This is a genomic window from Falsiroseomonas sp. E2-1-a20 (genome assembly GCF_051433195.1).
Classification (GTDB): Bacteria; Pseudomonadota; Alphaproteobacteria; order Acetobacterales; family Acetobacteraceae; genus Falsiroseomonas.
Genome location: NZ_JBHMFT010000002.1, coordinates 113,595 through 335,011 on the forward strand (window position 1 = coordinate 113,595; position 221,417 = coordinate 335,011).

At 70.1% G+C, this 221,417-nt stretch carries 216 protein-coding genes, 2 tRNA genes, 1 other RNA gene, 7 pseudogenes and 1 riboswitch (2 of these 227 cut by a window edge); of the genes and pseudogenes, 121 read left to right on the forward strand and 105 right to left on the reverse strand.

The window, feature by feature from the left end; translation table 11 throughout:
- The 6 genes from ACFHPP_RS02975 to ACFHPP_RS03000 all read right to left on the reverse strand — a co-directional run.
- A protein-coding gene (locus ACFHPP_RS02975; protein WP_437161779.1) for a class II aldolase/adducin family protein crosses the window boundary here: on the reverse strand, window positions 1-289 show its beginning. It extends 434 nt beyond the left edge of the window; 289 of the gene's 723 nt are visible here — the first part of the coding sequence; the start codon lies at window positions 287-289; its stop codon lies beyond the left edge, outside the window.
- Entirely contained in the window at window positions 286-1,476 is a 1,191-nt protein-coding gene (locus ACFHPP_RS02980) for a 3-hydroxybenzoate 6-monooxygenase (protein WP_437161780.1), read from the reverse strand. Before ACFHPP_RS02980 ends, ACFHPP_RS02975 begins: the two co-directional genes overlap by 4 nt.
- The gene (locus ACFHPP_RS02985; RefSeq protein WP_437161781.1) at window positions 1,473-2,435 is read right to left on the reverse strand and encodes a Bug family tripartite tricarboxylate transporter substrate binding protein; all 963 of its coding nucleotides are present in this window, start codon (window positions 2,433-2,435) and stop codon (window positions 1,473-1,475) included. The genes ACFHPP_RS02980 and ACFHPP_RS02985 overlap by 4 nt, the downstream gene beginning before the upstream one ends.
- A gap of 50 nt (window positions 2,436-2,485) precedes the next feature.
- Window positions 2,486-2,773: a hypothetical protein gene (locus tag ACFHPP_RS02990; RefSeq protein ID WP_437161782.1), complete on the reverse strand. Its 288-nt coding sequence runs from the start codon at window positions 2,771-2,773 to the stop codon at window positions 2,486-2,488.
- A gap of 31 nt (window positions 2,774-2,804) precedes the next feature.
- Window positions 2,805-2,914, reverse strand: a riboswitch (SAM-I-IV-variant riboswitch).
- 65 nt (window positions 2,915-2,979) lie between these two features.
- Window positions 2,980-3,324 (reverse strand): FKBP-type peptidyl-prolyl cis-trans isomerase, encoded by a 345-nt coding sequence (locus ACFHPP_RS02995; protein ID WP_437161783.1) that lies wholly within the window; start codon window positions 3,322-3,324, stop codon window positions 2,980-2,982.
- A 3-nt stretch (window positions 3,325-3,327) separates the two neighbouring features.
- Window positions 3,328-3,744: a DUF3830 family protein gene (locus ACFHPP_RS03000; RefSeq protein WP_437161784.1), complete on the reverse strand. Its 417-nt coding sequence runs from the start codon at window positions 3,742-3,744 to the stop codon at window positions 3,328-3,330.
- Between the two features lie 132 nt (window positions 3,745-3,876).
- Here ACFHPP_RS03000 and ACFHPP_RS03005 point away from each other — a divergent pair, with 132 nt between their 5' ends.
- The gene (locus ACFHPP_RS03005; protein WP_437161785.1) at window positions 3,877-4,761 is read left to right on the forward strand and encodes a YihY/virulence factor BrkB family protein; all 885 of its coding nucleotides are present in this window, start codon (window positions 3,877-3,879) and stop codon (window positions 4,759-4,761) included.
- A gap of 159 nt (window positions 4,762-4,920) precedes the next feature.
- On the opposite strand, the gene recR is transcribed toward ACFHPP_RS03005, so the two are convergent.
- The 4 genes from recR to ffs form a co-directional block, all read right to left on the reverse strand.
- Window positions 4,921-5,514 carry a recombination mediator RecR gene (recR, locus tag ACFHPP_RS03010; protein ID WP_437161786.1) on the reverse strand — a complete coding sequence of 198 codons (594 nt, stop codon included), beginning with the start codon at window positions 5,512-5,514 and terminating at the stop codon, window positions 4,921-4,923.
- A gap of 4 nt (window positions 5,515-5,518) precedes the next feature.
- Window positions 5,519-5,860, reverse strand: coding sequence for a YbaB/EbfC family nucleoid-associated protein (locus ACFHPP_RS03015; protein ID WP_430668233.1), 342 nt, complete (start codon window positions 5,858-5,860; stop codon window positions 5,519-5,521).
- Window positions 5,861-5,868: 8 nt separating this feature from the next.
- Window positions 5,869-7,773 carry a DNA polymerase III subunit gamma/tau gene (locus ACFHPP_RS03020; RefSeq protein ID WP_437161787.1) on the reverse strand — a complete coding sequence of 635 codons (1,905 nt, stop codon included), beginning with the start codon at window positions 7,771-7,773 and terminating at the stop codon, window positions 5,869-5,871.
- Between the two features lie 71 nt (window positions 7,774-7,844).
- An RNA gene (ffs, locus tag ACFHPP_RS03025) (signal recognition particle sRNA small type) lies at window positions 7,845-7,935 on the reverse strand.
- Window positions 7,936-8,184: 249 nt separating this feature from the next.
- On the opposite strand from ffs, the gene nudC reads away from it, so the two are divergent.
- Genes nudC through ACFHPP_RS03040 form a run of 3 tightly spaced genes read left to right on the forward strand, consistent with a single transcriptional unit; the run spans window position 8,185 to window position 10,941 of the window.
- Complete coding sequence (nudC, locus tag ACFHPP_RS03030) at window positions 8,185-9,114, forward strand: NAD(+) diphosphatase (protein ID WP_437161788.1); 930 nt, start codon at window positions 8,185-8,187, stop codon at window positions 9,112-9,114.
- On the forward strand, window positions 9,111-9,407 hold the full coding sequence (locus ACFHPP_RS03035) for a phosphoribosylamine--glycine ligase (RefSeq protein ID WP_437161789.1): 297 nt from the start codon (window positions 9,111-9,113) through the stop codon (window positions 9,405-9,407). The genes nudC and ACFHPP_RS03035 overlap by 4 nt, the downstream gene beginning before the upstream one ends.
- Window positions 9,408-9,411: 4 nt before the next feature.
- On the forward strand, window positions 9,412-10,941 hold the full coding sequence (locus ACFHPP_RS03040) for a hypothetical protein (RefSeq protein ID WP_437161790.1): 1,530 nt from the start codon (window positions 9,412-9,414) through the stop codon (window positions 10,939-10,941).
- Between the two features lie 9 nt (window positions 10,942-10,950).
- Here ACFHPP_RS03040 and ACFHPP_RS03045 read toward each other — a convergent pair whose 3' ends face one another.
- Entirely contained in the window at window positions 10,951-11,394 is a 444-nt protein-coding gene (locus tag ACFHPP_RS03045) for a DsrE family protein (protein ID WP_437161791.1), read from the reverse strand.
- Window positions 11,395-11,521: 127 nt separating this feature from the next.
- On the opposite strand from ACFHPP_RS03045, the gene ACFHPP_RS03050 reads away from it, so the two are divergent.
- Window positions 11,522-11,983 carry an RrF2 family transcriptional regulator gene (locus ACFHPP_RS03050; protein ID WP_437161792.1) on the forward strand — a complete coding sequence of 154 codons (462 nt, stop codon included), beginning with the start codon at window positions 11,522-11,524 and terminating at the stop codon, window positions 11,981-11,983.
- On the opposite strand, the gene ACFHPP_RS03055 is transcribed toward ACFHPP_RS03050, so the two are convergent.
- The gene (locus ACFHPP_RS03055) at window positions 11,956-12,285 is read right to left on the reverse strand and encodes an ArsR/SmtB family transcription factor (RefSeq protein ID WP_437161793.1); all 330 of its coding nucleotides are present in this window, start codon (window positions 12,283-12,285) and stop codon (window positions 11,956-11,958) included. The genes ACFHPP_RS03050 and ACFHPP_RS03055 overlap by 28 nt on opposite strands.
- Before the next feature lie 61 nt (window positions 12,286-12,346).
- On the opposite strand from ACFHPP_RS03055, the gene ACFHPP_RS03060 reads away from it, so the two are divergent.
- The 6 genes from ACFHPP_RS03060 to ACFHPP_RS03085 are packed head-to-tail and all read left to right on the forward strand — an operon-like array spanning window position 12,347 to window position 17,874.
- On the forward strand, window positions 12,347-12,565 hold the full coding sequence (locus ACFHPP_RS03060; RefSeq protein ID WP_437161794.1) for a YgaP family membrane protein: 219 nt from the start codon (window positions 12,347-12,349) through the stop codon (window positions 12,563-12,565).
- Window position 12,566: 1 nt separating this feature from the next.
- Window positions 12,567-12,995 (forward strand): YeeE/YedE family protein, encoded by a 429-nt coding sequence (locus tag ACFHPP_RS03065; protein ID WP_437161795.1) that lies wholly within the window; start codon window positions 12,567-12,569, stop codon window positions 12,993-12,995.
- Between the two features lie 5 nt (window positions 12,996-13,000).
- Window positions 13,001-13,459 (forward strand): DUF6691 family protein, encoded by a 459-nt coding sequence (locus ACFHPP_RS03070; RefSeq protein ID WP_437161796.1) that lies wholly within the window; start codon window positions 13,001-13,003, stop codon window positions 13,457-13,459.
- 28 nt (window positions 13,460-13,487) lie between these two features.
- Window positions 13,488-14,381: an MBL fold metallo-hydrolase gene (locus ACFHPP_RS03075; RefSeq protein ID WP_437161797.1), complete on the forward strand. Its 894-nt coding sequence runs from the start codon at window positions 13,488-13,490 to the stop codon at window positions 14,379-14,381.
- A 42-nt stretch (window positions 14,382-14,423) separates the two neighbouring features.
- Window positions 14,424-16,097: a TIGR01244 family sulfur transferase gene (locus ACFHPP_RS03080; RefSeq protein ID WP_437161798.1), complete on the forward strand. Its 1,674-nt coding sequence runs from the start codon at window positions 14,424-14,426 to the stop codon at window positions 16,095-16,097.
- A gap of 1 nt (window position 16,098) precedes the next feature.
- Window positions 16,099-17,874: a SulP family inorganic anion transporter gene (locus tag ACFHPP_RS03085; RefSeq protein WP_437161799.1), complete on the forward strand. Its 1,776-nt coding sequence runs from the start codon at window positions 16,099-16,101 to the stop codon at window positions 17,872-17,874.
- A 10-nt stretch (window positions 17,875-17,884) separates the two neighbouring features.
- On the opposite strand, the gene ACFHPP_RS03090 is transcribed toward ACFHPP_RS03085, so the two are convergent.
- The 3 genes from ACFHPP_RS03090 to ACFHPP_RS03100 form a co-directional block, all read right to left on the reverse strand.
- Complete coding sequence (locus tag ACFHPP_RS03090; RefSeq protein ID WP_437161800.1) at window positions 17,885-18,871, reverse strand: NAD(P)H-dependent flavin oxidoreductase; 987 nt, start codon at window positions 18,869-18,871, stop codon at window positions 17,885-17,887.
- Window positions 18,868-19,491 carry an isochorismatase family protein gene (locus ACFHPP_RS03095; RefSeq protein WP_437161801.1) on the reverse strand — a complete coding sequence of 208 codons (624 nt, stop codon included), beginning with the start codon at window positions 19,489-19,491 and terminating at the stop codon, window positions 18,868-18,870. The genes ACFHPP_RS03090 and ACFHPP_RS03095 overlap by 4 nt, the downstream gene beginning before the upstream one ends.
- Before the next feature lie 73 nt (window positions 19,492-19,564).
- A complete protein-coding gene (locus ACFHPP_RS03100; protein WP_437161802.1) occupies window positions 19,565-20,764 on the reverse strand; it encodes an FAD-dependent oxidoreductase in 1,200 nt (399 codons plus the stop codon).
- Between the two features lie 98 nt (window positions 20,765-20,862).
- Between ACFHPP_RS03100 and ACFHPP_RS03105 the strand changes: the two genes are divergently transcribed.
- The 3 genes from ACFHPP_RS03105 (at window position 20,863) to ACFHPP_RS03115 (ending at window position 23,923) form a co-directional block, all read left to right on the forward strand.
- A complete protein-coding gene (locus tag ACFHPP_RS03105) occupies window positions 20,863-21,693 on the forward strand; it encodes a S49 family peptidase (RefSeq protein ID WP_437161803.1) in 831 nt (276 codons plus the stop codon).
- Window positions 21,694-21,821: 128 nt separating this feature from the next.
- Window positions 21,822-23,102 (forward strand): two-component system sensor histidine kinase NtrB, encoded by a 1,281-nt coding sequence (locus ACFHPP_RS03110; protein ID WP_437161804.1) that lies wholly within the window; start codon window positions 21,822-21,824, stop codon window positions 23,100-23,102.
- Between the two features lie 89 nt (window positions 23,103-23,191).
- Window positions 23,192-23,923 (forward strand): alpha/beta fold hydrolase, encoded by a 732-nt coding sequence (locus ACFHPP_RS03115; protein WP_437161805.1) that lies wholly within the window; start codon window positions 23,192-23,194, stop codon window positions 23,921-23,923.
- Here ACFHPP_RS03115 and ACFHPP_RS03120 read toward each other — a convergent pair.
- Window positions 23,908-24,312: a ketosteroid isomerase-related protein gene (locus ACFHPP_RS03120; RefSeq protein ID WP_437161806.1), complete on the reverse strand. Its 405-nt coding sequence runs from the start codon at window positions 24,310-24,312 to the stop codon at window positions 23,908-23,910. The two genes, ACFHPP_RS03115 and ACFHPP_RS03120, sit on opposite strands and share 16 nt — an antisense overlap.
- A 77-nt stretch (window positions 24,313-24,389) precedes the next feature.
- Here ACFHPP_RS03120 and ACFHPP_RS03125 point away from each other — a divergent pair, with 77 nt between their 5' ends.
- From ACFHPP_RS03125 to ACFHPP_RS03150, 6 genes are all read left to right on the forward strand, one after another.
- Window positions 24,390-25,259: a glycine--tRNA ligase subunit alpha gene (locus ACFHPP_RS03125; protein WP_437161807.1), complete on the forward strand. Its 870-nt coding sequence runs from the start codon at window positions 24,390-24,392 to the stop codon at window positions 25,257-25,259.
- Window positions 25,260-25,311: 52 nt separating this feature from the next.
- Window positions 25,312-25,578, forward strand: coding sequence for a type II toxin-antitoxin system VapB family antitoxin (locus ACFHPP_RS03130; RefSeq protein ID WP_437161808.1), 267 nt, complete (start codon window positions 25,312-25,314; stop codon window positions 25,576-25,578).
- Entirely contained in the window at window positions 25,575-25,961 is a 387-nt protein-coding gene (locus tag ACFHPP_RS03135; protein ID WP_437161809.1) for a type II toxin-antitoxin system VapC family toxin, read from the forward strand. Before ACFHPP_RS03130 ends, ACFHPP_RS03135 begins: the two co-directional genes overlap by 4 nt.
- Complete coding sequence (gene glyS, locus ACFHPP_RS03140; protein ID WP_437161810.1) at window positions 25,961-28,102, forward strand: glycine--tRNA ligase subunit beta; 2,142 nt, start codon at window positions 25,961-25,963, stop codon at window positions 28,100-28,102. Before ACFHPP_RS03135 ends, glyS begins: the two co-directional genes overlap by 1 nt.
- Window positions 28,103-28,173: 71 nt before the next feature.
- Window positions 28,174-30,846 (forward strand): pyruvate, phosphate dikinase, encoded by a 2,673-nt coding sequence (gene ppdK / locus ACFHPP_RS03145; RefSeq protein WP_437161811.1) that lies wholly within the window; start codon window positions 28,174-28,176, stop codon window positions 30,844-30,846.
- Between the two features lie 25 nt (window positions 30,847-30,871).
- Window positions 30,872-32,122: an O-antigen ligase family protein gene (locus ACFHPP_RS03150; protein WP_437161812.1), complete on the forward strand. Its 1,251-nt coding sequence runs from the start codon at window positions 30,872-30,874 to the stop codon at window positions 32,120-32,122.
- On the opposite strand, the gene ACFHPP_RS03155 is transcribed toward ACFHPP_RS03150, so the two are convergent.
- The 4 genes from ACFHPP_RS03155 to ACFHPP_RS03170 form a co-directional block, all read right to left on the reverse strand.
- A complete protein-coding gene (locus ACFHPP_RS03155) occupies window positions 32,103-32,963 on the reverse strand; it encodes a S1C family serine protease (protein ID WP_437161813.1) in 861 nt (286 codons plus the stop codon). The two genes, ACFHPP_RS03150 and ACFHPP_RS03155, sit on opposite strands and share 20 nt — an antisense overlap.
- A gap of 44 nt (window positions 32,964-33,007) precedes the next feature.
- Window positions 33,008-33,694, reverse strand: coding sequence for a RadC family protein (gene radC, locus ACFHPP_RS03160; protein WP_437161814.1), 687 nt, complete (start codon window positions 33,692-33,694; stop codon window positions 33,008-33,010).
- Window positions 33,695-33,827: 133 nt separating this feature from the next.
- Window positions 33,828-34,634: a type I methionyl aminopeptidase gene (map, locus tag ACFHPP_RS03165; protein ID WP_437161815.1), complete on the reverse strand. Its 807-nt coding sequence runs from the start codon at window positions 34,632-34,634 to the stop codon at window positions 33,828-33,830.
- A 95-nt stretch (window positions 34,635-34,729) separates the two neighbouring features.
- Window positions 34,730-35,605 carry a methyltransferase domain-containing protein gene (locus ACFHPP_RS03170; protein ID WP_437161816.1) on the reverse strand — a complete coding sequence of 292 codons (876 nt, stop codon included), beginning with the start codon at window positions 35,603-35,605 and terminating at the stop codon, window positions 34,730-34,732.
- 94 nt (window positions 35,606-35,699) lie between these two features.
- On the opposite strand from ACFHPP_RS03170, the gene ACFHPP_RS03175 reads away from it, so the two are divergent.
- The 5 genes from ACFHPP_RS03175 to ACFHPP_RS03195 are packed head-to-tail and all read left to right on the forward strand — an operon-like array spanning window position 35,700 to window position 39,518.
- A complete protein-coding gene (locus ACFHPP_RS03175) occupies window positions 35,700-37,265 on the forward strand; it encodes a rhodanese-like domain-containing protein (protein WP_437161817.1) in 1,566 nt (521 codons plus the stop codon).
- On the forward strand, window positions 37,243-38,019 hold the full coding sequence (locus ACFHPP_RS03180; protein ID WP_437161818.1) for a ComF family protein: 777 nt from the start codon (window positions 37,243-37,245) through the stop codon (window positions 38,017-38,019). Before ACFHPP_RS03175 ends, ACFHPP_RS03180 begins: the two co-directional genes overlap by 23 nt.
- Before the next feature lie 31 nt (window positions 38,020-38,050).
- Window positions 38,051-38,308, forward strand: coding sequence for a glutaredoxin 3 (gene grxC, locus ACFHPP_RS03185; protein WP_437161819.1), 258 nt, complete (start codon window positions 38,051-38,053; stop codon window positions 38,306-38,308).
- A complete protein-coding gene (locus ACFHPP_RS03190) occupies window positions 38,305-38,817 on the forward strand; it encodes a DUF1178 family protein (protein ID WP_437161820.1) in 513 nt (170 codons plus the stop codon). Before grxC ends, ACFHPP_RS03190 begins: the two co-directional genes overlap by 4 nt.
- A gap of 14 nt (window positions 38,818-38,831) precedes the next feature.
- A complete protein-coding gene (locus ACFHPP_RS03195; RefSeq protein ID WP_437161821.1) occupies window positions 38,832-39,518 on the forward strand; it encodes a hypothetical protein in 687 nt (228 codons plus the stop codon).
- 350 nt (window positions 39,519-39,868) lie between these two features.
- Here ACFHPP_RS03195 and ubiG read toward each other — a convergent pair whose 3' ends face one another.
- Window positions 39,869-40,561 carry a bifunctional 2-polyprenyl-6-hydroxyphenol methylase/3-demethylubiquinol 3-O-methyltransferase UbiG gene (ubiG, locus tag ACFHPP_RS03200; RefSeq protein WP_437161822.1) on the reverse strand — a complete coding sequence of 231 codons (693 nt, stop codon included), beginning with the start codon at window positions 40,559-40,561 and terminating at the stop codon, window positions 39,869-39,871.
- 135 nt (window positions 40,562-40,696) lie between these two features.
- Here ubiG and ACFHPP_RS03205 point away from each other — a divergent pair, with 135 nt between their 5' ends.
- The 4 genes from ACFHPP_RS03205 to ispG all read left to right on the forward strand — a co-directional run bounded on the left by ACFHPP_RS03205 (window position 40,697) and on the right by ispG (window position 45,402).
- Window positions 40,697-41,938 carry an aspartate kinase gene (locus ACFHPP_RS03205; protein WP_437161823.1) on the forward strand — a complete coding sequence of 414 codons (1,242 nt, stop codon included), beginning with the start codon at window positions 40,697-40,699 and terminating at the stop codon, window positions 41,936-41,938.
- Window positions 41,938-42,981, forward strand: coding sequence for an NAD(P)H-dependent flavin oxidoreductase (locus tag ACFHPP_RS03210; protein WP_437161824.1), 1,044 nt, complete (start codon window positions 41,938-41,940; stop codon window positions 42,979-42,981). The genes ACFHPP_RS03205 and ACFHPP_RS03210 overlap by 1 nt, the downstream gene beginning before the upstream one ends.
- A 134-nt stretch (window positions 42,982-43,115) precedes the next feature.
- Window positions 43,116-44,171: a helix-turn-helix domain-containing protein gene (locus ACFHPP_RS03215; protein ID WP_437161825.1), complete on the forward strand. Its 1,056-nt coding sequence runs from the start codon at window positions 43,116-43,118 to the stop codon at window positions 44,169-44,171.
- Between the two features lie 91 nt (window positions 44,172-44,262).
- Window positions 44,263-45,402, forward strand: coding sequence for a flavodoxin-dependent (E)-4-hydroxy-3-methylbut-2-enyl-diphosphate synthase (ispG, locus tag ACFHPP_RS03220; RefSeq protein ID WP_437161826.1), 1,140 nt, complete (start codon window positions 44,263-44,265; stop codon window positions 45,400-45,402).
- A gap of 8 nt (window positions 45,403-45,410) precedes the next feature.
- Here ispG and ACFHPP_RS03225 read toward each other — a convergent pair whose 3' ends face one another.
- Window positions 45,411-45,836, reverse strand: coding sequence for an ester cyclase (locus ACFHPP_RS03225; RefSeq protein ID WP_437161827.1), 426 nt, complete (start codon window positions 45,834-45,836; stop codon window positions 45,411-45,413).
- A gap of 134 nt (window positions 45,837-45,970) precedes the next feature.
- On the opposite strand from ACFHPP_RS03225, the gene hisS reads away from it, so the two are divergent.
- The 4 genes from hisS (at window position 45,971) to ACFHPP_RS03245 (ending at window position 49,936) form a co-directional block, all read left to right on the forward strand.
- Complete coding sequence (gene hisS, locus ACFHPP_RS03230) at window positions 45,971-47,218, forward strand: histidine--tRNA ligase (RefSeq protein WP_437161828.1); 1,248 nt, start codon at window positions 45,971-45,973, stop codon at window positions 47,216-47,218.
- Window positions 47,215-48,270 (forward strand): peptide chain release factor 1, encoded by a 1,056-nt coding sequence (prfA, locus tag ACFHPP_RS03235; protein ID WP_437161829.1) that lies wholly within the window; start codon window positions 47,215-47,217, stop codon window positions 48,268-48,270. Before hisS ends, prfA begins: the two co-directional genes overlap by 4 nt.
- Window positions 48,267-49,145, forward strand: a complete 879-nt coding sequence (gene prmC, locus ACFHPP_RS03240) for a peptide chain release factor N(5)-glutamine methyltransferase (RefSeq protein WP_437161830.1) — start codon at window positions 48,267-48,269, stop codon at window positions 49,143-49,145. The genes prfA and prmC overlap by 4 nt, the downstream gene beginning before the upstream one ends.
- A 230-nt stretch (window positions 49,146-49,375) precedes the next feature.
- Window positions 49,376-49,936, forward strand: coding sequence for a DUF4167 domain-containing protein (locus ACFHPP_RS03245; RefSeq protein WP_437161831.1), 561 nt, complete (start codon window positions 49,376-49,378; stop codon window positions 49,934-49,936).
- A gap of 52 nt (window positions 49,937-49,988) precedes the next feature.
- Here the strand turns inward: ACFHPP_RS03245 and ACFHPP_RS03250 are convergent, their stop codons facing one another.
- Window positions 49,989-50,753 (reverse strand): MOSC domain-containing protein, encoded by a 765-nt coding sequence (locus ACFHPP_RS03250; protein WP_437161832.1) that lies wholly within the window; start codon window positions 50,751-50,753, stop codon window positions 49,989-49,991.
- Between the two features lie 115 nt (window positions 50,754-50,868).
- On the opposite strand from ACFHPP_RS03250, the gene clpB reads away from it, so the two are divergent.
- Window positions 50,869-53,472, forward strand: a complete 2,604-nt coding sequence (gene clpB / locus ACFHPP_RS03255; RefSeq protein WP_437161833.1) for an ATP-dependent chaperone ClpB — start codon at window positions 50,869-50,871, stop codon at window positions 53,470-53,472.
- 3 nt (window positions 53,473-53,475) lie between these two features.
- On the opposite strand, the gene ACFHPP_RS03260 is transcribed toward clpB, so the two are convergent.
- Together ACFHPP_RS03260 and ACFHPP_RS03265 are read right to left on the reverse strand one after the other, a co-directional pair.
- Window positions 53,476-54,204 (reverse strand): lytic transglycosylase domain-containing protein, encoded by a 729-nt coding sequence (locus ACFHPP_RS03260; RefSeq protein WP_437161834.1) that lies wholly within the window; start codon window positions 54,202-54,204, stop codon window positions 53,476-53,478.
- Window positions 54,205-54,242: 38 nt separating this feature from the next.
- Window positions 54,243-54,872 (reverse strand): hypothetical protein, encoded by a 630-nt coding sequence (locus tag ACFHPP_RS03265; RefSeq protein WP_437161835.1) that lies wholly within the window; start codon window positions 54,870-54,872, stop codon window positions 54,243-54,245.
- Between the two features lie 167 nt (window positions 54,873-55,039).
- Here ACFHPP_RS03265 and mmsB point away from each other — a divergent pair, with 167 nt between their 5' ends.
- Together mmsB and ACFHPP_RS03275 are read left to right on the forward strand one after the other, a co-directional pair.
- Entirely contained in the window at window positions 55,040-55,918 is an 879-nt protein-coding gene (gene mmsB, locus ACFHPP_RS03270; RefSeq protein ID WP_437161836.1) for a 3-hydroxyisobutyrate dehydrogenase, read from the forward strand.
- A 53-nt stretch (window positions 55,919-55,971) separates the two neighbouring features.
- Window positions 55,972-57,024 (forward strand): hypothetical protein, encoded by a 1,053-nt coding sequence (locus tag ACFHPP_RS03275; RefSeq protein WP_437161837.1) that lies wholly within the window; start codon window positions 55,972-55,974, stop codon window positions 57,022-57,024.
- Between the two features lie 15 nt (window positions 57,025-57,039).
- Here ACFHPP_RS03275 and ACFHPP_RS03280 read toward each other — a convergent pair whose 3' ends face one another.
- From ACFHPP_RS03280 to ACFHPP_RS03305, 6 genes are all read right to left on the reverse strand, one after another.
- A complete protein-coding gene (locus ACFHPP_RS03280) occupies window positions 57,040-57,498 on the reverse strand; it encodes an RES family NAD+ phosphorylase (protein WP_437161838.1) in 459 nt (152 codons plus the stop codon).
- Window positions 57,499-57,501: 3 nt separating this feature from the next.
- Complete coding sequence (locus tag ACFHPP_RS03285) at window positions 57,502-58,089, reverse strand: antitoxin Xre/MbcA/ParS toxin-binding domain-containing protein (RefSeq protein ID WP_437161839.1); 588 nt, start codon at window positions 58,087-58,089, stop codon at window positions 57,502-57,504.
- 69 nt (window positions 58,090-58,158) lie between these two features.
- Complete coding sequence (locus ACFHPP_RS03290; protein WP_437161840.1) at window positions 58,159-59,424, reverse strand: DNA polymerase IV; 1,266 nt, start codon at window positions 59,422-59,424, stop codon at window positions 58,159-58,161.
- A 2-nt stretch (window positions 59,425-59,426) separates the two neighbouring features.
- A complete protein-coding gene (locus ACFHPP_RS03295) occupies window positions 59,427-59,714 on the reverse strand; it encodes a hypothetical protein (RefSeq protein ID WP_437161841.1) in 288 nt (95 codons plus the stop codon).
- Window positions 59,711-60,076, reverse strand: a complete 366-nt coding sequence (locus ACFHPP_RS03300; RefSeq protein ID WP_437161842.1) for a hypothetical protein — start codon at window positions 60,074-60,076, stop codon at window positions 59,711-59,713. Before ACFHPP_RS03300 ends, ACFHPP_RS03295 begins: the two co-directional genes overlap by 4 nt.
- Complete coding sequence (locus ACFHPP_RS03305) at window positions 60,073-60,948, reverse strand: ROK family protein (RefSeq protein WP_437161843.1); 876 nt, start codon at window positions 60,946-60,948, stop codon at window positions 60,073-60,075. The genes ACFHPP_RS03300 and ACFHPP_RS03305 overlap by 4 nt, the downstream gene beginning before the upstream one ends.
- 75 nt (window positions 60,949-61,023) lie before the next feature.
- Between ACFHPP_RS03305 and ACFHPP_RS03310 the strand changes: the two genes are divergently transcribed.
- From ACFHPP_RS03310 to ACFHPP_RS03340, 7 genes are read left to right on the forward strand one after another with little or no spacing between them, the layout of a single operon-like run.
- On the forward strand, window positions 61,024-61,269 hold the full coding sequence (locus ACFHPP_RS03310) for a sulfurtransferase TusA family protein (protein WP_437161844.1): 246 nt from the start codon (window positions 61,024-61,026) through the stop codon (window positions 61,267-61,269).
- Entirely contained in the window at window positions 61,266-62,195 is a 930-nt protein-coding gene (locus ACFHPP_RS03315) for a histone deacetylase family protein (protein ID WP_437161845.1), read from the forward strand. Before ACFHPP_RS03310 ends, ACFHPP_RS03315 begins: the two co-directional genes overlap by 4 nt.
- Before the next feature lie 51 nt (window positions 62,196-62,246).
- Entirely contained in the window at window positions 62,247-62,498 is a 252-nt protein-coding gene (locus ACFHPP_RS03320; RefSeq protein ID WP_437161846.1) for an exodeoxyribonuclease VII small subunit, read from the forward strand.
- The gene (locus tag ACFHPP_RS03325) at window positions 62,498-63,409 is read left to right on the forward strand and encodes a polyprenyl synthetase family protein (RefSeq protein WP_437161847.1); all 912 of its coding nucleotides are present in this window, start codon (window positions 62,498-62,500) and stop codon (window positions 63,407-63,409) included. Before ACFHPP_RS03320 ends, ACFHPP_RS03325 begins: the two co-directional genes overlap by 1 nt.
- 5 nt (window positions 63,410-63,414) lie before the next feature.
- On the forward strand, window positions 63,415-65,337 hold the full coding sequence (gene dxs / locus ACFHPP_RS03330) for a 1-deoxy-D-xylulose-5-phosphate synthase (protein ID WP_437161848.1): 1,923 nt from the start codon (window positions 63,415-63,417) through the stop codon (window positions 65,335-65,337).
- A 1-nt stretch (window position 65,338) separates the two neighbouring features.
- Window positions 65,339-66,475 (forward strand): mandelate racemase/muconate lactonizing enzyme family protein, encoded by a 1,137-nt coding sequence (locus ACFHPP_RS03335; RefSeq protein WP_437161849.1) that lies wholly within the window; start codon window positions 65,339-65,341, stop codon window positions 66,473-66,475.
- A gap of 28 nt (window positions 66,476-66,503) precedes the next feature.
- Window positions 66,504-67,250: a TlyA family RNA methyltransferase gene (locus ACFHPP_RS03340; protein WP_437161850.1), complete on the forward strand. Its 747-nt coding sequence runs from the start codon at window positions 66,504-66,506 to the stop codon at window positions 67,248-67,250.
- Here the strand turns inward: ACFHPP_RS03340 and ACFHPP_RS03345 are convergent.
- Window positions 67,247-67,426 carry a hypothetical protein gene (locus ACFHPP_RS03345; RefSeq protein WP_437161851.1) on the reverse strand — a complete coding sequence of 60 codons (180 nt, stop codon included), beginning with the start codon at window positions 67,424-67,426 and terminating at the stop codon, window positions 67,247-67,249. The two genes, ACFHPP_RS03340 and ACFHPP_RS03345, sit on opposite strands and share 4 nt — an antisense overlap.
- Before the next feature lie 195 nt (window positions 67,427-67,621).
- Here ACFHPP_RS03345 and ACFHPP_RS03350 point away from each other — a divergent pair, with 195 nt between their 5' ends.
- Window positions 67,622-68,395 (forward strand): enoyl-CoA hydratase/isomerase family protein, encoded by a 774-nt coding sequence (locus ACFHPP_RS03350; RefSeq protein WP_437161852.1) that lies wholly within the window; start codon window positions 67,622-67,624, stop codon window positions 68,393-68,395.
- A 71-nt stretch (window positions 68,396-68,466) separates the two neighbouring features.
- Window positions 68,467-70,095: an ABC transporter substrate-binding protein gene (locus ACFHPP_RS03355; RefSeq protein WP_437161853.1), complete on the forward strand. Its 1,629-nt coding sequence runs from the start codon at window positions 68,467-68,469 to the stop codon at window positions 70,093-70,095.
- A gap of 18 nt (window positions 70,096-70,113) precedes the next feature.
- On the opposite strand, the gene ACFHPP_RS03360 is transcribed toward ACFHPP_RS03355, so the two are convergent.
- From ACFHPP_RS03360 to ACFHPP_RS03370, 3 genes are all read right to left on the reverse strand, one after another.
- The gene (locus ACFHPP_RS03360) at window positions 70,114-71,670 is read right to left on the reverse strand and encodes a diguanylate cyclase domain-containing protein (protein ID WP_437161854.1); all 1,557 of its coding nucleotides are present in this window, start codon (window positions 71,668-71,670) and stop codon (window positions 70,114-70,116) included.
- A 131-nt stretch (window positions 71,671-71,801) separates the two neighbouring features.
- Entirely contained in the window at window positions 71,802-72,014 is a 213-nt protein-coding gene (locus ACFHPP_RS03365) for a DUF2945 domain-containing protein (protein WP_430668165.1), read from the reverse strand.
- A 27-nt stretch (window positions 72,015-72,041) separates the two neighbouring features.
- Window positions 72,042-73,049 carry an SDR family oxidoreductase gene (locus ACFHPP_RS03370; protein WP_437161855.1) on the reverse strand — a complete coding sequence of 336 codons (1,008 nt, stop codon included), beginning with the start codon at window positions 73,047-73,049 and terminating at the stop codon, window positions 72,042-72,044.
- 125 nt (window positions 73,050-73,174) lie between these two features.
- On the opposite strand from ACFHPP_RS03370, the gene ACFHPP_RS03375 reads away from it, so the two are divergent.
- The 3 genes from ACFHPP_RS03375 (at window position 73,175) to ACFHPP_RS03385 (ending at window position 74,543) form a co-directional block, all read left to right on the forward strand.
- Complete coding sequence (locus ACFHPP_RS03375; protein WP_437161856.1) at window positions 73,175-73,363, forward strand: DUF3008 family protein; 189 nt, start codon at window positions 73,175-73,177, stop codon at window positions 73,361-73,363.
- A gap of 89 nt (window positions 73,364-73,452) precedes the next feature.
- On the forward strand, window positions 73,453-73,671 hold the full coding sequence (locus ACFHPP_RS03380) for a DUF2171 domain-containing protein (protein ID WP_437161857.1): 219 nt from the start codon (window positions 73,453-73,455) through the stop codon (window positions 73,669-73,671).
- 68 nt (window positions 73,672-73,739) lie between these two features.
- The gene (locus tag ACFHPP_RS03385; RefSeq protein WP_437161858.1) at window positions 73,740-74,543 is read left to right on the forward strand and encodes a class II aldolase/adducin family protein; all 804 of its coding nucleotides are present in this window, start codon (window positions 73,740-73,742) and stop codon (window positions 74,541-74,543) included.
- Window positions 74,544-74,553: 10 nt separating this feature from the next.
- On the opposite strand, the gene ACFHPP_RS03390 is transcribed toward ACFHPP_RS03385, so the two are convergent.
- The 4 genes from ACFHPP_RS03390 to ACFHPP_RS03405 are packed head-to-tail and all read right to left on the reverse strand — an operon-like array spanning window position 74,554 to window position 78,510.
- Complete coding sequence (locus tag ACFHPP_RS03390) at window positions 74,554-76,146, reverse strand: ABC transporter substrate-binding protein (protein WP_437161859.1); 1,593 nt, start codon at window positions 76,144-76,146, stop codon at window positions 74,554-74,556.
- A gap of 20 nt (window positions 76,147-76,166) precedes the next feature.
- Window positions 76,167-76,991 carry a polysaccharide deacetylase family protein gene (locus ACFHPP_RS03395; protein ID WP_437161860.1) on the reverse strand — a complete coding sequence of 275 codons (825 nt, stop codon included), beginning with the start codon at window positions 76,989-76,991 and terminating at the stop codon, window positions 76,167-76,169.
- Window positions 76,992-77,006: 15 nt separating this feature from the next.
- Entirely contained in the window at window positions 77,007-77,762 is a 756-nt protein-coding gene (locus tag ACFHPP_RS03400; protein WP_437161861.1) for an SDR family NAD(P)-dependent oxidoreductase, read from the reverse strand.
- Window positions 77,755-78,510, reverse strand: coding sequence for an SDR family NAD(P)-dependent oxidoreductase (locus ACFHPP_RS03405; protein ID WP_437161862.1), 756 nt, complete (start codon window positions 78,508-78,510; stop codon window positions 77,755-77,757). The genes ACFHPP_RS03400 and ACFHPP_RS03405 overlap by 8 nt, the downstream gene beginning before the upstream one ends.
- Before the next feature lie 107 nt (window positions 78,511-78,617).
- Here ACFHPP_RS03405 and ACFHPP_RS03410 point away from each other — a divergent pair, with 107 nt between their 5' ends.
- Complete coding sequence (locus ACFHPP_RS03410) at window positions 78,618-79,187, forward strand: hypothetical protein (RefSeq protein ID WP_437161863.1); 570 nt, start codon at window positions 78,618-78,620, stop codon at window positions 79,185-79,187.
- 84 nt (window positions 79,188-79,271) lie between these two features.
- Here the strand turns inward: ACFHPP_RS03410 and ACFHPP_RS03415 are convergent, their stop codons facing one another.
- Both ACFHPP_RS03415 and ACFHPP_RS03420 read right to left on the reverse strand, forming a co-directional pair.
- Window positions 79,272-80,756: an MFS transporter gene (locus tag ACFHPP_RS03415; protein WP_437161864.1), complete on the reverse strand. Its 1,485-nt coding sequence runs from the start codon at window positions 80,754-80,756 to the stop codon at window positions 79,272-79,274.
- Between the two features lie 69 nt (window positions 80,757-80,825).
- Window positions 80,826-81,782, reverse strand: a complete 957-nt coding sequence (locus ACFHPP_RS03420; RefSeq protein ID WP_437161865.1) for an acetyl-CoA carboxylase carboxyltransferase subunit alpha — start codon at window positions 81,780-81,782, stop codon at window positions 80,826-80,828.
- Window positions 81,783-81,892: 110 nt separating this feature from the next.
- On the opposite strand from ACFHPP_RS03420, the gene ACFHPP_RS03425 reads away from it, so the two are divergent.
- On the forward strand, window positions 81,893-83,179 hold the full coding sequence (locus ACFHPP_RS03425; protein ID WP_437161866.1) for a methyl-accepting chemotaxis protein: 1,287 nt from the start codon (window positions 81,893-81,895) through the stop codon (window positions 83,177-83,179).
- 3 nt (window positions 83,180-83,182) lie between these two features.
- On the opposite strand, the gene ACFHPP_RS03430 is transcribed toward ACFHPP_RS03425, so the two are convergent.
- The 3 genes from ACFHPP_RS03430 to ACFHPP_RS03440 all read right to left on the reverse strand — a co-directional run bounded on the left by ACFHPP_RS03430 (window position 83,183) and on the right by ACFHPP_RS03440 (window position 85,043).
- Entirely contained in the window at window positions 83,183-83,668 is a 486-nt protein-coding gene (locus ACFHPP_RS03430) for a hypothetical protein (protein ID WP_437161867.1), read from the reverse strand.
- Window positions 83,665-84,189: a hypothetical protein gene (locus ACFHPP_RS03435; RefSeq protein ID WP_437161868.1), complete on the reverse strand. Its 525-nt coding sequence runs from the start codon at window positions 84,187-84,189 to the stop codon at window positions 83,665-83,667. Before ACFHPP_RS03435 ends, ACFHPP_RS03430 begins: the two co-directional genes overlap by 4 nt.
- A 68-nt stretch (window positions 84,190-84,257) precedes the next feature.
- Window positions 84,258-85,043, reverse strand: coding sequence for a substrate-binding periplasmic protein (locus ACFHPP_RS03440; protein WP_437161869.1), 786 nt, complete (start codon window positions 85,041-85,043; stop codon window positions 84,258-84,260).
- A gap of 109 nt (window positions 85,044-85,152) precedes the next feature.
- On the opposite strand from ACFHPP_RS03440, the gene ACFHPP_RS03445 reads away from it, so the two are divergent.
- The gene (locus tag ACFHPP_RS03445) at window positions 85,153-87,852 is read left to right on the forward strand and encodes a response regulator (protein WP_437161870.1); all 2,700 of its coding nucleotides are present in this window, start codon (window positions 85,153-85,155) and stop codon (window positions 87,850-87,852) included.
- A gap of 21 nt (window positions 87,853-87,873) precedes the next feature.
- Here the strand turns inward: ACFHPP_RS03445 and ACFHPP_RS03450 are convergent, their stop codons facing one another.
- Window positions 87,874-88,950 (reverse strand): AbrB family transcriptional regulator, encoded by a 1,077-nt coding sequence (locus tag ACFHPP_RS03450; RefSeq protein WP_437161871.1) that lies wholly within the window; start codon window positions 88,948-88,950, stop codon window positions 87,874-87,876.
- A 203-nt stretch (window positions 88,951-89,153) separates the two neighbouring features.
- Between ACFHPP_RS03450 and ACFHPP_RS03455 the strand changes: the two genes are divergently transcribed.
- The 5 genes from ACFHPP_RS03455 to ACFHPP_RS03475 all read left to right on the forward strand — a co-directional run bounded on the left by ACFHPP_RS03455 (window position 89,154) and on the right by ACFHPP_RS03475 (window position 95,377).
- Window positions 89,154-90,851: a methyl-accepting chemotaxis protein gene (locus ACFHPP_RS03455; RefSeq protein ID WP_437161872.1), complete on the forward strand. Its 1,698-nt coding sequence runs from the start codon at window positions 89,154-89,156 to the stop codon at window positions 90,849-90,851.
- Window positions 90,852-91,330: 479 nt separating this feature from the next.
- The gene (locus ACFHPP_RS03460) at window positions 91,331-92,602 is read left to right on the forward strand and encodes a hypothetical protein (protein WP_437161873.1); all 1,272 of its coding nucleotides are present in this window, start codon (window positions 91,331-91,333) and stop codon (window positions 92,600-92,602) included.
- Between the two features lie 454 nt (window positions 92,603-93,056).
- On the forward strand, window positions 93,057-93,701 hold the full coding sequence (locus ACFHPP_RS03465; protein WP_437161874.1) for a substrate-binding periplasmic protein: 645 nt from the start codon (window positions 93,057-93,059) through the stop codon (window positions 93,699-93,701).
- Between the two features lie 122 nt (window positions 93,702-93,823).
- Complete coding sequence (locus tag ACFHPP_RS03470; protein WP_437161875.1) at window positions 93,824-94,240, forward strand: hypothetical protein; 417 nt, start codon at window positions 93,824-93,826, stop codon at window positions 94,238-94,240.
- Window positions 94,241-94,318: 78 nt separating this feature from the next.
- The gene (locus ACFHPP_RS03475) at window positions 94,319-95,377 is read left to right on the forward strand and encodes a methyl-accepting chemotaxis protein (protein WP_437162083.1); all 1,059 of its coding nucleotides are present in this window, start codon (window positions 94,319-94,321) and stop codon (window positions 95,375-95,377) included.
- 74 nt (window positions 95,378-95,451) lie between these two features.
- Here ACFHPP_RS03475 and ACFHPP_RS03480 read toward each other — a convergent pair whose 3' ends face one another.
- On the reverse strand, window positions 95,452-96,447 hold the full coding sequence (locus ACFHPP_RS03480) for an EamA family transporter (protein WP_437161876.1): 996 nt from the start codon (window positions 96,445-96,447) through the stop codon (window positions 95,452-95,454).
- Complete coding sequence (locus tag ACFHPP_RS03485; RefSeq protein ID WP_437161877.1) at window positions 96,444-97,043, reverse strand: isochorismatase family protein; 600 nt, start codon at window positions 97,041-97,043, stop codon at window positions 96,444-96,446. Before ACFHPP_RS03485 ends, ACFHPP_RS03480 begins: the two co-directional genes overlap by 4 nt.
- A gap of 259 nt (window positions 97,044-97,302) precedes the next feature.
- On the opposite strand from ACFHPP_RS03485, the gene ACFHPP_RS03490 reads away from it, so the two are divergent.
- The 5 genes from ACFHPP_RS03490 to ACFHPP_RS03510 all read left to right on the forward strand — a co-directional run bounded on the left by ACFHPP_RS03490 (window position 97,303) and on the right by ACFHPP_RS03510 (window position 102,027).
- Window positions 97,303-97,956 (forward strand): hydrolase, encoded by a 654-nt coding sequence (locus tag ACFHPP_RS03490; RefSeq protein ID WP_437161878.1) that lies wholly within the window; start codon window positions 97,303-97,305, stop codon window positions 97,954-97,956.
- A 17-nt stretch (window positions 97,957-97,973) separates the two neighbouring features.
- A complete protein-coding gene (locus tag ACFHPP_RS03495; RefSeq protein WP_437161879.1) occupies window positions 97,974-98,210 on the forward strand; it encodes a DUF1427 family protein in 237 nt (78 codons plus the stop codon).
- A 4-nt stretch (window positions 98,211-98,214) separates the two neighbouring features.
- Window positions 98,215-99,951 (forward strand): amidohydrolase, encoded by a 1,737-nt coding sequence (locus ACFHPP_RS03500; protein WP_437161880.1) that lies wholly within the window; start codon window positions 98,215-98,217, stop codon window positions 99,949-99,951.
- A 71-nt stretch (window positions 99,952-100,022) separates the two neighbouring features.
- Window positions 100,023-100,361: a hypothetical protein gene (locus ACFHPP_RS03505; RefSeq protein ID WP_437161881.1), complete on the forward strand. Its 339-nt coding sequence runs from the start codon at window positions 100,023-100,025 to the stop codon at window positions 100,359-100,361.
- Between the two features lie 85 nt (window positions 100,362-100,446).
- The gene (locus ACFHPP_RS03510) at window positions 100,447-102,027 is read left to right on the forward strand and encodes an MFS transporter (RefSeq protein WP_437161882.1); all 1,581 of its coding nucleotides are present in this window, start codon (window positions 100,447-100,449) and stop codon (window positions 102,025-102,027) included.
- Here ACFHPP_RS03510 and ACFHPP_RS03515 read toward each other — a convergent pair.
- The 3 genes from ACFHPP_RS03515 to ACFHPP_RS03525 are packed head-to-tail and all read right to left on the reverse strand — an operon-like array spanning window position 102,020 to window position 104,018.
- A complete protein-coding gene (locus ACFHPP_RS03515) occupies window positions 102,020-102,895 on the reverse strand; it encodes a helix-turn-helix domain-containing protein (protein WP_437161883.1) in 876 nt (291 codons plus the stop codon). The genes ACFHPP_RS03510 and ACFHPP_RS03515 overlap by 8 nt on opposite strands.
- On the reverse strand, window positions 102,892-103,767 hold the full coding sequence (locus ACFHPP_RS03520) for a helix-turn-helix domain-containing protein (RefSeq protein ID WP_437161884.1): 876 nt from the start codon (window positions 103,765-103,767) through the stop codon (window positions 102,892-102,894). Before ACFHPP_RS03520 ends, ACFHPP_RS03515 begins: the two co-directional genes overlap by 4 nt.
- Window positions 103,764-104,018: a hypothetical protein gene (locus tag ACFHPP_RS03525; protein ID WP_437161885.1), complete on the reverse strand. Its 255-nt coding sequence runs from the start codon at window positions 104,016-104,018 to the stop codon at window positions 103,764-103,766. The genes ACFHPP_RS03520 and ACFHPP_RS03525 overlap by 4 nt, the downstream gene beginning before the upstream one ends.
- Before the next feature lie 584 nt (window positions 104,019-104,602).
- Here ACFHPP_RS03525 and ACFHPP_RS03530 point away from each other — a divergent pair.
- The 6 genes and pseudogenes from ACFHPP_RS03530 to ACFHPP_RS03555 all read left to right on the forward strand — a co-directional run.
- Window positions 104,603-105,103: a fasciclin domain-containing protein gene (locus tag ACFHPP_RS03530; protein ID WP_437161886.1), complete on the forward strand. Its 501-nt coding sequence runs from the start codon at window positions 104,603-104,605 to the stop codon at window positions 105,101-105,103.
- A gap of 241 nt (window positions 105,104-105,344) precedes the next feature.
- On the forward strand, window positions 105,345-105,518 hold the full coding sequence (locus ACFHPP_RS03535) for a hypothetical protein (RefSeq protein ID WP_437161887.1): 174 nt from the start codon (window positions 105,345-105,347) through the stop codon (window positions 105,516-105,518).
- A 496-nt stretch (window positions 105,519-106,014) separates the two neighbouring features.
- Window positions 106,015-106,175, forward strand: a pseudogene (locus tag ACFHPP_RS03540) (IS5/IS1182 family transposase); the annotation flags it as partial.
- Entirely contained in the window at window positions 106,167-106,988 is an 822-nt protein-coding gene (locus ACFHPP_RS03545; RefSeq protein WP_437162084.1) for a tyrosine-type recombinase/integrase, read from the forward strand. The pseudogene ACFHPP_RS03540 and the gene ACFHPP_RS03545, both read left to right, overlap by 9 nt.
- A 30-nt stretch (window positions 106,989-107,018) precedes the next feature.
- Window positions 107,019-108,213: pseudogene (locus tag ACFHPP_RS03550) on the forward strand (IS256 family transposase).
- A 385-nt stretch (window positions 108,214-108,598) separates the two neighbouring features.
- A pseudogene (locus ACFHPP_RS03555) lies at window positions 108,599-111,703 on the forward strand (type I restriction endonuclease subunit R); the annotation flags it as partial.
- A gap of 348 nt (window positions 111,704-112,051) precedes the next feature.
- On the opposite strand, the gene ACFHPP_RS03560 reads toward ACFHPP_RS03555, so the two are convergent.
- Genes ACFHPP_RS03560 through ACFHPP_RS03570 form a run of 3 tightly spaced genes read right to left on the reverse strand, consistent with a single transcriptional unit; the run spans window position 112,052 to window position 116,729 of the window.
- Window positions 112,052-113,305 carry a patatin-like phospholipase family protein gene (locus ACFHPP_RS03560; protein WP_437161888.1) on the reverse strand — a complete coding sequence of 418 codons (1,254 nt, stop codon included), beginning with the start codon at window positions 113,303-113,305 and terminating at the stop codon, window positions 112,052-112,054.
- Window positions 113,302-115,590: a Mov34/MPN/PAD-1 family protein gene (locus ACFHPP_RS03565; RefSeq protein WP_437161889.1), complete on the reverse strand. Its 2,289-nt coding sequence runs from the start codon at window positions 115,588-115,590 to the stop codon at window positions 113,302-113,304. The genes ACFHPP_RS03560 and ACFHPP_RS03565 overlap by 4 nt, the downstream gene beginning before the upstream one ends.
- A gap of 2 nt (window positions 115,591-115,592) precedes the next feature.
- Window positions 115,593-116,729, reverse strand: a complete 1,137-nt coding sequence (locus ACFHPP_RS03570; protein ID WP_437161890.1) for a hypothetical protein — start codon at window positions 116,727-116,729, stop codon at window positions 115,593-115,595.
- Window positions 116,730-116,907: 178 nt separating this feature from the next.
- Here ACFHPP_RS03570 and ACFHPP_RS03575 point away from each other — a divergent pair, with 178 nt between their 5' ends.
- The 3 genes from ACFHPP_RS03575 (at window position 116,908) to ACFHPP_RS03585 (ending at window position 118,714) form a co-directional block, all read left to right on the forward strand.
- Entirely contained in the window at window positions 116,908-117,507 is a 600-nt protein-coding gene (locus tag ACFHPP_RS03575; RefSeq protein ID WP_437161891.1) for a hypothetical protein, read from the forward strand.
- Complete coding sequence (locus tag ACFHPP_RS03580; RefSeq protein ID WP_437161892.1) at window positions 117,504-117,926, forward strand: hypothetical protein; 423 nt, start codon at window positions 117,504-117,506, stop codon at window positions 117,924-117,926. The genes ACFHPP_RS03575 and ACFHPP_RS03580 overlap by 4 nt, the downstream gene beginning before the upstream one ends.
- Before the next feature lie 68 nt (window positions 117,927-117,994).
- Window positions 117,995-118,714, forward strand: a complete 720-nt coding sequence (locus ACFHPP_RS03585) for an ImmA/IrrE family metallo-endopeptidase (RefSeq protein ID WP_437161893.1) — start codon at window positions 117,995-117,997, stop codon at window positions 118,712-118,714.
- Between the two features lie 466 nt (window positions 118,715-119,180).
- On the opposite strand, the gene ACFHPP_RS03590 is transcribed toward ACFHPP_RS03585, so the two are convergent.
- The 4 genes from ACFHPP_RS03590 to ACFHPP_RS03605 all read right to left on the reverse strand — a co-directional run bounded on the left by ACFHPP_RS03590 (window position 119,181) and on the right by ACFHPP_RS03605 (window position 122,497).
- Entirely contained in the window at window positions 119,181-119,405 is a 225-nt protein-coding gene (locus tag ACFHPP_RS03590) for a hypothetical protein (RefSeq protein ID WP_437161894.1), read from the reverse strand.
- A gap of 181 nt (window positions 119,406-119,586) precedes the next feature.
- Window positions 119,587-120,162: a 3'-5' exonuclease gene (locus tag ACFHPP_RS03595; protein WP_437161895.1), complete on the reverse strand. Its 576-nt coding sequence runs from the start codon at window positions 120,160-120,162 to the stop codon at window positions 119,587-119,589.
- Window positions 120,159-121,094, reverse strand: coding sequence for a tyrosine-type recombinase/integrase (locus ACFHPP_RS03600; protein ID WP_437161896.1), 936 nt, complete (start codon window positions 121,092-121,094; stop codon window positions 120,159-120,161). The genes ACFHPP_RS03595 and ACFHPP_RS03600 overlap by 4 nt, the downstream gene beginning before the upstream one ends.
- An 83-nt stretch (window positions 121,095-121,177) precedes the next feature.
- Entirely contained in the window at window positions 121,178-122,497 is a 1,320-nt protein-coding gene (locus ACFHPP_RS03605) for a tyrosine-type recombinase/integrase (protein WP_437161897.1), read from the reverse strand.
- A gap of 884 nt (window positions 122,498-123,381) precedes the next feature.
- On the opposite strand from ACFHPP_RS03605, the pseudogene ACFHPP_RS03610 reads away from it, so the two are divergent.
- Window positions 123,382-123,579, forward strand: a pseudogene (locus ACFHPP_RS03610) (transposase); the annotation flags it as partial.
- Window positions 123,580-123,600: 21 nt separating this feature from the next.
- Here ACFHPP_RS03610 and ACFHPP_RS03615 read toward each other — a convergent pair.
- The 6 genes and pseudogenes from ACFHPP_RS03615 to ACFHPP_RS03640 form a co-directional block, all read right to left on the reverse strand.
- Window positions 123,601-123,948 (reverse strand): transposase, encoded by a 348-nt coding sequence (locus ACFHPP_RS03615; RefSeq protein WP_437162085.1) that lies wholly within the window; start codon window positions 123,946-123,948, stop codon window positions 123,601-123,603.
- Between the two features lie 271 nt (window positions 123,949-124,219).
- Window positions 124,220-124,675: pseudogene (locus tag ACFHPP_RS03620) on the reverse strand (IS110 family transposase); the annotation flags it as partial.
- A 265-nt stretch (window positions 124,676-124,940) separates the two neighbouring features.
- Window positions 124,941-125,872, reverse strand: a pseudogene (locus ACFHPP_RS03625) (IS5 family transposase).
- A gap of 73 nt (window positions 125,873-125,945) precedes the next feature.
- Entirely contained in the window at window positions 125,946-127,124 is a 1,179-nt protein-coding gene (locus ACFHPP_RS03630) for a glycosyltransferase family 4 protein (protein ID WP_437161898.1), read from the reverse strand.
- The gene (locus tag ACFHPP_RS03635; RefSeq protein WP_437161899.1) at window positions 127,121-128,386 is read right to left on the reverse strand and encodes a phenylacetate--CoA ligase family protein; all 1,266 of its coding nucleotides are present in this window, start codon (window positions 128,384-128,386) and stop codon (window positions 127,121-127,123) included. The genes ACFHPP_RS03630 and ACFHPP_RS03635 overlap by 4 nt, the downstream gene beginning before the upstream one ends.
- Complete coding sequence (locus ACFHPP_RS03640) at window positions 128,383-129,579, reverse strand: polysaccharide pyruvyl transferase family protein (RefSeq protein ID WP_437161900.1); 1,197 nt, start codon at window positions 129,577-129,579, stop codon at window positions 128,383-128,385. Before ACFHPP_RS03640 ends, ACFHPP_RS03635 begins: the two co-directional genes overlap by 4 nt.
- 92 nt (window positions 129,580-129,671) lie before the next feature.
- Here ACFHPP_RS03640 and ACFHPP_RS03645 point away from each other — a divergent pair, with 92 nt between their 5' ends.
- Window positions 129,672-131,180: an oligosaccharide flippase family protein gene (locus tag ACFHPP_RS03645; RefSeq protein ID WP_437161901.1), complete on the forward strand. Its 1,509-nt coding sequence runs from the start codon at window positions 129,672-129,674 to the stop codon at window positions 131,178-131,180.
- On the opposite strand, the gene ACFHPP_RS03650 is transcribed toward ACFHPP_RS03645, so the two are convergent.
- Window positions 131,163-131,348 (reverse strand): transposase, encoded by a 186-nt coding sequence (locus ACFHPP_RS03650; RefSeq protein WP_437162086.1) that lies wholly within the window; start codon window positions 131,346-131,348, stop codon window positions 131,163-131,165. The genes ACFHPP_RS03645 and ACFHPP_RS03650 overlap by 18 nt on opposite strands.
- A 202-nt stretch (window positions 131,349-131,550) precedes the next feature.
- The gene (locus ACFHPP_RS03655) at window positions 131,551-132,111 is read right to left on the reverse strand and encodes an SET domain-containing protein (protein ID WP_437161902.1); all 561 of its coding nucleotides are present in this window, start codon (window positions 132,109-132,111) and stop codon (window positions 131,551-131,553) included.
- Window positions 132,112-132,313: 202 nt separating this feature from the next.
- On the opposite strand from ACFHPP_RS03655, the gene ACFHPP_RS03660 reads away from it, so the two are divergent.
- From ACFHPP_RS03660 to ACFHPP_RS03680, 5 genes and pseudogenes are all read left to right on the forward strand, one after another.
- Complete coding sequence (locus tag ACFHPP_RS03660) at window positions 132,314-133,420, forward strand: IS110 family transposase (protein ID WP_437161903.1); 1,107 nt, start codon at window positions 132,314-132,316, stop codon at window positions 133,418-133,420.
- A 284-nt stretch (window positions 133,421-133,704) separates the two neighbouring features.
- Window positions 133,705-134,166, forward strand: a pseudogene (locus tag ACFHPP_RS03665) (IS5 family transposase); the annotation flags it as partial.
- A 393-nt stretch (window positions 134,167-134,559) separates the two neighbouring features.
- Window positions 134,560-135,132 carry a hypothetical protein gene (locus tag ACFHPP_RS03670; protein ID WP_437161904.1) on the forward strand — a complete coding sequence of 191 codons (573 nt, stop codon included), beginning with the start codon at window positions 134,560-134,562 and terminating at the stop codon, window positions 135,130-135,132.
- Between the two features lie 214 nt (window positions 135,133-135,346).
- A complete protein-coding gene (locus ACFHPP_RS03675) occupies window positions 135,347-135,532 on the forward strand; it encodes a DUF3768 domain-containing protein (protein WP_437161905.1) in 186 nt (61 codons plus the stop codon).
- Between the two features lie 99 nt (window positions 135,533-135,631).
- Window positions 135,632-136,207, forward strand: coding sequence for a tyrosine-type recombinase/integrase (locus ACFHPP_RS03680; RefSeq protein WP_437161906.1), 576 nt, complete (start codon window positions 135,632-135,634; stop codon window positions 136,205-136,207).
- Between the two features lie 360 nt (window positions 136,208-136,567).
- Here the strand turns inward: ACFHPP_RS03680 and ACFHPP_RS03685 are convergent, their stop codons facing one another.
- The 6 genes from ACFHPP_RS03685 to ACFHPP_RS03710 all read right to left on the reverse strand — a co-directional run bounded on the left by ACFHPP_RS03685 (window position 136,568) and on the right by ACFHPP_RS03710 (window position 145,241).
- Entirely contained in the window at window positions 136,568-137,515 is a 948-nt protein-coding gene (locus ACFHPP_RS03685; protein WP_437161907.1) for a DUF2971 domain-containing protein, read from the reverse strand.
- 227 nt (window positions 137,516-137,742) lie between these two features.
- Window positions 137,743-138,375, reverse strand: a complete 633-nt coding sequence (locus ACFHPP_RS03690; protein ID WP_437161908.1) for a tyrosine-type recombinase/integrase — start codon at window positions 138,373-138,375, stop codon at window positions 137,743-137,745.
- 223 nt (window positions 138,376-138,598) lie between these two features.
- Window positions 138,599-140,473, reverse strand: coding sequence for a UvrD-helicase domain-containing protein (locus ACFHPP_RS03695; protein ID WP_437161909.1), 1,875 nt, complete (start codon window positions 140,471-140,473; stop codon window positions 138,599-138,601).
- Complete coding sequence (locus ACFHPP_RS03700) at window positions 140,470-142,869, reverse strand: ATP-dependent nuclease (RefSeq protein ID WP_437161910.1); 2,400 nt, start codon at window positions 142,867-142,869, stop codon at window positions 140,470-140,472. Before ACFHPP_RS03700 ends, ACFHPP_RS03695 begins: the two co-directional genes overlap by 4 nt.
- 621 nt (window positions 142,870-143,490) lie before the next feature.
- The gene (locus ACFHPP_RS03705; protein WP_437161911.1) at window positions 143,491-144,690 is read right to left on the reverse strand and encodes an IS256 family transposase; all 1,200 of its coding nucleotides are present in this window, start codon (window positions 144,688-144,690) and stop codon (window positions 143,491-143,493) included.
- A 254-nt stretch (window positions 144,691-144,944) separates the two neighbouring features.
- A complete protein-coding gene (locus ACFHPP_RS03710) occupies window positions 144,945-145,241 on the reverse strand; it encodes a hypothetical protein (protein WP_437161912.1) in 297 nt (98 codons plus the stop codon).
- 336 nt (window positions 145,242-145,577) lie between these two features.
- On the opposite strand from ACFHPP_RS03710, the gene ACFHPP_RS03715 reads away from it, so the two are divergent.
- Window positions 145,578-145,742, forward strand: coding sequence for a hypothetical protein (locus ACFHPP_RS03715; protein WP_437161913.1), 165 nt, complete (start codon window positions 145,578-145,580; stop codon window positions 145,740-145,742).
- Window positions 145,743-145,851: 109 nt separating this feature from the next.
- On the opposite strand, the gene ACFHPP_RS03720 is transcribed toward ACFHPP_RS03715, so the two are convergent.
- The 4 genes from ACFHPP_RS03720 to ACFHPP_RS03735 all read right to left on the reverse strand — a co-directional run bounded on the left by ACFHPP_RS03720 (window position 145,852) and on the right by ACFHPP_RS03735 (window position 150,818).
- Window positions 145,852-147,480, reverse strand: coding sequence for a hypothetical protein (locus tag ACFHPP_RS03720; protein WP_437161914.1), 1,629 nt, complete (start codon window positions 147,478-147,480; stop codon window positions 145,852-145,854).
- Window positions 147,481-148,350: 870 nt separating this feature from the next.
- On the reverse strand, window positions 148,351-149,199 hold the full coding sequence (locus ACFHPP_RS03725) for a hypothetical protein (protein ID WP_437161915.1): 849 nt from the start codon (window positions 149,197-149,199) through the stop codon (window positions 148,351-148,353).
- Window positions 149,200-149,346: 147 nt separating this feature from the next.
- Complete coding sequence (locus tag ACFHPP_RS03730; protein ID WP_437161916.1) at window positions 149,347-150,564, reverse strand: tyrosine-type recombinase/integrase; 1,218 nt, start codon at window positions 150,562-150,564, stop codon at window positions 149,347-149,349.
- Window positions 150,565-150,728: 164 nt separating this feature from the next.
- Window positions 150,729-150,818: transfer RNA gene (locus tag ACFHPP_RS03735), tRNA-Ser, on the reverse strand.
- A gap of 97 nt (window positions 150,819-150,915) precedes the next feature.
- On the opposite strand from ACFHPP_RS03735, the gene ACFHPP_RS03740 reads away from it, so the two are divergent.
- On the forward strand, window positions 150,916-151,281 hold the full coding sequence (locus tag ACFHPP_RS03740) for a hypothetical protein (RefSeq protein ID WP_437161917.1): 366 nt from the start codon (window positions 150,916-150,918) through the stop codon (window positions 151,279-151,281).
- A gap of 87 nt (window positions 151,282-151,368) precedes the next feature.
- The gene (locus ACFHPP_RS03745) at window positions 151,369-151,617 is read left to right on the forward strand and encodes a DUF3126 family protein (RefSeq protein ID WP_437161918.1); all 249 of its coding nucleotides are present in this window, start codon (window positions 151,369-151,371) and stop codon (window positions 151,615-151,617) included.
- Window positions 151,618-151,620: 3 nt separating this feature from the next.
- Here ACFHPP_RS03745 and ACFHPP_RS03750 read toward each other — a convergent pair whose 3' ends face one another.
- From ACFHPP_RS03750 to ACFHPP_RS03760, 3 genes are read right to left on the reverse strand one after another with little or no spacing between them, the layout of a single operon-like run.
- Window positions 151,621-151,920: a hypothetical protein gene (locus ACFHPP_RS03750; RefSeq protein ID WP_437161919.1), complete on the reverse strand. Its 300-nt coding sequence runs from the start codon at window positions 151,918-151,920 to the stop codon at window positions 151,621-151,623.
- A gap of 24 nt (window positions 151,921-151,944) precedes the next feature.
- Window positions 151,945-154,008, reverse strand: coding sequence for a protein-disulfide reductase DsbD family protein (locus tag ACFHPP_RS03755; protein ID WP_437161920.1), 2,064 nt, complete (start codon window positions 154,006-154,008; stop codon window positions 151,945-151,947).
- Between the two features lie 28 nt (window positions 154,009-154,036).
- Entirely contained in the window at window positions 154,037-154,879 is an 843-nt protein-coding gene (locus ACFHPP_RS03760; protein WP_437161921.1) for an alpha/beta fold hydrolase, read from the reverse strand.
- 376 nt (window positions 154,880-155,255) lie between these two features.
- Here ACFHPP_RS03760 and ACFHPP_RS03765 point away from each other — a divergent pair.
- Together ACFHPP_RS03765 and ACFHPP_RS03770 are read left to right on the forward strand one after the other, a co-directional pair.
- Window positions 155,256-155,332, forward strand: a tRNA-Pro gene (locus tag ACFHPP_RS03765).
- 187 nt (window positions 155,333-155,519) lie between these two features.
- Window positions 155,520-156,299, forward strand: a complete 780-nt coding sequence (locus ACFHPP_RS03770) for a TorF family putative porin (protein WP_437161922.1) — start codon at window positions 155,520-155,522, stop codon at window positions 156,297-156,299.
- A gap of 20 nt (window positions 156,300-156,319) precedes the next feature.
- On the opposite strand, the gene ACFHPP_RS03775 is transcribed toward ACFHPP_RS03770, so the two are convergent.
- On the reverse strand, window positions 156,320-156,511 hold the full coding sequence (locus ACFHPP_RS03775) for a DUF2842 domain-containing protein (protein ID WP_437161923.1): 192 nt from the start codon (window positions 156,509-156,511) through the stop codon (window positions 156,320-156,322).
- A 178-nt stretch (window positions 156,512-156,689) separates the two neighbouring features.
- Between ACFHPP_RS03775 and ACFHPP_RS03780 the strand changes: the two genes are divergently transcribed.
- Both ACFHPP_RS03780 and ACFHPP_RS03785 read left to right on the forward strand, forming a co-directional pair.
- Window positions 156,690-157,205 carry an adenine phosphoribosyltransferase gene (locus tag ACFHPP_RS03780; protein WP_437162087.1) on the forward strand — a complete coding sequence of 172 codons (516 nt, stop codon included), beginning with the start codon at window positions 156,690-156,692 and terminating at the stop codon, window positions 157,203-157,205.
- A 74-nt stretch (window positions 157,206-157,279) separates the two neighbouring features.
- Window positions 157,280-158,332 (forward strand): hypothetical protein, encoded by a 1,053-nt coding sequence (locus tag ACFHPP_RS03785; protein ID WP_437161924.1) that lies wholly within the window; start codon window positions 157,280-157,282, stop codon window positions 158,330-158,332.
- Window positions 158,333-158,402: 70 nt separating this feature from the next.
- Here the strand turns inward: ACFHPP_RS03785 and ACFHPP_RS03790 are convergent, their stop codons facing one another.
- From ACFHPP_RS03790 to ACFHPP_RS03845, 12 genes are all read right to left on the reverse strand, one after another.
- Window positions 158,403-158,981 (reverse strand): MipA/OmpV family protein, encoded by a 579-nt coding sequence (locus tag ACFHPP_RS03790; protein WP_437161925.1) that lies wholly within the window; start codon window positions 158,979-158,981, stop codon window positions 158,403-158,405.
- A gap of 351 nt (window positions 158,982-159,332) precedes the next feature.
- The gene (locus ACFHPP_RS03795) at window positions 159,333-160,037 is read right to left on the reverse strand and encodes a trypsin-like serine peptidase (protein ID WP_437161926.1); all 705 of its coding nucleotides are present in this window, start codon (window positions 160,035-160,037) and stop codon (window positions 159,333-159,335) included.
- Window positions 160,034-161,158 carry an MFS transporter gene (locus tag ACFHPP_RS03800; RefSeq protein ID WP_437161927.1) on the reverse strand — a complete coding sequence of 375 codons (1,125 nt, stop codon included), beginning with the start codon at window positions 161,156-161,158 and terminating at the stop codon, window positions 160,034-160,036. The genes ACFHPP_RS03795 and ACFHPP_RS03800 overlap by 4 nt, the downstream gene beginning before the upstream one ends.
- 35 nt (window positions 161,159-161,193) lie before the next feature.
- Entirely contained in the window at window positions 161,194-161,658 is a 465-nt protein-coding gene (locus ACFHPP_RS03805) for a cupin domain-containing protein (protein WP_437161928.1), read from the reverse strand.
- A gap of 10 nt (window positions 161,659-161,668) precedes the next feature.
- Complete coding sequence (locus ACFHPP_RS03810) at window positions 161,669-162,142, reverse strand: copper chaperone PCu(A)C (protein WP_437161929.1); 474 nt, start codon at window positions 162,140-162,142, stop codon at window positions 161,669-161,671.
- A 4-nt stretch (window positions 162,143-162,146) separates the two neighbouring features.
- Entirely contained in the window at window positions 162,147-162,494 is a 348-nt protein-coding gene (locus ACFHPP_RS03815) for a hypothetical protein (RefSeq protein WP_437161930.1), read from the reverse strand.
- A gap of 13 nt (window positions 162,495-162,507) precedes the next feature.
- Window positions 162,508-163,020 carry a YcnI family copper-binding membrane protein gene (locus ACFHPP_RS03820; protein WP_437161931.1) on the reverse strand — a complete coding sequence of 171 codons (513 nt, stop codon included), beginning with the start codon at window positions 163,018-163,020 and terminating at the stop codon, window positions 162,508-162,510.
- A 45-nt stretch (window positions 163,021-163,065) separates the two neighbouring features.
- On the reverse strand, window positions 163,066-163,443 hold the full coding sequence (locus tag ACFHPP_RS03825) for a DUF2946 family protein (RefSeq protein ID WP_437161932.1): 378 nt from the start codon (window positions 163,441-163,443) through the stop codon (window positions 163,066-163,068).
- Window positions 163,444-163,532: 89 nt separating this feature from the next.
- Window positions 163,533-164,336, reverse strand: a complete 804-nt coding sequence (locus ACFHPP_RS03830) for a Bax inhibitor-1/YccA family protein (protein WP_437161933.1) — start codon at window positions 164,334-164,336, stop codon at window positions 163,533-163,535.
- Window positions 164,337-164,456: 120 nt separating this feature from the next.
- Window positions 164,457-164,948 carry a nucleoside deaminase gene (locus ACFHPP_RS03835; RefSeq protein ID WP_437161934.1) on the reverse strand — a complete coding sequence of 164 codons (492 nt, stop codon included), beginning with the start codon at window positions 164,946-164,948 and terminating at the stop codon, window positions 164,457-164,459.
- A gap of 31 nt (window positions 164,949-164,979) precedes the next feature.
- Window positions 164,980-167,505, reverse strand: a complete 2,526-nt coding sequence (locus tag ACFHPP_RS03840) for an ABC transporter permease (RefSeq protein WP_437161935.1) — start codon at window positions 167,503-167,505, stop codon at window positions 164,980-164,982.
- Window positions 167,502-168,221 (reverse strand): ABC transporter ATP-binding protein, encoded by a 720-nt coding sequence (locus ACFHPP_RS03845; RefSeq protein WP_437161936.1) that lies wholly within the window; start codon window positions 168,219-168,221, stop codon window positions 167,502-167,504. The genes ACFHPP_RS03840 and ACFHPP_RS03845 overlap by 4 nt, the downstream gene beginning before the upstream one ends.
- An 82-nt stretch (window positions 168,222-168,303) precedes the next feature.
- On the opposite strand from ACFHPP_RS03845, the gene ACFHPP_RS03850 reads away from it, so the two are divergent.
- Window positions 168,304-168,921, forward strand: coding sequence for an arylesterase (locus ACFHPP_RS03850; protein ID WP_437161937.1), 618 nt, complete (start codon window positions 168,304-168,306; stop codon window positions 168,919-168,921).
- Window positions 168,922-168,949: 28 nt separating this feature from the next.
- Window positions 168,950-169,486 carry an RNA 2',3'-cyclic phosphodiesterase gene (gene thpR / locus ACFHPP_RS03855; protein WP_437161938.1) on the forward strand — a complete coding sequence of 179 codons (537 nt, stop codon included), beginning with the start codon at window positions 168,950-168,952 and terminating at the stop codon, window positions 169,484-169,486.
- 13 nt (window positions 169,487-169,499) lie between these two features.
- Here the strand turns inward: thpR and ACFHPP_RS03860 are convergent, their stop codons facing one another.
- From ACFHPP_RS03860 to ACFHPP_RS03875, 4 genes are all read right to left on the reverse strand, one after another.
- Window positions 169,500-170,273 (reverse strand): CarD family transcriptional regulator, encoded by a 774-nt coding sequence (locus ACFHPP_RS03860; protein ID WP_437161939.1) that lies wholly within the window; start codon window positions 170,271-170,273, stop codon window positions 169,500-169,502.
- 213 nt (window positions 170,274-170,486) lie between these two features.
- Entirely contained in the window at window positions 170,487-170,819 is a 333-nt protein-coding gene (fdxA, locus tag ACFHPP_RS03865) for a ferredoxin FdxA (RefSeq protein WP_430670382.1), read from the reverse strand.
- A gap of 121 nt (window positions 170,820-170,940) precedes the next feature.
- A complete protein-coding gene (locus tag ACFHPP_RS03870) occupies window positions 170,941-171,231 on the reverse strand; it encodes an RNA-binding S4 domain-containing protein (RefSeq protein ID WP_437161940.1) in 291 nt (96 codons plus the stop codon).
- 169 nt (window positions 171,232-171,400) lie between these two features.
- Window positions 171,401-174,538: a helicase-related protein gene (locus tag ACFHPP_RS03875; protein WP_437161941.1), complete on the reverse strand. Its 3,138-nt coding sequence runs from the start codon at window positions 174,536-174,538 to the stop codon at window positions 171,401-171,403.
- 209 nt (window positions 174,539-174,747) lie between these two features.
- On the opposite strand from ACFHPP_RS03875, the gene ACFHPP_RS03880 reads away from it, so the two are divergent.
- Window positions 174,748-175,671 carry a HAMP domain-containing protein gene (locus ACFHPP_RS03880; protein WP_437161942.1) on the forward strand — a complete coding sequence of 308 codons (924 nt, stop codon included), beginning with the start codon at window positions 174,748-174,750 and terminating at the stop codon, window positions 175,669-175,671.
- Between the two features lie 8 nt (window positions 175,672-175,679).
- Here ACFHPP_RS03880 and ACFHPP_RS03885 read toward each other — a convergent pair whose 3' ends face one another.
- On the reverse strand, window positions 175,680-176,000 hold the full coding sequence (locus tag ACFHPP_RS03885) for a hypothetical protein (RefSeq protein ID WP_437161943.1): 321 nt from the start codon (window positions 175,998-176,000) through the stop codon (window positions 175,680-175,682).
- 115 nt (window positions 176,001-176,115) lie between these two features.
- Between ACFHPP_RS03885 and ACFHPP_RS03890 the strand changes: the two genes are divergently transcribed.
- Window positions 176,116-177,261, forward strand: a complete 1,146-nt coding sequence (locus ACFHPP_RS03890) for an MFS transporter (protein ID WP_437161944.1) — start codon at window positions 176,116-176,118, stop codon at window positions 177,259-177,261.
- Here the strand turns inward: ACFHPP_RS03890 and ACFHPP_RS03895 are convergent.
- The 4 genes from ACFHPP_RS03895 to acnA all read right to left on the reverse strand — a co-directional run bounded on the left by ACFHPP_RS03895 (window position 177,250) and on the right by acnA (window position 182,681).
- Window positions 177,250-178,017, reverse strand: a complete 768-nt coding sequence (locus ACFHPP_RS03895; protein ID WP_437161945.1) for a metallophosphoesterase family protein — start codon at window positions 178,015-178,017, stop codon at window positions 177,250-177,252. The genes ACFHPP_RS03890 and ACFHPP_RS03895 overlap by 12 nt on opposite strands.
- Window positions 178,014-178,919: a diacylglycerol/lipid kinase family protein gene (locus ACFHPP_RS03900; protein ID WP_437161946.1), complete on the reverse strand. Its 906-nt coding sequence runs from the start codon at window positions 178,917-178,919 to the stop codon at window positions 178,014-178,016. Before ACFHPP_RS03900 ends, ACFHPP_RS03895 begins: the two co-directional genes overlap by 4 nt.
- A 179-nt stretch (window positions 178,920-179,098) precedes the next feature.
- The gene (locus tag ACFHPP_RS03905; RefSeq protein WP_437161947.1) at window positions 179,099-179,863 is read right to left on the reverse strand and encodes an N-acetylmuramoyl-L-alanine amidase; all 765 of its coding nucleotides are present in this window, start codon (window positions 179,861-179,863) and stop codon (window positions 179,099-179,101) included.
- A 121-nt stretch (window positions 179,864-179,984) separates the two neighbouring features.
- Window positions 179,985-182,681 (reverse strand): aconitate hydratase AcnA, encoded by a 2,697-nt coding sequence (gene acnA, locus ACFHPP_RS03910; RefSeq protein WP_437161948.1) that lies wholly within the window; start codon window positions 182,679-182,681, stop codon window positions 179,985-179,987.
- 173 nt (window positions 182,682-182,854) lie between these two features.
- Here acnA and ccmA point away from each other — a divergent pair, with 173 nt between their 5' ends.
- Both ccmA and ccmB read left to right on the forward strand, forming a co-directional pair.
- Window positions 182,855-183,445 carry a heme ABC exporter ATP-binding protein CcmA gene (gene ccmA / locus ACFHPP_RS03915; RefSeq protein ID WP_437161949.1) on the forward strand — a complete coding sequence of 197 codons (591 nt, stop codon included), beginning with the start codon at window positions 182,855-182,857 and terminating at the stop codon, window positions 183,443-183,445.
- Window positions 183,442-184,101, forward strand: a complete 660-nt coding sequence (gene ccmB / locus ACFHPP_RS03920; RefSeq protein ID WP_437161950.1) for a heme exporter protein CcmB — start codon at window positions 183,442-183,444, stop codon at window positions 184,099-184,101. Before ccmA ends, ccmB begins: the two co-directional genes overlap by 4 nt.
- Here the strand turns inward: ccmB and ACFHPP_RS03925 are convergent.
- Window positions 184,098-184,877, reverse strand: coding sequence for a DUF4189 domain-containing protein (locus ACFHPP_RS03925; protein ID WP_437161951.1), 780 nt, complete (start codon window positions 184,875-184,877; stop codon window positions 184,098-184,100). The genes ccmB and ACFHPP_RS03925 overlap by 4 nt on opposite strands.
- A gap of 180 nt (window positions 184,878-185,057) precedes the next feature.
- Here ACFHPP_RS03925 and hrpB point away from each other — a divergent pair, with 180 nt between their 5' ends.
- From hrpB to ACFHPP_RS03975, 10 genes are all read left to right on the forward strand, one after another.
- Complete coding sequence (gene hrpB, locus ACFHPP_RS03930; RefSeq protein ID WP_437161952.1) at window positions 185,058-187,538, forward strand: ATP-dependent helicase HrpB; 2,481 nt, start codon at window positions 185,058-185,060, stop codon at window positions 187,536-187,538.
- A 71-nt stretch (window positions 187,539-187,609) separates the two neighbouring features.
- Window positions 187,610-188,701: a trypsin-like peptidase domain-containing protein gene (locus ACFHPP_RS03935; protein WP_437161953.1), complete on the forward strand. Its 1,092-nt coding sequence runs from the start codon at window positions 187,610-187,612 to the stop codon at window positions 188,699-188,701.
- A gap of 113 nt (window positions 188,702-188,814) precedes the next feature.
- Window positions 188,815-189,495 carry a winged helix-turn-helix domain-containing protein gene (locus ACFHPP_RS03940; protein WP_437161954.1) on the forward strand — a complete coding sequence of 227 codons (681 nt, stop codon included), beginning with the start codon at window positions 188,815-188,817 and terminating at the stop codon, window positions 189,493-189,495.
- A gap of 1 nt (window position 189,496) precedes the next feature.
- Window positions 189,497-190,897, forward strand: a complete 1,401-nt coding sequence (locus ACFHPP_RS03945) for a sensor histidine kinase (RefSeq protein ID WP_437161955.1) — start codon at window positions 189,497-189,499, stop codon at window positions 190,895-190,897.
- Window positions 190,898-190,900: 3 nt separating this feature from the next.
- Entirely contained in the window at window positions 190,901-192,028 is a 1,128-nt protein-coding gene (locus ACFHPP_RS03950; RefSeq protein ID WP_437161956.1) for a YbfB/YjiJ family MFS transporter, read from the forward strand.
- A gap of 265 nt (window positions 192,029-192,293) precedes the next feature.
- Window positions 192,294-193,493: a CaiB/BaiF CoA transferase family protein gene (locus tag ACFHPP_RS03955; RefSeq protein ID WP_437161957.1), complete on the forward strand. Its 1,200-nt coding sequence runs from the start codon at window positions 192,294-192,296 to the stop codon at window positions 193,491-193,493.
- Window positions 193,486-194,382, forward strand: a complete 897-nt coding sequence (locus tag ACFHPP_RS03960; protein ID WP_437161958.1) for a hydroxymethylglutaryl-CoA lyase — start codon at window positions 193,486-193,488, stop codon at window positions 194,380-194,382. Before ACFHPP_RS03955 ends, ACFHPP_RS03960 begins: the two co-directional genes overlap by 8 nt.
- A 40-nt stretch (window positions 194,383-194,422) precedes the next feature.
- Window positions 194,423-194,920: a CHAP domain-containing protein gene (locus ACFHPP_RS03965; protein ID WP_437161959.1), complete on the forward strand. Its 498-nt coding sequence runs from the start codon at window positions 194,423-194,425 to the stop codon at window positions 194,918-194,920.
- Between the two features lie 64 nt (window positions 194,921-194,984).
- Window positions 194,985-195,962 carry a Bug family tripartite tricarboxylate transporter substrate binding protein gene (locus ACFHPP_RS03970; RefSeq protein WP_437161960.1) on the forward strand — a complete coding sequence of 326 codons (978 nt, stop codon included), beginning with the start codon at window positions 194,985-194,987 and terminating at the stop codon, window positions 195,960-195,962.
- 123 nt (window positions 195,963-196,085) lie between these two features.
- Window positions 196,086-197,012, forward strand: coding sequence for a manganese catalase family protein (locus ACFHPP_RS03975; RefSeq protein ID WP_437161961.1), 927 nt, complete (start codon window positions 196,086-196,088; stop codon window positions 197,010-197,012).
- Between the two features lie 41 nt (window positions 197,013-197,053).
- Here ACFHPP_RS03975 and ACFHPP_RS03980 read toward each other — a convergent pair whose 3' ends face one another.
- Window positions 197,054-198,082: a TerC family protein gene (locus tag ACFHPP_RS03980; RefSeq protein ID WP_437161962.1), complete on the reverse strand. Its 1,029-nt coding sequence runs from the start codon at window positions 198,080-198,082 to the stop codon at window positions 197,054-197,056.
- Between the two features lie 404 nt (window positions 198,083-198,486).
- On the opposite strand from ACFHPP_RS03980, the gene ACFHPP_RS03985 reads away from it, so the two are divergent.
- From ACFHPP_RS03985 to ACFHPP_RS04080, 20 genes are all read left to right on the forward strand, one after another.
- Complete coding sequence (locus tag ACFHPP_RS03985; protein WP_437161963.1) at window positions 198,487-198,756, forward strand: twin-arginine translocase TatA/TatE family subunit; 270 nt, start codon at window positions 198,487-198,489, stop codon at window positions 198,754-198,756.
- 205 nt (window positions 198,757-198,961) lie between these two features.
- Window positions 198,962-200,995, forward strand: coding sequence for a TRAP transporter permease (locus ACFHPP_RS03990; protein WP_437161964.1), 2,034 nt, complete (start codon window positions 198,962-198,964; stop codon window positions 200,993-200,995).
- A gap of 4 nt (window positions 200,996-200,999) precedes the next feature.
- Window positions 201,000-201,602 (forward strand): methylthioribulose 1-phosphate dehydratase, encoded by a 603-nt coding sequence (locus ACFHPP_RS03995; RefSeq protein ID WP_437161965.1) that lies wholly within the window; start codon window positions 201,000-201,002, stop codon window positions 201,600-201,602.
- Window positions 201,599-202,138 (forward strand): 1,2-dihydroxy-3-keto-5-methylthiopentene dioxygenase, encoded by a 540-nt coding sequence (locus tag ACFHPP_RS04000; RefSeq protein WP_437161966.1) that lies wholly within the window; start codon window positions 201,599-201,601, stop codon window positions 202,136-202,138. Before ACFHPP_RS03995 ends, ACFHPP_RS04000 begins: the two co-directional genes overlap by 4 nt.
- Window positions 202,135-202,818, forward strand: a complete 684-nt coding sequence (mtnC, locus tag ACFHPP_RS04005; RefSeq protein ID WP_437161967.1) for an acireductone synthase — start codon at window positions 202,135-202,137, stop codon at window positions 202,816-202,818. The genes ACFHPP_RS04000 and mtnC overlap by 4 nt, the downstream gene beginning before the upstream one ends.
- A 62-nt stretch (window positions 202,819-202,880) precedes the next feature.
- Window positions 202,881-203,882, forward strand: a complete 1,002-nt coding sequence (locus ACFHPP_RS04010; protein WP_437161968.1) for a magnesium transporter CorA family protein — start codon at window positions 202,881-202,883, stop codon at window positions 203,880-203,882.
- A gap of 122 nt (window positions 203,883-204,004) precedes the next feature.
- Window positions 204,005-204,610 carry a hypothetical protein gene (locus tag ACFHPP_RS04015; RefSeq protein ID WP_437161969.1) on the forward strand — a complete coding sequence of 202 codons (606 nt, stop codon included), beginning with the start codon at window positions 204,005-204,007 and terminating at the stop codon, window positions 204,608-204,610.
- A gap of 71 nt (window positions 204,611-204,681) precedes the next feature.
- A complete protein-coding gene (locus tag ACFHPP_RS04020) occupies window positions 204,682-205,647 on the forward strand; it encodes an acetamidase/formamidase family protein (protein ID WP_437161970.1) in 966 nt (321 codons plus the stop codon).
- Window positions 205,648-205,782: 135 nt separating this feature from the next.
- Window positions 205,783-206,289, forward strand: a complete 507-nt coding sequence (locus tag ACFHPP_RS04025; RefSeq protein WP_437161971.1) for a GcrA family cell cycle regulator — start codon at window positions 205,783-205,785, stop codon at window positions 206,287-206,289.
- Between the two features lie 92 nt (window positions 206,290-206,381).
- Window positions 206,382-207,254, forward strand: coding sequence for a DMT family transporter (locus ACFHPP_RS04030; protein WP_437161972.1), 873 nt, complete (start codon window positions 206,382-206,384; stop codon window positions 207,252-207,254).
- 162 nt (window positions 207,255-207,416) lie between these two features.
- Entirely contained in the window at window positions 207,417-208,109 is a 693-nt protein-coding gene (locus ACFHPP_RS04035; RefSeq protein ID WP_437161973.1) for a class I SAM-dependent methyltransferase, read from the forward strand.
- Window positions 208,110-208,400: 291 nt separating this feature from the next.
- The gene (gene coxB, locus ACFHPP_RS04040; RefSeq protein ID WP_437161974.1) at window positions 208,401-209,309 is read left to right on the forward strand and encodes a cytochrome c oxidase subunit II; all 909 of its coding nucleotides are present in this window, start codon (window positions 208,401-208,403) and stop codon (window positions 209,307-209,309) included.
- A 36-nt stretch (window positions 209,310-209,345) separates the two neighbouring features.
- Complete coding sequence (ctaD, locus tag ACFHPP_RS04045) at window positions 209,346-210,938, forward strand: cytochrome c oxidase subunit I (RefSeq protein ID WP_437161975.1); 1,593 nt, start codon at window positions 209,346-209,348, stop codon at window positions 210,936-210,938.
- 19 nt (window positions 210,939-210,957) lie between these two features.
- Window positions 210,958-211,887, forward strand: coding sequence for a heme o synthase (locus tag ACFHPP_RS04050; protein WP_437161976.1), 930 nt, complete (start codon window positions 210,958-210,960; stop codon window positions 211,885-211,887).
- Window positions 211,884-212,012 carry a hypothetical protein gene (locus tag ACFHPP_RS04055; RefSeq protein WP_430670316.1) on the forward strand — a complete coding sequence of 43 codons (129 nt, stop codon included), beginning with the start codon at window positions 211,884-211,886 and terminating at the stop codon, window positions 212,010-212,012. The genes ACFHPP_RS04050 and ACFHPP_RS04055 overlap by 4 nt, the downstream gene beginning before the upstream one ends.
- A 3-nt stretch (window positions 212,013-212,015) precedes the next feature.
- Window positions 212,016-212,633 carry a cytochrome c oxidase assembly protein gene (locus tag ACFHPP_RS04060; RefSeq protein WP_437161977.1) on the forward strand — a complete coding sequence of 206 codons (618 nt, stop codon included), beginning with the start codon at window positions 212,016-212,018 and terminating at the stop codon, window positions 212,631-212,633.
- A 119-nt stretch (window positions 212,634-212,752) separates the two neighbouring features.
- Complete coding sequence (locus ACFHPP_RS04065; RefSeq protein ID WP_437161978.1) at window positions 212,753-213,589, forward strand: cytochrome c oxidase subunit 3; 837 nt, start codon at window positions 212,753-212,755, stop codon at window positions 213,587-213,589.
- Between the two features lie 73 nt (window positions 213,590-213,662).
- Window positions 213,663-213,923: a DUF983 domain-containing protein gene (locus tag ACFHPP_RS04070; protein WP_437162088.1), complete on the forward strand. Its 261-nt coding sequence runs from the start codon at window positions 213,663-213,665 to the stop codon at window positions 213,921-213,923.
- A complete protein-coding gene (locus ACFHPP_RS04075; RefSeq protein WP_437161979.1) occupies window positions 213,920-214,606 on the forward strand; it encodes an SURF1 family protein in 687 nt (228 codons plus the stop codon). Before ACFHPP_RS04070 ends, ACFHPP_RS04075 begins: the two co-directional genes overlap by 4 nt.
- Window positions 214,585-216,066, forward strand: coding sequence for a carboxypeptidase M32 (locus ACFHPP_RS04080; protein WP_437161980.1), 1,482 nt, complete (start codon window positions 214,585-214,587; stop codon window positions 216,064-216,066). Before ACFHPP_RS04075 ends, ACFHPP_RS04080 begins: the two co-directional genes overlap by 22 nt.
- Here the strand turns inward: ACFHPP_RS04080 and ACFHPP_RS04085 are convergent.
- The 3 genes from ACFHPP_RS04085 to ACFHPP_RS04095 form a co-directional block, all read right to left on the reverse strand.
- On the reverse strand, window positions 216,051-216,422 hold the full coding sequence (locus tag ACFHPP_RS04085; RefSeq protein WP_437161981.1) for a c-type cytochrome: 372 nt from the start codon (window positions 216,420-216,422) through the stop codon (window positions 216,051-216,053). The genes ACFHPP_RS04080 and ACFHPP_RS04085 overlap by 16 nt on opposite strands.
- Before the next feature lie 49 nt (window positions 216,423-216,471).
- Window positions 216,472-217,488, reverse strand: coding sequence for a Vgb family protein (locus tag ACFHPP_RS04090; protein WP_437161982.1), 1,017 nt, complete (start codon window positions 217,486-217,488; stop codon window positions 216,472-216,474).
- Window positions 217,489-217,558: 70 nt separating this feature from the next.
- A complete protein-coding gene (locus ACFHPP_RS04095) occupies window positions 217,559-220,072 on the reverse strand; it encodes a PAS domain-containing protein (protein ID WP_437161983.1) in 2,514 nt (837 codons plus the stop codon).
- A 271-nt stretch (window positions 220,073-220,343) separates the two neighbouring features.
- On the opposite strand from ACFHPP_RS04095, the gene ACFHPP_RS04100 reads away from it, so the two are divergent.
- Window positions 220,344-221,417 carry the beginning of a recombinase gene (locus ACFHPP_RS04100; protein WP_437161984.1) on the forward strand. The gene runs 1,350 nt beyond the window's last position, so the window shows 1,074 of its 2,424 coding nt (coding positions 1-1,074); its start codon is at window positions 220,344-220,346; its stop codon lies beyond the right edge, outside the window.

A 221,417-nucleotide genomic window follows, 5' to 3' on the forward strand; every position in this document is an offset into this window, starting at 1 on the left:
GAATGACGGCGTGCACATCCGGCCGCGCCATGTAGATGGTGCCGTGCAGCGCGCGTTCGGAATACATCCGCCGGCCGTTCTGCGCGATGGGCGTGCCGTCCAGCTCGAACTCCATGATGTCGTCCGCCGTCACCGCGACCGGGCTGCGGCTGCGCGACAGGAAGTAGCGGTCCGGGTTGGTCGGGTGGCGCAGCGAGACATGGCCGAAATCGTCGATCACATCCTCCCGCGCCAGAATGCGGTTCGCGAGCACCAGCTCGCGGATGGCGTGGGCGATCTCGGCGCTCATGCGGTGTGTTCCTGCTGCGTGGGGCCGCCATAGAGCCAGGCGAGCGTGTCGTACCAATCGGTTTGCGTCTTCGCCGCCATCACCGCGTTGCGCAGCGCGGCATGCGCGCCGGCGGGATGGTAGATGTGGTCGCCGACGGCGCGGGACTGCAACTGCACGCGGGCGGTGCGCAGCACGCGCCGGGCGCGATAGGCCTCGAGTGCCGGCGCGACCTCGCCCTGATGCGCGGACAGCGACTGCGCCAGGCAGACCGCATCCTCCATCGCCATGCAGGCGCCCTGCGCCAGGTATTGCAGCGTCGGGTGCGCGGCATCGCCGAGGAGTGCGACGCGGCCCTCGACCCAGCCCTCGATCGGGTCGCGGTCGCACAGCACCCACAGCCGCCAGTCGCTGCCCTGGCGGATGATGGATTGCGCCACGGGATGCACGTGCTGGAAACCGGCAAAAACCTCGGCCGCGTCCACCGGCTTGCCCGCGACGGGCTCCGGCGCGTCGTTGTGGGTGGTGACGACCAGGTTGAACGCGCGCCAGCCCTGCAACGGGTAGTGGACGATGTGGCATTTCGGCCCGGCCCACAGCGTCGCGGCGTTCCAGCGCAGCGCCTCCGGCATGCGGTCCGTCGGGATCACACTGCGATAGGTGGTGTGGCCGGAGACGCGCGGCGCGCCATCCCCCACCAACTGCCGCCGCACCCTGGACCATAGCCCATCCGCGCCGATCAGCGCCCGGCCGCGCAGCCTTTCGCCATCCGCCAGCACGGCTGTGACCCCGCTGGCGTCCTGGTCGTAGGCCACCACCTCGGCGGAGGTGCGCAGCGTGATGCGGTCGTGGCGGCGGCAGCCGGCCAGGAACACGCCATGCAGGTCGCCGCGGTGGATCACGGCATAGGGGTTGCCGAAGCGCGCGCGGAACGCCGGGCCGAGGTCGATGTGGCAGATCTCCTCCGCCGTCAGCGCATCCATCAGCCGCAGCTGGTCGACGTAGATCGCCATGGCCCGCGCGGTGTCGCCGATGCCGAGCCAGTCGAAGGCGTGGAAGGCGTTGGGGCCGAGCTGGATGCCGGCGCCGACCTCCCCCATCGCCGGCGCCTTCTCCAGCACCGTGACGGGGAGGCCCTGCGTGGCGAGGCCGAGCGCGGCGGCCAGGCCGCCGATGCCGCCGCCGGCGATCAGGATCGGCTCGGTCATTCCGGCTTGATGCCGGCGGCCTCGGCGATCTGCGCGTTCTTGGCGTCCTCGGCCGCGATGAAGGCGGCGAAGGCGGCGGGTGTGTCGGCCGTGTAGGCTTCGGCCCCCATCGCCGTCAGCCGCTGCGCGATCTCGGCTTCGCGGCCGATGGCGTTGAATTGCGTGGCGAGCGACTCCGCGGCCTCGGCGGAAACGCCCTTCGGCCCCCAGACGGCGTACCACAGCAGGAAATGCAGGCCGGGCAGGCCGGCCTCGTCGACGCTCGGCACCTCCGGCATCGCGCTGCTGCGCCCGGGCGAGACCAGGGCGAAGGCGCGCAGCCGGCCGGCCTGCACCAGCGACTGCGCCGAGAGCAGCGGCGCCACCATCAGCGCGACATTGCCGGCGACCACGTCGTTGATGGCCGGCGCCGTGCCGCGGTAATGCGCCACCACGGCATCCGCCGCACCGACGCGGCGCTTCAGCCCCTCCGCCGCCAGATGCGCCATGGACCCGGCGCCGGAGGTGGAGATGGTGTAGCGCCGCGGCTCCGCCTTCATGCGCGCCGCCAGTTCCGCCAGCGTGGTGGCGCGGGAGGCCTCGGGGTGGCCGACGATGACCAGCGGCGCCGTGGCCAGCCGGGCGATCGGGGTGAAATCCGCGACGGGGTCGTAGGCCAGGCCGGGCACCACGCGCTTGCCCATCAGGTGGATGTCGGCGTTCACCAGGAAGGTCGTGCCGTCCGGTGCGCTGCGCGCGACTTCCGCCGCGCCGATGGTGTTGTTGCCGCCGGCGCGGTTTTCGATCACCCAGTTGCCGGCACCGCGGGCCGTCATCCGCTGGGCATAGAGCCGGCCGATGACGTCGATGGCGCCACCCGGCGGCGCCGGCACCACGAGCCGGACGGGGCGGCCCTGGGCCAGGCCTGGCCGCGCCAGTGCGGCCAGCGCGGCCGCTGCGAGGATGGTCCTGCGATTCATGAGTTTGTTTCCTGCCCTGCCATGGCAGGATCGCGCGCCACGCGGCGCTGTCAATCACGCAGGGCGGCGGCGCGCAGCCACGCGGACAGTTCCGCGCGGCGGTCGCCGGGCAGGGCGCGTTCCAGGTGCAGGGTCAGGTGGCCGGTGCGGCGGTCGGGCGGGACCCGGCAGGCATGGGTCCAGACCTCGCCGTTGCGGTGGTGCAGCAGCACATACAGCAGGCAGGGCGCGATCCGCCCCATGCGGTCGCGCCACTGCGCCGTGCCAACGAATTCGGCGCGGTCCCCGGGGCCAAGGAACAGTTGAAAATCCAGGCCAGGCCCGGTGTCGTCCAGCATGCCGTCCTCCACAAACCCGGACCGACGGCGGCGCTTCCCGAATGATTGCCCGGTGAGGCCGCATCCCCCCATCCTGGAGGCGCCACCTTGCCCGGGAGGGCAGGTTGGCGTTGGGCGTCGGCCCAACTCTTGATGCGGGGGTGCGGTTACCAGATGGCAGGCGCGGAGGGCAAGGACCCTCCGCGCGGTTCGTCAAGCCGGGCCGCTCAGCCGACTTCCAGCAGCTCCACGTCGAAGACCAGCGTCGCGTTCGGCGGGATCACCCCGCCGGCGCCGCGCGCGCCGTAGCCGAATTCCGGCGGGATGGTCAGCGTGCGGTGCCCGCCGACCTTCATGCCTTGCACGCCACGGTCCCAGCCTGCGATCACCTGGCCGGCGCCGAGCTGGAAGCGGAACGCATCGCCGCGGTCCCGCGACGAATCGAACTTGCGGCCCTTCTTGTCCGCCGCCTTGTCGTCGAACAGCCAGCCCGTGTAATGCACCGCGACCGGCTTGCCGGAGACGGCCAGCGCCCCCGTGCCCACCGTCGCATCCACCATCGCAACACCCATGGTTCAACCCGCCTTGCTAAAGGTGATGGACTTCGCGCCGTCCCACAGGACGGAACGCCCGATCCTCGCCAGCCGGTCCAGCCCGCCGGTGATGGTCAGGAAATGGTTGCCCGCCAACTGCCCCGCCTTGCTGGAAAAGCAGCAGGGGCCGTAGGCGATCAGGATTTCGGTCTCGCTGACGCCGCCGGGATAGACGATGACATGGCCGGGCGCCGGGTGGCTGGTGGCGTTCTCGTGCCCGATGCCGAGGTCGCGTTCGCCCATCGGGATCCAGCAGGCCTCGCCGGACCAGCGGACATGGATGATGCGGTCGCTGAAGGGCAGCAGCTCGCGGAACCGCGCCACGGTCTTCGGCGCATCGGCCGTCTCGAAGGTGGCGGCGAATTTCTCGCCGGCGATGTCGATCTCGATGTCGGCCATGCAATGCTCCCGTCTCTCCGCCCCGCCTACGCGACGGGGCGCCGCTTGCCAAGCTATCCTGCGACGCGCGGAAACCTTCGTGCGCCAGAACGGTTGCAGTCAGCGCGGCATGACCGCCCTGGAAAGGTCACGATGCGCAAGGGTGCCTGGCAACTGATCAAGGAGACCGTCGAGGGCTACATCGAGGACGAGGCGATGACGCGGGGTGCCGCCATCGCCTGCTACACCATGTTCTCCCTGGCCCCCCTGCTGGTGCTGGCGGTGGCCATCGCCGGTCTCGCCTTCGGCGAGGAGACGGTCCGCGCCGCCGTCGCCTCCCAACTCATCGGCCTGGTAGGGCGGGATGGCGCGGTCGCGATCCAGTCGCTGGTGGGCGATGGCGGGCTGGAGGCGCAGACCGAGGGTGGCGGCTTCGCGGCGCTGGTCAGCCTGGTCATCCTGCTGGTCACCGCCAGCGCCGTCTTCGCCGAGCTGCAGGGCTCGCTGAACGCCATCTGGAAGGCGGAGCCGCGCGGCCTGTCCGTCTCCTACCTGCTGCGCGCCCGGCTGCTGAGCATCGGCCTGGTGGCGGCAACGGGTTTCCTCCTGCTGGTCTCGCTGCTGGCGTCGACGGCCCTGTCGGCGATCGGCGAATGGGCGGGCAGCAACCTGCCGCTGGCGGCACCGCTGCTGCGGCTGGCCAATTTCGGCGTGTCCTTCCTGCTGACGGCGCTGCTGTTCGCCGCCATCTACAAGGTGCTCCCGGATCGCCGGCTGCGCTGGCGCGACGTCGCCATGGGGGCGCTGTGCACGGCGCTGCTGTTCACCCTCGGGAAGACCTTGATCGGCTGGTACATCGGCGGCAGCGGTATCGCCGCGCGCTACGGTGCCACCGGGGCGCTGATCGTGGTGCTGCTGTGGGTGTACTACTCCGCCCAGGTCTTCCTGCTCGGCGCCGAGTTCACCCGCGCCTGGACGCGCCGGCCCGGGGCGCGGCCGAAGGAACCGCACGGGCTGGGCAAGGGGAAGGTGGGGTAGTCAGGCCGCCGGCCGGGTTGCCTGACCTGCGCCCGCCGAAGGCGGGCGAGCGGCCGGATGGCCGCCGCCGCCCCTGCGGCGAGCCAAGTGGCCAGAGGCCGCGCCCGGCGCCTGAGGATACAAAACAGACCAACGAGTCGCTGAAAGCGGCCGTTGGTATCAGGCCGGACGGCGTGACCGCAGCGCCGCCGCCAGCGTGCCCTCGTCCAGCACATCCAGCGCGCCGCCCATCGGCACGCCCTGCGCCAGCCGCGTCACCGCGACGCCGGCGGGCCGCAGCCGGTCCGTGACGTAATGCGCCGTCGCCGTGCCATCCACGGTGGCGGGCAGCGCCAGGATCACCTCCTCCACCCCCTCCGCCGCGATGCGGGCGAGCAGCGGCGCGATGGACAAATCCTCCGGCCCGATGCCGGCGAGCGGCGACAGCGTGCCGCCGAGCACATGGTACAGCCCCTGATGCGCATGCGCGCGCTCCAGCGCCCACAGATCCGCCACGCCCTCCACCACGCAGACCAGGTGGCGGTCGCGCCTGGGGTCGCGGCAGATGCCGCAGGGCGATTGCGCATCCAGGTTGCCGCAGCTTTCGCAGGGCCGCACCGCGCGGGCGGCGGCCGCCAGCGCCTCCGCCAGCGGCAGCATCGTCTCCTGCGGCCGCATCAGCATCCGCAGTGCCGCCCGGCGCGCGCTGCGCCGGCCGAGGCCGGGGATGCGGCCGAGCAGCGAGATCAGGTGCTCGATCGGGTCATGCGCCACGCCGTCAGAAGGGCAGCTTCAGCCCGCCGAGACCGCCAAGGCCGCCCGGCAGGTTCATCCCGGCGGTGGCCTTCTGCATCTCCTCCGCCATCGTCGCCTCCACCTTCTGCTTGGCGTCGGCGTGGGCGGCGACCATCAGGTCTTCCAGCACCTCCCGGTCATCCGCCGTCATCAGGGAGGGATCGATGGTGACGCGGCGCAGGTCGCCCTTGCCGGACAGCAGCACCTTCACCATGCCGCCGCCGGCCGCCCCCTCGACCTCGGTCTGTTCCAGCTTCGCCTGCATCTCCTGCATGCGGGTCTGCATCTGCTGCGCCTGCTTCAGCATGTTGCCGAGGTTCTTCATGGCGTCTCTCAATCCTCCTGGGGAAGTTCGTCGTCCGGGCCAACCGGCTCGGCATCGGGCGGGGCGAAGTCCCGGCCCTCACCCAAGGACCCGGCGGCCAGGTCGGCCGCCATGGCCGGGGCCAGACCATAGGCATCGAGCGAGGCATCGCGCACCGCCTCGATCTTCGCACCCGGGAAGGCGGCCAGCACGGCCTGCACCAGCGGGTGGTTCTGCGCCAGCGCCAGCCGGTCGGCCTCCGCCGTCCGGCCCTGCTCGGCCAGCGTCGGCTCGCCGCCCTCGTTCACCAGGCTGACGGTCCAGCGCGTGCCGGTCGCCTCCTGCATCAGGGCGGTGATCTGCTGCGCCAGGTCGCGCGGGGCTTCGGGGCGGGGGCGGATCTCGATGCGCCCGGGGCTGATCCGCACCGGATGCACGTTGAGCCGCAGATGCGCGTGCAGGCTGGGCTTCCGGCCGGAGGCCAGGGCCACGATTTCCCGGAAGCTGGAGGGCACCGGCGCGGGCGCCGCGGCCTGTGGCGCGGGCACGGCCATCGCCAGGGCGGCGCTGCCGCCGCTGGCGATGGCCCGCAGCCCGCCCCCATTCGGGGGGGGCGGTGCGGCTGGCGGCGCGGCCGTGGCAGCGCCGGCTTCGGTCAGCCGCCGCACCAGGTCGCCCGGCGTCGGCAACTCGGCAAGATGCGCCAGGCGGATCAGCACCATCTCGGCGGCGGCGCGGCGGTTGACGCCATCCTGCGCCACCTCCTGCAGCCCCTTCAGCAGCACCTGCCAGGCCCGCGCCAGCACCGGGATCGGCAGCTTGTCGGCCAGCGCCGCGCCGCGGGACCGTTCGGCCTCGGGCAGGGAGGGATCGTCGCGCAGCGCCGGCACGGTCTTCATGCGGGACAGCAGGTGGGTCAGGTCCAGCAGGTCGGACAGCACCACGGCGGGGTCGGTGCCGCGCTCATGCGCGGCTTCCGACAGCGCCAGGGCGCCGGCGGTGTCGCCCTGCATCAGCGCCTGCATCAGGTCCACCGCCAGGCCGCGATCCGCCAGGCCCAGCATGTCCTGCACCAGCGCGGCGGACACGGCCTCGCCGCCCGCCAGCGCCATCGCCTGGTCCAGGATCGACAGGCCGTCGCGCACGGAGCCATCCGCCGCGCGCGCCACCATGGCCAGCGCCTCGGCCTCCGCCGGCACCGCCTCGGCCTCGCAGATGCGGGCGAAATGGGCGCGAAGCTGGTCCTGCGGCACGCGCTTCAGATGAAAGGTCTGGCAGCGCGAGAGGATGGTGGTCGGCACCTTGCGCAGTTCGGTCGTCGCCAGCATGAACTTCACGTCCGGCGGCGGTTCCTCCAGCGTCTTCAGCAGCGCGTTGAAGGCCGCGCTGCTCAGCATGTGGACCTCGTCCAGGATGATGACCTTGAAGCGGCCCTGGGCGGGGCGGAAGCGCAGCCGGTCGCGCAACTCGCGCACGTCGTCGACGCCGTTGTTGCTGGCGGCGTCCAGCTCCTGCACGTCCGGGTGGCGGTCGGCGAGGATGGCGCGGCATTCCGGGCAGACGCCGCAGGGGTCGGGCGTCGGTCCGCCCTGGCCATCCGGGCCGATGCAGTTCAGCGCGCGGGCGATGATGCGGGCGGTGGTGGTCTTGCCGACGCCGCGGACGCCGGTGAGCATGAAGGCATGGTGCACCCGGCCCTGGGCAAAGGCGTTCTTCAGGGTGCGCACCAGGGCGTCCTGGCCGATCAGGTCGGCGAAGCTGGTCGGCCGGTATTTGCGGGCGAGGACGCGGTAGGGCGTCGCGGCTGTTGCGACCGCAGGCGCGGCGGCCGGGGGCGGCGCAAGCGGTGCCGGGTCGCCGAACAGGCCCGGCCCCTCCGCCGGGGGTTCCGGAAGCTCGGCCGCTACAGGGTCACCGAAGATGTCGCTGGCCATGGTGGGGTGCTGTCCGGGAAGCGAGGGGCCCGGATGCCAGGGCCGCAAGGGATGCCGCGGGGAATCAGGTGGAAGATCGGCGGCCGACCCGCGCGAGAACTCGTTACGGCTGCTTCCTTCCGGACCTGACCGGGTTGGCGAGGAGCACGTCCGTCGCCGACCTTCCACCCCCAATATCGGGCCTCGGGCGCCCCGCGGCAATGCCCCCACCTTGCATGACCCTCAAGCGCCGGGCGCCGGGCGCTGGCATCCGGCATCCGCCGGCTTGGCACCGCGCCACTGGGCGCGGCGGCCAGTTGGCCGCTCGGCCGGCAGCAGATGCCGGCCGCAGGACGCGGCGTTTTCTGTGGAAGCCGCCTGGTTGCCCCGCTCGGTTGCCCCGGCCCCGCCCGCGTGGCAGGGTCCGCGCCGATGCTCTCCGTCCCCGCAAGCCGCCCCAATGCCTATACCGGCAGCCCGCTCGACCGTGCGGGCACCCGCCGGGACGATGCCGACTGGATCGCCCAGGCGCTGTCCGACCCCGAGACGCTGTTCGCCCCGGTCTGGCGCAGCCGCAGCCTGATGAAGGGCGTCGCCGATGGCCACCCGGAGGCCGTGCTGCTGACCGGCGCGGCCGCCGAGGCGGTGCGCATGGCCGGTGGCCCCTGGGCCTTCCTCGGCCTGTGGGCCAACCGCCCGGTCTTCGCGGTGGATTGTTCCGCCGCGGAGGACCCGCTGCCGCTGCTGCCGGAGGGCATGGGCGGCTTCACCGACCTGCGCCAGGTGGCAGGCCTGCTGCCGCAGGGGGAGGCCTCGGTCCTCGCCCATGCCCGCGGGCTGATGCACTGGCGCACCCGGCACCGCTTCTGCGGCGTCTGCGGCCATGAATGCGCGCCGCGCAGCGCCGGAAACGCCATGCAGTGCACCAACTGCAACGCCCAGCATTTCCCGCGCACCGACCCGGCCGTCATCATGCTGGTGGTGCGCCAGGGAAGCTGCCTGCTCGGCCACTCGCACCGCTTCCCCAACGTCGCCATGTACTCCACGCTCGCCGGCTTCGTGGAGCCTGGGGAAAGCCTGGAGGAGGCGGTGCGGCGGGAGGTGATGGAGGAAGCGGCGATCGAGGTGGGGGAGGTGCTGTATCATTCCTCCCAGCCCTGGCCCTTTCCCGCCAGCATCATGCTGGGCTTCCATGCCGAGGGCCTGTCGGACGAGATCCGCATCGACCCGGAGGAACTGCAGGACGCCCGCTGGTTCACCCGCGACCAGCTGCGCGATCCCTCCGCGCATGGCTTCTCCCTGCCTCGGGCCGATTCCATCGCCCGCCGGCTGATCGAGGATTGGCTGGAGCAGGCCCCATGAGACCCTTCGCCCCCCTCGCCGCATTGCTGCTGCTGGCCGCCTGCGGGTCCGGCCGCGGCGCGATGCCGGCCATGTCCGACGGCCCCGCCCAGGCCGAATGCCGGGCCGAGGCGCGCCAGTCGCCGGAGGTCGAGGCGCAGTGGCGCCGCGTGGTGATCGGCCTGCCCAGCAGCGAGGAACAGGTGCGCCGCGAACGGGCCCAGGCCGAATCCCGCGCCTTCACGGACTGCCTGCGCCGGCGTGGCCTGGTGCGCGGCGGTGGCGTGGAGCCGCGGCGGCAGCCGGGCTTCTAGCGCCTTGGCCGATCCGCCGGTCAGCGCCTCCCGCGGCCCGGTCGGCGTGGTGGAGGCCTTGTGGGACGGCTACCTGGTGGCCGGCTGGGCGGCGGACCCGCGGGACCGCGCCGCCCGCCCGCTGATCCGCCTGATGCGCGGCATGGAGGTGCTGGCGGAGGGCGAGGCGAGCCAGCCGCGGGAGGATGGCCAGCCCGGCTTCCTCCTGGCCGCCCCGGTGCTGCTGACGCCGCAGGATTTCCTGACCGGCCGGGTCCGGGTGCGCGCCCTGCTGCCCGGCCGCAACGCCCCCACGACCCTGCCGATGGGCGCCCCGATGCAGGCGGCACTGGAAGCCATGGCGGCCGATCCGCAGGGCGCGGCCGAGGCCCAGATCCAGGTCGGCGCCCTGCCACCCGAGGCGGCGCCGCCGGTTGCGGCCCTCCCAATTGCGGCTTCGGTGATCGTGCCCCCGGAGTTCATGACCCGAAGCTGGCCGGCCGAGCCTCCGGCGTCGGAGCCTGCGCGAAATCCTGGGCCGGGCCGCGCCGCGCCGGTGGAGGCGCCCTGGTCCAGGCCCGCCTCCCGCCCCCTGGTGATGCCCTTCACGCTGCGCGCGGATGTGGCGCCGCATTGGGAAGCGGCCTCGTCGGCTGCACCGCCCGCACCGGAGGTGCAGCCGCGACCCGCGCCGGAGGTGCAGCCGCGACCCGCGCCGGAGGTGCAAAAGCCGGCCGCGCCGGAGGTGCGGAAGCCACCCGCACCGGAGGTGCAGAAGCCACCCGCACCGGAGGTGCAGAAGCCACCCGCGCCCGAAATGCCGCCACCATTGGGCGCCATGCTGGAGATCGCCCGCCACGCCGCCACCGCCGGCGTGCCCGTGCTGCACCTCCTGGTCCCGCGCCGCGCCTCCATGCCGGGCGGCCATCCGATGCCGGGCCTGGCGGCGCTGGAAGCGGCCGCCGGGCGTGCGCCGCTGCTGGCCCAGGACTGGCTGCCGCTGCGCCACGCCTTCGCCCGGGCCACCAACCCGGCCGCGCTGTGGCGCCAGGATGGCCTGCGGCTGTCGGTGGAGGGGAGCCTCGCCGTGCTGGGGACGTTGCTGGCCGTGCTCCGCCTGCGCCGGCCCGAGGCCGCAACCGTGCTGGACCGCGCCCACCGGCTGGTCTCCCGCGCCGATGTCTCCGCGCTGCCGCGACGCGAGATCGTGGGCGAGGCAGGCAGCCCCTCCTTCCTCGGCGTCGCCTCGCCGGAAACCGAGCCGGCGCTGCCGGCCGACCTGTTCGCGGACCAGCCGGAGCCGCGCGCGGTGGGCGAGGCCCTGCCTGGGTTGCAGGCTTGGCGGCAACCTGGCGCGCCGCTGCCCTGGCGCGTGGTGGTGATGGCGGAACCCGGCCTCGGCGGGAGCACGGGCCCGGCGCAACTCGGCTGGTGGCTCCGCGTCCTGGCGGCGGAGACGGTGCTGAGCGAGGCGCTGCACCTGGCCGCGCCCGCCGCCGTCGTCGCCGCGCAACCGGACCTGCTGCTGACGCTGGCCGCCGAACCCGAGGCCTGAGGCCCGGCTTCAGAAGGGCAGCACGGTGGTGGCGCGGTCGGTCATGCGGCGCGCCATTTCCGGCGGCTGGGCCGGGCGCACGCCCTCGATCAGCGCCTCCGGCCCGACCCCGGCATTGGGGAGGTACAGCGCGCAGACCTCGGTGCGCACGCCGGCCCGGACGAGGCCGGCCAGCATCTGCGCCGGCGTCGCGCCCATCGGCCGCATCGGGGTTGCGGCCGGGCCCGGCGGGTCGCGGCGCGCGAGGTCGGCGGCGGGACCGCAGAGCATCACCTCCACCGTGGCGCCCTGCGCCCGCATCGCGTTGAGCAGCACGAAGGCCATGCCCTGCACCTGCGGCTCCGCGGTGGTGACCAGGGCCAGCACGCGCGGCGCTTCCTGCGCGGCGGCGGTCGCGGGGCCGGCGAGGGCGGCCGCGGCGAGGAAAGCGAGGCGGAGGGCTAAGCGGGTCATGCGGGGCATCCCTTGTCGTGGCGGCGGGACGCCGCCGCAGGGAGACCTTCGTACCCAGCCCGGAGATGGCCCGCCTTGACAAAAATCAATACAGCGGATGATGATTCAGGTGAGAGAAGGAGCCGCCTTGCGCCTCACCCAGTATTCCAACTTCGCCCTGCGCACGCTGCAATTGCTGGCGTTGCGGGCGCCGGAAATCGTCACGGTGGACGAGGTCGCCCGCGCGCACCGCATCTCCAAGGCGCATCTGGTCAAGGTGGCGGGCGAGCTGGCCCGGCGCGGCTACATCGAGACCCTCCGCGGCCGGCGCGGCGGCATGCGCCTGGCGCGGCCGGCGGAGCAGATCACGGTCGGCGAGATCATCCGCTGGACCGAGGCGCCGCTGGAGCTGGTCGAGTGCTTCAACGCCGCGACCAACACCTGCCCGCTGCTCGGCGTCTGCCACCTCTCGCGCGGCCTGCAACGCGCGCTGCGGGCGTTCCTCTCGGTTCTTGACGACCTGACCATCGCCGACATCGCGCTGAACCGCGCCGCGCTGCTGGACCGGCTGACGCGGCAGGATCAGCCCTTCATGGCCGGTTCGCAGTAGATTCGGTACAGCGTCTCCAGGATCGCCGCCGCCTCGGGGCTGGACAGGCGGTAGTAAATCGTCTGGCCGTCCCGCCGCGTCTCGACCATCCGCAGGTCGCGCATCCGCGCCAGGTGCTGCGACAGCGCCGCCGGCGCCAGGCCGACCAGCTCCGCCAGCTGGTTCACGGATTTCTCGCCCTCAAGCAGGTGGCACAGCGCCATCAGCCGCTTCGCGTTGGCCAGCGCGGCGAGCATCCGTGCGGCCTCCTCCGCCTTGGCTTCCAGCGCGACCAAAGCATCATCAGGGGTATCAGTTTTCATGTTGACATCTTAGCATCTGCGCAGATATGAATCCAGTGCCAACCCACCGGAGGATCAGCTCATGGTCAATATAGGTTCCGTCGACCGCGCCGCACGCTTCGTGCTCGGCGTCGTGCTCCTCGCGGCGCCCTTCCTGCTGACGGAGATGTTCGCCCCGCTCGGCGCCTGGCGCTTCCTGGTGGCGGCCGTGGGCCTGGTGCTGCTCGGCACCGCGATCTTCCGGGTCTGCCCGGCCTACATGCTGTTCGGCATCCGCACCTGCGCCACCGGGCGGGCCTGACATGACGGCCACCGAATTCACCCCGGTGGCCTCGCTTCTCGGCGGCGCGCTGATCGGCGCCTCCGCCGTGATGCTGATGGCCACCACGGGCCGCATCGCCGGCATCAGCGGCATCGCCGTGCGCCTGCTGCCGCCCTATGCGGACAACGCCTTCGCCGGGCGGCTCGCCTTCATCCTGGGTCTCGTGCTGGCGCCGCTTCTCGTGCTGCTCCTCACCGGCACGGCGCCGGTGCCGAGTATCGAAGCCGGGACGGGCCTGCTGGTCCTGGCGGGGCTGCTGGTGGGCTTCGGCGCGGTCTGGGGGAATGGCTGCACCTCCGGCCACGGGGTCTGCGGCCTGTCGCGGCTGTCCGTCCGGTCACTGGTGGCGACGCTGGTCTTCATGGCCGCCGCCATGGCCACCGTCTTCCTCACCCGTCACCTGCTGTGAGGCCCATGATGTCCGTCCTGGTGCAGTTCGCCATCGGCCTGGTCTTCGGCCTCGGCCTGGTCGTCTCCGGCATGTCGAACCCGGCGAAGGTGCTGAACTTCCTCGACCTCGCCGCGATCCCGGGCGGCGGCTGGGACCCGAGCCTGGCCTTCGTCATGGCCGGCGCCATCGCGGTGACCTTCATCGGCTACAGGCTGGTGCTGCGCCAGCCGCGACCCATCCTCGGCGGCACGTTCCACCTGCCGACCGCGACGGAGATCGACAGCCGCATCCTCGCCGGCCCGGCGATCTTCGGCGTCGGCTGGGGCCTCGCCGGCTTCTGCCCGGGGCCGGCCTTCACCGCGCTGACGGTGGGCGGCAACGCGGCCGTGCTGTTCGTCATCGCCATGCTGCTGGGCATGGGCGGCGCCCGGTGGCTCGCCAGCCGCCCCGATTTCCTGCAACCGGCCACCCCGCGCGCCTGACGCCAGCCAAGCCGAAAGGAGGAAAGCCATGGACGCCATCCCGCACCGCATCGACCTCGCCGTGAAGCCCGAGGTCACCGCCTTCTTCGACGCGCCCACCAACACCATCAGCTACGTCGTGAAGGACCCGGAATCCTCCGCCTGCGCCGTGGTGGATTCGGTGATGGACATCGACTATGCGGCCGGCCGCATCACGCATGGCTCGGCCGATGCGATCATCGCCCACATCAAGGCGCACGGGTTGCGCCTCGAATGGCTGATCGAGACGCATGTGCATGCGGACCATCTCTCCGCCGCGCCCTACATCCAGCAGAAGCTGGGCGGCCGGATCGGCATCGGCGAGCGGATCACCGTGGTGCAGGATGTGTTCGGCAAGGTGTTCAACGAGGGCACCGAGTTCCGTCGCGACGGCAGCCAGTTCGACCGGCTGTTCAAGGATGGCGAGAGCTACGAGATCGGCGGCATGACCGCCTTCGCGCTGCACACGCCGGGCCATACGCCCGCCTGCATGACGCATGTGATCGGCGATGCCGCCTTCGTCGGCGATACCCTGTTCATGCCGGATGGCGGCTCGGCCCGCGCGGACTTTCCGGGCGGCGACGCGCGCACGCTGTTCCGCTCCATCCGGCGCGTGCTGCAACTGCCACCCGAGACGCGGCTGTTCATGTGCCACGACTACGGCCCGAACGGCCGCGACATCCAGTGGGAAACCACCGTCGCCGAGGAACGCGCGCACAACATCCACGCCAAGGATGGCGTGACGGAGGATGCGTTCGTCGCGATGCGGGAGGCCCGCGACCGGACGCTCGGCATGCCGCGTCTGATCATCCCCTCGCTGCAGGTGAACATGCGCGCCGGCGCGCTGCCGCCGCCGAATGACAGCGGCAAGGTCTTCCTCAAGGTGCCGGTCAACGCCCTCTGACATCCGCCGCTGCGGCGGCCACCAGAAATCGGGAGAACCGCCATGCAGCCGAAGCGCATCGATGCGAGCCTGTCGGTGGCCGGGCAGGTCACGGCCGAGACCGTCCCAGGTCTCGCCGCAGCCGGCTTCAGGTCCATCCTGTGCAACCGCCCGGATGGCGAGGGCGCCGACCAGCCGGGCTTCGCCGAGATCGAGGCCGCGGCGAAGGCGGCAGGGTTGCAGGCGGCCTACCAGCCGGTGATTTCCGGCCAGGTGAAGGATGGCGACGCGGCGGCCTTCGGCACGATCCTGGCCAGCCTGCCGAAGCCGGTGCTCGCCTATTGCCGCACCGGCACACGGTCCGCCACGCTATGGTCGCTGTCGCAGGCCGCGCAGGGGCGCCCGCTGCCCGACATCCTCGGCGCCACCCGTGCGGCCGGCTACGACATGGGCGCGGTGGCGCGGCGGATCGCCAATGGCGGTCGCACGCCGACCGATGTGGCGGATGCGACGCATACGGTGGTGATTATCGGCGGTGGCGCCGCCGGCGTCTCGCTCGCCGCCAGCCTGAAGTCGCGCCAGCCGGACCTCGACATCGCGATCATCGATCCGGCGGAGATCCACTACTACCAGCCGGGCTGGACCATGGTCGGCGGCGGCATCTTCGACGCCGCGACCACGGCCCGGACCATGGCCTCCCTCATCCCGCCCGGCGTGCGCTGGATCAAGGCGGCGGTGGCGGCCTTCGAGCCGGAGAAGCGCGCCGTCATCCTCGATGGCTGCCGCGTGGTGAAATACACCGCGCTGGTCGTGGCGCCCGGCCTGAAGCTGAACTGGGCGGGGGTCGAGGGCCTGACGGAGACGCTCGGCCGCAACGGCGTGACCTCCAACTACCGCTACGACCTGGCGCCCTACACCTGGGAGTGCGTGCAGGGGCTGAAGGCGGGGCGCGCGGTGTTCACGCAGCCACCGATGCCGATCAAATGCGCCGGCGCGCCGCAGAAGGCGCTGTACCTTTCGGCCGACCATTGGCTGCGCAGCGGGCGGCTGAAGGACGTCTCCATCGATTTCTACAATGCCGGCGCGGTGCTGTTCGGCGTCGCGGCCTACGTGCCGGCGCTGATGCGCTACATCGAGCGCTACGGCGCGGAACTGCACTTCCAGCACACGCTGGCCCGCGTCGATGGGCCGGCGCGGCGCGCCTGGTTCACCCGCACGGATGCGGCGGGCGTCAGCACCCTGGTGGAGGCGGAATTCGACATGCTGCATGCCGTGCCGCCGCAGATGGCGCCGGATTTCATCCGCGTCTCGCCGCTGGCCGATGCGGCGGGGTGGGTCGATGTCGACCAGGCGACGCTGCGCCACCGGACGCTGCCGGGCATCTACGGCCTGGGCGATGCCTGCAACGCGCCCAACGCCAAGACTGCCGCTGCCGCCCGCAAGCAGGCGCCCGTCGTCGCGCACAACCTATTGAAGGATCTGGCGGCAACGGCGGAGGCCGATGCGATCCATGACGGCTACGGCTCCTGCCCCCTCACCGTGGAGCGCGGCAAGATCGTGCTCGCCGAGTTCGGCTATGGCGGCAAGCTGCTGCCGAGTTTCCCTTCCTGGCTGATCGACGGCACGCAGCCCAGTCATCTGGCCTGGCTGCTGAAGGAACGCATGCTGCCGCCGATCTACTGGCGGGCGATGCTGCGGGGTCGCGAATGGATGGCCAGGCCACGGATGGCCGCCTGAGATGACCCGCCGCCTGCAACGCCTGCTGCCGATCCTGGACTGGGCGCCGCGCTACACCCGTGGCGAGGCGGCCAGCGACCTGTTCGCCGCCGTGATCGTGACGATCATGCTGGTGCCGCAAAGCCTGGCCTACGCCATGCTCGCCGGCCTGCCGCCGGTCGTCGGGCTGTACGCCTCGATCCTGCCCCTGGTGGCCTACGCCATCTTCGGCACCAGCCGCACGCTGGCGGTGGGGCCGGTGGCGGTGGTGTCGCTGATGACGGCGGCCGCCATCGCGCCGATCGCGGCCCAGGGCACGGCCGCCTACCTGACGGCGGCGGTGACGCTGGCCTTCCTGTCCGGCCTGATCCTGATCGGCATGGCGGTGCTGCGGCTGGGGTTCCTGGCGAATTTCCTCAGCCATCCGGTGATCTCGGGCTTCATCACCGCCTCCGGCCTCCTGATCGCGGCAAGCCAGCTCAAGCACATCCTGGGCATCGCGGTGGAGGGCGATACGCTGGCGCACATCGCGCAGGGCGTGTTCGGCGAGATCGGCGCGACCAACCCGTTCACGGCGCTGATCGGCGTCACGTCGGTCGGCTTCCTGTTCTGGGTGCGCCGGCGGCTGAAGCCCAGCCTGATCCGGCTCGGCCTCAGGCCGCGCCTGGCGGACCTGCTGGCCAAGGCCGGGCCGCTCGCGGCCATCGTGCTGTCGATCCTGGCCGTGGTCGGGCTCGGGCTCGACGACCGGGGCGTGAAGATCGTGGGCGAAATCCCGGCCGGCCTGCCGCCCTTCGCGCTGCCCGGCTTCGATGCCGCGCTATGGCTGCAACTGCTGCCGGCGGCGGCGCTGATCAGCCTGGTGGGCTTCGTCGAATCCGTCTCCGTCGCGCAGACCCTGGCCGCCAGGCGGCGCCAGCGCATCGAGGCGAACCAGGAACTGGTGGGCCTCGGCACCGCCAACATCGCGGCGGCGGTCTCCGGCGGCTATCCGGTGACGGGCGGCTTCGCGCGGTCCGTGGTGAATTTCGATGCCGGCGCGGCGACGCCGCTGGCCGGCGCCATCACCGCCATCGGCCTCCTGGCCGCCACGCTGTTCCTGACGCCGCTGTTCCGCTTCCTGCCGCAGGCGGTGCTGGCGGCGACCATCATCGTCGCGGTGCTGTCGCTGGTGGACCTGCGCGCCATCCAGCGGACCTGGGCCTATTCGAAGGCGGATTTCGCGGCGATGGCCGCGACGATCCTGCTGGTGCTGTTCGTCGGCGTGGAGGAAGGCATCCTGGCCGGCGTGGGGCTGTCGCTGCTGCTGTTCCTGTGGCGCACCAGCACCCCGCACATGGCGATCGTGGGCCAGGTGCCGGGCACCGAGCATTTCCGCAACGTTGACCGGCACAAGGTCCTCACCGATCCCGCCATCCTGTCGCTGCGGGTGGATGAGAGCCTGTACTTCGCCAATGCCCGCTACCTGGAGGACCGCATCTACGCCGAGGTCACCGCGCGCCCGGAGCTGCGGCACGTCATCCTGATGTGCCCGGCCGTCAACCTGATCGACGCCAGCGCGCTGGAAAGCCTGGAGGCGATCGCGGACCGGCTGCAGGCCGCCGGCGTCGGTTTCCACCTGTCGGAGGTGAAGGGGCCGGTGATGGATGCGCTGCAGCGCTCCGACTTCTTCGCCCATTTCAGGGGCCAGGTGTTCCTCTCGCAATTCGAGGCAGTGCGCAGCCTGGCGACGGAGGAGGTGGTCGTGCCGCGCCACACGCAGATGGAAGACCGGGAAACGGCCCTCCCGACCGGCTGACCGCGGAAGATCAGCCGCCCCAGGCCGGGTGCACCAGCGGGCTCGCCGCCCCCAGCCGGCGGCGTGCCGCCGCATATTCCGCCCTCAGCCGCTCCACCAGCGCCGCGGCCGGCTGCACGGACCGCACCGCGCCGATGCCCTGGCCGGAGCCCCAGATGTCCTTCCACTTCTTCACGCGGTTGCCGCCGAAATCCATCTTCGCGGCTTCCTGCGCCGCCAGGTTCGCTGTGTCGATCCCGGCGCGGACCAGGGAGGGCTTCAGGTAGTTGCCGTGCACGCCGGTGATGAGGTCGGTGTAGACGATGTCCTCCGCCGCGTGGTCCACCACCATCTGCTTGTGGTCGGCCTCCGCCCGCGCTTCCGCGGTGGCGATGAAGGCGCTGCCGAGATAGGCGAAGTCCGCGCCCAGCGCTTCCGCCGCCAGGATCGCGCTGCCATGCGCGATGGCGCCCGACAGCGCGATGGGCCCGTCGAACCAGGCGCGCGTTTCCCCGACAAGCGCGAAGGGGGACAGGCTGCCGGCATGGCCGCCCGCGCCGGCCGCCACCAGCACCAGCCCGTCCGCGCCCTTCTCCACCGCCTTGTGGGCGAAGCGCTGGTTGATGACGTCGTGCAGCACATGGCCGCCATAGCCATGCACCGTGTCATTCACCTCCGGCCGCGCCCCGAGCGAGGTGATGACCAGCGGCACGCGATGCCGTTCCACCACGCCCAGATCGTGCTCCAGCCGTTCGTTGGACCGGTGCACGATCAGGTTGATGGCGTAGGGCGCGGCGGGGCGGCCGGGATGCGCCGCGTCATGCGCCGCCAGCCTTTCCTCGATCTCGCACAGCCATTCGTCGAGCTGGCTTGCCGGACGCGCATTGAGCGAGGGCATCGAGCCCACGATGCCGGCGCAGCATTGCGCCACCACTAGGTCGGGCACGGAAATGATGAACAGCGGCGCGGCGATGGCCGGCAGCGAAAGCCGGCCGTGCAGGGTTTCGCGCAGGGTCATCCCGCTGCCGCCTCGATCTCCGCCCGCGTCAGCAGGTCCGCGTATTTCTGCCCCATGTCGAACAGGTTCGCCTCATGCGGCCCGAGCGCGCGGTCGCCGACGCAATCCGTCGCGACGATGGTGCGCAGGTTGTGCTGCATCGAATCCACCACCGTCGCGCGCACGCAGCCGGATGTCGTGCAGCCTGTCACCACCAGCGTGTCCGCGCCCTGGTAGCGCAGCCAGCTTGCGAGGTTCGTGTCGAAGAAGGCGGAGGCGCCCTGCTTGCGGATGATGTGCTCGCCGGGCCGCGGCGCCAGCGCCGGTACGATCTGCGACAGCGGGGAGCTTTCCGTCAGCTTCAGCAGCGACGGCGCCTTCAGCGTGAAGACGCCGGCATCCGACCCATCCTCGGCATAGACCACGCGGGTATGCGCCACGGGCCAGCGATGCGCGCGGGCAAAGGCCAGCAGGTGCACCGTCTGTTCGATGGCCGGGGCGATGTTGCCGCCGCCGAAATGCGCCGGGTCGGCGAAGCCCACCACGAAGTCCACCATCACCAGCGCCGGCCGCTGCCCCATGCCGGCGCGCTGGCCCATGCCCTGGCGGTGATAGATGTCGGCCTCGGGGTGCCCGCTCATATCCGGCGCATGACGTGCTGGCGCACGTCATCCTCAGACGCCAGCCGCAGGTTGAAACGTCGGGCGCCAGGACTCATGCCACCGCCTCCAGGTCACGCAGCGATTGGATCATCGAGCTTCGCAGCAGGTAGGCGTGGTGCCGTGCCGGGTCGGCGACGGTGGCGCGCAATTCGTCATGGTAGGCGGCGCGTGCCGCCGGGTCGCGCTGGTTCAGGATCTGCCGGTTGCGCAGCGCCTGCTGCTGCACGACGTCGAGCGCCACCTTGCGGCGCTGCCGCCCGTAGCGGCCCATCGTCGCAAGCCCGGCGCCCTTCCACACCGCGGTCAGCTTCTCCGCCAGGTTGAAGGCATCGTGGATGCCGCCATTCATGCCCATGCCGCCGAGCGGGTTGTTGATGTGCGCCGCATCGCCGGCCAGGAACACGCGCCCCTGCGCGTATTCGTCCACCACCCGCTCATGCACCCGGTAGGCGGTGCGGTGGCCGAGGGTGAAGCCGGCGGGGTTCGCCACCACCGCCTGCAACCGCGCCTCGATCCGCGCCGGGTCCATCATGCTGTCCTCGGACTGGGATGCATCGGTCGGGAACAGCACGCGCCACAGGCTGCGGGTGCGCAGCAGCACGTACCATTCCTCGGGGTCCGAGATGTAGGAGATGTCGGCGAGGTCAGGGATCGCCTCGTGGAACGGGAATGGCGTCGACAGCGTCAGGAAGATTTCCGGAATCGTCTGCCCGCGGAACTCCACGCCGAGCGCGCGCCGCACCGCGCTGCGCGCGCCATCGGCACCGATCAGGTAGCTGCCCTGGAGCGCCTCGCGCGATCCGTCCGGACGCTCGATGGTCAGCGTCACGCCATCGGCGTCCTGCGCCACGTCGGCCGCCCTGGCGTCGTAGAAGAAGGTGACATCCGGGTTGGCCGCCATCCGGTCGCGCAGCATCCGCGTCAGGCGCCACTGCTCGCATTGCAGGCGATAGGGATGGTCCGTGTCGCCGGACAGGCGGCCCATGTCGAAGGTCGCGATGGGGCCGGTCTGGCGGTCGCGGAACTGCCAGTGCGGGCAGACCAGCCCCTGCTCCACCAGCGCCTCCACCACGCCGAAGCGGCGCAGCATGTCGAGCGTCGGCGGGTGGAAGGTGGAGGCGCGGAGGTCGGAGGGGAGTTCCTCGGCCTGTTCCACGATGGTCACCGGGATGCCTTCCCCCGCCAGGTAGGCGGCGGCGACCATGCCGACCGGGCCGGCGCCGGCGATGAGAACGGGGAGGGGTTTCGGCATCGGGCGTCCCTGGCTGCAGCGGCCGGAGCATGGCGCGCCGGGCCGCATCGCGAAAGGCCCCGGCTTGTTCCGGCCCTGGCCCACCGCATCTATGCCCCATGAACCTCCCCTTAAGCTTCCCCTTCCTGGCCAAGCCGCCCCGCATCGCCGTGCTGCGTCTGTCCGGCGTCATCGCCGCCCGCCCCGCCGGCGCCTTCGCCGCCGCCGGCATCAGCGCCCAGGCCACCGGCCCGCTGATCGACCGCGCCTTCGGCATCAAGCGCCTGGCCGCGGTTGCGCTGGTGGTGAACTCCCCCGGCGGGTCCGCCGTGCAGTCCAGCCTGGTGGCGCAGCGCATCCGGCGGCTGGCGGACAAGAAGAAGATCCCGATCACCGCCTATGTCGAGGATGCCGCGGCCTCCGGCGGCTACTGGCTGGCCTGCGCGGCGGATGAGATCGTGGCCGACCCCGCCAGCATCCTCGGCTCCATCGGCGTCATCAGCGCCAGCTTCGGGCTGGAGGAGGCGATCGGCCGGCTCGGCGTGCAGCGCCGGATGCACACGGCGGGGGAGGACAAGAGCTTCCTCGACCCCTTCCGCCCGGAACGGCCGGATGATGTGGCGCGGCTGGAGACGCTGCTCGCCGACCTGCATGGGACGTTCCAGGACTGGGTCCGCCTGCGCCGCGGCGCAAAGCTGCGGGCGCCGGAGGCGGAGTTGTTCAACGGCCGCTTCTGGACCGGCAGGCGCGCCGTGGAACTCGGCCTGGCGGACCGGCTGGGCGAGGCCTCGGCCGACCTCCGCGCCCGCTTCGGCGACAAGGCGCAGATGATCGGCATCGGCGCCCGCCGCCCGCCCTGGCCGCTTCGGCTGCTCTCGGGCGCATCCCTGGCGGAGGGTGCGATGGCGGTCGTGGAGGAACGGGCGGCCTGGGCGCGGCTGGGGCTGTAGCGACCGGACTGCTGGGGCGCGCATCACGCGATGCGGTCGCGCGCGACCTGGCAACCTGCAATCCAGCCCCTTGTAGCGGGATTTTTGTTACCGATCTACACTTCGCCGTAACAAGATCAGCGGGTGCCATGAACACCAATCTGACAGGGGAGCATTCTTCGTATTCTAGAGCCGGACGCCACGGCTACCGGCCGGATCTTGCAAACGCTGATTTCCAGGAGCCGGACCAGCTACCCTTCGTGCCGCCCCTGCCGGCCAGGAGGGGTGGGCATTGGGCGGACCGGGCGGGAGATGCCGAAGCGGACGCCGGTCGCTTCAGGGCCTATTTCAACACCTCCGTCGACTGCCTGTTCCATGTCAACGTGACGCGGGCGGGCAACTTCGTCTACGAGATGATCAATCCGGTCGGCCTGGCGCATGCCGGGACAACGCTGGAACGCGTTCGTGGCCGGACGCCGGTGCAGGTACTGGGCGCCGAGATCGGGGGTGTCATCACCGAGGGGCTTCGACAGGTCCGGGATACCTGCCGGCCATATGCCTACGAGCCGACCTTCCAGTTCGGCTCGGACACGATCGTCTACGAGGCGTTGTACATGCCGCTGCTCGACTCGGGCGGGGCCGTGGTCGGCATCCTGGGCCGCGCGACGGACATCACCCAGCGTCGCCGCCTCGAAGGCTCGCTGCGCCAGGCGCAGAAGATGGAGGCGCTGGGTCAGCTGGCGGGGGGCGTGGCGCATGACTTCAACAATATCCTTGCCGCCATGAGCAGCTGCCTCGCGCTGCTCGGCCGGCGCGCCCTGGCGACGGAGGATCTGGCGCTTCTGGTCGAGGCGCAGCGGACGCTCGAGCGTGGTGCTGCCCTGACCTCCCGTTTGCTGGGCTTCAGCCGCCAGCAGCCGCTGGAACGGTCGCCGGTGGATTTCAACCGGTCCCTGGCCGAGATGGCGATGCTGCTGGGCCGTACGCTGGGCCGCAACGTGCGCATCGCAGCCCATTGCGCCCCGGAGCTGTGGCCGGCGCTGGCAGACCGCAACCAGGTCGAGTTGGCCATCATGAACCTGGCGATCAATGCGCGCGACGCGATGCCGGAGGGCGGCGAGCTGACCCTGACGACGCGCAACGCAACGATCGCGTCCCGCCAGGACAGCGGGCTCGAAGTCGGCGATTACGTCGCCATCGCGATGCGGAACACCGGCACCGGTATGTCGGCCGAGGTCCTGGCGCGGGCGCTCGAGCCCTTCTTCACCACCAAGCCGCCCAGCCAGGGTACCGGCCTTGGCCTGAGCATGGTTCAGGGCGTGGTGCGCCAGCTTGGCGGCGGGCTGGATATCGTCAGCCAACCCGGCGAAGGGACCTGCGTCACCCTCTATCTGCCGCGGGCGCCGCAGGAGGCGACCGTCGGCGGTTGACGACCGCTCGCTCACCAGCCTGCCGCCCCTGTCATGTCCCCGACCAGCCGCGCTTCTGGTCCGTCGCGCGGCCTGCTACGGCATGGACGATGATCTCGGGCATCGCTGCTTCCTCACTCGATCCGTCCGGCGGCCTGGTGCTGCTGCCCGGCTATATGCTCGACTCCGATCTGTGGCGGGAGGTGGAGCCGGCGCTCGCGCGCCTCGGCCCGGTGCGGCATGGCGACCTGTTCCAGGACGACACGATCGAGGCCATGGCGCGGCGCGTGCTGGAGGCCGCGCCGCAGCACTTCGTCCTGGTCGGCTTCTCCATGGGTGGCTACGTGGCGCGGGAGGTGGCGCGAATGGCGCCCGCGCGGGTCGCGTCCCTGGTGCTGGTCGCCACCTCCGCCCGCGCCGACAGCGATGCGCAGCGGGCGCGGCGGGAGGCCATTGCCCGGCGGCCGGCCGAGACCGCCTTCCGTGGCCTGAGCCGCACCGCCCTCGCGGCGTCGCTGCACCCGGACCGGGCCGGCGATGCGGTGCTGCTGGAGCGGCTGCGCGCCATGGGCGACCGGCTCGGCGGCACGGTCTTCGCCCGGCAATCGCGGCTGCGGCGGGATGCGCCCGATGCTCGCCTCGGCGACATCGCCTGCCCCACCCTGGTCATCGCCGCCGACCACGACCGCCTGCGCAGCCTGGCGGAGGCCGAGGAACTGCGCGACGGCATCCCCGGCGCGGTGCTGCGCGTGGTGGCGGGCAGCGGCCACATGATCCCGATCGAGGCGCCGGAGGCCCTGGCGCGGCTGATCCTGGACTTCGTCGGTCAGCCGGAGACCTGACGGATCCAGTCCGGCAGGTTGTAGTGCGTCGCGACGCGGGCGATCAGCCCGCCTCGGATCGTGAAGAAGGCGCCGGCCGGCAGGCGGTAGCCCTGGCCGCGCGCCTCCGGCAGGCCCGGGTCGGTGCGCAGGTAGCGGCCGGTGACGACGAATTCCGCCGCGGCGCGCTGGCCGGTGGCGTCCACCATCACCACCAGATCCTCGATCCGCTCGGCATAGGCGGCGTCCATCTGCGCCAGGAAGGCGATGAAGGCGGCCTTGCCCTGGCGCCGCGCGCCCTGGTTCACGTCATGCACCACGTCATCGGCGACCATCGCCAGCATCGTGGCGCGGTCGCCGGTGTCGAAGGCGGCGTAGTAGGCGCGGATCAGGGCTTCGGCTTCGGTCATGGCAGGCGGTCCCCGGGTTGCCGGGCGACCCGGCCGGGCGGTATTGAACCGCGGCAACCTCCCCCGGCAAGACCCGCATGTCCGACAAGCCGCCCGCCTTCCAGGAGATCATCCTGCGGCTCCATCGCTTCTGGGGTGCGCAGGGCTGCCTGATCCTGCAGCCCTACGACATGGAAGTCGGCGCCGGCACCTTCCACCCGGCGACGACTTTGCGCGCGCTGGGGCCGAAGCCCTGGTCGGCCGCCTATGTGCAGCCGAGCCGCCGCCCCTCCGATGGCCGCTACGGCGAGAATCCGAACCGGCTGCAGCACTACTACCAGTACCAGGTCATCATGAAGCCGAGCCCGCGCGACGCGCAGGACCTGCTGATCGCCAGCTACCGCGAGCTCGGCCTCGACCCCATGAAGCACGATTTCCGCTTCGTCGAGGATGACTGGGAAAGCCCGACCCTCGGCGCCTGGGGCCTGGGGTGGGAGGTCTGGTGCGACGGCATGGAGGTGGGCCAGTTCACCTATTTCCAGCAGGTCGGCGGCATCGCCTGCGAGGTGCCGTCCTTCGAGATGACCTACGGCCTGGAACGCCTGGCGATGTTCATCCAGGACGTCGACGACGTTTTCGACATTGACTTCAACGGGCGTGGCGTGACCTACGGCGAAGTCTTCCGCCGCGCCGAGGTCGAGTACAGCCACCACAATTTCACCGGCGCCGACACCGCGATGCTGTTCCGCCACTTCGCGGATGCGGAGGCCGAGTGCCAGTCCCTGCTGGCCTACGACCCGCCCCTGGCGCTGCCGGCCTATGACCAGTGCATCAAGGCCAGCCACCGCTTCAACCTGCTCGACGCCCGCGGCGCCATCAGCGTGACGGAACGCGCCGCCTATATCGGCCGCGTCCGTGCCCTGGCGAAGGGCTGTTGCGAGGCCTGGGTGGCGGGCGAGGCCGCGTGACTTTTGCCCGGGTTTCTACCATGATGCGCCCTCTTTCTACCAGGAGGGCGCCATGGGCCAGTTGAACATCAAGGACGAGGCACTGATCGCCGACGCCAAGGCGCTGGCGGAACTGCTCGGCACGAGCACCACCGCGGCACTGCGCGAAGCGGTGCAGGCGCGGCTGGCCGCCGAGCGCGCGGCGCGGGATGACAAGGTGCGGCGGAAGTACGAGGCGCTGATGGCGATCGGCCGCCGCGTGCGCGAAAGCCTGCCGCCCGGCGCCAGTTTCAGCAGCGACCACTCGGACCTCTATGACGAGAACGGCCTGCCAAAATGATTCTCGACACCTCGGCGCTGATGTCGATCGTCCTGGGGGAGGCGGACGCTCCTGCTTTCGTGGCAGCGCTGCAGACCGGCGCGCCGGTGGCCATGTCCGCGGCCTCCTGGCTGGAAGCGGCCATCGTTGCCGAGAACCGCGCCGGCCTGACGCCGCAGGGTCTCGATGAGGCGCTGGGCTGGATTGCGCCCGAGGTCGTGCCCGTCACGCTGGACCAGGTGCGGCTGGCGCGGGAGGCGCATCGCCGTTTCGGCCGCGGCCGCCACAAGGCTGCGCTGAACTTCGGCGACTGCTTCGCCTACGCCCTGGCGCGGGAGCGGAACGCGCCGCTGCTGTTCAAGGGCGATGATTTCTCACAGACCGACGTGAAGGCCGCCCTCTGATGCCCGAGTTCCTGCTGGAACTGTTTTGCGAGGAAATCCCGGCGCGGATGCAGGCGGGCGGTGCCGAGGCGCTCGCCCGGTCCTTCGCCGCCGCCGCCGCGCCGCTGCTGGACGGCGCGCCGCGCCCCTTCTTCGGCCCGCGCCGCATCGGCCTGTCCGCGACGCTCCGCGCCGAGGTCACGACCGAGGCGAAGGAGGAACGCGGCCCGCGCACCGCCGCCCCGCCGGCGGCGCTCGATGGCTTCCTGCGCAAGCACGGCGCCACGCGCGAACAGCTGGAGGAACAGGGCGGCTTCTGGGTGCTGCGCAAACCCGGCGAGACGGTGGCCGCCGCAAGCCTGCTGTCCGCGGTGCTGCCGGATCTCGTGCAGAAATTCGGCTGGCCGAAATCCATGCGCTGGAGCGGCCCCTTCACCTGGGTCCGCCCCTTGCACCGCATCCTGTGCCTCCTCGACGGCGCCGTGGTGCCCTTCGCCATCGCGGAGCTGCCGGGCATGCAGAGCGGCAACCTCACCGAGGGCCACCGCATCATGGCCGCCGGCGACCGCGTCTTCGCCGTGAAGGGCGTCGGCGACTACGAGGCCGGCCTCCGCGCCCGCTTCGTGGAGCCGGATGCCGGCGCGCGCATGACCCTGATCGAGGACGGGCTGGCGCGGCTGGCCGCGGCGCAGGGCGTGGCCGTGGTGCCGGATCGCGGGCTGCTGGAGGAGGTGGCCGGGCTGGTCGAATGGCCGGTACCGCTGCTCGGCCGGATCGACCCTGGCTTCATGGACCTGCCGCCCGAGCTGATGCGCACCACCATGCGCGTGAACCAGCGCTATTTTTCGTTCACGACGCCCGATGGCAGCGCCGCACCCTTCTTCGGCATCGTCGCCAACATCGTCCCGAGCGATGGCGGCACGGCGCTGGTGGCCGGCAACGAACGGGTTCTGCGGGCGCGGCTTTCCGATGCGCGCTTCTTCTGGGACCAGGACCGCAGGCAGAGGCTGGAGGCGTTCCTGCCGAAGCTGGACGACGTGGTGTTCCACGCCAAGCTCGGCACCCAGGGGCAGCGCGTCGCGCGGATCGAAAAGCTGGCGCGCTGGCTGGCGCCGCAGGTCGGCGCCGACCCCGGGATGGCCGCGCGCGCGGCGAGGCTGGCCAAGGCCGACCTCGCCTCCGGCCTGGTCGGCGAGTTCCCGGAATTGCAGGGCACCATCGGCCGCTACTACGCGCTGGCCCAGGGCGAGGCGCCCGAAGTGGCGGAGGCGATCGGCACCCAGTACCGGCCGCTCGGCCCGGGCGATGCGGTGCCGGCAGAACCGGTCGCCATCGCCGTGGCGCTGGCGGACAAGCTGGACACGCTGGCCGGCTTCTTCGCCGTGGATGAACGCCCGACCGGCTCCGGCGACCCCTTCGCGCTGCGCCGCGCCGCGCTCGGCATCCTCCGCATCATCCGGGAGAACCGGTTGCGGCTGCGGCTGGGCGATGCGCTGGCCGAAGCCTTCTTCGGTTTCCCGCAGGCGCTCGGCGCCACCGCCAGCCCGGAATTCGGCATGGCGGTGGCGCAGGAGAAGCTGAAGGACGGCTGGCAGCCGCCGAAGGGTGGCGCCCACCCGCCGATGGTGGCCGCCTTCGCCGCCGGGCTGGTGGACTTCCTGGCCGAGCGCCTGCGCGTCCAGCTTCGCGCCGAGGGGGCCCGCCACGACCTCGTCGCCGCCGCCTTCGGCCAGGGCGGGGAGGACGACCTGCTGCGCCTGCTCGCCCGCGCCGAGGCGCTGAAGGCGCTGGTCGAGGGCACCGACGGCCCGAACCTGCTCGCCGCCGCCAAGCGCGCCGCCAACATCCTGCGGATCGAGGACAAGAAGGACGGCCCCCACGCCGGCCCGGTCGACCCGGCGCTGCTGACGGCGCCGGAGGAGATCGCCCTCGCCGCGGCCCTCGATCAGGCGGAGCCGGCCGTCGCCGCCGCCCTGGCTTCGGAAAATTTCGCGGCCGCCATGTCGGCGCTCGCCGCGCTGCGCGCGCCGCTCGACGCCTTCTTCGACAAGGTGATCGTGAACGCCCCCGAGAAAGCCACGCGCGAAAACCGGCTGCGCTTGCTCGCGCGGCTAAGGGGCGCCATGGATACGGTCGCAGACTTTTCCCGGATCGAAGGCTGAGCCACGGCGCGAACCAGCCCCGTTACAGCCCGACCCCTTGGCCAAGCCCATATGCAGGAGAACGCCGTCCTATGACTCAATGGGTCTACAGCTTCGGTGCCGGCCACAATGAAGGCCGCGCGGACATGCGCAACCTGCTCGGCGGCAAGGGCGCCAACCTGGCGGAGATGGCCAGCATCGGCCTGCCCGTGCCGCCCGGCTTCACCATCACCACGGAAGTCTGCACCTACTACTACGACCACGGGCAGTCCTACCCGCAGGAACTGCAGGACCAGGTCGCGACCGCGCTGGCGCGGATCGAGGATTCGGTCGGCGCGAAATTCGGCGACACCGCCAAGCCGCTGCTGGTCTCCGTCCGCTCCGGCGCGCGCGTTTCGATGCCCGGCATGATGGACACGGTGCTGAACCTGGGCCTGAACGACGCCACGGTGGATGGCCTCGCCGCCGCCTCCGGCGATGCCCGCTTCGCCTGGGACAGCTACCGCCGGTTCATCCAGATGTTCGGGTCCGTCGTTCTCGGTGTCGACCATCACCGGTTCGAGGAGATCATCGAACACGCCAAGATGGAGCGCGGCGTCGACGAGGACACCCACCTGACGGCGGAGGACTGGAAGGGCGTCGTCACCGGCTACAAGGAGATGGTGGCCGAAGTCACCGGCAAGCCTTTCCCGCAGGAGCCGCACGCACAGCTCTGGGCCGCCATCGGCGCCGTCTTCGGCAGCTGGATGAACCCGCGCGCCAACACCTATCGCCGCCTGCACGACATCCCGGCGCAGTGGGGCACCGCGGTGAACGTCCAGGCCATGGTGTTCGGCAACATGGGCGAGGATTGCGCCACCGGCGTCTGCTTCACCCGCGACCCCAGCACCGGCGAGAACTTCTTCTACGGCGAGTACCTGATCAACGCCCAGGGCGAGGATGTGGTCGCCGGCATCCGCACGCCGCAGCCGATGGCCGAGGCCCGTGCCAAGCCGGGCGAGCGCAGCATGGAAGTCGCCATGCCGAAGGCCTACCAGGAACTGGTGGAGGTCCGCGCCAAGCTCGAGGCGCACTACACCGACATGCAGGACATCGAGTTCACCGTGCAGCAGAACAAGCTGTACATGCTGCAGACCCGCAACGGAAAGCGCACCGCCGCCGCCAGCCTCAAGATCGCGGTGGACATGGCCCGCGAAGGCCTGATCGACCGGACGGAGGCGATCCGGCGCGTCGACCCGAAGTCGCTCGACCAGCTGCTGCACCCGACGCTGGACCCGAAGGCGCCGCGCAAGGCGCTGGCCAAGGGCCTGCCGGCTTCCCCCGGTGCCGCCAGCGGCGTCATCGTGTTCTCCTCCGATGAGGCGGAAGCCCGCGCCGCCAAGGGCGAGCCCGTCATCCTGGTCCGCATCGAGACCAGCCCCGAGGACATCCACGGCATGCACGCCGCCCGCGGCATCCTGACCACGCGCGGCGGCATGACCAGCCACGCGGCGGTCGTCGCCCGCGGCATGGGCCGGCCCTGCGTCGCCGGCGCCGGGTCGATCAGCGTGGACTATGCCGGCCAGACCCTGATGGCCGGCGGCAAGCGCATGGCCGCCGGGGACATGATGACGCTGGACGGCGCCACCGGCGAGGTCTTCGCCGGCTCCGTCCCGATGATCGAACCGCAGCTGTCCGGCGATTTCGGCACGCTGATGGAATGGGCCGACGGCGTCCGCAAGATGAAGGTGCGCGCCAACGCGGAAACCCCGCTGGATGCCGAGACCGCCCGGAAGTTCGGCGCGGAGGGCATCGGCCTGTGCCGGACCGAACACATGTTCTTCGACCCGGAGCGCATCGGCGCCGTGCGCCAGATGATCATGGCGGACACCGAGGAAGGCCGCCGCGACGCCCTGTCCCGCCTGCTGCCCTTCCAGCGGGAGGATTTCCTCAAGCTGTTCCGGATCATGGCGGGGCTGCCGGTGACGATCCGGCTGCTCGACCCGCCGCTGCATGAATTCCTGCCGCACAAGGACAACGAGATCGCCGAGGTGGCGCAGAGCCTCGGCGCCGACGTGGCGGCGATGCAGCGCCGCGCGGCGGATCTGTCGGAAGCCAACCCGATGCTCGGCCACCGCGGCTGCCGGCTCGGCCTGACCTATCCCGAGATCTACGAGATGCAGGTCCGCGCCATCTTCGAGGCCGCCGTCGCCATCGGCCTTGAGACCGGCAAGGCGCCGGTGCCGGAGATCATGATCCCGCTGGTGGCGCTGACGCGCGAACTGGAAATCCTGCGCGCCCTGGTGGACCGCGTGGCGCAGGAGGTCTTCGCCGAAAAGCAGACCACCATCGTCTACCAGGTCGGCACCATGATCGAGCTGCCGCGCGCCGCGCTGATCGCCGACCGCATCGCCGAATCGGCCGATTTCTTCAGCTTCGGCACCAACGACCTGACGCAGACCGTCTTCGGCCTGTCGCGCGACGATGCGGGCAAGTTCCTGCCCTTCTATGTCGAGAAGGGCATCCTGCCGAAGGACCCCTTCGTCTCGATCGATGTCGACGGCGTCGGCGCGCTGGTGCAGATCGCCTCCGAGAAGGGCCGGAAGACCAAGCCGGACCTCAAGCTCGGCATCTGCGGCGAGCATGGCGGCGACCCGGCCTCGATCCACTTCTGCGGCGCGACCGGGCTGGATTACGTCTCCTGCTCGCCCTACCGGGTGCCGGTGGCGCGGCTGGCGGCGGCGCAGGCGGCGCTGGCCAGCGGGGGCGGCGACCGCACCGCATGAGCGTGAGGCGGGCACCCTTCGCCCGATGAATCCCCGCCTCGAATCGGTCGGCAACCGCGTGGCGCTGGTCGCCACGCTGGCGCTGCCGCTGCTGCTGATCCATGCGCGCGGCGTGGCGGAAGGCGTGCTGGCGGCGCTGGCCGGCGCCTTCCTGCTGCGCTGCGCCCTGCGGCGGGACTTCGCCCCGTTCCGGGCGCCCTGGTTCCTGGCGGCGCTCGGCTTCTGGGGCTGGCTGCTGCTGTGCACGCTGCTGAACGGCGCGGCATGGGCGCAGATGCAGGCGGCGCTGGGCTGGGTCCGCATTCCGCTGTCGATCCTGGCCTTCTCCGCCTGGGTTCTGGCCGATGCCGAGGCGCGGCGCTGGCTGCTGCGCGCCGTCGGGCTCGCCGTCGCCTGGATCGTGCTGGAGGTCTGGCTGCAATTGCTGGCCGGGCGGGGCATCCTTGGCCATCGGCGCTGGCCGGCGGGCGAATTGCCCGGCCCCTTCACCCGCCCCCGCGCCGGCCCCTTCCTGGTGATCAGCCTGTGGCCGCCGGTGCTGGAGGCGGCGGGGCGCCTGCTGCGCGGCTCCCTGCCGGCGCGCCTCGCCGCCTGGGCGCTGGTGGCCCTGACACTGGCCACGCTGGTCTTCATCGGCCAGCGGCTGCCGCTGGTCTTCGGCCTGTTCGGCTTCGGCATCGCCGCCCTGCTGATGCGCGGCCTGCTCGGCCCGGCGCTGCTGGCGGCGGCGATCGGGGCGGGGGCGCTGGCGGCCTCCGCCGTGGTGGCGCCGGATGCCTTCAACCGCCTGGCGGTGCAGTTCCCGCGCCAGGTCGCCAATTTTCCGGATAGCCACTACGGCCAGATCCTGGCGCGGGGGCTGGAGATGGCGCGGCAGAACCCGGCCTTCGGCCTCGGCGCCAACGGCTTCCGCCTGAACTGCGCCGACCCGGCCTACCATGCCGGCTGGGCCGCCGGGTCCGATGGCGGCGGCGCGGGCATGTGCGTGATCCACGCCCACAACCCCTACCTGGAAGCGCTGACCAGCGCCGGCTGGCCCGGCCTGCTGCTGTTCGCCGGCTTTGCGCTGTTGCTGCTGGCCGCGGTGTTCCGCGGCCTGCGGCGCGGCGGGGCGCCGCTGCGGATCGGGCTGTTCATCGCCACCCTGATCCCGCTCTGGCCGCTCAGCAGCGGCAGCACGCTGGGTGCGCTGCCGAATGGCGGCATGTGGGTGTTGCTGGCCGGCTGGGGCCTGGCGCTGGCCCGCGCCGAGAAGGCTACCCCAGGCAGCGCATGAACAGCGTGGAGGGGTGGGCGATCTCCCCCACCTCCGCCGCCGTCCGCGCCGGGCCGGTGCCCATCGCCGGCACCACCCCGGCGCCGCGCAGGAACTCCAGCGCCTCGTTGCCCTTCACCGCGAAGTTTACGTTCTGCGGGATGTCGCCGGTGCGCTGGGCGACGCGGGCGGCGTTGAGCTTGGAGACGATGACGCCGACCACATGGCCCGCCAGGTCCAGCAACGGCCCGCCGGAATTGCCCGGCTGCACCGGTGCCGAGATCTGGAACTGCCGCTGGTCATCGGCGAGCCCCGCCAGCGCCGAGACCTCCCCGGTTGTCAGCGTCGGGCCGGAGGACAGCATGCCGGCCAGCGGGAAGCCGTAGGTCACCACGCCCTCCCCGCGCCGGATGTTCATCTCCCGCCGGAAGGCCAGCGGCGGCCCGGCCTCCGCCGGCACCTCGACCAGCGCCAGGTCGCGCTGGCGGTCGGTGCGCAGCACGCGGGCGGTCATGTCCGTGCCGTTGGCGGCGCGCACCCGCAGGGCGCGGCAACGATCGACCACATGCGCATTGGTCAGCGCCCGCCCCGGCGCCACGACGAAGCCGGTGCCGGAGGAGACCATGCGCCCGGTCGCTTCCGGCGAGGGCGCCCCCGGCTTGCCCGGAACCGTGGGCGTCATGGATTGGGGCGCACGGGCCTGCGGCGCGGCCGGCAGCGCCGGCGGCTTGCTGGTCGGCAGCGGCGGGAAGGCCCGGGCCTGGGGGGCACCACCCGGCTGCGGCTTGCCCTGGCCAAGCGCATCGCCGCCCGCGAGCAGGGTGAGCAGCAGGGCTGGGATCAGCGCGAGGGGACGTTGCATGTTCCGCCAGCATGCCGAGTGCCGGCCCTCGCGGTCAATCGCCGCTACAGCAGGCCTTCGCGCCGGAAGGACAGGTGCCGGCCATTGCCGACGATCAGGTGGTCATGCACCGCGATGCCGAGCACCGCCGCCGCCGCCTTCACCTCCTGCGTCATCTCGATATCGGCGCGGGAGGGGGTCGGGTCGCCGGAGGGGTGGTTGTGCACCAGGATCAGCGCGGTCGCCTGCAATTCCAGCGCCCGCTTCACGACCTCCCGCGGGTAGACCGGCGTGTGGTTCACCGTGCCGCGCGCCTGCGCCTCATCCGCGATCAGGCGGTTCTTGGAATCGAGGAACAGCAGCCGGAACTGCTCCACCGATTCGCGGGCCAGCGCGGCGGACAGGTAGCCGATCAGCCGGTCCCAGTTGTTCAGCACGGGTTGGTCGCGCACCTCCGCCCGCAACATCCGCAGCGCCGCGCCGTGGACGGTCTTCAGCGCCGCGGTGCCGGCCTCCCCCATCCCCTCCACCTGCTGCAGGTCCCGGGCGGGCGCGGCGATGGCATTCGCGAAACTGCCGAAGCGGGCGAGCAGGGCGCGGGCGATGGGCTTGGTGTCCCGGCGCGGCAGCGCCTGGAACAGCAGCATCTCCAGCATCTCGTGGTCGAGCAGGCTGTCCGGGCCAGCCGTCAGCAGCCGGGTGCGCATGCGGGCGCGATGGCCGAGATGGCCCGGCGGCGGAGCCTCGGACATCCCGTTGTCATCCGCCGGGAACAGCCCGTCGAGCCCGGTACTCGCTTCGGAAAATTGCGGCTTTCGGGCCATCCCAACCCCTCGCTCAGCGGCGAAGGGTGCAACGTCCAGGCGGGATATTCAACCTCTGCGTTCAGGCCCCGAAGGGCGGGCGGTGCAGGCCGGCCGGGGAGACGGTGAAGATTTCCGCGCCATCGGCTGTCACGCCGACCATGTGCTCGAACTGCGCCGACAGGCTGCGGTCGCGGGTCACGGCGGTCCAGCCATCATCCAGCACCTTCACCTCCGGCCGTCCGGCATTCACCATCGGCTCCACGGTGAAGAACATGCCGGGCTTCAGCACCGGGCCTTCGCCGGGGCGTCCGAAATGCAGCACGTTCGGCGGTTCGTGGAAGCGCCGGCCGATGCCGTGGCCGCAGAAATCCCGCACCACGGAAAAGCGGTTGCGCTCGACATAGGACTGGATGGCGTGGCCGATATCCCCGAGCGTCGCGCCCGGCTTGATGGCGGCGATGCCGCGCATCATGGATTCGTAGGTCACGTCCATCAGCAGCCGCGCCTTGGTCGATGGCGTGCCGGCGACGTACATCCGGCTGGTGTCGCCGTGCCAGCCATCGAGGATGACGGTGACGTCGATATTCACGATGTCGCCATCCAGCAGCACCCGGTCGCCCGGGATGCCGTGGCAGACCACGTGGTTGATCGAGGTGCAGGAGGATTTGGTGTAGCCGCGGTAGCCCAGCGTCGCCGGGATCGCGTCATGCGCCAGCACGAAGTCGTGGATCAGCCGGTCGATCGCCTCGGTGGTGATGCCCGGCTTCACATGCGGCGTGATCATGTCCAGCGTCTCGGCCGCCAGGCGGCCGGCACGGCGCATGCCCTCGAAATCCGCAGGGGCGTGGAGGGTGATGCGACGGCTTTCGCCGGCCTGCTGCTCCATGATGTGTGGGACCGTCCCGAAAAGATGCTGATATAATGCGCGAAGATGCGCTGCGGTCCCGCCTGATGCAAGGCATGGCGGGGTTGCGCGGCGGGCTACCCGCCCGGTTTTTCGCCCGTTGTCTGCTCGGTGCTGCCGAGCGCATCCGCCAGCCGATGCGTCGCGCTGCCGGGCCGGGCCGGCTTCTGCTGGCTTTCATGCGGCGCCCAGCCCGTCAGCATCAGCAGCCGCAGGCCGGGCCGGATGCCGTCCTGCCCTTCCGGGAGCGCGGCGGCTGCCATCGGAAACAGGGCGCGCGGCGGCGTGCGCGGGTCGCGGGCCAGCACCGCATTCGCCTCCCCGGCCGCGCGCAGATCGGCCAGCAGGGCGAAGGGCGTGCGGTAGGCAAGCCCCACCTCCTCCGCATCCGCCACCGGCAGCGCGAAGCCGGCGCGTTGCAGCAGGCCGGCGGCATCGCGCAACTCCGGGAAGGGCGAGACACGCGGCGAAAGCCCGCCGCGCAGCGCCGTCTCCGCCTCCGCCAGCGCCTGGCGCAGCGGCTGCAAAGTGCCGAGGCCGGGCAGGGAGGCCAGGAACAACCCATCCGGCGCCAAGGCCCGGCGGATCTGGATCAGCGCGCCGGGCAGGTCGTTGACCCAGTGCAGCGACAGGCTGGCCACGATCAGGTCGAAGCTTTCGGGCGCGAAGGGCAGGAACTCCTCATCCGCCGCTACCGCCAGGCCCCCCGCGCGCGCGGCCATGGCCGGCGAGAGGTCGGCCGAGACGACGGAGGCGATGCCCCGGTCGCGCAGCCTGGGCGCCACCACGCCACGCCCGCCGAGGTCGAGGGCGCGGGAGAACCGGCGCGTCACGTCGTCCAGCCGGTCCAGCAGCCGGTCGGCGCAATCCTCCAGGATCGGCGCCACCTGGTGCACCGTGCCGGCGGCCCTGTCGCGGCGGCGGCGCAGCAGCGCCCGGTCGAAAACCTGCATCGCATCCATCCGGCGGCAGATGCGCCCGCTTCGCCCGGCGGACAAGGCGGGCTAGGCTTCGGGCCAGGCTTTCTGGGACTTTGGGGAGGGACGCATGGTCGCACCGTCGACGCTGAAGGCCTGGCTGCGCGACGGCGCGGAGCTCGCCATCCTCGATGCACGGGAGGAGGGCGAGTTCGGCGCCTCCCACCTGTTCTGGGCGGTGCCCTGCCCGCTGTCCCAGGCCGAGTTCCGCGCCCCCCTGCTGCTGCCGCGCCGCGACGTGCGGGTGGTCTGCACCGATGGCGGGGAGGGGCTCGCCGCGCGCCTCGCCGCAGTGCTGGCGACGCTCGGCTGCACCGACGTGCAGGTGCTGGAGGGTGGCACGCCGGCTTGGCAGGCGGCGGGGTATGAGCTGTTCTCCGGCGTCAACGTGCCCTCCAAGGCCTTCGGCGAATGGGTCGAGCATCACTACGAGACGCCCTCCGTCGATGCGGCGGAACTGGCGGCGATGCAGGCCGCGGGGGCGGATCTGCTGGTGGTGGACAGCCGGCCGATGGCGGAATTCCACGCCATGTCGATCCCCGGCGGGATCAACGTGCCGGGCGCGGAACTCGCCTACCGCGTGCCGGGGATGCTGGCGCGGCCCGGGACCACCGTGGTGGTGAACTGCGCCGGCCGCACGCGGTCGATCCTCGGGGCCGAGAGCCTGCGGCGGGCCGGGCTGCCGAACCGGGTGGTGGCGCTGCGCAACGGCACCATGGGGTGGGAACTCGCCGGCTTCCGCTGCAGCCGCGGCCGCAACGAGAGTTTCGCGCCGGGCATCCCCGCCGATGCCGCCGAGACGTTTTCCCGCGCGGAAAGCTTCGCCGGGGCGGCGGGCGCGGGGCGGATCGACCGGGCCGGGCTGGCGGCGCTGCGGGCGGAGCCTGGCCGCACCACCTACCTGCTCGACGTGCGCGACCCGACGGAGTTCGCCACCGGCCACCTGCCCGGCGCCATCAACGCGCCCGGCGGCCAGCTGGTGCAGGCGACGGACAATTGGGTGGCGGTGCGCGGCGCCCGGATCGTGCTGGTGGACGATACCGGCACCCGAAGCGCGATGACCGCCGGCTGGCTGCGCCAGCTTGGCGGCTGGGAGGTGTCCTGCCTGAGGATGGACAGCCACGAGGCGCTGGAAACCGGGCCCGTTCTGCCCCGCCTGCCCGACGCGCTGCGCCCCGCCGTCCCGCGCATCGCCCCCGATGCGGTGCGGGGCGGGGAGGTGGCGGTGGTGGACCTCGCCCGGTCCCTGGCCTTCCGGGCCGGGCACATCCCCGGCGCGGTATGGGGCGTGCGGACGCGGCTGGATGCGGTCGCGGCGCGCCTGCCGCCCGGCCGCCCGGTGGCGGTCGCGGCACCCTCCGACGACCTGGCGGCGCTCGGCGCGGCGGACCTGCGCGGCCTCGGCATCGCCGATGTGGCGGTGCTGGAAGGTGGCACCGCGGCCTGGAAGGCGGCCGGCTTCCCGCTGGAGGCCGATCGCACCGACCCACCCGACGCTGCCTGCATCGACGCCTACCTGCGTCCCTACGACCGCAACAGCGGGGTGGAGGAGGCGATGCGCGCCTACCTGGCCTGGGAGATCGACCTGGTGCACGCCGTGGAACGCGACGGCGATGCCCCCTTCGGCGCCTGGTAGGCTCCTGCTGGCGCGGCTCGGCGGCGGGCTGCTCGATGCCCTGCTGCCGCCGCACTGCCTGACCTGCGAGGCGGCGGTGGAGCGCCAGGGCACGCAATGCGGCGACTGCTTCCGCCAGCTCGCGCGCCTGACTGCCCCGTTCTGCGCCCGTTGCGGCGTGCCCTTCCTGCATGCCGGGCAGGCCGGGCCGGGCGGGCTGTGCCCGTCCTGCCTGGCGCGGCCGCCGGCCTACGGCATGGCGCGCGCCGCGCTGCGCTACGACGCGGGTGCGCAGCGCCTGATCCTGCCGTTCAAGCATGGCGACCGCACCGACCTAGCGGCGCCGCTGGCCGAGAAGATGGCGCAGGCCGGGGCGGCGCTGCTGGCCGGCTGCGACCTGATCGTGCCGGTGCCGCTGCATTGGCGGCGGCTGCTGTCGCGCCGCTACAACCAGGCGGCGCTGCTGGCCCAGAGGCTGGCGCGCCTGGCCGGCAGGCCCTGCATTCCGGACCTGCTGCGGCGCTCGCGCCCCACGCCGCCGCTCGGCGACCTCGGCGCGGCGCAGCGGGCGGCGCTGCTGGCCGGTGCCTTCCGGCTGACGGCCCGCGGTGCCCGGCGCGTGGCCGGACGGCGCGTGCTGCTGGTGGATGACGTGATGACCTCCGGCGCCACCGCCGAGGCCTGTGCCCGCGCATTGCTGGCCGCCGGCGCGGCTTCGGTGGATGTTTTGGCGGCCGCGCGGGTGCCGGACCCACGACTTCAGGCGGAGGCTTGACCGGAGCCGTGCGGCGCCCGATTTCAAGGGAATGCCGAAGATCGAAATCTACACCCAGGATTTCTGCCCCTATTGCAGCCGGGCAGTGGCGCTGTTGACCCGCAAGGGCGCGGCCTTCGAAGAAAAATACGCCCCGAACGGCTCGGAGGCGCGGCGCGAGGCGATGGCGCGTTCCGGCGGCCGCACCTCCGTGCCGCAGATCTTCATCGATGGCCGGCACATCGGCGGCTGCGACGACCTGATGGCGCTGGAGCGCAAGGGCGGGCTCGACCCGCTGCTGGCGCAATGATCCACTACCAGCTCCGCTGCGCCGCCAGCCATGAATTCGATGGCTGGTTCCAGGACAGCGCCGGCTTCGACAAGCTGGCCGCGGCCGGGCTGGTGGAATGCCCGCATTGCGGCGGCACGCAGGTGACCCGCGCCCTGATGGCGCCGGCGGTCCGCAAGTCCCGCCGCAAGGTCGTGGCGCCGCCGCCGGCGGAGGAAAAGCCCGCCGCGCCGGAACCCGCGCCGAGCAACGCCCTGGTGCCCACCGACAGCGGCGGCATGTCGCAGCGCGTCGCCGCCGGGCCGATCCCGGCGCAGCTTCTCGCCATGCTGCAGCGGATGCGGGCCGAGGTGGAGAAATCGTGCGACTACGTCGGCGACGGCTTCGCCGAGGAAGCGCGCAAGATCCACAATGGCGAGGTCGAGTCCCGCGGCATCTATGGCGAGGCGACCGAGGCGGAGGCGGAGGCGCTGGCCGAGGACGGCATCGACATCGCCCGCCTGCCCTGGGTGCCCCGCGCCGACGGCTGAACCGGGGCGCGCCGGTGCTCGTCTTCAGCTACGGCATCCCGAAATCCGGCAGCACGCTGGCCTTCGAACTCGCCAAGGCCGTGGCCCGCCTCGGCGGTCACCGCCAGCCCCTGCTGGCCGCCTCGCTGCTGCCCGGCGGCCACAAGGTGAACTTCGCGCAGGACCTGGTGGCGGCCGACCTGCCGCGCCTGGCGGAGGCCGCCGCCGGCCGCATCCTGCTGGTCAAGACGCATGCCTGCCCGGGGCCGGAGTGGGTGGCGGCCTACAAGGGGCTGGCCGCGCAGGGCCTGGTCTCGGCGCATGTGAACCACCGCGACCCGCGCGACATCTGCCTGTCCCTGCTCGATGCCAGCCGGCTGGCGCGCGGCCGGGGCGAACGCGCCTTCGCGGAGTTCGTGACGCTGGACGACGCGGTGGCCGGGGTGCGGCGCTACCTTGGCGAGCAGGCCATCTGGGCGGTGCTGCCGCGGGTCCTGCCGCTCGACTACGCCATCTGCGCCTTTCGCATGGCCGACGCGGTGGAGGCCATCAAGGCCGAGCTGGGGATCGCCTGCCCGAACTGGCTGGTACGGCTGTGGGTGCAGCGATTCGCCTTCACCTACCGCAACAAGGCGGTGCCCGCCCGGCACGAGGCGGAGCTGACCTCGGCGCAGGCGGCGTGGCTCGCCCGGGAATTCGCGGCCTGGCTGCCGCGCCGTTAGCAATTCGAATTATCATTGGAAGACACGCCAGGATCGGTTTCGACCTGGCTGGAGCAGTCTGCATCCTCTTCGAGTCAACCGCCTTTCCGCACGACGGATGCCGCGAGTTTCGGGTGGGTTTCTCCACAGCTTTACCCCCGCAAATGTGGAAAACTCTTCCTGTGGCGCCGCGGATACACGAAGGCGTTCCAAAAATATTTTAACGTGCTGCGGGAACACAGAAAGAACACTCCAGCGAGCCCCGGTGCGGCCAGGGGTTCCACAGGACAGGGCACTGCTTATCCCCAGGGAAATCCCCCGAGATGGGGATAAGCCGCCCCTTGACCGGGCGACCTGACCCGGATCGGCGTTCAGCGCCGCGCCATGGCCAGGTAGTTCACCCCCAGGTCCCGCGTCTCAGACCACTGGCCGGTCGGCGACATGCGCATGCCGGCGAGCTCCGTGATCCGGTAGCCGGTCGGGCGCAGCGCGGCGCCGAGCTCGCCCGGCGTGATGAACATCCGCCAGTCATGGGTGCCGACCGGCAGCAGCCGCAGCAGGTACTCCGCGCCGAGCTTGGCCAGCAGGAAGGAGCGCGCGGTGCGGTTCAGCGTGGACAGGAAGATCGGCGCGCCCGGCTTCGCGAGCGCTGCCAGGGCGCCGAGGAACTGCGCGCGGTCCTCGACATGCTCGATCACCTCCAGCGCCACCACCGCGTCGAATTTTTCGCCAACCGCCAGCAGATCCTCGGGGCCACCCTCGCGGTAGTCGATCGACAGCCCGCCGGCCTCGGCATGGGCGCGGGCGGCCGCCAGGGCCTCGCCGGCCGCATCCACGCCGGTGACGTGCGCGCCCAGGCGGGCGAAGGCCTCCGAGGCCAGCCCGGCGCCGCATCCGACATCCAGGATGGACTTGCCGGCGACCCCGTCCAGGCGCTTCGCGATCCAGCCGGTGCGCAGCGGGTTCATCCGGTGCAGGGGCTTCATCGGCCCGTCCGGGTCCCACCAGCGCGCGGCCAGCGCATCGAATTTCTGTCGTTCCCCGGCAACAACCGTGCCCGTCATGGCTGCACTCCCCCAATTATGGTCAGTTGGTCATGGTTGCCCGCCGGCCACGCCCCCGTTATCTGTCCGCCCTCCGGCGAGGCGCAACAGGGGCCGCCCCGCCGAGACCTTCTGACCCACCCCCCGGACCCGCGCATGGCCCGCATCGTGATGAAGTTCGGCGGCACCTCCGTCGCCGACCTCGACCGCATCCGCAACGTCGCCACCCGCGTGAAGCGGGAGGTCGAGGCCGGCCACGAGGTCGCGGTGGTGGTCTCCGCCATGTCCGGCGTGACCAACCAGCTCGTGAAATGGTGCCAGGAGCTGTCGCCGCTGCATGATGCGCGGGAATACGACACGGTGGTGGCGACCGGCGAGCAGGTGACCATCGGCCTGCTGGCCATCGCGTTGCAAACCATCGGCGTCGATGCCCGGTCCTGGCAGGGCTGGCAGGTGCCGATCCGCACCGATACCGCCCATGGCAAGGCCCGCGTCGAGAGCATCGAGGGTGCGCTGCTGATCGAGCGCATGCAGATGGGCCAGGTGCCCGTCGTCGCCGGCTTCCAGGGCATCGCCCCCGACAACCGGGTGACCACGCTCGGCCGTGGCGGGTCCGACCTCTCGGCAGTCGCCATCGCCGCCGCCGTCAAGGCAGACCGCTGCGACATCTACACCGACGTGGACGGCATCTACACCACCGACCCCCGCATGGTCCCGCGCGCCCGGAAGCTGGAGAAGATCAGCTACGAGGAAATGCTGGAACTGGCCTCGGTCGGGGCCAAGGTATTGCAGACACGGTCGGTCGAACTGGCCATGAAGCAGCGCGTGCGGGTGCAGGTGCTGTCGAGCTTCGAGGACAAGCCAGGTTCCCTGGTGGTGGATGAGGACGAAATCGTGGAACAGCCCATCGTGTCCGGCATCGCCTATTCGCGGGACGAGGCGAAGGTGACGCTGCGCCGGGTGCCGGACAAGCCCGGCATCGCCGCCTCCGTTTTCGGCCCGCTGTCGGCGGCCAATGTGAACGTGGACATGATCGTGCAGAACATCGGCGACGATGGCAGCACGGACATGACCTTCACCCTCGGCCGGTCCGACCTGCCGCGGGCGCGGGACCTGCTGGAGAAGCAGGCCGGGGCGATCGGCTACGAGGCGCTGATCGCCGACCCGGACGTGGCCAAGATCTCGGTCGTCGGCATCGGCATGCGGACCCATGCGGGCGTCGCGGCGACGATGTTCAGGACGCTGTCGGAGAAGGGCATCAACATCCAGGTCATCTCCACCAGCGAGATCAAGGTCAGCGTCCTGGTCGCCGCCGACTACACCGAGCTCGCGGTGCGCGCCCTGCACACCGCCTATGGCCTGGACGGGCCGGAGCCCGCGCGGCGGGGGGAGGGCTGATGGACGCCCTTCCGCCGGCAACGCCGCCAGCCGAGGCCTTGGCAAGGATCGACGCGCTGATGGCGCGCGGCGCCGCCTTCTTCGGCACGCGCTACGCCATCATGGGCGGCGCCATGTCCTGGGTCAGCGAGCGCAACCTGGTCGCCGCACTGTCCAATGCCGGCGCCTTCGGCGTCATCGCCTGCGGCGCCATGGAGCCGCCGCGGCTGGCCGAGGAGATCGTCGCGACGCAGGCGCTGACGCAGAAACCCTTCGGCGTGAACCTGATCACGATGCATCCGCGGCTGGACCAGCTGGTGCAGACCTGCATCGACCACAAGGTGGGCCACATCGTCTTCGCCGGCGGCATTCCACCCGGCGCGGCGATCAAGGCGGCGAAGGAGGGCGGTGCCAAGGTGGTGTGCTTCGCCCCGGCGCTCGCGATGGCCAAGAAGCTGGTCCGGTCCGGCGCCGATGCGCTGGTGATCGAGGGCAGCGAGGCCGGCGGGCATATCGGCCCGGTGTCGCTGACCGTGCTGGCGCAGGAAATCCTGCCGCATATCCGCGATGTCCCGGTCTTCGTCGCCGGCGGCATCGGGCGGGGGGAGGCGATCCTGTCCTATCTCGAGATGGGCGCGGCCGGCGCGCAGCTCGGCACCCGCTTCGTCTGCGCCACGGAATCCATCGCGCATCCGAACTTCAAGAAGGCCTTCCTGCGCGGCGCCGCGCGGGATGCGCTGCCGACGGTGCAGCTGGATGAGCGTTTCCCCGTCATCCCGGTACGCGCCCTGCAGAATGGCGGCACCAAGCGCTTCCTGGAGCACCAGGCGGAAACCATCCGCCGGTTCCTGGCCGGCGAGGTCGAGAAGGCCGCGGCGCAGCTCGAGATCGAGCATTTCTGGGCCGGTGCGCTGCGCCGGGCAGTGATCGACGGCGATGTCGAGAACGGGTCGCTCATGGCCGGGCAGAGCGTCGGCCTGGTGACGCGGGAACAGCCGGCGGCGGAGATCGTGCAGGAACTGGTGGCGCAGGCCGCCATGGCCCTGGCGGCACGCGGGGCGTAAGTTTTTTTCGTTGCGGAGCCGCTGCTGATCTCTGCCCGTTCAAGGACTTCCGCCGGATTGCCGCGGCCATTTCGGGCGCTGTGCGCCCGGAATGGGTTTGCGGCCCTCCCTGCCGCGCGGTAGATGTAGCTCCCGTGGCTTATGACCTGAAACGCACCTCCCGACTCGGCTTTGGCAGCGGCGACAGCAGCGGCGCGGAGGTTGGCCGCGTCGGCGAGGAACTCGCCTCCGCCCGCCTCGCCCTCGGCCTGACGGTGGAGGAGATGGCAACCCGGCTGCGAATCCGCCGGCCCTACCTGGAAGCGCTGGAGGAAGGCCGCCTGCGCGACCTGCCCGGCCCGGCCTACGCCACCGGCTTCGTGCGCGCCTATGCCACCGCGCTCGGGCTGGATGCGGATGAGATGGTGCGGCGGTTCCGCGACCTGTCCGGCGTCGCGGCGAACCAGAAGACGCCGCTGATCTTCCCCGAACCCGTGCCGGAACGTGGCGTGCCGGCGGGCGCCGTGGTGGTGGTCGGCGCCGTGCTGGCCATCGGGTCCTATGTCGCCTGGTACAACATCTCCGGCGCCGGGGACCGCACGGTGGACCGCGTGCCGCCGGTGCCGGCGCGGCTGGAACAGGCGGCGGATCAGGGCCGCACGCAGATGCCGGGGCGGGAGGCCGCTCGGGCCGCCGGCCCGGGCGCCCTGCCGCTGTCCGCGCTGCCGCCGCCGGGCGGCCTGCCCCCGGTGGTGCCGTCGGCGCCCCCGGCACCGCCTTCGAGTGGCGCCAACACCTCGGCGCTGGCCGCGACAATGCCGGCCGCCCCGCCGCCCGTCGTCGAGGTCGTGCCAGTGGAGCCGCCGCCGGCCCTGGTGGAGATCCCCGGCCTGCCGGACGGCACCCGCGTGGTACTGCGCGCCCGGATGGACAGCCCGGACGGCGCCTGGGTCCAGGTGAAGGACCAGCGGTCCGGCCAGACCCTGGTCAGCCGCGTGCTGCGCCCGGGGGAGGCCTGGCCGGTGCCGGTGCGGGATGGGGTGCTGCTGCTGGATACCGGCAAGGCGCAGGGGCTCGACATCGTCGTGGATGGGGCGCTGTCCGATGTGCTGGAAGGCCAGGTCGGCGTCCGCCGCAACATCGCCCTGGCCCCGGAAAGGCTGCGCCAGCGGTCGCTCGCGCCGAGTGCCGCCATCGCGCCGGGACGCTGAGCGCGGGCGGGCGCCCCGCTCCGCGGCCTTCTCCCCTGTAAGGATTGCCCGCGGCACCCTATGCTGAGGGCTCGGAAAGCCGGGAAGCCCCATGTCCTACCGCCCCTACCAGCAGATCACCCGCCGCAAGTCCCGGCTGATTCATGTCGGCAAGGTGCCGGTCGGCGGCGACAGCCCGATCACCGTGCAGACCATGACCAACACGCCGACGGAGGACGCGGCGGCCACCATCGCGCAGATCCGCAAGTCGGAACTGGCCGGCGTCGACATCGTCCGCGTCTCCGTCCCGACCGAGGAGGCCACCGCCGCGCTGGCCGAGATCGTGCGGGAGGTGAATGTCCCGATCGTCGCCGACGTGCATTTCCACTACCGCCGCGCCATCGAGGCCGCCCAGGCCGGCGCCGCCTGCCTGCGCATCAATCCCGGCAATATCGGCAGCAAGGAGCGGGTGAAGGAGGTGGTGAAGGCCGCCCGCGACCATGGCTGCTCCATCCGTATCGGCGTCAATGCCGGGTCCCTGGAGAAGCACCTGCTGGAGAAATACGGGGAGCCGAACCCGGAGGCGCTGGTGGAGAGCGCCCTGTGGCACGCCGACCACCTGCTGCAGGAAGGTTTTGACGAATTCAAGATCAGCGTAAAGGCGTCCGACGTCTTCCTCGCGGTCGCCGCCTATCAGCAACTGGCGGAAGCCTGCGACCACCCGCTGCATATCGGCATCACCGAGGCCGGTGGCCGGCGGGCGGGCACGGTGAAATCCGCCATCGGCCTGGGCTCGCTGCTGTGGGCCGGCATCGGCGACACGCTGCGCGTTTCCCTGAGTGCCGAGCCTGAAGAGGAAGTCTCGGTGGGCTGGGACCTGCTGAAATCGCTGCATATTCGCCACCGCGGCGTGAAGGTCATCTCCTGCCCCTCCTGCGCCCGGCAGGGCTTCGACGTGATCCGGACAGTGGAGAAGCTGGAGGACCGGCTGGCGCATATCGACCAGCCGATCAGCCTGTCCATCATCGGCTGCGTGGTGAACGGGCCGGGGGAGGCGCTGATGACCGATATCGGCCTGACCGGCGGCGGCGCCGGCACGCACATGGTCTACGGCATGGGCAAGACCAGCCACACGGTGAAGACCGACGAGATGGTGGAGCACATCATCAGCCTGGTGGAGGCCCGCGCCGAGACGATGCGCGCGGCCAAGGCGGCGGAGGCGGCGGCGGCGGAACAGCAGGCGGCGGAATAGCCCCGGCGCTATTGCGCCGGCTGCACCAATCCGCAGCCGGTCGCCAGCCGCATCCGGTCCCACTCGTTCCAGCCTTCGCGGATCATGCCGTCCTCGACCCGCGCCATGGTCATGCCGCTGATCGTGAGCGTCCGCCCGGTCGGCGGGATGCCGAGGCCGCCGCCACTATGCGTCAGGCTGGCGCTCCAGCGCGCCACCGCCATCGGGCCGGCTTCGACCACGTCATGGACGGTGAAGTGGATGTCGGAGAAGCCATCGAGGAAGCGCTCGAAGAACGCGCGGAAGGCCTCCGGACCCCGCGCATCGGCGCCGGATTCGTCCAGGGCGTAGGCGATGGCGTCGGGCGCGAAATAGGTGGCGATCCGCCCGGCATCGCGCCGGTTCCAGACCTCCTCGAACCACAGGCGCAGCACGGTACCGGCTGAAGACGGCATGGCATGACCCTCCCGAGCCGCCAACCGGGGCGGCAGCCGGCAGGCTAGCGCCACGCCGGCGCGTCCTTCGAAGAAAATCCGCAGGTGAGGCCCACCCCTTGCCCGCCATGGCGTGCCGCGATACGCGCCACCGCATGGCCAATTCCCCGCTCCAGCCCGTCCGCGGCACCCGTGACCTGATCGGCGAGGATTTCCGCGCGCATCATCACGTCACCGCCGCCGCGCGGCGCGTCACCGCGCTGTATGGCTACGAGGAATGGGCGACACCGATCTTCGAGAGCACCGGCGTCTTCGCCCGCAGCCTGGGCGAGACCTCCGACGTGGTGTCGAAGGAGATGTACAGCTTCGAGGACCGCGGCGGCGACAGCCTGACCCTGCGGCCGGAGAACACCGCCGGCATCTGCCGCGCCCTGGTCTCCAACGGCCTGACGCAGTCGAACCTGCCCCGCAAGGTGTTCTACGCCGGCCCGATGTTCCGCTACGAGCGGCCGCAGAAGGGCCGCTACCGCCAGTTCCACCAGATCGGCGCCGAGGTGCTCGGCGCCGCGGAGCCGCTGGCGGATGCGGAGGTGATCGCCGCCGGCTGGCACATCCTGACCGATCTCGGAATCGCCGACGGCGTGGTGCTGGAGATCAACACGCTGGGCGATGCCGAGAGCCGGGACGGCTACCGCGCCGCCCTCGTCGCGCATTTCCGGGCGCATGAGGCGGATCTCTCCGCCGACAGCCGGGTGCGGCTGGAGAAGAACCCGATGCGCATCCTCGACAGCAAGGATGAGGGCGACCGCCGCATCGTCGCCACCGCGCCAACCATCGAGCCGTTCCTGACGCCCGCCGCCGCCGGTTTCTTCGAAGCGGTGCTGCGCCACCTGGAAACCCTCGGGGTGCCAACCCGGCGCAATCCGCGGATCGTGCGGGGGCTGGACTACTACAGCCACACCGCCTTCGAATTCGTCACCGATCGCCTGGGCGCCCAGGGCACCGTGATGGCCGGCGGCCGCTACGATGGCCTGGTCGAGGAGATGGGCGGCCCGCCCACCCCCTGCGTCGGCTGGGCCGCCGGGATCGAGCGCCTGGCCATGCTGATGGCCTCCGCCCCCGCCGCGCCACGCCCCGTCGCGGTGATCCCGGTGGGGGAGGCGCAGGAGGCGGCGGCGCTCGGCCTGCTGCAATCGCTGCGCCGGGCCGGCGTGGTGGCGGAGATCGCCTACAAGGGCAACCTCAAGCGCCGCATGGAACGCGCCAACAAACTGTCCGCCCGCGCCGCGCTGATCCTGGGCGAGGACGAGGCGGCCCAGGGCGTGATGCAGCTTCGCGACCTGGATAGCGGGACGCAGGAGACGGTTTCGCTTGCCGAGGCGGTCGCTCGGCTTTCGGCATGAGCCTGCCACAGAAACTCGACCGGCTGCTGACCCGGGCGGACGAAATCCGCCACGCGCTGAACACCGCCGATGGCAACCAGATCGGCAACCTGTCCAAGGAACTTTCCGACCTCGAACCGCTGGTCGCCAAGGTCTCGGCCTATCGCGCGGCGGAAAAGGCGCGGGACGAGGCGGAGGCCATGCTGGCGGACCCGGAGCTGCGCGAGTTGGCCGAGGCCGAGTTCTATGAGCTGCGCGACAGCCTGCCGCGGATGGAACGCGAGATCCGCCTGATGCTGCTTCCGCGCGATGCCGCCGACAGCCGAAGCGCGATTCTCGAAATCCGCCCGGCCGCCGGCGGCGACGAGGCGGCGCTGTTCGCGGCGGAGCTGTTCGGCGCCTACCAGCGCTACGCCGCCGCCCAGGGCTGGCGCTTCGAGATCCTGGACTACGACGCCAGCGACCTCGGCGGGGTGAAGGGCGCGACCGCCGGCGTCGAGGGCCGCGGCGTCTTCGCGAAGCTGAAGTTCGAATCCGGCGTGCACCGGGTGCAGCGGGTGCCCGCCACCGAAACCCAGGGCCGCATCCATACCTCCACCGTCACCGTGGCCGTGCTGCCGGAGGCGGAGGAGGTCGATGTCCACATCAATGAGGGCGACCTGCGGATAGACACCTACCGGGCCTCCGGCGCCGGCGGCCAGCATGTGAACAAGACCGACAGCGCCGTCCGCATCACCCACATCCCCTCCGGCGTCGTGGTGGCGATGCAGGAGGAGAAGTCGCAGCACAAGAACAAGGCCAAGGCCATGAAGGTCTTGCGCGCCCGGCTGTATGAGGCGGAGCGGGCGCGGCTGGCCGGGGTGCGCTCGGCGGACCGCAAGGGCCAGGTCGGCACCGGCGACCGGTCGGAGCGCATCCGCACCTACAACTTCCCGCAGGGACGCGTGACCGACCACCGCATCGGCCTGACCCTGCACAAGATCGACCGCGTGATGCTGGGCGAGTTCGAGGAGATCATCGGCGCCCTGACGGCGGAGGATGAGGCGGCACGGCTGGCGGCCGAATCGGAGTGAACTGCGAGCCCGGCGAGACCGTCGGCGCCTTCCTCTGCCAGGCCGGCCAGGTGCTGCGCGCCGCTGCCATCGACAGCCCCCGCCTGGAAGCGCGCCTGCTGCTCGGCCACGCCATGGGCGTGACGGCGGAGGCGCTGCTGCGCGACCCGCGCGCGCCGGTGCCGCCCGCAGCGGCGGCCCGCTTCGGCCAGGCGCTGCGGGCGCGGCTGGCGCATGTGCCGATGGCCTACATCCTCGGACGGCAGGGCTTCTGGACCCTGGATCTGGCGGTCTCCCCCGCCACCCTGATCCCCCGCCCCGATTCGGAATCGCTGGTCGAGGCGGCGCTGGCGGCGTTTCCGGATGCGGCGGCGCCGCTGCGCGTGCTGGATTTCGGCACCGGGACCGGCTGCCTGCTGCTGGCGGTGCTGGCGGAGCGGCCGGCCGCCTTCGGCATCGGCGTGGACCTTTCGCCCGCCGCCGCCGCGCTGGCCGCCGGCAATGCCCGGAGCAACGGGCTGGCGGGGCGGGCGGCCTTCCTGGCGGGTGATTGGGCGGCGGCGCTGGCGGGCCGGTTCGACCTGGTGCTGTCCAACCCGCCCTACATCGAATCGGCCGCCATCGCCGGGCTGATGCCGGAGGTGGCGCGGCATGAACCCGCCGGGGCGCTGGATGGCGGCGCGGATGGGCTCATGGCCTACCGGGCGCTGGCCGGCGCGTTGCCGGGGCTGCTGGCGCCGGGTGGAGTCGCGGTGCTGGAACTCGGCCAGGGGCAGCGCCTGGCGGTGGAGGCGCTGGCCGTTGCCGCGGGCCTCGTCCCGCTGGGGTGCCGGAGCGACCTGGGCGGGGTGGAGCGCGCCTTGAGTCTCGGAATACCAGGGTCCTCAAAAAAATAGTTTGGCGCCACGCCCCGGCGGCACTAAGTTGGCGCGGCGGAGTGGGGCATGCGGATGCGGCCCGGTTCCGTAGCGGCCGGGCGATGGCGGCGGGGCTGAAGAAACCCCTCTCGCGTGCCGGCCTGCCGCGCAGACGCAAACCGATAATCCAGCGTTCCCGGTGGGGCCCAGCCCCGGTCCGGCGGCGCGATTGCGAGACGGCGAACGCCAGACCTATGAACATGAAACGCATGCGCGGCCGCGGCGGCAACCGTCACGGCGGGGGCGGTGGCGGCGGCGGCGGTGGGCCGTATCGCCAGGGCGGCGGGGGCGGCGGCGGAGGTGGCGGTGGCCACCAGCCGATGAACCGCAACCACATCTTCGACAGCAACGGCCCGGACATGCGCCTGCGTGGCACGGCGCAGCAGCTGTTCGAGAAGTACCTGCAGCTCGGCCGCGACGCGACCGGCGCCAGCGACCGGGTGATGGCGGAAAGCTATTTCCAGCACGCCGAGCATTATTTCCGCATCCTGAATGCGATGAGCCAGGCGAGCCAGCAGCAGGGTGGCCAGCCTTACCCGCCGCAGCGCCGCTACCAGGACCAGGACGGCAACGAGGGCCAGCAGCCCTCGGACCAGGCCGAAATGTCGATGTCCAGCTACGGCCAGCAGAACGGCAACGGCCAGCAGCACGCCAACGGCCAGAACGGCAATGGCACCAATGGCAACGGGGCCAACGGCAATGGCCATGGCCACCAGATGGACCAGGATGGCGACGGCCAGCAGGACCAGCGCGACCCCCGCGACGACTGAACCGGGCGACGACTGAACGGCGCAGCCCCCCTGATGCGGGGGGCTGGTCGCCTCAGGCCAGCAATTCGGCCTGCACCGGCTCCAGCGCATCGCCCAGCGCGACCCGTCCGCCCTCCAGCACCTCCGCATAGACGCCCATGTCCATGTGGCCGAAATGCTCGCGCAGCCATTTCTGCGGCTTCGCGTCGCGTTCGGCGGTCGCCGGGTTCACCTCGGTCGCCGGGCAGCGCTGGGTGCGCTTGAACACCCGCAGCCGGGCGCCGCCGAGCAGGATCTCCCGCCCGATCCAGTCGAATTCGGCGAAGGGCTTGCCGCCGGCCACATGGATGTTGGCGCGGAAGCGGATCGGGTCGAGCGTCATGCCCACCTTCTCCTCCAGCGCCCGCACCGAATTCAGGCCGAGGATGGACACCGCCTTGGCGGCGATATCGGTGAAGGCGTGGCCCGGCGCCTCGGCGAAGCGCAGCGCGCCGCGGGCCTCCTCACCGAGGTAGTCGGTCATCCAGGCGGCAGCGGCGCTGCGGCCGGCCTCCGTGCGCAGATCGGCCTCGAAGACCGGCGCCGGCGGGGCGTGCAGCCGCAGGATGCCATCCTCGTAGCCGGCGCGGATGGCGGCGATGCGGGCATTCGCCATCAGGCAGGCGAAATGGCGCTTCTGCAGCCAGACCGGCGCGGCCGGGTCGAAGGGGCTGTCGCCCTGGGCGAAGGCGAAGCGGCGGTCATCCGGCAGGCCCTCCCCGGGGCGCAGGTCGACCGCCTCCATCGCCTCGGGCGACAGGCCCTTCACCGGGTAGCGGGAGATCCGTTCAACGCGCATGCCGAAAGCCCTTGAAGCGTTGCGCCTGGACTTACCACATCAAGGGGGAAGGCGACGCCCTCGCTGCCCGATCGGGGGCGGGGGACGCCAGTCCGCTCAAGAGAGGGACAGTTGGATGGACATCGAGAAATTCACCGACCGCGCCCGGGGCTTCCTCCAGGCCGCGCAGACCATCGCGATTCGCGAATTCCACCAGCGCGTCACGCCGGAACACCTGCTGAAGGCACTGCTCGATGACGAGCAGGGCGCGGCGGCCGGGCTGATCCGGGCCGCCGGTGGCGACCCCAACGCCGCCAAGCAGGCGGTGGATGCCGAGATCGGCCGCCAGCCCAAGGTGCAGGGCGCCGGCGCCGGCCAGCCGCAATTCACCCCCGACATCGTCCGCGTGCTGGATGCGGCCCAGCAGGCCGCCACCAAGGCCGGCGACAGCTTCGTGGCGCAGGACCGGCTGCTGGTGGCGCTGGCCGCCAGCGATGGCCCCTCCGGCCGCGCGCTGCGTGCCGCCAAGGCGGACCCGGCCCGGCTGGAAGCGGCGGTGGCGACGCTGCGCAAGGGCCGCACCGTGGACAGCCAGAACGCCGAGGAGCAGTTCGAGGCGCTGAAGAAATACGCCCGGGATCTCACCGCCCTGGCGCGCGAAGGCAAGCTCGACCCGGTCATCGGCCGCGACGAGGAAATCCGCCGCACCATCCAGGTCCTCGCCCGCCGCACCAAGAACAATCCCGTGCTGATCGGCGAGCCCGGCGTCGGCAAGACCGCCATCGTCGAGGGCCTGGCGCTGCGCATCGTGCGCGGCGACGTGCCGGAGGCGCTGAAGGACAAGAAGGTGATGGCGCTCGACCTGGGCTCCATGGTCGCCGGCGCGAAATACCGCGGCGAGTTCGAGGAGCGCCTGAAGGGCGTGCTGAAGGAGGTCGAGGAGGCCGCCGGCGACATCGTGCTGTTCATCGACGAGATGCACACGTTGGTCGGCGCCGGCAAGGCGGATGGCGCCATGGACGCCTCCAACCTCATCAAGCCGGCCCTGGCGCGTGGCGAGCTGCATTGCGTCGGCGCCACCACGCTCGATGAATACCGCAAGCATGTCGAGAAGGACGCGGCGCTGGCGCGGCGCTTCCAGCCGGTGCTGGTGGGCGAGCCCTCGGTGCAGGACACCGTCTCCATCCTGCGCGGGATCAAGGAGAAGTACGAGCTGCACCACGGCGTCCGCATCACGGACGGCGCGCTGGTGGCGGCCGCCACGCTGTCCAACCGCTACATCACCGACCGCTTCCTGCCGGACAAGGCCATCGACCTGATGGACGAGGCGTCCTCCCGCCTCCGGATGCAGGTGGACAGCAAGCCGGAGGAGCTGGACGCGATCGACCGCGACCTCATGCGCCTCAAGATCGAGCGCGAGGCGCTGCGCAAGGAGTCGGACAGCGCCAGCAAGGACCGCCTGCTGAAGCTGGAGAAGGAGCTTTCCGAGTTGGAGGAACGCTCCGCCGAGATGACCGGGCGCTGGGAGGCCGAGAAGTCCCTGGTGGTCGAGAGCCAGAAGCTGAAGGAGGAGCTGGACCGCGCGCGGACCGAGTTCGACCTGGCGCAGAACCGCGGCGACCTGGCCAAGGCGTCCGAGCTTCGCTTCGGCGTCATCCCGCAGCTGGAGAAGAAGCTGGCCGAGGCCGGTGACGGTGATGCGCGCCTGGTGAACGAGGCGGTGACGGAGGAAGCCATCGCCGCCGTCGTCTCCCGCTGGACCGGCATTCCGGTGGAGAAGATGCTGGAGGGCGAGCGCGCCAAGCTGCTGAAGATGGAAGACCAGCTGCGCAAGCGCGTGGTCGGGCAGGAGGAGGCGCTGGAGGCGGTGGCCAAGGCCGTGCGCCGGGCGCGGGCCGGGTTGCAGGACCCGAACCGCCCCATCGGCAGCTTCCTGTTCCTCGGCCCCACGGGCGTCGGCAAGACGGAACTGGTCAAATCGCTGGCGAACTTCCTGTTCGACGACGAGCGCGCCATGACCCGGATCGACATGTCCGAGTTCATGGAAAAGCACGCCGTCGCCCGGCTGATCGGCGCCCCGCCCGGCTATGTCGGCTATGAGGAAGGCGGCACGCTGACGGAGGCCATCCGCCGCCGCCCCTACCAGGTGATCCTGTTCGACGAGGTGGAGAAGGCCCACGACGACGTCTTCAACATCCTGCTGCAGGTGCTGGATGATGGCCGCCTGACCGACGGCCAGGGCCGCACGGTGGATTTCCGCAACTGCATCATCGTGCTGACCAGCAACCTCGGCAGCCAGGCCATCGCCGAACTGCCCGAGACGTCCGACATCGAGGCGGCGCGGCCGGCGGTGATGCGGGCGGTGCGCGACCGCTTCCGGCCGGAATTCCTGAACCGGCTGGATGAGGTGGTCCTGTTCCGACGCCTGGCGCGCAGCGACATGGCGGCGATCGTGGACATCCAGCTGCGCGGCCTGCGGAAGCTTCTGGAAGACCGCAAGATCGTGCTGGACCTCGACGACAGCGCGCGGGAATGGCTGGCGGAAGCCGGCTACGACCCGGCCTACGGCGCCCGCCCGCTGAAGCGCGTCATCCAGCGCAACCTGCAGGACAAGCTGGCCGGCCTGCTGCTGGAAGGCACGCTGCATGACGGCACGCACCTGCTGGTCTCCGCCAGCCCGGACGGGCTGGAGGTGCGGCCGGCGCCGCCTGGATCGCCGGAGGCGCAGGAAGCCGCCTGAGCCTCAGCGCCGCGCTGCCAGCAGCGCGGCGCCGCGCGCCCGGCCGGCGATGGGCACGGGCAGGCTGCGATAGGCGTCCAGCCCGCGCCCGGCGGTGCCGGCCGGGGCGGCGATGACCATGGCCCGCTCCGCCCCATTGGACAGGCCGGCGCCGCCGCGGGCACCCAGCCCTGCGGCACCGGCCAGCGCAACCGGCGGGTGCGGCCGGCCCTGTTCCTGCGCCCAGGCGGCCAGGACCCGGGCCCGGTAGGGCTCCGCCCGCTCCGGCGTCTGGGAATGATAGGCGGCGGCGGCGCGGGTCCAGTCGTTGCGGGTGGCGTTCAGCTCCGTCAGGAAGCGGGCGGCGTAGGTGGCGTTGGTCAGCGGGTCGAAGGCGGCATCGAGGTTGGCGAAGGCGTCCGGATGGTGGCGCAGGTTCACCTGCATGCAGCCGATGTCGATCGAGCGCATGCCGCCGGCCTGCAAGGCCTGCACCCCGGCAATGGCTGCCGCCTTGGTGGGGAAGAATTGCCCGCGTCCCTCGGCATTGATGGTCCAGGGCCAGGGGTGGAAGGCGCCGCTATCAGGGTCCCGCCGCCCGGATTCGACGCGGCCGATGGCCATCAGCAGCTGCGGCGGCAAGGCGGCGGCGCGCTCGGCGGCCTGGATGGCGGCGCGGCACAGCAGGCCGGGCTCCGCCCTGGCGGCGGGCGCGGCGAGGATCAGCAGGATCAGCAGGAACAGCGTGCGCATGGCCCGCGCACGGCAAGCCCCGTGCCAGGGCCGGCGGTTCAGGGCGGGGGTGGCGCGGGCTCCGCCGTGGGCGCCGCCGCCGGCAGTGGCACGGCTTCGACGGGCGGCACCGAGGCGGCAGGCGGCGCCAGGAGGCCGGCGGCCGGTGCGGGCGGGGGTGCGGGTGCCGGTGCGGGTGCCGGTGCGGGCGCAGGCTCCGGCGCGGCGGGCTCCGGCAGGGTCTGCGTGTAGTCCGGCACGATGCGCGCCTGGGCGCCGGCGATGACCAGCACGCGCTCCCCCACCGCCAGCGGAATCTCGTCCCGCTGCGTCACGGACAGCAGCTCGCCGTTGGTCTTGCGGACGATGTATTCCATCGCCGTGGTGTTGCCAGCCACCCGTTCCGTCGCCGCGCCGAACAACCCGCCGACCAGCGCGCCGCCGACCGCGCCGATGGCGCCCGTCATGTTGCCGCCCCCGGCCTGGGAGCCGACGATGCCGCCCGCCGCGCCGCCGGTGGCCGCGCCCGTCGCACCCTCCGCCGTCACGGTGACGCGGCGCTGGCCGATGATGACGGCCTGTTCCACGCGGTTCATCTGCTGCACGGCGCTGGTGGCGTAGTCGTCCGGCGAGTAGCTCGGCCGGCAGCCGGCCAGGATGAGAAGGAGGAGGAGGGAGATGCGGGCCATGGCCGCGTTGCTTAGGCCAGCCGGCCCCGCCCTGTCACCCTCCGCCATCCCCCAGCCTCCCCCGAGCACCGCGCTCATTCCGCGCCCGGATTGCGGCTTCATGCGGGCGGGTGACGAGGGCGCGGCGGCGTCCTAGCCTTGCCGCCACAACGCGGGAGAAGGCGGCCATGGCACGCATCGGCTTCATCGGGCTCGGCAACATGGGCGCCCCGATGGCGCGCAACCTGGTGCGCGCGGGCCACGCGGTTGCGGTGTTCGACCTGTCCGCGGCCGCGATGCAGGCGGTGCCCGGCGCCACCATGGCCGAGAGCGCCGCCGCCGCCGCGCTGCAGGCCGAATTCGTCTTCACCATGCTGCCCGAGGGCCGCCACGTGCGCGACGCGCTGCTGGGGGCGGGCGGAGTCGCCGCCGCGTGCCCGGAGGATGCCGTGCTGGTGGATTGCTCCACCATCGACGTGGCGACGGCCCGCGCCCTGGCGGCGGAAAGCGGCCGCTTCTTCCTGGATGCGCCGGTGTCCGGCGGGGTGATGGGGGCGGAGGCCGGGACGCTGACCTTCATGGTGGGCGGCGATGCGGCCGCCTTCACCGCCGCCGAGCCCATCCTGGCGCAGATGGGCCGGGCCGCGATCCATTGCGGGCAGGCGGGGGCGGGGCAGGCGGCCAAGGCCTGCAACAACATGATGCTGGCGGCGACCATGATCGTGACCGCCGAGGCCTTCGTGCTGGCCGAAAGCCTCGGGCTTTCGCACCAGGCGCTGTTCGACGTGGCGTCCAAATCCTCGGGGCAGAGCTGGAGCCTGACGACGTATTGCCCGGTGCCGGGGCCGGTGCCGGGGAGCCCGGCCAACCGGGATTACGCGCCGGGGTTCGCGGCGAGCCTGATGTTGAAGGATCTGGGGCTGGCGGTCGGGGCGGCGCAGGAGGCGGGGCTGGACTTGCCGGTGGGGGAGAAGGCGCTGGAGGTTTATCGGAGGTTTGTGGAGGAGGGAGGCGGAAAGAGGGATTTTTCGGGTGTGGTGAGGATGGTGAGGGACAGAGCGACATGACTGCGCGCGGATATGGCCTGGAAGGCAATCAGACTCGAAGGTAGCCGAGACGGATGACCGTCCCCGAAGAATCGCTCCAGATCTCCGACATCAGTAGCGGGGCAATTCGTGTAGCTCAGGAGTTGCACGTGACGGGAGGCATAAGGGCGTTTGGTTCTAGTGCTGGGTTTTGGGCCTGGCATCCGGTTACTATCGGCGGAGCCATTCACGCACTGAAGCCTGTACCAATAAATTCTATTTTAAACATAGCAAAAAATCTCGGCGCAGAGCTCTTCGGTGGTAATGAGATCAGCGGGCTTGGTGCGTCGCTACATTCTAGAGTTTGGACGCCGCTCGATGGTCCGTATAATGGCCAGCCTCAACCCGCTGATCTGTGGATCAACATTGCAGCGAACGCTGATCGGGCGGGTGATAGGCGGTATGCCGAGCTCGCGAACCATATTTCCTTCAGTCTGCGCGCGGCTGGGATACGACTTCGGGATGCGTCTGATCATTATAGGGATCAGCTGCTTGCGGCGATTGAGGAGAAGCGAAAGCCAGGAATTTTGTTCAGTAATCTTCCGCTGAGCGACCTCCAGCTTGCGTTTCACTCCGTACTTTCAGAGCTAGGGAGCGCACGAGATTACCTCGGTGTCTTGTTGGGCTACAGCTTTAATGCGCCACCGAGTATTGATGCCATGAATCGGTTCAAAAGGTGGGTTTCAAAAGCTGCTCATTCAGATTTAAGATTAGAACCGATCGTCGACAAAGTTCTTCGTGGCTACGACCAAACCAGTAGCGACCCCTGGCTTGCTGACTTGTCTGAATACCGTAACGAATTTCTTCATCGGCGTCCGCTCGGGTCGGGCGAAGGTGCGCGCTGGCTCCGACTTTGCGAGTACGAACGAAACGGGGTGATCTACCCTTTTATTGAAATGCCGCTTGGTCCTAGTGATTCGTCAGCGCCCGGTCAGGACTCGCTTCACCGCTTTGTAAGTTTGCAGAGGTGTATGACGGCGCTTATGCGTGACGCCGCCGCCTCTGCGCGTTACGCTGCTACGCCAGCGCACCTAGGGGCGCAGCAGATGCCGTGGGAGCCTAGCGTGGACTGGACCACGAAAGGCTGAAGCGAGCGAACCTCGTTACCGCTCGAAAATCCGCGGATCCATCCTCACTGCCTGCTCCGCCCCAACCCAAATCCGGGCCGAGTCCGGATGCCCCGGATTCACCACCACATTCTCATCCCTTCCCCCCGTGACCACAGACGCCACGATCAGCAGCGCCGACCTTCCCTCCCGCAGCCACGCCCCCCCAAACGCCTGCGCCACCGAGACCTCGAACGGATCATCCCACCCCGGATGCCGCCCCGGCTCGAACCGCTCCCGCGACACATCCTCAGGCACCTCCGCCACCACGCAGCGCGCCGCACTCGGTGGGCTTTTCCGGTTGGCGTGGACCAGCACTTCCACCAGGCACAGCGCGAAGCTCGTGCCGGTGTAGATCGCCGCCAGCCCGGGCGGATTCCAGCGTTGCCCGAACAGCCGGGCGCCCTCGCCGGACCAGATCGGGTGCGGCCCCGTGACAATGCGCCAAAGGCGCACGCGCTACAGCGCCAGCCCGTATTCCAGCGCGTTCAGAACCTGCTCCGTCCGCCGCGTGCCGAGGTCGGTGCGGGCCGCGTCCACCGGGCTGCGCCCGTCCAGCGCAGGATGCGGCGTGGTCATGAACTCCCGCGCCTCCGCCTCCGAGCCCAGGGCGCGGCGGGCATGGACGAACAGCCGGGCCACCCGTTCGGTCCGCTCGCTTTCCTGCGGCGAAAGCTGCGTGGCGCGGCGCTCCAGCGTCGTCTTCGGCACCACGCCCCATTCCAGGCTCGCGGCGCGGGCCTTGTCGCCGCCGGCCAGTGATTCCGCCACATGCCGCAGCGCCTGCCGCGGCAGCCCGCGTTCCACCGCCTTCTCGATCAGCGCCGGGGAGGGCAGGGAGACGCGGCGAGACCCGAGGTCCAGCTTCGTCCCGCGCCCTTCGTTCGGGCCAAACCCGGCAAAAGTCTGGTCCGCCCGCGCCTCGACCATCTCCAGGGTGGCGTCGCCGAGGTGGATCACGAAATCGCCCTCCCGATTCGAGCCCTCCGGGATGAAGGCGATGCCCATCAGCGCGGCCACCGCCTGGGCGTCGTAGTTGGTGAGCATGCTGCCTGGTCTCCGACCACATGGGGCAAGATATGGCCCCAGGTGGTCGGTTGCAAGGAAACGTCGCGCTCACTCCGGGCGAGGCTTGCCGCCCAGCGCCCGCCCACTCACCACCGCCTCCTCCCCGAACCGCGCCCGCAGCTTTTGGACCGCCGCCCACCTGACGGCCCGCCGTGCCGCCTCCGGGTCCGCCAGGTCTGGAAGGTCGGCAGAATCCCCGGGCGCCAGCGGTTGCGTCCCCACGCCGATCAGCCGGAAGGCCGTGCCGGACACCTCCTTCGCCAGCATCGGCTGCGCCGCCCGGAATAGCATTTCCGGGAGCTTCGTCGGCCGCCCCAGCCGCACCGTCCGCGTCCGGCTCTCGAACCCGGCCGTCTTCAGCTTCAGCACCACCCCCGCCGCCGCCAGCCCCTTCTCGGAAAGCCGACGGCCGAGCTTCTCGCAAAGCCGCCACAGCGGCACTTCCAGCTCCGCCAGGGTGCGCAGGTCGGTGTCGAAGGTCGTCTCGGCCGAGATGCTCTTCACCGCCCGCGCCGGGTCCACGCGCCGCGCATCCTCGCCGCGGGCGCGCGCGGCGAGGCTCGGTCCATCCTCGCCGAAGCGCCGCGCCGCCTCCCGCACCTCCAGCGCCGCCAGTTGCCCGAGCCGGGTGAAGCCGGCGCCGGCCAGCTTCTTCGCCAAGGCCGGCCCCACCCCCGGCAGCAGCGTCACCGGCTGGTCCGCCAGCCACGCGCGACCCTCCTCGCCCATCACGGCGAAGCCGCGCGGCTTGTCGCGTTCCGCCGCCAGCTTCGCCAGCAGCCGGTTCGGCGCCAGGCCGATGGAGACGGTGATGCGCAGCCGCCGCTCCACCTCCCGCGCGAAGCGGGCCAGCACCAAAGCGGGCGGGGCGCGGTGCAGGGCCTCCGTCCCGCTCAGGTCCAGCACCGCCTCGTCGATCGACAGCGGCTGCACCAGCGGGGTCAGCGCCTCCATCATCTCCCGCATCTCGCGCGCCACGGCGACGTATTTCGCCATGTCCGGCTTGATGACGACGGCGTCCGGGCAGGCGGCGAGCGCCTTGAACATCGGCATGGCGCTGCGCACGCCGCGCGTCCGCGCCACGTAGCAGGCCGCCGAGACCACGCCGCGCCGCCCGCCGCCGACGATCACCGGGCGGGTCAGCAATTCGGGGCGGTCGCGCTTCTCGACGCTGGCGTAGAAGGCGTCGCAGTCGATATGGGCCACGGAAAGCCGGAACAGCGCCGCGTGGCGGACGATGCGGCGGCTGCCGCAGGCGGGGCAGGTGGCGCCGGGCGGGTCGCGGGACAGGCAGTCCCGGCAGAGGGCGGGCATGGTCACGCGGCCAGGATGGCGGCGGGCACCGCCAGCGCCATCGCCGCGAGCGCCCAGGGCCAAAGCCGCCGGAAGCTGGCGCGCACCGCCCGCACATGCGGCCGCGCCGCCGCCGGGGCGCGCGCCTCGTCATGGAAGCGCAGGGAATCGGTCAGCAGCCAGGCGCCGGCATGGCCAGCGCGCATCGCCCGCACGGTGGCGAGCATCGCGCGCAGCAGGTGCGCCATGGCCACCGCCATCAGCAGCACCGCGCCGCCCATCAGCAGGTCCGCCACGCCCTGCCGCGTCATCGTCGCCGCCGCAGGAAGGGCAGCGCCAGCAGCCAGGCCAGCAGCAGCAGGCCGGGCAGTTGCTCGGCGAACCCGCGCGGGGCGCGGGAAGGGGCGGCGGCCTGGAGGATCAGGCCAAGGGCCGCCTCCGCCAGCAGCACCACCGCCAGCGCCACGCCGGCCACCACGGCGCGCTCGCCGTTGGTCAGGGGCGGGCGCAGAACCAGGCCGGCGGCCAGCCACAGCAGCACGGCCATCGCCGCGGCCTCCAGCCAGGCGGCCGGGATGCCGCCGAGGCGCGGCGCCAGCAGCAATTCCCGCACCGGGCCCAGCACCGCGCCGGCGCAGAAGGCCAGCCCGCCGAAGATCAGGCCCTGCCTCACCACAGCCGGGCGGCGCCGAGCACGCCGGAACTGTCGCCCTGCCGCGCCGCGCGGATCGGGGTGGCGAAGGTGTCGGAAAAGACGTGGCGCGGGATCAGCCGCGGCAGCGCCTCATACAGATGCGCCATGTTGGACAGCCCGCCGCCGAGCAGGATCACATCCGGGTCCAGCAGGTTCACCACGGAAGCCAGGGCGCGCGCCAGCCGCTCCACATGCCGGTCCAGCGCCGCCTGCGCCCGGGCCTCGCCGGCCGCGGCGCGGGCGGGCAGGCCGGAGGCATCGCGGGCGCCGGGGCCATCGGCATCGGCGGCGAGCGCGGGGCCACACAGGAAGGTCTCGATGCAACCGCGCTGGCCGCACCAGCAGGCCGGGCCGGGGTGTTCGGCCTCGGTCATCCAGGGCAGCGGGTTGTGGCCCCATTCGCCGGCGACGCGGTTGCGCCCCTCCACCAGCCGCCCGCCCGCCACCAGGGCGCCGCCGACGCCGGTGCCGAGGATGACGGCGAAGCCGGTGCCCGGATGGTCGTGCAGCTCGCTCAGCGCCAGGCAGTTGGCGTCGTTGGACAGCCGCACCGGCCGGCCGAGCCGCGCCGCGAGGTCGGCGCCCAGGGGGCGGCCGTTGAGGAAGGTGGAATTGGCGCCGCGGATCAGGCCAGTGGCCGGGCTCTCGCTGCCGGGGATGCCGATGCCGATGCTGGCCTGCGCGCCGATCTCGGCCTCGGCGGCCGCCACCATCTCCGCGATGCGGGCGATGGTCGCCGCGTAGTCCGGCGGGGTCGGCAGGCGGCGGCGCAGGCGGAGCGTGCCGCCGGGGTCGAGCGCCGCGACCTCCACCTTGGTGCCGCCGAGATCGATGCCGATGCGCCAGGACATGGCGGCAAGGTGGCGCCCGGCACGCCGCGGGGCAAGCGCTTGCCTTCATCCGGCGGGGGTGGTGGAATCTGGCCGATGAGCGAGACGTTGCTGGATGTCCAGGGCCTGACCTGCCCCTTGCCGGTCCTCAAGGCCAACAAGGCCCTGCGCGGCCTCGCGCCCGGCGCACGCCTGGTGGTGCTGGCGACGGACCCGGCCAGCGTGAAGGATTTTCGGGCCTATGCCGCGGAGACGGGGCACGCGCTGGTGGGGTTCTCGGAGGAAAAGGGCCTGTACCGCTTCACGCTCCGCAAGCGCGAAGACTCGGCGCCATCCCCATGAGCGTCCTGCTGTTCACCCACCTGGCCTGCCTGCGCCATGACCCGGGGGAGGGCCATCCGGAATGCCCGGACCGGCTGCGCGCCGTGCTGCGCGCCCTGGATACCGAGGAATTCGCCGGCCTGATCCGGGCGGAGGCGCCGCTGGCGACGGTGGAACAGCTTCTGCGCGTGCATCCGGCCGGCTACGTCGATGCCATCCTCGGCATCCGGCCGGAGGGGGAGGAGCGCGTCGCGCTCGACGCCGATACGGTGATGAGCGCCGGCAGCGCCGAGGCCGCCTTGCGCGCCGCGGGGGCGGCCATCGCCGGGGTGGATGCGGTGTGCCGGGGGGAGGTGCGCCGGGTGTTCTGCGCCACCCGCCCGCCCGGCCACCATGCCGAGCCGAAGCGCCCGATGGGCTTCTGCCTGTTCGCCACCGCCGCCATCGCCGCCCGCCACGCCCAGGCGGCGCATGGCCTGGCGAAGGTCGCCGTGGTGGATTTCGACGTGCACCACGGCAACGGCACCCAGGCCTGCTTCGAGTCCGACGCCACCCTGTTCTATGCCAGCAGCCACCAATGGCCCTGCTACCCCGGCACCGGCGACAGCGACGAGACCGGCGTCGGCAACATCCTGAACGCCAAGCTGCCCCCCGGCGCCGATGGCCCGGCCTTCCGCGCCGCCTGGCGGGACCGGTTGTTGCCGGCGCTTGACAGTTTCGCCCCCGACCTCATCCTCGTGTCAGCCGGATTTGACGCGCACGCCGCCGACCCCCTGGCGCAACTCCGGGTGCGGGAGGCGGATTTCGACTGGTTGACCACCGAACTCTGCGCCCTGGCGGAAAAGCATTGCGAAGGCCGTCTGGTGAGCCTGCTGGAAGGCGGCTACGACCTGGAGGCGCTGGCCCTGTCCACCGCCACCCATGTCCGGGCCCTGATGCGGGCCTGACATCGGCGTAGGCCCCGCATATCTTTTTGCTTCCCATGGAAGACCAAGTTGATGTCAACTCAGCCTGACACTTCGAGGCCCGTCGCCTCCCTCTCCTTCGAGGATGCGCTGGCGGAGCTGGAGGGGATCGTGAAGGACCTGGAAGCAGGCAAGGGACGTCTGGAGGAAGCCGTGGCCGCCTATGAACGTGGCGCGGCGCTCCGCCGCCACTGCGAGGCGAAGCTGGCCGAAGCCGAGGCCAAGGTGCAGGCCATCGTGGAGGCTGGCCCCGGCCAGGCCAGCGGCCTGCGGGACATGGCGTGATGCCGGACACCCAGCCCATGTCGCCGCTCCGCACTGCCCTGGCCGAGGCCGCCACCGAAATCGACGAGGCGCTCGACCAGATCCTGCCGCCGGAGGAAGGGCCGGAAGCGCCGCTGCTCGCCGCCATGCGCTACGCCGTGATCGGCGGCGGCAAGCGGCTGCGCGGCTTCCTGGTGCTGGAGGGGGCGAAGCAGTTCGGCGTCTCCCGCAAGGCGGCGCTGCGCGTCGCCGCGGCGATCGAGATGCTGCACGCCTACTCCCTGGTGCATGACGACCTGCCGGCGATGGACGACGACGACCTCCGCCGCGGCAAGCCCACCCTGCACAAGGCCTTCGACGAGGCGACCGCCATCATCGCCGGCGATGCGTTGCAGGCGCTGGCCTTCGGCACCCTGGCGGATGAGGAAACCCATTCCGACCCCGCCGTGCGGGTGGAACTGGTCCGCTGCCTCGCCAAGGCGGCCGGCGCCCGGGGCATGTGCGGCGGGCAGATGCTGGACATGCTGGCCGAAGCCTCCGGCGAGGTGCTGGACGAGGCGCATGTCGGGCGGCTGCAACTGCTGAAGACCGGAAGGCTGATCGAGTTCTCCGCCGAGGCCGGCGCCATCCTCGGCAAGGCGCCGCCACCCTTGCGCCATGCTTTGGCCGCCTATGGGCGGGATATCGGCGCGGCGTTCCAGATCGCGGATGATCTATTGGACGCGACCGCAACGCCGGAGGAAACCGGTAAACGTACGGGCAAGGACGCGGAAGCCGGCAAGGCCACGCTGCTGGGTATCCTCGGCCTGGAACGGGCGCGGATGCAGGCGGAACGCCTGGTGGACCAGGCGCGTCATCACCTGGACAGCCTGGGCGAGCGGGCCGATCTGCTGCGCGACCTCGCCGGCTACACCATCGAGAGGAAGAGCTGAGAACCATGGCGCCACCGGTCACTCCCCTGCTGGATCGCGTCCGCGTCCCGGCCGATCTCCGCAACTATTCGGGGGAGCAGCTCAAGCAACTGGCCGACGAATTGCGGGCGGAGACCATCGATGCCGTCAGCCAGACCGGCGGGCACCTGGGCGCCTCGCTCGGCGTGGTGGAACTGACCGTCGCCGTGCATGCGGTGTTCGAGACGCCGCGCGACCGGCTGATCTGGGACGTCGGCCACCAGGCCTATCCGCACAAGATCCTGACCGGCCGGCGCGACCGCATCCGCTCCCTGCGGACCGAGGGCGGGCTGTCCGGCTTCACCCGGCGCACGGAATCGGAATACGACCCGTTCGGGGCCGCGCATTCCTCCACCTCGATCTCCGCCGGCCTCGGCATGGCGATGGCGCGCGACCTGAAGGGCGACGAACGGCATGTGATCGCCGTGATCGGCGACGGCTCGATGTCCGCCGGCATGGCCTATGAGGCGATGAACAATGCCGGCGCGGCGAAGGCGCGGCTGATCGTCATCCTCAACGACAACGACATGTCGATCGCCCCGCCCGTGGGCGCGATGAGCGCCTACCTGTCCAAGGTCGTCTCCTCCCGCCCCTTCCTCTCGGTGCGGGAGATGATGGCGAAGCTGGCCCGCCGCTTTCCGCGCCCGATCGAGCGCACCGCCCGCCGTGCCGAGGAATTCGCCCGCGGCCTGCTGACCGGCGGCACGCTGTTCGAGGAACTCGGCTTCTACTATGTCGGCCCGATCGATGGCCACGACCTGGACCACCTGCTGCCGGTGCTGCGCAACCTGCGCGATGCCGAGGATGCGCAGCCCATCCTGCTGCATGTCGTGACCCAGAAGGGCAAGGGCTACGCCCCGGCCGAGGCCAGCGCCGACAAGTACCATGGCGTGCAGAAGTTCAACGTCATCACCGGCGAGCAGGCCAAGGCCCCGCCCGGCCCGCCCAGCTACACCAAGGTGTTCGCCAACGCCCTGATCGCGGAGGCCGAGGCGGATGAACGCATCGTCTCGATCAACGCGGCGATGCCGGCCGGCACCGGGCTCGACCTGTTCGCGAAGAAGTTTCCGCAGCGCTGCTTCGATGTCGGCATCGCCGAGCAGCACGCCGTCACCTGCGCCGCCGGCATGGCGACGGAAGGCCTCAAGCCCTTCGTCGCGATCTATTCCACCTTCCTGCAGCGCGCCTACGACCAGGTGGTGCATGACGTGGCGCTGCAATCCCTGCCGGTGCGCTTCGCCATGGACCGGGCAGGATTGGTCGGGGCGGACGGCGCCACGCATGCCGGCAGCTTCGACATCGCCTATCTCGGCTGCCTGCCGAACATGGTGCTGATGGCGGCGGCGGATGAAGTCGAGCTGATGCACATGGTCGCAACCGCCGCGATGATCGACGACCGCCCCTCCGCCTTCCGCTACCCGCGCGGCGAGGGCCTCGGCCTGACGCTGCCGGCGCGCGGCACGCCGCTCGAGGTCGGGCGTGGCCGGGTGCTGCGGGAAGGCAACGCGGTGGCCATCCTGTCCTACGGCACGCGGCTCGCCGAGTGCATGAAGGCGGCGGATGAACTGGCGGCGCAGGGGCTGACCTGCACCGTCGCAGATGCCCGCTTCGCCAAGCCGCTGGACACAGGGCTGGTGGAGCGCCTGGCGAAGCACCACGAGGTGCTGATCACCATCGAGGAAGGCTCGATGGGCGGCTTCGGCAGCCTCGTCGCGCACCATCTGCTGTGGAAGGGGCTGCTCGACGGCCAGACGAAGTTCCGGCCGATGACGCTGCCGGATACCTTCATCGACCACGCCGCGCCGAAGGTGCAGTACGACCACGCCGGCCTGAATGCGCGCCACGTCGTCGCCACCGCCCTGGCCGCGCTGGGCCTGGAGACCGCCGAGGCCCTGCCGGCGCGCGCCTGACATGCGCGGCACGATCATCCGATCCGTCGTGCCGCATGTCCTGATGGCGGATTTGCCGGAACCCTTCGCCTATTCCCAGGCCTGGTACCGCCGCCGCGGCGCCATGCTGGTGGAGGTGGTGACGGAGGATGGCATCACCGGCTGGGGCGAGGCCTTCGGGCCACCCGAACTCACCGCGCCGATCTGCGCCTGGCTCGCCCCATTGCTGGTCGGCCAGGACGCCATGGCGCGGGAGGCGCTGTGGCAGTCCCTGTACAACCGCCTGCGCGACCACGGCCAGCGCGGGCTGGTGGTGGAGGCGATCAGCGCGCTCGACATCGCGCTGTGGGACATCGCCGGCCAGGCGCTCGGCCTGCCGGTGCACCGGCTGATGGGCGGGCCGCTGCGGACCGAGGTGGAGGCCTACGCCACCGGATTCTACCGCCGCGAACGCCGCGACCACCTGCGCTACCTGACCGAGGAAGCCGAGGCGCGGCTGGAGGAAGGCTTTGGCACGCTCAAGCTGAAGACCGGCTGGGGGCTGGCCGAGGACATCGCCCTGACGCGGGATTTCCGCCACGCCATCGGGCCGAATGTCGGGCTGCTGGTGGATTGCAACCACGCCTACGATGCGCCGGCCGCCATCGCCTTCGGCCGCGCCGTGGCGGATTGCGACATCGGCTGGTTCGAGGAACCGGTGCCGCCGGAGGATATCGAGGGCTACCTGGAGGTGAAGCGGGGCCAGCCGATCCCGGTCGCGGGCGGGGAGGCCAGCTTCACCCGCTGGGGGTTTCGCGAGATGATCCAGCGTCGCGCCGCCGATATCCTGCAGCCGGACGTGGCGGCCTGCGGCGGCATTTCCGAACTCAAAAAGATCGCGGACATAGCCAGCGCCTTCGGCGTGCGCGTCAACCCGCATGTCTGGGGCACCGGCGTGGCGCTGGCGGCGTCCCTGCACCTGCTTGCGGTGATCCCGGACAACCCGCCCGGCCTGTACCCGCGCCCGCCGCTGCTGGAGCTGGACCGGTCGCCGCACCCGGTGCGCGATGCGCTGCTGGCGGAACCCATCGCCTTCGCCAATGGCCGGATGGCGGTGCCGCAGGGGCCCGGCCTCGGCATCACCATCGACCGCAGCGTCCTCACGCGCTTCGCCGCCTGATGGGCGACCTTTGCAAGCAGCGCGCCTGATGGGCGCGACCCCAAAGCAACGCGCCGACCAGGCCCTGGTGGACCGGGGCCTGGCGGAAAGCCGCACGCGGGCGCAGGCGCTGATCCTGGCCGGCAAGGTGTTCTCCGGCGAGGCGCGGGTCTCCAAGGCCGGCGACACCATCAAGGAGGGCCAGCCGCTGGAGGTGCGCGGCCAGGACCATCCCTGGGTGTCCCGCGGCGGGGTGAAGCTGGCGCATGCGCTGGCGCATTTCGGGCTGTCCGCCCAGGGCGTGGTGGCGCTGGATGTCGGCGCCTCCACCGGCGGGTTCTGCGACGTGCTGCTGCATGGCGGCGCGGCGAAGGTCTATGCCGTCGATGTCGGCCACGGGCAGTTGGCCTGGAAGCTGCGGAACGACCCGCGCATCGTGGTGATGGAACGCACCAACGCCCGCTACCTGGATGCGTCGAACATCCCGGAGCCGCCCGGCGCCGTGGTCTGCGATGCCAGCTTCATCGGCCTGCGCACCGTGCTGCCCGCGGCGCTCGGGCTGGCGGCGCCGGGCGGCTGGGCGGTGGCGCTGATCAAGCCGCAATTCGAGGTGGGGCCGAACGTCGCCAAGGGCGGCGTGGTGCGCGATCCGCGGGTGCATGACAGCGTCTGCGCGCAGATCCGCAACTGGTGGGCCGGGCTGCCCGGCTGGAGCGTGCTGGGGGTGGAGGCGAGCCCGCTGCTGGGGCCCGAGGGCAACCGGGAATTCCTGATCGCGGCGCGGCGGAAGGTCTAGCCCGCGCGCGGCGCGGTGCCGGGATAGGTGGCGCGCGGCGCGGCCGGCACCGGCAGGCTCGGCCGGCTGATCTCGGCGAGCAGCGACCACACCTTGTGCGCGTCCATCTTCGTCTCGGGGTCGTTCAGAAGCCGGTCGAGTTCCGCCAGCTTCTGGTCCATCTCGCGCTCGGTCATCGATGTGTTCCCGCGGGAGCTGCCGGCATGTCGCACCGCAGCATCAAAGCAGGAACGCGAAGTCAACGGTCAGGTTGCTTCACCTCCCGACTTCACGAATCCGTGAGTCCCTGGGGTCGATCGGGCCCACCTCCCGGCCTGGGATCGCACGCGATTCGCCGCTATCCCGTCAGGACTGCCTGGAACGGGATCCGCATGTCCGAGACCGCCGACGACCACGTGCTCGCCGAGATCCGATCCGGCATCCTGCTCATCACGCTGAACCGCCCGCGCCGCCTGAACGCCTGGGACGCCCCGATGCGCGCCCGCCTGCTGCATCTGTTGGCCGATGCCGCCGCCGAGGCCGCGGTGGAGGCGGTGGTGCTGACCGGCACCGGCCCGCGCGCCTTCTGCGCGGGCCAGGACCTGAATGAGGGCGCGACCTTCGACGGCGACCGCGCCGAGGCCTGGATCGGGGAGTGGGAGAGCCTGTACGGCGCCATCCGCCGCTTCGAGAAGCCGCTGGTCTGCGCGCTGAACGGCCTCGCCGCCGGGTCCGCCTTCCACGTCGCCCTGCTGTGCGACCTCCGCATCGGTCATGCCGGGTCCAGCCTGGGCCAGCCGGAGATCAATTCCGGCATGGTCAGCGCCATGGGCTTCTGGATCATCCGGGAGATGCTGGGTCTGTCCCGCGCCACGGAGCTGGTGCTGACCGGCCGCATGGTGCCTGCCGAGGAGTGCCACCGCATCGGCCTGCTGCACCACCTGGTGCCGGAGGCCGAGGTGCTGCCGCGCGCGCTGGGGCTTGCCGCGGAGCTGGCGGCGAAGCCGAAGCTCGCCTTCCGGCTGAACAAGGCGCGCATCCGCATGGCGACGCAGCCGGGCTTCGAGGACACCTTCCGCGCCGCCCGCGCGCTGCACCGGGAAGCCTTCACGGATGGCGAGCCGCAGCGGGTGATGCAGGGGTTCCTCGACAAGGCGAAGCCCTGACGGTCCGCCTGGACAGGCGCCACCCCGCCGAAGCATCCTGCCGCCCTGCCAAGACAGGGAAACAGGCAATCATGTTGCGTAAAACCTTCCGCGCCACGCTGAAGGGCGCCGTCCGCGCCACGCTGAAGGGCGCCGTCGGCGCCCTCGCGCTGGGGGCGGTGCTCGCCGCCGCGCCGGCCGCGCTGCCGGCCTTCGCGCCGGCGCAGGCCAGCACCTTCACCTGGGCCACCGCCAACGACATCCTCGGCCTGGACCCGCACGCCAACAACCATGGCGTCACCAACGCCATGAAGTCCAACGTCTATGAGCCGCTGGTGCGGCGCGAGCCGGATGGCTCGCTCTCCCCCGCGCTGGCCACGCGGTGGGAAATGACCTCCCCCACCACCTGGCGGTTCCACCTGCGCCAGGGCGTGAAGTTCCACGGCGGCGAGGCCTTCACCGCGGCCGACGTGGTGCATGCGGCGGAACGCGTGAAGCAGAACGACATGGCCTATGTCGTGCAGTCCGTCGCCGCCGTGCGCGCCATCGACGACCACACGGTGGAATTCGAGACGCGCGGGCCGAACCCGATCCTGCTGCAGGACCTGACGCTGTTCTTCATCACCAGCAAGGCCTGGATCGAGGCGAACAACGCCATGGCCGTGGCGCGCGCCGGCCAGCCCGGCGCCACCAGCACCTTCGTGCAGCTCAACGCCAACGGCACCGGCCCCTTCCGCGTGACGGAGCGCCGGGCGGATGAACGCACCGTGCTGGTGCCGAACCCGGAGTGGTGGGACCAGGCGGCGCACGGCATCACCCGCGCGGTGTTCCGCCCCGTCGCCAGCCCGCCGACCCGCGTCGCGGCGCTGCTGACCGGCGAGCTGGACGCGATGTACCACGTGCCGCTGCAGGACGTGCCGCGCGTGTCGCAGGCACCCGGCCTCCGGCTGATCCAGGGGCCGACGGCGCGGACCATCTACTTCGCCTTCGACGTGGCCCGTGCGGAGAACGTGGATGCGCCCGGCACGCCCAACCCGCTGCGCGACGTGCGCGTGCGCCGCGCGATCTACCAGGCGATCGACATGGGCACGATCACCCGCGTGATCCTGCGCAACTCCACCATCGCCTCCGGCCTGCCGATCGGCACGGCGATCAGCGGCTTCGTCGAGGCGCAGAATGCCCGCCTGCCCTTCGATGCCGCCGCGTCCCGCCGCCTGCTGGCCGAGGCCGGCTTCCCGAACGGCTTCCCGCTGACCCTGAGCTGCCCGAACAACCGCTACGTGAACGACGAGGCGATCTGCCAGGCGGCCGTCGCGATGTTGCAGCGCATCGGCATCCAGGCGCGGCTGGACAGCATCCCCTTCGGCCGCTTCCTGCAGCGCGGCGCCAACAAGGAGTACATGTTCTACCTGCTGGGCTGGACGCCGGGGAACTTCGACATCACCAACCCGGGCCGCGAACTGCTCGGCGAGGGTTCGTTCAACTGGGGCGGCTTCCAGGACGACCGCATGGCGGAACTGCTGCGCCAGATCGCGGTGGAAACCGACCAGGCGAAGCGCCAGGACCTGTCCGGCCAGTACTGGGCGCGCTTCCAGGAATTGGTGCCGATGGTGCCGCTGCACCAGGAGCCGCAGATCTTCGGCGTGCGGGACACCGTCGCGGAGTTGCCGCTGCGGGCGAATGAGGACCTGGAACTGCGCCACGTCCGCATGCGCCGATAGGAGACCGGCCCGCGCCAGCTACCGCGACAGGTTGCTGGCGCGCATTTCCTGCGGCACGCCGCTGACCAGCCGCAGCTCCACGCGGTTGCGGCCGCGCGCCTTGGCCAGGAACACCGCGGCATCACCCGGCAGCAGGGCGGTGACGCCGAGGCTCACCGTCAGGCGTGCCGGCACCTGGTCGTTCTCGAAGCGGAAGCTGTGCCGGGCGATGGCGGCGCGCAGCCCTTCTGCCAGGGCGGCCGCCTCGGTGGGTCCGGCACCGGGCAGCGCGATGGCGAAGACCTCGCCCCCCAGGCGCCCGAGGATGGCGCTCCAGCCCTCCAGCTGCGCGGTGCAGATGCGGGCGACGTCGCACAGCGCCGCATCGCCGGCGGCATGGCCGCGCGTGTCGTTCAGCGGCCGGAAATGGTCGAGGTCCAGCACCAGCAGCGCCAGCGCCGCGCCATCCCGCCGGGCCTCGGCGAAGGCGGCGTCCAGGCGGCGCAGGAAATGGCCGCGGTTGCCGATGCCGGTCAGGTCGTCCGTCTCGGCCCGGTGGCACAGCTCCGCGGTGCGGGCCGCGACCTCCGCGACCAGGCGCGTGTTGCTGCCGGCAAGCCACGCCTCGGCCTCCCGCCGTTCGCTCAGCAGGGCCATCAGCGCCAGCGCATTGGTCGCCATCAGCACGATCATCATGCCGACGGCGCGCAGCGGGTTGGCCACGACCTCCGGCTGGAACGGGCCAAGGCCGGCCAGGGTGCCGATGGTCGCGACAACGGACACCAGCGTCAGCAGCGTGTAGGCGGCGCGCAGGGAAATGCGCAGCGTCACCCAGGTGATGGGGATGGTCAGCAGGAACACGGCCTCCGGCTGCACCAGCCGGGCCTCGGCCGGCGGCAGCGCGAAGACCAGAGCGGCAAGGGCCGCGGTGGCCGCCAGCACCAGCCCATCTGCCGGCCCCGCGACCGTGCCGGGGCTCGCCGGCGTGCGCTCCGCGCCGAGCCACAGCATCAGCGCGGGGGCCGCGAAGAAGACGCCGCCGGCATCGCTCAGCAGCCAGCCGGTGGCGACCGCATAGGCGGCGTCCGGCGGCAACCCGCCGGCGAACACCAGGGCCAGGGTGCCGCCGCCGCTGGTGATCGCGGCGTGCAGCACCACGCTGCCGGCCAGGAAGCCGAACACGCCGCGCAGCCGGGTGAACAGGCCGGTGGGCGGCCGCAGCGCCCGGGTCAGCACCGCGCCGGCCAGGGGGCCCAGGCTGTTCGTCACGCCGATCAGCGCCGCCGTTGCCAGCGGCGCGGACAGCAACAGGTGGTTCACCGCCAGGGCACCAAGGAACAGCCCTGGCACCAGCCGAAAGCCGCCCACCAGGCAGGCCACGGTGGCGACGGCCGCCGGCAGCCAGATGGGCGAAGGGAACAGCCCGAAGCGCGCGAAGAACACCCCCGCCGCAGCACCCAATCCGGCATAGAGCGCCGCCACTAGCAGGTTGGCGCCGACCAGGCCCCAGGCCCCCGCGCCCGCGATGAAGCGGGCGGCCGCGCCGCGCCGCTCCGCCGCGGGGGCCCCCTGTACCGGCTCGGCATGCTTCAGCACGGGATGGACAGGTGGCGCATGGGGGAATGGACCGCGGGATGTGACGGTGACCTCCGATTGAGGCGCTCGCGGAGACCGAAGTCAAATACTGGCATCCACGCGGGGTGCACCGCAACATGACAATCGCCGCTTCAGCTTCGGCGGCGCAGTGCCTCCGGCTTGTGAGCCGCCTTTGCGCCGGTCTTGTCGGATTCCACGATGTATTGCGGATCCTCCGGCGAGGCGGCGACCTTGTGGGACTTGATGTGGGTCGGGCTGGTCTGCTTCCGCACCACCTCGCCTTGCGTGGTGCCCTGGCTGGTCTTCCAGGCGACCTTGTCGCCGGGCTTCAGTTCATCGGTCATGTCGGTTTCTCCTCTGGGTCCGGTGCATCAGGGTCCGGGTCGGCCGCCGGTGCTGCCGAACACGCCGCCGCTGGCGTAGCTGGCATCGTTGGCCGCGAGCATGACGAAGACCGGCGCCAGTTCCACCGGCTGGCCTGGCCGGCCGAGCGGCGACTCGGCGCCGAATTGCGGCAGCGCATCCGGCATCTGGCCGCCACTCGGCTGCAGCGGTGTCCAGAACGGGCCTGGCGCCACGGCGTTCACCCGGATGCCGCGATCCGCCACCTGCTTCGCCAGCGCCTGGGTGAAGGCGATGATCGCGGCCTTGGTCGCGGCGTAGTCCAGCAGCATCGCCGGCGGGTCGTAGGCGACGACGGAGGCGGTGTTGATGATGGCGGAGCCCGGCGGCATGTGCGGCAGCGCCGCCTTGGTGATCCAGAACATCGCATAGGCGTTGGTGCGGAAGGTGGCGTCGAACTGCTCCGTGCTGATGTCGAGGATGCTGCGCTGCGCCGATTGCCGCGCGGCGTTGTTCACCAGGATGTCGAGGCCGCCCAGCTCGTGCCGGGCATCATCCACGAGGCGTTCGCAGAATCCCTCGTCGCGGATGTCGCCCGGCAGGGCCACGGCCTTGCGGCCGGCGTCGCGGATCAGCGCCATCACCTCCCGCGCGTCTTCCTCCTCGGCCGGCAGGTAGTTGATGGCGACGTCGGCACCCTCCCGCGCATAGGCGATGGCGGCGGCGCGGCCGATGCCGGAATCGCCGCCGGTCAGCAGCGCCTTGCGGCCGGTGAGGCGGCCGGAGCCGCGGATGCTGGTCTCGCCATGGTCCGGGCGCGGCTGCATCCGCGCGGCCAGGCCCGGCCATTCCTGTTCCTGCCGCGGGAAGGGCGGCTTCGGGAATTTCTCCCGCGGGTCGGTGAGGATGGGCTGCTGGCTGGCGGCCGGCGCGGGCTGCGCGCCGGCCGGCATCGCCCCCATCAGCACCGGCGCCGCCGCCAGGCCGCTGCCCAGCACGAGGCGTCGGGAGGTGGCGGATGTCTCGTCGTCCGTCATCGGCGCTGGCTCCTGCTGGCCGTGTGCCTGCGCCAAAGCCTGCGGCGCGCGTGGGTTACATCCGAGGCCGAGACGGATGCGCCGTCCCTGCGTTGCAGCGGCAGCCAAGGCCCGGGGAGGATGACGTGCCGGCGAAATCGCAGAAGCAGCAGAAGGCGGCGGGCGCGGCACTGGCCGCGAAGCGCGGGGATACGCCGAAAGCCAGCCTGAAGGGGGCCTCGAAAAGCATGGCCAAGTCGATGACGGAGAAGGAGCTGCACGACCTGGCTGCGGCGCCGCGCCGGAGCCTGCCGGAGCGTGACAAGAAGGATTGAACGCAGGACGCGGAACGATGCCGCACATGCTGCATCCCGCGCGGCTTCGGGTCGTTGTCGCCGTACGGACATGGGCGGGAGTCCACGCGATGGCTGGCGACGCATCCGGCGACCCGATGCCGATCCTTGGCAGCGACGGCACGCTCGTCGGGATCCTGGACCGGCTGGAGGGCGACCGCATCCGGCTGCGATCGTCGCCGCGCGGCATCAGCCTGCCGGTGACGGCGATCGCCTCCGTCTCCGCGGCCGGGCTGCGGCTGAACATCCCGGCGGATCGCGCCCGGGCGCTGGCGGCACGGGACGGCTGAGCGCCGCCGCCATTGCCCCACCTGCGGCCGCGGGCGATGCTGGCGCGACCTGGGGAAGGACACCGAAGATGGATCACGCGGCCCCGCGCTACCACACCGACTGGCCCTCCGTCCGGGACGAGGTGAGCGCAGTTGAGTGGCAGGCGCGCCTGGACCTGGCAGCCTGCTACCGGCTGATGGACGCCTATGCGATGACGGACCTGATCTACAACCACATCACGCTGCGCATCCCCGGCACCGACCACCTGCTGATCAACCTGTACGGGCTGCTGTACCGGGAGATCACCGCGACCTCGCTGGTGAAGATCGACGTCGAGGGCAACATCCTGTGGAAGCCCGACACCGACTACGGCATCAACAAATCCGGCTACGTGATCCATGGCGCCATCCACAAGGCGCGGCCGGACGTGGCGGCGGTGATCCACACCCACACCCGCGCCGGCATGGCGGTGGCCGCGATGAAGTGCGGCCTGCTGCCGATGAGCCAGACCTCCATCCGCTTCGTCGGCCACCTCGGCTACCACGACTACGAAGGCCCGGCGGTGGACCTGTCCGAACGTGAGCGCATCGTCGCCGACCTCGGCGCGCATGATGCGCTGGTGTTCCGCAATCATGGGCTGCTGACCTGCGGCGCGACGCTGCCGCAGGCCTTCAACACCATGTACCAGCTGGAGATGTCCTGCCGCGCGCAGGTGGATGCGATGGCGGCGCGCACCGAGCTGACCATGCCGGGCGAGGAGATCCTCTCCAAGACCGCGCATCTGTACCAGCCGGGCGCGCGGCGGCCCTATGGCGTGCTGGAATGGCACGCCATGCTGCGGCAGCTGGAAGCCGACCAGAAGAACTCCGGCTTCCCGCCCTACTGGGATTGACGCGACCGCGTCAGCGCGCCGGCTTCTCGATGTTCCAGATCACCGGGAAGCCGAAATCGATGACCCCGCGCAGTTCGGAGCGCCACACGGCAGGGCTGCGGAACTGCCCGGCGATCGGGAAGGTCGCCGCCGCGTAGGACAGCTTCTGCAACTGGCCGGCCAGCTCGCGCCGCTTGGCCGGGTCGCTCTCCGCCTCGAACTGCTGGATCACCGGCGTCATCGCCGCGTCGCAGTAGCCCCAGGGCTGGTTGTCCGTGCAGTTGAAGCCGACGCCCATGTTGGACAGCGGGTTCGCCAGGTCGAAGCCGGTATAGACCACCGGCACGATGTTCCAGCCGCCCTGGTCCAGCGGCTGCCGCTGCACCCAGCGCTGCGCGATGCTGGCCCAGTCGCTGGCCTGCACATCCAGGTTGAAGCCGGCGCGCTTCAGCCGGTCGATCATCACCAGGCCGTAAGGGTTCAGCAGCGGGCTGTCCGCCGGGTGCAGCAGCACGACGCGCTGGTTGGTGTAGCCGGCCTGCTGCAACAAGGCCTTGGCCCGGTCGAGGCTCGGCTGCGCCACCTCCTCCGCGCCCACCGTGCTGCTGTAGGGCGCGCCGCACATGAACAGGGACGCGCAATCGGGCTGGCCCAGGCCCTCGCCGAAGCCGGCGCCGGCCAGCACCTCCCGCCGGTCCAGCGCCTGCTGCACGGCGCGGCGCACCAGCACGTTGTCGAAGGGCGGCAGGTAGTGGTTCAGGCTGGCGCAGTACATCAGCTCCGCCTGGCCGCCGGCCTGGGCGATGGTCATCTGCCGGTTGGTGCGCAGGCGCGGCAGGTAGTCCACCGGCGCGTATTCCAGGTAGTCCACCTCCCCGGTCTGCAACGCCGCGACGCGCAGGCCGGGGTCGGACATCGTCGCCATCTCGACGCGATCGAGCTTCGCGACCTTGCCGCCGGCCAGGCCGTCCGGCGCCTCGTCGCGCGGCACGTAGCGGGCATTGCGGCGGAAGCTGGCCCGCTCCCCGGGCACCCAGGCGGCACGGTCGAAGGTGAAGGGGCCGCTGCCCATGATCTCCGGCACCTGCTGCGAGGGCGGCGTGGCGGTGGCGATGCGGGCGGGCATGATGAAGGGTACGTGGACGGAGGGCTTGCCCAGCGCCTCCAGCACCCCGCCGAACGGTTTTGCCAACTTCAGCACGAACTGGCGCTGATCCGTCGCCGCCAGGCTTTCCGTCGCCGCCATCAGGCGCCGTCCGATCGAATCACGGCCGCCCCAGCGCTTCAGGGAGGCGACGCAATCCTCCGCCGTCACCGGGCTGCCATCGTGGAAGGCGAGGCCCGGGCGCAGCGCGAAGGTCCAGGTCAGCCGGTCCGCGCTGGTCTCCCAACCCTGCAGCATCTGCGGCTTGTAATCGCCCTTGCTGTCCATCGAGACCAGCGTGTCGAAGACGAGGTAGGCAAAATTGCGCGTGACGAAGGAGGGGCTGGAGATCGGGTCGAGGTTCTGCAACCCGACATTGACGATGAAGCGGAACGGCGCCGCCTGCGCCCGTGCCGCCCCGCCGCTGCCGAGGATGGTGATGCCGGCACCCGCCAGCGCCTGTCGCCTGGTGATCTGCATGTTCGTCGTGTCCTTCTGCGTCAACGGGTTTCTTGCGCGGCCCAGGCCTCGGCGATCTCGGAGCAGGTGGCGAACCAGACGCCCTCGAAGCCGCGGATGAAGGCGATCATCTCGCGCAGCAGCGCGATGCGGCTGGGGCGGCCGGAAAGCTGCGGGTGCATCACCAGGTTGTAGAAGCCGCCCCAGCGATGAATTTCACGAAATTCCTCCTGCCAGACCTCGCGGATGTGGCTGTTGGTCATGATCGGGCGCGGCGTCTTCACGCTGAACAGCATGAAGGGCGCATCGTCCAGCGACCAGTGATAGGGCAGTTCCACCAATTGCCGCCCGCCATCCGGATGCGGCAGCCGGTACGGGTTCACGTCGCCCATCATCGAGCTGTCGTACAGGAAGCCGTGCCTGTCGAGCTGCCGCACCAGCTCGTCCGTCGTCTCCCCGGCCGGCGAACGATAGCCCTTCGGCACCACGCCGAGCACGCGCTTCAGGCTGTCGAGGCCACGCTCCATCTCCTCGATATCCTTCTCGGGCGCGTCCGGGTCGGGCCAGGCGTGGGAGTAGCTGTGGTGCCCGATCTCGTGGCCCTGGCGCAAAATCATCTCTGCGCGGTCGGTGTGGTGTTCCACGGTCCAGCCGGGGATGAAGAAGGTGCCCTTCACGCCGGCCTCGCCCAGCGTCTCCAGGATCTTCGGCACGCCGACCCTGGCGCCGTAGACGCCCTGGCTCAGCGTGCCGGGGCGGCGTGCGTTCGACGGGTCGCGGGACAGCCACAGCGTCTCCGCATCGAAGTCGAAGGTCAGCGCCACGGCGCAGCGCGCCCCGTTCGGCCATTTCACCCGCATGTCCATCGGCAATCCTCCTGCTCAGTCATCCTCGCGCGGTGCGTGGCGCGCGGAAAGCCAGCCGCCATCGACGGCGAGCACCTGGCCCGTCACGAAGGAGGCATCCGCCGAAGCCAGGAAGGCGACGACGGCGGCCACTTCGTCGGGCGTCCCGGCACGGCGCAAGGGTGCCGCCTGGACCATGCCGCGCCGGTACCAGTCGTCGCGCAGGAAGCCCTCGGTCATGGCGGTGGCGATGACGCCAGGCGCCACGGCGTTGACGCGGATGCCCTGCGGGCCAAGCTCCGCCGCCAGCGTCCGCGTGAACTGCGCGACGCCCGCCTTCGCCACCGCATAGCCCGTGGTGCCCGGCTGCCCGGCGATGCCGAAGACGGAGGCGACGTTGACGATGCAGCCGCCCGGCCGTGGCAGCAGCGGCAGCACCTCGCGCGTCACCCGCAGCACGGCGCCGAGGTTCACATCCAGCAGCCGCGCCAGCAGCGCGTCATCGGACTGCGCCAGGGGGCGGGAGCCGCCGATGCCGGCATTGTTCACCAGCAGGTCGATGCGGCCAGGTGCCGCGGCCGCGATGCGCGCGCCCGCGCCGGCCTCCGCCACGTCCAGCACCAGCGCTGCGGCCCCGAGCGCCGCGGCCGTTTCCGTCACCGCCGCGTCGCGATCGACCAGCAGCACCGAAGCACCCTCCGCCCGCAGCCGCGCCGCGATCGCCGCGCCGATGCCGCGTGCGGCGCCCGTCACCACGGCGAAGCGGCCAGGGAAGCGTCCGGTCTCAGGCAAGCCGGCCCCCATCGATGGGCAGCGCCGTGCCGTTGATGTAGCCGGCCGCGTCGCTCAGCAGGAACAGCACCGCCGCCGTCACCTCCGGCACCTCCCCGAACCGTCCGGAGGGATTGCGGGCGCGGAAGGTGGCTTCCACCGACGCGGCGCGGTCGCCAAGTGCCGAAAAGACGCCGCGCAGCATCGGCGTCTCGATCTGGCCGGGGCAGACGGCGTTGGCGCGGATGCCCTGCGCGGCGTGGCTGGCGGCGACGCTGCGGGTCATCAGCACCACCGCGCCCTTGCTGGCGGAATAGGCGGGGAACACCGCATTGCCGACCAGCCCGGCGCCGGAGGCCACCGTCACCACCGCGCCGCCGCCGGCCGCGATCATGCGTGGCAGCGCGGCCTTCAGTGCCAGCCAGGTGCCCTTCACATTCACCGCGAAGACCCGGTCCCAATCGGCTTCGGCAACCTGCGCCAGCGGCAGGATCGGCCCGAGCATCCCGGCGGCGGTGACCAGCAGCGTCACCGGCCCCAGCGCATCCAGCGCCGCCGCCGCGCGGTCCATGTCGGCGGCCTGCGAGACATCGCCGGCGACCGCCACCGCGCCGGCACAACGGCCTTGCGTCTCGGCCAGCCCGGCCGCGTCGCGGTCGAACAGCACCAGCCGCGCACCCTCCGCCGCCAGCGCCAGCGCCGCGTCACGGCCGAGACCGGAGGCGGCGCCGGTGACCAGCCCGATGCGGCCTTCGAAACGATGGGACATCCTGCCAACCCATCCGATGGAGCATGCAGCGTTCAGGTCGCGACGATGTGGGTCAAGAGGACGGATCTGCGATATCATCCGGCGTTGTGACGCCCAGGAGACGGACGATGAGCCACGAATTCATGGACGACCGGCGCCGCGCCTTGGAGGAGGCGTTCTTCGCGCAGCAGACCGAGGCCTGGCGCCGCCAGCAGCGGGAGGCCGCCGAGGCGATGACGAAGCGGGAGGCGCTGGCGGCGTCCTCCGGCATCACCGATCCGGCGGTGCTCGACCGGCTGCTGGCACTCGGCCTGGATTCCGCCAGCCTGGCGGCGCTGTCCGTCGTGCCGCTGGTGCTGGTGGCCTGGGCGGATGGCAGCCTGGATGCGAAGGAACGCGCGGCGCTGCTGAGCGCCGCGGCCGAATCCGGCGTCTCGCCGCAGGGCGCCGGTTACCAGGCGCTGACCCAATGGCTGGCCGCGCCGCCGCCGCCGGTCCTGCTGGAAACCTGGACCGACTATGTCCGCGCCAGCGCCGCACGGCTGGACCCACAGGCGCGCGCGGCGCTGCAGGCGGAAATCCTGGGCCGGGCGCGGCGGGTGGCGATGGCGGCGGGTGGCTTCCTCGGCCTGGTCGACCCGGTCTCGCCGGCCGAATCGGCGGTGCTGGCGAAGCTGGAGGCGGCCTTCAAGGGCTGATACCGCACGCACGAAGGCTTCACCTTCGTGCCCTTCACACGCCGGGCGGGCCGCAGGCCGGAACCTGGTGCACCGGCTACGACCCTAGACGCGGCGCAGCGGCACCCGGGTGGACAGCCAGGCGCCGAACAGCACCAGCGCCGCGGCGGTGGCGAAGACGGCGCGGAACGCGCCCACCATCTCGGCCCGGAATGCCGCTTCCGCCGCGGCGTCCAGGCCGGCCAGCGCCGGCGGCCCCTGGTTCACCAGCGCCACGAACAGCCGCGTCGCGTCGCCGCCGGCCAGCGTCAGCGCGCCGAACAGCACCGCGCCCAGCAGCGCGGTGCCGGTCGCCGCGCCGAGCGATCGGGTGAACTGCACGGAGGCGGTGGCGGAGCCGAGCTGGCTGCCCCCCGCCGCCACCTGCACCGCGACCTGCACCATGGGAAAGGACATTCCGAAGCCGGCCGAGACCAGCCCGAGCAGCGCCGCCATCGCCGGCAGCGGCAGCCAGCCGAGGCCGAGCGACACCACCGCCAGCAGCGTCGCGGAAACCGAAAGGCCGATGCCGGGCCAGCGCATCAGCAGCCCGGTCCGCGCCAGCAGCGTGCCGGAGGTGATGGCGCCGAAGCCCGCGCAGGCCGAAAGCGGCAGCAGCGCCAGCCCGGCGGCGGCCGGGGACAGGCCGCGCACGGCGGTGAAGTAGATCGGCAGGAAGGCGATGCTGCCGACGAAGGCGCCGGCGACGCAGGCCGACATCAGGTTGGCGCGCCAGACCGTCGGGTTGCCGAGCAGCCCGAGCGGCAGCAGCGGGTCCGGCGCCCGCCTCTCCCAGCGCAGCAGCAGCACCAGCGCCAGCCCGGCCAGGGCGGCCAGCCCTGCCGCGACCAGCAATGGGCCGGTGGTCAACTGCCGCGCCTGGTCGAGCGCCATCAGCGCCGGCGCGACGAAGGCGGCGAACAACAGCAGCCCCCAGCCATCGAAGCTGAAGCCCTTGGACCGGCCACGCGCCGCATCGCCGAGCCGCGTCACCGCCAGCCAGGCGGCCAGCGCCGAAAGCGGCAGTTGCAGCAGGAAGATGCTGCGCCAGCCGAACGTCTCGGTCATCACCCCGCCCAGAACGGGTCCGAGCGCGCTGGCGGTGGTGAAGACGGCGGCGATGTAGGCCTGGAAGCGCCCGCGCTCCCGCGCCGGCACCACCTCCGCGATCAGCGCGACGGAGAGCGAGATCAGGCCGCCGCCGCCGAAGCCCTGCACCACCCGCGCCGCCGCCAGCGTGGTCAGCGACCCGGCGAAGGCACACAGCGTGGCGCCCGTTGCGTAGACCGCCAGCGCCACCAGCAGCATGCGCTGCCGCCCGAAGGCATCGCCGAGCCGGCCATAGACCGGCGCCGCCACGGTGTTGGCCACCAGGTACAGCACCACGATCCAGGAAATCCGCTCCACATCCCCCAGGCTGCGGGCGATGGCGGGCAGGGCGGCGGCGACGATGGTCTGGTCCAGCGCGGCGCCGAACATGGCCAGGGCCACGGCCGGGAAGACGCGGAAGAACAGCCGCCGCAACTCCGCCGGTGGCACCGTCGGTGCCACCCTCTGGGGCGGAGGCGACGCGGAGTCGGGAGGGGCCATGCGGGCGGGATCAAACCACCCGCCGGGCGCTCAGACGACCCCTGCGCGGCCCATTTCCAGAAACTTCTCGCGACGACGGGCGCGGAGCGTCGCGCCATCCAGCGCCAGCAGCGGCTCCAGGCTGTCGGAGATCTGGCGGGACACGGCGGCCAGCATGGCGGGGTGGTCGCGATGCGCACCGCCTAGCGGCTCCGCGATCACGGCATCCACCAGGGCCAGCTTGCGCAGGTCCTCCGCCGTCAGGCGCAGCGCCTCGGCGGCGGTGGCGGCCTGGGCGGCGTCGCGCCACAGGATGCTGGCGCAGCCTTCCGGGGAGATGACGGAGTAGATGGAATGCTCCAGCATCAGGATGCGGTCGGCCGCCGCCAGCGCGATGGCGCCGCCCGATCCACCCTCGCCGATGATGGTGGCGATGAAGGGCACGGGGGCGTCGAGGCCGGCCTCGATGGCGCGGGCGATGGCTTCCGCCTGGCCACGCGCCTCCGCCTCGATGCCCGGGAAGGCGCCGGCGGTGTCGACGAAGGACAGGATGGGCAGGCCGAAGCGGCCGGCGAGTTCCATCAGGCGGCGTGCCTTGCGGTAGCCCTCCGGCCGCGCCATGCCGAAATTGTGCTTCACGCGGCTTTCGGTGTCGTGGCCGCGCTCCGTCCCGATGACCATGACGGCACGACCGCGGAACCGCCCCATGCCCCCGGTCACCGCCAGATCGTCCGCGAAGGCGCGGTCGCCGGCCAGCGGCAGAAAATCCTCGATCAGGCCGGCGATGTAGTCGGAGGTGTGCGGCCGTTCCGGGTGGCGGGCGATCTGCGCCTTCTGCCAGGGGGTCAGCTTGGCGTAGGTGGCCAGCAGCAGCTTGTGCGCCTTGTCGCGCAGCTTGCCGACCTCCTCGGCCACGTCGATGCCGCCGGCGTCCGTGGTACGGCGCAGCTCCTCGATCTTGCCTTCGAGTTCGGCGATGGGTTTTTCGAAATCCAGGAATTGGCGCATGGCGCAGGCGGGTTAGCCGAATTTGGCCGGGGAGGTAAGGGCGCCGCGCCTTAAGCCTTGCGAAACCGCCGCAGCCCATACTGTGCCATCACCCAGGAAAGCCCCAGCGAATGTCGTTATTCCAACGCGGTTCGAAGGACCTCGCCATCAAGGCGGAGTGGCTGGACACGCTGTCGAGCCATGCGGGCGTGGGCCTGTGGGACGCGATCCTGCATGAGGGCGACCCGATGCACCCGCAGGCGCGCTGGACCTGGTCGGCGGAGTTCCGCCGGCTGTGCGGCTTCGGCAGCGCCGCGGAGTTCCCCGACAAGGTGCAATCCTGGTCCGACCGCCTGCACCCGGAGGATGTGGAGAAGACCTTCGCGGCCTTCGGCGGATCGCTGGCCAGCGGCAAGGTGTATGACACCACCTACCGCCTGAAGGTGAAGGACGGCAGCTACCGCTGGTTCCGCGCCACCGGCGGCGTCATCCAGGATGCCAACGGCAAGGCCCGCCGCGCCTGCGGGTCGCTGGTCGACATCGACGCCGCGATGAAGGCGGAGGCCACCAACAAGGCCACGCTGCACCGCATCGCCGAGAGCTTCGAGACCGAGGTGCTGGCCCTGGTCGCGCAGGTGGCGACCGGCACCAGCCGGCTGGAACAGGATGCCCAGGCGATGAACGCCGCCGCGGCCCGGACCCTGGACCAGACCGGCAGCGTCGCCTCCGCCGCCACGCTGACCAGCGGCAATGTGCGGTCCGTCGCCGAGACGACGGAGCAGGTGACGGCCTCGATCCAGGAGATCGGCAGCCAGGTGGTGCGCTCCACCGGCGCCACGCAATCCGCCACCGAGCAGGCGCGTGGCGCGACGGTGGTGGTGGAAAGCCTGATCGGCGACGTGCGGCGCATCGGCGACGTGGTGAAGCTGATCTCGGACATCGCCGGCCAGACCAACCTGCTGGCGCTGAACGCGACCATCGAGGCCGCGCGGGCCGGCGAGGCCGGCAAGGGCTTCGCGGTGGTCGCCAGCGAGGTGAAGACCCTGGCGGCACAGACCGCCAAGGCGACGGAGGACATCACCACCCGCATCAACGCCGTGCAGGCGGCCACCGACAGCGTGGCGAAGGCCATCCAGCAGGTTGCCGCCACCATCGTGAACCTGAACGAGAGCGCCGCCGCCATCGCCGCGGCGGTGGAGGAACAGGGCGCCTCGACGCGGGAGATCGCGCGCAGCGTGCAGCAGGCGGCGCAGGGCACGGACGACGTCTCGGCCAGCATCGCCACGGTGAACGCCGCGGCGCGGGAAACCGGCACGGTGTCCGGCCGGATCATGGGCGATGCGCGGGACCTGTCCGGCCAGGCCGGCAAGCTGCGAGACCAGGTGCATGGCTTCCTCGGCCGGATCAAGGCCGCCTGAGCGCTACTGCAACGCGCCCCAGCGCGCCGTCGCCGGCTCCGCCGCGGCCCGTTTCCAGCCCGCCTGCTGCCGGCAGGCGGTGGTGAGGAACCATTGGCGCGGTGCCGCCGAGGTGTTGTCCTCGGCGACCGAAAAAGCGGCCTCCCGGCATTCCGCCAGGGCATTGTCCAGCCGCCGGACCAGCCGCACCTCGCCCTGCTGGTTGCCGATCGGGATGGCGTGGCGGATCTGCCAGGGGCGGACTTCGCCTGGCTCCAGGCCGCCGATCACGGAGGCCAGCGCGTCCTGTTCGGCCTGCTGCCGGCGCTTCATCACCTCGTCCACCCCGGCCGAGACCGCGGCCCGCACGCTGATGCCGACGGCGTAGCCCACCGCCGGGTTGCTGCTCACCAGCGCCGCGCCGCCGCCGGCCACGGCGCCACTGATATCCGCCACCTGGCCGCAACCGGCCAGCGCCAGGGCCAGGCCGGCCGGCAGGCACCACCTCACTGCAGCGCGCCCCAGCGTTCCGTCGCCGGCTCGGCGGTGGCCCAGCGCCAGGTCGTGCCGTCCTGGCAGATGGTGGCGGTGTAGAAGGCGCGGGCGGCGGCGGTGGCACCGCGTGCCGGCGGCACCTCGACGGAGAATACGATTTCCTTGCAGCGCAGTCCGCCGGCCTCGATCAGCCGCGCGACCGTCACCTCTCCGGCCTCGTCCGGGTGGATGGGGACGCGATAGCCGACCTTCCAGGGCGCGACGCCGCCCGGCGCCAGCGGGCCGGCGGCGGCGGCCACCGCCAGTTGCGCGTCCCGCTGCGCCTCGCGCTGGGCGTACTGCACGCCGGCGCGGGTGGCGGCCTGCACGCCGAGGCCGATGCCGGTGGTGGCCGCGGCACCGGCGCCCACCGCATTGGCCAGGCTGGCGCCGCCGATACCCGCCGCGGCGCTGCTGCCTTCCGACAGCAGGGCGCCGCAGCCGGGCAGGGCAAGGGCGGCGGTCAGCAGAAGCGGGAGGATTGTTACCGGGGTCATGCATGCCGGATGGAGGAACCCACCCGCATCCGCAACCCTGGGTCGTGGACCGGAATGTTGGCCCTGGGTTACGGCAGCATGATGGGTGTCAGCCCGTGCCGCTGCGCCGACCGCGCCAGGCTGCCGTCGACGCGTGTGCTTTCGAGGAAGGCGTTGACCTCGTTCAGCCAGGCCTGGTCGCCGCGCGGCACCGCATAGGCATACAGCGTGTCGCCGAACCGCCGGGGCGGCTCGATGACGCGGGCCCAGTCATGCATCAGCACCATGCGCCGGGTGTAGGGGAAGTCCGACATGAACACGTCGGCGCGGCCGGACAGGATTTCGCTCTCGCGGGTCCGCGGCGGCACCACCACCATCAACTCGGCCTGCCGCAGGGTTTCGCGCATCAGCGGCTCCATCACCGTCCCGGCCGCCACCGCCACCACGGTCCCCGGGCTGTCGATGTCCGCCCAGCTCTGGATGCGGGTATTGGTGCGGGTGGTCACGGCATAGGTGCCGCTGGCCATGTAGGGCTTGGAGAAGGCGACGCGCAGCGCCCGCGCCGGGGTGATGCCGACGCCCATCATGGCGATGTCGCATGAGCCATCCTCGACGCGGTCGAGGAATTCCCCGAAATTGGTCTCGACGAAGCGCAGCCGCACCTGCAGCCGGCTGGCCAGGGCGCGGGCCATGTCGATGTCGAGCCCTTCCATCTCGTTGTTGCGCGGGTTGCGGTAGGAAATCGCGAAGTAGTCCGGCCAGATGCAGGCCAGCAGGGCGCCGCGGCCGCGGATGGCGGACAGGCGGTCAGCGGTCGCGGCGCGGGCCTGGGCCTCGGCGGAGGCCCGCGCATCACCCGTGGCGGACTGGGCCATCTGCCACCCCGGACGCGCCTCAATACGTTCCGGTAACAAAACATCAGCCCGGACTGCGTTACGGGGCTCGCAAAATAAGACGGAAAAGCCGATAAGAGCCGTCGCAAAGATGGTCCCACGCATCACACAACTCCGATTCGCCCTGCGGCGGTCTCTCGGCCTCGGCGCCCCGCGCCCGTCGGAGCCGCGGCCCTGGCTGCTGTTCGCGGCCGCGGTCGGCCTGGTCGCTCTCTGCCTCATCGGCATCTACAGCATCCTGATGCACCGGGGCCAGCAGGACGCCATATCAGATGCGGAACGTTTGACCCAGGGTGTGGCGAGCGGCCTGGCGGACCAGTTGACCCGCGCGCTGCAGACCGTGGACCTGGTGCTGCTGGATGCCTCCGACCGCCTGGCGGAGATGGAACCGTCGCAGGTCATGCGGCAGACCTCCACCCGGATCCGCGACGTGCCGCAGATGCGGGCGCTGCTGGTGGTGGATGCGCAGGGCTTCATCGTCGCCAGTTCCGCCGATGGGCTGCGGGAGGCTTCGGTCGCCGACCGCGAATGGTTCCGCCTGCTGCGCTTCGGCGGGCAGGCGGTGCGGCTGGGCGCGCCGGAAGCCGGGCGCTACCTCGGGCCCGCCGGACGCCTCGTCAGCCAGGCCGGCGGGCTGTACGCCATTCCCTATGCGCGGGCGCTGCGCGGGTCGCGCGGCGAATTCCAGGGCGCCGTCGTCGCCATCCTGAACCCCGACTACCTGGTGGGCGTCGCCCGCCGCCACGCCGACGCCTTCGAGGCGGTGATCCGCATCCATTCCTTCCAGGGGCTGCTGCTGGCGCGTTCGGATGGAAGGGTGACCGGCATCGGGGAGCTGAATGCCTCCTCCTGGATCTTCCGGGACTTCCTGCCGCGGCACGAAAGCGGCACCTGGGCCGGCATCGACCAGGACCGGGCGGAGATCATCGCCTCCTTCGCCGTCACGCGGCAGGGCAACTTCGTCGTCGAATCGGCGCGGAACCGGGAGGATGCGCTGGCGGGCGCCCACCGGCTCGGCGCGCTGCTGGCCGCCGGCGTCGCCGCCGCCGCGGTGGTGACGCTGGTGGCGCTGTGGCTGCTGGTGCGGCAGGCGGAGGCGCTGAAGCTGCAGGGCCAGCGGCTGGCGGAGAGCGAGCGCCTGGCCGTCGCCGCATCCCGCGCCAAGGAGGATTTCCTGGCCTCGATGAGCCATGAGATCCGCACGCCGATGAACGGCGTGATCGGCATGACCGGGCTGCTGCTGGACACCAGGCTGGACAGCCTGCAACGCCGCTATGCCGAGACCATCCAGGGCTCCGCGGAGCACCTGATGATGGTGCTGAACGACATCCTGGACTTCTCCAAGCTGGAAGCCGGCGCGCTGCAACTGGAAGCCGCGCCCTTCAACATCGAGGCCGAGATCGCGACGATCGTCGAGCTGTTCGCGCCGCGCGCCGCCGCCAAGGGGGTGGAGCTGGTCTGCGCCCTGTCAGCCGACTTGCCGGTGCGGGTGGTGGGCGACCCCGGCCGCATCCGCCAGATGCTGTTCAACCTGGTCGGCAACGCCGTGAAGTTCACCGAGACCGGCTGGATCCAGGTCGCCATCTCGGTGGAGGCGGAGCTGGACTACTGGCGGCTGCGCGTCTCCGTCTCCGACACCGGGATCGGGCTGGAGCGGGACAAGATCCCGATGCTGTTCGAACGCTTCACCCAGGCCGATGCCTCGATCCGCCGGAGATACGGCGGCACCGGCCTTGGCCTCGCCATCTGCCGGCGGCTGGCGGAGGAGATGGGTGGCGGGATCGAGGCGGTGCCGCGGCTGGCCGGGGTGCGCAACGGCGGCGGCAGCGTGTTCCGCTTCACCGTGAAGATCGGCCGCGTGGAAGGCGAGCCACAGGGGCTTGCGGGCCTCGAGGGCCGCCGGGTGCTGGTGGTGGACGACCTGCCGCTGAACCGGGAGATCCTGGTGCGGCAGCTGGCCGGCATGGGGGCGGAGGCGGCCGCGGTGTCCGATGGCGGCACCGCGCTGGCCGCGCTGCGCGCCGCCGCGGCGCAGGGAAGGCCCTTCGAGGCGGCGGTCCTCGATGGACAATTGCCGGATGGCGACGGCCTGGCCCTGGCCCGCCGCATCCGCCAGGAATGGGACGCCTTCGGCCGCCCCCGCCTGCTGCTCTGCGCCTCCGGTTCCGCCGACCCTCGGGAGATCCAGGGGCAGGTGTCCGGTGGAACGTCGGGTGGTGGGACCCGCGGCCATGTCGAGGGCGGCCAGGGCGTGCTGGATGGCCTCCTGCTCAAGCCCGCCTTGCCGACCCGGCTGCGCGATGCGCTGCTGACGGCGCTGGCCGAGCGGCAGGAGATCGCGGCGCCGCAGCCGGTCGCGACGCCGATGCCTGTGGCTGTTGCGTCGGCCGTCGCGTCGGGCCCGCAGATCCGCATCCTGCTGGTGGAGGACAACCCGACCAACCAGCTGGTGATGCGCACCATCCTGGCCCGCGCCGGGGCGGCGGTGGATGTCGCCGGCGACGGCGCCCAGGCGGTCTCCGCCGCGCGGGGCGCCCTGTACGACTTCATCCTGATGGATCTGCAGATGCCGGTGATGGACGGGCTGGAGGCCACGCGCGGCATCCGCGGCCAGCCCGGCCCCAACCGCCGCACCCACATCATCGGCCTGACCGCCGCCGTCGGCCCGGAGTTCGAGCGGCAGTGCCGGGAGGCCGGGATGGACGACTACCTCGGCAAGCCGGTGCAGCGCGACACGCTGCTGCGCAAGCTCGGCCTCGTCATGCCGGCCGCCGGAACCCGCGCCGCCTGAGGCGGCCGGGGTGGCGGTGCCTCAGCGGTCCAGGCCTACCTTCTCCGCCAGCCGCCAGACCGGCCCGACCAGCAGGTTGCAGGCGACGGTGCGGACCAGGTGGAAGCCGAGCACCAGCGGCACGGCGAAGCCCAGCGCCTTGGCCGTGATCGTCATCTCCGGCATTCCGCCCGGCGCCATGCCGAGCACCACCGCCATCAGCGGCAGGCCGGACACCCAGGCGAGCCCCGCGGCCAGCCCCGCCAGCAGCGCCGAGAGCAGGAAGGTGGAGGCGACTGAGGCCAGGGCGAGGCGCCGCGAGGTCAGCAGGAAGCGCCGGCTCATCCGCGCGCCGAGGCCTGCGCCCATGCCGACCTGCGCCGCATCGATCATCCAGAGCGGCACGCCGGAGGGCAGCGCACCGAAGGCGGACAGTGCGATGACCAGCGCGCAGGGGCCGAGCATCCAGGGGTTCGCCAGGTCCAGCCGCCGGATCAGCAGCGCCGCGCCGAGCCCGGCCACGGCCATCAGCGCCAGGCCCGGCAGGTGGACGGGCGGCCGTTCGGCGAAGAAGGCGTCGGTGCCGCCGGCGAGATGAGGTGCCAATACCGGGGCGAGCCAGGTGACCAGCGGCGGGAAGATCACCACCACCACCATCACGCGGATGGTCTGTGCCAGTGTCACCGCCGGCACGGACACGCCGGCGCGCTGCGCCAGCACCACCATGACGATGATGCCGCCGGGCACGGCGGAGAAGTAGCCGGTGCGCGGGTCGGTCCCGGCCATGCGGGCGAAGGCCCGCGCCACCAGCGCGCCGACGATGATGCTGACCACCGCCGCCACCACCAGCCAGGGCAGCGCCCAGGCCAGCGCCTCCAGCACCGGGGAGGTGAAGGTCTGGCCGAGCCCGAGGCCGAGCGCCAGCAGCGCCACCGGCCGCACCGCCGGCGCCACCGCGGCGCGTTCCTGCCAGGCCAGCACGCCGGTCGCCGCCATGGCGCCCAGCATCCAGGGCAGCGGGATGTGCAGCAACCAGGCGAGGGCGCCGCCCGCTGTGGCGACGACCGCCGTCAGAAAATAGGCGGCGAGGCTGGGGGAGGGTGAGGTTGCGCTCGACACGGCCCGGATTTCTTGTGCACCACAGCATCCGCCCGGGGGCGGCCCGGGTCAAATGCGGGACGGTGCGGGTAGCGGGCCGCCGCACCCACGCGGCCGTCCTCCACGGCAGGCTCCGGCTTCAGCCTTTCTCAATCAGCAGGCCCCTAATCTCCGCCTGTCGCCCCGTTCCGGACCGGAGGCGCATCGGCGGCGAGGAAAATCCCATGCTTTCAGGCCTTCGTATCGCGCCCAAGGTGGCGCTGCTCGTGGCGGCTCTGCTGCTGCCGCTGGTGGTGCTGGCCACGACCAGCATCTCCTTCGTCCGGCTGCTGCAGGCGGATGTCGAAAAGGTGCAGGTAGCCAGCCATTCGGCGGCCCTGGCGGGACGGATGAACCAGGATGTCATCCAGCTCAGCCGGATCGAGTTCAGCCTGGTCGCCGAACCCTCCACCGCGCGGATCGCCGCAGCCCGTGCCGAGGTGGCCGAGGAAGCCGGCCAATTCCGCGAGCGGCTTGCCGAGGCACTGGCCGTCGCCGGCACGGCGCAGAGGCAGGTGCTGCAGCGCGTGGCGCCCGCCGCCGACGCCTACGACGCCTCGCTCCAGGCCAGCTTCCGCGCCGCGGAGGCCGCCGCGCGGGATCCGTCGCCGGAGGCGCGCGCCAGCCTGCGGGAAGCGGCCCTGGCCAGCGACGCGCCGTACACGGCCCTGCGGGCGCTGCTGCGGGAATTCGATGAGACTTCCGTCCGGGTCGCCAATGAACTGACGCAGGGGTCGGAGGACCTCGCCAGCCTGGCGGAGCGCATTATCATCCTGGTCTCCGTGCTGGGCCTGCTGGGTGGCGGCGTGCTGGCCTGGCTGATCGGCCATGCGGGGCTGGCCCGCCCGATCACCGCCTGCGCCGCCCGCCTGCGCGCCCTGGCGGAGGGCGACACGACCAGCCCGATCGAGGGCGCGGCGCGGCGCGACGAGGTGGGCGACATCGCCCGCACCATGGCGGTGTTCCGCGAGAGCCTGACCGCCGAGCGGGATCGCGTCGCGGCGGATCGCGCCGCGGCGGAGGCCAAGGTCGCCCAGGCCGCGCGCCTCGCCGAGGTGACCCGCATCTTCGAGGCGGAGTCCGGCGCCGTGGTGCACAGCGTGGCACAGGCCGCCACCGAACTGGAGGCGACCGCCGGCAGCATGGCGGGCGATGCTGCCGGCACGTCCCAGCGCGCCGCCGCCGTGGCCGAGGCCGCCGAGACCGCGTCCGGCAACGTGCAGACCGTGTCCTCCGCGGCCGAGGAACTGGCGGCTTCCGTCGCCGAGATCAGCCGCCAGGTCGCCGAAAGCGCGCGCATCGCCAGCGAGGCGGTGGCGGAGACCGTGCGGACCGACGCCGCCGTCGGCTCCCTCGCCAGCAGCGCCAGCCGCATCGGCGAGGTGGTGCGCCTGATCAACGACATCGCCGGGCAGACCAACCTGCTCGCCCTGTACGCCACCATCGAGGCCGCGCGGGCCGGCGATGCGGGCAAGGGCTTCGCCGTGGTGGCCAGCGAGGTGAAGAGCCTGGCGGCGCAGACCGCCAAGGCCACGGAAGACATCGCCGCGCAGATCAGCGGCGTGCAGCGCGACACCCAGGCGGTGGTCGCCGCCATCCAGGCCATCGGCGGCACCATCACAAGGGTCAGCGAGATCGCGACCACCATCGCCGCGGCCGTGGAGGAGCAGGGCGCCGCGACGCAGGAAATCGCGCGCGGCGTGGCCGATGCGGCCCGCGGCACCACGGCCATCACCGGCACCATCGGCGAGGTCAGCGCCTCGGCCCAGGATACCGGGGCGGCGGCGCAGCAGGTGCGCGCCGCCGCAGCCGAACTCAGCCGCGGCGCGGAGGCGCTGCGCGGCCAGGTGGCGCGGTATCTCGAGGCGGCCAGGGCCGCCTGAGAGAAGAGCGGCACGACGACTGTGCCACTACAACGTGGGAAAAACATCCAGGCTGCGGCTTCTTTCAGGGTGTCACGCTCCGCCTTGAGCCTGGCGACCTCCCGCATCCGGCGGCGCAGCACGCTCTCCGCGATCCCTGGCCCGCTTCACCGCCTCGATCTTGAATTCGCGGCTGAATGTCCTTCGTCCATGCAAGGACCCTCGATCGGGAGAAAACCTGGTCCAGGTGGCCACCAGGCCTGCAGCAGGCCGAAACAGCGCCGCCCGAACTAGGAAAAAAGTCTTTACTTTGGCAGCGGCGCCGGTCTAGTCTTCGCCCATGGCTGGTGAGCGGCGTCCGGCTTCCGCTGCGACGAACCAATGCGCGAAACAGGCCTGCCGGCCGCGATCCTCATGCATTCCTGAATCTTACCCCCGAAAGGAGGCTTCCTCATGCACGCCATGCGCCCCGCCGTGATGCGCCCAGGAGTGTCCAGCCCATGAACGCCATCACCTCCCTTCCGGGCCTGCTGGATGATCGCCGGCGGTGGCCCCTCACGCGCGAGAGACTCAACCCGCCCCTGAGTCTGCGCCGCGCTCAGTCGACGACGCTCGCGACCGCCACGGCGGCGGATGGCCTGACGCTGCAGGAACTTGGCGCCGACCAGGCGCGCTTCAACGGCGCCGCGCGGCAGTTGGCCGTTGAAGGGCAGCGCACGAACGGCGTCCGCAACCCCCGCGGCCAAGGCGCCGCTGCCGGCACTCCGGGAGCCTTGCCGACGTTCTGGAGTGTGCAGAACACGCCTGTTGGAGTGACGCGCGAGGTTGTCGACGTCGGCACCGAAAGCGGCATGAACTACATCGAATTGGTGCTGTTCGGCACGCCGACAGCCGATTCCGAATTCTACTTGATCTTTGACACGACGACCGCGATTGCCGCCGTGACGGGCCAGGTATGGTCCGCCTCGTTGTCGATGCGCTGGGTAGGAGCGCCGACCGGCGTGACGACCGTGACATTGGGCGTCGAGGAACGGTCAGGGGCGGGCGGCTTCTTGTCTGCAGGTGGGGCAGGTGCTGCCCTCAGCGATGCATTCACGCGTTTCTCGGCCACCCGGACAATGGGGAGCGCCGCATGCGCCTTCGCCAACACCTATGTCGCGTTTCTCGTGCAAGCCGGGGTGCCAGTGTCCGCGCGTGTTCGGCTGGCGTGGCCGCAGTTGGAGATGAGCGCCTTCGCGTCCAGCCCGATCCTCCCGCCGGTCGGCTCCCCCGCGGCCAGCACGCGCGGCGCCGACCTGGTGACGACGACACTGGCGAGCCTTGGGATTGGTGCAAGCGCGGCCTGCACGCTGCTGGGCACCTTCATGCTGCCGCAGGCGTTTTCTGGCGCGGTACAGACCTTGCTTGCGGTTGATGGCGGCAGCACAAGTGATCGCTGGCAGGTCATCAACCCGTTCGCCAGCCAGATCTTGGTAAACAGGTTCACAGCCGGCGCGTCTGTATCGAGCAGCGTGGCCGGCGCATTCACGGCAGGCTCGCCCTTTCGGATCGGCGTCGCCTGCGATGGCGCGGGGCGCCTGGTGCTGTGCATGAACGGCGGGGCCGTCGAGGTTCTGACGGGCGCGCCGACCAGCGGCATGACGACGTTGCGTGTCGGGTCGAATGTCGCCAACGGTAACCCGATGTTCGGGGAAATCGCGGCACTGTCCGTGTTGCCCTGGGCGCTGCCTGATGCGGCCCTGGTGGCGCAGGTCCTGGCGCTGCCCCTGTAGCGGCGCCAGCCCTGCGGGTCTTCGGTGCGAAGTGGTCGGCTTCGCACCAACTCCTGCGCCATGAACCACGCATGGGCGGCGCGCAGACCATCCGGAAAAGTCGTGGTCGTGGTCCTGCCCATCTCCGCGTCCCGGCTTGTGGAAGCCGCCCGAAGCAGCGATGCCGCGTCATGATCGCCTCGCGCAATCGCAACCGCCACCATGCGCCCGCCTCCATCACCGAAGGCCGCGAATCAAACGCACGTTCACCGGCGCAAGCCCGAGCGAGAGTGAACCATCACGGCCGCTGGTAGCGTGCCTTGGCCAGGAAATAACAGGATCTTCATGAACAGACGTTAGAACACTGCGCACGAGTTCACGCTGGAGGACCCCAATGAAGATCAGCCGTCGCCTCGCGCTTGGCATGACCGCTACGCTGGCAGCGCCGAGTTAAGCTCGCGCGTCCCGTGCCCCCATGACGGTCGTGTATGGAGCCTTTCCGCCCTTCACGATCACCGATCCGGCGCGTCCGGGCATCGTGAATGAAGTCGCCGGCGAAGTGCTGCGGATGGTCGGTCGCGTGCCCAACTTCGTCCCGCTCGAATGGGCAGAGGCCCAGGCGCGCGGCCGCACCGACGCAAACACCCTGCTCACGCCACCTGGGCGCACGCCGGCGCGCGAGCCGCACTACACCTGGATCGTGAAGGTCATGGACTTCGAGTCGGCGATCGGTTCGCTGGGCGGGACAGGGCCGCTCGATCTCGAAGGCGCGCGCCGGCTGTCCCGGATGGGGATCATCTCCCAGTCCTTTCACGAGGCGTTCCTGCGCGCACAAGGCTTCACCAATCTCGTGCCGGTGAGCCTCGCCAACGCGATGGACGCGCTGGTCTCGGGCGAGATCGAGGCGCTCTACACCCAGACGCTTGAACTGCGCTGGCACGCGCGCGCGCGCGGGCGATCCGCCGATCTCAAGGTCGGGCCGCGGCTGCAGAACGTCGAGTCGTTCATCGTGACGTCGCGCGCCGCAACCGGCGTTCCGGTTGCCGAGATGCGCGACGCGTTTGCCGCCCTCGAGAGCGAGGGTGCCGTCGATCGCATCGTCCGAAGCTACCTCGGCTGATTTCAGCATATCGGGCTGAGTGGGTGCCTCGGCGCGGAGCAGTAGGGGTCACGCGAACAATGAAGCCAAAGAGCAGGCGTGGCGGCATTGCCCTACGGCTCGCTGCAGTCGCTGGCCTGGTGATGGCCGTCGGCATCTCGGTTGTGTCCGTGACGGCTGCGGTCCGACAGATGGCGACTGCACGTGCCGAGTTCGCCGCACATGCTGCACAGGTGACCGACATCGTCTCTCATGCTGCCGCACCAGGGGTTCGGTTCGCACGTGCCGCCAGCGTGCAGGCGTCCTATGGCATGTTGCGGGAGGGCTCCGCACTCCTCGGCATCGCATTCCGCACGGACACGGGTCCATCAGCCGGGACCGTGTTCGAGAAATGGAGCCGCGATCCGTCCCTGCTCTCCGATCCTGCCGCCGCGCTCGCGCCGAACGGTGCCGATGCGCCGCCCTCGACCGTGATCGTCCTGCGCGACATTCCGGGGCAGGACGGTGCATCGATCGGACGGATCGTGACGTTCTGGGATCGCGGCCCCGTGGATGCGTAAAGCTGGCGCAGTCCCTACATCCAGATCGGGGCGGGGCTGCTGCTGGCGATCGTCTCCGCATCAATCCTCTACATCCTGCTGTCGCGGCTCCTGCGCCCGCTCGGACGAGCGACTGCCGCGGTGCGCGATCTCAGCGAGGGACGGCTCGAGCAGGCCATTCCGGCGACTGAAAGATCTGACGAGGTGGCCGACATTCTCGCGGCACTCACCATCCTCCGGCAACAGCTTGTCGAAGCCGGGGCGCTCCGTTCTCAGCAGGAGGACTCCAAGCGACAGGCCGAAGAGGACCGGCGGGCGACGCTGGTCCGCACGGCCGACAGCCTGGAGAGTCAGGTCGGCGAGGTCGTGGAGGGTATCGCGGCAGCGACCACCGAGCTCTCCTCCGCAGCCGGATCGCTCGTTTCGATTGCCGGGGACACCACCCGGCGCTCCGCGGCTGTCAGCCAGGCCAGTGCGGCGGCGGACACCGAGGTAAACGCCGTTGCGGCTGCGACCGAAGAGCTCGCGGCCTCGGTCGCAGAGATCAGCCGGCAACTCGCGGAGAGCACGCGCATGGCGGCGGCCGCCGTCGACCAGTCCGTCCAGGCCGACGTCACGATGGCACACCTCACCGACTCCGCGTCCAAGATTGGCGAGGTCACGCGCCTCATCGGCGACATCGCAGGCCAGACAAATCTCCTCGCGCTGAACGCCACGATCGAGGCCGCGCGGGCCGGCGAGGCTGGCAAAGGGTTCGCCGTGGTGGCCAGCGAGGTCAAGACACTGGCAAGCCAGACAGCGAAGGCGACCGAGGGCATCGCCGAGCAGATCCTCGCCATGCAATCTGCCGCCCGGGCTTCTGCACGTGACCTTGGCTCCATTCGAGACAGTCTCGGTCGGATCAACGAGGTGATCACCGCGGTCGCCACAGCGGTCGAACAGCAGGGCGATGCGACCCGTGACATCGCCCGGAGCGTGCAGGGCGCCGCTGGCGGCACACGGGAAATCTCCATGGAGATCGCGGAGGTTTCCGCTTCGGCGACCACGACCAGCAACTCCGCAAGCCAGGTTCGGACCACGGCTGCCGAGCTGTCTGGCAAGGCCGAGCGCTTGCGCCGTCAGGTCGGGGAGTTTGTTGCGAGTATCCGGGCCGTCTGATGATGCTGTGTCAGAAGGTTCCTGTCCGGATTGCGGTCCGCCGCCGGAGCCGAGGCGCGCGGCGGCGCCCGCGGTCAAGGCGACCGCGTCGGCCCGCTTCGCCGCAACTGCGCGGCCTGTTGCTGCCTGGCGGGCGCAACAGCATCGGGCCCGTCGGTGCCCGGGTCGAGCCTGGACGGCTGTCTGTCCAATAAGCCAGGGGTCACCGATTTCGGCACCAAGTGGCGCTGGCCCACGGCAACGCTCGCCACGACCACGACCATGCCGATCCATTGCGGCGCGCTCGGTTGCTCTCCGATCACCAGCCACCCGATGGCCACGGCCACGACCGGGCTGAACAGCCCGAGTGGTGCCACAGCCGAAGGACCCAGCCGTGCAATGCCCCTGAACCACAGTACATAGGTGAAGGCCGCGCCGACCAGGCCAAGCCAGGCCAGCCCCAGCACCTCGCTACCGGACAGGACAAGCAGATCCGGTGCGACCCAAAGTGCCGGCGGCAGCAGGACCAGCCCGCCCGCGGTGAGCTGCCAGGCCGTCATCGTCAACAGTGGCACCTGCAGCCGCCACCGACGTGTCAGAACGGTGCCGAGCGCCATGGACCCGGCACCGACCAGGCCCGCCGCGATGCCGACTGGATCGGGCGTGGCCTCGGGTCCCAGCATCAGCAGCGCAACGCCGACGACGCCGGCCAGGCCGGACAGCACGGCTGCGAGCCGCACGGGCGTGCCGAGCACCGCCTGCGCGAGCACAAGGACCATCAGCGGCTGGACCGCGCCGATCGTGGCCGCGAGCCCGCCAGGCAGGCGATAGGCGGTGACGAACAGCATCGCCCAGAAGATGCTGAAGTTCAGCACGCCGAGCACCAGCACGCGGCCGAGCGAACAGCCATGCGGAAGCTGCCGCACGAACAGCAGCAGCAGCAGGCCGGCCGGCAGGGCGCGGAGCATCGCCACGGCCAGCGGATGGCTGTCCGGCAGCATCTGCGTGGTGACGATGTAGCTGCTGCCCCAGATGGCCGGCGCCAGGGCGGTCAGCAGCAGGTCGCGGGCCCGGCCGTCGCCGTCGGTCACGCTGCGGGCATGATCGGCGGCAGCACGTCGGTGAACAGCAGCTGGATCAGCTGCTGTCCGTGCGGGGTCGACCAGTTCTGGGCAAGCTCCGCGATGATCGTGTTGGTCGCGGTCAGCACGACCCCCGCCGCCTGCATGCGGCCGCGCGAGGTCGCCTCGGAGAGTTCGAAAGGCGAGCCGGAGGCATCCATCACCGCCTGCACGCCATAGCCCTCCTGCACCGCGTCGATCGCCGGGAAAACCAGGCACACGTCGGTCGTCACACCTGCGATGATGAGGTTGCGCCGGCCCGTCGCCTCCACCGCCGCCTTGAAGGCCGGGTCGGTCCAGGCATTCACCACGCCGGCCCGCTGCACGCGTGCGGCGAAGGCCTCGGGAAGGATCTCCGCGAACTCCGGAACCAGCGGACCCTGGATGCGGTCCTCCTGCGAGGAGGTGAGAACGGTGGGCAGCCCCAGGATGCGTGCGGCCTTCGCCAGGGCGATGGCCATGCGCCTGGCTCCATCCGTATCGATGTTGCGGATCAGCTGCATGGTGCCGACCTGGTGGTCGATGAGCAGAAGCGCGCTGTTCTGCGGCGTGAAGAGGGTGGTCATGAAGCGGGAGGCTCCTTCGCGGGCGATTCACCGGCGCCATCGGGCGCACGGCGGCGAGCAGGAACCTGCGCGCCTCCTGCATCTAGCCGTGGCCCGGCCGTGCTGTATCGCCCTCCGGACGCCGGCCCGGCCCGGCACGGCTGAATGCAGCAAGATCACCGCAGGACAGCGCAGGAATACCCGCGCAACCGCCTTGCGCCAGGCGTTATCCCTCGGGTCCAGCCGCGGTGCTGCACGCCGCCGCCTCGGAGACATGGAAATGCCCACCGCACACCCACGCCCCGGCGCAACCTTGCTCACGCCCAGCGACCACACGCTGATCATGATCGACCACCAGTCGCAGATGGCTTTCGCGACAAAGACGATCGATGCCGTCCTGCTGCGCAACAACGCGGCACTGGTGGCGAAGGCAGCCGCGGTATTCGGCGTCGCCACGATCCTGACCACCGTGGCCGAGAAGACCTTCAGCGGCCCGATCTTCCAGGAGATCAAGGACGCGCTGCCCGAGGTGCCGGTGACCGACCGCACCACCATGAACACCTGGGAAGACGAGGCGATCACCACGCGCGTCAACGCCATCGGCAAGGCGCGCCTCGTGCTGGCCGGGCTCTGGACCAGCGTCTGCATCGTGGGTCCCGCGCTCTCGGCGCTCGACCAGGGCTTCGAGGTCTACATCCTCGCCGATTGCTGCGGCGACGTGACGGAGGAAGCGCATGAACGGGCGATGCAGCGCATGATCCAGCTTGGCGCGCGGCCGATGACCAGCCTGCAATACCTGCTGGAACTGCAGCGCGACTGGGCGCGGGGCGAGACCTACGCAGAGACCGTCGCAACCTCCATCGCGCATGGCGGCAGCTACGGGCTCGGGCTGATCTACGCCAAGTCCATGTTCGGCGGCGGCGAGGGCCACTGAAGCGCGGGAGGCATCGCATGACGCCCTACATCCTCTCCGCCGCGGCCGGGCTTGCCGTGGGCGTGGCCTATGCGCTGTTCGGCCTGCGCTCCCCCGCGCCGCCGATCATCGCGCTGCTCGGCCTGCTGGGTATGCTGGCCGGGGAAACCGCGGTGAACTGGCTGCGCGGGCACCCGGCGATGGTGGGCTGGATGTGTCATGCGAAGACCTTCCACGCCGCCGCGCCCCCCGCCGACCACAAGACGGGGGGCTGAGCGGATGCCGACCGACCTCATCCTGCGCAACGCACGCATCACCACGATGGACCCGGCGCGCGCCGAGGCGCAGGCCCTGGCCGTCACCGGAGCCCTCATCACCGCGGTCGGCGACGAGGCCGAGGTGATGGCGCTGGCGACGCCGGCGACACGCATCATCGACGCGGGCGGCGCGCGCGTCATCCCGGGCCTGATCGACAGCCACACGCACATCATCCGCCAGGGCAACAACTTCGCCATGGAGCTCCGCTGGGACGAGGTGCCGAGCCTCGCCGACGGATTGCGCATGCTGCGCGACCAGGCGCGGCGCACGCCACCCGGCGCCTGGGTCCGCGTGGTGGGTGGCTGGTCGGCCGACCAGTTCGCCGAGAAGCGGCTGCCCACGCTCGATGAGATCAACGCCGCCGCGCCCGACGTGCCGGTCTATGTGCTGCACCTGTATGATCGCGCCTGGATGAACCAGGCGGCGCTGCGGGCTCTGGGCATCGACGCGCATTTTTACGAGCCCTTCGTCAGCGGCCGGCTCGAACGGGACGATGAAGGCCGCCCCACGGGCCTCGCCCTCGCCCGGCCGAATGCGCAGCCCCTGTATGCGCTGCTGGACCGCGCGCCCAAGCTGTCCTTCGAGGAGCAGTTGACGTCCACGCGCCACTATTTCCGCGCGCTGAACGGGCTCGGCCTCACCTCGGCGCTCGACTGCGCCGGCGGTTTCCTGAACTACCCCGACGATTACGGCGTGATCGGCGAACTGCATCGCCGCGGCGAGCAGACGGTGCGCATCGGCTACCAGCTTTTCGCCCAGAAGCCGGGCCGGGAGCTGGCGGACTTCCAGCGCTGGAACGGCCTGGTCGGGCCGGACCAGGGGGACGACTTCCTGCGCTGCATCGGCGCCGGCGAGATGCTGGTGGCCTCCGCCTACGATTTCGAGGACTTCGCCTATCCCCGCCCCGAGCTTCCGGCGGTGATGGAGGCCGAGCTGGAGCCGGTGCTCGACTTCCTGTTGCAGAACCGCTGGCCGTTCCGCTTCCACTGCACCTACGAGGAAAGCGCGCAGCGCATCCTGAAGGTGGTGGAGCGCGTCGGGGCCAGGCACGGCCTCGAAGGCCTGAACTGGATCTTCGACCATGGCGAGACGATCAGCGAGCGGACCATGGAATGGGTCGCCCGCCTGCATGGTGGAATTTCCTACCAGAACCGCCTGCCCTTCCAGGCGCGCGAATACCGCCGCCGCTACGGCGAGGACGCGCTGCGTGCGGCGATGCCGGTGCGGAAGATGATGCGCATGGGCCTGCCGCTGGCCGCCGGCACGGATGCAACGCGGGTGTCCTCCTACAACCCCTGGCTCTGCATCCATTGGCTGGTCTCGGGCCAGGGGCGCGGTGGCGACACCATCTGGGCGGAGCCGGACCGGCTGACGCGGGAGGAGGCGCTGCGCCACTGGACCGAGGCAGGCGCCTGGTTCTCCCGCGAGGCAGGACGAAAGGGCGTGCTGAAGCCCGGCGCGTTGGCCGACCTCGTCCTGCTCGACTGTGACTATTTCACCTGCGGCGAGGCCGAGATCGCGTCCATCACTGCCGATCTCACCCTGATGGGCGGGCGCGTCGTGCATGCGAAGGGCGCCTTCGCCCCGCACGCGCCCGATGCGTTGCCGGCGCTGCCCGCCTGGTCGCCGCTGCACGCCTTCGGCGCGCCGGGGCTATCCCCGATGCCACACCCACAGACGGCGGATCTCCGCCGCTGAGGGCACCAGCCAGTGCCCGCAACCGCACCCGGCGCGGTGTCGCCGGGAAACCCGATATCTGGAGACGACCAATGAGAAACATCGCGATGGCTGCCGGCCTGCTGCTGCTGTTCGGCACGCAGGGGGCCGCGGCGAGCACCTTGATGAGCTGCGACGTGATCGAGACGCGCACGTCCGGCAACAACACGGAAATCGTCTACAACGAGTCGAGCTGTCGCCCCGCGCAGTCGTCGCAGGCGCTGGGCACCCAGGGTTCGGGCGAATCGGCACAAACCGTCTACGGCGCCGCGACCCAGCCGGTGGCGGGCGGCGGGCCTGTCTACATCATGCGCTTCGTAGACCAGAACCAGGGTCCGGTGATCCACTACGGTGCGCCGCTCGATGGCCGGCTGGGCACCTCGGGCCGTTGAGCCTTCCTGCCGCGGGTGACGTGGCGCCGGCCACGCCGGCCCGCGGCAGGCCTCTCCGTTGGTCAGACGCGAAGGCTCCCAACGCATGAGCACGCCGCCCTCCGCCCTCGCGCCCTTCGCGCATCGTGCCTTCCTGGTGCTGTGGGGCGCCACGCTGGTGGCGAATATCGGCACCTGGATGCGCGATGTCGGCCTGTCCTGGCGCATGACGGAACTGGCCGGCTCCGCCACCCTGGTCGCCGCGGTGCAGGCAGCGAGTGCCCTGCCGGTGCTGCTGCTCGCGCTGCCGGCCGGCGCGCTGGCCGATGTGGTGGACCGGCGGCGCCTGCTGTTCGGCGCGCAGGCCTGCCTCGCGGTGTTGTCGGTGTTCCTGGTGGCGATGGAACTCGGCGGCTTCACCACGCCGGGGCTGATCCTGGGCGCGGCGGTGCTGGGCGGCATCGGCGCCGCGCTCTCCGCGCCCGCCTGGCAGGCGATCGTGCCGCAGTTGGTCCCGCGGGAGGTGTTGCGGCCGGCGGTGGCGTTGAACTCCATGGGCGTGAACATCGCCCGCGCCATCGGCCCCGCGCTGGGCGGCCTGCTGCTGGCGACGGTGGGCGCCTGGGCGGTGTTCGCGCTGGATGCGCTGTCCTTCGTCGGCGTGCTGCTGGCCCTGGCGTGGTGGCGCTCCAGCACGGCGCCCCGGCGAGCCCCGCCGGAGACGATCGGCGGCGCGTTGCGGGCGGGGCTGCGCTACGCCAGGGCCAGCGACAGCCTGCGACGCGTCCTGCTGCGGGCGCTGGGGTTCTTCCTGTTCGCCTCCGCACCCTGGGCGCTGCTGCCGCTGGTGGCCCGGCAACTGCCCGGGGGTGGGCCGCACATCTATGGGCTGATGCTCGCGGCCATCGGCGCCGGCGCGGTGGCCGGCGCGCTGCTGCTGCCCTGGCTGCGGCGGCGGCTTGGCGGCGGGGCCGGGCGGGCCGTGCTGTCCGGTACCATCGGCGCGGGCGTCGCCGGCCTGCTGCTGGCGGCCGCGCCCTCGGGGGCCGTCGCGGTCGCGGCTTGCGCCCTGCTGGGGCTTGCGTGGATCACGGTGCTGACCACGCTGAACGTCGCGGCGCAGGGCGCCCTGCCTGATTGGGTGCGGGCGCGGGGGCTTGCGATCTATCTCGCCACCTTCTCGGGCGCGATGATGACGGGCAGCCTCGGCTGGGGCCTGGTCGCGGACCGTGCCGGCCTCGTGGTCGCCCTGGGGGCGGCGGCGGCGGGTGGCCTCACGGTCGGCCTCCTGCTGCGCCGCGTCCGGCTGCCCGAGGGCGATTTGGCGATGGTGCCCAGCGACCACATGCCCGGGCACCACGACCTGATCCTGCCCTTGCCGCAGGCCGGCCCCGTGCTGGTTCTGGTGGAGTACCGGCTGCGCCAGAAGGAGGACCGCGCGCCGCTGCTGGCGGCGCTCGGCCGGCTGGGTGCCGCGCGCCGGCGCGACGGGGCGGAGGATTGGCTGCTGCTCGACGACCCGCTGGATGCGCTGCGGATCGTCGAGCTGTTCCGCCTGCGTGACTGGGCGGAGCACGAGCGCATGCACGACCGCGCCACCAGCGCAGACCGGCCGCTGCACGAGGCCGCCAACGCCCTCGACCGCGACGGCGCGCCGCGCATCCGCCACCTGGTCGGCGCTACCTGAGACGCTCCCGCCGCCAGGCCGCGGGGGCCAGGCCGGTCTCGCGGCGGAACAGCTTGGCGAAGTGGCCCGGATCGGCGTAGCCGACCGCCGCCGCGACATCGCCGACGGACAGCGTGCCGCCGGCGAGCAATTGCTGCGCCCGCGCCATGCGCTGCGCCACCAGCCAGCGATGCGGCGGCAGGCCGGTGCTGGTGCGGAAGGCGCGGGCGAAGTGGAAGGGCGAAAGCCCCGCCTCGGCGGCCAGCATGGCCAGTGGCACATCCTCGCCCAGCCGATCCGCCATCAGCGCCATGACGCGCTTGAGGCAGCGCGGGCCGAGGCCGCCCGCATGGACCCTGCGCCGCGGCGCGCCCCGGCTGGCCAGGTGGTCCAGTCGCGCGACCAGCGTGGCGACGGCGGAGTCGGCAAAGAGCGCACCGGTCGGCGATTCGTCCTGGCCGTCGCGATACAGGGTGTCCACGAGCAGGGCGACGACAGGGTCCACATTCTGGCCGCAGTGCAGGGCGCCGAAATCCAGCGTTGGCTGGGAGGTCAGCGCGGCGGCCCGCAAGCCCTCCAACGCCAGGATCAGGATGGCGTGCGGCTCGTCCACCAGGATGCGGGCGGCCGTGGCGGGTGGGACCAGGACGAAGCTGTCGCGCGGCAACAAGGCGCGGCTGGCGCCCGCGCCGAAATCGAGCGTGGCGCGGGCGGAGGGCGACCTGACCAGCGTCAGGACGAGATCCGGCACCGGCGCGTCCGAGAAATCCCCGGGCGGCTGGGCGATGTTCAGCATCGTCGCGCCGGTGGCCGACATCCGCACATCCTGGATGTGGCTGGGATAGGTCGCGCGATAGAAGGCTTCGTAGGACTCGAAGGCGGCGCTCATCGCCGCCGCTCCCGCCGCCACGCCGCCGGGGCCCTGCCGGTCTCGCGGCGGAACAGCTTGGCGAAGTGGCCCGGATCGGCGTAGCCGACCGCCGCCGCGACATCGCCGACGGACAACGTGCCGCCGGCGAGCAGTTGCTGCGCGCGTGCCATGCGCTGCGCCACCAGCCACCGATGCGGCGGCTGGCCGGTGCTGATGCGGAAGGAGCGGGCGAAGTGGAAGGGGGAGAGCCCTGCCTCGGCGGCCAGCATGGCCAGCGGCACATCCTCGCCCAGCCGGTCCTCCATCAATGCCATGATCCGCTTGAGGCAGCGCGGCGCGAGGCCTCCCGCATGGACCATGCGCTGCGGCGCGCCCCGGCTGGCCAGGTGGTCCAGCCGCGCGACCAGCGTGGCGACGGCGGAATCGGCATAGAGCGCGCCGGTCGGCGATCCGTCCTGGCCGTCGCGATACAGGCTGTCCACGAGTTGGGCGACGATCGGGTCCACATTCTGGCCGCAGTGCAGGGCACCGAAATCCAGCGTCGGCCGGGAGGTCAGCGCGGCGGCCCGCGACGCCTCCAGCGCCAGGATGAGGATGGCGTGTGGATCGTCCACGACGATGCGCGCCGCCGTGGAGGGCGCGAGCAGGACGAAGCTGTTGCACGGAAAAAGGGCGCGGCTGACGCCAGCACCAAAATCGATTGTGGCGCGGGCGGAGGGCGACCTGACCAGCGTCAGGACGAGGTCCGGTACCGGCGCGTCCGAGAAATCCCCGGGCGGCTGGGCGATGTTCAGCATGGTCGCGCCGGTGGCCGACATCCGCACATCCTGGATGTGGCTGGGATAGGTCGCGCGATAGAAGGCCTCGTAGGACTCGAAGGCGGCGCTCATCGCTGCCGCTCCCGCCGCCACGCCGCCGGGGCCATGGCGCCGAGCGCGCCCGGCATGGAGATCTGGATCATGAAATCGTCGGTCGGCGGATCCGGATGGTCGCCGCGGGGCTGCGAGATCCGCACCATCCAGGCGGGCAGAGTGCCCGCCAGCCGGCGTTCCTGCACCAGGCCCGAATAGGGCGGGCTCTCGAACAGGTCCGGGCCCGTGCGAGACGTGACAGCAACAGGGTGATTTCCGGCATCGCCCATGCCTTCCCTCTCCGTTTCCGTGGCGGGAGGAAGGAAGGCGTCACGCGTTCCGCTGCCTGCCGGGCGGACGCCCGGAAGCACAAACTGAGCCGACCCTCGCCCGAGGCCACCAAAGCATCCGGTTGATACACACCGGATGTGCGCACCGCAGCTACAAATGTGGCGGGTTGGCGCCTCCGCCAGACGTGAGCGCAAGAATCCCCGCTTTCCGCAGGAACGTCCCTTCGCGCCTGCGCGGCGCCTTTCCGGAGGGCCCTCGCGCCGGCGCATCGCCGCAAGGACGGCCTCAGGCGCGCAGGAACGCCCGCGCACCGATGCAGTCCCCTCCGCATGATCCTCCGGTCGGCAGTTTCGCTGCCGGCTCGGGTGGGGGCCCCCGGCCGCTGCGCCGCTCGCCCCGGCGCAGCGGCCCCCGAGCCGTCGAGGAGGCTTCCGCCGTGTCCTCCCCGCACGGGGCGGCGACCCCAACCCGGCCGGGGCGAGCGGCCGGGGTTGCAACCAGCCGGGCCACGGGGCGCCGGCCGGCCGAGTCGACTGCCCCGCGTGAACCAGAAAGCCGGCGAGGGCCTGATGGAGAAAGACCGATGAGCAAGTTCAGGACTTCCCTGCTGGGAGCCGCGGCGATCGCCGCCGCCGCCTTCAGCCCCGCAGCCTTCAGCCCCGCGCAGGCGGCCTCGTTGTTCGAAACCGTATCGACCAATCCGCAGCTCGGCCTGTTCACCTCGATGATCCGCAAGGCGGGACTGGAGCAGGAGCTGCGCACCCGGGCCGGCATCACCGTGTTCGCGCCGACGAACGCCGCGATCGAAGCCCTGCCCTTCGCCACCTATCGCCGGCTGACGGAGACCGGCACGCCGGCCGAGGTGCAGGCCGTGGTGCGGTCGCACATGGTGACCTGGAATACCGCGATCCCGCTCGGCACCGACGGCACCGCCACGATGGTCACGCTGGCCGGCACGCAGCTCGGCTTCCAGGGCACCTCGAGCAGCACCGTCCGCGTCAACGGCCGGCTGGTGCAGCAGGTGAACCTGCGGGCGGACAACGGCTTCGTACACATCGTCTCCGACGTGCTGCCAACGCCCTGAGCCGCAATACACCCGCCCGGCCATCCCGGCCGGGCGGGCCATGACGCTTGCCGGGAGCTGCGAGGATGGATCTGGGTGCCACTGAACACGCAGGGATTGGCGCGCGGCCCCCCGGGCTCCTCTGGCTGCCTGTGAACGGCCAGGTCACGCCCTGGACCGGAGACCCCGCCCAGCACCTGCTCTGGCCGCTGCGCGAGGTGCTGGGGCTGACCGGCACCAAGTTCGGCTGCGGCGAGGGCAATTGCGGCGCCTGGCCGCGACCGACCCAGGCCTGGTGGTCAACCCGGACGCCGTGCGCGCCCAGGTGGAAGGCTGCGTCGGCTTCGCGCTGTCCAGCGTCATCAAGGGCGAGATCACGCTGCGGGAGGGCCTGGTGGACCAGCAGTGCTTCGCCGATTTCCGCCTGCTGACGTGAACGTGGTCGTGGCGTCGGTATCCATCCTGCTTGGATGGGCCGGATTCGTCTTGGCACGCCGCGCTGCGGGCGCCGGATCCGGGCGAATGGCGCCTTGAAATCGCCCTTCACGACGATCCACGACATTGCACCCGGTGCCGAGCCTGGAGCGACCTGCGTCCAGATGGGCACATCTGAACACGTCCATTCCTTCAGACCTGTTGGCTTCCAGGGTCGGGGCTCATTGCCGAGCCAGAAGGTGACGGCGAGCGCATCGCAACGACCGAGGCCAGTGACATAGGTGATGCCGCTGATCGCCGAGGTTCTGTGGACTCCAGGGATTTCCGAAGCGCCTGATGGGTGATTGAAGGCTGCCTTCCGCGAGGCGGCCTTGGGCGTTCTGGATCGGTTGGTGTTGCGTGACGCGGCGCGGGAGCGAATGGCGCCGCTGATCATCGGCCGCCACTGAGGCCAGAAGGGCGCATGGTACCGCATCTTTACCGCCAATTCGGACGACCCGGACCTCAAGTACCTGATCGTCGACAGCACCATCATCCGCGCCCAGCCGCACGCCATCGGCGCAAAAAGAGGAGGTCTGAAGACCAGGCGGTTGATCGCTCGCGCGGCGGACTGAGCACCAAGATCCATCTTGCGGTACGCGGTATCGGCATGCCGGTGACGCTCAAGACACACGCCTTCCCCAGCATCGGCAAGACGCCAATTGCAGCGGTGGATACCTATGACGTGCTGCGCGTTCTCCAGCCGATCTGGACGAAGGTACCGGAGACGGCATCACGACTGCGAGGCCGGATCGAAGCGATGCTAAATTATGCCGCGGCCACGGGGCTGCGCCCGCGGGGGCCGAATCCGGCCACCTGGCGAGGGCATCTCTCCGAGGCTCCCGGCGCCCCATCGCGCCTCAAGGCGGTAGTACGGCGCGAACAGGGTAGGGGCGACAACCATCCGTCGCTGCCTTGGCAGGACATGCCGGCCTTCCTGGGAGCGCTACGACACCGCAAAGGCATTTCAGCGCTGGCGGTGCGATTTGCCATCTTGACAGGCGCTCGTACAGGAGAGGTGCGCGGCATGGCCTGGGGCGAAGTAAATGAGGACGCTGCCGTTTGGGTGGTTCCGGCCGCAAGAATGAAGGCCGGAAAGGTTCATTTCGTGCCGCTGTCGCCAGCTGGCTTGAGTGTATTGGCCGAGATGAAGCTCCTGGCCGATGGCCGGGCAAGTCCTGTGTTCCCTGGCCAGCGTCAGGGGCGCCCGCTCTCCGATATGTCGCTGTCCATGCTGGTGCGAGGCATGGCCGTTGACGGCCTAGCTGAGGGCGAGCTTCCAAGGTGGCGTGATGCCGAGGGACGAGTTGCCGTGCCTCACGGGGGTAGCGTCCGCGGAGGTGGTGGAAATTCCGGCGGTTGCCGGTGTGCAGGGCTGGGGTGGCCCTCGGACCTGGCGGCTAGGGTGGAGTTGCGAAGCTCCCATCCCTGACCGACCGAGCACCCGGAGACCGACGACAGACTGCCACTGGCGGACCTGCTGGCGAAAGCAGGAGACGGTGACTTCCTGCGCGGCGTCGCTGAGGCGGTGCTGCAGATGCTGATGGAGGCCGATGTGGAGGGCCTGATCGGCGCCGGGCGGCACGAGCGCGCCGGCGAGCGGCTGAACTATCGCAACGGCTTCCGCGACCGCACGCTGGATACCCGGCTGGGGTCGCTGCAGCTACGGATCCCGAAGCTCCGGCAGGGCAGCTACTTCCCCTCCCTTCCTGGAGCCCCGGAAGACCTCGGAGAAGGCCCTGGTGGCGGTGATCCAAGAGGCCTGGATCGGCGGCGTCTCGACGCGGCGGGTGGACGATCTGGTGCAGGCGATGGGCCTGTCCGGCATCTCGAAGTCGACCGTCTCGAAGCACTGCAAGGACATCGACGAGCGGGTCGGCGCCTTTCTTGACCGGCCGCTGTCCGGCGAGTGGCCGTATCTGTGGCTCGACGCCACCTACCTGCGCCAGCGTGAGGGCGGCCGGATCGTGTCGGTGGCCGCGATAATCGCCGTGGCCTGCGATGCCGAGGGGCGCCGCGAGATCGTCGGCCTGCACATCGGCCCGTCGGAGGCCGAGACCTTCTGGGCGGCCTTTCTCAAGAGCCTCGTCAAGCGCGGCCTGAAGGGCGTGAAGCTGGTCGTCTCCGATGCTCATGAGGGGCTGAAGGCGGCGATTGCCCGCGTCCTCGGCGCGACCTGGCAGCGCTGCCGCGTGCATTGGATGCGGAACGCCCTGGCCCATGTCGGCAAGGCGCAACAGTCCATGGCCTCGGCCGCGCTGCGCCAAGCCTTCCTGCAACCCGACCAGGCGAGCGCGCGGCAGACCTGGCGCCACGTGGCCGACCAGCTCCGGCCCCGCTGGCCGAAGCTCGGCAAGCTGATGGACGACAGCGAGGACGACGTACTCGCCTACATGGCGTTCCCGCCGCAGCACAGGACCAAGCTGCACTCGACGAACCCTCTGGAGCGATTGAACAAGGAGGTGAAGCGCCGCGCCGACGTGGTCGGCATCTTTCCCTCCGAAGCGTCCATCATCCGCCTGATCGGTGCCGTCCTGCTCGAGGCCAATGACGAATGGCAGATGCAGCACCGCTATATGGGCGTCGAGGCCATGGGCGAGATGCTCAACCCGTCACCCACCAACGAGACCCTGCAACTTCCACCCAAAGTCGCCTGAGCCGTGGCCACCTCAAGCCCATCAGTCAATTCCACCACGTTGACGGACGCTACCGAATTTACCGGATGGACTCTAACATCGCGCGTCTCCACCAAGCGGCTCAATCTGCCCAGCAAAAAGCGTACCCTACCTCGGGAACATCAGGGACAGCTGGAACCGCAACTGCCACTCAGGACCCAAATCGGGCCGGATGACATTGTAGTAGGCGCCCGCCTGCCCATTCAACGCCTGTTCGCCGATCCGAAAGATCTGCCCGAGAGCGAGACCTAGTGGCACAGTCCACTCCTGCCCGCTCCGAGCTTCCCAGTTCGCCGTGATCAGCGGGGAAAAGGATAGGTACGTCCCAGGGGACGTCGGAAAATTGTAGGTCGAGGATCCGGCGCTCCTCCTGTTTGCCGAGATGGGGTGGACGTCGAAGTCGCTGCTGGCCGAGTTCGAAAATGGCGCCAGCACCGAGGGCCGGGAGACCCGGCGTGAAGCCTTCCTGCCTCGACGTCTCCGCTCTGCACTCGGCAAGCTAAACCCCACACTTGATGGCGCGGCGCTTGACCGGGCTGCCGATGAGATCACCCGGTCCCGCTCATCCATGGATTCAGTGGCGGCCAACCGCGAGGTCCTGCGCCTGCTGCGAGATCGGGTCTCGGTGCAGATCGTGGATGGGGAGGGTCAGCCCACCACCGTGTCTGTCACGGTGATCGACTGGGAGGACACGACCCAGAACGACTTCCTCATGGCCAGCCAAGTCTGGTTCGCCGGGGATCTTGGCCAGAAGCGGGCCGATGCGGTCGGCTTCGTCAACGGCATCCCACTGTTGTTCTGCGAGTTCAAGGCGCCAACGCAGCCGGTCCGGGACGCCCTCGACGGCAACATTCGCGACTACCGGACAACGGTCCCGCAGGCCTTCGCCCCCACCGGCTTTGCGCTCATCTCCAATGGTCATGAGACGCGCCTGGGGGCCGTGGAGGCGCCCTGGGAGCATTGGCTGGAGTGGAAGCGCCTGGAGGAGGACGAGGCCCCCAGGAACAGCCTGGAGGTCGCGATACGCGGTGCCTGCGAGCCCGAGCGGTTCTTGGATATCGTCGAGAGCTTCCTTGTCTTCCAGGAGGAGGCGCAGAAGACCGGTGACGTCAGGCTGGTCAAGAAGGTGGCCCGGAACCACCAGGTGCTTGGCGTCAACCGCGCGATCCAGGCCGTGGGGGACATCGGCGCCAACCAGGGCTGCCTCGGCGTCTTCTGGCATACCCAAGGCTCCGGCAAATCGCTGTCCATGGTGATGTTCGCTGAAAAGGTGCATCGGAAGGTTCGCGGCAACTGGACCTTCGTGGTGGTCACCGACCGGACGGAGCTGGACGACCAGATCGCCCGGACGTTCGCGGAATGCGGCGTGGTGACCGAGGACATCCACGCGGTCCAGGCATCTTCGGCTGCCGACCTCCGGCGCCTTCTCCGGGAAGACCACCGGTATGTCTTCACGCTGATACACAAGTTCCGGCCCGAGGCAGGCAAGGTCATGGAGGTGCTGTCCGAACGCGAGGACATCATCGTCATCACCGACGAGGCGCACCGCAGCCAATATGATGTGCTGGCCCTGAACATGCGGACCTCCCTGCCCAAAGCCGCCTTCATCGGGTTCACCGGTACGCCACTGATCAAGGGGGAGGAGGAGCGAACCCGCGAGGTCTTCGGCGACTACGTCTCGATCTACGACTTCAGCCAGAGCATTGCCGATGGCGCCACGGTGCCGCTCTACTACGAGAACCGGATCCCGGAGGTGCTGCTGTCCAACGGCGCGCTGGGCGATGACTTCCAGAGCCTCGTTGAAGAGTCATCGATCGACGAAGAGGCTGAGGCGCGACTTCAGCGACAATTTGCCCAGGAATACGCGCTGCTCACCCGCGACGACAGGCTGGAGACCATCGCGGAGGACGTGGTGCGTCACTTCGCCGGTCGAGGCTACCGGGGGAAGGCCATGTTCGTCGCGCTGGACAAGGCAACGGCCGTGCGGATGTACGACAAGGCCCAGACGCACTGGCAGGCCATGCTCGCGGACAAGAAGGCCAAGCTGGACCACGCAATGCCCGGGGACCGACAGGCGCTCCAGGCCGACTATGACTGGCTGCGTGAAACCGAGATGGCGGTGGTGGTCAGCCAGGGCCAGAACGAGATCGAGGAGCTGGCAAAGAAGGGCCTCGACATCGAGCCGCACCGCAGGCGCATGGTGGCCGAGAAGCTGGACCTGAAGTTCAAGGACGCTGACGACCGGCTTCGGTTGGTGTTCGTGTGTGCGATGTGGATCACGGGCTTCGACGTCCCGACGTGCTCGACGATCTACCTCGACAAGCCGATGCGGAACCACACCCTGATGCAGACCATCGCAAGGGCAAACCGCACGGCACGGGGGAAGACGGCTGGCTTGATCGTCGATTACGTGGGGGTCTTCGGGAACCTGAAGCGCGCGCTGGAGGTGTATGCGACGGGCGGCCGAGAAGCCCCTGCAATCCGTGACAAGGCAGCGTTGATCGGTGAGATTGAGGCGAAGCTGCGCGAGACCAAGGACTGGATGCAGCAGCGTGGTGTCAGCGTCGGTGCCATCGTGGCGGCACAGGGCCTTGCCAAGGGCGATCTGATCGGCGGTGCCCGGGCAGCGCTGACCCTTCCAGACGATGTCCGCATGGCCTTCCTGCGGCTCTCCTCGCAGCTCTGGGCGGCGTTGAAGGCTGCGTTGCCGGATCCCATGGCCAGTGCCCTGTTCCCCCAGATTGACGTGGTTCGGAAGATCGACACGGCCATACGGGAACATTTGCCGAAGCCTCGGCTGGCCGACATTGCCGCCGAGATGGAGGAGTTGCTGGATCGCTCAGTGGTCGGCGTCGAGATCACCCGGCCTCTCCCCGACCCGGACAGCATGGAGGGTCTGGTCAACCTGGGAGCCATCAACTTCGACAAGCTGAAGACGCTGTTTGACAAGGGGCGTGGGCAGAGCGCCGTGCAACTGGCCCGGAATCAAGCCGAGACCAAGGCCCGGAACCTCGCCGCGAAGAACCCGACCCGCCAGTCTTTCCTAGACCGCTACCAGCAAATCGTGACGGACTACAACGAGCGGAGGCTAACGGCCGAGGAGGTCTTCGCGCAGCTGCTGCGGTTCCTCGATGAAATGGCCGAGGAGGAGAAGCGGGAAGCCAGAGAGAAACTTGGTGAAGAGGAATTAGCGCTGTTTGACGTGCTGACCCAACCGAACCCTCAGCTCCCACCCGCGAAGCGTGACGAGGTCAAGGACATCGCCAAGCAGCTCCTAGACAAGCTGCACGCCCTGTTTCGAGGGATCGATTGGCAGTCCAATCCAACGATGCGCGCCAAGGTCCGCACGACGATCAAGGCCACGCTGCGTCACCTGCCGGATGAGTACGACGACAACCTCTGGGAGGCGAAGGTGGCTGCGACCGTTGATTGGGTCTTCAGGCGCTACGCTGGCGCGTCGCAGTCGGCGTAGTCGTCTGACAGCGTTCGCACCGGAACGCTGCGTCACGGGTCCGCGGGAGCAGTGGAGGCGATGTACATTGCGGAGCGCCGGGAGCTTCTACTGCTGTCGGCTTCCCCGTTTCCTGACAACAAATACTCGCATCCCCTTAATATTTGGTAGGTCGCTGGAGCATCGCTTGTCATCGGTGTGGAGCGTGGCGTGTCATCAGCCGAACTTTTTGAAGCATAGCCTGTCAGCAGGCGACAGGCTTCGGCACATGCTTCCTTGAGCCTCGATCTGCCTGAAAGCCACCAGAGCCGACAGGGCATCCCCACGAGGAGAGCGGGGTCAGCAAGCATCCTACCCCACGGGGTAACGTCAAGCTTCCCCATCACCCGGGAGAAGATAGGGAGCGTGTTCGCGAATCACAGCGAGCGTCAGTTGTTCCCCGCGTTTAGACAGCTTCTCAATCCAAGCAGACGGCATAGCAGAAAAATTAGTCGGGTAGTCCGCAACCTCCTCCCGTCGCACGAGGTCGGGAGGAGGAAAGGCCAGCCTGTCATCCGCTTGGTCCAAATAGGGCAGCGCAAAGCCCCGAAGCTGCCCGGACGCCTTCAGGTCGAACAGCCGCTTCATTGAGGCGTTTTGGGCACGGTTGAACACGGTGTTGAAGACAGCCAGCATTCGAGGCAACAGGAAGAGCGAAGGACTACCCGTTCGCAGCCCGTATCCTGCGCGGCAAGCGACAATCGTGTCGACGGGTTCGACCGCAACGCTGATCTCGTGGTCGCGGTCCGGCCAGAGCGGCGCCAGACCCAGGTTGTCGTAAACGCCGCCATCAGTCAGCGTTACCCGCTCTGCCCGAAGCGAGCCGTCGCGCTTCCGAAAGGTCGGCACCTCATCCAGCGCGGGCAACAGGAGTGGAAAGGCCGCTGATGCAGCGACTGCATGCGCCAAGGACACCTTTCTCGAGTCTAGCTTGCCGATGCGCCAGCTGCCTGCGTCCTCCGATGTGAAATAGAACGCCGACCCTGTCGTCAGCTCAGCAGCGACGACGACTAGCTTTGGCTTGTCCGACGCGAGGCTACCAAGGGTTCGGCCTTGGAAAAGGACCCTGTCGAACGTGCGGCGCAATAGGGTTGTCCGGCTGGCAAAGCGCCTGGGCATCCATCGGTTGCCGTCCGGTGACGTGGCCGCATCAGCGCCTGTGACCCGGTGCATAACCCAAACGAGAATGCGGAGAGGAACGCTCCATGCCCATGCCGAGCACAGGGTGATGACCGAGACGACCGCCTTCAGCCCCTCGGTTGTGGTGAATGCCGTCTTGATTGCTGGCCGAACGAAACCGTTCTCGAGCACCGTCTTGGTCCGGTCATCGAAATCCTCGAAGGATCCATCGTGGGCGGCCCACATTGCACCGATGACGCTGCCGCCGGAGACCGTCGAGATAACCCTAGCGCGCTGAAGTATTCCTAATCGGTGAAGTGTCCGTAGACAGCCCAGGTGGAACGCCATGGCTCGTGAACCTCCACCCGAAAGGGCGATACCAATGGTCGGTGCTGTGGCACGCGTCAAAGACGGGCTGACTTCGGAGCCAGACGCGGCAATCGCGTCCCGAGACGCGTCGCTCATGAGCGCCGATCCGATCCGGAGAAGACGTCGCGTGATATCCGAATGGTGGACACGACGGATTCCTGCCCGTCTCCCACGATCATCATCACTGGCGGGATGCCCTCACGCCCCAGCTCACCGCACAAATGGCGGAGCTGGACAGTATCGACACTGCTTGGGGATGCCCCATGCCCGATAGGGTGGCTGTGCCATTCCCCGATGTAGCGAACCTGGTCGCGTGTGATGGCCTGGATTTCCCGCAGTCGGTCCAGCAAACCGGAAATACCGCGTTCAAACATTCCTGGTGTGCCGACGCTATCGCTGGGTGGGTCGAGTGCATCCACCACGATGATTGATTGGCGTTCTGTATCCACGATCCCCACGAGCGCGCCGCCCGTCTCAGACGGAAGAGCGGCCTTCCGCAGGTCCTTCATCCGTTCGAGTATGCCGTCGTCGTATGACACCTTCCACTCGCCGAAAGCGACTTGATGCGGCGTCCGGGGCGCGTGTTTCACCACCGAGACGCCTCCATCAGCGTCCATGGTCCAGACAGTTATCCGGGCCCCATCGTTGTCGAGTGTCGTCGCTAGACCACGCGCTGTAAGCGCCGAGAGCGCCATGACGTTGGTTTCCGGGATGCGGGCGCTGACGTGACGACAGGCGCCCGTGTAACGCAATCCGCCCGGCGGTGGGACAAGATGGGACCGCAGGGCACCATCTCGGAGGAGCACGCGGTAATACTGCGCTTCCAGCGCATCAAGCCGGACCGTGCGAGCCGCATCTTCCGACAGCATTACCGCCGCCGTTCCAGTCGGGTTGAGAAAGACCGACACTCGCCTCGCGCGACCTTGCCCATCTGCCAGCCTTCGGGCCACGGCGACTGAGGCCGACGCGTCGATGATAACCTCCTCATTGGCGATCCGCGCCTCAAGATCAGGTCCGCTTCCAGCGGGCGCCAGGGCGTTGCAGTCCACCGCGCGCGCAGCGTCCTGCTCGCCGAGGAGCATGCGGACCTCATTGGCCAGGGCCTCGGCCTTATGCGCTCCCAGCCACCGACGTCCCAGGGTGTGCCGGGCGAGGTTGTGCGGAAGCAGGTGGTCGGTGTCGAGGATTGTCCAGGAGAACCTGCCCTCGCGCGCCAGGGCCATAGCGAGGTGTGAGCCGATGGCGCCTGCGCCAATCAGCGCGACCCGGCGAACGTCCGGGTCGCCTAAACCAGCACACTCGCTCGCCAGCGCGCGGTCGAACTCCGCATGCACCGGAAGGCTATCGATCTTGATCTCGTCCAGCCTCTCAGGAAGCCCGATGCGGAGATTGCGGCCGAAGGGCGTCGCCCTGCGGGCCTCGGGCGCGTCCCGCGGATATCGAAAGAGCACCCCCAGCCGCTCGCCGAGGTCGCCTAGGCCGAGCGGAATGAAGAACGCCTTGGCGTCCTCGGCCGACACTGGCTTGCTGTCATTCCTCGAAATCGGCGTGATCACTAAGACAGCCACAGCCATGGTGTCGCTGTGGGGTGGCTCCATCACCTTGCAGGCTGCGTCCCGCAGCGCAGAAAGCAGGTCAAAGCCACATTCGTTGAGTGCCCCGATCAGCTCGGCCAACGTCCCGGGAGCGGAGCGGATGGCCCGCATGGCCTGGGGCGGAAGCCTGACCGGGACAATCTGCAATTCCTTCGTGCCCTGCCCGCCCGGCTGGATGTCCTCCACGAAGTGGTAAAGCCGCGCCTGCTTACCGCCCGCACCACCAAAGAGCTTCATGTAGGATGCCGATGCGTCGGGCTGTAGAAAGGCCCGTGGAACCGCCACATCAGGACCCGTTGCCACGAATAGAGGATCAAGTGCCTGGACCTCGTCCGAGAGGGCACCACTTGCTGCCGCACCCAGCCACCACCGCACCCTTTCGACGAAGGACAACGGCGTCCAGGTGGCACGCGCTTCGGCCCAGGGCCGATCATCAACGCACGGGTATCGCATGAACCCGGTCGGCACGGCGTTCTGATGCGGCGTCTCGGGGAAGTCTGGCCGAGCAGCCAGTGCGACCGGCGTGCGGTCGTCGGCGGGCGTGAAGACAGCCGCGATTGGCTCCAAGCGCCGGATGTCGGCAGCCAGATCCTGAGGCCGCTCAGCCCCAATCTCGAAGACCACGGTTTCTTGGCCATCCGCCTCCCGCCTGCGGCATTCCAAGAAATTGGCTTCCGCGTGGTCGTCGGATGCGAGGTAGATGGCCAGCGCTCGGGCACGGGGTAGCTGAAGCCCATCCGTGCCGATGACGGTACCGAGTTCGTCGAGGACGGGATGGAGCGCCATGATCAGCCTGCACGGACCGGGGACGAGGAAAGAACTGTCGCGGGCGCCGCCAGGACGCTGATCAGCTTCGCCCCCTGGGCCGTCACCTCGATCTCGGTCGGACGCGGATTGGTCTTGGTGCGCTCCATCGTCACCGCGAACTCACCGTCGCGCTCGAACGTTGACTGGACGCTCTTGTAATAATTCGCGGCTTCCCGATGCGGCGGCTGGAGGTCTTTATCCTCAGGCGTGCCCGCTGCCGGAATCTCCCAGCTCGTCGAAACCATGATGCTGCGACGCTGCCCAGCCTCCTCATGCAGCCAGCGGACCTCGGGCACAGGAACCGTGCGGTTCTCCCCTTTGACGTCCGAGAGCGACAGATACGAGGAGTGGTGGGGCACCTTCATGATGTCCCATTCAAGCCTCGCGCTGTTTCCATGCTTGCGCGAGATGTTCACGATGTCCTTGAGGCCACGCCATTCCATGTCGGCCGTGAACAGGGCACGGGTGTCACGCATCCCCTCCCGGAAGGTGGCCTGGAACACCACGCTATCCTGGTTCCTGTCCTCAACCCCGCGGTCATCGCGGCGGTATCCGAACGGCGCATGGATGAAGAACTCCACCCCCTCAGGCCCGAACCTGTTGTAGCCGGGGACCAACTGACCAGCGTCGGTGATGAGGTGCCTGCGGCTTTCGATGGAGAGGCCATTCCTCTCAAGCCAGCCCGCCAGCGCCTCGGGGCGCGAGAACACCCGAATTCCGTAACCCCGCCGGAGGCGGTATTTCGCTTCTTCCCGGATCACCCGGGCGCAGTCTTCGCAGCCCACTTCAGTTATGGCCCCGGCCGGGACCCACAGATCCTGGATCTTGATGCGGTCGCCCCCCTGGTACTTCGAGGCGTGGTCAAACCAAAAGAAATCGCTGGAGCCGCAGACGTGGTCCTTATCCAAGTGTGTGAAGCACACGATGTCGAAGGCGTCACGCCTAGCTGCCCGGAGATCCTTCCGTAGTTCGACCGGAAGGTCGATTCGCTTATCGTAGGGGTCCGCGGCGTTTCGCATGTTCGCGAAATCGACCAGCATCTTCCGGCCATCGCGAAGGTCGATGCGGCTCGTGTCGGCGTTGCCCAGAGGGAACAGCGTTATCTTGGGAAAACTCATGTGATCCAATCTCCTGACCTTGTCTGCGGGGGCGCCCGGACGGCTGCACCCGCCCCTAACCCTTGATGCGCGCGGCAAGGGCCCATTCGGACATCGGGAAACAATTGACCCGGAGCGATTTGGTCGCTGGACTGAAGGGAGGGGTGTCCGAACGGGCGGCATCGCGACGCATGGAGTGATGGAGATGCAGGAGGCACCAGGCGTGGCCCGCCACCAAGAGGATGAGCGAGCGCCCGACGAATTTAGGGAGGCAGTTCGGCGCCTCTCCGACACGGACTGGGAACGCCTCCGGAGAATCGCGACGGCACTCGCCGTCGGAAGAACGCTGGAAGGGGAGGATCTCATGCAAGGGGCAATGGCACGCGTGCTGGATGGAGGCCGCCCCTGGCCGCGCGATGTCGAAATCCTCCCTTTTCTCGCGGGGGTCATGAGGAGCGTCGCGCATGGCGAACGGGCCAAGATAAAGCGGTTTTCAGTTCGGCAGCCGATTTCGCTCTACAGCCACACTGGGGACCTGGCCATCGACCCGGAATCCACTTCGGCAACCCCTGAAGAGGTGGTTGCGGAGGACGAGGAGTGGTTTCGAGTTCGTCAGGGCATCACGGTGATGTTCGGTGACGACTATGATGCCCAGGTGCTGCTGGAAGGGATTATGGAGCGACTAGAGGGCGAAGAGCTTCGAGCGCTGACCGGGCTTGACCTGAAAGGTTTTGCCAGCAAGCGGCGGCTTATCCAGCGGCGACTGACCAAGCTGAAGGCCAATGGAGGTCCAAAATGACCAAGAAGCGGCTTCAATCGGATCGAGACGCAGTCCAGCGGCTGGAGGATGCCCTCATCGAAGACATCCTTGGGGCGTCCGACGAGGACATCAGGGCAGAGGCTCGGGCTGACGGGATTGATCTTGAGCGCCAGGCCGAGGCGATGCGATCAATGTTCGAGCGTGAAATCGTCCAAGCTGGGAAGGCAAAGATGGCGGCCGCGCGGTCTGGCCTGGTCGCCTACCAATCAGGCTCTTCACAAATGATTCCGCCGCCATCTGGTTTCGCGCGCCCTGGGACAAGGCGCACCGCAGAAGCACAGAGGCTCACCATGGCCGCCCGTAACGCGAGCGAGCAAACGGAGCGTGATCTTGAAGGTATCGAGGAGGACCTCGCCGAGCTGAAGGCGATTCAGGAGGAGCAGGAGAAGAAGAGTTGACGTCCGCTCTGACACCCGCGGAGAGGTTGCTCCAATCACTTGGGGTAACGGATCCTGAAGAGATAGACTTGGAGGCGATCGCTTGGCATCTGGGCGTCGTCAAGGTGAAGTACGCCCGGCTCGACGGATGCGAGGCGCGCATCGTGGGCGTGGGCGACAAGGCTATCATCACCGTAGATGACCGCTCGATACCCCAGAGGGGCCGATTTTCCGTGGCGCATGAACTCGGACACTGGCACTTCCATCGGGGCCGGACGTTGCTGTGCCGATGCGAGGACATCAGCGAGGGGGGAAGCGCCAACGGTCTTGAGCGGACAGCGAACAGGTTCGCCGCTGAACTGCTGCTGCCGTCGTACCTGCTATTGCCGATGGCCCGGAAGCAAAAGCAGCTAACTCTTAAAATTCTTCGCGAAACAGCGACGCGGTTCCGCACCAGCCTGTCGGCAACGGCCTTCCGTCTTGTTGAAGCGGGCCAAAGCCCGACAGTCCTCATCTGCCATAACGTAAATCGCCGCAGGTGGTTCGTGCGCTCTCCCGACGTGCCGGAGCGATGGTATCCGCGCGACGACCTGGACTCGGAAACGTATGCGTTCGGCCTTTTGCATGGGTCAGATCCAGAGCAGCCGTCACCACGCAAGATGCCCGCTCAGGCTTGGTTCGACCGCGGTGAGGCAGCGCGATACGAGGTCACGGAGCAGTCCTTCAGGTCTGGCCCGGGCGAGATCGTCACGATTGTGACGATCCAGGATGATGACATGCTCGAAGAACGTGAGCGGCGCTGGCGCTGACGGAGACGTCGCGCCATCAGCGTTCCGAGCGATTAAAAATTTCGGGCTTTGACGTCGTCCCTGCCACTCGTAATCGAGTCGCATGAGGAACCAAAAGAAACTCAGCCTTCATTTTCCGCAACGTATGTGGCCGACTTTTGCGCCGGTTTCGCTGGCCGAAATCTGGCATGACACGAACAAATCGAATTATGTAGTAGGCCCCGACGGCAAACGACTTTCCCGGTCGGGATCCACTTCAAGGCGCCGCAGAGCCTGTTCGACCACCCGCTCTGGCCGATGCCCGCCCGAAGCTCGAACCGCACACTTAAGAAGCTCCGCATCCACAGAAACAAGCCTGGTCGTCCGGGCGCCGCGCATGTGGAGCCACGCCCGAGTCAGCGCCAGGGCCGCGATTGTCAGCATGGCCACGAGGGTGACAAGTAAAGGCGAACCCATCACGTCCTCCCACCGATCACTGGAATGGCGGTCACCATCGTGCGCCGACTTCCAGCCACTGAAGCACCTCCGCCAATGGCCGTTCCACCCTGATCATCCTGCCGCCCGGCAACAGCAGCAGCGCGCCGCCATCATCCTTGCAGACGGCGCAGACCGACGTGGCGACGACGGCGTGCATCCGCCCCTCGTAGTCGCGCAGGACTACGTAGCGCCCAACGCGGGTTCCTTCTTCCAGCTCGGCGTTCGGCATGGTCATGCCGCATGCCGGACGTGGGTGACCAGCGGGACGGTGAACTCCGCCAATTCCATCGGCTGACCCTGGCCGTCGAAGCGAACCGTGATGTGGTGCGAATGGCTCCTGCCACGCCACCGCACCTGAGCCAGCGGAACCAGCAGAAACACGTCTTCTTGGTCCGGCACCGCGGCAACACAAGCTGTCATTCTGCCCAGGCTCCACAGGCTCTGTTCAGCCCGGACCATATCCGCCACAGAGACGCAGCGTCCTCGAAGGCACGGTGCCGAACCCGATCTCCGGCAGCCTCCTCGGCGAAAGCTTGAGCAGTCAGGCGCCGCGCAAGATCGCGGTATGCTGCTTCGGCCAGTCCTCGCTCTATGCCGGAAGTGGTCAGCCGATGCCAAAGCGGCTCGCGCGAAAGCCGGAGAGCGTCCGAAAAAGGGAAGATCTCCAAGCTGCAGGAGGCTCCTGCCGCCTTCATCAAGCGGTCCAGCCAGAACTGGTCCGCACCAGGCGCGTCGGTGAACACCCTACGGCCGCGAAGTGCCTTCAAGCAGATGGTCGCCACCTCCGTCGCTGGTCTTCCCGACGAGGCCAAAACGTCCCAGGAAAGGCCGTGGAGTGCCTCCGCGCCGACCGACCAGGATTTCCAGTCCGGCTCCGGGCGGATGAGGTGCGCCTCACCGGTGCCGTCGTCCAGAACCCAACCGATCTCGATGGGGTAGCTATCCGGTCCCAGACCCGACGCTTCAAAATCGAGGAAGGCTAGCGGCGTCATGGCCGCCCACTCCCATGCATCCCGCCGGAGATAACCGCCCGTGAGGGGGGGAACCCGTCGACCAGCAGGTCCGCGTACTCCTGCATGAAGGATCGCCGCTCATCGAGTCCCGGATCGGAACAGCCGCAGGTAATGCCTTCTGCTTTTTCAGCACCAAGGCACGCGCTGACGAGGGCAAGGCGGTCAGGATGTTTTCCGGACATGACGTGACGGAAGACGTGGCGCCAAATGTGAACCGTCTCAAGCGCCCGGATGGAGCCTCGGCCGGACAGCCTGACTAGGGCGCTCTCCGATAGCGGCTGATGCGACGACTGCGCGACCGGGAAGACCAACGACGTGTGGCCGCCGATGGCCCTGGCGGATTGAAGCACCTCGCATGCCTGCCTGGACAGTGGGTGCATGAAGTGCCCGCCGGACGGAAGCGGCATGCGCCAGACCGCACTGCGGGTGTCCAGCCAGGCGAACTGGGACCACTGCGAGGTGCACACCGACTCCGGCGCGGCCGCCGTGACCGCCGCAAACCGCAGTGCCAGCTTTGACGTGCGCTTCCCCTGTGCTGCCTCGACGGAGCGCAGCAAGGTGCGTGCGCTGTCGAGATCGAGGGCGGACAGCAACGGCCGCGACTCCCTTCGTCCCCGTCCGTTCAGCTCACGTGCAGGATTCAAACCGTTAGGGATGAGGCCCAGATCCTCCGCGAACGTCATCATGGACAGCAGCGCATGGCGAACTCGGTTCGCGGACTCCCGCTTTCCCGCTTCCTGAATCGGCTTGATCACCCTGTCCCAAAGCATTTCCGCCGTGATCGAGCGGACAGGGACGTGTCCGACCTTCGGCTGGATGTGGGTGCGCCAACGATCGATGACCTTCTGCTGGTGGAAGGGCGACCAACTGGCGGCCTTATGCTCGTGCCATCGCTCCGCGACGGCATTCATCGTGGCGCTGTAAGGCGGAGGAGGCCGGTCATCCTCCGCCCGAAACCGAAATCCCCGTGGCTTTCTTGGCATTGCCCGGCCTCCTAGTGCCGGGGGCCGTCGAGGAGATCCGCCGGTAGCACCAGGCCCGCGGTCAGAAGGTCCGCGTACTCCTGCATGATCTCGCGGCGGCGGTCGATGAGGCCATCCCTCATGTACGCTGCTTCGACCTCCTCGAACGGGGAGTGCGCGAGGCACAGGTCGATTACATGCCGCTCCCGTGTGTGGCGCTTGTTCATGATGCTGGAAAAGGCCGCGCGCGCGCCATGGCCGGAGTGGACGCCCTTGCCCCCCGCGCGATAGATGAGGAACAGGATGTCGTTCTCGGAAATGGGCTTGGTGCTGTTCCGGACGGACGGGAACACGAGGTGCCCACCGCCAGTCACCTTCTGGAGCTCCAGCAGGAGCTCGGCCGTCTGGCTCGCCAGCGGCAGCACGAACGGCTGGCGCGACTTCATCTGGACGCCTGGGATCAACCAAACCGGCTCGGGGCCATGAAGCCCCTGGAACTGCGGCCACTCTGCCGCCCGAAGCGTGCCCGTCCTGACCGCAGTGAGGTGGATGAACCTGTTGGCCGCCTTGGTCACCGGCTGCCCAGGAAGGGCATCGCACTTGGCCAGGAAGTCTTGCAGTTGGTCGATATCGATGATCGCGGGCTGATGCTGGACCTTGGGCGCCGCCAGCAACACCTTCGCGAGCTTCTCGGTGGCCGGGTTTGCAAAGCCGTCTGGAACGTACCCTTCGATCTCCAGCGTGTCGTAGAAGGTGCTCAGCATCCCGCGTAGGTCATGCATCGTCCTGAGCGTCCCCCGCTCCTCAATGGGGCGCAGCACCAGCCTCAGAATTGCGTCCCGAGTGATGGTCGCGACGTGCATGGACCCGATCTGCGGGTACACCTCGCGCTCGAAGAGGCGGTGCACGCGCTCCTTATGGCCGGGCACCCACTGCTGGCGGTTGATCCAACGGCGCGCGAGCGTGTTCACGGAGAACTCCCCCGCGTCCTCCGCCTTCGCCTGCGCCGCCTGCAATTCGCCCGCTGTCTCCTGCCGCTCCTTGACGACCATGGGATCGTAGCCCGCCTCAACGAGAGCCATGATCTCGTTTCGGGCTTCCCGCGCGGCAAGGATGCCGAACCGCTTGGGCCCCGGGGCGCCCTCCTCGTAGACGCCGATCTGAAAGGATTTCTCGACGCCTCCGAACATGTAACGAACCTGCCAGTACCGCTGCCCGCTCGGCATGATGCGGACACGCAGGTTGTTGCCGTCGCTGATGGTGCAGGGCTTCGCCTGTGGCTTCGCCCTGCGGATCTCCGCATCGGTCAGTAGCTTCCTGCGCTTCGGCTTCGGGCCTTCATTGGTGGTCACGTCCGCCTCCTGTGGGTCTTCGGCGGACGCAGGGATTAGTCACATATGGATGGCGCCCAAACAGCCGCGTTGGTGTCGGTGTGGAGCTTTCCGGCACGGTGAGGTGCGGTGCTGAAGTCCTCGGCTCGCATTGTCGTGAACGAGGGCATGTGTTGAGCGAGGAGATCGGACTTCCGCTCGTGGAGGCGGGACTGCGAGGATCGGCCTCGGCGCGTGCCCGGTGAGGCCGAGGATGGCGGGACGGAGGACTGGACTGCGCGGCGACAGGGCTTGGCTCAACGACACTCGTAGGCCCGGGGTCTGGGCAACAAGCAATCAGGTCATGCAGCAGGACGCAACGATCATAAAATGCAACGAATTATAAGTGGCGGAAAACCTTGGCTTCAGCCGATTCGTTGGACTTTAGCACCGAAAAAAACGGGTAACGAATGTTGACGGCTGCTTTTACCCGCCCCTTTTACCCGCCCGCCGTTCCGCCCCCCTGATCCGGTGCGGTGCGATGTTGACCGGAATGTTGACGGTTCCGCCTCTAAGCGCTTGGAATACGCGGGTGTTCACGCCGCGTTCTTGGCTCGGAGACTGGCGAGGAAAGACCCCGAATCCAATGTGGCGGACGGGGTGACAGCCCGCTTACCTGACTAAGTATCTGTGTACGCGACGTATGTTTCGACGCGCAGCCCGAGATGTACCCCTAAAAATACCCCAACAGCATGTCGGTTCGTGGAGCGGTCGCGTCCCGGGTGGTGGTGTAGGAGGGCCAGAGCCCGGGGCGCGTAGCGAAGCCCCTTGGCTGAGCGGAGCGGAGCGCCCCGGGCGGCCACCGCGGTGATCTTCGGTAGGGTTGGGTTGCTGAGACCTGCAACCCTAACCTTGGACCGACCACGATGACCGACGACAAGATCGCCCTTCGCGAGATACTGGAGAAGGGCTCCGACGCGACCTTCCTGCGCGAGATGATCGGCTTTGCCGCCCAGCGCCTGATGGAGTTGGAGGTGGGCGAGGTGACCGGCGCCGCCCATGGCGAGCGCAGCCCGGACCTGCTGGTCCAGCGCAACGGCTACCGCGAGCGCGACTGGCAGACGGCTCTGAAGCTCCTATATCGGTCAAGCGGTTGCTGGAGCAGTTTTGGGCGGGCCGGGCGGCCGGCAGAGATAGCCGAAGATCTCGCGGGCCACGAAGCGCTTGAGGCAGCGGATGATCTCGAGCTTGCTCTTTCCTTCGGCGGTTCGGCGTCTGACGTAGTCGAGGGTGGGCTGGTGCCCCCGCATGCGGACGATGACCACACGGTAGAGAGCCGCGTTGGCTTGGCGGTTGCCGCCTCGGTTGAGCCGATGCCGGTTTGTCTTGCCGCTGGAAGCCGGGATGGGGCAGGCGCCCGCATAGCTTGGCCAGCGCTGCCTCTGATCGGATGCGCTCGGGGTTGTCGCCGATGACGATGAGCATCTCGGCAGCGGTGCCCGCGCCTATGCCGTGCGCCTGCACTAGGTCGGGCGCGAGTTGCTGGGTCAGTTGCTCGAGATGAGCATCATGGTCTTTGATCTCCGCATTGAGGGCCAGCCAGCGCCGGGCGATGGCACGCAGGCTGGTTTTAGCGGAGGCTGTGGTTGAGGTGAGTGGGCCCGGACGCAGGGCAGCGAGGTGGCGGAGCAGTGTCATCTTCCCGGCCAAGCAGCCGAGCTGCTCGCGCAGCGCCGAGGGCGCACTCACGATGATGGCTTTGAGCGTCAGCATGGCCTGGCTGCGCGCCTTGACGGCGGTGTCGCGGGCGACCTTCAGGTGGCGGATCATCTCGACGGTGCTCGTGCCGGCCTTCGGCAGTGCCGTGGCCTGGCCAGCGAGTACGCTGCGGGCGGCGCTTTCGGCATCGAGCGTATCGTCCTTACCCTTCTGATGCCGGAGCTGCCGGCTGGGCCGATTGACCTCGAAGACGGAGTGCCCCTTCTCGCACAGGAACCGGGACAGACCGGCCCCGTAGGACCCGGTGCCCTCGATACCAAAGGCGCGGATTGGCCCGAGGGACTGCGCCCAGGCCTGCAGGGCCTGATAGCCTCCGCTGCTGGTCGGGATGGTCAGGGTGCCGAGCCGGGCACCAAGCGTGCTGAGCGCCACGGCGGCGTGGGTAGACTTGTGGGTGTCGACGCCGACGATGACCTCGGTGCTGGGTAGGGTCTCGCTCATGATGAAATGCTCCAGGCTGAACGGGGCCTGATCATCGAACGGGCGGACAGAACTGTGACGGGATGGGACGCCCTCAAGCTCCTATGAAGTCACGAGCCGCTCGACGGACAGGTGCTGCCTGGAGGGCCGACACATCAGAGCCATGACACCCGGTCGGTCGACGCAAGGTCAGTTGCACAAAGGGTCAGACCCTCCAGGCCGCGCCCACATACTCACAGTTGCACAAAGGAGCTGACGGTCAGGGTTCCCCTATCCCCGGACAGCTTTATCCCACGGCTTCAGTGACGGGTATCCCGAGCGCGGTGAAGCCGTTCAGGACGGCCACACGAACCTGGAACTCGGCGACCCGGCGGTCGAAGTCCCTCGCGGACAGGCGTTGGCCCAAGAGTTTGACGCAGTGCATCTTGGTCTCTGCGCGGCTTCGGCGGTGATAGCCGCTCCATCGTCGCCAGATGGTCCGACCGAAGCGCCGCGATGCACGGAGGGCTTCATTCCGTGCGATCGCCCCGGCGCCATCGGCCTTCCAAGGCTTGGCGTTCTTCCGGGGCGGTATGATCGCGGCGGCGCCGCGGGCTGCGATGGCGTCGTGGCACCTGCGGGTGTCGAAGGCGCCGTCGGCGGTGACACTTGCGATCTCCTGGTCAGGCGGGATCTGATCGAGAAGCTCGGGCAACATCGGTGCGTCCCCACATCGCTGGTGGTGAACTCCGCCGCGCGGATTTCCAGCGTTTGCTCGTCAATTCCGATGTGTATCTTCCGTCAAACCCTGCGCTTGGCGGCACCGTGTTTGCGCGCGTTCCACTCCCCTTCGCCCTCGACCTTGATGCCGGTGCTGTCGATCAGCAGGTGCAGCGGACCCTGCGATCCGCGAAAGGGGATGTTGACCTTCAGGGTCTTTTGCCGTCGTCTCAGAGTGCTGAAATCTGGCACGGCCCAATCGAGGCCGATTAGCCGCAGGAGGCTCTCGACGAAGCCGGTCGTCTGGCGCAGCGCCATGCCGAACAGCACCTTCATCGTCAGGCAGGTCTGGACTGCGGCATCGCTGTAGATGGGCTGTCGGCCCCGCTTGCCGGTCGGCGCGGCTTCCCAGGTCACCTCTTAATCGAACCAGATCGTCAGCGAGCCGCGTCGCTTGAGCCCCTTGTTTTAGGCGGGCCAGTTCCTGGTCTTGTAGGTCGGCCGCGTCGGTCTGCTCATGCCGTGCAGCTATCACGCTGGACTCACGAGATGAATCCCCTTCCGGCCATCTGTGCAACAGAGCCGCACGGCCCTACTCGCGGTCGTCGACAGGCAGCGGTCGCAGGGCGGGCAGGAACAAGGCCTCGCTGGCCGGCAAGCCGCGGCGGCGCACGGCGAGGCAGTGCTCGAACAACTGGATGAAGGCGCGCACGACCTCCGGTGCGGTAAAGCTCGCGGCCCGCGCGCGGCCACGCTGGCCGAGTTCGCGCATCGCCGCCTCGTCCTGCATCAGGGGCGTGAGCACCTGCCGAAGCGAGGCGGCGGAAGCGGGCTCAACCAGCGCCGCGGCGTCGCCGACCACCTCGAGGCAGCCCTCGGTGCGCGTCGTCACCACGGCGCAGCCGGCCTGCATCGCCTCGAGCAGGACCATGGGGAAGTTCTCCTGCAGGGAGGGGAGGACGAACAGTCGGGCCGAGGCGTAGAGCGCCGGCAGCTCCTCGCGCGCGACGAGGCCGAGGAAGCGGGCGGGGACGCCTCGATCCCTCGCCAGTGCGCGCAGCGCCGGCAGATGTGGCCCGTCGCCGGCGATCACCAGCTCCCAGCCGGGCGGCAGGTCGGGAAAGGCCTCGATCAGATGCTGCACACCCTTGCGTGCGACGAGGCGGCTGACGACGAGGATGCGGTCGTGGCGCTCGACCACCGGGGCTGGCGGGATGTCGAGCGGGTTCGGGATCACCACCGCCGTCGGCCCGCCGTGACGGGCGATCAGCCTGGCGAGGAAGTCGGACGGGCTGGTCACCGCCGCAGCACCTTCGAGGATGCGTCGCCAGGCGGGGGCGATCAGGCGGTGCAGCAACTCGAAGCGGTCGGGGTTGTAGCCGGGCACGTCGGAGCCGTGCGCGGTGAGCACGTAGGGAAGGCCGGTGCGCCTGCGCAAGAGCCAGGCGACAATCCCGCTTGGGACGACGAAGTGGCAGTGGACCAGATCGAAGGGCTGGGCAGCGTGCCGGACGAGCGCCGTCCGCCAGGTCGGCCAGATCGTGGTCAGGAGCTCGGCCGCGGTGCTCGAATGTCGATGGCGGCGCAGGCAGGCGAAGCGGTGTATGCGCACGCCGCGGATGACCTCCAGGGCCGGCAGCCCTGCCATGCCCGAGGTGACCACCTCGACCTCGTGCCCGGCCTTGACCAGCGCCTCGGCGAGCGCCTGGCAGGCGGTGGCGCCGCCGCCGCCGACCGGGGGATATTCGTAGTTGAGAGTAAGGATCCTCATCCTGTCGACCTCCGATCGAGGCGGCATTCGACCGCTCGGAACTTGTGCCCGGGCGGCGGGTCGAGCGAAGGTGCCCGTACGACCCGGATCGCCATGCCGTGGCCGAGGATCGGCCGGAGCAGCGCCTCGACCTCGCGCGCCACGGCGGCCGTGTCGGCGCGTGGCCCCTGGAGGCGCACGGTGACCGCGTCTGGGGCTTCCTGGATCACCTGGAAGCGGTCGATCCCGGCGAGCCGCTCCTCGAGCGGCTCGGTCAGGTGGTAGGGCGAGAGAAGGCTGCCGCCGGGGAGGTGCACGCAGTCGACCAGCCGCCCCTCGATGCGCAGCACGCGGGCGAGGGTGCAGCCGCAGTCACAGGGCCTGTCCGGCCCAGCCACGGCGAGGTCGCCGGTGTCGTAGCGGATCATCGGAGTGCCGAGGAGGCCGAGCACGGTGACCACGATCCGTCGCGCCGCTTGGCCTGGAACGGTAAGGAGCTCGACGATGGTCACGTCCTCGGCCAAGTGATAGGCCCCGCCAGGGGTGCACTGCCAGCCGAGCAGCCCGGTCTCGGTCATGCCGTAGAGGTCGTGGACCGGGGCGCCGAACACCTCGCCGAGCAGGCGCCGGGTCGGGCGGTCCAGGCTCTCGGCGGTGCTAACCACGGCGCGGGGTCGGTGCAGCGCGTCACCCAGCGGCCGCGCCGCTAGGGCGAGCTGGGCCAAGGGGGTGCGAAAGCCGTAGAGGATCGCCGGCCGCAGCTCCAGATAGGCCCCCAGATGCTCCTCGGGCGTCTGCTCACTCGGGATGTGGTGCCAGCGCAGCCAGCGCGGTGGCGGCCGGCGCTCTCCATTGCTGAGCAGCATCACCCGCTGCCCCGGCCGGTAGCCCGCCGCCCGCATCGCGCGCAGGAACGCCGCCTGTCGCAGGTCGACGAAGCCCGGATCGTAGCGCACGGTGAACGGACGGCCGGATGAGCCGCTGGTGACCGCGTTCTGGAGCCCGCAAGGGGCGAAGGCGGTGCTGGTCCGGGCCGGGAGCCCCGCCGCCTGGAGGTCCGCCTTGGTCGAAATCGGCAACTTTGCGAGATCGGCCGGGCCGCGCACGTCCCCCGGCGCCACCCCGCTGCGCGCGAAGAGGTCGCGGTAATAGGGCACGGTCGAAGCCGCGTGCGTGAGGAGGCGGGAGAGGCGTCGCGCCTGCAGCCGCTCCAGGCGGTTGCGGTCGAGCCGGCCGCTCCAGGCGAGGCGGCCGATCGCGTCCAGCTTGCCGGCAAGGCTCATGTCGCGAAGGCCCGGCCGGCAGTTCGGGCCTCGGTGAGGCGGGCGGCGAGGAAGCCACGCACGCCGGCGGCCAGGGCCTCGATCCGCTCCGGGTCAGCCCGACGGCCGGCGAGCGCCGCCTCCAGGCTGGCGGCGAGGGCGTCGACCCGCCCTTCGCGGACGAAGCCGGCGACGTCGTGCACCTGTTCGGGCATGCCGAGCAGGTCGAACAGGCCCTGGAATTTCGGGTTGTAGGCGAGGCCGACCACCGGCGTGCCCATGCTGGCGGCGAGGATGGTCGGGTGCATGCGGCCGCCCAGCATCGCCTGCAGCTTCCCGGTCACCGCCTGGTAGAGGGGCGGGTCGTCGATCCGCAGGACCTGCCCGGCCTTGCGCCGCATGCGGGCGAGGATGCCGGCGGCCAAGCGGTCGTCGGCCTCGTGGGCCAGGGTGTATGTGGGCAGGAAGACGATGTGGGCGCCGTGCCGCTCGACCATCCGGTCAAGCAGGCGGGCGAGGAGGTCGAGCAGCCGCTCGCCTTGCGGGCCGGCCTGCGGATCGGGCAGGCCGAGGCGCCGGGCGAGGCGGTGCGGGATGAGGCGCGGCGCCGGTGGGAACCAGCGCCGGGGTGCCACCCCGATCAGCGGCCGGCCGTCCTGCGGCACCCCGTGGTCGGCGAGGTAGGCGGCGGCCCGTTCCGGCCGAGCCGGGCGCAAGAGCAAGGCCGGATCGGCCAGCAGCGCGACCGGGCGCGCCGTCAAGGGGCGGGCGGCCGCGGCGGCCTCGCCGTCGCGCACGGAGACGGTGCTCATGCAGGCGAAGGCGAGACGCGCGGCCAAGCGGCTGGAGTGGGCGCGCAAGGGGCCGACGCCCAGCGCATAGCCGGCGATGCGCGGCTGGACGAGGCGCATGAGGAGGAGGCGCAGCGCCCAGTAAGGCATCTTGATCAGGCTGTCGTCGTCCTGGAACAGGCCGCCGCCGCCGCACAGCACGAGATCGGCCCGGGCTGCGGCGAGCAGGAGCGCCGGCAGGCCGGCCAGACCCGGCCGCAGCGCCCGCACGCCGAGCTGGCGCCCCGCCCGCTCGCCATGACGCGAGACCACCGCGATCTCGACCTCGGGCCATCGGCACTTCAACTCCTGGCACGTGGCCTGGAGGATCGCTTGATCGCCCAAGTTATTGTCGACATCGCCTCCGAGAATCACGATCCTCATGAATGAGCCTTTCGCCTAGGTCACGGCGTCGAAAAGGGTAATCTACTTGCTCTCTCCTGCCCGATTTCCCACCTCCACGCAACGGCAACGGAATGGTCGCCGTCCTCGACTACGCAATGAATGAACTGCATACCATGGAGCCGGCAGCCGCCCCAACGCATCACCGCATCGCGCGCGGCACCGCCTGGGCCGCGGCGGCGAGCTGGGGCAGGCAGATCCTGCAGCTCGTGGTGTTTCTCGTTCTCGCCCGCCTGCTCGGGCCCGAGACCTACGGCCTGCTGGCAACCGCGCTCATCGTCACCGCGTCGTCGGAGGTGCTGATCACTGACGGCGGCTGGCGCGAGGCCTTGATCGCCTGCCCGGTGCTCGATCCGCGGCACCTTGATTCGGTGTTCTTCGCGCTGTGCGCCCTCGGGCTCGGCCTCTTCGCGGCGATCACCGCCCTGGCGCCACTGCTCGCTTCGGGCTTCGGCACCCCCGAGGCGGCGCCGCTGCTCGGCCCGCTCGCGCTCGCCCTGCCGCTTTCGGCGCTGGTGCTGGTGCCCGATGCGCTGTTGCAGCGCGAGCTGCGCTTCGCCCCCCTGGCCATCGCCTCCTGGCTCGCCTTGGTCACCGGCGGCGCCGTCGGGATCGGCATGGCGGTGACCGGGCACGGCGTGTGGAGCTTGGTCGGCTACCATCTCGCCGACGCGGCGACTCGCTGTATCGTCGTCGCGCTCGCCGCCGGCTGGCGCCCATCCGGCCGCATGTCCTGGCCGCATCTGTTGGAGATCCTGCGCTTCGCGCGCCACGTGTTCGGCGAGAGCCTGATCCAGCTGGTCGAGTATCTCCTGTCGCGCTGGGTCGTCGCGGTCGGCTTCGGGCCGGCAGCGCTCGGGCTGTTCCAGATGGCGCGCAAGGTCGTCGAGCTGGTCGAGGAGCTGCTGCTCGGTGCCCTGGCCCGGGTCGCGCTGCCGGCCTTCACCGGCTTGCGCGCGGTGCCAGGGCGGCTCGAACCCGGGGCGACGACGGCGCTTCGCCTGGCGCTCGCGGTAGCGCTGCCCTGCAGCCTCGGCCTCGCGGTGCTGGCGCCTGACCTCGTGCGCCTGGCACTAGGCCCGGCCTGGGTCGAGAGCGGCATCCTTTTGCGCCTGCTCGCCCTGGCGCTCCTCGCCGCACCGCCCTTCTACGTCACCCGCGCGCTGCTCCAGGCCCTCGGCCGGGTCGGCTGGCAGCTCGTCGCCGCGGCGCTGTCGGCGGCGCTGCTCGCCCTGCTCCTCGTCGGGCTGGCCCCCTTCGGCCTGCCCGGGATCGCGCTCGCACCGGCGTTGCAGGCCCTGTTGATGGCTCCCATCAGCCTCGTGCTGGTCGCCCGTGTGAGCGGAATCTCACTCCTGCGATCACTGCGCGCGACCTGCCCGACGCTCGCCGCGGCGGGCGCGATGGCGGCAGCGCTGTTGGCATGGCTTGAGTTGGCCGGCCAGACCCTCCCGGCCGCGCTCGTGATCGCCCTGGCGCCACCGCTCGGCGCCGCCGTCTATCTCGGGGCGCTGGCGCTGCTCGACCGGGCGCTGTTGCGCGAGGTCCGGGCGATCGTGAAGGCGCTAAGCAGCAATGCGTAAGTCGGGGCACGACAGCGGCACGCGCTCGTGGTTCATGGCGGTGACGGCGGCGTGGATGTCGGTGTCGAGATGCTCGACTGAGGCGAAGGTCCGGTGCGCGAGATGGTGGCGGTTCAGGTCGCGCCAGCAGCGCTCGATATCGTTGAACTCGGCGGCATATTTCGGCAGCTATTCGACCGTCAGCCAGGGCCGCTGACGGATTGGGCTGCGAACTAGGCTCTGTTGACGTTTTGGATTAAGTCGCGTTTGAAAACTGCTGATCTGAAATCGGCCCCATGATTCACAATAGTCTCAACTTACCTTGCTATAGCATAGATTTGTGACGGAAATTTGAGAAGCCTGCTTAGGCGGCCTGGCCGGCGTTATCTGATCAGGTGCCGCCAGGCCGCAGCCGGCGGACCAGCTCCGCCCCGGCATAGAGCAGCCAGGAAAGGCGGCCACGCAGGCCCACATGGTGCCGCATGAACGCTACGGTCCAGCTCGGCAAGTGGCCACGATGGCGTGCGGCGAAGGACGGGTCGAGGCAGTCGCGCCCGGTGACCACGCCGCGGCAACTGGGCGCGCCGCAGCGGCAGCGCCATTTGGCCCGCCACCAAACATGGACGTCGGAGGTGGCGTAATCGAAGGTCACCTCCTCGCCCGCCGCGATGTCGCGCGCCGCGATTAGGGTCTCGTCGTCGGCCCAGACCGTGTTCGGTTCGCAGGAATGGTTCATGAATCGGCTGGCGTCTTCCGAAAGGAAATGGCGGTCCTTGTAGCGATAGGCCAGATGGCGCTGCTCGGGCGGCAGCCGCTTGAGTTCGCGCAAGGTGAGGAGCCGGCCGGGGGCGTCGGCGAGGCGCCAAACCACCGCGTGTTTCGGGATCGGGCGGGACGCGGTCAGGCCGCGCCCCTCGATGGCGCTGTCATAGGCTCGGATGTCCGGATGCATGCCCACTCCCCTGCAGCGTCGCGATCTGCTGCAGTATGCGCAGGCGCAGGGACTCGTGCTAGTGAGCCCGTGCGTTTGAGCGGGACGGTGTAGTGTCACAAGACCAAATGTCCGCGTGAGGCGGTGACCCGCCTCACAATGTGCTGGTTCGAGGATTGCGCCGGATGGTCCTGCGCAGAGCCTCAGGCACAGGAGGCGGACCGTGGCGGAGGATATCAGCTTCATAGGGCTGGACGTGCACAAGGCGACGATCGCGGTGGCGGTGGCCGACGAGGGCCGACACGGGGAGGTGCGGTTCCTCGGCGAGGTTCAGAACGACTCGGCGGCGCTCGACCGGCTGGTGGCAAAGCTTGTGAAAGGCGGGCGTAGCCTGCGGTTTTGCTATGAGGCCGGTCCCTGCGGCTACGGTGTGCACCGTCAGCTGTCTGCTCGGGGACACGACTGCATCGTCGTCGCCCCATCGCAGATCCCACGCAAGCCGGGCGACCGGGTCAAGACGGACCGGCGCGACGCGGTGATGCTGGCGAGCCTGCACCGCGCGGGCCAGCTCACGCCGGTCTGGGTGCCCGATACCAGCCACGAAGCCATGCGCGACTTGGTGCGTGCGCGAGCGGCGGCAGTCGCTAGCGGGAAGGCAGCGCGGCAGCAACTGCTGGGCTTCCTGCTGCGGCACGGCCGAAGGTTTGAAGGCAGGCCCTGGAGCCGGACGCACCGGGCCTGGCTCGCCGGCCAGCGCTTTGGTCACCCTGCCGGGCAGATCGTGCTGCAGGACCACATCGACACCGTCGACGCCGCCGCCGAACGTGTCGCGCGCCTGACCCGGCAGATTGAGGCGCAGGTGGCGGAATGGTCGCTCGCGCCGCTGGTCATCGCCTTGCAGGCGATGCGCGGCGTTGCGTTGATCGTCGCCGTAATTCTGGTGGCCGAACTCGGCGACCTCAGCCGGTTCGCCAGCCCAGCGCAGTTGATGGCCTATGTCGGCCTGGTTCCCTCGGAGCGTTCGAGCGGGCCGAAGACCCGCCGCGGCGGCATCACCAAGACGAGCAACGGCGAAGTCAGGAAGACGCTGGTCGAGGCCGCCTGGACCTATCGCCGGCCGGCTCGCATCAGCGAGCTCAAGCAGCGCAGCGTCGACGCCGCGCAGAAGGCCGCGCGGGAGATCGCCTGGAAGGCGCAGGTGCGGCTCTGTGCCCGCTACCGACGTCTGGCCGCTGGTAAGCCGGTGCAGGTCGTCGTCACGGCGATCGCGCGCGAAATGCTCGGTTTTATCTGGGCAATCGGGCGGGAGGTGCATCCCATCCCTGCCTGACGTCGACCGCCCAATCCACTCCACCCGATGCGCAGGGCGGGAGGCGGGGCCGCGGTAGGGGAACCCTCGGGAGCCCCCCTGGGCGGATCCACGATCCACGCCCGACAAAAGACCGAGGCAGCCCCGCGACGAACCGTGGTCATGCGGTAGCCAACCCGCGAATGAGAGCTTGATCAACCGTCGTCCGTTCCGCTCCGCCTCCCACCCCGCGCATCAAAGTCGCCGCTCCCATCCGCCGAATGCGGAACGGCAAAGCTTGTTCATCGCTTGACTAAACGGACATGAGAGGGGGGCCTTCGATCGACCCGCACGGCTACGATGGCGGCAAAAAATTCAGGGGCAAGAAGCGCCACGTCCTTGTCGACACGCTCGGTCTGATGCTGCACGCGCTGGTGCACAGCGCTGGTCTGCAAGACCGTGACGGCGGCGTGTTGGTGATGGCGACCTTGTTCGGGATGTTCCCTTTCCTGCGCAAGCTCTACGCCGATGCCGGCTACCAGGGGCCGAAGTTCCAGGCCGCGCTGAAGCGCGTGCTGCGCCAGGTGCAGATCCAGATCGTCAGGCGCTCCGACACAGCGCAGGGCTTCGAGGTGCTGCTCCGGCGATGGGTCGTCGAACGCACCATCGCATGGCTCAATCGATGCCGCCGCTTCGCCAAGGACTGGGAGAACCTCAGCCGCACCGCGCTCGCATTCCTCCGCCTCGCATCCATTCGCCTCATGATGCGAAGGCTCTGCCAACCTTGAAAATGTTCGCGGACCGACTCTAAGACTATGTAACAAAAACGGAATGTTCCATCGACCCCGTCCCGGTCCGTGCCGCCAACTTACCGGGAGGCTCGTCGGTAACGACATGGATTTCTGCACCATCCGGGTTTTTACGGTTTCCGCAAAGTATATGATTGACCCAGTAAGCACCCACCTAGAGTAAAAAAGGCAAAATAATAGGAATAAATACCTTGACTGGGCGTTTTAGATCAACTAATGTGTGCGAGCCGGTGCTTAGCAACACGATAACCCAGCCGTCCCGAGGTTCGTAGTTCAGGGCTTCCGAAATACTAACCGCTATCGCGGCAAAGCGCCTGCTTTTGGCAATAACCAGGGACCCTTGTGGGTCCCTTTTTGGTTTGAGAGGATCCTATGGTAAAGAAAGCACCAACCGAGGCAGCGCAACCACCGGTGGCTGTCTTCGGTGTCCCAAGAGGCGGGAAGATTCCGGTCGGAGCCCGGTTTGCTCCAGCGGACGCAGCTTTGGCCGCGTGGGTCGCGCATCACTGCGGACTACTGATCATCGATGTGAGCAGCCCAGCAGCGGCTGCCCTGGCAGCCTCCCTTCGAGAAGGTCAGCTTCACCCGACACGTGGGGTCCTCCTGAACGTCATCAGCCGACCTACCTTCGAGAATTTGCAGGCGCTGGCGTCAGAGGGCGGTGTAAGGCCCACGCTCGAGGGGGATCACACCAACTGGGTTCCAGACCCGGAGGTGAGCGCCGCCCGGATCGCAATGGCCGATCCACTCTGGGCGTCTTTCAGGGTCAGGGATGTCGTGTTGTCCCCCGAGTACAACCGACAAGGTGCCACAGAAGGTTGGTGGGAGGCCGTCATCCTGACCATCATCGACGACGTTTACACGATCTGCTGGCTTGACGAGGTTGAAACGGGGTTCCGCAAGCGGAAGCGCCACGAACTCGCGCTGATCTACCCCACTAAGTAGAGCCAGCAGCGGGCGCTGTACCGCCCGCTGCGGCCTCAAACTCATCGACATTCAGGATTTAGGTGGAGCTGCAAATGAGCTGCGGAACTGCGTGTATTCGCGCGCTGAACGACATACTGCGTCAAAGGCAGGGAGGGCGCCCTTGTTATCACCTACGGCATTGCCGTACTCCCTGCCTCGGCCGGAGCGGCCATCATAAAGGCCCTTCGGAATTTTGACGCGTTCACCTCTGAATGACCCGCACCAAGAGCATGACTGCGGGCTGTTCGAGGCAGCCGTAAAGCGCCTGATATTCCAAATTGACTACTACGAGTTGGATTTCACCGCCATGGCGCACGACCCGACAGACCCCAGAGTCACGCGGTGTGTGCTGACCATCATGCTGGCGTCGGAATACTGAGCACTGGCCCAGTCCATCAAAGGCGCAGCCGGCCGCTCCCTCGTCGGGCGTGACCTGCCCATCGCCTGCTCAACCCATTCTTGGATTTTGGAGACGATCATGCCTGGTCGACAGGCCAAAGCAATCACGCCCTCAGCTCTCCGCAGTCTGCTGGCCTTTGCAAGACGGTCCAGCTTCCCCGAGCGCGACCGTGTCATCATCCTGCTGTCCGTCCGTGCGGGGCTACGGGCGTGTGAGATTGCTAGGCTCGAGTGGGCAATGGTCCTCGACGCCAAAGATCGCGTCGGCGACACCGTTGCGATTCATGACGCCATTGCCAAGAAGGGCTCCGGACGCAGAGTTCCCATTCACGATGAGCTGCGAAAGGCGCTGGTGGCGCTGCTGCGACAAACCGGCCCAACTGGCGCCGTCATCCGCTCGGCGCGTGGCGGGTGCATGCGTCCGAACAGCATCGTCAACTGGTTTGTCGTGCTCTGTCGAGAGCTGCAGCTGACTGGCTGCTCCTCCCACTCCGGCAGGAGAACCTTCATCACCGCCGCGGCCCGCAACGCGCATCGTGCCGGCTGCAGCTTGCGCGACGTCCAGCTGCTGGCTGGCCACCGTTCGATCGAGACCACCCAGCGGTACATCGACGGCGACAGCCATGGTCAGCGTAAACTTGTAGCACTTCTCTGACCAAATCCCTCAGCCCCAGTCTGGTGCACCTCAGCCTCCCATCTGAGACCGCTTCAGAATTCAATTTGGAACGGTCGACATGGGCGGTTAGCGGCTGTTGAGGGCACGCTACCTGGGTGGCTGTTCTACCTTCGTGAGCGGACATAGAAGCAGCCCGCCCGAGCTCGCACACTGTGGCTTGGTCTGGCCGGAAGCGGAATGGCCGCTTCGGGACGGGAGGACGGCGGAAGCGGTTGTTCCTATCGGTCTCATTAATTGCTTGTATAGCTTGCGCCGCCGCGAATTCGGGAAGCGCACGCGGCACCTGAAGCAGCTATCCTCACCACCCCTGGCGGTGGGCCTTAGGAGGGAGCTGGACGACTAACGAATGCGGACCTGGCTCCGGGCCAGGGTCGCCTTCGGTGCGTGGGCTGCGAGAATGCGTTCGACTTCCTCGACGGCCGCGTCATCGGTCTTCGGGCCGAGCGTCACTTCGAGCTCATCGAAGGCGGATAGGTCCAGCGGAATGAACAGCGCAGTGGCTTCCACCGGGTAAGCCTCGAGATCGAGCGTCACATTGTTGAAGTAGTCGTCGTCCGGGAACTGAGCCTCAAAGGCCAGCGCGGCGATCTTGAAACGCCATTCCTGCTCGTAGGACCAGTGCGAGCCTTTCACCATGCCGAGATCGTATGGGTAGAAATGCGCTGTGCCCGCGCGCCGATAGACTAGCTTGCGGTTCCGGTAGTCAGAATTATCGCAGTAGTAGACCTTGTTGGGGCCGATAATGGCGCAGCCGTTCGTGCCCATAGCCGGCGACTTCCGGCTAATCGTGTACCAGCCATCGACTGTGAGTAGGGCGCCGCCTTTTTCGAAGATCATGGGCTCTTTGCGCCCGGCAAACATGTTGGCCGGCAGCTTGATCCGCACGCCGCCGAAGTTCTGGCCATACATCGACCACATAGGGATCTGCTCAACCTGCGTGCCGGACCAGCACGATACGAACACCGAGCTGGCGGCAAGCGGCACATCCGAAGCCATTGCTTCTTCAGGATCATTTACCGTATCAAGGCGCGAAAAACGTAGCGTTCGCGAGGCGAGAATTTTCTGGAGGCTCTCGATGGACGTGTACTGATAGAGGACCGACGGCAGCTCTTCGATGCCCATCACATCGAACATGAAATCGTCGGTATAAAATCCTTCCGGTCCGTCAGAATACAACGTACTGCCCCATCCTCGACTATTGACTAATGACCGTCGCTGCGCCGCCGCCGCAGTGGCGCTTACTGGTTTCGTGGTCAAGACCGAAGCCGCGCGCCAGCAAATCGTCATCTCGGCAGTCCTGGTAGTGCTCGAAACTCGAGCGCCTGACGACCTCCGATACTATTTGTACGGTATCGGACTGCTGGCCGTCTATGGGCTCATAGGCGCATCGACGTCTGTTGTCGGGAAGGTCAACTTTCAGGCGACGATCAAGTCGCCCTGGAAGGCTGACATGGGCGCACCGTCGCAGCTCAAGCTGGCCCCGAGCCTCTATTGGTTTGGAGCCAGCCCGCCGCTCAGATCTCTGTGCACTCCGCGAGATGAAGGGCGTCCTCGACGTCCACGCCGAGGTACCGGACCGTGCTCTCGATCTTGCTATGACCAAGCAGAATCTGAACGCCCCGCAGGTTGCCGGTTGCCTTGTAAATGATGGACGCCTTGGTCCGCCGCAGCGAATGCGTTCCATAGTCCTCGCACCGGAGGCCGATTCCGGTGACCCACTCATCCACCAGCCGGGCATACTGCCGGGTGCTGATATGTGCCGCGTGGTTGGTGCGGCTGGGGAACGCATAATCGTCCAGCGTGCCTCCCCGGTGTTCCAGCCATGCGAGGATGGTCGTCCGCGCCGGTTCGAGGATCTCAAACTGAACGGGGCGGCCGGTCTTCTGCTGGACTACAGTTGCCCGTGTCCGGATCCGGCCGCCGCTGACAAGGTCCCCGATGCGGACCTTCACCACGTCACATCCTCGCAGCTTACTGTCCACCGCGAAGTCGAACAGCGCTCTGTCCCGCAGGCGGCGCTCGCGATCGAGCCAGAATCGGATCGCCCATACCTGTTGAGGCTTCAGCGCACGTTTTGCGCCGACGATACGCCCAGCATTCCAAGCGCGACGCTCACGGGCTGCGGGGTCAAACTGGGAGTGTCCCATCGCCTTATCCTCCAGGGCCGGAATTGGCCCGGAGTAAGGTGCGACGGAATATCGCAGCACGGGTTGGCCGATAGCGATCTGGCAGCTTCGGATGCCCTCACCGCCAGAGCGGACATTCGCAGCATGAAGGTCAGAATTGGCCTGATCGGCGAACCAGGAAACAGCGCACTATGCCAGTGCCGCCGAAGCGAGTTCCGCCGCCGGCGCGCGGTTTACGGGCTCATTAAAGGGCGCCGACGCCGTGGATCGCCGCATCGGGAAACAGGTTCTTGCGCCCAATCGCTGCGCGCGCAGCCTCGACGTCCTGCGTAAACACAACCACGGCGAGATCCTTCACGGCACGCGAACAGCACACGTAGAATAGGCGTCCGGTGCGATCAAGCACCGACTCCTCGCCCGCATTGATATGGGCCTGATCCCGATCCGAGAGCGGGAGGAAACCAAAATACTTGCCGTAAGAGTAGAGGTTATAGGCGGCTTCTTCATCGTCTATAACTACCAGGACGCGCTCGAACTGCGCGCCTTTCACCCCGTGATGCGTTGCAAAAGGCGACTCCTTTTCAATATAGCGTCGGTAGGACCAGAGTTCAGCGACGCCGCAGGCAAGAAGCGCTTGCACATTCACGAAACCGCTGTGCCCGTCGTCGACGGGCTCGGCAAGTAGATGCGGCGCGAACCGATCGTCGAGCCGCAGCAATTCGGTGTCACGGACATGGCGCAGCACATCACCGACGGATGCTTGAAAGTCCTGCGCCATCAGCGCGACGAGCCGAACGACCGCCGCTTGCAAGGCCGCGAGCACCTCGCTGACCACCTGCCCAGCCAACCTCGCCGGTTCCAGACGCGGGCTTTCCCTGCGTACGATCGACATGACACTGAAATGGTCGTTTGACCGTGCCGCCGTCACCATCGGCAGGATATGCTGAACAAATGGCCGTAGCGGCCAAGCGCTGCCGTCTGCCAGCCCTTCGCTTAGGCTCTGCGGCGCCTTGTCGTTGAGCGCGGCATAGAGGTTGGGGAAACCGAGCCGGGTGGCGGCCATGCGATGGACCAGCACGAGAAGTCGGACATCGCTATCGCGAAGGTCGCTCAACCAGAGGTCGTCGCCCGTTTCCGCAGCAAGCCAAGTCCGAACCGCTGCCAGGCGCGCGGTTCGCTGCCCATCGGCCGGCAGTATGAACAGGTTCGCGGTTCCTGAAACCGGTTCTTCTATGCCCCCGACGACACGCGTGCGTCCGCGGGTCTGTTCCAGGCCATCCGCTGGCTGCCGGACAGCATTGATGACGCTGAGCACGCTGGTCGGGCAGCGGAAATTCTCGGGCTTAGTGATCTCCGTCCAGCCATCGAGCAGGTCTACGACGCCGGTCCCGGTCGAATAGATCTTTTGCATGGGGTCGCCGAAAAAACCGACACAGAGCCGCGGCTGCTCGCCGGCGATCTGCCGCAATGCCTCGACGACATGCGGGTTCGTATCCTGGCTCTCGTCGACGAAGATAAAAGGAAAGCGACTGGCGATCAGTTGGCGCAGCAACGGGTGCTGCGTGACGCAGGCGGGGGTCAGCTTCAGAATGTCGTCATGGCCGAGAATGCCCTCGACGTAGCTGCTGCCTGTGCCGTAGGTGAATGTCTCAACCCGATCGATCGCAGCAAGTTCTTGCTTGAGTTCGGTGATCTCCCGCTCGAGCCGCTCCTTCGTCCTCGCCTGGGTCCGAGGCTTTTCATAATGTTCGCGCTTCTCGGCGATCTTCTCCTCGATCCGCACCACGACCCACGCGGCGATATCGGTCTTGAACGGCCGGATGACCGACCAGAGGAAGCTGTGGATCGTTGAGACGTGGAACAGCGGCGAGACGCCGACATCGCCGGAGATTTCGGCGACCGCAACCTCGGTATAGGTGATACACGCGATCTTCTGTCCGGCGCGACGCAGCGCGGGTCCCCGCGTCTCGCCAAGATGCGCAAGCGCCTTGATGAGCGACGTCGTCTTGCCCGATCCTGCGCCGGCCAACATGACGAACGAACGCGGTGATTTGCGGTCGAGACAGGCGCGCACATCGATGTCCGCCTGGGTATCGGGGCTACCGATACGGCTGGTCACGCGACCTCCTCCACGCCGACAACCGCCACGACGATTGCGGCCACTTCCTCGACCGGATCGGCGAGTGGCTTCGGAGCCTCGTCATCGGCCTCAGGCTCGGAAGGTGCGATTTGGTCCTGGAGCCACTCCAGCCCCTTGGCGATATAAGCGGGGACGACCCAGGAATCCGGATCTTCGGCCAGCAGTGCGAGCGAAAAATCGGTCTTGCTGAAGCTGCTGCCGTTGACCCGCTTGTGAAGCGCGGTGACCAGCGTCGTCAGATCCTTTTCGCCATTTTTGGGGATACGCAGCTGGAGCGGCCTGCGCGCGATATCCTGACACCAGACTAGATTTTCGAGCGCAAACGCCTCCTCCAGCGTGCGTCCGGCGAGGGTCTCAGTCTCTTCACCCCAGGTGACCTCGACCGGAAATTGGTAGGCGACGCGCACTAGTGCATCGCTGTCGCCTTCGCGAGGCTGGGTCTTCTGCTCCTCATCAGCGTCCCAAAGCGCGGCGACCGTCGTGCATTTCGGCAGCCATTGCCGCAACGTCTGATTCGACGTTGCCGCGCCTGGATGACCAGCGACACAAGATTTGCCTGGCTTGCCGACTGGCTCCTCATCATCCTCGTCGTCAACATCGTAATCATTGGCGACGGCCTCGCCATCCCCACCATCTCCGGCACCGGCGGCGGCACACGGACCCGCAGCACCGTTGGCGGGATCAAAAACATTGCCCGCGGCACCGCCTTCGGCTGGTTCGCCTTCGTCGGCAACGACCGGCCCGATGACGCTGTCGAGATCGGTGATGATCAGGGTGGTGAGACCGAGAAACTCGATCAGCGCCTTGAACTTGTGGCCGAACGCGCCGCCGATCTCGAGCAAGGTGAGATAGGTCGATTGCAATCGCGGCGCGGCTTTGGCGATCATTTGCGGCAGCAGGATACGCTCGACATTGCCTTCGACCAAGACGGCGGCATCGGCGAAGAAGAGATCGCAGTGCGTCAGCTTCAGATAGCGTTCGAGAAAGCTGCGCTCGGCGGGATCGGTGCTGTCATAGAAGAGCGACAGGTTGACGATGTCCGAGGTCGAGATGGCTTCAGCGCGGCTGCGGCGGAAATAGCGGATCGGGTGGAAGCCGCGTTCGTAGAGGATGTGGGTGCTATGGGTCGTGACGACGACCTGGCTGGCATAATGGGTACGATCGTCGCCTCTGAGCTTCAGGATGCTCATCACCTTGCGGATGAAGACCTGCTGCAGCTGGGCGTGGAGATGCGCCTCGGGCTCCTCGATGAAGATTAGGTGGACGGGTGGACGATTGTCGTCGATTGCCAGCCATTGCTGGTGGAGATCGAGCAATTCGACGACCATGAAGATTAGGTTTTTGAAACCGAGACCGTTGTAGCGATCGGGCAAGGTCGGCGGTTCGGTCTCATCGCCTTCCTCGGGCTCAGGCCCGAGCGCATAATGGACGCGGGCGCCGTCACGGCTGCTCATGATCTGCGCCGGATCGAGTGCCGAGCGGATGATCAGCCGCGGATTGGTGAGGCCGGGATAGCCGAGCTTAGAAAGGCTCTGCAGCGTGTCCCCGAAGACGCGCTTCAGATGGTCGTTGAGCGATATCTCGGAGACCGACAGTGCGCGCAGTGTCTCGAGATCCTCCGCCTTCTGTTCGAGATTGCGGGCATAGAATCGGCTGAGCACGCGGGAGAGCTCTTCGGCACGTGCGCCGCCGGGTCCATCAGAAAGGTGACGCTGGGCGTGCAGGAAATCGATCTGCAACAGGCTGGCTAGGATATCGCGACCACTGCGATCACGGCCAGTCAACTCCATCGGCCGGTAATCCGGCTGACCTACCCGTGCGGGGTCGAGGACATAGTGGCGAAGCTCATATTCATTCTTCAGGCGATCGCGCAAGAAGTCCTGCAAGCTGCGCGGTGACGGATCGTAATCGCGCTTCCCGGCCTCGTTTACCGGCACGGCCTCCAGCGCGCGCTCGCGTGCTTTGCGATAGCGGTCGCGCGTCGCGTTCGGGTCGACCGGCGCGTAGCTCACGCGCATCCCGACGAGCGACCCTTCCCAAGCGAGGCTCGGCAGCAGGTCAATGACACGATGGACATCGGTAGCAGCGATCTCGAACCAGATGTCGATTTGCATGATCGGCAACGCCACACCTTCGACCGCGTCGCCGAAGGCGATGATATCGGACCAGAGTTCCGCGCTAAAATCATGGATGTCGAAGCGACCACGTCCCGTGAAAAGCTGAAGTGCGTGCCCGACAGAGGTCTTCCCGCTGTTGTTTGCGCCGACGAAAATCGAGATGTCCGAGGCGAGATCGATTTCGACGTCCCGCAGCCTGCGAAAGTTACGAACAGCGAGCTTTCTCAGAATCATCCCCACCCCCGACAATTGCGGCACCAACCGAGCACATCGCCGCAAACTACGCTGCATAACAAGCGCGAGTAGTCAGATACGATGCGAGAGCCAAGTATCTTTACCGATCGGACACTCTCCCAGCGACCCAAGGGGATGCGCCTTGGAGCCTGTTCCAACAGGTCGAGGGGCTGCCTGACGGCGCGATCGTATCGCCTATGTAGCGGAATAGCGAGCCTCCGCCTTCCTCCCGATTACTGACGCTCAAGGGCGATACGGCAAACGGCCGCTTCCAGGATCCACCAAGCTAAGTCAATTGATCAAGTGGGGAGCTCTCCGGCGCGGACAGCTCTTATCCCGCCACGAACGGCGACGTTCCCATTCCAGCCGCTTGCGGGGACTGTCCGCTTTGCGGCCGAACCTCCGGCCGTCTCAACGTCCACAATGGGCGCGAAGCTTCCGATTCCGGCTGCTTACCGGGCGGTGTCTGCTTGTGCCTCAAGACCGGACATCTCGCCGACGAACACGAGAGTCGCCTCCGGGCGCACAGCCGCCGATCTTGTCTGTTGGTCAGCAATGTCCGGTCCCCCATCGACAGCGGACATGGGTCGTGTCCCATCGCGTGGTGTAGGAGCGCGATGATCCTCAGCGGGTTGGGCCGCCGGGTCAGGCGGGCACGGCCGAGAGCCTGACGTTGGCAGTATCGCTGACGGTGCTGATGGCTTCCAGGGTCATGTAGCGGGATCGCTGGGTGGCCCACTCGTCGGACTGCTCGAGCAGGATGGCACCGACGAGGCGGACCACGGCGGCCTCGTTGGGAAAGATCCCGACGACGTCTGTCCTGCGCTTGATCTCGCCATTGAGGCGCTCGATCGGATTGGTGCTGTGCAGCTTGGTCCGATGCGCGGCGGGGAAGTGCATGTAGGCCAGCACGTCCTCCTCAGCGCTGTCCATCAGCGTGGCGAGCTTCGGCACCTTGGGGCGGAGCTGGTCGGCGACGGTGCGCCACTGGGCGTGTGCAGCGGTCGCGTCCTCCTGGGCATAGGCGGTGCCGATCCAGGCCGAGACGATGCGGCGCTGCGCCTTGCCCGCATGGGCTAGCGCGTTGCGGGCGAAGTGGACGCGGCAGCGCTGCCAGGTGGCGCGCAGCACCTTCGTCACCGCCGCCTTCAGGCCCTCATGGGCGTCGGAGACGACCAGCTTCACGCCGGCCAGGCCGCGCCGCTTCAGGCTGCGGAGGAAGTCCAGCCAGAAGGGCTCCGCCTCGGAACTGCCGACGGCCATGCCGAGGACCTCGCGCCGCCCGTCGGCGTTGACGCCGACCGCGATGGTGACGGCGACCGGGACGATCCGTCCGGCCTCGCGTACCTTCACGTAGGTCGCATCCAGCCAGAGATACGGCCAGTCGCCCTCGATGGGGCGGGCGAGGAAGTCGCGGACGCGGTCGTCGATCTCGGCGCAGAGGCGCGAGACCTGGCTCCGGCTGATGCCCTCCATCCCCATCGCGCGCACCAGGTCGTCCACCGAGCGGGTCGAGATGCCCTGGACGTAGGCCTCCTGGATCACTGCCGTCAGCGCCTTCTCGGCGGTCCTGCGGGGCTCCAGGAAGGCCGGAAAATTCGAGCCGCGCCGCAGCTTCGGGATCCGCAGCTCGACGGTGCCGACCCGGGTCTGCCAGTCGCGCTCGCGGTAGCCGTTGCGCTGGACCAGCAGGTCCGGGCTGCGCTCGCCATGGGCGGCGCCGGTCACCTCGCCCACCTCCAACTCCATCAGGCGCTGGGCGGCGAAGCCGATCATCTCGCGCAGGAAGGTCGCGTCGGAGCCCTTCTCCAGCATCTGCCGAAGGGCGATCTTGTCGTCGGTCATCGTGGTCGGTCCAAGGTCAGGGGTTGCAGGTCTCGACAACCCAACCCTACCGAAGATCACCGCGGTGGCCGCCTGGGGCGCTCCGCTCCGCTCAGCCAGGGGCTTCGCTACGCGCCCCAGGCTCTGGGCCTCCTACACCACCACCCGGGACACGACCCGGACATGCCGGCAGCAGACAGGAAGGTCGCCTTTGGGTCGCCTGCGGCTGTTCCGTCCCCATCTTGAGGCGGGCTCAAAGGGCCGGATGCCGCATTTTAGAAATGAGCAGCTCGGCGCCGCCTCCGGCTTTTTAAGGCGGGGCAGTCGTCGTTGCCGACGGGGGTGCCGTCACTGGAGAGTTTCTCAAACGCTGGAGGATGTCGGGTGAACTCGGCGAAAAGAAACAAGCAGTTGTGGCTGGCTGCGAATGCGCGGACTGCTTCAGCTGTGCTTTCATCGAGCGTGCGCCGGCCGGCGAAGATCGACCCCAAAACGCTTTCGCTCTCGGTCCGAACATCACCGATAGGCAAAGCGATTAAGCGCCGGCTCAAGTCAAGCTTGGTTCCCGACATTAACCCTTTTCCTTCTGCTGTTTGAATTCGTGTGCGCGTACTAACCGCGACGCCACTCCCGCCGCGTTGCGGCGTGGCTGAAGTTGTAATTTGCTGCTCAGCAGCAAATTAGCCGTGGCGTGAACGTTTGTTGAGCCTGCTTGGATGCCATGAGGGGGTCGGCGACCGGACCGCCTAATAGTGCATTTCGGTACAAATGCACTATGTCCGCTGCTAAGTTCTGCTGGCGTGCCGCAGCTGAAGATTGCATCGGTTCCGAGAAGGCTGCCTCTTCAAGGTGCAATGATCTCTGACCTGAGTAACGCTTGTACGAGCGCTAATCAGAACCGGGGCTAAATGGAGATCATCACCGGCATCGAACTGCTGGGGATTATCAGCAATTTCGTGCGTATGAGAGCAGTCGCACACTTTCAGGCTATGGCTTGGGTGAAGCGCTCGCCCCAGAAACGTCCCCCTGGGCCTTTGGTGAGGAAGACGCTGATTACCGTGAAATTGGCGTGATCAAGAGCATCCGAGACGCGGGGAAGGTCGCCGCAAAAGCCGCTGATCACGCCGCGCTCCCGCCAACACTTTAGCTGAGCAATTTCCAGACGACGGCGAAGCTCTCCCGTTACTCGTTACGCTTCTGGCGCAACCGTTTGGCTTTGTGTCCCCGCGCCCGAATGGCGGGGACCGCAGCCGGCTGGTCGAGCAAGCGGGCCAAACGCTCATGTTTGAGCCGCGCCTGCTGTAGGAATTCCTTGCTCTGGCCCAATAAGACATCTAGCTCTTTCGAGTTGCCCTCGGCCAGGGCCCGCGCGAACCGCGAAGCCTCAGCATCGGTGAAGCCCCAGACCGAGGAGAACATGGCCATCCGCTGCAACACGATGGGCGGCAGTTCGGGATCGACGCCGACCTTCCTGACGGCAGCTAAATTTGAACGTATGGTGCTTACCGGAATGTTCCGAGTCTGCAGTAGCTGCCGCAGGCTCACGGGTTCGCAGTCCTCGCCAGGGGCTTGGCCGTTCGAGGCAGCGGTGTCGGCACTGCCGCCGACCCAATGATCCCAGACCGCCATGAGGTGCTTGTAGCCGGCCAGCTTCCGCTTTGCCCTCTCCCAAAGTGCGGGGTCAAAGCGCAGCAGAGCGGGGAGGCGGAGGTATCCGTTGAGCGTGCGACCCATCAGCCATTTGTCGAAGCCTGGGCCATCGCCTCGCTTGCGGCGCATATCCAGTGTTGCCACAGCCTGAGCGAAGCCTGCTGCGGTGCAGGCATCGGCCACTCCGGATACTGTCGCCAACTGCTTCAACATGGGCCGGTGCAGTGTGATGTCGACGCGCAGGTTCTCCTCCAAGAAGCGCTTGTCCTTAGCTCGCAGCATCGTCCTTTCTTGGTCCGAGAGTGTGATCAGCTTGTCGTAGAAGTTGACGGTCACGAGAGCGTGCCCCGCCTTATCCTCCGTACGCCGAAACATGACACCGGTGGTTCGGCCCGCGTCGTCAATCATCGCATCGACGCGCACCTTGAAATACTCCCCGATTCGAAGGGTGCCCCAGCTCTCGTCGACGATAGGCGTGCAGTAGACGGCATATAGGAGGTTTAGGAAGCGGCCTAGCTGAGGGGCCTCACCCAGCGGCAGGTAGGTGGCGACCTGCATGTTGTGCAGCGCGAAGTCACGGCGACGGAGACGCCCGCTGGTCGACGATGACCAATCGAATGTGGGGTCGGCCTCGCGGAGGATCTGACGCAGCACGTCGAAGGGAAAGCGAAGCACCTGGAGGCGCTCCTGCCCACGTTTCAGGTCTGATCCCAGCGCGGCTGCAAGAGCGTTCGTACCGATCAGCAGGGAAGTGGGATTGGCTTGAAGATTTAACCAGCACGCTCCGTTTGGTACCTGCCGGATCGTCACAGTCATCTTGGTCATCGTGCCGCTCTGGACACGGGTGATCCACAACTCGGCGGTGACGGTGATTTGGCCAGATCGACCGGACGGATGTTCTTTGAAGCGCCCAGCTTTGACGGCGAAGAGGACGCGTCCCAGGCCGCCAGAGAGCGACTTTACGCACTCCATCTCTCCGACCTTGTTAATTTGCCGGAGCAGGTTGATAACGCGACGGCCTTCGTCGGCGGCGATTTCGGTGCCGACACCGCCGTCTAACGAAGCGTCGCGAACGGTAGCTCCCTCGTCTCCGTCTGGTCTCTCGGTGACAATGCCGGATTGGTACATGTCGAGAACGTGCCTTCTGGTCATATTTGCCACTTGCGATGTCCTTTAGACGGAAAGAGATTAGACCCCGGGCGAGGTCGTTGATGGATACAGCCGGGCCTGGTTGTTCGCCGACGAAACCACGGTTTTCAGCGTGGTTTCGTCGGCGGAGAGCGAGAGCGACGGGCCTCTGCCGATGCGCTGAACACGCGCTGATCGGTCTCATCCAGTGAATTGCCGACGGCGATGGCTACTCACGTATTAAATATAAAATGCCAATATGCATCATTGGTTTGAATGCATATTGGCTATCACGCTGATGTAGCGGTACAATGGTCAGCTGATACGTCGGCAACTGTAAAGTAAGCTGCGCTCATGAGCTTGCCCTCTCCATGGCCACGACGTCGGAGAGGCGGTATCGGACGACACGGCCAAGCCTTATGAAAGGACATCCCACCCGGAGCCAACGCTGATTGGCCAGCGTCTTCTGTGAGATGCGCCAGCGCTCAGCGAGTTCGCGAGAGGTCAGAAGCTGCTCAGCCGATGCCCATCTGACGTCCGGTACGGGTGCAGGCCCAGTGGTGGCGCAACGCTGTTCTCTCGTATCTAGACAGGAGCGCTGAACTGCTGACCTTGAGGAGGGTAGGGAGGGCATTGCGTGCATCCGCTTCGTGATGCCTGCGATGTTTCATGACCGGAAACAGGCTACTAAGCCGGGAGTAGCCGAACTACCCTCGCCAAATGTTTACTTGCTTTTCTTGGAATTGTTCTGAGGCGTCACGTCCGACGCTTGCTAGGCGTAATCGTTCGCGACGCCAGAATTAATTTAGAAACCTTTTCTATGGTCGAGCGGCATGGATCAGACGCCTGTGGACAAGCAATGCATCGGATGATGATCGCCCTTAAACTGCTATCTAATTTTCTCTAAATCGCTGTCTTTGGCTGAACCTCTTGAAGCCACCTGTCAGGGATTGGTTCAAACGATATACTCGATTCGGGAATATTCGCGTTGCAGATAAGCATTGGGAAGTTATAATCACGTGAACTCAAGCGATTTTGCACGCAGTTATAGTGCGAAAGCGCAAGCTGGGCGGTGCCATCTTCCAGTCGCTGAAAGAGGATGGTTCGGAAACTGGGCGCCGTCGGAAGCGGTGGCCGCATTCTGATTTTTTGTATCGTGTTTAGATAAAACCAGATAGCTGCATGTCCTCGACGCGTCCAGAACTCCCTTAGAACTGTAGTTGAATGACTCAGATTGAAGTTGGATATTTCAGGGGCGAGCGTCAGAGCTGACGTAATGCCGCCCTTCATGTTCCCGCAAATTGAATTTTTTTCGAACCGAACTGAGAACTCGATGAGGCGCCCTATATTCTGCCCTTCCCATCGTGCCTCTTGCAGTGCAGTTAAGAAGTCACCGAGTTCAAATACCCGCTTCCAACCGTCATTCTTCTGAAATATTGATTCATGAAGCCATCGGTAGTCGGGATTACGCATGAGCATACGTTGTCTTGGAAGGACTCCGGGTTCCTTTTCGATCATATCGGTCTCAATGGCGCGCATGAGCGCGGATGCCGCAGCTACTCTTGCAGATCGCAGCATTTTCGGCTTTATATTGTATATTATTGCATTGGTCTCCTTATCGGTCGGAGCGACGTCGGAGCGGTTCGAGAGGTAAATTGCACAACACACTTCGAAAAGGTAAAATGCTCGACGATAGTCAGAACGCTTGTCATCTAGCGTTTTTTCGAAGGCGCGGCAGATATTGTAGCGCATGCACGACCCCTGGAAGTTAGCTTGAAGGGCAGCTCGATTTACCAATTTGCGGTCGTGTTCACCCAAACGTCGGTGCTTGGCTGCTTTCCCAGGAGCCGTTAGAATCGTGCTGCGTCCGCTATGCCGGTTACAGGCTTACTGCAATACTTAACGCCGAGAGCCTCCACAGACTGTCGTCAGCTCGAGGCAGTCCTCAAGGATAAGGTCCGCCCAGATCTGGGTTAGTTCGCGCCGCCGGTTCAGATGCTGGGCCCGGTTGTATGCGCTCTCTGTTTTGTCGTCGGGAGCGTGCGCGAGCATCAGGTCGATGACTTGGCGGTCGGCGCGGTGCTGCTCGTTCATGATGGTCGAGAATGTGGCCCGCCATCCATGCGGCACGTGGCGGCCGTGGTAGCCCGCGCGGTTGAGCAAGTAGCCAATGGCGTTCTCGGACATCGGCCGGTGGGCATGCCTCGTGCTTGGAAAGACTAGCGGGCCGCGGCCGGTGAACTCTCGAGCTGCCAGCAGGACCTCCACCGCTTGTCGGCTCAGCGGCACCAAGTGCTCTCGCCCCATCTTCATGCGCTCGGCCGGAATTCGCCACAGTGGGGAAGGGCCCTCAAGGTCTTCGAACTCAGCCCATTTCACTGCGCGAACCTCGCCGGGCCGGACCACCGTCAGCGCCAGTAGCCGGTTGGCAAGCTTGGTGGTCGGGTGGGCTGGTGTCGCCTCGACCCGCGCTAGCACCTCCCGCGCTCCGGCCAAGTCGGTAACCGAAGGCTGGCGACCTTTCACCAGCGGGGCCATAGCACCCTTCACAATGGCCGCTGGGTCTGCCTCGCTCAGGCCGGAGGCGATGGCGTAGACGAACACGGCCGACATGCGCTGGCGGACCCGTCGGGCGGTCTCAATGGCGGGCCGACCCTCAATGGCCCGAACGATCGCAAGCACCACTGGAGGCGTGATCGTGCGAACTGAGAAAGTTCCTAAATGGGGGAAGACGTCACGCTCTAGGCTTTGGAGAACATCAGCGGCATGAGTTTCAGTCCATGTCAGTGATTGCCGGGAGTGCCAGTCTCGCGCGATGGTTTCAAAGCGGTCGACGCCGCTGGCGGCGTACCTGGCCTGCACCTTCTTCTGAACCATGGGATCCAGACCAGCTCGCAGGACCGCCTTTGCAGCGCTGCGCTCCTCCCGAGCTTGGGCCAAGGATACGGCGGGGTAAGGTCCAAATGACATGAGCTTCTCGCGGCCGTCGATACGATAGCGCAGCCGCCAAAGCTTGCCGCCAGCCGGGGTGACAAATAGGTGGAGGCCACCGCCGTCGGTCAGTTTGTATGGCTGCGGTTTCGGCTTGGCTGCCCGTACGGCCGCATCACTAAGCACCCGGTCCTCCGATACCCCACCATATTCTCAGCGTACCCCGAAAGGTACCCCTCCGTCCAAGGGATATCGAGTGATCTGGCAGGATCGAGAAGGACGTAGAACCCTGGAAAATCTTTCAAAATCAACGCAGTCAGGATCATTCAGGATGCTGCGAGAAGTCGTGCTGGCGGACGGGGTGGGATTCGAACCCACGAGACGCTTCCGCGCCTACACACTTTCCAGGCGTGCGCCTTCGACCGCTCGGCCACCCGTCCTGCGCAAGGCGCGCTATCTACCCAGCAAGCTTCCGCCCCGCAACCCCGCCATCGCCGTGTCCTGCGGAATTGGTCATGGTTGCCATCGGGCAGGCCCGTGGCCCATAGCCTGGGCACCGATCTGGCCGAGGGGCACGCCGCCATGGACAAGGAAGAGTTGACTCGCTGGGCGCTGGCGAATGGCTGGCAGATGCTGGCTGGCCATCCCAGCCTGACCAAGCCGCGCGCGCCGAAGGAGGCGATCGTGCGCCTGGTGCTGAAGGCCACGGTCGTGCATGTCGAGGTCAAGAAGCCGGCCGGAAAGTGGGAGAAAATGACCGGCGCCGCCTATGGCGACATCCATCCGGACCCCGACACTGGCCTGCCCATCGGCCTCGGCCTCGACAGCATCACCGGCTTCACCATGCTGATGCAGGACAACCGGGACCGCATGGTCTTCGCGAAGATGACCGGCCCCAGCTGAACCCCACCGCCGCGACCTTGCCGCCTCGACCTCGCCGCCTGGGCGGTGCATAGGGGCGCCACTGATCCTGATCGGAGTTCAAGACGGATGAAGCCATCCGACATCGCGCGCGTCCAGGCCTATCTGCGCCGCCTCCTCGGCACGGACCGCATCACCCTGCTCGCGCCGCAGCGCCCCGGCCTTTCGGTCGAGGTCTCGGTGCAGGACGAGGTGATCGGCACCGTGCATCGCGACGACGAGGAGGGGGAGGTGTCCTACTCCGTCATGCTGACGGTGCTCGAGGAAGACCTGCCGCCCGCCTCGCCCGCGGCCCCGCCGGCGCGCGGACGGCGCTGAGCCTCAGCGCTCCCGCCGATCCGGCACCTGCAGGAACAGGCTCGGCGGCGGCATCGGCTGGCTCTGCCCCAGGCTGGGTGGCACCAACCCGGTGCCGCAGGCCGGCCGCAGGATACCGCAATCCCAGGCGTGGCGGTCCCGCTGCCCGGTCAGGCTGCCGCCGCGGATGAAGCGGCAGGCGCAGAGCTTGCCGGACAGGCACGCCACGGTCCCCTCCCGCACCGGCGTGCAGGCAGGAGGCGCCTGGGCCGGTGCCGGCGTGGCAAGGCCGCAAAGCAGCAGGATGAGCGGGATGCGGTGCATCCCCAAAGGCTGCGCCGGGGCGGCTTAACCCAGGCTTAGCGCCGCGAGGACCTGCCCCTCGGTCAGGATCTGCGGCAGCACCACCGGCTCGGCAGCGCCCGGCGCCCAGAACAGGTACAGCGGCACGCCATCCCGCCCATGGGCACGCAGCATGGCGCCGATGGCCGGGTCGCCGCGCGTCCAGTCGGCCTTCAGGTAGGCGATGCCGCGGTCCGCGAAGGCCCGCTGCACCGCGTCGGCCCGCAGCGCCACGCGGTCGTTCACCTGGCAGGTGATGCACCAGGCGGCGGTGGCGTTGACGAAGACGGGGCGGCCGGCGGCGCGCAGTTCGGCGACGCGCGCCTCGGACCAGGCCTCCGCGCCCGGCTCGGCGGCCGCGGCGGCCGGTGCCGTCGCCAGCTGCGGCAGCAGCGCCAGCGCCACCAGCACGGCCAGGCCCGTCGCCGCCACGCCGGCCAGGCGCGGGCCACCGGCGCGCTGCACCAGCCCGAGGCCCCAGAGCCCCGCCGCCAGCACGACCGCCCCGGCCAGGCCGAACAGCACGCCATCGGGACCAGCCTGCAGGGCCAGCACCCAGATCAGCCAGGCGGCGGTCGCATACATCGGGAAGGCCAGCGCCTGGCGCAGCCGTTCCATCCAGGCGCCCGGCCGTGGCAGCGCCCGCGCCAGCCCCGGCGCCAGGCCGAGCAGCGCATAGGGCGCCGCCAGCCCCACACCCAGCGCCAGGAACACCGCCATGGTGGCGGCCGGCGGCATCACCAGCGCGGCACCCAGCGCCGCCGCCATGAAGGGCGCGGTGCAGGGCGTCGCCAGCAGCACCGCCAGCCCGCCGGTGGCGAAGGCACCGAGCGGCCCGCCGCGCCCCGCGACGGCCTGCCCGGCGCCCACGGTGCGACCGAATGCAAAGACGCCCGAAAGGTTCAGGCCGACCGCCAGTACCAGCCATGCCATGCCGGCAACGAAGGCCGGCTGGGTGAACTGGAAGCCCCAGCCCGCCGCCACGCCGGCCGCGCGCAGCGCCACCAGCAGCCCGCCGATGGCGGCGAAGCTGACCAGCACCCCGGCGGTGTAGGCCGCCGCATGCAACCGGATCTCGCCGCGCCCCGCGCCGCCGAGGCGTGCCAGCGCCATCGCCTTCATCGCCAGCACCGGGAAGACGCAGGGCATCAGGTTGAGGATCAGGCCACCTGCCAGCGCCAGCAGCACGGCCTGCCAAAGCGTCGTGGTGGCGCCGTCCGGCGCCTCCGCCGGGCCGGCGACGGCCGCCGAGATATTGAAGGCCGCCTGCTGCCCGCCGCCATCGCGCAGCACCAGGGTGCCCTCCAGGGCGGCGGGCGCCACGTCGGGCAGCAGGGTCAGGCCAAGGCTCAGCGTGCCGTCGCGCAGCGTCAGGGGCTGCGGCGCGGTGTTGTCCAGCAGCCCGGGTTCCGCCGGGAAGAAGAACGCCTCCCGCACCGAGGCCGCATCGAGCCCGGTGCCGGCCAGCGTCAGGCTCGCGCGGCCCGGCCCGGCTCCGGCGCGTGCCGCCCAGGGCAGGGGCCGGGGCAGCCGCGCGTCCAGCGCCTCGAACAGCGGCGCCCCGACCGGTGACTCGAAACGCGCCGGGGCCACCGGCAGCGTCAGCTCGAAACGGCCTTCCTCGGGGATGCAGACATCGGCGCAGACCAGCCAGGTGGCCTCCGCCCGCAGCGTCATCAGATCGCCGGGCGCCAGCGTCGCGGGCACGGCGACCGTAACCGGCAGCAGCACCTCCCCGGTGTAGCCGAAATTGACCAGCGGGCCGTAGGGGATGCGCTCCGGCGCCGGCCAGGCGATCGGCGTCGCCGTGGCGCCCTGCGGCAGGTCCAGCGCCAGTTCCGGCGCCGCCCCGGCATCGCCGGCATTGCGCCAGTAGCTGTGCCATCCCGGCGCCAGCCGCAGCCGCAGCCCGGCCCGGAAGGTCTCGCCCGGCGCCACCGCGGCGGCATCCGTCACCAGCGTTGCCGTGGCGCGCGGCGATGCCACGGGCCGGCTTTCATTGGCCCAGGCCGGGATCCAGGCCGGCACGGCGAGGGTCAGCCCGAGGAGCAGGGTCGCGAGGCGCTTCATGCGGCAGATATAGCACGGCCGGCAGGATTTACGCCCCGGTCGGGAGGTGGCCCCGAGGTTGCGGCGAGCCGATCTGTTCGGCGACCTCCAGGATGGTCTGCGCCACCGCCGCCGGCGTCGCGCCGGCGACAACCCGGCAGGGCTGCCCCGGCGGCGGTGCCGCCTCGGCGGCCGCGACGTCCCGGACGAGGCTCGCCAGTTCGGCGCGGCAGGCCGACAGGTCCTTGGCGGATTGCCATAGCGGCTCGGCGGGCTCCGATGGCCTGGGCAATCGTCTCCGCAGGTGGCGCGCCAGCCGCCACAGCCCGGTCCTTGCAGCCGGCACCTTCCACCGGAGCGAGCGCGCGAATCCCGAGCCGACCAGCTCAGCTGCCAGCGGGCCGGACAGGGGGTCCACCAGCACCAGCCCGGCAACCTCCGAAGGATGCCGGGTCGCGTGCATCTGCGCGATGGGGGCGGCGGTGTCCTGGGCCACCAGCAGCCAGGGCGGTGCCAGGTGCAGCCCCGCCAGCATCTCCCGCTGGTCGGCGAGATTCGCCCCGGCGGTGCGCGGGCCTTCGGCGCGGGTGCTCCAGTTGTGCCCGGCACGGTCGAAGACCAGGATGAGCCAGCCAGGGCCCAGCGCCGCCACCACCTCCGACCAGGCCAGGCTGCCACGCACCAGGCCGCCATCCATGACGATCACCGGCTGCGCCGGATCGCGCCGGCGGCCGAGCAGGTTGGCATGCAGCAGCGTCTCGCCGACCTGCACATGCTGGCCCGGCATCGGCAGGCGGCGCCGATCCCGCGCGGCGGCCCAGCGTTCGATGCCGGCGCCGAGCAGGCCCAGCGCGGCGCCGGCCAGAAGCAGCATCGGCAGCCAGCCGTTCATCACACCCCGCACGCCGCCCCAGGGGCGCGGCAGGTTTCCTGCGGGCAGTCCCGCGCATCCGGCGTGGAGAAGGTGAAGGCCTGGCGCAAGGTTCGATCCCCTGGGGCAAGGTTGCCGCGGAGCCGCGAAACCAACCCCCGGCAACCTGCGGCGTGACGGCGCATGACGCAACAGGACAAGTTGCAGGCCGAGAGAGATACGGCAAGTCAGCCTTGGGTCGGCCGTTCTTCTAGGTAGAACGGCGCTTGCGACTGGGGCCGCGGGAGCGTTCCAGGGTCGTTCCTGGTCATGTCGCGGATGGCCCTTGCGGGCGACGCGGCATGTGCCGGGGCCGGCTTGCTCCCCGGCGAGGGCTTCGCTATACCCCGCGCCTCGCCGGAGTGTAGCTCAGCCTGGTAGAGCACTGTGTTCGGGACGCAGGGGCCGGAGGTTCGAATCCTCTCACTCCGACCATCATCGCCGCGGCGCGGAAACCCCGTCAGGACCTGGTCCTGGCGGGGTTTTTCGTTCTGACCGGGTCAACCCCTCAATATCATTGCGCATAATTAATCATAATGAGCCATCTCGCCCTGTTCCCAAAACGAGATCGTGTGCAATGCTTAAAAAGCACGCAAATATCTGCGGTGCCTGGGGAATGACCATGAACCGACCCACTCTGCTCGCCGCAGCAGCACTATTCGCGGGCATTATGGCCAATAATGGTGCAGTGCAGGCGCAGACCACGATCGAAAGCGCCGGGCTGACCATCGCCACCACGCCCGCCGCCACCACCGACTATGTCTTCCGCGGCTTCAGCCAGACCCGTGGCCGCCCCGCGGTGCAGTTGACCGTCGATGCGGAACACAGCTCCGGCGTCTATGTCGGCGCCTTCGCCAGCAACGTCACCTTCCCCGGCACCAATGCCCGCCAGGAACTCGACCTGCTGGCCGGCTACCGCCTTGCCGTGGGCGACCTGAAGCTGGATGTCGGCGCCATCTACTACACCTACCCCGGCTATGACGCGCCGACCGGCGGCTACGAACTGAACTTCCTGGAGTTCACACTGCGCGCCTCCTACGAGATCGCGCCGGTGAAGCTGGTGGGCCTCGCCGCCTTCTCGCCGAACTTCACCGGTGAATCCGGCGCCGGCTACTATGTGGAAGCCGGCTTCGACATGGCACTGGACTTCGGCTTCACCCTCGCCGCCCGTGCCGGCTACCAGTTCATCGAGCGCAACATCGCCCCCGCGAACGCCACGGACGGCTACTTCGGCGCCCCGGACTACGCCAACGCCTCGCTCACCATTTCGCGGGAGATCTTCGCCGGCTTCACCGGCGCGCTGACGGGCGTGGTGACCTCGCTCGACCAGGATGCCGACTGCTTCGGCGGGTCCAAGGTGTGCGACAACCGCGTCATCCTGACCTTCAGCCGCGTCTTCTGACGCGGCCGGGCGGCGGGCGCTCAGCCGCTGCGCGCCGCCCAGAACATCAGCGACTTGGCCGGGAAGGCCCAGAGGATCCCGGCCGCCGCGAAGTAGACGACCTGCACCAGCCAGTGCAGCCCGAGCACATGGTCGGCCAGCGCCACCACGACCATGACATACAGCGTGAAGCCGAGCAGCCCGGCGACCAGGGCGATTGCGATGCGGGACATGGCTGCGATGTGGCCCGGACCCGCGCATCCGCCAAGCCCCATCCGTTGGCAGTCCGGCGCGAGCGCGCGCGGTTGCGGCGCGGCCACGCCCCGGCGTAGCGTCCGCCGCACACCAGGAGCCCCCGACCGCATGGCCGAACCCAGCACGCCGCGACAGCCGCTTCAGGCCGATCCCGGCATCGATTTCAAGGACCATATCCGCGGCATCCCGGATTTCCCGAAGCCCGGTATCCTGTTCTACGACATCTCCACGCTGCTGCGGCACGGCGCGGCCTGGCGTTCCGCCATGGCGCGGATGGCGGAGATGGTGCGGCCGCACAAGCCGGACGTGCTGGCCGGCATCGAGAGCCGCGGCTTCCTGGTGGCGGCGCCGCTGGCGCTGGAACTCGGCCTCGGCTTCGTCATGCTGCGCAAGCCGCGCAAGCTGCCGGGCCTGACCATCGGCCTGAACTACGCCCTGGAATACGGCACGGACCGCATCGAGATGCAGGCCGACGCCGTGCCGAAGGGCAGCCGGGTGGTGGTGCTGGACGACCTTCTGGCCACCGGCGGCACCATGGCGGCCGGCATTTCCCTGCTGCGCCAGGCCGGTGCGGTGGTGCCGTGCGCGGCAACGCTGGTGGAACTCAGCTTCCTCGGCGGCCGGTCCCGGATCGACGTGCCCTTCGAATCCCTGGTGACCTACGACAACTGAGGGTGCGGTCGCCACGTTTCTGCCCCATTCGCCCGGCTAGTAGTCGGGACGGGCGGCAGAAGGAGGGCGAAGGGATGCAACCTGGAACGCCGACCCGGCGCGTCCTGGCCGGCCTGCTGGCAAGCGCGGCGCTCGGCCGCGCGCTGCGCCCGGCGCAGGCTGCCGTGCCGGTGCCGGAAGCCGCCACGCTGCTGGCCCCCGGACCCGAGGGCGGAGCCGTCGCCAGCCTGGCCGGCCGCGCCGCCGGCGCACTGTCGCGTGGCCTCGTGCAGGCGTCGGCGCTGCGCGTTGCAGTGCTGGGCGGGCCGGATGGCATCACCGCCGCCAACCGCTTCGCCTCCTCCACCGTCCGTGACGGCGCGATGCTGCTGCTGATGCCCGGTGCCGCGGCCCAGGCGCAGCTGGTGGGCGACCCCCGCGCGCGGTTCGAGCCGCGGCACTGGCCGGCGATCTGCGGCAGCGTGCAGCCCTGCATCCTCGCCGGCCCCGCTGCGAACGGTCCGCCCCCGGGCGGTCGCAGTGCCACGCCGCTGCGCCTGGCGCTGCCCGGCCCGGCGGCGCCGGAAGCCGCGGCACTGCTGGCGCTCGACCTCGCCGGGCGCCCGGCCGTGCCGGTGTTCAACCTAGCCGGGGCGCAGGCCGAGGCGGCGATCCGCGACGGTGGCGCGGATGCGCTGGTGCTGTCCGGCCTGACGGCGGAGGCGCAGGCGGCGGCGCTCGGCCTGGTGCCGTGGTTCGCGTTCGATGCCGCCGGAAGTGCCCGCGACCCGGCCCTGCCCAACGTGCCGACGCTGGGGGAGATTCTGGCCGATACGCCGCGGCCCGACCTGCTGGAGGCGGCGCGTGGCGCGGGCGCGGCCCTGCGCGGCCGTGCCGTGCTGGTGCTGCCGGCGTTGACCGCGGCCGATGTCGTAGCCCTCTGGCGCGCCGCCGCCCGCAGCTGGCCGGAGGAGGCACCCGACGCACCGGAGGCCGGTACGCGCCGCATCGGCGCCGGCCCGGCGACGACGCTGATGACGACGCTGTGCCCCTCGCCGGAGGCCTCGCTGGCCTACCAGCTCTGGCTGCTGCGCCGGCTGGGCTGGCAGGCGACCACCCGGGCCAGCGCGGCGGTGCAGCCGGGTTAAGGCCTTTCCAGGTCCGGCGGACACGCCGGGCAGTCCGGAAAATGCGCCGGCAGGCGTCCCGGCAGCCGGTTCAGAAGCCGTAGCTGATACCGAGGCCGAAGCTGAACTGGTTCTCGTTCCCCTCCCGCCGCACGATCGGGCTGTCCGCCGCGTCGCCGAGCAGGCGGCGATAGCCGAGCACGCCGACCAGGCCCCAGTTCGGGGTCAGCTCATAGTTCGCCGTCAGGGACAGCGCGACATCCTTGATGCCACCACCGGCGCTGAAGGCCGGCAGGCCGCTGGCGGCAGCATTGCGCGCATCGATGCCGAAATTCGTCTCGGTGTAGTCGTCGCTGGCATAGGTCGCGACGGCGACCAGGCCCACCCCGAGCCGCGCCACCGGGCTGAAGCGGTAGCTGCCACCGAAGGTGAACAGCGTGCCGTCATGCGCCGAGGACGCGTCCTGCAGCACCTGCAGCTCGATCGCCGCTTCGTCGCGCGCGGTCAGCACGCCGCGGAAGGGCAGGCGCAGGAAGGCGCCGGCCTCCACCGCGTCGTCGACCTCATCCAGCCGCTTCACCCGCGCATTGTCGGCATCCGAGCGCCCACGCCGGAGCGCCACCACGGGTCCGAATTCGGCGGAGGGCCAGGGCGAGACGTTGACGCGCAACCCGATGCCGCCGCCAAGCGTCGGGGTTTGACATAGGTGGACCCATAGCTCAGCCGTGCCGCCACCAGGGGGCCGATGGTGCTGTCGTCCGCGCCTTCGTAATCGGGCGCCGAAAGTGCGCCGAGGCTGAAGAAGCCGGACACCCGCGGCTCGCCCTGGGCGCGCGCCGGCTCGGCCAGGGTGGCCAGGAGCAGGGGCGTCAGGGCGGCGAGCAGGGCCGGTCGAAGGGCAGGGTGCATGGGATGGTCAGGCCTTTCAGGGGACGGGAGCCACCGAAAGTTCGACATAAAACTGTCCATCGTCAAGATCGTTATCGTAACGATATGTGACGCCCGGCTTCGCGCCGGGCCATCAATCCAGCAGCGGCAGACCCGCCACCGCCACCGCCAGCCCGCCGCGTGCCTCCCGCATGGCGCCAACGGCGACGCCGGCCACCGCCCAGCCCTCGCCCCGGCGCACCAGCAGGGGCGCGCCGGAGACGCCACGGGTCCCGGCACAGCCATGCTGCAGCAGCAACCGCCCGGCACCGTCCACCACCTGTGCCAGCACCGAGCAGGCGGTATCCGCCAGCAGCGCGTGGGCGCGGTCCTGCTGCCAGCCGCCGAGCATAGCCGGCGTGCCGCGCGCCGGCAGCCCGGCCAGGGGCAGCACCGGCCCGGCCAGCGGCGCCGCCAGGCGCAGCACGGCCCAGTCGGCGCCGAAGGGGCCGGAGGTCGCCGCCTCGAAGCCCGGCGCCACCCGCAGCGAGGCGACGCGCGCCTGGGCGCGGAATTCGCCGCGATGATAGCCGGCCAGCACATGCACCCGGCCCGGCTGCAGCATCCGGCGGGTCTGCCGCGCCACCAGGCAATGCGCCGCGGTCAGCACGCGATTCGGCGCGATCAGCACGCCGGTGCAGCGGCCGCCGGCCTCCGACTGCACCCGCACCAGGCTGGACCAGGGCGCCTCCGCCACCAGCGCCGGTCGCCGGGATGCCTGGCCGTCCAGTCCAGGCAGCGGCTGGCCGAGCGCGGGCCCCGCCAGCAGCAGCGCGAGCAGGGCCCGAGGCGCGATCATCGGCGTACCGGAAGCCGGAAAATCAGCCAGGCGACCACCACCGCCATCGCCGCCAGCAGCCAGGGCACCACCGCCGCGCCCCAGAGATCCGCGGCAAGCCCGAGCCCCGCCGGCACCACCGCCACGCCGAGCGTCGCCGCCGAGACCTGCAGCCCCACGGCCTGCGCCGCCGCCGAGGCCCCCAGCCGTGCCGGCGTGCGCGCCATCAGGGTCGGGTAGATCGGCGCCAGCGCCACCGCCAGCAGAGCCAGCGCCGGCAAATCCGCCATGCCGCTGCCGAAGGCCAGCGCCGCCAGCACCGCGACCGGCGCCAGCAGCCGCAACAGCCGGTCCGCGCCGATGCGGTCCACCACGAAGCCGAGCCCGATGCGGCCGCCGGTCAGCGCCGCGAAGAACAGGGTCGCGGCAGCGGCGCCCTCGGCCGGGGTGGCGCCGCGCGCGCCGGTCAGCACGGTCGCGGCCCATTGCCCGGCGCCGGCCTCCAGCCCGGTATAGAGAAAGAAGATCAGCACCTGCAGCCGCGCCAGCCGGTTGCGCAGCACCATGGCCATGCTGATGCGCGGCGCATCGGGCGGCGGCGCGCCATCGGTCCAGCGGCCGCGGGTGAAGCCGAAGCAGATGGTCAGCAGGCCGAGCGCCAGCCCCACCGCCAGGTAGCCCGCCTGCCAGCCATGCCCCGCCGCCAGCAGTGCCGCCGCGACCGCCGGCCCGAGGGTCGCGCCGACGCCCCAGAAGCCGTGCAGCCAGTTCATGTGGCGCGGCTGGAAGCGCGCGGCGGCGAAGGCATTCATCGCCGCATCCACCGCGCCGCCGCCCAGCCCCGCCAGCACCGCCAGCGCCACGAACACCACCCAGGGCGGCGCCGTCGCCTGCCCGAGCGCGGCGGCGGAGGTCGCGGCCAGGCTGGCCACCAGCAGGTTGCCGATGCCGAAGGACTGGATCAGCCGCCCCGCCAGCATGCCGGCGACCACGTAGCCGCTGGCCATCGCCGCCAGCACCAGGCCGAGGCCGGCGTTCGGCACCAGGTAGTGCGGCCGCAATTCCGGCCACAGGCTGCCCGGCATCGGGTCCGGCAGGCCGAGGCCCACGAAGGCGAGGAAGGCGAGGGCGAGAAGGGGCACGCGCAGCCCCTACACCGGACCGGCGCCGCCGGCCATCAGCCCAGCTTTCGGCCGTCCTTCGTCGTGTAGTGCACCGGGCTCCCGGCCGGATTTGCCATCATGTCGATATCCGAATAGGTCGCGCCATCGCCCGGCAGGCGGGTGCCGACCTCCAGCACCGTCGCCTCCGCATCCGTGTGGTTGCGCAGGCAGTGGCCATCCGGATCGCCGGCCTTGAAGCCGGCCGAATCCCCGGGGCGCAGCACTTCCTCCCCGGCGTCGGTCACCAGCGTGACCTCCCCGGTCAGCACATGGATGAACTCGTCCGAGGCGTGCTGCCAGTGGCGCTGGCTGGACCAGGCGCCGGGCGGCAGGCGCAGCAGGTTGACGCCGAACTGCGTCAACCCGGCCGCATCACCCAGCCGCCGCCGTTCCCGCGTGCGGCAGGGCAGGTCGTGCGGCGCCGGGTAGGCGGAGCCGATCACGGGCGGGACGGCGGCGGGGTCGATGCGCCTGGCCATGGAGCCTCCCTCAGTGCCGATGCGGCGCGGCCGGGCCACGGGCGCCGGCGGATTGCACGGCGAGGCGCACCTCGACCTCCCCGGCCCGCTCGAACACCAGGGTCACCGGCACCGCCTCACCCTGGTTCAGCGGCGCGCGAAGCTCCAGCAGCATCAGGTGCAGGCCGCCCGGGCCGAGCGTGACCGTCTCGCCCGCCGGCACATCGATGGCCGGCACCGGGCGCATGCGCATCACGCCGCCCTCATGCAGGTGGGTGTGCAACTCTACCGCCCGGGCGATGCCGGCGCGGGCCGAGACCAGCCGGTCCGGCTCGCGGCCGGTGTTGCGGATGGTGAGGTAGCCGGCGCCGGTACGGCCGGCGCCGGCGGCGCGGCTCCAGGGCCCTTCGATGCGCAGGTCGCCGGCCTGCTGGGCCAGGGCCTGGGCGATGCCGGAAGCGGCCAGCAGCAGGCCGAGCGTACCGCGTCGTGTGATCCGGGCCATGGTCTCAGCCCAGCAGGTCGAGGCTGTCGGCCCCGACCCCCGCGCGGCCCTCGATCCGCCCCGCGAGGCGCGCCAGGTTGGCGGCGATGCGGGCGCCGGCGACCGGGTCGCCGGTGGTGCAGGTGGCATTGGCGATGGTCAGCGCGCGCTGCATCGCCATGGTCTCGGCCGGGGTGGCGTGGGCCAGGGCCGCTTGAAGCGCCAGCCGTGCCGGCTCCAGCGCGCCGTCGCAGGCGGCGGTCAGGTGCGCCTCCATCGCCTCCGCATCGCAGGCGGCGGCGCGGCGGGGGGCCAAGCTGCCGGCGGCGATCGCGGCGGCGGCGAGGGGCAGGAATCGGCGGGAATGGGTCATCGGGGCGGCCCTCTCAGTTGCGCGGCAGCAGGCGGATGGCGGGGGCGGGCATGCGAAAGTCTGTGATGCGGCGGCCGGGCTCGGGAATCCCGGTCCAGGCGGCCTGCTTCCCTTCGGGGCAATCCTGCACCACGGGGATGTAGAGCAGGGTGCCGGGCGCGTCGGGCAGGCGCAGCCGCACGACGAACTCGTCGTAATGCGCCGGGTCCAGGCTGCCGCCCTCCCAGATGATCTCCGCGAGCGGCAGTGCGGCGCCATGGCCGGTCGGGGCAGGCGCATCGGCACGTGGGATGGTGCGCAGCGTCCAGCCGGGCTTCGGCATCGGCAGGGCGCTGGTCACGCCGTCCGGCAGGCGCACGGTGAAGCGGATGGTGGGCGCACCGTCGCAGCCATGCGGCACGCGGAAGGTGGCGCGGGTGGTGCTGTTGGCCAGGGCCTGCTGGGTTTCCAGCGTGACATGCGCGGCGGCCGGCGTACCGGCCAGGCCGCAGGCCAGCGCGAGGCTGGCCAGATGAAGCTTGGACATTCGATCGGGATCCTGAATCCATGGAGGGGAAGCCTCGGTGGTGGTTCAGGAGGTCGGCGGAGCCCTCGGCGGGGGCTGGCAGCGCGGCGGCGGCGCCGGGCTGGGGGTGCTGGGCGGCGGCGGGTCCACGGTCTGGACCAGCAGCAGGGGTGCGACGAGTGTGAAGGGCGGCGTCGGCAGGCTGGCGGCACCCGGCCCGCCACAGACCGGGCAGGGCATCGCGGCCGCGTGGTCCCCGGCCGGGGCCTGGCCATCGGCCTCGTCCAGCGGCAGGGCGACGCTGCGCATCCCCTCCGCCGTGCAGATGTCCATGTGCAGAAGGTCGTGCGGCGCCGCCAGCTTCAGGCAGTGCCCGAACGCGGTACCCCACTGCATAAGCAGCAGCAGGACAAGCAGCCGGGTCAGGGTGGGGCGCAGGCGCACGGTCGGACCGTAGCATCGCCGGCCCCACAAACGAAAGCGGCGCGCAACCCTTCCGGATTGCGCGCCGCGACGTGGTCAGGCCATCAACCTCAGTCGCTGTTCTGGCGCACGCCCATGAACTGGAGCAGCAGCTGGAACAGGTTGACGAAGTTCAGGTACAGGCCGAGCGCATCGAAGACGCTGCGCTTGCCGGCCTCATCCGTGCCCTCGGCGTAGGCGTGCTCGATGTAGTCCGCCTTGATCCGCTGCGTGTCGTAGGCGGTGAGGCCGACGAAGACCACCACGCCGATCACGCTGATGGCGAACTGAAGGGCGGAGCTCTGCAGGAACAGGTTCACCAGGCCCGCGATGATGATGCCGATAAGGCCCATCATCATGAAGCTGCCCATCCGCGTCAGGTCGGCCTTCGTGGTGTAGCCGTACAGGCTGATCGCCGCGAACATGCTGGCCGTGACGAAGAAGGTGCTGGCGATGGACGCGCCCGTGTAGATCAGCAGGATGTTGGACATCGACGCGCCCATGACGGCGCAGAAGGCCCAGAACAGCGCCTGTGCCGTGGTCTTGCTCATCCGGTTGATGCCGAAGCTCAGCACCAGGATGAAGGCCAGCGGCGCGAACATCGCGATCCAGCCCAGCATGGTCGGCGCCGTCGCGTTGCCGCGCGGCGTGCGGACCACCTGGTAGAACAGGCTGGCGATGTCCGGGTTGGACGCGATCAGGTAGGCCACGATGCCGGTCAGGGCGAGGCCGGACGCCATCCAGTTGTAGACCCGCAGCATGTAGGCGCGCAGGCCTGCGTCGAGCGCAGCCGCGTCGACGCCCGTGGACCGCCCGAAGGGCTGGGTCCAGGCCGACGTGCCCGTCCGTAGGCGGTTGTCGGGACCAAGAGCCATGGTCGTGAAATCCTCCTTGCGGACGAGGGTGAGGGACCGTCCGCGTTCGGCGCATCATATGGAGTTTTCGTAATCCGGATCAACCGGTGGATTGACCGGAAGATGCGGATGTTTTTGCGCTCAGGGCGCGCCCTGGGTCCAGTAGCCCTCATGCGGCACCGCGCCCTCCGCCTCCAGCGCCGGCCCCACCACCTCCACCGGCTCCGCCGCCGTCTCCAGCACGGCGCGGACGGACAGGTTCAGCCCGGCGGTGTGCGGCTGCGCGTTGCGCAGGTGCAGGATCGCGGCGGCGGACAGGCCGTACACCACCCGCCCGACGCCGGTGTAGAAGATGGCCGCGGCGCACATCGCGCAGGGCTCGCCCGATGAATAGATGGTGGCGCGCCGCAGCCGGGGCCGCGGCACGGCGGCCGCGATGACGGCGGCGCAGGCGTTCATCTCGCTATGCGCGAGCGTGCCGCCGCCGCCGGCGCCCTGGGTGGACAGGCCCTCCGCCAGGATGGTGCCGTCCTCCGCCACCACCACGGCGGCGAAGGGCCGGTCGCCGCGGTCGCGCGCCAGGCCCGCCAGGCGGAAGGCGTGGCGCAGGTGGTCTTCGTCTTCGGGCAGCATGTCGGTGTCCATGCCGCCTTTGACGCCAAAGCTACTCGTTGCGCAACAGGGGCGCCGGCCGCGCCCGCAGCGCCAGCGCGGTGCCAATGTAGCCGAGCGCCAGGGTCAGCAGCACGCAGCCCAGCACGGTCAGCGCCAGGGTGCCGGGCAGGAAGATCCACTCCGCCCGCATGACGAAGCGCACCACCGCCCAGCTCGCGGCCGACCCCGCCGCCGCCGCCAGCAGCCCCGCCACCAGCCCGAGCAGCCCGAATTCCACCAGCCAGGCGCCGCGGATCTGGGACCGCGTGGCGCCGATCGTCTTCAGCACCACCGCATCCCGCACCCGCGCCCGCTGCCCCGCCGCCACCGCGCCGGCCAGCACCAGCATGCCGGCCAGCAGCGTGACGGAGGAGGTCGCCTGCAACGCCACGCCGACCCGTGTCAGCAGCCCGGCCACCGCCTCCAGCGCATCGCGCACCCGGATGCCGGAGATGTTGGGGAAGGCATCGGTCAGCGTCCGCAGTACCGCCGGCTCCACGGCCTCCGTGCTGCGCACCGTCGCGATGTGCGTGTGCGGCGCGGCGGCCAGCAGGCCGGGGGAGGCGACCATGACGTAGTTGATGCCGAGCCCGCGCCACTGGATTTCTCTCAATGACGCCACCCTTAGATCGATGTCGCGGCCGAGCACGTTCACTGTCAGCGTCGAGCCGATGTTCACGCCCCAGCCCGCGGCGAGCCCCGCATCGAAGGAGACCAGCGGCGGGCCGCTGTAATCCGCCGGCCACCACTGCCCGGCGACGATCCGCGTGCCGTCCGGCGGGGTTGCCGCGTAGGTCAGGCCGCGATCGCCACGCAGCGCCCAGCGGGTGTCCTCCGTCGCCTGCACCTGCTCGGCCGGCGTGCCGTCCACCGCGACGATGCGGGCGCGCAGCGAGGGCACGCTGCGCACCTCGGAGACGCCCGGCAGGCCGGCGGCCATGCTGTTGAACTGCGCCGACTGGTCCGACTGGATGTCGATGAAGAAGAAGCTGGGCGCCGCATTCGGCATCTGGTCGGAAAGCTGCCGGCGCAGGTTGCCCTCGATGGTGGCGATCGCCGCCAGCGTGGTCAGGCCGATGCCGAGCGCCACCAGCATGGTCGGCGTCGGCGTGCCGGGCCGGTGCAGGTTGGCAAGCCCCAGCCGGAAAGCCGGCCGCCGGATGCCGCGCAGCCGCTTTGCGAAGGCCATCAGCCCGGTCGCGCCCAGCCGGAACAGCAGCAGGGTCAGCGCCGCCCCGGCGCAGAAGCCGAGCGCGAAGCGCGGCTGTTCCGCCGTGCCCACCACCAGCCCGACCAGCGCCAGCGCGCACAGCGCCGTCGCCACCAGGATTCCCCGGGATGGCCAGCCGGGATTCGCGGTGACGAGGTCCCGGAACAGCGCCGCGCCGGGAATCCGCTGCGCCCGCCCGAGCGGCCACAGCGAGAAGGTCAGCGCCGTCAGCAGCCCGTACAGCGCCGCCAGCGCCAGCGGCACCGGGTAGATGCCGAGCCGCGGTGGCACCGGCAGCGCCCCCGCGAGCGCCTGCGCCGCCAGCCAGGTCAGCCCGAAGCCCGCCACCAGCCCGATCGTGATGCCGGCCACTGCCAGCACCAGAACCTGGATCAGGTAGGTCGCCAGGATCGTCCCGGCCGGTGCCCCGATGCAGCGCAGCGTGGCGATGGTGCGCCCGCGCGCCTCCAGCCAGGCGCGCACGCCCGTCGCCACGCCGATGCCGCCGACCAGCAGCGCGGTGAATCCGGCCAGCACCAGGAAGGCGGAGGCGCGGTCCAGGAAGCGGTTCACCCCCGGCTCCGCCTGGTCCGCCGTCCGCACCCGCCAGCCGCCATCGCCCACCGCCTCGCGGATTTCGGTGGCGAAGCGGCGCACATCGGTGCCCGGCGGCAGGCGCAGGCGGGTGTCGTAGGAAATCAGCGAGCCGGGCTGGATCAGCGCCGTCTCCGGCAGCGCCTCCGCCAGCACCAAAGCGCGCGGGCCGAGCACGGCGGGGCTGGCGACGCGGTCCGGCTCCTGCGCGATGGTGCCGGCGAAGACCAGGGAGGCCTCGCCGATCCGCACCAGGTCACCCGGCCGCACGCCCAGGCGCTCCACCACCGAGGCCTCCAGCGCCACGCGGTGGCGGCCATCCTGGCTCGCCAGGCTGGCGCCCGGCGGGTCCAGGCGCAATTCGCCATACAGCGGATAGGCGGCATCCACCGCCTTCATCTCGACCAGCGACCGCTCGCCGGAAGGCGCCACGGCCATGGCGCGCATCTCCACCACCTGGGAGGTTGCCGCACCGCGCGCCCGCGCCCACGCCAGCGCCGCTTCGGGCAAGGGCTGGTAGTTCACCCGCACCTCGACATCGCCGCCGAGCAGCCGCGCGCCATCGGCCAGCAGCCCCGCCTGCGTCGCCGCGCGCAGCGTGCCGACGGCGGCGATGGCGGCGACGCCGAGCGCCAGGCAGGCCAGCACGATCTGCAACTGCCGCACGCCGCCGCGCAATTCCCGGCGCGCCAGCCGCGCGCCCTGGACCACATGCACCCACATATCCGTCATTCCGCCGCCAGCTTCAGCCCGGCGGTGTCGGAGACGATGCGCCCATCCTCCATCCGCACCTGCCGGCCGCAGCGTTCCGCCAGCGCCGGGTCATGGGTGATCAGCAGCAGCGTGGTGCCGAGCCGCGCCCGCAGCCCGAACAGCAGGTCCATCACCATGGTGCCGGTGGCGCGGTCCAGATTGCCGGTCGGCTCATCCGCCAGGATCAGCCGCGGCTCCGCCACCACGGCGCGGGCCAGCGCAGTGCGCTGCTGCTCGCCGCCCGACATCTGGCCCGGGTAGTGGTCCAGCCGGTGGCCGAGGCCAACCTCCTTCAGCGCCGCCGCGGCGACGTCGAAGGCGTCCCGCCGGCCGGCGAATTCCAGCGGCATGGCGACATTCTCCTGCGCCGTCATGGTCGGCACCAGGTGGAAAGCCTGGAACACGATCCCCACCTCGTCGCGACGGAACCGGGCCAGCGCATCCTCGTCCAGCGCCCCCATATCCCGCCCGGCCACCGTCAGGCGCCCGGCACTCGGCGTCTCGAGGCCCGCCAGCAGCATGAGGAGCGATGTCTTGCCCGACCCCGACGGCCCGACGATGCCCACCGCCTCCCCCGACGCCACCGACAGGTCCACCCCGCGCAGCACATGCACGGGGCCGGAGGCCGCGCGGGCGGTGAAAACCAGGTTCTGGGCGGCGATCAGCGGGCCGGCAGGGGGTGTCGGTGGGCTCACGGGCCAGGAATCCTGTTACGGGGGTTTCACGCCATATGGGCGCCGCGCTGCGCTGCAAAAGGCGGGTTTGGGTATCGGAGTATTGCTGGCCGGAACGAAGCAGGCGAAAGCGCAGCCCTCCGGCCGGCCCATCCGCCTGCTGATGCTGGGTGATTCCATCACCGCCGGCTACGGCCTGGCGCGCGGGGAGGGACCGCCGGCGCGGATCGAGGCCCTGCTGCGCGAACGCGGCCGCAACGTGACGCTGCAGGATGCCGGCGTGTCCGGCGACACCACCGCCGGCGGCCGCGCCCGGCTGGAATGGGCGCTGGCGGACAAGCCGGATGCCGCGATCGTGGCACTCGGCGGCAACGACGCGCTGCGCGGCCTGACGCCGGCGCAGATGCGCGCCAACCTGACCGCGATCCTGGACGGGCTGGCGGCGCGGAACATCCCCGCGCTGCTGGCCGGGATGATGGCGCCGCCCAACCTCGGCGCGGACTACGGGCGCGAATTTGCCGCCGTGTTCACCGACCTGGCCGCCGCCCGGCCGCAGGTGGTGTTCTACCCCTTCCTGCTGGAGGGCGTGGCCGGCGACCCGGCGCTGAACCAGTCCGACCGCATCCACCCCAACCCGCGCGGCGCGCAGATCCTGGCGGAGCGGATGCTGCCTGCCATCGAAACGCTACTGGACCGCGTGCCGGCTTCTGCACCAGGCTAGCGCGGCCCGCCTGATTCGGAGCGCCGGGATGTTGCGCCTGTTCGTTGCCCTCGCCTTGCCCGACCAGGTCAAGGCGCAGCTCGCCGCCCTGTCCGGCGGCCTGCCCGGCGCTCGCTGGGTGCCTGCCGAGAACTACCACCTGACGCTGCGCTTCATCGGCGAGATCGAGGCCTGGCAGGCGGAGGAGGTGGATGCGGCGCTGGCCGCCATCCGCGCGCCGCGCTTCGACCTGGCGCTGGCCGGCATCGGCACCTTCGAGAAGGGCGGCCGCATCCAGTCGATCCACATCACCGCCGAACGCAGCCCGGGCCTGACCCACCTGCAGGCCAAGGTGGAAACCGCGCTGCAACGCGTCGGCCTGCCCCCCGAGCGCCGCCGCTTCGCCCCGCACGTGACGCTGGCGCGGACCGACAAGGTGGAGACGCACAAGCTGATCGGCTTCATCCAGGCGCACAGCCTGTTCCGCTCGCCGCCCGTGCCGGTCGAGAATTTCTGCCTGTTCTCCTCCTTCCTTGGGAAGGAGGCGGCGCATTACACGTCGGAGGTGGAGTACGCGCTCGGGTAAGCGCGCCGTCCGTTCAAGCCGCCTTGAGGAAGGTCAGCAGCTTCTCCGACGCCGCCGCCTTGTCCGTGCGGTCGATGGCGGCCAGTTCCGCGGCCAGGCGGTCCAGCGCCTGTTCGTAGATCTGCCGTTCGGAGAAGGACTGGTCCGGCTGGCCGGCGTTGCGGTGCAGGTCGCGCACCACCTCCGCGATCGCCAGCGGGTCGCCGGAATTGATCTTCGCCTCGTATTCCTGGGCGCGGCGGGACCACATGGTGCGCTTGATGCGGGCGCGGCCGCGCAGCACTTCCAGCGCCTCCGCCATCGCCTCGTCCGTCGCCAGCTTGCGCAGGCCGGAGGAGGCAGCCTTGTTCACCGGCACCCGCAGCGTCATGCGGTTCTCCTCGAAGGTGACGATGATCACCTTGAGGGACATGCCGGCCACCGGCATCTCCTCGATGCCCTGCACCTGGCCCACGCCATGCGTCGGATACACCACATGGTCGCCCGGCTTGAATTCCGGCGGCGGCCCCTTGGGGCGCGGCGGCGGCAATGGCGTGCCGTCCTCCGGGTCCTCGACCCGCGGCGCACCGCGCGGCGGGTACATCGGCGGGCGCGGCGCGTTGGAGGAGCCGGACCCCGACCTGGAGGGCGGCCGGTGCGGCGGTGGCGGCGAATCCTGGCGCACGGGCTGCGGCGCGGTTCCGTACTTCACCGCCGGCTTATCTTCGGCAGTGGCCGGTTCGGTCGACGAGGGCTTGGCCTTTGCCGCGCCGGTCTCGCCGGGCTTCGCCTGGGCGGTTTGCTTCATCTGGCCACCCGATTCTGCATCCCGTGCCGCGCAGCACCCCCGGCCAAAGGCGGAGGCGCGCCGGTCCCGGGCATGTCATGGACCCAATGGGCGGGAACGCGCGACGGTGTCACAGGTGTCGTCGCAGTTTCCCGATCCCATTGATAATATAATACAAACCCCGGCGAATTTCCACCCCTGTCACGTCATGGGACGGCAGGCTCCGGGAATCGCTCAGATCTTGCCGGGCGCGGGGTCGAACAGCTCCTTCTTGCCGGGCTTGTCCTTCCAGGCGTCGGCGTCGTCCGGTGGTTCCCCCTTGCGGGTGATGTTCGGCCATTCGGCGGCATAGGTGCGGTTCAGCTCGACCCAGGGGGTCGCCTTGTCGTCGCTGTCGGGCAGGATGGCCTCGGCCGGGCATTCCGGCTCGCAGACGCCGCAATCGATGCATTCATCCGGGTGGATGACCAGCATGTTCTCGCCGACATAGAAGCAGTCCACAGGACAGACTTCGACGCAGTCCATGTACTTGCACTTGATGCAGTTCTCGGTGACGACGTAGGTCAACTGCGCCTCCGGCGGGGATGCGATGCCGCGCCCTGCGGCGGCCTCACGACCGCGCGGAAAGCCCGGCACGGCCAGCCCCACATGGCGCAGTGCCGGCCACAAGGCAAGCGGGTGCGGTGCATCAATCCTCATCCGGGGGGTCGGATAAATCCTCGTACAGCCCGCGCGCCTCGGAGGCCGGGCCGCGCCGCTCCGCCAGCGCCAGCACGCGCCACACCCGCACCGTGCCGCCCATCGACAGGGTCAGCACATCGCCCGGCCGCAGCTTGTAGTGCGGCTTGTCCGTCGGCTGCCGGTTGATCCGCACCCGGCCCATCGCGACCTGGCGCGAGCATTCGGCCCGCGTCTTGGCGATGCGCGCGCACCAGAGCCAGAGGTCGAGCCGCTGCCAGCCCGCCTCCGTCGCGACCATCTAGCAGGCTGCGGAAAAAGCCCTCTCCCACCGCAGGGGGGAGAGGGTTGGGCGAGGGGGAGGCGTGAAGGTTGTGAACGCGTTCAGACGCTTGCACGTCCTACTCACCCAACCCTCTCCCCCGTGAGAAGGGGGGGCGAGGGCTTTTTCGGCGAATTTCCGCAGCCTGCTAGTCCTTGCGCAGCTTGAGCTGGGCCAGCACGGCGAAGGGCGATTCCGGCTTCGGGCCGGAGGAGTATTCGCGCGGCTGCCGATCCCCGCCGCCCCGATCCCGGTCACCCCGATCCTGGCGCGGGAAGCGATCGCCACCCCGGTCCGGACCACGGCCCGGCCCCCGATCCGGACCCCGATCCTGCCTGGGCCCCCGATCGTCCCGCCGCGCCTCCTGCGGCGCACCTTCGGGACGCGGCCCGCCGCCACCCGGACGCGGTCCCTCGAACCGCGGCCGATCCGGGCGCGGACCCCGCGGCCCATCCTGGCGCGGCCGATCCTGGCGCGGCGCATCGCCACCGGGCGCGGTCTCGACCGGCGGAGACACGCCGGGCGGCAGCCCGTCCACGCGCCAGTCACGGCGCGGGCCATGATCGACACGCTCGCGCCGCGGCGGCTGTCCGCGCGGGCCGTCCCGGCGCGGTCCCTCGCGACGCGGCTGGCGCAGTTCGGGCGGGATCGGCGGGCCGTAGTAGACGGGTCGCGGCCCGGCATCCGGACGCGGCTCCCGCGCCGCCTGCTCCGGCCGGGGCCCACGGTTCCGGTCGCCATCGCGCCGCTCACCCTGTGCCCGGTCGCCGCGGCGCGGCCCCATCGGCCGGTCCTGCCGCACCACGCTGATCCGCGCCGGCAGTGGCGGGCCGAACTGCCCCTCCTCCAGCGGCGGGGACGGCATCAGCCGGAAGCCCATCGCCTCCAGCGCCGCGGACAGCGTGTCGCCCTTCACGCCGAGGCGCGACGCCAGGCCCTCCGGCACCGGCGCCGGCGCACGCCGGGTCAGGTAGCCCAGCTCGCCGGCAATCCGTTCCGCCACATCCAGCCGCAGCAGCACGCGCCCGGCGGGCAGCCAGCCGGCCATGATGGCGAAGCCCTGCGGCCAGCCATCCGGCCCACGCGGCGCCGCAACCTCCGCATCCGCAGGCGCTTCCACCTCCGCATCCGGCCGCGGTTCCGGCAGGGTGATGGACACCAGCCCGGGGTTCGGCATCAGCGGCGTCGGCAGGTTGCGCCGCAGCGCCCAGAGCTGCGCCCGCAGCGCCATGGCGCGCGGCTTCAGCACGTCCGGCAGGTACATCGCATAGCGCCCGGCACGGATGCCGATGCCCTTCAGCCGGGCGCGGAGCTCCGCCGGAATCTCCCGGTCGGTCGCGCCGGGCGCCAGGCCCATCTGTTCGCGCAGCCGGAAGGCCGGGCCGCGCAAGGTGTTGTCCTCCGCGGCCTTGGCCTCGATCGCCTCCAGCCCGCCGAGGTCGCGCTTCACCAGCGCCTCCAGCCAGTTCGCCAGCCGCACCCGCACGCGCTCGCGCTGCGCGTTGTCCAGGAACTCGGTGGCGATGACGTCGACATGCGGCTTCAGCGGCTCGGGCCCCGGTCGCAGGCGCGCGATCTCCGCAGTGTCCCACACCACGCGGTGGTGCGGGGTCAGGCGGAAGGCGTCGTCCTTGGCGGTCTCCAGGCTGGCGAGCCGGCGCGGGATTTCCTCCCGCAGCGCGCGCCGGGCCGCCCGCAGCACCAGGCGCTTGTCTTCCTCCTTCGTCGCCTCGGGATCGGGCTGGAAGTGGAAGCCGGTGACGCGCCCGACGGTATGGCCCTCGACCACCACCTCGCCCTGCCGCGTCACGGCGGACAGCAACGTCTCCTCGGTGTCGTCCAGGCGGCGGATCAGATGCGCGGCGCGGCGATCCACGAAGCGCGCGATCAGGCGCTCATGCAGCGCGTCGGAGACCGCTTCCTCGGCCTTGCGGGCTTCCGCCTGCTGGCTCGCGGCATCCGCGATCCAGTCGGCGCGGGCGGCGATGTAGGACCAGATGCGGATGGTGGCGAGGCGTGCCATCAGGGTGTCGAGGTCGCCCTCGACATTGCCGAGTGCGGCGATATTGCCCGCGACCCAATCCGTCGGCAGCCGGCCATCGGTCGCGAGATGCCCGAAGATCTTGGCACACAGCCGCGTATGGCTGTCATCCGCGATCTTGCGGAAATCCGGCACCTGGCAGGCTTCCCACAGCAGCCGCACGCGGGCGCGGCCCTGGCCGAGCTGGCGGATGTCCTGCTCGCGGGAAAGCGCGTTCAGCGTGATGTGGTCGACCGCGTCGTTGCCCTTGGACAGGCCCGGCGTCGGCGGCGCGGCGGCCAGGCTGTCCAGCAGCCCGTCGATGCTGGCGAAGTCCAGGTCCGAGTTGCGCCAGGCGATCTGCGACAGCGGCTCGAAGGCATGGCCCTCGATCTGGCGCGCCAGCTCGTCCGGCAGGGCCGGGCAGTCGGCGGTGGTCCCGAAGGTGCCGTCGCGCATGCCGCGGCCGGCGCGGCCGGCGATCTGGGCGGCTTCCTGGGCGTTCAGCGTGCGGATCTGGTGGCCGTCGAACTTCTTCAGGTCGGCGAAGGCGACATGGTCCACGTCCATGTTCAGGCCCATGCCGATGGCATCCGTCGCCACCAGGAAATCCACTTCCCGGTTCTGGTACAGCGCCACCTGCGCGTTGCGGGTGCGCGGCGACAGCCGGCCCATCACCACGGCGCAACCGCCGCGGCGCCGGCGGATCGCTTCCGCGATCGCATAGACCTCCGCCGCGCTGAAGGCGACCACGGCGCTGCGCGGCGGCAGCTTCGTCAGCTTGGCCGGACCCGAATGCGTGAGCTGCGACAGGCGCGGGCGGGTCTCGATCTCGGCCTGCGGCACCAGCCTCTGCAGCAGCGGCCGGATGGTCTCCGCGCCGAGGAACATCGTCTCGACCATGCCGCGGGCATGCAGCAGGCGTTCGGTGAAGATATGGCCGCGATCCGCATCGGCGCAGAGCTGGATCTCGTCCACCGCGACGAATTCGGCGCGGCGGTCCAGCGGCATCGCCTCCACCGTGCAGGCGAACCAACGCGCCTCCGGCGGGACGATCTTCTCCTCCCCGGTGATCAGCGCGACGTATTTCTCCCCCTTCGCCGCGACCATGCGGTCGTAGTTCTCCCGCGCCAGCAGGCGCAGCGGGAAGCCGATGATCCCGGAGGCATGCGCGAGCAGCCGCGTGATGGCGAGGTGGGTCTTGCCCGTATTGGTCGGGCCGAGGACGGCGCGGACCCGTGGGGTGAACATCTGACCGTGGGACATATGTGTATTCGACGAGGTCCGTGGGGGCAGGGGTTGCGTCGCACGGCGCCGCGCCCTTGGCAACTGCGGCGGGCCATGCGGTCCGGTCCGCGGCGCCGCACGAACGCTTGGCGGGCGTGATCTTCACGCTCTCAACGATGCGGTAACCTCCCGCGTCCAACCTGACCCTGTGGCCGCATCCGGCCATGCGAGGGGGCAGGAGGCCCGGCATGTCGATCACGGCTCGACGTCAGACCGAACCCGTCAATGGCACGCGGCTGGCCTGGCTTGGCGGCATCGGGTCGCTCGCCGGCCTGGGACTGGCCGCCGGGCTCTACCTCGCCTGGCAGGACCCCGCCGGGCCATCGCCTTCCGCCGATCTGCCCGCCCTGCTGGAAGCGCCAAGGCCGGAGCCCGCCACCCTGGCCGGCATGGGTCGCGCCATGGCGGCGCTGGAGCGGGACCTGGGCGTCTGGCACCGCCTGGTGGCGCCGCAGGGGCCGCTCGACCTCGCTTCGCTGCGCGCCGGGTTGCGCGGCGACCCCACGCCGGCACCCGCCCCGGCCCGGGAAGCGGAGGAAGCGGTGGCGACCGCCTGGAACCCCGGCCGCCTCGTCCTGGTCGTGCTGGCGGTGCTGCTCGCCTCCGTCACGCTGGTGGCCGGGCTGGCGGCGCTGCTGCTGGAACGCACGTTGCTGGGGCCGTTCCGGGCGCTGCGCGGGGCCGCCGCGGCGCTGGTCGATGGGGATCTGGACCAGTCCATTTCCGGCCTCGGCCGCGACGACGAGGCCGGCGCCCTGGCCCGCGCGCTGGAAGGCGTGCGCCACCTGGCGCTGGCCGCCCAGGCCGAGCGGTACTCCGAACCCGCCAGCCTCGCGGAGGCCGGGCTGCAACTGGAGGCGGCGGCCCGCCGGATCGAATGCGCCGCCGCCGCCGCCGCGGCCCTGGCGCTGGAGGCGACGCTGGACCTCGGGCAGGCGCACCCATCCGGCGTCGCCCAGGGCGTCCGGGACCTGTCGCACCAGGTGGTGGCGATCCGCGCGGCGACGGAGCGGGCGCTGGATGCCATCGGCCACCTGGCCCAGACTGCCGCCTCGGCCAGCGCCGGCCAGACGGCGGCGGCCCGGGTGCCGGAGGAGGCCAATCCGCGCTGAGCGCGCCGTCACGCCCGCATCCAGCCCTGCAGCACGATTCCGGCCTGCCAGACAGCGAAGGCTGCGCCGCCGGCGCAGGTCATGGCGGGCACCAGCATGATCCGCATCCCGATGCCGTCGGTCGGCAGGCGGCGAAACGGGAAGCCCGGCCGCGCCGGCAGCGCGCGCCACTGGTGCCCGACATAGCGCCAGGATTCCACGGCCCAGACCAGGCCCGTCACGGCGAAGCCGGGCGCTTCCAGCCCCTCACCCGGCCCGGTGGCCGCGATGAGCAGGCCGAGCAGCGGCGCCACGAACAGGGCGAGCACCCAGCGCCAGGCAGGATCCATCGCCGGCTTCCTTTCGTTGCGAGGGCAGCTTGCCAGACTGGAACCCGCGTTCAACCCGCGTGATGGACTTGTCCGGGCCTTGGCGGGGCGCTCGGCGCAGGTCAGTTTGCGCCCGGTGAACGCCGCAACCCGCTTTGCCCTGCTCTACAGCGCCCAGTTCGTCGCGGTGGGCATCACCCTTCCCTTCCTGCCGGCGGTGCTGACGGCGCGCGGCATGTCGCCGCAGGAGGTCGGCGTGCTGCTGGCCACCGCCTCCGCCGTGCGGCTGGTCGCGGGTCCGCTGGGTGGGCGGCTGGCCGATGCGCTGGGCGATGCGCGGCTGGTGCTGGCGGTGGGGGCCGGCCTCGCCACGCTGGCGGCCACGGGCCTGCTGCTGCCGGCCGGCTTCCTGCTGCTGCTGCTGGTGATGGCGCTGCACAGCGCCGCCTTCGCGCCGGTGGTGCCGCTGACCGATGCGCTGGCCGTCACCGCCTCCCGAGGAGAGGGCGGCTTCGACTATGCGCGGGTGCGGGCCGCCGGCAGCATCGCCTTCATGCTGGCGGCCATCGCCTGCGGCCAGGCGGTGGCGTGGTTCGGCATCGATGCGGCGGTGTGGCTGCTGGTCGTGGGGCTGGGCGCGACCTCGCTCGCCGCGCTGGCGCTGCCGCGGACGGCCCCGCGCACCGGCCGGGTGGCGTCCCGCGGCTGGGCCGGGTTCTTCGCGCCGCTGCGCATCCCGGCGATGCGGCGGCTGATGCTGGTCTCGGCGCTGATCCAGGGCAGCCATGCGATGTATTACGGCTTCGGCACGCTGCACTGGCAGGCGGCGGGGCTGGGCGCCGGGCTGATCGGCGGACTCTGGGCGGTGGGCGTGCTGGCCGAGATCGCGCTGTTCCTGTGGGGGCGCGGGCTGGTGGCGCGGCTCGGGCCTGTTGGCTTATCGGTGGCGGCGGCACTCGCGGGGGTGCTGCGCTGGGCGGTCACGGCCGTCACGGTGGACCCGCTGTTCCTGTTCCCGGCCCAGGCGCTGCATGCCGGCACCTTCGCCATGCAGCATTTGGCGATGATGGCGGTGCTCGGCCGCGTGGTGCCGCCGGCCGAGGCCGGCACGGCGCAGACCCTGCACGCGGCGCTCGGCGTCGGGCTGTGGATGGGGCTGCTGGCCCTGGCCAGCGGGCCGCTCTACGCCGCCTTCGGCGGGGCCGGCTTCTGGTTCATGGCCGGGCTCTGCGCCCTGGCCCTGCCCGCCAGCCTTTGGCTGGCAGCCGCGCTACGCCGCTGAGGGCAGGTCTTCCCAACCCGCGCCCTGCCAGACGCGCGGGATGATCCGGGCGCGGCCATCCTCCACCAGGATGCGGTTGTAGGCATTCGGCGTGCCGCGCAGCCGGACGGAGGTGGCGCTGCCGGATTGCGCCACCACCAGTCCGCCTTCCCGCACCGGGCGGACATCGCCGATATGCAGATGCCCGGTCAGCACCAGCCGCACATCATGCCGCGCGAAGGCCGCCAGCGCCGGCTCGGAATTGCCGACCAGCCGCGCGCCGGGGTTGAGTTGCGGCGCCAGGAAGGGGTGGTGCGCCACGACGATGCGGAACAGCCCCGGCGGCAACGCCGCCAGCCGGCCTTCCGCAATGGCCAGCCGGCTGCCCGAAACCCGGCCGCGCGCCCAGTTCAGGTACAGCCCGCCGCGGCGCGCGGTATTCATGCCGACGACCGCGATCTCGGCATCCTCGAACACCGGCTCCGTCGCCTCCTGCACGTGGCGGCGCCAGCGGCGGTAGGGGTCGGAGAAGCGCTCGACCAGGTTGTAGGGCGACATGTCGTGATTGCCCGGCACCACCAGCAGCGGCGCCGGCAGCGCACGCAGGAACTCCATCGCCGCCATGAATTCCTCGTGCCGTGCGCCCTGCGTCAGGTCGCCGGAGACGGCGATGAGGTCCGGCGCCCACTCTGCGACCTCCTGCGCCAGGGCGGCGACCACGGCGGGGTCCTCCGCACCGAAGTGCAGGTCGGACAGATGCGCGATGCGACGCGTCATGGAGCGGTTTCGACCGCCGTCTCGGGGGAGGGCACGATGACGCGCAGTGCGCCGGGGTGGATGCGGTAGACCAGCGGCGGCGGGATCAGCAGCGCCTCGCCATCGTTCATTACCCGCAGCGCGGTGCGGGCGGAGCCGATGGTCACCACCTTCGCCGTGCGCTCCTGCACCAGGCGGGAGCCGCGCCAGGTTCCGAGGAACATGCCCGCCATCATCTTCACCCACCACCACGCGCCATAGCGACGCGCCACATACAGGGCGAGTTCCCCGGCATCGAGGCGCTGGCGGGTCATCATCATCCCGAAGCCCTCGTCATAGCGGTTGTTGGCCACCGCCAGGGCGCGGGTCCACAGCCGCACCGTGCGCCCCTGTTCCAGCGCAACGGACAGGCGCATCGGCCGGTGCCGCCATTCGGAGCGCAGCGCCGCCAGGGCGAACAGCAGGCGCGGCCGCCAGCCCGCCTTGCCGCGGCCGCGTTCCCGGTGCCGGCCGAGCCAGGAGGGCGTGCCGAGGACGGAAGAGCACAGGAAGACGTGGCCGTTCACCTCCGCCACGTCGATGGTGCGGATGGTGCCATGCGCCAGCGCCTCCGCCGCCGCCGCCAGTTCCAGCGGGATGCCGAGGTCCTTGGCCAGCATGTTCATGGTGCCGAGCGGCAGGATGCCGAGCGCGGTGTCCTTGCCCATCAGCCGTTCCGCGGCGGCCATGATGGAGCCGTCACCGCCGCCCACCACCACGGCCTGCGCGCCCATCGCCACGGCCTCGTCCAGCCGCGCCAGCAGGCCTTCGGCATGGTCGGGCACCAGCACGGCCTCCAGCCCCGCATCCTTCAGGTGGCGGGTGATCTCCGCCTCGATCGTGTCGCGGCCGAGGGCGGTGCCGGAGGAGGCGTTGATGACCACGGCGATCCGTCTCGCCGTGGCGGCGGGCTGCAATGCCGGGGCGGTAGGGTGCGGGGACGTGGCGGCGGGTTCGGGCGACGTGGCTCGGGTTCCGGAAGGAAGGGTGATGGCAGAATGCGCCGGGGCGCCATCGGTTCGCCAGCATCCTTTGCCCGCGCAAATAAAACGGGTCCCCGCCGTCAGGGCACCGCGACGAGAAAGTCGGAGGACACCCAGCCGACGAAGCCGCGCGGCGTGCGCACCTGCCACCATTGCTGGGACATCGCCAAGCGTTCCACCAGCGTGCCCTCCGGCAGCGCGCCCGTCACCTCCCCGGCCGGGTTGCGGCGGAAGGTGAGGGTGGAGGGCGCGACGCCCTGCACCCGGAAGCGCGGCAGGCGTTCCGGCGCCAGGGCGGGCGAGGGCGCCGGGTTCAGCCCATCCAGCGCCACCGCCACCTCCAGCCGCATCCGGTCACCCACCGGGTGCGCGCCCACGACCGAAGGGTCGAAGGCCAGCCGGGTGATGTCCCACTTGTTGCGCTGGAGGATGCCGAGCGTGGACTGCACCTCCGCATGGGTCAGGATGGTGGCCCGCGTCACCGGGATGGCGTAGCGGCGTGCAAGCTGCGCCACCACCGCCACCATCGTGTCCCATTGCAGCTTCAGCAGCGGCGCGGCGCCCCCGGCGAAGGGGTGTTCCGCCGCCTGGTGCATGCAGCACATGGACACGCCGATGGCCCCCGTATTGGCGTTCAGCGTGTGCGCGGCCGGCGGCAGGCCGGAGCCCCGCGCATTGGCGGCGATGGAGCGCGCCCCGCGCACCAGCGCGCCGGTGCCCTCGACCAGGATGTGGTAGGATTTGCGGTCCGTGGCGTTGGCCGCGTGGCGCCCCGCCGTCCAGTGCACATGAATGCGCTCCATCCGGGCGTCGGGCATCCAGTCCTTCGGGATGAGGTCGGCCATGGCGGCTCCGATCGGCCTGTGGGCGTCCGGAAACGCTATCACAACGAAATGCCGGCGCCGCTCAAGAAAAAGGGCGCGGCCCCCGCGGACCGCGCCCCTCAACCAACCGATGCGGCCGTGGTCAGGCGGCCTTGGCCATCCCGCGCAGCACGTAGTTCAGGATGCCGCCGTTCTTGTAGTACTCGACCTCATCCGCCGTATCGACGCGGCAGAGCAGGCTGGTGCGGTGCGTCGTGCCGTCCGGGCGATGGATCACCAGGCCTACCTGCATGCGGGCGGTCAGCGTCTCCAGCCCCTCCAGGTCGATGGTCTCGGCGCCGGTGATGCCCAGCGTCTGGCGGGTCTCGCCATTCTGGAACACCAGCGGCAGCACGCCCATGCCGACCAGGTTCGAGCGGTGGATGCGCTCGAAGCTCTCGGTGATCACGGCCTTCACGCCGAGCAGGAAGGTGCCCTTGGCCGCCCAGTCGCGGGAGGAGCCGGTGCCGTATTCCTTGCCGCCGAAGATCACCAGCGGCACGCCCTCCGCCTTGTACTTCATGGCGGCGTCGTAGATCGGCAGCACCTCGCCGGAGGGGTGATGCTTGGTCATCCCGCCTTCGATGCCAGGGACAAGTTCATTGCGGATGCGGGTATTCGCAAAAGTGCCGCGCATCATGACCTCGTGGTTGCCGCGGCGGGCGCCGTAGCTGTTGAAGTCATGCTGGCGCACCTGGTGTTCCAGCAGGTAGTCACCGGCCGGCGAGGCCTTCTTGATGGCACCGGCCGGGGAGATGTGGTCGGTGGTGATGCTGTCCGCCAGGCAGGCCAGCACGCGCGCGCCGGTGATCGGCGGGATCGCCGGGATCTCCATCGTCATGCCGGTGAAGTAGGGCGGGTTCTGCACGTAGGTGGACCCGCCGTTCCAGCGATAGGTGTCGCTGTCCGTGTCCACCCGGATCGCCTGCCACTGCGCCGGTCCCTTGAACACGTCGCCGTAGCGATCCATGAACATCTCGCGGGAGACGGCGGAATGAACGGTGTCGTTCACCTCCTTCTGCGTCGGCCAGATGTCCTTCAGGAACACCGGCTGGCCGTTGCTGCCGGTGCCGATCGGGTCCGTGGTCAGGTTCAGCTTCACCGTACCGGCCAGCGCATAGGCCACCACCAGCGGCGGCGAGGCCAGGTAGTTGGCGCGGACGTTGGCGTGGACGCGGCCCTCGAAGTTGCGGTTGCCGGACAGGACGCTGGAGACGACCAGCTTGTTGTCCTCGATCGCCTCCAGGATCGGGTCTTCCAGCGGGCCGGAATTGCCGATGCAGGTGGTGCAGCCATAGCCCACGGTCTGGAAGCCGAGCGCATCCAGGTCCGCCGTCAGGCCCGCCTTGTCGAGATATTCGGTGACGACCTGCGAGCCCGGGGCCAGCGAAGTTTTCACCCAGGCCTTCGGCCGCAGCCCCAGCGCCCGCGCCTTGCGCGCCACCAGGCCCGCCGCGACCATGACGTAGGGGTTCGAGGTATTGGTGCAGGAGGTGATCGCCGCGATCACCACGTCGCCATGGCCGAGGTCGTAGTTGCGGTCCGCCACCGGCACGCGCAGATCGGCCTTGTCGCCCGGCACGCCCATGGTGCCAGCCGCGAGATCCTTGCCGAAGCTGGTCGCAACCTGGGTCAGCGGCACGCGGTCCTGCGGCCGCTTCGGCCCGGCCATGGAGGGCTCGACCGTCGACAGGTCGAGTTCCATCGTGTCGGTGAACACCGGGTCGGGCGTCGAGGCATCGCGCCACAGGCCCTGCGCCTTGGCATAGGCCTCGGTCAGCTTGATGCGATGCTCGTCGCGGCCGGACAGGCGCAGGTAGTCGATGGTGGTCTGGTCCACCGGGAAGAATCCGCAGGTGGCGCCATATTCCGGGGCCATGTTGCCGATGGTGGCACGGTCGGCGAGCGCCATGTCCTCCAGCCCCGGGCCGTAGAATTCGACGAACTTGCCGACCACGCCCTTCTTGCGCAGCATCTGCGTGACCGTCAGCACCATGTCGGTGGCCGTCACGCCCTCGCGCACCTTGCCGACGAGCCGGAAGCCGATGACGTCCGGGATCAGCATGGCGATGGGCTGGCCGAGCATCGCGGCCTCGGCCTCGATCCCGCCGACGCCCCAGCCGAGCACGCCGAGGCCGTTCACCATGGTGGTGTGGCTGTCCGTGCCGTAGCAGCTGTCCGGGAACACATAGGTGTCCGGCCCGTCCTGCGCGGTCCAGGCGACCTGCGCCAAATATTCCAGGTTCACCTGGTGGCAGATGCCGGTGCCCGGCGGCACGACGCGGAAATTGGCGAAGGCGGACTGGCCCCAGCGCAGGAACTCATAGCGCTCGCCGTTGCGCTCGAATTCCACGTCGACGTTCTTCTGCAGCGCGCCCGCGGTGCCGGAGAAGTCCACCATCACGGAGTGGTCGATCACGAGGTCGACCGGCACCAGCGGGTTCACCTTCTTCGGATCGCCACCCAGGCTGTCCAGCGCATCGCGCATCGCGGCGAGGTCCACCACGGCGGGCACGCCCGTGAAGTCCTGCAGCAGGATGCGGGCCGGGCGGAACGGCACTTCCTTGGTGGAGCTGCCCTTTTCCAGCCAGGCGACGACGGCCTTGGCGTCGTCCACGGTGTAGCTGCGGCCATCCTCGAAGCGCAGGACGTTTTCCAGCAGCACCTTCAGGCTGACCGGCAGGCGGCTCGGATCGCCGATCGCCGCGGCAGCCTCGGGCAGGCTGAAGTAATGATAATCCTTGCCGTCCACCTTGAGGGTACGGCGGGTCTTCAGGCTGTCCTGCCCGATCATCCGCATGGTCCGGGGTCCCCGTCTGGCCTTGCGCCGGCCTGGGTGCCACCCCGGAAGCGGGGCGCCTTGCGCCAGGTCGGGCGCGGTTCCGCCCCGGCGCTTTCGCGACCGCGGCTTGCGGCTTAAACCACAGGCCTCCGGGCCGGTCCATCCGCCAGCCCGCCTTATGCGGGGGACCTATGCTGGAAGCGCGGGATTTGGCCTGTTGGCGGGGCGACCGCGCGATCTTTGCCGGGCTTTCCTTCACCCTGGAGGCGGGTGGGGCGCTGCTGCTGCTCGGCGCCAATGGCGCGGGGAAATCCAGCCTGCTGCGGCTGCTGGCCGGGCTGATCCCGGCGGCGGAGGGCCAATTGCTGTGGGATGGCCAGGATGCGCTGGCGGACCGCGTCGGGCATGCCGCGCGCCTGCGCTACCTGAGCCACCAGGACGCCCTCAAGCCGTCCCTTTCGGCGGCCGAAAACCTGCGGTTCTACGCAAGGCTGTGGGGCGGCGACGTGGAGGCGGCGCTGGCCGCGGTCGGCCTGGCGGAATTGGCCGACCTGCCGGCGCGCGTGCTGTCCTCCGGCCAGAAGCGCCGGCTGGCGCTGGCACGGCTGGCGCTGGCGCCGGTGCCGCTGTGGCTGCTGGACGAGCCGACGGTGGGGCTGGATGCGGCCTCCGTCGCCAGGCTCGGCGGCCTGCTCGCCATCCACCGGGCCGCCGGCGGCGCCGTGCTGGCCGCCACCCACCTGCCGCTGCCCCTGCCGGGCGCGCGGGAGCTGGCGCTTTGAGGGGATTCGGCGCCGTCCTCGGGCGGGAAATCCGCCTCGCCCTGCGGCATCCGGCCGATGCGCTGGCGGCGGTGCTGTTCTTCGTGCTGGTCTGCGCCCTGTTCCCCTTCGGCATCGGCCCCTCGCCGGAGGTCCTGGCGCGCATCGCCCCGGGCGCCCTGCTGGCCGCCGCCCTTCTGGCGGCGCTGCTGCCGCTGGACCGCCTGTTCGGCGCGGAGGCGGAGGATGGCTCGCTCGACCAGCTCCTGCTGTCCGGCCTGCCGCCGGCCGGCCTCGCCGCAGCCAAGGCGCTGGGCCACTGGGTGGTCACCGGCCTGCCGCTGCTGCTCGCCACACCCGTCGCCGCCGCCATGCTGAACCTGCCGGTCGAGGCCTGGGGGGTGGCGATGCTGGCGCTGGGGCTGGCGACCGGCGTGCTGTCGCTGTTCGGCACGGCGGGCGCGGCGTTGACGCTCGGGGCCCGGCGCGGCGGCGTGCTGCTGCCGCTGCTGGTGCTGCCGCTGTCCATCCCCGCGGTGATCTTCGGCGCCGCCGCGATCGAGGCCGCCGCCGCCGGCCTGTCCGCGCGCCCCTACCTGCTGCTGCTGGCCGCCCTGCTGGCCCTGGCCGCGCCGCTGGCGCCGCTGGCGGCCGGGGCGGCGCTGCGCGGGGATTAACCCCTTCCGCAGGCCGAGGCGGTGATGCGGCAGGTGGCAAGCGGGTCGCGGGACCGGCAATCGGCGATCGCCTCCCGCTCCGCCACCGCCTGGGTCGGCCCCGACCCGGCGGAGAGCGAGGTCACCACGTAGGAGTCGGGGTTCGAGGTCATGAACATCGCCCACTGGCTGCGCTTCACGCCATGCGCGGCGGCACCGCAGGCGGCGGTGAACTCGGCCAGGATGCGGCAGCCGGGGCCGGCGGAGGAGCAGCTGCGTTCCGCGATCCGGTGCGCCGCCATCCGGTCCCGCTCCCCCACCACCAGGCCGAAGGCGGCGGAGGGGGTGCGGGCGCCGTAGATCACGCCGTGGCCCGTGGCAGGGCGGGTGGCTGCGGGCAGCGGGCGCGGCGCCGGGGTGGCCTGCACACGGGCCGCCGGCGCCTGCGCCGCGCGATGCGCGACCGGCAATGGGCGCACCGCCTGCGGGCGGGAGGAGCGGAGCGCGGTGGGGGTGGCGCCCCCATCCTGCTGCGCCAGGTAGGCGACGGTGGCGGCGCAACGGATGGCACAGGCCTGTACGGCATGGGCGCGGGCACTGCCGGATTGGCTGCCACCGGACCGGGACGCAGCGGTCTGGACGCATTCGGCGCGGCACATCGCCCCGGCCTCGGGGTGCAGGCCGCGGGATTGCGCCTCGGCGGGCCGGGCCAGCGCGGGCAGGACCAGCATGGCACCGAGGAACAGGGCGGGGGCGGCGCGCCGCAGAAGGCTGGGGCGGAACAGGCTGGGGCGCATCGGGCAGGTCCTTGGGGGGCGCCCCCCTTGTTGGGGCCGCGTCGTGGCGCCGTTTTGCCGGCCCGACCTTGCAGGGCGATGTTGCACTGTTGCCGTTATCGTTTGGTTCGTTTCGCGCAACGTCGCGCAGCGCGACACGCCGTGTGACTTCTGTTTCGCGCCGGCGTAGGCAGCGCTTCCATGGACCTGCCGATGGACTTGCCGGAACTCCCCGTCTCCGAAGCCCTGCCCCGCCTGCTGGCGACGCTGCGGGCGGGCTCCAACGCCGTGCTGGTCGCCCCGCCCGGCGCCGGCAAGACCACCTTGGCCCCCCTGGCGCTGATGGCCGAACCCTGGGCGCAATCCGGCAAGATCCTGGTGCTGGAGCCGCGCCGCGTCGCTGCCCGCGCCGCCGCCCGCCGCATGGCCGACCTGCTGGGGGAGCCCGCACCGGGCGGCACCATCGGCCTTGCGACCCGGCTGGACCGCATGGTTTCCGACCGCACGCGGGTCGAGGTGGTGACGGAGGGGCTTCTGGTCCGCCGCCTGCAATCCGACCCGGGCCTCGATGGCGTCGCCGCCGTGCTGTTCGACGAGGCGCATGAGCGCAACCTGGACACCGACCTGGCGCTGGCCTTCTGCCTCGACATGCAGCGCGCGCTGCGGCCGGAATTGCGGCTGCTGGCGATGTCCGCGACGCTGGATGTCTCCCGATTCGTGTCGCTGCTGGGGGATTGCCCGCTGGTCGAAAGCCTCGGCCGCGCCTTCCCGGTGCAGGTCGAACACCGCCTGCGCGACCTGAAGGATGCGCGCGACCTGCCGGAGGCGATGGCCGGCACCATCCGGGAGGCACTCGCGAAACACCCCGGCGACGTGCTGGCCTTCCTGCCCGGCTGGGGCGAAATCCGCCGCACCGCAGACCGACTCTCGGGGATCGACGCCGAGGTGCTGCCGCTGCATGGCGAGATGCCGCCGGCCGAGCAGGACCGCGCATTGAATCCGTCGGATCGCCGAAAAGTCGTTCTGGCGACCTCGATTGCGGAAACCTCGCTGACGGTGCCGGGGGTGCGGATCGTGGTGGATGGCGGCTTCCGGCGTACCCCGCGGCTCGATCCCGCCTCCGGCCTGGCGCGGCTGGCGACGGTGCGGATCAGCCGGGCGGCGGCGGACCAGCGCGCCGGCCGCGCCGGGCGCACCGCGCCGGGGGTCGCGATCCGGCTGTGGTCGGAGGCGCTGCATCGCGGCCTGCCGCTGCAGGACCGGCCCGAAATCCTCGAAGCCGAGCTTTCTGGGCTGGCGCTGGACTGTGCCGCCTGGGGCGCCGCGCCGGCCGACCTGCCCTTCCTGGATGCGCCCCCCGCCGGCGCGCTGGCCGCGGCGCGGGCGCTGCTGGTGGACCTGGACGCGCTGGACCAGCAGGGGCGCATCACCGCCATGGGGAAGGGCATGGCGCGGATGGGCACGCATCCCCGCCTCGCCCGCATGCTGCTGGCCGCGGTGGATGACGGCGAAAAGGCGCTCGCCGCGGACCTCGCCGCGCTGCTGGAGGAACGCGACCCCATCCGGGGTCGCGACCAGCCCTCCGACATCAACCTGCGGCTGGAACTGCTGCACGGCGCCGACCATCCGGACGCCGACCGCGCCACCCTCCAGCGCATCCGCCGCGCCGGCGCCCTGCACCGCAAGCGCCTGCGGCTGCACGGCGCGGCGCTGCCGGGCGGGGAGGCCGGGCCGCTGCTGGCCGCGGGGTTTCCGGACCGCATCGCCGCGCGCCGCGGCAGCATGGACGGCGCCTTCCGCCTGGCGTCCGGTCAGGGCGCGCGCCTCGGGGCCACCGACCCGCTGTCCCGCGCGCCGTTGCTGGCGGTCGCCGACCTGGAACTGCAGGGCACCGAGGCGCGCATCCGCATGGCCGCCAGGCTGGACCGCGCCGCGCTGGAGACCCGCTTCCCGGAACGCCTGCGCTGGGTGGAGGGTGCGGCCTTCGATGCCCGCGCCGGCGCGGTGCTGGCCCGCCGCCGCCTGGTCTTCGGCCCGCTGGTGCTGGAGGAACATGTCCTTCCATCGCCCGACCCGGCCGTGATGGCGGCAGCCTTGGCCAGCGCCATCGCCGAGCGCGGATTGCGCGACCTCGACTGGTCGAACGCCGCGAAGCAGCTTCGTGCCCGCATCGGCTGGATGCGGCGCGCCGAGGAGGGTGGCGACTGGCCGGATGTCTCCGACGCCGCGCTGGTGGCCACCGCGCTGGACTGGCTGGCGCCGCACCTGCATGGCCGCGCGAAGCTGGCCGAGGCGAAGGCGCTGGACCTCGTCGCCGTGCTGCGCGGGATGCTGGCGTGGGAGGCGCAGCGGCGGCTGGACACCGCGCTGCCGACCCGCCTCGACCTGCCCGCCGGCCGCAGCGCCGCCATCGACTACGACCGGGACGTGCCGACGCTGGAGGCCCGCGCCCAGCACCTGTTCGGCCTGCCGGGCCTGCCGAAGCTGGCCGGTGGGCGCGTGCCCTTGCAGGTCTCCCTGCTGTCGCCCGCCGGGCGGCCCATCGCCGTCACAGGCGACCTCGAACGCTTCTGGCATGGCGGCTGGGCGGAGGTGCGGCGGGAGATGCGTGGCCGCTATCCGCGCCACCCCTGGCCGGAGGAGCCCTGGGCCGCGCAACCGCCGCCGCCCCGCGCCTCCTGACCTGTTGACTGGCATGGTGCGGCGCCACCAGAAGACCATATGTGCCGCGCCGCCCGCGCCCTGGAGAACCCATGTCCACAGCCCTCAGCCGCCGCGCCCTCGCCGGCCTCGCCCTGCTGCCGGTGGTCGGCTGCGCCACCCCGCCGGCCCAGGCGCAACGCGGCGCGCTGCTGCCGGATTTCGCCGACCTGGCGGAACGGGTGCTGCCGGCCGTGGTCAGCATCTCCGTCACCTCCGAGGCCCGCGCCGACATCCCGCCCGAACTGCGCGGAACCCCTTTCGAGCGCTATTTCCGCGAGCGGGAGCGTGGCCGTGGCCGGGGGCCGCAGGTGCAGGGCGCCGGCTCCGGCTTCGTGATCGACCCGGCCGGGCTGCTGGTGACCAACAACCACGTGATCGGCAACGCCACGCGGGTGCAGGTGACGTTCCAGAACGGCCAGGAATACCAGGCACGCCTGGTGGGCTCGGATGAGCTGACCGACCTCGCCCTGCTGCGGATCGAGGCGCGCGGCACCCTGCCGGCGCTGGCCTGGGGCAGTTCGGGCTCCATGCGCGTCGGCAACTGGGTGCTGGCGGCGGGCAATCCCTTCGGCCTTGGCGGGTCCATCACCTCCGGCATCGTCTCGGCGCGGGGGCGGGAGATCGGCGCCGGGCCGTTCGACGACTTCATCCAGACCGATGCGCCGATCAATCCCGGCAATTCCGGCGGGCCGCTGTTCAACACGGCGGGCGAGGTCATCGGCATCAACACCGCCATCTACTCCCCCTCCGGCGCCTCCGCCGGCATCGGCTTCGCGGTGCCGTCGGATCTGGCGCGCGGCGTCATCGACCAGCTTCGCGGCAATGGGCGGGTGGAGCGCGGCTGGCTCGGCGTCTCGGTGCAGGATGTCGGCAGCGAGCCGGGTGCCACGCCGACGGCCACGCCCGCCGGTGGCGTGCTGGTGGCGGGGGTGGAGCGGGGCAGCCCGGCCGCGCGCGCCGGCCTGCGCCAGGGCGACCAGGTGGTGGCGATCAACGGGGAGGCGGTGGCGACCAGCCGGGCGCTGGTGCGCGGCATCGCGGCCGTGACGCCGGGGCAGACCGTGCGCCTGTCCATCCTGCGCAACGGCCGGCCGACCGACGTGCCGGTGCAGGTCGGCCGGCGGCCGACGGCGCCCGGCTGAAGATGCTGGGCTGAGGGTTAAGCACTCGTCATCCCGCGGCGGCCCGCCGGGCAGGTGACGCCGGGCCGCCCGCCGACCTATCCTGCCGCATTGGCAAGAAGGCCCAGACACCCATGCGGATCCTGCTGGTGGAGGACGACGCCGAGGTCGCCCGCTTCGTGAAGAAGGGGTTGCAGGAGGCCGGCCACACGGTCGAGCACGCCGCCAACGGCCGCGATGGCCTGTTCCTGGCCGCCTCCGAGCCCTTCGACGTGCTGGTGCTGGACCGCATGCTGCCCGGCGGCGTGGACGGCGTGCGCCTGGTGGAGACCCTGCGCGGCCAGGGCAACCTCTCGCCCGTCCTGTTCCTGTCCGCCCTGACCGCGGTGGATGAACGGGTGAAGGGCCTCAAGGCCGGCGGCGACGACTACCTGACCAAGCCCTTCGCCTTCGCCGAGTTGCTGGCGCGGGTCGAGGCGCTGGGCCGGCGCCCCTCGGCGGAGGTGCCGACGACGCGGCTGAAGGTGGCCGACCTGGAGCTCGACCTGCTGTCCCGCACCGTGACCCGCGGCGGCAAGCGGATCGACGTGCAGCCGCGCGAGTTCCGGCTGCTGGAACACCTGATGCGCCACGCCGGCCAGGTGGTGACCCGCACCATGCTGCTGGAGAAGGTGTGGGACTACCATTTCGACCCGCAGACCAACGTCATCGACGTGCATGTCAGCCGCCTGCGCCACAAGCTGGACAAGGGCTTCGACCGGCCGCTGATCCACACCGTGCGCAATGCGGGGTACATGATCCGCGCCCAGGCCTGAGATGGTGACCCCCGGCCTGGCGGAGCTGCCGCTGATCGGCCTGCTGCGCAGCGCCTCCGGCCGCTTCGCGCTGCTGTTCACCGCGCTGTTCGCCGCCGCCGCCACCGCCGCGGCCGTGGTGCTGTGGTGGAACACCGCCGGCGCGCTGGACCGGCAGACCGATGCCGCGATCCGCGCCGATGCCACGGCGCTGGCCGAGCGCCGGCAGGATGCCGGCATCAGCGGGCTGATGACCTCGATCGCGGACCGCATCGCGCTCGATGTGCAGTACGAGGCGCTGTACCTGTTGCAGTCGCCGGACCGCACGAGCCTCGCCGGCAATCTGGAGGCATGGCCGGAGGAGGCGGAGGGCGATCCGCCCTGGATCCGCATCCCGCTGCTGCGCGAGGATTCGGAAAGCGAGGCGCGGCTGCTGCGCATCGACCTCGGCGACGGCTACCGCATGCTGGTCGGCCGCGACGTGGCGGAAAAGCTGCGGCTGCGGGCGCTGTTGAGCGAGGGCATCGCCTGGGCCGCCGCCTCCTCCGCCGCCATTGCCGTATTGGGCGCCTGGCTGCTGCGCCGCGCGCTGGAGGACCGGCTGGCGCCGGTCTACGGCACGGCGGCGGCGATCAGCGGCGGCGACCTGTCCCGCCGCGTGCCGCTCTCCGACCGGCAGGACGAGTTCGACCGGCTCGGCATGACCATGAACGCCATGCTGGACCGCATCGCCCAGTTGATGGCCGGCGTGCGCGGCGTCTCCGACGCCATCGCACACGACCTGCGCACGCCGATCGCGCGCGCCCGGGCCAAGCTGGAGGAGTCGCTCAGCGCCGCCTCGGACGAGGAGGCGCTGCGGGCGGCGGTGGAACAGGGCATCGCGGACCTCGATGACATCGCCCGCGTCTTCAAGGCGGTGCTGCGGATCGCGGAGGTCGAGGCCGGCGCCCGCCGCGCCGCCTTCGCGCCGCTGGACCTGGCGCCGATGCTGGCCGATGCGGCGGAGCTGTACGGCGCCGCCGCCGAAGTGGGCGAGCAGGTGCTGGAGTGCGACCTGCCGGAGGCGCTGCCGATGGTCGGCGACCGCGACCTGCTGCTGCAGGCGGTGGCGAATCTTCTAGACAACGCGCTGAAGTTCAATCCGGCGGGCGGGCATGTCGTGCTCTCGGCCCGGCAATACGGCAACGTCGCCGAGATCGCCGTGGCCGATGACGGGCCGGGCCTTTCCCTGGCCGACCGGGGCCGGGTGGGCGAGCGCTTCTTCCGCACCGATGCCGCCCGCACCACGCCGGGGTCCGGCCTCGGCCTGTCCCTGGTCCGCGCGGTGGTGGCACTGCATGGCGGGGAGGTGGTGCTGGCCGACAGCCATCCGGGCACCGTGCCGCCCGGGCTCACGGTGACGCTGCGGCTGCCGGTGGGCTGAGGGGTGGCGGCGCAGCCGTTCTGGCGCCCGGCGCTGGCCGGCGCGGGTGCGGTTCTGGCCGGCATTGGCCTGGCGCGCTTTGCCTATGTGCCGCTGTTCCCGGCCATGGTGGGCGAGGGGTGGGTGGATGGCGCCGGCGGTGGCTTGCTCGGCGCGGCGAATCTCGCGGGCTACCTGCTTGGCGTGCTCGGTGGGCGGGCGCTGGCGGCTCGGGTCGGCGTCGCCCGGGTGCTGGATGCCGGGATGGCGCTGGCGCTGCTGTCCTTCCTGGCCTGCGCGGCGCCCGGCGGGCTGTGGTGGTTCGTGCTGTGGCGCGGGCTCGCCGGCGTCGCCGGTGGGTTGCTGATGGCCCTCGCCGGACCCTCGGTTCAGGCCAGCGTGGCGCCGGAGCGGCGTGGCATGGCCGGCGGCGTGGTGATGGCCGGCGCCGGCAGCGGAGTCGCGGTGGTCGGGCTGCTGGTGCCGCTGCTGCTGCTCGGCGGGCTGAGCCTGGCCTGGGGTGGCCTTGCCGTCACGGTCGGGCTGCTGTGGGTCGCGGCGCGGCCGCACTGGCCGAACCCGCCGGCCCTGGCGGCGGCGGAGGCGGCGCAGGCGGTGCCACGGGCGGCGCGGCTGCTGCTGGCCTATGGGCTTTCGGGCGCTGGAATGGTGGCACCGATGGTCTACCTGGCGGACCTCGCGGTGCGCGGGCGGGGGCTGCCGGTGGAGGCAGCCTCCCTGGTCTGGGTGCTGTTCGGGCTGGGCGCGGTGGCCGGCACGCTGCTGGGCGGGCGGGTCGCCGGGCGGCTCGGCGGGCGACGGGCGGTGCCGATCTGGCTGGCGGTGCAGGTGGCGGCGCTGGCCGCGGCGCTGCTGCCGTGGTGGCCGGCGCTGCTGCTGGCCGCGCCGCTTGGCGGCTTCGCCGGCATCGGCGTGACGGCGGTGACGCTGGCCGCGGCGCGGGAGGCGGCGGGGGTGCAGGCCGGGGTGCTGTGGGTGCGCGCGACGGCGGCCTATGCGGTGGCGCAGGCGGTCGTGGCCTTCGCCCTGGCGGGGCTGTTCGCCGCGACCGGCGAGAGCCACGCCGCCGTCTTCGGTGTCGGCCTGGCGCTGTCCCTCGCGGCGCTGACCGCCGCCCTGGCGCGCCGCTGACCGCCGCCCCGGCACGGGGCTCACGGCAAGGAAATGGCGGGACCCCGGGGAAGGGGCCCCGCCGAGTCGGGGATGCCGGCCGGATCGGGGGGAGGGGCGGCACGGCATCCGGAGGGAGAGACGGGCTGCGGGAGAAGGGCAACCCGAGGCCCGTCATGACAGCAGGATGTTTCCCGATCCTTTCCGGCGCGGGGTTGCGCCTGGTCTTTTCGCCCGCGCCGGCAAGGCTTAAGGCTGCGCCACATTCTCGGAGGGGCTGGGGCGCATGGCGCAGGATGGGGGCCAGGGACTGCCGCTGGCCGGGCTGAAGATCGTCGAGCTGGGCCACTACATCGCCGGGCCCTTCGCGACCCGGCTGCTGGCCGATCTCGGGGCGGAGGTCATCAAGGTGGAGCCGCCGGAGGGCGATCCGATCCGCGGCTGGGGCAGCCGGCACAACGGCCATCCCGTCTGGTTCAGCATCCACGCCCGCAACAAGCTGTCGGTCACGCTGAACCTGAAGGACGCCGCGGACCGCGCCCGGCTGCTGAAGCTGTGCGCCCGCGCCGATGCCCTGGTCGAAAACTTCCGCCCCGGCTTCCTGGAGCGCATCGGGCTGGGGCCGGAGGTGCTGCACGCCGGGAACCCGCGCCTGGTCATCGCCCGCGTCTCCGGCTTCGGCCAGGACGGGCCGTACCGGGACAAGCCCGCCTTCGGCTCGATCGGGGAGGCGATGGGCGGGCTGCGGCACCTGACGGCGACGCCGGGCGTGACGGAGCACGCGCCGCCACGCTGCGGCGTCTCGATCAGCGACGACCTGGCCGGCATGTATGCGGCGCTGGCGGTGGCGGCGGCCTGCTGGGGCCTGAAGGGCAACCCGGAGGCGCGCGGCCGCATCATCGACGTCGACCTGGTCGGCAGCGTGTTCAGCCTGATGGAGGGGATGCTGCCGGAATACGGGCTGACCGGCGCGGTGCGGCAGCCGGCGGGGTCGGCCATCCTGACCGCGGCGCCGACCAACACCTATCTCTGCGCCGACGGCAAATGGCTCTGCATCGGCGGCAATTCGGACCCGATCTTCCGGCGCCTGTGCGACGCCATCGGCCGGCCCGGGATGGCCGCCGACCCGCGCTTCGCCGACAACCGCGGCCGCTGCGCCAACATGGCGGAGATCGACGGCGAGATCGGGCGCTGGACCCGCACCCTGCCGGCCGCCGAGGCCGAGGCGGTGCTGGAGGCGGCGGACATCCCGTGCTCCCGCCTGTACGACATGCGCGACTGCGCGGAGGACCCGCATTTCCAGGCCCGCCAGACGGTGATGCAGGTGGAGGATCCGCTGATCGGCGAGACCCTGCTGCACCCGGCCGCGCCCTTCCGCTTCGATGGCGTGGCCCCGCGCGACATGGTGCGCTGGACGGGGCCGGCCGTGGGCGCGCACAACCACCACGTCTTTTCCGAATTGCTGGGGGAGAAAAACGATGGCTGAAGCCGTGATTTCCGAGGTCGCGCCGCGCGACGGGCTGCAATCCATCGGCCCCTTCGTGCCGACCGCGATGAAGATCGAGCTGGTCCGCAGGCTTTACGCCGCCGGCCTGCGGCGCATGGAGGTGGGCTCCTTCGTCAGCCCGAAGGCGGTGCCGCAGATGGCCGATACCGGCGCGGTGCTGGAGGCCGCACTCGCGCTGCCCGGCCTGGAATGCACCGTGCTGGCGCCGAACCGCCGCGGCTTCGAGATGGCGCGCGCGGCGGGCGCGCAGCGCGTCGGCGTGTTCATGTCCGTCACGGAAAGCCACAACCTGGCCAATGTGAACCGCAGTTGCATGGACAGCTTTTCCGATCTTTCCGGCATCGTCGCGGATGCGGTGGGGTCGGGCATGCAGCTGCGCTTCAACCTGTCCTGCGCCTTCCACTGCCCGTTCGAGGGCGTGGTGCCGGAAGACGACGCGCTGGATTGGGTGGAGCGCGTGATGGCGCTCGATCCCGGGATCGAGATCTCGATCTGCGACACCACCGGCAACGCCGCCCCGGACCAGGTGCACCGCGTCTTCCAGAAGGCGATCGGCAGCTGGGGCCCGCGCTTCGCCTTCCACGGCCACGACACCTACGGCATGGGCGTCGCCAACTGCGCCGCGGCGTGGGAGGCCGGCTGCCGGGTGTTCGACAGCGCCGCCGGCGGCCTGGGCGGCTGCCCCTTCGCGCCGGGGGCCACCGGCAACGTGGCGACGGAGGATGTGGCCTGGCTGTTCCGGCGCATGGGCGTGGCGACGGGCGTGGAGTGGAACGCGCTGCTCGCGGCGGCGGATTTCGCGGCGGAAATCCCCGGCGCGCTGCCGGGCGGGCGGATGCGCGCGGTTCCGGCCGCACGCGCCGCGTAACGACCTCGCCTCGGCCGCCGAGCCCTGGTAGAACAGGGCCATGCGCGCCGTCCTTGCCTTGCTGCTGCTGCTCGGCCTCGCCGCCTGCGGTAGCAGCCGCACCGCCTCCGTCGCACCGCTGCGGCCGCAGCTGGGCGAGCCGATTTCCTGCGTGCCCTATGCCCGCGCCCGGTCCGGCGTGACCCTGGCCGGCGATGCCTGGCAATGGTGGGACGCGGCGGCCGGGCGGTATGACCGGGGCGCGGCGCCGCGGCCTGGCAGCGTGCTGGTCATCGGCCGCACCGGGCGGATGCGGCTCGGCCATGTCGCCGTCGTCTCCCGCGTGGTCGGGCGGCGGGAGGTGCTGGTGGACCACGCCAACTGGGCGACCGGCGCGGCGCGCGGGCGGATCACCACGGACCAGCGCGTGGTCGATGTCTCGGCCGGCAATGACTGGTCCCTGGTGCGGGTCTGGTATCCGCCGATCCGCGCGCTCGGCAATACCGCCTACCCGGCGCGCGGCTTCATCCACCCGCAGGCGCGCTACGCCGGCGGCTGAAGCGCTTTGCGGCGCGGCCCGAACACGTCATCCTGTGCGCAACGAAACCCGAGGAAACCCCGAGATGCACCCCACCCGCCGCCTGCTGCTGGGCGCCACCCTGGCGACCGCGCCGATCCTGTCCGCCCGCGCCCAGGCCACCTGGCCGAACCGGCCGGTGCGCTTCGTCGTGCCCTTCCCGGCCGGGTCCAGCCCGGACCTGACCGGCCGGGTGGTCACGGCGCATCTGGCGACGGCGCTGGGCCAGCCGGTGGTGGTGGAGAACCGCGCCGGTGCCGGCGGCAACATCGGCACGGATCTCGTGGCCAAGGCGACGGACGAGCACACCATCGGCCTGTCCATCAACGGCCCGCTGTCGACCGCCCCGGCGCTGTTCCCGAACCTGCCCTACGACCCGAAGCGGGACCTGGTCGCCGTCTCGCTGCTGGTGCGCGGGCCGCAGTTCCTGGTGGTGAACAAGGACTTTCCCGCCATGGACCTCGCCGGCTTCATTGCCCATGTCCGTGCCAATCCGGGCAAGCTGGCCTTCGGCTCCGTCGGGCCGGGCTCGGGCGGGCATCTCGGCATGGTCGACCTGATGGCCATGGCGGGCGGGCTGGAGATGCTGCACGTGCCCTATCGCGGCTTCCCCGATGCGACGCTGGATCTGGTCGCCGGGCGCATCCAGGCCATGGTGGTCACCACGGCGGCGGTGATGGGGCAGGTGCGGGATGGCAGCATCCGGGCGCTGGCCGTCACCTCCGCCAACCGCTTCGCGCTGACGCCGGCGGTGCCGACGCTGGCGGAACAGGGCATCGCCAACGCCACGTCCTATGGCTGGCAGATCATGGTGGCACCGGCCGCCACCCCGCCGGAGCGCATCGCGCGGCTGGCGGCGGAGGCGCAGCGGGCGCTGCGCGACCCCGCCGGGCGGCAGCGCCTGGAAGCCGCGGGCTTCGAGGTGATGGCCAGCACGCCCGCCGAGGCCGCCGCCTTCCTGGCGGAGGAGACCGAACGCTGGGGCGGCATGATTCGCCGGCTTGGCATCCGCATGGATGCATAGATGCATCGTTGACCGCTGCCGAAACCACCGAAGGGTGACCGGCCGGGCGGCGTTCGCGCGCCGCCCACCAAAACCTTCGCGCCAGAATGCCGTTGGCCCCGGACACCCTCCGGGAGAACACCTATGTTCCTGCGCATCGACAAGCTGCAGACCGAATTGCCGCCGCCGAAGCGGAAGGACCCCAACGAGGCCGCCGCGCTGCAGGAGCTGCTCGGCGGCAAGTATGGCGAGATGTCCACGCTCGGGAACTACATGTTCCAGAGCTTCAACTTCCGCAGCAAGGCCAAGCTGCGCCCCTTCTACAGCCTGGTCGCCAGCATCACGGCCGAGGAGCTGGGCCATGTCGAGCTGGTCAGCAACGGCGTCGCCATGCTGAACAACGGCCCGGACAGCGAAGGCGACGACACCGGCGATGGCGGCGACATCTCCGGCGCGCCGTATTCGGCGATGAAGGACATCCGGCTGGCCGGCGCCTTCCTGTCGCATGGCGGTGGCTCGATGCCGATCAACAGCAATGCCATGTCGTGGAACGCCGACATGGTGACCACCACCGGCAACGTCGTGGTCGACCTGCTGCACAACTTCCACCTGGAATGCGGCGCGCGGCTGCACAAGCTGCGGGTGTATGAGACGGTGAAGGACCCGACGGCGCGGGTGGTCTGCGGCTACCTGCTGGTGCGCGGATCGGTCCACGCCCACGCCTACGCCCTGGCGCTGAAGCAGATCACCGGCGCCGACATCACCAAGGTGCTGCCGACGCCGAACATCCCGCTGGGCAACATCCCGGAATGCCAGAAGTACCTGGACGAGGGCTCGCACCGCCGGCTCTACCGCTTCTCCCCGAACGACTACAAGGAGATGGCGGGGATCTGGGGCAATGGCGAGACGGCCCTGCCGGGCGACCCGCCGGGCGAGCTCGAGGTGATCGACGGCATGCCGGAGGGTGGCAAGATCCACCAGCTGGTCGGCGTACCATCAGCCTTCACGCCGGACTACGCGCCGGAGGAGATGTTCGAGATCGCCGAGAAACTCACCAAGATGGGCCGGTGATGGAAAGCCCTCTCCCCCCGAACGGGGGGAGAGGGTAACCCTCAGGCCAGCTTCTCCGCCGGCGGGTCGTTGCGCGTCTTCCACAGGGAGAACAGCACCCCGCCCGCGATCAGGGCCAGCGTCACGCCGAGCGAGATCGCCGGGTCCAGCTTCCCGAACAGCTGGTTCCAGAAGATCTTCCCGCCGATGAACACCAGCACCAGCGCCAGCGCATATTTCAGGTAGTGGAAACGGTGGATCATGGCCGACAGCGCGAAGTACAGCGCGCGCAGGCCGAGGATCGCCATGATGTTGGCGGTGTAGACGATGAAGGTGTCCGTCGTGATGGCGAAGATCGCCGGCACGCTGTCCACCGCGAAGACCAGGTCTGCCAGGTTGATGACGACCAGCGCCAGGAACAGCGGCGTCGCCCAGACCACCAGCTTGCTGGTCTTGGGGTCGGGCTGGCGCACGAAGAACTTGTCGCCATGCAGCGCATCCGTCACCCGCATGTGGCGGCGCAGGAACTTCACCACGGGGTTCTTCGAGATGTCGGCATCGCCTTCCGGCACGAACAGCATCTTGATGCCGGTCGCGATCAGGAAGGCACCGAAGATGTACAGCAGCCAGTCATATTCCTGCACCAGCGCCGCGCCGATGCCGATCATCAGGCCGCGCAGCACGATGACGGCGATGATGCCCCAGACCAGGGCGCGGTACTGGTATTTCCGCGGAATGGCGAAGAAGCCGAAGATCAGGCTGATGACGAAGACGTTGTCGATCGACAGCGCCTTCTCGATGAAGAACCCGGTGAAATAGGTGACGCCGGCATGGGTGCCGTCGGAGGTGACGATGTGCCCGGCCTCGTAGGCCCACCAGATGCCGCCGCCGAAGATCATGGCGAAGCCGATGTAGAAGGCGGACAGGTACAGGCTCTCGGAAATGCCCATCTCCTTGTCCTCCTTGTGGAGGACGCCGAGGTCGAAGGCGAGCAGGCCGAAGACGATCGACAGGAAGGCAACCCACATCCAGACCGGCTTGCCGATCCATTCGTACAACAGGAATTCCATGAACATTTCGCTCCGGGTCATGCGGAAGCCGCCCGCGGTGGCGGGCGAATTCACAAGGGCACCCCGGCAGCGGGTGTCACGATCCGGGCCGGGGTCGTGGCAGGCATGGTTGGCGGTCTCTGGCGATCCGACATCGCGGGGGCGGCATGGAACGCCGCCCGAGCCGCCAGAGGGGCCCGGATCAGGCGGCGACATGGGGGTGGGCCGGAGGGGCTTCAAGCCCTGGCGCATGGACGGGATGAAATAATTTGGCCACGTGCCGCGTCCGGGTGCTCAACGGGAAATCGGGCCACCCCCGGTTGTCTGCGACAGCCGGGCAGGCCATGTGCTGATTTGCGGAAGACGCGGGGGCGGACTAACCTGCGTCCTTGAGGCAATCGGGCCCCCTGCAACAGGCGGGCCACTCACGGGATCGAGGCGTCGCTATGGGTTCGTTCAGCATCTGGCATTGGCTTGTCGTTCTGCTCGTCATCCTGCTGCTGTTCGGCAGCGGGAAGATCAGCGGGCTGATGGGCGACCTGGCCAAGGGCATCAAGTCCTTCAAGTCGAACATGAAGGAAGACGACGACAAGGACGCGTCCATGACGGCGGACGCGGCCTCCCAGACCCCGGCGCAGCCGGCCGGGTCCATCGCGGCCCCCGGCGCGCAGCCGGCCCAGTCGCAGACCACCGGCACCAGCCGCCCGGCGGCCTGAATCGGCCAGGGTGCGGCTGGCCTGCCTCAGGGCGGCGCCGTGCGGCGTGGATGGCTGAAATGCCACGCGGACGCCGCTAGGCTCGCAGCTCTGTGATGTGCGCCCGGCCGCGCCGTGCGGCTTGGCGAATTGCGCCGGTTCCGCATGGCGGGGCCGGCGTTTTGTTTGTCGTCAACGCATCGCTTGTCGGCAGGGGGGTCAAGAAATGCAGCAACCGGGAACACCCGGGCGCACGGGGGCCGATGCCGCCGTGACCGAGGCGCAGGCTGCAAAGCCGGTGGACGATACCGAATTCGCCTCCTCCCGCCGCAGCCTGACGGGCTGGCAGGGCATCGCCTGGAAATACGCCGCCGCGGCCTTCGTCGGCTGGCACATGTGGATCCTGCTGGTGACCCCGGTGGACCCGACCGTGGCGCGGGCGGTGCACGTCTTCCTCGGCGCCATCCTCGGCTTCGCGCTGTTCGCGCCCTCCGCCGCCAGCGCCGGCAAGCGCATCCCCTGGTACGATTTCCTGGTGATGATCCCCTGCCTGCTGATCGTCGCCCACTACATCCTGGATGCCGACGGCATCGAGATGCGCAGCTTCATGGGCCCCAACACACGGGACCTGGTGGTGGCGGCCGCCGGCATCCTGGTGGTGCTGGAATTCGCCCGGCGCAGCGCCGGCATCGCGATGCCGATCATCGCCGGCACCTTCATCGCCTATTGCTTCGTCGGGCCCTGGATGCCCGGCCTGCTGTTCCACCGTGGCGTGGCGCTGGACCAGGCGCTGGTGGAGCTGTTCAACAACAACGGGGTGCTCGGCACCATCGTGCAGGTCTCCTCCACCTTCATCATCATGTTCGTCACCTTCGCGGCCTTCCTGCAGGCCTCGCGTGCCGGTGAGTACTTCAACGAACTGGCGATGGGCCTGGTCGGCTGGGCGCGCGGCGGGCAGGCGAAGGTGGCCGTCGTCTCCTCCTTCATGTTCGGCACGGTCAGCGGCAGTTCCGTCGCCAACGTCGTCGCCTCCGGCACCTTCACCATCCCGATGATGCGCCGCGGCGGCTACGACCGGGAAACGGCGGGCGCGGTGGAGGCCACGGCGTCCACCGGCGGCCAGCTCGCCCCGCCGGTGATGGGTGCCGGCGCCTTCATCATGTCCGAGGTGCTGGGCATGCCCTACACCGAGATCGCGCTGGCCGGCGTGATCCCGGCGCTGCTGTTCTACTTCGCCGTCTACACCCATTGCGACCTGCACGCCCGCAAGGCGCGGCTGTACGGCCTGCCCTGGAACGAGCTGCCGAAGCTGATCGACCTGGCGCGCCGGGTCTACATGCTGGCGCCGCTGGTGGTGCTGATCTCCGTGCTGCTGAGCGGCTACTCGCCGTTCCGCGCCGCCGCCTGGGGCATCGCCACCGCGCTCATCATCATGACCGTGACCTTCATGCTGCATCACCTGACGGTGCAGCGCTCCGGCCTGGTCGGCGCCGTGGTCGGCACCATCCGGGACCTGGCGAACGGCATCCTCGAGGCGCTGTCCGGCTCGGCGCGGGAGGTCATGCAGCTGGTCGCGGTCTGCGCCACCGCGGGCATCGTCGCCGGCGTCATCGGCCTGACCGGCGTCGGCGGCCGCTTCGCCTCCCTGCTGCTGGAGGTTGCCTCCGGCCTGCCATTGGTGGCGATGCTGTTCGCTATGGTGGTCGCCATCATCCTCGGCATGGGGGTGCCGACCACGGCGGCCTATGCGATCGCCGCGGCGGTGGTGGCGCCGGGGCTGATCCAGATGGGCGTGCCGGCGCTGTCGGCCCACATGTTCATCTTCTACTTCGCGGTGCTGTCGGCGATCACCCCGCCGGTCGCGCTGGCCTCATTCGCCGCCGCCGGCATGGCCGGGGGCGACATGTGGAAGACCTCGCTGAAGGCGGTGAAGCTCGGGCTCGCCACCTTCATCGTGCCCTACATGTTCTGGATGTCCCCGGCGCTGCTCGGGCAGGGGGATCACCTGACGGTGGCGCAGGCGGTGGGTTCGGCCATGCTCGGCGTGTTCCTGCTGGCCTGCACCACGGAAGGCTGGATGTTCAGGGCCGCCCTGCCGCTGCCGCTGCGGGTGGTCTGCGGCTGCGCCGCCATCGCGCTGATGGTGCCGGAGGCCTTCACCGATGTCGCCGGGCTGATCGTCGGCCTCGGCATCATCGCCTGGCAGTGGCGGCGGGAGGCAGCGCCCGGCGATGCGGTCCGCGCCCCGGTCGGGCGGTAGCGGCATGCAAGCGGCGGCGGAGGCGATCGTCGCCGCCGGGCGCCGGCTCGATGTCCTCGGGCTGGTGCCGGCGACGGCGGGCAACTTCTCCGTCCGCCTGGATTCGCGCCGGCTGGCCGTCACCGTCTCCGGCCGGCACAAGGGGTTCCTCACGATCGATGACGTCATGGTCGTCGACCTCGACGGCGTGCCGGAGGACGCGGCGAAGCGATCCTCGGCCGAGACGCTGCTGCATTGCGGCATCTACCGCCGCTTCCCCGAGGCCGGCGCCGTGCTGCATGGCCATTCCATTGCCAACACGGTCCTGTCCCGGGTCGCGGGCAACAGCCTGTCGCTCGCCGGGTACGAATTGCTGAAGGTGTTTCCTGGACTTGCCACGCATGACGCCTCCGTCGGTATCCCGGTGGTGCCGAACGACCAGGACATCGCCCGCATGCAGCGCGGGCTGGATGCGCTGTGGGATGGCCTGGCGCAGGTGCCGCCCGGCTACTTGATCCGCGGCCACGGGTGCTATGTATGGGCGCCCGACATGCCCGGCGCCCTGGCCCGCCTGGAGGGGCTGGAGTTCATGCTCCGCTGCGAGCTGGAAGAAAGGAGCCTGCGATGAGCCGCCTGACCGTGTGGGACGCCGCCACCGACGCGCAGATCCTGGTGACGGAAGACGCCTCCGAGATCGCCCGGAACCTGTCCGCCATCGGCGTACGCTTCGAGCGCTGGCCGCTGGCCGACCTGCCCGCCGACGCCCCGGCCGAGGCGGTGCTGGCGGCCTATCGCCCGCGCCTCGATGCCTTCATGGGCGAGACCGGCGCCGGCACCGCCGACGTCATTAAGCTGACGCCCGACCACCCCGCCAAGGACGCGATGCGCGCCAAGTTCCTGTCGGAACACACGCATACCGAGGACGAGGTGCGCTTCTTCCATGCCGGGTCCGGCAACTTCGTGCTGCACATGGATGGCAAGGTGTTCGACGCGCATTGCACGGCGGGCGACCTGATCTCGGTGCCGGCGGATTCCAAGCACTGGTTCGATGCCGGCGAAAGCCCGGACTTCGCGGTGCTGCGCGTCTTCACCGACACCTCCGGCTGGACGCCGCACTACACCGGCACGGACATGGCCAACCGCTTCCCGGCCGCCACGGCGTGACGGCGCCGGCCCTGGTCCTGCTGGATATCGAGGGCACGACCAGCGCCATCGCCTTCGTCAAGGACACGCTGTTCCCCTTCGCCGAGGCCGAGCTCGACGCCTTCCTCGCCGCGCGCGGCACGGAGCCGGAGGTCGCGGCGATCCTGGCCGATGTGCCGGGGCCGGACCGGGCGGCCACCCTGCGAGGCTGGATGGCGGCCGATGCCAAGCTCACGCCGCTGAAGGCGTTGCAGGGCCTGATCTGGGAAGCCGGCTTCGCCGATGGCCGGCTGCGCGGGCATCTGTGGCCGGATGTCGCACCCTGCCTGCGCGCCTGGCACGCGGCGGGCATCGGCCTTGCCATCTATTCCTCCGGCTCCGTCGCCGCGCAGCGCCTGCTGTTCGGCCATTCCGAGGCCGGCGACCTGGTGCCGCTGTTCTCCGACTTCTTCGACACGCGCATCGGCACCAAGCGCACCCCTGCCGCCTATGCCGCCATCGCCGCCGAACTGGGCCAGCCGCCCGGCCGCATCCTTTTCCTGTCGGACGTGGCGGAGGAGCTGGACGCGGCGCGGGAGGCTGGCCTCGGCACCTGCCAGCTGGTGCGCCCCGCGGACGGCACACAGCCGGCCGGCCGCCACCCGGAAGCCGCGGACCTCCCCGAGGTCGCCCGCCGGTTCGGCCTGCCCCTGCCCGGGTGACATCCCCCGCCTGCGCGGGCTAGATGGCCATGGCCCTGGATGCCTGGCGCGGGAGATCCATCATGATGACGACCTACGCCGTCGCCGACGGGCAACTCGCCGTGCGCGATGGCGTCCTGCCCCTGGAACAGATCGCGGGCGCGGTCTGGATCGACCTGCTCAGCCCGACGGCGGAGGAGGAGCAGGCGGTACAGGCCGCGCTGCGCCTCGAGATCCCGACACGGGAGGAGATGCAGGAGATCGAAAGCTCCTCCCGCCTGTACCGGGAGGAGGATGCGCTGTTCCTGACCGCCAACTTCCTCTACGGCACGGACAGCGGCGACTACGGCTCCACCCCCATCACCTTCGTGCTGACCAATACCGCGCTCGTCACCGTGCGCTACCAGACGCCGCGGGCCTTCAGCGTCTTTGCCCTGCGCTGCCAGCGCACGCCGTCGCTCACCGCAAGCCCGGACGCGGTGATGCTGCACCTGTTCGAGCAGATCGTGGACCGGCTGGCCGATGTGCTGGAAAAGCTCGGCGCCGACATGGATCGTGCCTCCGCCGCCACCTTCCGCGGTGGCCGCGCCAAGGCCGCCACCAAGGCGAAGGAGAAGGCGCGGGTCCGGGCGGATGAGCTGAAGGAGACGCTGATCACCCTCGGCACGGTGGGGGAGGTGACGACGCGGGCCTCCGAGACCCTGCTCGGCCTGTCGCGCATCCTCACCTTCGTGGGGGCGGAGAAGGCCTCGACCGTGCGCAAGGTGAACCAGGTGGTCATCAAGACCCTGGTGCGCGACGTGCGCAGCCTGGTGGACCACGCCAAGGTGCTGAACGACAAGGCGCAGTTCCTGCTGGATGCGGTGCTCGGCATCGTCAGCGTCGAGCAGTCCAACATCATCAAGACCTTCACCGTGGCCTCCGTCGCGCTGATGCCGCCGACGCTGATCGCCAGCATCTACGGCATGAATTTCCAGTACATGCCCGAACTCGGCTGGCGGATCGGCTATCCGCTGGCGCTGCTGCTGATGGTGTGCTCCGCCCTGCTGCCGATCTTCTACTTCAAGCGGAAGGGCTGGCTCTGATCCGCCGCGTCGCCGCCCTTGTCCTGGTCCTCGGCGCCGCCGCCCTTCTGCCGTCCGCGGTGGCGCAACCGGCGCCGCCGGTCCCGCGCCCGGCCGATTGCCCGCCGCGGGGTACGCCGCTGTTGCGCGTCAGCGTCTCCGACCCCGATGTGCGCGTGCTGCCCCCGGTTTCCGCCGAACAACTGCGCCGGCTGGCGGATGTGCAGGAGGACCACGAGCATGTGCCGGGGCAGATCCTGCATCACCTCGGCCTGACCATGTCCCGCGTCGAGTGGCGCAGCGAGATCACGGTGCGCAGCCAGGGCCTGCCGAACGGGCCGGTCTGCGGCGTACCCTCCGAGGTTCGGCTCAGCCTGGTGCATGCCGAGCACAGCATCCGCCTGGCCCGCGAGATTCCGCGCGGCGGCTGCCTGGCGCGGGAGGTGCTGGCGCATGAGCGCCGCCATGCCGAGGTCAACCGCCGCACCCTGCGCCAGGCGGCCGATGCCTTGCGCACCGTGGCACGAAGCTGGGCGGCGCGGGCGGAAGCGCAGGCCCCGAACGCCGCCGCCGCCGCGCAATTGCTGCAGGATGACCTGACCGCGGCGGTGGAGCCGGTGCTGGCGATGCTGCGCGACGCCCGGCAATTCGGCCATGACGAGATCGACACGGCCGAGGAGTATCGCCGCCTCGGCCGGGTCTGCCCCGCCGACCAGCGGCGCCTGAGCCGCAGCCTGGGCGATGGCTGACACCGCACCCGGTTGACCGGTGGCAGGCCGCTTGCTTGGGTGACCGCATAGCCCCGGATCGAGGTTCCCGCATGCCCGCCAGCCACCGCATCGCCGCCACCCCCGAAACCATCCGCTGGGGGGCCTTCGACGCCAGCTTCGCCCCGGTCGCGACCATCGCCAGCGGCGACCTGGTGGTGCTGGAATGCGTCTCCGGCGCGCCGGAGGTGATGCCGCCGGCCGAATCCGGCCTGGTGCCGCCGCCGGCGCTCGCCGCGATCCACGCCGCGAAGCCGCCGCGCCTCGGCCCGCACATCCTGACCGGCCCGGTGGCGGTGCAGGGCGCCGAGCCGGGCGATGCGATCCGCATCGATATCGAGCAGATCGAGTTGGGCTGCGACTGGGGCTTCTGCGGGTTTCGCCCGCTCGGCGGCACGCTGCCGGAGGATTTTCCCTATGCCCGCATGCTGCACATCCCGGTGGATCGGGCGGCGATGACCGGGCGGGTGCCGGTGGGGCCGGGGGTGACGCTGCCGCTGAGCCCGTTCTTCGGCGTCATGGCCCTGGCCCCGCCGCGCGAATGGGGCGCGATCAGCACCAAGGAACCGCGCGCGCATGGCGGCAATCTGGACAACAAGGAACTCACCGCCGGCACCACGCTGTGGCTCCCGGTGCATGTCGCGGGCGGCAATTTCTCGGCCGGCGACGGCCATGGCGTGCAGGGCGACGGCGAGGTCTGCATCAACGCGCTGGAGATGTGCCTGACCGGCCATTTCCGCCTGACCCTGGAGAAGGGCGGCGGCGCCAAGGACCCGGCGCTGCGCTTCCCGCGCGCCGAGACGAAGACGCATTATGTTTCCATGGGCCTGAACGAGGATCTCGACCTCGCCATGAAGCAGGCGCTGCGGGAGATGATCGGCTTCATCGTGGCGCGGATGAACGTCTCCGCCGCCGACGCCTACCAGTTGTGCTCGCTGGCCGTCGATTTCCGCGTGACGCAGACGGTGAACGGGGAAAAGGGGGTGCACGGGATGCTGAAGAAGGGGCTGTTCTTCTGAATATTGTGTAACCGGGTTCGCCGCCGATCCGACTCTGTCCACAGAAATCCGCAGCGTTGAGCGTTCTACAACTTGTGGGCCCCTGCCGCGTTGGCCTACCGTATGTGGTGTCAGCCGCGGGTTTGGAGAGAGCGCATGGATTGGACGGCGGAGGCCATCGAGCGGCTTCGGGCGCTCTGGGCGGAGGGTCATTCGACGGCCGAGATCGGTCGCCGGATGGGCATCTCGAAGAACGCCGTGGTCGGCAAGGCGCACCGCCTGACCCTGCCGGCCCGCCCCAGCCCGATCCGCCGCGAGGCCCTGGGCGGCACGATGCAACCCGTGCGTGCGGTGGCCCGCAGCAGCACGCCCGCCCCGCAGGCGCCGACGGTCAACGCCGCGCCGGCCCCCTCGGCCGCGCCGGCGACCCGGCCGGCCAGCGTGGCGCAGCGGCCGGCGGCCGCGGCGTCGCCGCCGCCTTCCGTGGTCCGCGCCTTCCCGCGCTTCGGCGCCGCGCGCAGCTGCTGCTGGCCGATCGGGGAGCCTGGCACGCCGGATTTCCGCTTCTGCTCGGCCGAGGCGACCTCCGGCAAGCCCTACTGCACGCAGCACGCCGCGGTCGCCTATGTGAAGGCCCGCGACCGGCGCGAGGACGCGGCCTGATCCCACGCTGACCGCTGCCCCGCCCGCCAAGCGGGGCGGGGGTGCGCCGGTGATGGTTGGAGCAGGCGATCCGTGCTGGCATAGGAACGGTCATGTCGCGATCGCTCCAGGGTGTGCTGATCCAGCTCGTCGCCCTGGCGCTGTTCGTCGCCATGGATGCGCTGCTGAAGGTGCTGGTGGCCAGCCACGCGGTGCCGCAGCTGATGTTCGTGCGCTTCGTGTTCCACACCATCCTGGTGATGGGCGCGCTGCGGCTGATCACCGGAAAGGTGCCGTTCCGCAGCCGCGCGCCCTGGCTGCAGACCCTGCGCAGCCTGTCGCTCGCCACCGCCAATGCGGCGCTCTCGGTCGCGCTGATCCACATTCCACTGGCCGACGCGACCGCGGTGGCCTTCGCGGCGCCGGTGCTGACCGTGGCGCTGGCGGCGCTGTGGCTGGGGGAGAAGGTCTCGCCGCGGCGCTGGGTCGGCGTCGGCATCGGCTTCGTCGGCGTGCTGGTGGCGCTGCGCCCGCCCTTCCTGACCGGGGAGGCGCTGCACTGGGCCATGCTGCTGCCGCTGGTCACCGCCGCGGCCAACACCGTCTACCAGCTGCTGACCCGCAAGCTGGCGGCGGTGGACGATCCGCACACGACCTTCGTCCACACCTCCATCGCCGCGGCGGTGGTCACCGGCCTGGTGCAGCCCTTCGTCTGGGTGACGCCGGGGGCCTGGGACTGGCCGCTGTTCGCCGCCCTCGGGCTGCTGGGTGGCGCCGGGCACTGCCTGCTGGTGCTGGCCTTCGCCCGCGCGCCGGCCTCCGTGCTGGCGCCGATGTCCTACACCCAGCTGCTGTGGGCCGGGCTGGCGGGGGTGCTGGTGTTCGGCGACTGGCCGGATGGCTGGACCCTGCTCGGCGCCGGCATCATCGCGGCGGGTGGTGTCCTGGTGGCGATACCCGAGCGCCGGAGGGACCCGGCGCCTTGAGACGGGCGGGGTGAAACTCGTTGGCATGACAGTCGGATTGCGGTCTCGTGATGCCGGCGAGGCCATACGGCGGCGCCCGCGCGACGTTCAACCGCATCAAGACGCTTGCCTAAACCGCCTTATAGGGACTAGCCCCATCCGCACCTCTGCAAGTGGCCCGGCATGACGATCAGAACCGACGCTCCCGACCGTGACCATCCCCGCGCGGCGCTCGATGCCGCCGGCGTCCGGGACGCCTACCGGCGCTGGGCCGGCGTGTATGACGCGGTGTTCGGCGGCGTCTCCGCCTTCGGCCGCCGACGGGCGGTGGCGGAGGTGAACCGGCTGCCCGGCACCCGCGTGCTGGAAGTCGGCGTCGGCACCGGCCTCGCCCTGCCGCGCTACCGCGGCGACAAGCGCGTGGTCGGCATCGACCTGTCGCGGGAGATGCTCGAGAAGGCGGCGGAGCGGGTGCGGGAGGAACGGCTGGGCCAGGTCGTCGGCCTGGCCGAGATGGATGCCGAGAAGATGGCCTTCGCCGATGGCGCCTTCGACATCGCCGTCGCCATGTTCACCGCCAGCGTGGTGCCGGACGCCAAGCGCCTGTACGGCGAGATGTCGCGCGTGGTGCGGCCCGGCGGGCATTTGCTTTTCGTGAACCACTTCGCCGCCGAGGACGGGCCCCGCTGGTGGGTGGAGCGCGCCATGGCGCCGCTGTCCCGCCTGCTCGGCTGGCACCCGGATTTCGCGCTGCGCGACCTGCTGGACCCGGAGCGGGTGCAGGTCGAGGCGATGGAGCCCTGCAAGCCGGGCGGCCTGTTCACCCTGGTGCGGGTGCGGAACCAGCCGGCGCCGGTGCTGGCGGCGGCGGCCTGAGCGCAAGGTCCGCCCCGCGCGGCTGACATGGGTGTCATCGGGGAAAATCCTTAACCTTCCCAACGGTGCACGCGTTTCCGCCTTGCGGAATGGAAGTGTCACGTCACTTGTGCGGTGCGGGACGCGCCACTATGGTCCGCTCGCAGTGCGACCTGCCGCGGCGGCGGTGCAACGGGCGCGCAGATGGCCTCCGGCGGGTGACCACCGGGTGGTCCGACAGCAGTTTCAGCGTGCGACGCGACGCGCTGGCGGGATGACAGGATGCAGCACGTGATCGGTGCGATACGGGGAATGACAGGCCGCTTCGCCGGCCTGCTCGGGCTGGCGCTTCTGGCGGGCGGGCTTGCGGCCCTCGGGCCGATGGGCGTGGCCCTGGCGCAGGAGGCCATGGTGGGTGCGCCGGTCCCCTGGGGCATCGGGCTGCAGGCTTCCGGCGGGCCGATCAAGGACGCGATCTCCTCCTTCAACAGCCTGGTGTTCTGGATCATCGTGGCGATCACGATCTTCGTGTTCCTGCTGCTGGTCTACGTGGTGTGGAAGTTCCGGGCGGAGGTGAACCCGAACCCGTCCCGCACCAGCCACAACACCACGCTGGAGATCGCCTGGACGGTGGTGCCGGTGCTGATCCTGGTGATCATCGCCATCCCGTCCTTCCGCCTGATCTACTACCAGGACCGGACGGTGGATGCGGACATCACGGTCAACGTCCAGGGCCGGCAGTGGTACTGGCACTATGGCTACCCCGACAACGGCAACTTCACCTTCGACAGCTACCCGGTCCAGAACGAGGACCTCCAGGCCGGCCAGATGCGGAACCTGGAAGTGGACAACCCGCTGGTCATTCCGGTCGGGGCCAATGTCCGCATCCTGAGCACCGGCCAGGACGTGATCCATTCCTTCTTCGTCCCCTCGCTCGGCGTGCAGCGCTATTCCATCCCGGGCCGGACGCTGGAGACGTGGATGCGCGCCGACCGCCCCGGCACCTTCTACGGCCAGTGCAACCAGATCTGCGGTGTGAACCACTGGTTCATGCCGATCGTGGTCCGCGCCGTGCCGCAGGCGGAGTTCGATGCCTGGGCCGCGGAAGCGCAGACCCGCTTCGCCCAGGGCCTGCCGCCGGGTGCCCCGCGCGCGATCGCGGTGTCCCCTGGCGCCCCGGCCGAGCCCACCCAGATCAACGTCGCCGAGGTCCGCCGCTAGGCGGCCCCGAAGCCAACATCAGAAGCGGATAATCCGATGGCGACCGCGGCACACGCACATGACGACCACCACGACCACAAGCCGAACTTCGTGAACCGGTGGCTGTTCTCCACCAATCACAAGGACATCGGCACCCTCTACATCGCCTTCTCGCTGGTGGCCGCGATCGTCGGCATCGGCCTGTCGCTGCTGATGCGGATCGAGCTGCAGCAGCCCGGCATGCAGATCTTCGCCGACGGCCAGATGTGGAACGCCTACGTCTCCGCCCACGGGCTGATCATGGTGTTCTTCGTCATCATGCCGGCGCTGATCGGTGGCTTCGGCAACTGGTTCGTGCCGCTGATGATCGGCGCGCCGGACATGGCCTTCCCGCGCATGAACAACATCAGCTTCTGGCTGCTGGTGCCGGCCTTCCTGCTGCTGGGCGCTTCGCTGTTCGTCGGCGGCGGCGCGGGCGCGGGGTGGACGATCTATCCGCCGCTGTCGGATGACACCTACCAGACCGGCCCGGCGATGGACCTGGCACTGTTCGGCCTGCATCTGGCCGGTGCGTCGTCCATCCTCGGCGCGGCGAACTTCATCACCACCATCTTCAACATGCGCGCGCCGGGCATGACGCTGCACAAGATGCCGCTGTTCGTCTGGTCCATGCTGGTCACCGCCTTCCTGCTGCTGCTGGCGGTGCCGGTGCTGGCGGGCGCGATCACCATGCTGATCACCGACCGCAACTTCGGCACGGCCTTCTTCGACCCGGCCGGCGGTGGCGACCCGGTGCTGTTCCAGCACCTGTTCTGGTTCTTCGGCCACCCCGAAGTCTACATCATGATCCTGCCAGCCTTCGGCATCGTCAGCCACGTCATCAGCACCTTCTCGCGCAAGCCGATCTTCGGCTACCTCGGCATGGCCTATGCGATGGTCGCGATCGGCGTGGTCGGCTTCATCGTGTGGGCGCACCACATGTTCACCTCGGGCATCGACGTGGACACGCGGGCCTACTTCATGGCGGCCACCATGGTCATCGCGGTGCCGACCGGCATCAAGATCTTCTCCTGGATCGCCACCATGTGGGGCGGTTCGCTGAAGCTGGATACGCCGATGCTGTTCGCCATCGGCTTCATCTTCCTGTTCACCGTCGGCGGCGTCACCGGCGTGGTGCTGGCCAATGCCGGCATCACCCAGATCCTTCACAACACCTACTATGTGGTGGCGCACTTCCATTACGTGCTGTCGCTCGGCGCGGTGTACGGCATCTACTGCGGCATCTACTACTGGCTCGGAAAGATGTCCGGCCGCCAGTATCCGGAGCGCCTCGGCAAGATCCATTTCTGGCTGACCTTCGTCGGCGTGAACCTGACCTTCTTCCCGATGCACTTCCTGGGCAACCAGGGCATGCCGCGCCGGTACCCGGATTATCCGGACGCCTTTGCGGGCTGGAACCTGGTGGTCTCCATCGGGTCCTACATCTCGGTCGCCGCCTTCCTGATGTTCTTCTACGTGCTGTACGTGACCTTCACGCGCGGCGCGAAGGTGGCGGCGAATCCGTGGGGCGAGGGTGCGACGACGCTGGAATGGCAGGTCAGCAGCCCGCCGCCCTTCCACTCCTTCGACGAACTGCCCCGCATCAAGTAACCGGATCAAGTCAAGCCTGATGAGCAGCACGACCCTTCCCACCACGGACACCGGCAGCGACCTTTCCGAGGTTCGCGACTGGGTCGCGCTGCTCAAGCCGCGGGTGCTGACGCTGGTGGTGTTCACCGGGCTGGTCGGGCTGCTGGTGGCGCCGGGTTCCATCCATCCGGTGCTGGGGCTGACGGCCGTGCTGTGCATCACCCTCGGCGCCGGGGCCGCCGGTGCGCTGAACATGTGGTACGACCGGGATATCGACGCGCTGATGCGCCGTACGGCGCGGCGGCCCATCCCGGCCGGGCGCATCGCGCCGAATGCGGCGCTGGGCTTCGGCATCGTGCTCGCCGTGGCCAGCGTCGCCATCATGGGGCTGGCGACGAACTGGGTGGCGGCCGCCTGGCTCGCCTTCTCCATCCTGTTCTATGTCGTGGTCTACACGGCCTGGCTGAAGCGCCGGACCAGCCAGAACATCGTCATCGGCGGCGCCGCCGGCGCCTTCCCGCCGATCATCGGCTGGGCCGCGGTGACCGGCGACGTCACGCTGGTGCCGTGGCTGCTGTTCGCCATCGTCTTCGCCTGGACGCCGCCGCATTTCTGGGCGCTGGCGCTGTGGGCGCATGGCGACTACGCCCGCGCCGGCGTGCCGATGCTGCCGGTGGTGGCTGGCGCGCGGGAGACGCGGCGACAGATCTTCATCTATACCGTGGTGCTGGCACTGGCCGGGCTTTCGCCCTGGGCGGTGGGCTTCGCAGGGCCGCTCTACGCGGCGGTGGCGACCGTGCTCGGCGGGATGTTCCTGTACCACGCCGTCCGTACGCTGCGGGAGGCGCAGGACGAGACCGGGCGCAGCCTGGTGCAGGATGCCGCGGCACGGCGCACCTTTGCCTTCTCCCTGATGTATCTGTTCGTGCTGTTCGGCGCGCTCGCCGTCGACGTCCTCGCCTTCCGATGACGCCCGAGGAACGCACCGCCTTCGAGAAGCGTCGCCGCGGCCGCAACTGGGCCATGCTGGCCGCGCTGCTGGCCCTCGTCGTGCTGTTCTACTTCATCGCAACCGCGAAGCTGCTGGGAGCCTGAACCGTGGACGCCGCGCGCAAGCAGCAGATGGAACGCCGCAACCGCCGCACCGTGCTGGCGGCCTTCACCGGCGTCGCCGGAATGGTCGGCGTCAGCTTCGCCGCGGTGCCGCTGTACGACCTGTTCTGCCGCGTCACCGGCTTCAACGGCACGCCGATGATCGGCGGCGCGGCGGCGCCGGGTGCCGGCGAGCAGGTGATCACCGTGCGCTTCAACGCCAACACCCAGCCCGACCTGCCCTGGCGCTTCACGCCGACGGCGCCGAGCCTGCGGCTGCGGGTGGGGGAGGAGGGCGTCGCCTTCTACAGCGCGACCAGCACCGGCGAGCGTCCCTCCACCGGCATCTCGACCTACAACGTCACCCCGGAAGTCGTCGGCAAGTATTTCCAGAAGACCGCCTGTTTCTGCTTCGAGGAACAGACCCTGGCGCCGGGCCAGCAGGTCGACATGCCGCTGGCCTTCTGGATCGACCCCGCCATCGCGCAGGACCCCAACACGCGCGACATCCGCACCATCACCGTCAGCTACACCTTCTTCCGCAGCCTGAAGGATGCCGAGCGCGCCGGCGCCCTGGCCTCCGCCGGGCCGCATGTCGGCCGCCGGCCGAGCCAGACGCAATGATCGCCATGCGTCACCAGACGCAATGACCACCCGCCTGCCTTGAAGGCCGCAGGGTTTTCAGGATTGATGCCCGCCGGCCGGACGGCCCCCGATCGAGACCAGTGAGACCAGGACGACCCATGGCAAGCGAAACCGGCCACCCCACCTACAAGCATCCCTACCACCTGGTGGACCCCTCGCCCTGGCCGCTGCTGGGCGCCTTCGCCGGCGGCGCGCTGGTGCTCGGCATCATCATGATCGCGCATTACGACAGCTGGTGGATGCTCGGCGTCGGCCTCGCTGGCGTGCTGGCGACGATGTTCTTCTGGTGGCGCGACATCCTGAAGGAAAGCGCGGCCAAGGGCCTGCATTCCCCGGTGGTGCGCCTCGGCCTGCGCTACGGGATGATCCTGTTCATCGCCTCCGAGGTCATGTTCTTCGTCGCCTTCTTCTGGGCCTACTTCCACTTCGCGCTGTTCCCCGACCACGTCTCCGGCAGCGCCGCCGCCACCGCGGTCTGGCCGCCGGCCGGCACGCTGACCTTCGACCCGCTCGGCCTGCCGCTGCTCAACACGCTGATCCTGCTGCTGTCCGGCTGCACCGTCACCTGGGCGCACCACGCGCTGCTGGAGAACGATCGCCGCAGCCTGATCCTCGGCCTGAGCCTGACCGTGTTCCTTGGCGTGTTCTTCACCTTCTTCCAGGTGGTGGAGTACATGGAGGCGCCGTTCCAGTTCACCGGCGGCGTCTATCCCTCCGTCTTCTTCCTCGCCACCGGCTTCCACGGCTTCCACGTCATCGTCGGCACCATCTTCCTGGCCGTCTGCCTGATCCGCGCCATCCGCGGCCAGTTCACGCCGGAGAAGCATTTCGGCTTCGAGGCGGCGGCCTGGTACTGGCATTTCGTGGACGTGGTCTGGCTGTTCCTGTTCGTCTCGATCTACTGGTGGGGCGCCGGCGAGATCGCGCATCACTAGTCCCGGCTTCTGGCGGGCGGCCGGCCTCGGCCGCTGCCCGCGCTGCGGCCAGGGCCCGCTGTTCACCGGGCTGCTGGCCGTCGTGCCCGCCTGCGCCGCATGCGGCCTGGATCTCTCGGCACAGGATTCGGGCGATGGGCCGGCGGTGCTCGGCATCTTCGTGCTCGGCGCGCTGACCATGATCGGCGCCTTCCTGGTCGAGTTCCGGCTGGAGCCGCCGCTCTGGGTCCATGCACTGCTCTGGCCCGCGCTGCTGATCCCGGCCGCCATCCTCACCATGCGCTTCGGCAAGGCGGCGCTGATCGCGCTGACCTCGCGCCAACGACACCCATGAGGCGCCTGCTGCTGCCGGCGTTGGTGGCGCTGCCGGTGCTGGGCGTGCTGCTGTTCCTCGGCACCTGGCAGGTGCAGCGGATGCACTGGAAGAACGGGCTGCTGGCCGAGATCGCCGCCGCCGAGGCCGCCCCCGCCGTGCCCCTCACGCCCGATCCGCGCCCCTGGACCAAGGTTGCCGCAACCGGCCGTTTCGACCATGCGCGGGAGGCCCTGCTGGGGCTCGAGGTGCGCGGCGCGATACTCGGCAGCCACCTGCTGGTGCCGCTGCTGCGGGAGGATGCGCCGCCGCTGCTGGTCGATCGCGGCTGGGTGCCGCTGGAAAGCCGCGCCCCGATCGCCCGGCCCGAAGGCACGGTGACGGTGGAGGGCTACGTCCGCCCCGCCGAATCGCCGGGCTTCTTCGCCGCCACCAACGACGCCGCCGGTCGCAAATTCTACAGCTTCGTGCCGGCGGAGATCGCAGCAGGGCTCGGCCTGCCGCAGGTCGCGCCTTTCGGGCTCGTCGCGCTGGGTCCGGCCAACGGCCTTCCCGACCCGGCGCGAACCCTGCCGCGCCCCACCAACAGCCATCTCGGCTACGCCATCACCTGGTACGGGCTGGCGCTGTCCCTGCTCGGCGTCTTCGCCGTCTGGGCCCGCCGCCGCCTGAGGGAGCCCGCATGCCCGCCTATGCAAGACTGACCGCCCGCTTCGCCCGCCTCGGCGCCCTCGGCGAGGCCGCCGGGATGCTGCACTGGGACGCCAGCGCCATGATGCCGCCCGGCGGCGGCGCGGCGCGGGGCGAACAGCTCGCGGCGCTGGCCGGGCTGCGGCACGAATTGCTGGTCTCGCCGGAGGTGACGCTGGATCTGGCGGAGGCCTCCGCCGAGGGCCCCTGGGACCAGGCCAACCTCGACCTGATGCGCCACGCCCACCTGCGCGCGACCGCACTGCCGACCGCGCTGGTCGAGGCGGTGGAGCGCGCCAATTCCGCCTGCGAGAAGGTCTGGCGCCAGGCCAAGGCGTCGGCCGACTTCGCCCTGGTCCGCCCGTATCTCGAGGAAGTGGTGCGGCTGCAGCGGGAGGTGGCACAGGGCCTCGGCGATGCGCTGGCCATGGCGCCCTATGACGCGCTGATGGATGGCTACCAGCGCGGCGTCACCGCCGAGGACGTGGATCCGGTCTTCTCCGCTTATGAATCCTGGCTGGCCGAGGCGCTGCCGCGGGCGGAGGCGATCCAGTCCCGCCGCGGCGCCGCGCTGCCCCTGCCTGGGCCGTTCCCGGTGCCGGCGCAGCGCGACCTGTGCCGGTCCATGGCGCAGGTCGTGGGCCTGGATTTCGACCATGCCCGGCTCGACGAAAGCCTGCACCCCTTCTGCGGCGGCACGCCCACCGATGTCCGCATCACCACCTTCTACGACGAGTTCAACGTCGCCAAGGCGCTGCTCGGCGTGCTGCACGAGACCGGCCACGCGATGTACGAGCGCGGCCTGCCCGAAGCCTTCGCCCGCCAGCCGGTGGGGGAGGCGGCGGGGATGGCCGCGCACGAATCGCAGTCCCTGATTGTCGAGATGCAGGCCTGCCGCTCCGACGCCTTCCTGGCCTTCCTTGGCACCCGGCTCCACGCGGCCTTCGGTGGCGACGCGGCGGCCTTCGCGGCGGCCAACCTGGCGCGGCACTGGCGCCGGGTGGAACGCGGCTTCATCCGCGTCGATGCGGATGAGATGACCTACCCGGCCCATGTCATCCTGCGCTTCCGGCTGGAGCGCGCGATGATCGAGGGCGGGCTGGAGGTCGCCGACCTGCCGGAGGCGTGGAATGCCGGCCTGTCCAAGGCGCTCGGCATCACCCCGCCAAACGACGCGCTGGGCTGCCTGCAGGACATCCACTGGCATGACGGCGCCTTCGGCTACTTCCCCAGCTACACCCTGGGCGCCATGGCCGCCGCGCAGCTCATGGCGGCGCTGCGGCGGGCGGAGCCGGACCTTGATGCGCAACTGGCGCGCGGCGAGATGGCGCCGATGATGGCCTGGCTGCGCGGCGCGGTGCATGGCCAGGGCGCGCGGCTGGGCTTCCAGGACCTGTTGCAGTCGGCGACGGGCAAGCGGCTGGACCCGGCGGATTTCACCGCGCACCTGACGGCGCGCTACCTCACGGACTGAAGGTAGTCCGCCACCGCCTCGCGCTCCGGCGCGCGGCGCAGGCCGTTGGCGCCCATCCAGAGGCCCGGATACATCTCCTCCGGATCGGCGAGGAAGCGGACCATGCGGTCGCGGTCCCAGGTCTCGCCGGCGTCGCGGGCGGCTTCGAGCACCGGTGAGTAGCCGAAGGCCGCGGCACCGCCGACGCGGCGGCCCATCACGCCGTGCAGGTTCGGGCCGGCCTGTTCTGGCGCCTCACGTTCCACCGCGTGGCAACTGGCGCAGTGGTTTTCGAAGATGGCGCGGCCGTCCTGGGCCTGGGCGGGTGGGGCCAGGGCCAGCAGGACGATGGCGAGGGCGGCGCTTGGCCCCCTCACCCAACCCTCTCCCCCTGAAGCAGGGGGAGAGGGCTTTGCGGCGTCACGATCAAAGGCCGTATTCGATCCGCACGATGCGGTCGGTGCCGCTTTCGCCGCCCCAGGCCTCGCCGGCGATGCCGTCCATCTGGCGGACATTGGCGCCAGGGCGGTCGGAGGGAAACGCCAGGAAGCTTTCATCCACCGGGTCGAAGCGGACGATGGCATTGGCCGGGAAGTCCGTCAGCCACACCTTGTCCGCCGGATCGACCCAGACCGAATAGGCCCGCGGCCGCTCCCCCGGCAGGCGCCAGGCCCGCCAGGACCCGTCGCGCGGGTCGTGCATCGAGACGTTGCCGCTGTTCCACTCGCTGATCCACAGCCGGCCCAGGCTGTCGGTCCAGACCCGGCGGGCGCCCTGGTTCGGCGTCGGCGGCTCGACGATGCGGACCCGCGCGCTGTCCAGGTCCTCGATCTGCGCCAGGTGGTTGCCGGCCAGCGAGACGTACCAGATGCCACCCTGCGGGGTGCGGGTGATGCCGTAGGGGCCGCGGCCGCGCGGTGCCTCCCACACATCCAGCCGCTCGGAGGCCGGCTTGAAGCGGCCATACGACCCGTTCTGCCCGGTGAACCAGTAGGTGCCCTGCTGGTCGAAGACGCCGGTGTTCAGGTTGCCGTTGGGAAACCGCTCCGGCAGCTTCCAGACCTGCACGCGATGGTCGCGCGGGTCGACGCGGACGATGGCGTTCTGCCCGCCATCGGTCACCCAGGCGCCGCCATCGGGGCCCATGATGACGCCATGCGGGGCGGAGCCCTCGCCGAGCTTCACGTCATGGATGGCGCCCGTCCGCGGGTCCAGCCGGTTCAGCGTGCCGTTGCGCTGGCCGCAGAACCAGAAGCTGCCGTCGCCGGACGCGGTGATGTCGCGCGACCCGACGCGGCCGGTCACGCCCGGGGCCTTGGCGTCGAACCACGTCATCCGGTAGCCGGGCGGCACCGCCGGCGCGGCGGCGGCCGGGGCGGATTTCAGCAGGGCGGGGCCGGCCAGGGTGGCTCCGGCCAGGGTCAGCAGATCGCGGCGGCGCATCGCATCCTCCCTCATGAACGCGCCGAAACCTTGGGGCATGGCAAGCACATCGCAAGTCCGGGGCTGCGGGTCAGGCACACAGGCTTTCCTGGCCGCCGGCCGGCGGCACCCCCACCAGCTGCGCCGCCGGCACCTGCACCGTCCCCACCAGCCCGGCCGGATCGGACCAGTCGAAGCTGGCCGAGCCGCCAAGCTGGCGCCTGGTCAGGGAGGCAATGAGCCGGCTGCCGAAGCCGCTGCGACTCGGCGGCCCGGTGATCTCCGGCCCGCCGGCTTCGCGCCACACCAGTCGCAGGGTGTCGCAGCCCGTCACCTCCCAGGTCAGCGCCACGGACCCGCCGGGCTGCGACAGCGCGCCGTGCCGCGCGGCATTGGCGGCGAGTTCGTGCAGCAGCATGGCCACCGGCTGCGCCGCCGCCGCCGCCAGCCGCACCGGCGGGCCGGCCAGCGTCACATGCCCGGCATGGGCCGCCAGCTCGCCCTCCGCCAGCGTGCCGAAATCGGCGCCGGACCAGCCGGACTCGGCCAGCAATGAATGCGCCCGCGCCATGGCGGCGATGCGTTCCGTCACGGCGGCGGCGAATTCGCCGGGCGGCGCATCGCGCGGTGCCAGCTGCACGACGGACAGCGCGACCGCCAGGGCGTTCTTGGCGCGGTGGTCGACCTCGCGCGCCAGCAGGGTCTGGCGCTCCTCGGCCTCGCGTCGCTCGGTGACGTCCAGGCTGACACCGATGACGCGGGCCGGCCGGCCATCCGGGCCGGGCAGCACGCGGCCGAACACCTGCAGCCAGCGGATGGCGCCGGTATCGGGCCGGCGGATGCGGTACTCGCTGGCCTGCGCCGCCGCCTCGGCGTCGAGGGCGCTGTCCGCCGCCGCCTCCCGCAGCCGGTCGGACAGCAGGCCGATGGGCTGGTCGGGCGCCAGGATCATGGCGCGCAGCTCTGCCAGGCTGGGCGGCGGCCGCGCCGGGTCCAGGCCGTGCAGCCGGTATTCCTGCACCGACCAGATGGCCTCCCCGGTCACCAGGTCGCGCTCCCACACGCCGATCCCGGCCGCCTCCTGCGCCAGGCGCAGCCGGCGTTCGCTGTCGCGCAGCGCCGCCTCGGCCAGCCGGCGCTCCGTCACGTCCACCACGGCACCGCTCATCCGCACCGGCGTGCCGTCCGGGGCGAATTCGGCGCGGCCCTTGGTGCGCAGCCAGCGGATGGTGCCGTCCGGCCAGACGGTGCGGAATTCCGCGACGTAGTCGCCATCGCCGGACGGATCGGTCGCCCGGCGTCCGGCGGCGGCGACGGCCCCCTGGTCCTCGGGATGCACCGCCTCCAGCAGCGCCTCCCGCGTCGGCAGTGACCCGGGCGCCCGGCCATACAGCGCTTCCCGGCCCGGCGATCCGGTCAGGCGATTGGCGATGGCGTCCCATTCCCAGGTGCCCATGCGGGCGGCCGCGACGGCGCGGTTGAAGCGGGCCTCGCTGGCGGCGAGCGCCGCGGTCGAGCCCAGCAGCGCCCCGCGCGCCGCCTCCACCTCCCGCACCTGGGAGGCCGGGCGGTCGGGCAGGGGGCGGCCCTTGGCGAGGCGCAGCGCATCCGCGCCGAGCGCCGCGACCTCCGCCCCCAATCGGCGGCCAAACCACCAGGCAGCGGCGGCGGCAAGGCCGAGCGCCGCCAGCCCGCCCCCGATCGCCGCCAGCAAAGCGCTGTTCAGCGGCCCGTCCACCAGCGCCCGCGGTGCGCCATAGGCCAGGGCGAAGGGCGCCAGGTCCAACCTGCGGAAATGCGCGTAGACCGGCGTCCCCTCCAGCAAGGACACCGCCTCCCGCGCCTCAAGGACGGACGGGTTGCGCTGGAAGGCGATGGCGCCGGTGGCGGCAGGGCGGCCGGTATCCGCTTGCTCGGGCACGGTGCGGGCGACGATGACGCCGCCGCGGTCGACCAGCGCCGCCACGCCGGCGCCCGCCGCCAGCTCCGCCCGCATCACCGCGCCCAGATGCGCGGGGCGGATGCCGGCGCCGAGCACGCCGACGATGCGGTCACCGCGCCAGACCGGCAGCGTCACCGCGATGGTCCAGCCGGCGACGGAGCCCTGCACCAGGTCGCCGACATGCACCCGGCCGGTCTCGATGGCGGCGCGGAAGGCGGCGCCGGGCGTGGGCACGGCGCCGACCGGGCGCGGCGGGTAGCGCGCCTGGCCCAGCGCCGGCGGCGCCTGCCCGGCCTGGACCAGCGTGTTGACCACGGGCACCGGCACCAGAGTCTCCCGAACCCCATCGCCGGCCGGGGCGGGGATCAGCCAGATCATCGACAGGGACGCGGCGCGGCGCGCCACCAGGGACAGCGCCTGGTCCCGGAACGCCACGGCGCCAGGGCTGCCCGGCCCGGAGGCCAGCGACTCGTCGAGGGAGGGCGAGGTGGACAGCGCCTCGAGCGCCGCGACCGTCAGGTCCAGCTCGCGGTCCACCGCGGTCTGCAGCGCATGCGCGGTGGCGCCGATGGCCTCGAGCGCGGCGTCGCGCCGCCCCTCGGCCGCCCAGACCACCAGCCCGGCGCCGAGCACGACCAGGGGCAGCGTGACGGCCAGGACCATGCGCAGCAGATGCACGCCGAAGCGGCGAGACCCGATCCCGGGCCGCCCTTTGCTTCCCCCAGCCCCCACGCCGTTTGCCTCCGGCCTTTTGCGGAATGACCTTGCCCCACTCATCCGTATCCAAAGCTAAAGCAAGTTACTTTTCCGGCAAGAGTCGCGGCGCGATCACACAAGGCTGGTCGGGAACTCCGAGGGGTGGTATGCGTAAGGCCACAACGCCACCACATCTTGTGTGGCGCCCTGCATCACCCGCGGCGAGGAAGCTTCACATATGGATGGTTCATGGCCCCGCGACCGCATCCTTCACCCGCGTGGCGCGGCAGGCGCCAGCTTCGGCACCGCGCCGGCGGCGGCACGGGTGCTGGATGCGGGCATGGGCCTCGCCGTGGCGCGCCGCACCGTTTTCCGGCCGGAGGATGCCGAGGATTTCGGCCGGGTGGCGGACCGCGTGGCGGCCGGCAACATGGGCCTGCTGGGCGCGCAGGCTGATTCCAGCGAGCAGGCGCGGCTGCGCAATGCCATCGCCAGCGGTGCGCTGATCACCTCCGGCCGGCACCTGCAGCATGGCGATGCGGCCCAGTCGGGGCGGAACATGGAGGTGTTCACCAACTGCGCCACCGCCGCCGCCTCCTTCACCCTGTTCTACCTGCTGCTGAACGGCAGCGGCGTCGGCCGCGCCTATGACGACGAGTTGATGGCGGTGGATTGGGGCCAGGCGCCGCGGCTGCTGCTGCATATCGACCCCGCGCATCCGGATTTCCCCGCCGACCGCGCCGCGCTGCACCGCTTCGGCCTCGATTTTTCGCTGCTGCCGTGGGGCACTACGCTCGAAGCCTTCTCCGCGGCGCAGGAGGCGGAATTGCGCGCCTGGCTGGGGCGCGAGGTCCTGGCCGATGCGGCGCAGGCGCCGGCGGCTGCGATCCACCACGCCGTCGAGGACAGCCGGGAAGGCTGGGCCAAGGCGGTGGAGCTGCTGGAAAGTCTCGCCTTCGAAGGTGCCGCCGAGCGCACCCTGCTGCTGGACTTTTCCGCCATCCGCCCCTGCGGCGCCCCGATCGGCGGCATGCAGGGCCGCCCGGCCTCCGGCCCGCTGTCGCTGATGCGCGGCTTCGTCAACCTGCGTCGCGAGGTGATCGAGCCGGCGCGCCTGCGCGACCCGGCCGGGGAGGCGCTGCAGCCCTGGGAGCAGGCGCTGCTGGTCGACCATCATCTGTCCGTCGAGGTCCAGGTGGGCGGCGCCCGCCGCGCCGCGCGCATGGCGACGAAATCCTGGCGCGACCCGGGCATCCTGCGCTTCATCCGTGCGAAATCCGAAGGCGGGCTGTGGACGGCGAACAACTCCGTC

Bases quoted from the DNA above. Each gene is read 5' to 3' on its own strand.
- ACFHPP_RS02980 (WP_437161780.1), bottom strand. From the start codon at position 1,476: ATGACCGAGCCGATCCTGATCGCCGGCGGCGGCATCGGCGGCCTGGCC.
- ACFHPP_RS02985 (WP_437161781.1), bottom strand. From the start codon at position 2,435: ATGAATCGCAGGACCATCCTCGCAGCGGCCGCGCTGGCCGCACTGGCG.
- ACFHPP_RS02990 (WP_437161782.1), bottom strand. From the start codon at position 2,773: ATGCTGGACGACACCGGGCCTGGCCTGGATTTTCAACTGTTCCTTGGC.
- ACFHPP_RS02995 (WP_437161783.1), bottom strand. From the start codon at position 3,324: ATGGGTGTTGCGATGGTGGATGCGACGGTGGGCACGGGGGCGCTGGCC.
- ACFHPP_RS03000 (WP_437161784.1), bottom strand. From the start codon at position 3,744: ATGGCCGACATCGAGATCGACATCGCCGGCGAGAAATTCGCCGCCACC.
- ACFHPP_RS03005 (WP_437161785.1), top strand. From the start codon at position 3,877: ATGCGCAAGGGTGCCTGGCAACTGATCAAGGAGACCGTCGAGGGCTAC.
- ACFHPP_RS03015 (WP_430668233.1), bottom strand. From the start codon at position 5,860: ATGAAGAACCTCGGCAACATGCTGAAGCAGGCGCAGCAGATGCAGACC.
- ACFHPP_RS03020 (WP_437161787.1), bottom strand. From the start codon at position 7,773: ATGGCCAGCGACATCTTCGGTGACCCTGTAGCGGCCGAGCTTCCGGAA.
- nudC (WP_437161788.1), top strand. From the start codon at position 8,185: ATGCTCTCCGTCCCCGCAAGCCGCCCCAATGCCTATACCGGCAGCCCG.
- ACFHPP_RS03035 (WP_437161789.1), top strand. From the start codon at position 9,111: ATGAGACCCTTCGCCCCCCTCGCCGCATTGCTGCTGCTGGCCGCCTGC.
- ACFHPP_RS03045 (WP_437161791.1), bottom strand. From the start codon at position 11,394: ATGACCCGCTTAGCCCTCCGCCTCGCTTTCCTCGCCGCGGCCGCCCTC.
- ACFHPP_RS03055 (WP_437161793.1), bottom strand. From the start codon at position 12,285: ATGAAAACTGATACCCCTGATGATGCTTTGGTCGCGCTGGAAGCCAAG.
- ACFHPP_RS03060 (WP_437161794.1), top strand. From the start codon at position 12,347: ATGGTCAATATAGGTTCCGTCGACCGCGCCGCACGCTTCGTGCTCGGC.
- ACFHPP_RS03065 (WP_437161795.1), top strand. From the start codon at position 12,567: ATGACGGCCACCGAATTCACCCCGGTGGCCTCGCTTCTCGGCGGCGCG.
- ACFHPP_RS03070 (WP_437161796.1), top strand. From the start codon at position 13,001: ATGATGTCCGTCCTGGTGCAGTTCGCCATCGGCCTGGTCTTCGGCCTC.
- ACFHPP_RS03075 (WP_437161797.1), top strand. From the start codon at position 13,488: ATGGACGCCATCCCGCACCGCATCGACCTCGCCGTGAAGCCCGAGGTC.
- ACFHPP_RS03080 (WP_437161798.1), top strand. From the start codon at position 14,424: ATGCAGCCGAAGCGCATCGATGCGAGCCTGTCGGTGGCCGGGCAGGTC.
- ACFHPP_RS03085 (WP_437161799.1), top strand. From the start codon at position 16,099: ATGACCCGCCGCCTGCAACGCCTGCTGCCGATCCTGGACTGGGCGCCG.
- ACFHPP_RS03090 (WP_437161800.1), bottom strand. From the start codon at position 18,871: ATGACCCTGCGCGAAACCCTGCACGGCCGGCTTTCGCTGCCGGCCATC.
- ACFHPP_RS03095 (WP_437161801.1), bottom strand. From the start codon at position 19,491: ATGAGCGGGCACCCCGAGGCCGACATCTATCACCGCCAGGGCATGGGC.
- ACFHPP_RS03100 (WP_437161802.1), bottom strand. From the start codon at position 20,764: ATGCCGAAACCCCTCCCCGTTCTCATCGCCGGCGCCGGCCCGGTCGGC.
- ACFHPP_RS03105 (WP_437161803.1), top strand. From the start codon at position 20,863: ATGAACCTCCCCTTAAGCTTCCCCTTCCTGGCCAAGCCGCCCCGCATC.
- ACFHPP_RS03110 (WP_437161804.1), top strand. From the start codon at position 21,822: ATGAACACCAATCTGACAGGGGAGCATTCTTCGTATTCTAGAGCCGGA.
- ACFHPP_RS03115 (WP_437161805.1), top strand. From the start codon at position 23,192: ATGATCTCGGGCATCGCTGCTTCCTCACTCGATCCGTCCGGCGGCCTG.
- ACFHPP_RS03120 (WP_437161806.1), bottom strand. From the start codon at position 24,312: ATGACCGAAGCCGAAGCCCTGATCCGCGCCTACTACGCCGCCTTCGAC.
- ACFHPP_RS03125 (WP_437161807.1), top strand. From the start codon at position 24,390: ATGTCCGACAAGCCGCCCGCCTTCCAGGAGATCATCCTGCGGCTCCAT.
- ACFHPP_RS03130 (WP_437161808.1), top strand. From the start codon at position 25,312: ATGGGCCAGTTGAACATCAAGGACGAGGCACTGATCGCCGACGCCAAG.
- ACFHPP_RS03135 (WP_437161809.1), top strand. From the start codon at position 25,575: ATGATTCTCGACACCTCGGCGCTGATGTCGATCGTCCTGGGGGAGGCG.
- glyS (WP_437161810.1), top strand. From the start codon at position 25,961: ATGCCCGAGTTCCTGCTGGAACTGTTTTGCGAGGAAATCCCGGCGCGG.
- ppdK (WP_437161811.1), top strand. From the start codon at position 28,174: ATGACTCAATGGGTCTACAGCTTCGGTGCCGGCCACAATGAAGGCCGC.
- ACFHPP_RS03150 (WP_437161812.1), top strand. From the start codon at position 30,872: ATGAATCCCCGCCTCGAATCGGTCGGCAACCGCGTGGCGCTGGTCGCC.
- ACFHPP_RS03155 (WP_437161813.1), bottom strand. From the start codon at position 32,963: ATGCAACGTCCCCTCGCGCTGATCCCAGCCCTGCTGCTCACCCTGCTC.
- radC (WP_437161814.1), bottom strand. From the start codon at position 33,694: ATGTCCGAGGCTCCGCCGCCGGGCCATCTCGGCCATCGCGCCCGCATG.
- map (WP_437161815.1), bottom strand. From the start codon at position 34,634: ATGGAGCAGCAGGCCGGCGAAAGCCGTCGCATCACCCTCCACGCCCCT.
- ACFHPP_RS03170 (WP_437161816.1), bottom strand. From the start codon at position 35,605: ATGCAGGTTTTCGACCGGGCGCTGCTGCGCCGCCGCCGCGACAGGGCC.
- ACFHPP_RS03175 (WP_437161817.1), top strand. From the start codon at position 35,700: ATGGTCGCACCGTCGACGCTGAAGGCCTGGCTGCGCGACGGCGCGGAG.
- ACFHPP_RS03180 (WP_437161818.1), top strand. From the start codon at position 37,243: ATGCCCCCTTCGGCGCCTGGTAGGCTCCTGCTGGCGCGGCTCGGCGGC.
- grxC (WP_437161819.1), top strand. From the start codon at position 38,051: ATGCCGAAGATCGAAATCTACACCCAGGATTTCTGCCCCTATTGCAGC.
- ACFHPP_RS03190 (WP_437161820.1), top strand. From the start codon at position 38,305: ATGATCCACTACCAGCTCCGCTGCGCCGCCAGCCATGAATTCGATGGC.
- ubiG (WP_437161822.1), bottom strand. From the start codon at position 40,561: ATGACGGGCACGGTTGTTGCCGGGGAACGACAGAAATTCGATGCGCTG.
- ACFHPP_RS03205 (WP_437161823.1), top strand. From the start codon at position 40,697: ATGGCCCGCATCGTGATGAAGTTCGGCGGCACCTCCGTCGCCGACCTC.
- ACFHPP_RS03210 (WP_437161824.1), top strand. From the start codon at position 41,938: ATGGACGCCCTTCCGCCGGCAACGCCGCCAGCCGAGGCCTTGGCAAGG.
- ispG (WP_437161826.1), top strand. From the start codon at position 44,263: ATGTCCTACCGCCCCTACCAGCAGATCACCCGCCGCAAGTCCCGGCTG.
- ACFHPP_RS03225 (WP_437161827.1), bottom strand. From the start codon at position 45,836: ATGCCGTCTTCAGCCGGTACCGTGCTGCGCCTGTGGTTCGAGGAGGTC.
- hisS (WP_437161828.1), top strand. From the start codon at position 45,971: ATGGCCAATTCCCCGCTCCAGCCCGTCCGCGGCACCCGTGACCTGATC.
- prfA (WP_437161829.1), top strand. From the start codon at position 47,215: ATGAGCCTGCCACAGAAACTCGACCGGCTGCTGACCCGGGCGGACGAA.
- ACFHPP_RS03245 (WP_437161831.1), top strand. From the start codon at position 49,376: ATGCGCGGCCGCGGCGGCAACCGTCACGGCGGGGGCGGTGGCGGCGGC.
- ACFHPP_RS03250 (WP_437161832.1), bottom strand. From the start codon at position 50,753: ATGCGCGTTGAACGGATCTCCCGCTACCCGGTGAAGGGCCTGTCGCCC.
- clpB (WP_437161833.1), top strand. From the start codon at position 50,869: ATGGACATCGAGAAATTCACCGACCGCGCCCGGGGCTTCCTCCAGGCC.
- ACFHPP_RS03260 (WP_437161834.1), bottom strand. From the start codon at position 54,204: ATGCGCACGCTGTTCCTGCTGATCCTGCTGATCCTCGCCGCGCCCGCC.
- ACFHPP_RS03265 (WP_437161835.1), bottom strand. From the start codon at position 54,872: ATGGCCCGCATCTCCCTCCTCCTCCTTCTCATCCTGGCCGGCTGCCGG.
- mmsB (WP_437161836.1), top strand. From the start codon at position 55,040: ATGGCACGCATCGGCTTCATCGGGCTCGGCAACATGGGCGCCCCGATG.
- ACFHPP_RS03275 (WP_437161837.1), top strand. From the start codon at position 55,972: ATGACCGTCCCCGAAGAATCGCTCCAGATCTCCGACATCAGTAGCGGG.
- ACFHPP_RS03285 (WP_437161839.1), bottom strand. From the start codon at position 58,089: ATGCTCACCAACTACGACGCCCAGGCGGTGGCCGCGCTGATGGGCATC.
- ACFHPP_RS03290 (WP_437161840.1), bottom strand. From the start codon at position 59,424: ATGCCCGCCCTCTGCCGGGACTGCCTGTCCCGCGACCCGCCCGGCGCC.
- ACFHPP_RS03295 (WP_437161841.1), bottom strand. From the start codon at position 59,714: ATGACGCGGCAGGGCGTGGCGGACCTGCTGATGGGCGGCGCGGTGCTG.
- ACFHPP_RS03305 (WP_437161843.1), bottom strand. From the start codon at position 60,948: ATGTCCTGGCGCATCGGCATCGATCTCGGCGGCACCAAGGTGGAGGTC.
- ACFHPP_RS03310 (WP_437161844.1), top strand. From the start codon at position 61,024: ATGAGCGAGACGTTGCTGGATGTCCAGGGCCTGACCTGCCCCTTGCCG.
- ACFHPP_RS03315 (WP_437161845.1), top strand. From the start codon at position 61,266: ATGAGCGTCCTGCTGTTCACCCACCTGGCCTGCCTGCGCCATGACCCG.
- ACFHPP_RS03320 (WP_437161846.1), top strand. From the start codon at position 62,247: ATGTCAACTCAGCCTGACACTTCGAGGCCCGTCGCCTCCCTCTCCTTC.
- ACFHPP_RS03325 (WP_437161847.1), top strand. From the start codon at position 62,498: ATGCCGGACACCCAGCCCATGTCGCCGCTCCGCACTGCCCTGGCCGAG.
- dxs (WP_437161848.1), top strand. From the start codon at position 63,415: ATGGCGCCACCGGTCACTCCCCTGCTGGATCGCGTCCGCGTCCCGGCC.
- ACFHPP_RS03335 (WP_437161849.1), top strand. From the start codon at position 65,339: ATGCGCGGCACGATCATCCGATCCGTCGTGCCGCATGTCCTGATGGCG.
- ACFHPP_RS03340 (WP_437161850.1), top strand. From the start codon at position 66,504: ATGGGCGCGACCCCAAAGCAACGCGCCGACCAGGCCCTGGTGGACCGG.
- ACFHPP_RS03345 (WP_437161851.1), bottom strand. From the start codon at position 67,426: ATGACCGAGCGCGAGATGGACCAGAAGCTGGCGGAACTCGACCGGCTT.
- ACFHPP_RS03350 (WP_437161852.1), top strand. From the start codon at position 67,622: ATGTCCGAGACCGCCGACGACCACGTGCTCGCCGAGATCCGATCCGGC.
- ACFHPP_RS03355 (WP_437161853.1), top strand. From the start codon at position 68,467: ATGTTGCGTAAAACCTTCCGCGCCACGCTGAAGGGCGCCGTCCGCGCC.
- ACFHPP_RS03365 (WP_430668165.1), bottom strand. From the start codon at position 72,014: ATGACCGATGAACTGAAGCCCGGCGACAAGGTCGCCTGGAAGACCAGC.
- ACFHPP_RS03370 (WP_437161855.1), bottom strand. From the start codon at position 73,049: ATGACGGACGACGAGACATCCGCCACCTCCCGACGCCTCGTGCTGGGC.
- ACFHPP_RS03380 (WP_437161857.1), top strand. From the start codon at position 73,453: ATGGCTGGCGACGCATCCGGCGACCCGATGCCGATCCTTGGCAGCGAC.
- ACFHPP_RS03385 (WP_437161858.1), top strand. From the start codon at position 73,740: ATGGATCACGCGGCCCCGCGCTACCACACCGACTGGCCCTCCGTCCGG.
- ACFHPP_RS03390 (WP_437161859.1), bottom strand. From the start codon at position 76,146: ATGCAGATCACCAGGCGACAGGCGCTGGCGGGTGCCGGCATCACCATC.
- ACFHPP_RS03395 (WP_437161860.1), bottom strand. From the start codon at position 76,991: ATGGACATGCGGGTGAAATGGCCGAACGGGGCGCGCTGCGCCGTGGCG.
- ACFHPP_RS03405 (WP_437161862.1), bottom strand. From the start codon at position 78,510: ATGTCCCATCGTTTCGAAGGCCGCATCGGGCTGGTCACCGGCGCCGCC.
- ACFHPP_RS03410 (WP_437161863.1), top strand. From the start codon at position 78,618: ATGAGCCACGAATTCATGGACGACCGGCGCCGCGCCTTGGAGGAGGCG.
- ACFHPP_RS03420 (WP_437161865.1), bottom strand. From the start codon at position 81,782: ATGCGCCAATTCCTGGATTTCGAAAAACCCATCGCCGAACTCGAAGGC.
- ACFHPP_RS03425 (WP_437161866.1), top strand. From the start codon at position 81,893: ATGTCGTTATTCCAACGCGGTTCGAAGGACCTCGCCATCAAGGCGGAG.
- ACFHPP_RS03435 (WP_437161868.1), bottom strand. From the start codon at position 84,189: ATGACCCCGGTAACAATCCTCCCGCTTCTGCTGACCGCCGCCCTTGCC.
- ACFHPP_RS03440 (WP_437161869.1), bottom strand. From the start codon at position 85,043: ATGGCCCAGTCCGCCACGGGTGATGCGCGGGCCTCCGCCGAGGCCCAG.
- ACFHPP_RS03445 (WP_437161870.1), top strand. From the start codon at position 85,153: ATGGTCCCACGCATCACACAACTCCGATTCGCCCTGCGGCGGTCTCTC.
- ACFHPP_RS03455 (WP_437161872.1), top strand. From the start codon at position 89,154: ATGCTTTCAGGCCTTCGTATCGCGCCCAAGGTGGCGCTGCTCGTGGCG.
- ACFHPP_RS03460 (WP_437161873.1), top strand. From the start codon at position 91,331: ATGAACGCCATCACCTCCCTTCCGGGCCTGCTGGATGATCGCCGGCGG.
- ACFHPP_RS03465 (WP_437161874.1), top strand. From the start codon at position 93,057: ATGACGGTCGTGTATGGAGCCTTTCCGCCCTTCACGATCACCGATCCG.
- ACFHPP_RS03470 (WP_437161875.1), top strand. From the start codon at position 93,824: ATGGCCGTCGGCATCTCGGTTGTGTCCGTGACGGCTGCGGTCCGACAG.
- ACFHPP_RS03485 (WP_437161877.1), bottom strand. From the start codon at position 97,043: ATGACCACCCTCTTCACGCCGCAGAACAGCGCGCTTCTGCTCATCGAC.
- ACFHPP_RS03490 (WP_437161878.1), top strand. From the start codon at position 97,303: ATGCCCACCGCACACCCACGCCCCGGCGCAACCTTGCTCACGCCCAGC.
- ACFHPP_RS03495 (WP_437161879.1), top strand. From the start codon at position 97,974: ATGACGCCCTACATCCTCTCCGCCGCGGCCGGGCTTGCCGTGGGCGTG.
- ACFHPP_RS03500 (WP_437161880.1), top strand. From the start codon at position 98,215: ATGCCGACCGACCTCATCCTGCGCAACGCACGCATCACCACGATGGAC.
- ACFHPP_RS03505 (WP_437161881.1), top strand. From the start codon at position 100,023: ATGAGAAACATCGCGATGGCTGCCGGCCTGCTGCTGCTGTTCGGCACG.
- ACFHPP_RS03510 (WP_437161882.1), top strand. From the start codon at position 100,447: ATGAGCACGCCGCCCTCCGCCCTCGCGCCCTTCGCGCATCGTGCCTTC.
- ACFHPP_RS03515 (WP_437161883.1), bottom strand. From the start codon at position 102,895: ATGAGCGCCGCCTTCGAGTCCTACGAAGCCTTCTATCGCGCGACCTAT.
- ACFHPP_RS03520 (WP_437161884.1), bottom strand. From the start codon at position 103,767: ATGAGCGCCGCCTTCGAGTCCTACGAGGCCTTCTATCGCGCGACCTAT.
- ACFHPP_RS03525 (WP_437161885.1), bottom strand. From the start codon at position 104,018: ATGGGCGATGCCGGAAATCACCCTGTTGCTGTCACGTCTCGCACGGGC.
- ACFHPP_RS03530 (WP_437161886.1), top strand. From the start codon at position 104,603: ATGAGCAAGTTCAGGACTTCCCTGCTGGGAGCCGCGGCGATCGCCGCC.
- ACFHPP_RS03545 (WP_437162084.1), top strand. From the start codon at position 106,167: ATGCCGGTGACGCTCAAGACACACGCCTTCCCCAGCATCGGCAAGACG.
- ACFHPP_RS03560 (WP_437161888.1), bottom strand. From the start codon at position 113,305: ATGAGCGACGCGTCTCGGGACGCGATTGCCGCGTCTGGCTCCGAAGTC.
- ACFHPP_RS03565 (WP_437161889.1), bottom strand. From the start codon at position 115,590: ATGGCGCTCCATCCCGTCCTCGACGAACTCGGTACCGTCATCGGCACG.
- ACFHPP_RS03570 (WP_437161890.1), bottom strand. From the start codon at position 116,729: ATGAGTTTTCCCAAGATAACGCTGTTCCCTCTGGGCAACGCCGACACG.
- ACFHPP_RS03575 (WP_437161891.1), top strand. From the start codon at position 116,908: ATGGAGATGCAGGAGGCACCAGGCGTGGCCCGCCACCAAGAGGATGAG.
- ACFHPP_RS03580 (WP_437161892.1), top strand. From the start codon at position 117,504: ATGACCAAGAAGCGGCTTCAATCGGATCGAGACGCAGTCCAGCGGCTG.
- ACFHPP_RS03590 (WP_437161894.1), bottom strand. From the start codon at position 119,405: ATGACCATGCCGAACGCCGAGCTGGAAGAAGGAACCCGCGTTGGGCGC.
- ACFHPP_RS03595 (WP_437161895.1), bottom strand. From the start codon at position 120,162: ATGACGCCGCTAGCCTTCCTCGATTTTGAAGCGTCGGGTCTGGGACCG.
- ACFHPP_RS03600 (WP_437161896.1), bottom strand. From the start codon at position 121,094: ATGAATGCCGTCGCGGAGCGATGGCACGAGCATAAGGCCGCCAGTTGG.
- ACFHPP_RS03630 (WP_437161898.1), bottom strand. From the start codon at position 127,124: ATGAGGATCCTTACTCTCAACTACGAATATCCCCCGGTCGGCGGCGGC.
- ACFHPP_RS03635 (WP_437161899.1), bottom strand. From the start codon at position 128,386: ATGAGCCTTGCCGGCAAGCTGGACGCGATCGGCCGCCTCGCCTGGAGC.
- ACFHPP_RS03640 (WP_437161900.1), bottom strand. From the start codon at position 129,579: ATGAGGATCGTGATTCTCGGAGGCGATGTCGACAATAACTTGGGCGAT.
- ACFHPP_RS03645 (WP_437161901.1), top strand. From the start codon at position 129,672: ATGGTCGCCGTCCTCGACTACGCAATGAATGAACTGCATACCATGGAG.
- ACFHPP_RS03655 (WP_437161902.1), bottom strand. From the start codon at position 132,111: ATGCATCCGGACATCCGAGCCTATGACAGCGCCATCGAGGGGCGCGGC.
- ACFHPP_RS03670 (WP_437161904.1), top strand. From the start codon at position 134,560: ATGGTAAAGAAAGCACCAACCGAGGCAGCGCAACCACCGGTGGCTGTC.
- ACFHPP_RS03680 (WP_437161906.1), top strand. From the start codon at position 135,632: ATGCCTGGTCGACAGGCCAAAGCAATCACGCCCTCAGCTCTCCGCAGT.
- ACFHPP_RS03685 (WP_437161907.1), bottom strand. From the start codon at position 137,515: ATGACGATTTGCTGGCGCGCGGCTTCGGTCTTGACCACGAAACCAGTA.
- ACFHPP_RS03690 (WP_437161908.1), bottom strand. From the start codon at position 138,375: ATGGGACACTCCCAGTTTGACCCCGCAGCCCGTGAGCGTCGCGCTTGG.
- ACFHPP_RS03705 (WP_437161911.1), bottom strand. From the start codon at position 144,690: ATGACCGACGACAAGATCGCCCTTCGGCAGATGCTGGAGAAGGGCTCC.
- ACFHPP_RS03710 (WP_437161912.1), bottom strand. From the start codon at position 145,241: ATGTCGGGAACCAAGCTTGACTTGAGCCGGCGCTTAATCGCTTTGCCT.
- ACFHPP_RS03715 (WP_437161913.1), top strand. From the start codon at position 145,578: ATGGAGATCATCACCGGCATCGAACTGCTGGGGATTATCAGCAATTTC.
- ACFHPP_RS03725 (WP_437161915.1), bottom strand. From the start codon at position 149,199: ATGCGCTACAATATCTGCCGCGCCTTCGAAAAAACGCTAGATGACAAG.
- ACFHPP_RS03745 (WP_437161918.1), top strand. From the start codon at position 151,369: ATGAAGCCATCCGACATCGCGCGCGTCCAGGCCTATCTGCGCCGCCTC.
- ACFHPP_RS03750 (WP_437161919.1), bottom strand. From the start codon at position 151,920: ATGCACCGCATCCCGCTCATCCTGCTGCTTTGCGGCCTTGCCACGCCG.
- ACFHPP_RS03755 (WP_437161920.1), bottom strand. From the start codon at position 154,008: ATGAAGCGCCTCGCGACCCTGCTCCTCGGGCTGACCCTCGCCGTGCCG.
- ACFHPP_RS03760 (WP_437161921.1), bottom strand. From the start codon at position 154,879: ATGAACGGCTGGCTGCCGATGCTGCTTCTGGCCGGCGCCGCGCTGGGC.
- ACFHPP_RS03770 (WP_437161922.1), top strand. From the start codon at position 155,520: ATGAACCGACCCACTCTGCTCGCCGCAGCAGCACTATTCGCGGGCATT.
- ACFHPP_RS03775 (WP_437161923.1), bottom strand. From the start codon at position 156,511: ATGTCCCGCATCGCAATCGCCCTGGTCGCCGGGCTGCTCGGCTTCACG.
- ACFHPP_RS03785 (WP_437161924.1), top strand. From the start codon at position 157,280: ATGCAACCTGGAACGCCGACCCGGCGCGTCCTGGCCGGCCTGCTGGCA.
- ACFHPP_RS03795 (WP_437161926.1), bottom strand. From the start codon at position 160,037: ATGATCGCGCCTCGGGCCCTGCTCGCGCTGCTGCTGGCGGGGCCCGCG.
- ACFHPP_RS03805 (WP_437161928.1), bottom strand. From the start codon at position 161,658: ATGGCCAGGCGCATCGACCCCGCCGCCGTCCCGCCCGTGATCGGCTCC.
- ACFHPP_RS03810 (WP_437161929.1), bottom strand. From the start codon at position 162,142: ATGGCCCGGATCACACGACGCGGTACGCTCGGCCTGCTGCTGGCCGCT.
- ACFHPP_RS03815 (WP_437161930.1), bottom strand. From the start codon at position 162,494: ATGACCCATTCCCGCCGATTCCTGCCCCTCGCCGCCGCCGCGATCGCC.
- ACFHPP_RS03820 (WP_437161931.1), bottom strand. From the start codon at position 163,020: ATGTCCAAGCTTCATCTGGCCAGCCTCGCGCTGGCCTGCGGCCTGGCC.
- ACFHPP_RS03830 (WP_437161933.1), bottom strand. From the start codon at position 164,336: ATGGCTCTTGGTCCCGACAACCGCCTACGGACGGGCACGTCGGCCTGG.
- ACFHPP_RS03835 (WP_437161934.1), bottom strand. From the start codon at position 164,948: ATGCTGCCCGAAGACGAAGACCACCTGCGCCACGCCTTCCGCCTGGCG.
- ACFHPP_RS03840 (WP_437161935.1), bottom strand. From the start codon at position 167,505: ATGACGGATATGTGGGTGCATGTGGTCCAGGGCGCGCGGCTGGCGCGC.
- thpR (WP_437161938.1), top strand. From the start codon at position 168,950: ATGTTGCGCCTGTTCGTTGCCCTCGCCTTGCCCGACCAGGTCAAGGCG.
- ACFHPP_RS03860 (WP_437161939.1), bottom strand. From the start codon at position 170,273: ATGAAGCAAACCGCCCAGGCGAAGCCCGGCGAGACCGGCGCGGCAAAG.
- ACFHPP_RS03870 (WP_437161940.1), bottom strand. From the start codon at position 171,231: ATGGTCGCGACGGAGGCGGGCTGGCAGCGGCTCGACCTCTGGCTCTGG.
- ACFHPP_RS03875 (WP_437161941.1), bottom strand. From the start codon at position 174,538: ATGTCCCACGGTCAGATGTTCACCCCACGGGTCCGCGCCGTCCTCGGC.
- ACFHPP_RS03880 (WP_437161942.1), top strand. From the start codon at position 174,748: ATGTCGATCACGGCTCGACGTCAGACCGAACCCGTCAATGGCACGCGG.
- ACFHPP_RS03885 (WP_437161943.1), bottom strand. From the start codon at position 176,000: ATGGATCCTGCCTGGCGCTGGGTGCTCGCCCTGTTCGTGGCGCCGCTG.
- ACFHPP_RS03895 (WP_437161945.1), bottom strand. From the start codon at position 178,017: ATGACGCGTCGCATCGCGCATCTGTCCGACCTGCACTTCGGTGCGGAG.
- ACFHPP_RS03905 (WP_437161947.1), bottom strand. From the start codon at position 179,863: ATGGCCGACCTCATCCCGAAGGACTGGATGCCCGACGCCCGGATGGAG.
- acnA (WP_437161948.1), bottom strand. From the start codon at position 182,681: ATGCGGATGATCGGGCAGGACAGCCTGAAGACCCGCCGTACCCTCAAG.
- ccmA (WP_437161949.1), top strand. From the start codon at position 182,855: ATGCTGGAAGCGCGGGATTTGGCCTGTTGGCGGGGCGACCGCGCGATC.
- ACFHPP_RS03925 (WP_437161951.1), bottom strand. From the start codon at position 184,877: ATGCGCCCCAGCCTGTTCCGCCCCAGCCTTCTGCGGCGCGCCGCCCCC.
- hrpB (WP_437161952.1), top strand. From the start codon at position 185,058: ATGGACCTGCCGATGGACTTGCCGGAACTCCCCGTCTCCGAAGCCCTG.
- ACFHPP_RS03935 (WP_437161953.1), top strand. From the start codon at position 187,610: ATGTCCACAGCCCTCAGCCGCCGCGCCCTCGCCGGCCTCGCCCTGCTG.
- ACFHPP_RS03940 (WP_437161954.1), top strand. From the start codon at position 188,815: ATGCGGATCCTGCTGGTGGAGGACGACGCCGAGGTCGCCCGCTTCGTG.
- ACFHPP_RS03945 (WP_437161955.1), top strand. From the start codon at position 189,497: ATGGTGACCCCCGGCCTGGCGGAGCTGCCGCTGATCGGCCTGCTGCGC.
- ACFHPP_RS03955 (WP_437161957.1), top strand. From the start codon at position 192,294: ATGGCGCAGGATGGGGGCCAGGGACTGCCGCTGGCCGGGCTGAAGATC.
- ACFHPP_RS03960 (WP_437161958.1), top strand. From the start codon at position 193,486: ATGGCTGAAGCCGTGATTTCCGAGGTCGCGCCGCGCGACGGGCTGCAA.
- ACFHPP_RS03965 (WP_437161959.1), top strand. From the start codon at position 194,423: ATGCGCGCCGTCCTTGCCTTGCTGCTGCTGCTCGGCCTCGCCGCCTGC.
- ACFHPP_RS03970 (WP_437161960.1), top strand. From the start codon at position 194,985: ATGCACCCCACCCGCCGCCTGCTGCTGGGCGCCACCCTGGCGACCGCG.
- ACFHPP_RS03975 (WP_437161961.1), top strand. From the start codon at position 196,086: ATGTTCCTGCGCATCGACAAGCTGCAGACCGAATTGCCGCCGCCGAAG.
- ACFHPP_RS03980 (WP_437161962.1), bottom strand. From the start codon at position 198,082: ATGACCCGGAGCGAAATGTTCATGGAATTCCTGTTGTACGAATGGATC.
- ACFHPP_RS03985 (WP_437161963.1), top strand. From the start codon at position 198,487: ATGGGTTCGTTCAGCATCTGGCATTGGCTTGTCGTTCTGCTCGTCATC.
- ACFHPP_RS03990 (WP_437161964.1), top strand. From the start codon at position 198,962: ATGCAGCAACCGGGAACACCCGGGCGCACGGGGGCCGATGCCGCCGTG.
- ACFHPP_RS03995 (WP_437161965.1), top strand. From the start codon at position 201,000: ATGCAAGCGGCGGCGGAGGCGATCGTCGCCGCCGGGCGCCGGCTCGAT.
- ACFHPP_RS04000 (WP_437161966.1), top strand. From the start codon at position 201,599: ATGAGCCGCCTGACCGTGTGGGACGCCGCCACCGACGCGCAGATCCTG.
- ACFHPP_RS04010 (WP_437161968.1), top strand. From the start codon at position 202,881: ATGATGACGACCTACGCCGTCGCCGACGGGCAACTCGCCGTGCGCGAT.
- ACFHPP_RS04020 (WP_437161970.1), top strand. From the start codon at position 204,682: ATGCCCGCCAGCCACCGCATCGCCGCCACCCCCGAAACCATCCGCTGG.
- ACFHPP_RS04025 (WP_437161971.1), top strand. From the start codon at position 205,783: ATGGATTGGACGGCGGAGGCCATCGAGCGGCTTCGGGCGCTCTGGGCG.
- ACFHPP_RS04030 (WP_437161972.1), top strand. From the start codon at position 206,382: ATGTCGCGATCGCTCCAGGGTGTGCTGATCCAGCTCGTCGCCCTGGCG.
- ACFHPP_RS04035 (WP_437161973.1), top strand. From the start codon at position 207,417: ATGACGATCAGAACCGACGCTCCCGACCGTGACCATCCCCGCGCGGCG.
- coxB (WP_437161974.1), top strand. From the start codon at position 208,401: ATGACAGGCCGCTTCGCCGGCCTGCTCGGGCTGGCGCTTCTGGCGGGC.
- ctaD (WP_437161975.1), top strand. From the start codon at position 209,346: ATGGCGACCGCGGCACACGCACATGACGACCACCACGACCACAAGCCG.
- ACFHPP_RS04050 (WP_437161976.1), top strand. From the start codon at position 210,958: ATGAGCAGCACGACCCTTCCCACCACGGACACCGGCAGCGACCTTTCC.
- ACFHPP_RS04055 (WP_430670316.1), top strand. From the start codon at position 211,884: ATGACGCCCGAGGAACGCACCGCCTTCGAGAAGCGTCGCCGCGGCCGC.
- ACFHPP_RS04065 (WP_437161978.1), top strand. From the start codon at position 212,753: ATGGCAAGCGAAACCGGCCACCCCACCTACAAGCATCCCTACCACCTG.
- ACFHPP_RS04075 (WP_437161979.1), top strand. From the start codon at position 213,920: ATGAGGCGCCTGCTGCTGCCGGCGTTGGTGGCGCTGCCGGTGCTGGGC.
- ACFHPP_RS04080 (WP_437161980.1), top strand. From the start codon at position 214,585: ATGCCCGCCTATGCAAGACTGACCGCCCGCTTCGCCCGCCTCGGCGCC.
- ACFHPP_RS04090 (WP_437161982.1), bottom strand. From the start codon at position 217,488: ATGCGCCGCCGCGATCTGCTGACCCTGGCCGGAGCCACCCTGGCCGGC.
- ACFHPP_RS04095 (WP_437161983.1), bottom strand. From the start codon at position 220,072: ATGGTCCTGGCCGTCACGCTGCCCCTGGTCGTGCTCGGCGCCGGGCTG.